Below are 185,007 nucleotides of genomic sequence, written 5' to 3' on the forward strand. Positions count from 1 at the left end.
AACCTACGATATGAACAAGTACAATATCGACATGGTTAACCCTGGCAAAGTGCTATTTTTTCTATACGAAGAGACAGGTAATAACAAATACAAGAAAGCTGCTGATCTACTGAGAAGCCAACTCAATACACATCCTCGCACGTCTCAAGGCGGCTTCTGGCATAAAAAGCGTTATCCGGAACAAATGTGGTTAGACGGTTTATACATGGGCGCCCCCTTCTATGCCGAATATATTGTTAAGTACGGTGACATGAGCGAGCTTGACGACGTATTTTTACAATTCGAACTCATTGAAGAGCACCTTTACGACAACAACACAGGTCTACCGCGCCACGGTTGGGATGCATCAAAAGCACAAAAGTGGGCAGATAAAGACACAGGCCTTTCAAAACACCACTGGTCACGCTCACTGGGATGGTATGCAATGGCCATGGTTGATGTACTTGAAATTGTGCCAAGTGAGCACCCTAAAACGCAATGGTTAACCGAGCGTTTCCACAAATTCATTGATGCAGCACTTGCTTATCAACACACAAGTGGAACTTGGTATCAAGTAACTGAATTGGGCAATAAAGAAGGTAATTACTTGGAAGCATCAGGTACAGCAATGCTTACGTACGCTATTGCCAAAGGCGTTAGTCTAAAACTGTTGCCACAGCAATACCATCAAGACGCAGAGAAAAGTTTTGCAGGAATGCTTGACCAAATGATTTCTGTCGACGCAGAAACTAACGTCATTACGCTTGAAAAAGTGTGTCGCGTAGCAGGTCTGGGTGGAAAGCCTTATCGCGATGGCTCGTTTGAGTACTATATCAGCGAACCTATCCGCCCAAATGATGCAAAAGGCGTAGGTCCTTTCATATTGGCCGCACACTATTTGAATAAATAATTGTGTTAGCACCCATTACATTACTAGAGGTTTCAAATGTCTAACAATCAATCAAGAAGACAGTTTTTAAAGTCATCAATTGCATCGACACTTGCCGCATCTGGCGTTGTAGTGGGTGTTCCTAGCTTAGTGAGCGGATGTGTCAGTACATCTAGCGGCAACACACCATCAATAAGAACGCAAAAGCAGTGGGATAAAGAAGCATCCCTAATCAAAGCCAATATTGTTCGCCCAACCTTTAAAGACGTAAAGATTAACGTTACGTCTTTTATCGAAAGTAGCGATAAGCCAAATTTTAATCAAGCGCTGCATTTGGCCATTGATCATCTTGCCAAGCAAGGTGGTGGTACGCTGGTAGTTCCCAAAGGCAATTGGTTTAGTAAAGGACCTATTCACCTTGAATCAAACATTAACCTTCACATTGAAGAAGGTGCAACCATTACCTTTTCTACTGAACCTGACGATTATAAACCTTATGTTTTTACCCGTTGGGAAGGTATGGAATTAATGGGTTATTCCCCTCTTATTTATGCCTTTGAAAAAACCAATATTGCTATTACAGGTAAAGGCAAACTCGACGGTGGTGCGGCCGCGGATAATTGGTGGCCTTGGAAAGGTAAATGGAAGGCGTCGACATGGGGTGATGATCCGGTTGAGAATCAAAAATACACCCGTGACGCACTTCAAATCATGGTAGAAAAAGAAACACCTGTTGCACAGCGAGTATTTGACAATAACTACCTTCGCCCTCCATTTATTCAGCCCTACAACTGCGAAAATGTACTTATTGAAGGTGTCACCATAGTTCGCTCACCATTTTGGTTGCTCAACCCAGTACTGTGTAAGAACGTGACAATTAGCGATGTTTATTGCCAAAGTTTTGGGCCGAACTCTGACGGGTGTGATCCTGAAAGCTGCACTAATGTGCTTATTGAAGGTTGTACCTTCGATACGGGTGATGATTGCATTGCCATTAAATCAGGGCGTAATGCTGACGGTAGACGAGTAAATGTGCCATGTAGCAATATAGTTATAGAACATTGTGAAATGAAAGCGGGGCACGGCGGCGTAGTAATTGGCAGTGAGATCTCTGGTGGCGTTGAAAACCTCTACGCCCAATATTGCACAATGAGCAGCCCCGATCTCGACAGAGGCATTCGCATAAAAACAAACAGTATTCGCGGTGGTCACTTAAAGAACCTTAACTACCGCAATATTGATATTGGCACGGTTAAAGATGCCATAGTCGTCAATTATTTTTATGAAGAAGGTGATGCTGGTGCATTCCCTCCTCTACTTGAAGAGGTCACCATTGAAAACATGACCGTAGACACTGCCAAACGACCTTTTGTATTGAGGGGTTACGACCATACGCCAATCGCTGGTATTACACTTAACAATGTTACGTTCAAGCATGTGAAAGACGATGGAATCATTGAAAATGTGGCGTCATTGTCTATCAATAATGTCACCGTTAACGGCCTTCCTTTTAGCCACAGCGAATAACCTAGTGAAGCCCATGACTTATTCTAGAAAACTAATAGCGCTTGCTGCACTAACCTTTTCGAGTTTACTTTGTCTCCCTGGCGTAAGCTTTGCTGCAAACCTTCCCAGCGGAGTCGATGTAGTCGTAACAAAAACACCGATTGACTCGTCACTACCGCAGTTTGAAAGCGTTACACTGGCATTAGCACACATTACGCAATCGTCGAATAAGAAGCCATCAAATCAAAAAGATGACAGCACAATCATCTACATCACTTCAGGGGTTTACCGCGAAAGAGTCGTCGTCAAACAAAACAACGTACGCTTTATCGGTGAAGAGCGCGACAGCACGGTCATTGTATTTAACCGATATGCGGGTCAGGCAATAGCTGAAGGTTCAACAGAGAAATGGGGAACACGTCGCACCGCCACGTTTGAAATAGTTGGCAGTAACGTCACCCTTGAAAACCTAACGGTAAAAAACGATTTTGATTACCCTGCAAATGAGTTGAAAGACGATTCAGACCCAACAAAGGTTTCTGGAGAGCAAGCGGTTGCATTAAAAACGGATGTACTTTCTGACAAAGTCTTTTTAAATAACGTGGCGCTGTGGAGTTACCAAGACACCTTGTACCTAAAAGGCGATAGAGCCTACATAAAAGGAGGCATTGTTGCAGGACATATCGATTTCATTTTCGGTGAAGGAACGGCACTTTTTGATGACGTTACTATTTTGTCACGTACGCGGTATGCGACTGATAACAACATGGAATATACCGGCTACGTTACGGCCCCGAGTACCAACATACATCGCCCTTTCGGCCTGACATTTTTCAATTGTCGATTAGAAAGAGAAGACGGTGTTCCTAAATTTAGTGTTGCACTAGGGCGTCCCTGGCACCCAACCACAACGTTTCCTGATGGTCGCTACGCTGACCCCTATGCTGTAGGAAAAGCAACGTTTATTTCAACATATATGGACTCCCACATTTCAAAAGAAAGGTGGACGAGTATGGGCGGGACAGCCCCAGATGGTACCAAAAGATATTTCAACCCACTCACTGAAGCACGCTTTTCAGAGTTTGATTCATCAGGTAAAGGGGCACCAGCGTCCCCATTGCAACATAACGCATTAACTTCTGAGAACGCACAATTCTACACACCACAAGCAATCTTACGTGGGTGGTTCCCTCCCCTGTAATTAAAGAATGTTTCGCCGTGACGCAAACTTTTAAGGTAAGCGTCATTGCGTAACCACTTGGTATCTATTATCTTTTGTATATCACTATACAAGCTACGATGCCATGTCTATCCGAACTCGATATATTGCAGCGCTATTGTTAACGGCATCACTAGTTTCTTTGTCGTTTACGGTTATCTACAACCTTATTAGCGCCCAAAAACAAGACGCTGAAATTATCAACATTGCGGGACAGCAGCGCATGCTTTCACAGCGTATTGCGCTATTAGCGTCCACGGGAAGAATATGCGGCTCATATAAAGAAAAGCAGTATCTCAGTAATGCTTTAGCCACGTTTAATAACAATCATCAACGTTTGATATCAATTCCGTCATTGTCTCCTGTAATTCACAATGTCTACTTTGGTGTAAAAGCATTAGACACTCGAGTTGAACAATACACTCAATGGGCACAAGGGCTCTTTAGTGCACCAACCTGTGATATCCCCCGACTATATTCCATTGAAAAAGTAACACAACTCCTCAGCGACCTTGACTACGTTGTCGATTTATTTGAACGTGAAGCGTCGGCCCGTGTCGATACCGTCGCCTCAGTTGAGGTTTATTTATGGCTAGGTACGTTGCTGCTTCTGTTGATTGAAGCCATTTTCATTTTCTCTCCTCTCGATAAAGCCATTAGAGATTCAATTAAAAACCTTACAACCCTAAAAAACCAAGCCGAAATCGCCGAACAAGAGGCGCGCAGAGCTAGCAAAGCTAAGTCAGAGTTTCTATCGAGTATGAGTCACGAACTGCGCACACCAATGAACGGGTTATTCGGCATGATAGAGTTGGCGCTAGACAACCCAGAGAAAAGTAATGTCTATTTAAAGAAGGCGCAGAGCGCAGGAGGTCAACTTCTCATCTTAATCAACGACATTCTAGATATTTCAAAAATTGAGGCGGGAAAGATCAAAGTAGAACATGCGCCCGTTGATTTATTGCAAGTATTAGATGATGCGGTATCACTACAACGTGCGTATTGCCAAAAGAAAGGTTTAGCTTTCCATTATTACAAAGACCCTTCCCTGCCTCCCGTGATAAGTGGCGATATAACCAGAATCACGCAAATTTTGCATAACCTCTTAAGTAACGCCATAAAGTTCACAGACAGTGGCTCAGTAACGTTGAAAGTATCCTTTCTAGAACAAACCAACCATAACATTATTTCTTTTGATGTCATCGATACCGGCATCGGTATCGATGAGACAAAACTGTGCACAATTTTTGATAAATTCGAACAAGCAGACCAGTCCACAACACGCATCCATGGCGGTACAGGGTTAGGATTGAGCATTGCCAAACAGCTTGCACAATTAATGGAGGGAGATATAACAGTTAGGTCAACACCGGGAAAAGGAAGTACATTCACCTTTACCATGCTAGCGAAATCGGCAACGCTTCCTCAATTAAGTGTCGATACCCAAGCACCACTACACTGTGCCATTATCGACGACTTACAAACCAGCCGTGAATATATAGAGCACATCGTTAGTGCAATGGGCATAAGAAGCAAGAGCTATCACTGTGCTCGAGCCTTTTTAGATGACGACCCCTTAGCCTACGATATTTTAATTGTAGACTTAGCGATGCCAACCATGAGCGGTATCGACATGTTACTCGAACTAGAATCTCTAGAACCTATTACATTTCCTCGAGTAATATTGATTTCAGCGGAGCTAGAGCGGCTAACCTATGAAAAAGATGCCTCGCATTTACTTTGGCGTACTCACACCAAACCAATCAATCGTAGAGAATTAGAGCACGACTTAAGTTCTCTGTTTGAAAAAAGTACATCATCTATCGAAAAAGAGACTAGCGTTAATCAAACTAAGCGTATCCTCATTGCCGAAGATAACGACATTAACGCCGAAATTGTTAAAGCGATACTAAACGGTGAGAACTACCGCTTCTTACATGTTAAAGACGGCCAAGAAGCGGTAAATGCCTGTAAGCGATATTCCTTTAACTTAATCTTGATGGACTGCAATATGCCAATTATGGGCGGCATAGAGGCGTCGAAAATACTTCGAAGTGAACTGAAGATAACAACACCTATTGTTGCACTTACCGCTAACGCCTTTGCTGAGGACAAAGAAGAATGCTTGGCCGCCGGCATGGACGATTTTTTACCTAAACCTATAGATAAAACCACTTTGCTAACTTGTATTCGCAAGCACGTTCATCATCAGTAGAGGCGAGGCTCTAGGGCGTATTTGTTTTATGTGCATGACCCATTTGTGCACAAAGATAAACAGGCACTATGCATATTGTGCTTCTGGAGCAATATAACCAGGTGCAATTGCTGGATTACCTGCATCGACTAATAAATGATGATTGCGCAGCCACAGTTGGTATTCCCCAGTACGAAGACTAGCGTGCTTTGTACAATCCACATTCCACCTGCGCAGTAAATAACCCGCCATTGCTGCGCGCACCTCAAGTTTTAGTACGCCATCTTGCATTGCATAGTCTAATTCAATGGCCGTTGGATACTTGATATTTTTAGGGTGAGGAACAACTTCAAGCGGAATAAGTTTTTGCCACTGCTCGTCGCAGTCAATACCTTCACTTACTTCTGGTGAAGACTTAAGGGTTACCTTACTAATACGTGTTAGTACAAAATCGCGAAAACTCTGAGATTTTCTATCAAATGCACGAACATGCCAACGCTGCCCATTATCCACAATGCTATGAGGAACAATTTCTCGTGCACCACTGCCGCTTGAAAGAGACGTATAAATAACACTGACCGCTTTATTATTAACAATGGCCTGAACAATTTTTGCAACCACAAATATATCGGGCACATTAAGCGATGATGCACTTTCAACGGGGAAGTGAATATCACCTATTGCATCAAAACCATCAGAGATGTCATTGGCAAGTTTTACTAACGTACGCTTTGCGTCATGCTCGAAAACAGGCGTAAATGACTCTGTTTGAAAGTAACGCTTCTCACGCGGGTCATAATACAAATTATCCGGCGCGAGTTCTTTGTATAACGTAAAGTCACGGGAGCCTGCAGAAAGCCCGACCTCGAAACGACTAATTAAATCTTGTCGGTGGATAGCACCTTTAAACAACAAGCAAAAATCGATATACGCCAGTCGTTGGCGCTGAGAATAAGAGATACTGTCAATCATAGTGTGCCAATTAATTTTTTCTCCAGCATGGTTCATTTTAAATCACATGTAAATAGTAAAAAATTAAATTTTGTAGCACGGTTATAGTAACTTTGGTTGCTCGCAAGCATGTTTGTGTGAGTTAACCTATGCCCGCCAACACTAAAAAATGAACAAAGATAAATAGGCTCTAGTTAGATTTATCTTTCTCATCAACGAAAACCGCCAATAATGCTGTTAAACAAACAACAATTGCAACAAAAACAGCAAGGTCTAACCCAAGTATATATTTGCTTATATTTCCCGATTGTACACTTCCTCCACTGTGCCCAGATAGTAAAAACGACACAATCACACCACCCATGACGCAACACGAGATCATTGCTGCAATTTTTATCTGGCTTCTAAACCAACTTAGCCACAATACTGCAACTCCCAACGCGATATTGCTGGTCAACTGCCAAACTTCATGAAATCTGGCGTGAGGAGGCCATTGCTCGTTGAACACATGACTTTGGTTCCATTCAAGTACAGGAATGACTACCAAGTAGAACAACACACCAAAAGTAATAAGTAGTTTTGCTGCAATTGACATTCTCATGCTCCAATATCAAGTTTATGGTTTTACAAAGATTGTGTTGATGTTTCATAGTAATGCTGAATAAAATCGATAAAGGTCCTTATCTTCATCGAAGTTGAGCCTCTTTGGCGGTAAAGCATTGAGAGATATTTTTGACGAGGTTGATGATCTTTCAAAATGTGAACAAGTACCTTGTTTGTCAATTCTTGTTCAACTAACACATCATAAACGCACGCGATACCAGCACCCGACTGTGCTGCCGAAATTAAACTTTGGTGACTGTTGGAGATAACCCTATTTCTATTCTTACTTTCACCATCGAGAAAAGAATCCGTACTCTTAGTTTCAAGCGTAGAGCGAAATACCAGCCTATCGTGACGAACTAAATCGGCTTTTGAAGTAGGTGTACCATTTATATTTAAATAGTCTGGCGATGCGACAAAAATTGGTTGGAGCTTGAATAGCCGCTTCTCGAATAGAGAGCTATCAGGGATTTGAGACGCTGTTCGAAATGCAATATCAAAATCTTGCTCTATGAGATCCGTGGGGGAATGGGAAAAATCAAGTTCCAAAGCTATATCAGGGTAACACTTCATGAATTTCGACAAAACGGGCGATAAAACGCGCTCGCCTATCATCAAAGGCATCGATATTCTTAACGTTCCATCTATTTTATCTATAAGCGAATATACTTCTTTATTCAAATCATCAAGCGCTTGCAGAATACTACGCCCCTTCTGATAGTAGATAGCACCGACTTCAGTCAAACTCATTGACCGTGTATTCCTGATAATAAGTTTTGTATTAAGGCTATCTTCTAATTGTTTTACATTTTTACTCACGCTCGACACCGGCATTCGCAAAATGACAGCAGCCTTACTAAATGACTTAGCATCAGCAACTGCACAAAATGTTCGCAACAAATAATGTTTGTCGTTTGGTAAAGCCATGTTACTCCTGAATATCATCAGTCGACGGTTGAGAAAATTACTCCAACCAAACCGCACAATGAGTATAAAACTAACATGTCTGCAGTTATATTTCCCAAAAACAAAAACAGCCTTTCTTTTAGAGAAATAGTGAAAAATTTCACCGTAGTTTATATTTAACGTTCTTGCTTGTTTTTCTTTAGTTCTTACCAAAGAAAAACAAATCCCACCCCAAAGTAATTCAACGCAGTGCGCGTTACAAAAACACTTTGAGTAAGAGAAAGAGAATATTTCACATGTACAAAGGTAGTTGCTTATGCGGGAAGGTCACCGCTGAGATAGCAGGTCCAATTGAATCAATAATTCATTGTCACTGTTCAAAATGCAGAAAAAATAGCGGAACGGCTTTTTCTACTAACGGTTTTGTCCTAAAAGCTCATTTTAAAATTACAAAAGGCCAGAACTATTTGGGTGAGTATGAGACTTCGCCAGGTAAACGAAGATACTTTTGCAAAACCTGCGCATCCCCTATTTACAGCGCAAGCTCGACAACGCCTAATTACATTAGATTAAGATTGGGCTTTTTGGATTCAGATATTGAAGAGCGTCCTAAATCCCATAACTTTGTTAACTCAAAAGCCAATTGGGAAGTGTTCGAAGCTACATTGCCACATTACGAAGAACATGAGCCTGGAAGGGAAAATTTTCAACAAAAAACCCAGTAACAGAATTCTGCTACTGGGTTTCTAAATTCAGCTACATTTAAAGACCTTGGCTCCTATAAAGAGTTAAGGAAGGCATCAAAGTCCTGTTGAAAAGCCGCTTTCAAACGCAAACATTGCTGTGACTCATCATTCATGATGTCCACACTTCGCGCCATACCTTGATGTGCATCTTTAATTGGAGCATAAAATGTATTTGCCATTTCAAGGTTCTGCGTAGAACAGGTTCTAGACACAAACTCAGGCATACGCGAAACATGGTAATCTGGCATTTTTTCAATAAGTGCTTGCTGGTTCTTTGCCAACCACTCATAGAGCAAAGTATGATCGTCCAGATTACGGGCAACTCGCACTACCATATACATGGTATTTGCCGGTGTAATTTTGTCAGTCAACGCTAAATCCAGCATTTTAAATACCGACGCTTTATCACTAAAATGCATCGAATAAATTAACGTACTTTTCACGTTGGGAAGCTGTGCTTTATCAAACGCAGCAGTAAGCTTATCAAACCACGCTGAATTATCTTTAACCTCACTGTGCTTAGTGGCGATAGCGATAGCTGTACCGGCAATCCCAGAAGGCACACTTGAAGAGTCCTTTATGTATTGGTTAGCTATCGCCTTACTTTTGGTAACTAGCTCGGCATCGTCAGCATACATACCTAGCATTTCAAATAACTGGTCGCGTAAGCGTATAGTGGCGGTTTCGTCACTATCCCCTTGAACTAGAGTCAGCTTTTCAAGTAAAGGCGAGTAGTTTTGCTTTAACAATGCCGCAAACTTGGCCTTATTATTATCATTTACCAAATAGTCAAATTCAGACAATACACTTACTGCTGCTCGAACAACTTCGTGGTCACTGTCTTCTGCTAGGGTATTAAGCACTTTAATTACACTGTCAATACCGGTTTTATCGGCATTCAAAAGTGCTTGGTAGTTATATAGAACGTTCTTTTTCTCGCGCTTGTTAAGCACATCGATGTTACTTAGCAAGGCATCAAGCTGAGCCCCTTCTACTGACCATCGGAAATAGCCGGTAGCGTTGTCATTTGGGTAAACCCACTTTGCTTCTGCTAATTGAGGAAGTGAGGCGGTTTTATTGTCGATGAACACAACATCGCTCTTAATCTTACCGTTCACTTCATAAGTAAGTTTAAGCGGAATGGCCCATGCCTGTTCATCAACAGTTGCACCTGCGAAATGAAAACGTGTCTGCTTAACCGCGCCATTTGCTCCAATATGAATAAGTGGGTAACCAGGCTGCTCTAAATAGGCCTTCATCATGGCACTAAGGTTAAACTCAGACACACTGTCTAATGCTTGCCATAAATCATCAGCAACTGTATTTCCCCACGCGTGCTTGTTCATGTATATACGCACACCATCACGGAACTTGTCAGTGCCAATTAGCGATTCGATCATTTGCAAAATTGACTCGCCTTTAGAGTAATTAAGCCCTAATCCATCCATCACATCAGGCTGACTCTTCACGACCTTTTTAACCGGCTTTACAGTTGGACTAGCATCGGCACCAAACGCACCTTCCTGCACTAGCCTGTCAGCATAATTTAGCTCGGGATAAAGGGTTTTCATGGTGTAACTTGCTGCCCATGAAGCAAATGCTTCGTTTAGCCACAAATCGTCCCACCACGCCATAGTGACAAGGTTTCCAAACCACTGGTGAGCGAGTTCATGCGCAATTACGTTTAGCGGTCGTGAACGCTCAGTTACGCTTGGGTTGTCATCCAACAATAGCAGGCTATCGCGATAGGTGATCAGACCAACATTTTCCATTGCGCCGTGGGTGAAATTAGGTACAGCTACAAAATCCATTTTCTTATAGGGGTAATCTATTCCAAAGAAATCTTCCAATGTAGCCAATATCTCGGGGGTATGTTTAACCACAAATGCAGTTTTATCCGCATAGCCCTTGGGCACGTAAATACGCCCTGGCACTGACAAACCGGTTAACTCAGCACTGTCAAAGGGGCCAACAGTATAGGCAATAAGATAAGTAGGCATTGGCTTAGTTTTTTCAAACAAGACCGTTTTTATTCCCTCGTTCACCGAAGTCTTTTCTACCGGTGTATTGCCTACAACAACTTGATGCTCGGGCGCGCTAATCGACATTTGATAAGCAATTTTAAAGATAGGCTCATCAAAACTTGGAAACGCTTTGCGGGCATGCATGTCTTCAAACTGAGTAAAGATGTAATTCTTTTCCTCGAACTTCGACAAGTACATGCCGTCAGACGATGTATTCACCTTCCCTTCAAAGTTGATGCGCAAGGTGTATTTACCTGGGGCAATAGCCTTCTGTGACGTTGCCCAGTTAATATCATATTCACCAATTGAAACGGTTAGCGGAATGCTTTCACTTTTAGAAAGAAGCATCGCTGACAAAATTGTTAGATCTTGCTGGTAAAAACCCACTTTAGAAGTTTCAGAATTAACCGTGACTTCAATATCAGTGGTACCTGAATAGTCTGGATCATCCGGGTCGATATTTAGGTGAATTTTTTGAAAAGTAGGAGTGACTGACGATGGTAGACGGTAGTCTACATCTGCCGCCCACAGTTTAGTACTGAGCAGTGACACAAACGCAAGCAGCGTAACCACAGCAGTACGTAGCGCAGTTTTTGGTTTCATTGTGTTTTTCCGTGTTCGGGCTTAGTGCCTTTTATTTTTTCGCCCGCTAGGATAAAGAGGAAAAGAGGCAGGGGCAACGAATGGAACAACTTAACCCTTGGCAAATTGTTACCATTCGTTTCAAACTCATTGATTACTCAACTCATCGATATTTATGAATTACCCTCTTCAAGCTAAAAGTGATAACGACGCAGCTGCATCTGCATCTGCTTAATTTGTCCAACAAGTTCCTCGCAACTATTAGCAACCTCTTTGGCATAATTACGGTTCGCTTTACCCACCGCTTGAATACTGCTTAAACCTTTATTTACATTGCCTGCCACGTCTTTTTGACCTTGCGCCATTTCTGCAGCCTCTTGATTTAACTGAGTTATCTTGTCTACTGCCTCAAGGGCTTTTTGCAGCGAGATCCCCGCGTTTCTCGTCACCTCCACGGTAGTAAACGCAGTTTCCTTGTTCTGTTGCATTTTTTCTGAAGCCACTCGACTTCCTTGCTGTAAGCGCTCTATCATGTTGCGAATTTCTTCTGTGGATGACTGAGTTCTACTGGCCAGTGAGCGTACTTCATCGGCAACCACGGCAAACCCTCGTCCTTGCTCCCCTGCTCTCGCGGCTTCAATAGCGGCATTCAGTGCTAATAAGTTAGTTTGCTCTGCAATGGTTCGTATAACTTCCATTACGCCACTAATTTGCTCGCTCGCCGCTGCAAGCTCAGAGATGACCTGTACAGAAGCGTCTACGTCGTTAGCTTGAGTTTCAATATCTTTGATTGTTTGATTGAGCACACCTACGCTAGCACGCGTATCAGCATCTGCGGTAAGCGCAGCTTCGCTTGAGCTATGAATAGTAGAGGCAACGGTGTCTGCATTTTGTTGAAGTAGCGAAATTGCATCATCTATGAGCTGCGTTTCTTGTGCTAGTTGGGCCACACTTTCATTAGAACGATTTGCGGTTGAGTTCAGCGTTTCAGATTTCGCTAACATGCCTTCTGTAGCCTCATCCACACTGCGCAATGTTTCTTGAAGTTGACTTAACAATTGATTAAATGCACGCGCCATAATACCGAACTCATCGCTTGACGATGCCTTAAATCGAAAGGTTAAGTCGCCTTGTCCTGATGACAAATTACTAACAACACCAATAAATTCTTCCAAAGGACGGCCCACTATTTTTCGTATTAGCAACCAAATGGTGAAAAGTACGCCTGCACTTGCCAAGACTATTTTGACTATGACGCTAAACACGGCCGAGCCAATCAATGCCGCCCTTTCGTCTGCAGAGGCTACAAGAATAAGATCGTAGCCCCAAGGCTCAAAGGGGATGACTTTTACCATCCAGCCATCGTCATTTGAAAGCGCTTGGCTAACCACTGCACCACTCACATGAGAAGAGTGCATTCTTATATTGCCTTTAGCGTCTCTTAAGGCCACAAACCCATCGTCGAGTACATGGCTTTGCTTGATAGCATCTTCTAAAACATTCAAGTCAGCAGAGTAACCGACATACCAAATTCCAATAACGTTACCGGCGGAATCAAACATAGGCTCGTAACCAGTCAAATAGGGGCTACCCAAAATATCGACAGCACCGTAATAAGCCTTTTTTTGTTGAATTTGCTTTATAGCTTTTCCTTGAGGGGCCAATTTAGTACCAATCGCTCTTTCTCCGTTTTTGATTACATTTGTACTTACTCGAATAAAATCATCACCGGATTTACTAAAAATGGTCGCTGTTCCCCCCATAACATCAGTTAACCCATCCACCAGTACAAAATTGTTAGCTTGTGGTGTATTGCCCAGTAACAACTGCCTCGCCTGCGTCGTTTTCACGGTAGTCATGGTGGACTGACTAGGTGTGCCTAACGCCATACCACGTTGCTTCAAGAGCGACATGCTACTTTTCACTCTTTCCAACATTATCGCATCGGTTACCGTTAGAATATTGATAAGGCGGTCAGCAGTGTCTTTTTTCTGGACCTGAATTTGGTTGGAAATATTCGAGGACGTTGTGAACACGGTTATTATTGAAATAACAACGGCGAAACAAACTATTACGGCGGAAATAAAAACAAGAAACTTGCGTTGTATGGACATGTACTTTCTCTCACAAATTGACAGCGTTTTTGTCTTAACACGGCCCTGTGAGGAAATACTTATTTATCAATAATATTTCATCCTTCTACGTAAATTTAGGCAATATTTTCATAAGCGCAAATAGTTTTAAGCATTATTTGTGGTTCATTACTTTGCATTATACTATGCGTTATTTGAACGTAACCTTTCCCCCTATTATTTTGAGGGCAGGTACACCTCTTATTATTGCGGACCTTGCAAACTGAGACTGACACGAAGGGCATACACCTTCTTGCGTGGTGTAGTCTTCCACCAGTCGCTCGATAAAACACTTTACCAGAGCACCTTTGCCACCCTTTCGATATTTAAAGAGTTTACACCTACATTTTGCACAAAAAATTTGGACCGTTTTTACCGGCCCCTTCGCATTCGGCTTTGCCATTTTCTAATCTATATTTACAACATAGTGGCATATCGCTTTAACAATAAAAGACTGTTTGCTTTGCACGCTTTGCTGTGGGTTAAAGAGAATCGCAGTTAAACATTGGCGTTACTGTAACAACCACTCGTGTCGTTATAAAGCCGCAAAAAGGTCGCACAAACTTTCCAATATACTTGAACCGTCAATTGAATATATATAGCGCTATCGCTTGATTTTTTCCTAACTGTCGGTATCGTCTTTTAAAAATATCTACATAATCTAACAATGCCCTTAAGCGATAACGTTTCACTCATCAACACACTCGACGACCTCACATACATTCGCCGACGAAGAGTTATTCAAATAAGTGCCGCAACAGGTATAGGCCTACTGACATCGCTTTTTGTTGCCCGTGGATTCGCCTTTAACATCTTTCTTATTGGTTTCATTTCACTGGCCGTATCTGGTTCACTTGCCTATCGCAATCACGTAACAGCAAGTAGCTATGTTTTACTTGGATCTATGTCTTTAATGCTATTTGCATTAGCCGCTACAGGTGCCGGTGTATTTGACATTGCAATGCTAGGTTATCCAGGTGTAATTATTTTTGCAGCACTGCTTGGCGGTGTAATGTTGTTTAGTGGTGTTTTATCGCTGGTTGTTGTTCAATGCATTGCTTTAACATGGTTGATAATGCACGACGTCATTTCGCCCAACACCCCCTTTCTAAGTTGGTCTCACCTTGTTTTTATCATTGTTATTTTTAGCGTTACAGGCTTCAGTGTATACATTTTGGTTTATGACATCCGACGCCTCATGAACTCTCTACAACGAGAAAATGAAAAGGTAGAACAAAATCGCTTGCAGATTCAACACTTGGCGCATCACGATCCACTCACTAACTTGCCTAATCGCCTACTTGGTGAACGCCTATTTGTGAAAAAGCTAAAAGAAAGCCAAGAAAAGAAGTTACAGCTTGCACTACTTTTTATCGATTTGGATAACTTTAAACCTGTAAACGATGCTCTAGGACATGCTGCTGGCGACCGCTTTTTGCAAAAGATCTCACAGACTATTTCTGGTAATTTATCAGACAAAGAGAGTTTGATCCGTTTTGGAGGAGATGAATTTATTATTCTTGCTTCAGACGTCGAAAATAGACAGCAAATTGACCAATTATGTAAAAGTATTATTGAATGGTGCTCGTCTGAATTTGAAATATTGCAAACTAATATTGTGGTTTCAGGCTCAATTGGCATTGCACTAGCGCCTTCAGACGGAACGCAATTCAAGCAACTTTGTAGGAAAGCGGACATTGCCATGTACGAAGCAAAACACAATGGACGAAACCGCTTTGAGTACTACGACCCTAAACTCGACAAAGACAGTGACGAAAAATTCAAGCTTATCCAAAAGCTTCGCCCAGCTGTGCTCAATGAAGCATTATCCGTTCACTATCAACCGCTTGTTGATTTATCGACGGGCAATATTTGTTCGGTAGAAGCGCTTGTGCGATGGCCGCAGTGCGATGGCACTATGATTATGCCCGATAAGTTTATTCCTTTGGCTGAGCGCAGTGGCTTAATAGTTCCACTTGGTCAATGGGTATTGGAACAAGCTTGTTTGTTCGCAGCTAGGCAGTACAAAAAGGGAAATAGTTCATTGACTGTTGCAGTCAATTTATCTTTTGCACAGTTTAAAGACGGTACACTACCACAAATTGTTAAGCACGCGCTCGGTAAAGCGCAATTACCTCCAAAGAAATTAGAACTCGAGCTAACAGAATCTATTCTGGCAGATTCAGCTGGCAACATTGAAGCACAGCTAAAAGAAATTAAAGGGTTGGGTGTGCAATTTGCCATTGACGACTTTGGTACTGGGTATTCGAATTTGAACTATTTACGTACTTTTGAAGCGAGCAAACTTAAAATAGATCGTAACTTTATTACAACTTTGGGTTCGAATAAGGATGAAGAAACCTTAGTTTCCGCCATCATTAATATGGCTGACAGTTTGGGGATGACAACCGTTGCTGAAGGTATCGAGAATGAAGCCACTTTGGTAAAACTTGTTGAAATGGGATGTGATATTGGTCAGGGCTACTACTGGAGCAAGCCCCTTCCTGAAGATAAAATAGAACTATTGCTGCAAGAAAATCTCAATGGTATCTAATTAGCACTATTCATAGCCATGATAAGTTACAAATTCACTATTTTTGGCACGCGTAGAGCGAACGTCATTGGCCGGAAAATCAGGGTCAGGATAGCCAAGTGCAATGCAAATCATAATGGCTTCATCATCGGGAATATTGGCATATTTGTGTACTACCTCTGATTGCATAATTCCCTGACCATTTATCACACACCCCAATCCTAAATCCCATGCGGCAAGCACAATACCATACGCCAAAGACCCCAAACCAAACTGCGTTATCCCAGCGGGCTCTAGTGATTTATCATAGGTCAGTACCAATGAAACCGGTGCATCGAATTGTCTAAAACCACGCATCATCCAATCCATACGCTTTTCTTTATCGTCCCGCGTAATGCCCATCACCTCGAACAACTGCACAGCAACATCAATTTGGCGCTGACGATGTATACCTTCATATTCCTCTTTATAGGGAAAATCTCGCACATGAGGTTTTCCTGCTAAGGTGTTATCCGTATTTCCTTTACGAATGTTATCTAGTACATCACCTGTTACCACATGAATTTTCCACGTTTGTGTATTATATGAAGATGGCGCCCACTTTGCTGCGTTAATAATTACATCAACCGTTTCTTTGCTAACTGGCTGTTTAGTAAAGCCTCTTATACTTTTACGTGAAGCAGCGAACTCTGCGAAATTCATCAATATGCCTTCCAATTAGGTTTTTATTTAAATGTTAAATTAGAGTAAACAGAGAGACTATGGGTTGCAATAACGCAACCACACTATTGGAATTGATTGTGGTTATAGTTATGTATCACAGTTCCGCTAACTTCTTCGATTCATATCAATTCAGTTTGTGGCTTTATTGGAATTTAAAGGTTGTCGGGCTCTTGTTGAACTTTAGACCAAAAATGGAACAATCAGTTTGCGCCTTCACCAATTCTGATTTACTTTTAAATTATTGCTTCACTTTTTGTTTATCTCTATGTCGTTATTTAAAAAACTCTGACGTTGAATCTTTTGCTCCCCGACTCGCGCCATGGAAAATCGCAATAATAGATGACGAACAAGGCGTACATGATGTTACCAAACTCACCTTGCGAAAATTTACCTTTGAGAACAGAGGAGTTGAGTTTTTATCTGCTTTCAGTGCGAAAGAAGGCTTAAGTCTACTTAAGGACAATCCTGACATTGCACTTGCGTTTGTTGATGTTGTGATGGAAACCGACGATGCAGGCTTATTATTGGTAGAAGCAATCCGAAATGAACTTCAAAATCACACTACGCGACTCATTCTTCGTACAGGCCAACCCGGTCAAGCGCCTGAAGAAGATGTAATTAGAAGTTACGATATCAATGACTACAAGGCAAAGACCGAGCTTTCCTCCATCAAGCTAAAATCTTGTGTATATACAGCAATTCGTTCTTATAGAGATATCAAAACCATTGAGGAAAGCAAACGGGGCATGGAAGAAGTTCTCAAATCGTCTTCTTCTGTATTGGAAAGTCAATCGCTCGCCCAATTCGGCACTGCGGTTTTAAAACAAACGCTTACGTTGCTCAACTTAAACAATTCCGTACTTTATCTTTCTACACAGCACACAGATTTGTATGGTGATACAAAAATGACGGTGTTAGGAGCCAGCGGCGATTTGATTGGCCTGTGTCAGCCAGGCATTTCTACCGAAATTCCCACGCCAATAGCAGAAGAAGTTAAGCGCGTGTTAGATAGTAAGACTCACTATCAATCGGACGATCTATTCATTGGTTATTACCCAACAAGTAAAACCAGCCACAACATATTGTATGTCAAATTAAACGGCCCATTGGATCATCTACAACGTCAAACTTTGGAGATATTTGCGTCGAACGTATCGGTTATTTTTCAAAATTTAACGCAAAAAGAAGAGCTGCAACAAACACAGAAAGAACTCATTATGGTGTTAAGTGACGCCATTGAAATGCGCAGTAAGGAAACGGGCGGGCATGTAAAACGCGTAATATTGATGACTGAATTTTTATCAGAAAGGCTCTTTATGAGCCCCGAATTCATTGAGACCATTCGTTATGCAGCGGCACTGCACGATGTAGGAAAAATAAGTATACCTGAATCTATTTTACACAAACCCGGTAAGCTAGATGCCGACGAGTGGGAAATAATGAAAACACACGCGCAGAAGGGTTATGAACTGCTTTCAGGTACTGATCGTATCGTTGCCAAAATGGGTGCAATTATCGCGAAGACTCACCACGAAAGATGGGATGGTCAAGGATATCCAGAAGGACTAGCCGGAGATGATATTCCGATAGAAGGACGCATAATGGCCATTGTTGATGTGGTTGACGCTCTGCTGTCTAGCCGCTGTTATAAACCGGCATGGACTGTAGAGGCAGTAAAAGATTACATGCAGGAAAATGCGGGCAAACAATTCGACCCTATCATTACTCAGGTAATGTTGGACAACTTTGACAGAATTCTAGAAATTCGAGAACAAGCGCCGGATGAGGAATAATGAGAGAGGCTCTAGAACTAATACTACTCAAAGTTAGCCAAAAGCCCGACATAGATAAAGGCGATTTAGCAAAAGCGTCACGACTTATAATCAAATCGGTTTGTGAGGGCTTAGAAATAACACGTGCGGGTATATGGTTATACAACGACAGTCAATCTCACATTCAGTGCCGCTTGTTAATTGATAAAGGCAACGATTTAGAAGACGAAAGTTTAGCGCTAAGCCGTGACGATTTTCCACATTATTTTTCGGCACTCGACTCTGAACGCACTATTGCTGCAAATGATGCAATGACGCACCCTGCAACATTCGAATTTGCCGATGTTTATTTAGCACCACTGCACATCAACTCAATGCTTGATGTGCCCATTCGTCACCGCGGAAAAATGATAGGCATTATTTGCTGTGAACACCAAGGGCCCGCCCGAGAATGGACACCAGACGAACTTGTATTTGCCGCCACACTGGCCGATTTGTATGGTCGGGCAATTAGTGCCAATGAAAGAGCGCTCTATGAAGCTAAACTTATTGAAGCAAACCAAACCCTTGAAAATAATGTAAAAGCGCGCACAGCCGAACTGCAGGCAGCATTAAGTACTCTTGAACAGGCACAAGAAAAACTGGTTGAGTCAGAAAAAATGGCAGCATTGGGTAACTTGGTAGCGGGCATTGCCCACGAAGTTAATACGCCCTTGGGCATTGCCTTAACATCGGTAAGTAACTGCCGAGATGAGCTCACATCCATATACCGAGACTTTGAAAACGAAACACTTACTGAACAAGGTTTTAAGGACTTCAAACACATATGCATGGAGGGGTTAAATTTAGCAGAGTCTAGTCTCAACAGAGCAGCAAATTTAATCCAAGACTTCAAACGTACCTCGGCAGATCAAACCTCTTTAGAAGTAGAGAAGTTTGCACTCGACGATTACATACCTCGTATATGTAACCCCCTTAAACCCATGTTGAAAAAGGAACATATTGAACTGTCGATAGACGTCACACCTGACCTTAACATTGTTACTTGCCCCGGTATCATAGCTCAGCTACTCACCAACCTTATATCCAATGCACAACGCCATGCATTTAATGCTAGTTGCACCAATCAGAGGAACCATGTGAATGTTGTTTGTAAGCGGTGTGATAAAGGTATTTTGATTAGTGTAAGTGACAACGGCAAGGGCATTCCTGCTTCACTTCACAAAAAGGTGTTCGAACCCTTCTATACGACTGCTCGTGATGAAGGCGGCACAGGCCTTGGCTTAAATATCTTTTATAATCTAGTCACTCAGAAACTAAAAGGTGAAATTGAGCTTGTTTCAAGTCCAGATGAAGGCACAACAATTAGTGTTATTATTCCTGCTGATCAGTAAAAGCAAATAAGCCAAATTAGCGAATGGACTATTCACTGTATAAAACAATTATACCCGCTGCCAGTTTTTCCAACATTGGTATTCAATTTGTACCGATATCAAATGCATTGACCCCTTATGTTCAATGCATTTGGTTTGTGAGTGAAAATGCTTCAAAAACACGCTCTATTCAGGAAAAATTTTACCCTGATGCAGGCAGCAGTATAACGTTCAATATCACGCCAAACACAGTAAAAGCCTTCTTTTTTCACCATGCAAAGGTGTGTGCAAAGCAGTGGGAATTAGGTACACGTTACATCAGCATTAGACTAAAACCCGGTGCTGCGAAAGCACTATTAGGTATAGATATTGATGAGCGCAACAACCTTGATATTGAGCTGCCGTTGTTCAACTCTCCCCATTTCTATTCGATAAGCCGCCTACTTGACTTGTTATATTCAAAAAAAGCATTCGAACAAATCGTTACTATTCAGGACTGGTTAACCCAGTTATGTCAACGAACCGACTTTGCCAACCAAAAGTGGCAAGGGTTGTTGGAAAGTTCAGCCTCATCGCTTACACCACCGCAGCAGCTAGCCAACGACTGCGGCATGAGTAGACGTACATTAGAGCGGCATCTGAAAAAGCACTTTGGCTTTTCTCCAAACCAGCTACATCATTTCGCCCAAATTCGCCATGCTCGTTACCAGTTAATGTCTTCGTCAAACACATTAAGTGACATTGCACTTGAGTGTGGCTTTTTCGATCAAGCGCATTTCACCAATATGTTTAGAGAACACGCGCTAGAAACACCATTGCAGTATCGAAAACGAAAGTTGTCGCAAATTTCCAATTAACGCCTAGCGTTGTCTTCTAAAGTACACACAACACTTTAAGGAGATAATTATGTTAGAGCGAATTTCACAAACTACTTTTTATAAACACTGCCCAAATGTGGTTGCGCAATTATCAGGGTTAACTGAATTTGCCGAATCAAGCCCTCTTACTCCTTCGCTTCTGCATCTAGTTAGACTTCGAGCGTCACAAATTAACCGTTGTGGGTTTTGCCAAAAAATGCATGCTGATGAAGCACGCCGCGACGGGGAAACACAAGACCGACTCGATGTGTTAGCCGCATGGCGCGAGCTATCATGCTTTACCGCACAAGAGCGAGCTGCACTTGCTTGGACAGAAGCGCTCACGCTAGTGTGTAATAGTGAGATCACTGAAGACATCTATCAAAATACACTTGAAGCGTTTGGCCAACAGGGTCTACTTGACCTAACAATGGCAATTGTGCAAATAAACAGCTGGAATAGAATTTCAGTTAGCTTATGCTTTAAACCTGATATAGAACAACGAGGCGAACAATGAGAGAGAATACACTGCATAGAATACAAAAAAACAAACTAGGCGTGTTGGCGAGCTTGTGTTTTTTCTTTGGAAGTTCGCTGTTTTTGCCCGCTCTTGCTAACTATGCCACTATTGGAGTTTGGCTGTTCATGGCGGGTTCTGCATTAATGTTTATTGACATCGTACTCCCTAGCGGAGTACAAAATTAATATTCACCATGCAAGAGCAATGAGTAGTTAATGCAAGAAATAACAACGCATACTGCACAAGAAGATGCGCGTAACGACCACATAAAAATATACGTAAATGGCAACATCGTTCATCGCGACGACGCAAAGGTCTCGGTGTATGACAGTGGCTTCATGTTAGGAGATGGTATCTGGGAAGGTTTGCGCTTATATAAAGGCAAATGGGCGTTTCTAGACGAGCACATAGACCGCCTATTTGAAGCAGCTCTAGCCATCGACCTCAACCTTGGCATGTCGAAAGACGAGGTTATATATGCGCTTGAGCAAACCCGCTTGGCCAATGATATGTTTGATGATGTTCATGCGCGCCTTATGTTCACTAGAGGTGTAAAAAGCAAACCTTTTCAACATCCCGCATTATCAAAACAAGGGCCTACGTTGGTGATCATTTGCGAACACTCAAAAGCCGCAATTGCACGACCAATAAAACTGGCCACTGTTCCCCATTTACGGGGGCTGCCCATGACGCAAGACCCCAAACTAAACAGCCATAGTAAACTAAACTGCATACTAGCGTGCATTGCCGCAGAAAAATGTGGTGCTGATGAAGCCTTGATGCTCGATATCAATGGATTTGTAAACACCACTAATGCCTGTAACTTCTTTATTGTACGAAAAGGTGAAGTATGGACATCCACCGGCGACTACTGCATGAACGGTATAACTCGACAAAAAGTGATTGAGTTATGTCGCGAACACGGCGTGATCGTGCGAGAAAAGAACTATTCATTGGTTGAGACATACGGCGCAGATGAAGCGTTTTTAACCGGCACGTTTGGTGCGCAAACTCCAGTATCACATATTGATGGTCGCAAAATTGGCAATACTCACCCAGGCCCATTAACTCAACAAATTAGACAGTGGTATTTTGAGCGAGTAAAAGGAAATTAGTATGCGAATAGCCATGTGGTCTGGACCACGCAATTTATCCACTGCCATGATGTATGCATTTGCTTCACGCAGTGATTGCAGCGTAATTGATGAGCCATTTTACGCAGCGTATTTAACTGCAACAAATGACGTGCACCCAATGCAACAAGCTATATTAGATGCGCAGCCGACAAACGCAAGTGATGTGGTTAATCAATGCCTTGGGCCTAATCCAGATGGCAGTGAGCACTTCTACCAAAAGCAAATGACGCACCATATGGTGGATGGATTTCCGCTAGATTGGCTAGCTGAATTAACCAATGTTTTTCTAATTCGTCACCCTGCTCGGGTGGTTGCCAGTTACCAGCAAAAACGGGAAAAACCAACCCTTGCCGACATTGGCTTTGAACGCCAACTCGATATATTTAATTTTGTGACTCACCGGTTAGGACAAACGCCGATTGTCATCGACAGTGATGATATTCTTGCCAATCCAGGTAAAGCCCTATCTGCATTATGCGAGGCAATAGGCATTACCTACCAGCCTCAAATGCTAACTTGGCCTACTGGCGGTAACAAAGCTGATGGTGTTTGGGCACCGCACTGGTACGCGTCTGTGTGGAAGAGTACAGGGCTTAAAGCTTGTGACAAAAAGCCACTTCCCCACTTAGACGACTCGCTAAGAAACATCTCAGATAGCGCACTTCCCTATTATAAGGAATTGCTGCGCTATCGTTTAATTACTTAGTTTGCTGACAGAACTCAAACAACGATCAATTACGAGAATACTGCAACATCCACTGATAGATACCAACATCAAATGGGTCGTGATTATCATTGGCTTCAATGCCATTGGGGTTGTTCTGCATTGCCGACAAATCGAAAACAAATGAATGGATATTGTGGTCACGGCCGTTAAAAATGGTGAGTTTTGGTAACACCATTGGCTGGCAATTATCCTCGATATAATCAACAACACGAATACTGGAATTGGTTGAAACCACATTGTCGCTTCCACCGTGGAACAACCACATGGGCACGTCTTCCAATTGACAAATATCGTCCGGCGCTTCATTAGGGTTAGCTGGTAGACCACCAGAAATGGAAATGGCCGCTGCCGTTCTTTCAGGGTATTGCGCTGCATAGAGCAAGCTTAAAAAGCCACCTTGGCTCCACCCCGTGATATAGATTCGCGATGCATCAATACGATATGTGTTTAATGCGTAGTCGATAAAAGCGTTTAGCCGTGTTAGCTCATTGCCATCGCCAATCCCTCCCATTTGTGGGCTTAACGTAATAAGTGGTAGTGAAGAGTCCCATTCACCGTTTTGTTGCATGAGAGCAGGACCATTGCTGCTAATAATATTTTGCAGTGCCTGCTGTGCATCGCCGCCGCTTACTTCAACGTTTGCACCATCGCCATGATTGAAAATTAAAAGGCCGTATTGTTGATTCGAATCTATAGCGTAATTAGCAGGAAGGCTTTCAATATACCCAAGGTGAGACTGTGAAACACCAACAGGACGTAAACTCATGGTTGATGGTATCGTGTTATAAACACGCACAATTCTTACTTGTTCAAGTGCCTTATTCTCATTGGCGTCTTGAACCTGATAACGAACAAAATAATCACCCGAAACGCCTGTATTCACAGTATTAACTATGTTGATGTTCGCGGTTAAGTCACCGTCTTGTGGATCGGTGGCGGTAGCACCCAGCTCCACATAGCTTTCACCGACAACTAAATTTATGACGTCATCCCCTATTAGTTCAATAGCAGGACTGTCATTAGTAACAGTAAAATCGGGGACCGCTGCACTCCAGTAATCTGGAGACGATGGAATGACAATAGGTGGCACTTCAGGTAAAGGCGCTGGCGCGCTTGCTCCGCCACCGCATGAGATCACGCTGCAAGCACCAATACTAATGAGTAGACTATTTATTAACTTTCTATCCATATCACGTTCCCTTGCCCTTCACTTTAGTAACGCGCTCAATTCCCACACAAGCCGTCGATACTATTTTTATTATTATGGTTTGCCGTAATGGATACTCGCTAGATGTTCAAAGCAATAACTCAAAACAATAACAGCCCATTATCAACACGCTTCTACCTATCAATACAGGGTAATTGAGCAATTGTGAAGATTTTGTCGTGAATTAGAGAACGTTATTTTTTATCTTCCTTGAATATTTTCTATAAAATCTTCTACTAAGTCCTCATAGTCTTCATCGACTATACCCAGCTCTGAAAAAATCTGTTGCTTTATACGCATCCATTCGCTTGAATGGCTAAGACTGCGAGAATAGGTTACTGCATTTTCAGCACATTTAAGAATAGCGTATGTCAATCTATCGCGACTGTTGCTACAGTTTTCCAAAAAACGCTGCTCATGATGGTGCAATATCACATTACAAATAGATTGTGGTAGATGCCATGAAACCGCTAGGTAATAACCAATGGTGGCGTGATCGCAATGGTATTTGCTTTGCTCAAGCTGCGTAATGTTGGCATCGGGGTGCTTATTGGCAAACGCTAACGTGTCGACGTAGTCTGGATATCGCAACGCCATGGCGGCAATACCCACATTGTGAAAAAGCCCAACAGAATAAAGCTCATCTACAGACAGTTGTGATTTGTATTTTACGCCCAAACACATACAGGTATTTGCTACTTCTAACGACTCATCCCAAAAGCGTTCTAAGCTAATACACGCTTTTCCAGAAAAGCTGCGTTTTAATAATGTAGCAGTAACCAAGAAACGCAGTTTATCAAGCCCCAAAAACATGGCGGCTTGTTTGATATCAGCGATGGTTCTATTTAAGCCAAACAATGGGCTGTTAATTGTTTTCAGTAATAAGGCAGAAAGACTGATATCTTTTGAGATAATTCTAGCAATGTTCTCTAATGAAGGCTCAGCACTTTCAATCTCATCAGAAAACTCCGTGAGAATAGCGGGCTTAGGGGGAATGTGAAAACCACTTACCAAAGAACTTAATTTTTGATTATCTAGCGCAATCATTTGGCCTCCCAACCAATATTAGAGAGTGTGCATATAAAGTTATTGTTTTCATTAAGTTACGGCGAGCATGGTATTGATTTATCGAATTCACTTATTGCGCTAGATCAATAAAAAAGGGGCTATTCGTGCAAATGTACGAAAGGATGAGTAAATGTGGGATTTCGCGTGGCTGGTATTAAATAAAGGTTAAGATTGATTAAGGGATGTGTTTGGTTTTATGTCTAGGACGTTTAAATGCTAACCGTACCAATAATTAAAAGCCAACCTAAAACCATACAAACAACTTATCGAAAGTGTACCAATCAAGTGTACTGCTATGGATATACCCGATTGGTACAGCAAATTGGTCGTAAGAGCCACCAGCAGAGCCTGTGCGTTGTCTTCGTGTTTGGTCAAGTGAACGTTGCGACTGGCTTGAAGATTGTCTTAGCGGTGTTCCTGTAGGGCGTAGAGACACCCTATGGGGGGGAGTTGAGGCTTCATCATTGTCGATTTGGCCTCTCAGATTTTTGTGGTGAAACTTTTTAGTTTCGAGCGGCACCCTTTAATGTGTTCCTCAAAGGTTGGTAGCGATAAGCTGGCTCGTATATCACTATAGCTTTTTAGTCCATTTCTCTTAAAGCCTTTCTCAAGGTTATCTAAAGTTACACAAAGAAAAAATGAAGAATGCTTTTGGATAAAGTCAACGACATCTAAAAACTTTTCTAACTTAGTTTCGTGTGAGTCCTTCGTGTAAGAAAACTCAGAATACTCGAAGCAAATATCAGTTAAGTAAGTCATCGTAAGTGATATTTTAGATACTTTTTCGGGGTCATCAGATTTCCACAACTTCTCAACATATGGTGCTAACTCATTCAGCGGCAAGCAGTAAGACTCTGCGCAAGAACCTTTTGTACACTTTGCTTTGTAACTGGGAATTAGAAGAGAAGAATGGGCGTAGGCATTGCGAATTGCTTTACAAACGTTAACTAAACATTGTTGGTTTTCACTAAATTTATAAGCTTTAAAACGTCTCAACCCACATGCCAGTTCTTTTATTCCGACCACGTTTATTACGTAACACTGCACTTCTTTTGCAATTGATATTAACTTTTCACTTGCTGTTGATTGATTACTCAAAACAACATCAAGTGAACTTAACGAATCGAGCGTAATACCTATACACTGGACTATTTTCAAATACTGCCTATACATGTCTTTAGACGGGTGAATGTCGTACTCTCTATGAAGCTCAAACTCATCCATATTTAGCCCTTTATTCGGAAAATGTTAACGAATAAACCATTTAACTTAATTGTCAAGCTAACGACTTCAAGCAGTCAGCCTCGTGAATCCTCTCGATATACTGCCACAGCTCGTCCTTGTTCTTATACTTACTGTACAAGTTATACGTCAAGGACAACTGCTTGTGCCCTGCTAGTTTCGTAGCGATGTCTTCAGGACAACCCACTTGTTCTAGCCCTGTCGCAAAGTGACCTCTAAACGAGTGTAAGCCTGTCTTGTAGCCTTCCACCTTAGCGAACCCTTTAGTTATCTTACCGAACTTCGACGAGATACTGTTAGCGGCACCTTCAGCACCAATTACAGCCTCACCGATCTCAGGGAACAACCAAGGGCTATCTCCTGCCCTGTCTAAGACCTGAAGCACAAGAGGCTTAATAGCTGGTGTTACAGGCACAATGCGTTGAGCGTTAACTGTCTTACCTTCTCGCACCTCAAAGAACAAGCGCCCATCCACATCAACGAACTGCTCCTTCTGAGCCAGTGCTAGTTCACTTAGTCGTGTGCCAAGGAAAGGCAATAAACGAGGTAGCATGTGTAAGGCATACGGATAAGCCCAAGTTGATGTATTAAGCTTCTTGAAGTCAGTCTCAGCGAGAACGTGAGCAAGTTCTTCATCAGTGAAATTACGGTAGTGTTCAGGCTTACTTTTCTTCTTGCTTGCTTCAACCTTACAGTTAAGCCAAGGGTTACCGCCTTGAGCCTTCTCACGACTTAAAGCCCATCGCCAGAGTTCTTGTAGCTTAGACTTGTAGTGTGTAACCGTGTTAGCTGATTTACCTGAACTCAGTAATCCATCAATGAACATTTGAGCCTGACCAGAGCTTACATTAGCTGGTAACTCGTCACGACCTAGGAACACTACAAGAGCCTTAACGTAAGTAGCCATAGCTGAGACATACTTAGCGTTCTTCTTGTCCTCTGCCCACTGAGACCATTCTTCTGCAACCTCTTTGATTGTCGGTTGAAACTCTGAAGGTATATCTCCAGACATAGCAGCCTTCCAAGCGGCCTGAACTGCTGGATTAGCTTTGTCCTCTGGATTCTCAATGACAACTTCAAGGTCAGCTTCTTCCATCGGGTGATGGTCTGCACCTTCAACTTTCTCACCTTCACGCTCTACGCGTTCCTTTCTCCACGGTGTGTAGTAGTGAAAGAACTTAGCCTTGTCTGAGTCACCTCGTTTGACGTGTTCTAGTTGCATATCAATCTCAGCGTTAATCGCGTTACGCTTTAAGATTGCTTCGTGATAGCTGTGCGTGTTGAGAGAGTGTTGTATGTAGCTCGACTTGTACTTGTCTTTGAGTAGTACAGGAGTCTTTCGACGATACAACCACAAGCCTGAATCTTGTCTTTTGAGATACTTTTTATCCATCGCTTAAACTATTGCTCAAATAAACAACAACAGAAACTAAAAGTGACCCGAAAGGTGACCCTGTTAGGTTATTTAGTTCGTTAATTCGTGGATAGTTTTTAGAGTGAAAATGCTTGCATGTCAAGCCACTCAAGGGAGAGAGAGAAGTTGGTCGGTGTGAGAGGATTTGAACCTCCGACCCCTGACACCCCATAAAAAGCAACGTTATCTTTGATTAGTGAAAATTAGTTCTAATTAGATCAAAAATCATATTCAACCAATTGTTATATATAAACTTTATCAATTTCGCATGGCATGATTAGAATTAAGTAGAACCAAGTAGTTGAATCATTCAGCTGCTACACATATGCTACACCAATCCATTTCAAAATTATTTCGGTGCTACACGTGTCTACCGTAAAGCTTCTCATCAGCGATACATCACTCAGCAAAGTCCCTGAACAAATAAAGCGAATTAATGATACGAAACTTAGCGGATTTCATGCTCGGATTGGCAAAGTATCAGAAGACAACAGGTCAAAAATAGCGTTGTACTTAAATTATCGAATTGGTGGCTCTGGAGGTAAGCAACGTAATTATCTTCTGGGATATCACGGAGAACGAGACCTCAAGGAAGTTCGAAAAGAGGTCGAGAGCTTAAAAGGTCGCATAGCAGCCGGTGAAGACGTTTATGAAACCAAGCGAATAGCTCAGAGAGAGCTGTTCATTGAAGACAATAGCCCCACCCTGGCGAAGCTAGCCAACGAATTCCTAACGCGATATGTAGACGTCAACCGAAAAGACCCAAAAGAAGTTCGCAGAATGTTCGTGAAAGATGTTCTACCTACTGTTGGTGAAATGAAGTTGAAAGATATCACCAGGCGAGATGTTATTGAAAAGGTGTTAGACCCCATCACTGACCGTAGCTCCGGAACTCAGGCCAACAAGACGCTTTCAATACTGAAGCAAATGTTTGACTTCGGCGTTGATAGAGATCTACTTCAGGGCAATCCCATTACCACCGTAAAAAGAAAATATTGGCGGCTTTGAGAAATCCAGAACAAGAGCACTTACCTTTGATGAATTGATACAGGTGTTTGAGCGACTTCCTAAACTAGGAGTGAGCCCACAAGTTATCTATGCTCTGAAGTTTATAGCACTGACAGGCTGTAGACCGATTGAGGTAACTGGCGCGCGCTGGTCTGAATTTGATTTTGTAACAATGCTATGGACTATACCCTGTGAACGGGTTAAGCAAAAGAAAGGCGGCGATCGAATACACAAAGTCCCTATTACGCAAAATATGCTGGTAATGCTTGACGAGTTACGGTCTGCTTTTAATTACCTCAATTCAGATTATGTATTCCCCAGCACCACTAGTATCACCTGCGCTCCAGGACAGCAGCCAATTGACAGGCATTCGCTATCACGAGCCGTAAACAGAAAACTTGACCAGTTAGGTGTACCTAAGTTTGTACCTCATGACTTGCGACGAACTCTCGCGACACGATTAGGCGATTCTGATATCGGAGCAGATCCGATAGTGGTGGAGAAAATTTTAAATCATCAGTTACAAGGGATGCAAAAAGTATATAACTTGCAAGAATATATGCTAAAAAGGCGCGAGGCGCTTGAGAAGTGGGAAGCTAAATTCAGAGTCTGACTAAAAAATTTAAAACAACTAAACCTCGAAAATTATAGAAAATAAAAGAGATTGATATGGATAAAAAAACACCGACATGGCAGTCGCTTTGAGCACTGTTTTTAACGAGTCCAGTGATTTTATCGTAATTGGACTTACTGGAAGAACCGGCTCAGGTTGCTCTACAAGTGCAAAAATAATGGCGGGTGACAATCTGCCACTCCCCTCGCCTGAAGATTCACATTTTGAGGGAAATGAGCGTAGAAAGTACAAAATCATAAAAAACTTCATTGATGTTAAATGGCGTAAATTTGAATGGTTACAAGTAAAGTCGGTTATTAGCAGATTCCTACTTGAATTAAATCATCCGCAATTTTGCTCGCTCGTTGCAGAAACGTTGGGGCTAGAGCTTTCGGATGTTGTGGAGAAACTAACTCCATTTAAAAAAGAATATGATGAATTTCATCAGGAAATTAAAGAGTTTCTGTCAAAGAAAGAAGAAGACAAGAAAAAAGAAGCTTTTACGATTTACTTCAAAAGACTACCTATATTTTCAGACAACCTAAAACAGTCACTTAAAACGATATCAATGAGTGCTTACACTAGCTTATATCAAAAAGTTGGCGATAACATCAGGGCATCAGGAAAAGCAAACAAGTCAACATTTGACCCAAGTAAGGTTTTTACTTTCCCTAGCGTAATTAACAAAGTCATTAAAGCAGCCAAGTATTCTTCACGACAAGAAAATAGGCCATGTTACATAGTAATTGATGCAATTAGAAACCCCTATGAGGCAATATTCTTAAAAGGAAGACATTCTGATTTTTATCTGATTTCTATAAACACTAACAATGAAAACAGACTTAAGCACTTAAGAGAAAGCCATAAGTTTTCTGAACAGCAAATTATAGAACTGGACGAAAAGGAGTATCCCAAAAAACTCATTGGGCATAACAAGTATATTTCTCAAAATATTCAAAAATGTATAGAAATTTCAGATGTTCATATTAATAACCCTAAAGATGATAACTACGGAAATTCTGAACTGGCGAGCCAGCTTGCGTGGTATATAGCATTGATGATGCACCCTGGTCTGGTAATGCCTACGTCTATCGAAAACTGTATGCAAATTGCGTATAGCGCGAAAAAAAGTTCAGGATGTATTTCTCGTCAAGTTGGCGCAGTGGTTACAAATGAGTTTTTCTCGGTAAAATCAGTTGGCTGGAATAATACAGCTGAAGGACAAGTTCCATGTATTTTACGCAGTGCTCAAAACTTGTTGAATGGGATCGATAAGGACGCGTATAGCAAATATGAACGTAATAGCAAAGAATTTAGAGAAACAATTGAGTACAAATATACAGACATTATAGAAACGGCAAAGAAAGATGGTAGAAATCTATCTTACTGTTTTAAGGATGTTCAAAATGAGCTTGAAGGAGAAAAAAATCAAGTTCATACAAGATCATTGCATGCAGAAGAAAACGCTTTTTTACAACTGTCGAAATATGGTGGCCAGCAGCTTAAAGGGGGCTATTTGTTTACCACAGCTAGTCCATGTGAGCTTTGTGCGAAAAAGGCATTCCAGCTTGGAATTACTAAAATTTTCTATATCGACCCTTATCCTGGTATCGCCACAACACATATCTTGGCCTATGGAAAAAATCCACCACAACTGCATTTATTCAGAGGAGCACTCGGCTCTGCGTTTCACAAGCTTTATCAACCTATGATGCCCTATAAAGATGAGCTCGAAATGGCATACATGATTAAAAAGCATGGCAACAATAAAGATAAAAAATTAAACGCTTAGAAAATGAAATTAATAACTTGAAATTAGAGTTAGAAAACTTGAGAAGTTCAGCTGGTGAATAGACATAGTTTAATACTTTAAACGCGTAAGCATTTTCAATGTATATCCGAATTGAGTCTTAGTGAACTATTCACTCTTTGATTAGTTCACTAGGATTCAATTCACACAGCTAAGTCTAGAGGGAGATCACTGATATCCTTCAGGCGCTTTCCTGAGATCATGGTATTGAGTAGCTCTAACGCGTCTTCCAACTCAAGCTCTTCCAAGGTTTCTTTCAACTCATATAGAGCAAAGTGGTACACACAATCAAGGTCACCGGTTCCAAGCGCCAATGAAGCTAACCTACTGGGAGTTGGCTCTGACGTGATGGAAATTATGTGAGGAGCACGCCCCTTTCTGGAACGAAGCAAGTTCAAGGCCTCAGTTCTTGTATTTTGAGAGCGATCCGAACGCATAGTGAACTTACAGGAAATACTTGCGTGAAGTATCTCAGGTACAGCACCTGCGTATATTGATGCTCGTAAAGCTGCGGCTTTAGACGTTATTTCATCAACCACAGTTGCCTGGGAGTTAATAACTTCATCGGGCTCTGGCAACCGAGTGACAACGACATCTGGTGCTACTGTATAGCCTTCTCCTAAAAACGATCGAAGTTCATCGTTTTCTTTCGCTAGCCTTGTCAATTCAGACAGATGTTGATACTGCTCAAAGTCGCCTATCGCATTAGCAGACCTGGATTTCACCTGTCTAACTGACCAAGTTCCAGGCCTCAAATGACTGAGTGTTTTAAAACTATTTTCTATGTATTGTGCACAAAGATCTTCAAATACATTACCTAAAGTTTGCCCAGCCAGCTTACTTTTACCTGTAGCCGCTTTTGCACCGGTCAATGCTTCAAGTTTTTTTAGCATTGAGTGCGCTACACGTACACTAAGCCTTTGAGATGAATCAGCATTCGATGGAACATTGCTTACACCGAATTTATTTGCTGATGATTGAGGTAATGGGGACCAACTAAGCACCCCCTGTTCCATTAATTGTGTATAAAATTTCACTCTGGCATTTGTGATTAATCCGTTACTCACGCAGCTTCTCCTTTTCTACAAGCTTTGCTGACCACGCCACTACTTTGCAAAGCCTGCTTAATTTGCCCTCCAACAACCTTGGCAACGGGCGGTGGAAATGCATTACCTACTTGTCTATAAGCGTGCGTTTTTGAACCGGTAAATTCCCAATAGTCTGGAAACCCTTGAATTCGCGCAGCCATCCGTGTTGTCAATAATGGCATATTTTCAAAACCTTCCTTTATTGAGCCATTGCGCATTAACGCTCCCTTAAAGTCCTTCGAGGGGATTTCATTATCATTTGCGAGACGATGCGGATTCACTCCAAGCTTTTGCCACTGAGATTTGGCTCGCGAAGGCCCCAAATCGGGCCCTCCATGCTTCTTCGAACCTCCAACAAGAGTTGGGGCTATTGTGTTTGCACTAGAAGCCCAGTCATTAGCTCCCTTCCATCCATTGGATGACATAAGATCTAAAAGAGTCTCACCGACGGTAGGCGCATTTTCACAACTAGGTTCAGGCCATGTAAAATGCTCAAAAATATCGTGTTTTAGAGCAACTAAAATAACTCTGGGTCTTAACTGAGGAACTCCAAATTGACTAGACTGCAGAAGTTTCCAACACGAAGTAAAGCCGAGTTCAGCTAAATCACCAGAAATTTTGTCGCGATAGTATTTGAACCTAGATTCAGCAAGACCTGGTACATTCTCGAGCATAACCGCATAGGGATTAACTTTTTCGACAATTTGGATTGCCGTAGGAAAAAGATCTCTCTCATCTTCGTGACCTAATTGCTTTCCCGCCTTGCTGAATGGAGGACAGGGTACCCCGCCTGCTACTAAATCAATTTTGTCTGAATACTTTTCAGCTGAATTTAGAGCAAACTCCTTCAAATCGCCCTCTATAACTGGTCCCCACCCCAATTGTAGATGCTCATTGTTATATCTAAGCGTTTTACACGCATATGAGTCGATCTCGATAAGTAAGTTGTGGGCGAAACCAGCTTGATGGAGCCCCAAAGCTTGTCCCCCGGCCCCAGCACACATTTCAATAGTGGAAAATGACATGACAACACTCTTCAGTAGGAAAATAGTCCCTACACATTTTTATTTGAAATATTAACTGAAGGAATTGTACAAGAATTATTGAGTAAGCCCCATAGGCAGAAGGACTGTTTTTAACATTAGTAGCATCACATGAAGTTATTGGCATTAAGCCAAATATATTTCAGTTATCTCTGGCCTAAAATGCCCCATCTCCTGAGATACTGTTTCCAAGGCTATAACTCTGCTGTGCCCAAGAGATCTCAACTCAACCATACGCTCCTGTGCGTAACTATGTCGCAAACCATGCGCCCCGGTCGAAAAAAACAACTTACGATTGGAAGCCTTGCTAAAGGAATCGGACCATTTTTTTCCACCACCGATGTCATAACGCTGTAGGTACTTTATTTGCCGGTCAGTGACAGTCACAGGGCTTTTGAGTCTTCGCTGTTCGAGTTGTTTTACTAGGGCTGTAGGAATAAGCACGTGCCGTTTTAAGCCGCCCTTCCCAACAACAGTGTAAAGTGAGCCTGAGCGGCCTTCCCATTTAGAATTTAAAGCTTTTCGTCTATCTGGCTGACGTTCATCACTTCTAGCCAAAGTTAAAAGCTCATGAGCCCGTAGCCCGGCAGCGTATGCGATTTGTGTTGCTAGACTATGCTTCGACGACTGTCCCAGAGATACGGCCTCGGCTTGGTTGCTAGTATAAGCCCTGGACCGTGTTGCCTCAGCTAATTCTGACTTAACGATATAGAGCTTGCCGTTATCGGGTAGCTTACCATTTAGCTGCATCATCGCTTGCAAGGCCTGACGTTCCATATCAAGTGTTTTTTGCCCTACACTCTCAGCGCGATACTCAAGGTAAAACCGTGCTTGTTCTAATGATAATGATTGCAAGCCGTTGAGCTTTTTTTCCTTAACCCAAAAAGAAACCCTTTTCAGGGCATCTTCGTAGTTTCTAGCTGTTCCAAGAGATTGTATTTTCTCGGCCTTTGTTAGCGCCTTTATGACGTTATGAGCCTGCGTACTGGCTTTTGCAAACTTAGGCATTCTTATCAAGCCATCGTTTTACAGTGGTCCAATCGACACGCACCCCCTTTTTCTTTATCAACCACCTTTGCAGTTCTGCTTTTGTGGCACCGGCATGAAAAAGTTTACATAACTGATACCGATGAACATCGAGCTTTGAAGCTTTCTTTCTCTTCCTGGCAATAAGTTTAGTTTCAGCTTTTAGCTGAGCAACTTCGTTTACTTCATTAAAATTCATGACACACCCTGCGTATTGTAAGATTAACTGGCCCTCTATGGCTCAGCGACACTAAAGCCTATTCGCCCCTGTTTAGTGCAACTACACTTGGCTCGGACTGATCTCGCCAAAATTTAAAACCTCAGATACGTGGAAACGGCAGCTGAATGCGCCGACTTTGAAAACGCCTGAAAATGCGGCGTGACATGAGTATAGCTATGAAAAGTGAGGGTCCTCACTACGTGTAAACGGCAGCTGAAAGCGCCGACTTTTTTCGATGCCCGAACGGGCTATACATTTAGAGATTACCTGCTGAAAAAATTTTTTTCAATCTGCAAATTGCGCCTGCAAACAGATAGCTGCGTGTAAGGAAGCAAAACCCAGACGCCCGCTATGCTGAAGACGATTTTCGGCTTCGACATAGCGGGCGGCAACGCGCCCGAAAAAAGAGAGGGATATTGCTCATGATGCCTCGATAGCAAGGGCTGGGTTTTGCGGTCAGCTTGCCGTTAACGGCAAACTACCTTACGCTTTAATCTCATCGATCGAGGAGGTTTTTATGGCACCGCTAATAGTGAGCAATCTAATGATACTTGGTTTGGTTGCATTCTTCGCTGGCTATTTCCATTTCGCGTCAAAGCAGGTGAAAAACAGCGGTGAGAACTAACCATTTTTAAAACTGGCGATCTGTTCCGCTAAGTCATCTTCTTCACAATAAAGAAAAGCTGTAGGAACTTTCAGTACCTCCGCTAACGCCTTCACCGTCTTAAAGTCGGGCGAATGGACTCCTTTTTCATATTGATTCATGCGAGCGGAAGCTGAAAACTCGTCCATCCCTGACAGGATACCGAGTTGCTTTTGAGACAATCCCCGATCTTTTCTAGCCTGCTTCAACCGTTTGGGAAAAGGCGAATCATCATTATTCATACTTGAAACTAACTAAAACTTGAAAACTAAGAGTTTCTTAGCTTTAATAAGCCATAGATACTCAGGAATCCTTAGTTTTAATGGAGTACAAGATGCTTTCGAAGATATTAAAAACAACCGCCTTGGTTGCATTAGAAGTCCTGTTAGATGACCCAAGCGAAGAAGCTAAAAAACAAGACAAGTTTATTGATGAACACAACGACGGGGCAGGAAATGTAAACTTCTTCGGGGATGATTATTCAGAACAAGAAGCGCGAGAGGCCCACGACCGCGGTGAGTTCTACTACTAGAACCTTTGACAGAGCTTCACTCAAGTGTAATTCTTGTGTTGGGTTTTTACTTTGCATTGGGATGCGCAGCCATCGGCTGCGCAGCTTTCATGGACTTTGTTAAATTTTTTTTCTCGAACTCAGAGTCTTTGCTTCAAAGTTTTTGGTCCACTGATCTACTACGGCAGTTCCGAAAAAATATTCTGGATTATACCACCGTCGATGTTTTCCTACACCATCAAGAATAAACCGGTAGCTCAATTGTCTCTCTGTATCAGATACGGCATTATTGAACATATCCATTGTTGGCATCCAATCGTATAAATATCGACATTCATCAAGTAATAACATGTCCATAAACATAGGCGTATCCTTGGCTTGGTAAACCCAGCGCTCCGTTTTCTCAACATTTATATGATACGGAACAGCAACTTGCCTAAATAGTGTTTCCAAGACCTGATGGAATAAAACCAAGTCGCAAAACTGGTAAAAATCTGAAAATCTATGAGATTTTGACAACTTCTGAATCGCCGCAGACCAATGGTGTGGTTGCTCATTTCCTTCTAGTAACAAATAAGTTAGTAATAAATGGTTATCTATCAGTGCTTTCTTGTTGGTAGCTGTATCTAGTTGCGCAAGAAACTGATCAGCGAATTTCGAGAAATTCTCATCATTAAATATAAATTGAGGATAATTTGCATCTCTTGCATTAAGTGTTTTGTCTAGAGCAGCCATTGACCAAAGAGTCGGGTACTGTGATGCATCGATAATCACATCGCCACCATCGCCTCTTTCATCAAAGTGGAAAAATTTGCTTCTCAATTCAGCTAAAAGCTCAGCCTCTTTCCCACTAAAAAACTTCTTGTATAAGTAGTTATTTTTGGGAAACCTATTGTACGTTGAAATTAAGCTTGCGTGGTCTATTAAGAGTCGTGTGATGAATTGTCCATAATAAAACTCAAGATCACTTTCGACCTTCACAAGCCATTCTTCGGGGCACAAATCCTCAGCAATAGGGCCTTCAGCAAATCCACTTCCAGTATCCTTATCTTCCAGAGAGCTCTTGGGATACAGATAACACGCAACAAGCTTCGCTAGCAAATTTCTCCCTTCGCTATCTTGTTCCTCATTTGGTAATGAGAAGTTCGTTATTAAAGCACCTGGAGAGTTCAATGCATGTCTTGAAAAAATTCTTGTAAGAGCTCCCAATGTCTTTTGCTTTTTATTTCGACTTGGCAATGGTCCACAAAAATCTAAATATATAATGTCAAACTTTTGGGGCGATGCTTCTAGAAAAGTATCGAGACCGCCATTGATAATTTTTATGAAAGGGAATTCGGAACTTAGAGCAGAAATTACCGCTTCAGAATAAATAGTATTTTCTGACTCGAATGCCCATATATTCTCAGGAAGTACACCTGCTTTACAGAGCACTCGTAAATCATTTTCTGGATTGGGGCCTGACAAATATGCAACTTTTAGATTCGCTGGTGACCTGTCTTGAACCACTGAATCGTAAAAAGCTTCCCACCTAGTAATTGTTGCGTCAGTTAACTGTTTTGCTACCGAAGCATCATATGAGTGCCCTGAAGAAACTAAGTGGTCACGAACCTCACGTAAATAACTTTTTCGGGTTAAAGTTGACGCTTTGCGAGCTTTAGTTAGTGACTTTACGGCACTATTGATAACTAATTCTCTAGCTTTGTTTTTCTGCGGCTCTTTATATGCGCTCATGCATCTCCCTTCTTACCTTCTCTTTAATCCATTACATTTTTCAGTTCTATTACAGAACGACACTCGCTACGGCATAGCTACTATAGCCAAGACAGACTTTCCGCTTTACTCACAAATAATCATAACTTATTATTCCAACCGTTGGTTATATACCATCTAAAAAAAGGCGCTCTGACCAGCTGCCTGTTACACGTAGTGAGGAAAAATACGGACCACCCTAGGTCAATCACTTCATAAATGTTTAACAGGTTTAGGTATTACGGTTAGGAGGGCTCATGTCCGCATTTATTACCACGAAACAAGCAGCAGCGTACTTAAACTGTACGCCTCAGCATCTGTACAATCTACGAAATAAACGTAAATCTGCCATTGAAGAGGGCGACAAGACTTTAGCTAACAAGCTCGCGCCTGAAGCAATTAAAATTGGCGGAAAACTACTCTTTGAAGAATCCAAGCTGGAAAGCTGGCTCCGTACCTACGGCGAAGTTGCTTAGTCTGAGAATACGGCAGGCATAAGCGACCAAACTCACTGCCTGCCGTGTTGAACTGAATTTCAACATTGGTAGTTTATGTTATCTGAATTAATTCAGCCAGTCTTGGCTGCGCCTGCTTGTGCGCGAGAGAGGCTAATCGAACGGCTAGAAGTTACAACTCCTCCACAAACTCTTTGCGCACAAGAAGATGTGACAAAGAGTTCTTTTCGGTACAAATATAGTGCCTTACAAAAGTATCTCCACGTCCAGGTTAATCCAGCAAACACAAAATGTTGGCTGGTATTTGATTTAGACGGGACAGATCCATTTATATGGGAAGACAAACTATTACCCCCTCCGAATATAATAGTGAGTGGACAAGGCCCTAAAGCAAAGTTGAAACAGAACTCCGCACACCTTTTTTATGCCATTCAAAATGTATCAACTAGCCGGAATTCTCGTCGAAAGCCTATCAATTTCCTAACTGATATCAAAAGAAAGATGACTAGCGAATTGATAGCCGATAATGCTTACACTGGTCCACTTTGCAAGAACCCACTTCATCCATTTTGGAAAACAAGTTTCCTACATCATCACGAATATAACTTAAACGAACTAAACGATGAGTTTGAGCGACCAGAAATGGGCAAACGTGGGGACTTTGATTGGGAAAATGTCCCCGATTCAAGAAACTGCACGGTGTTCCATGAACTAAGGTTTGAAGCGTACCGCCGAGTAATTTTCGCTAGGGAAAACTGGAGCTATGAGCAATGGGAACAACACCTTTTTCAGCTCGCGACTTACTTTAATGATTTTACCGGAAAAGACCTTAGTAAAACGCACCAGTTGCCCCTTAATGAGCTTTCTTCGATTGTTCGAAGTGTATCCAAATGGACCTGGCTTAACTACTACCCACCACATAATCGTGGCATAGCAGGTCTTTGGAACCTACCCATTCAAGCAATTACCCAAAAGCTAGCGCAGCAAGAAGGTGCGCGTTACACACACCGAACGCGACAGGAGAAAACCAAACAACAGTTATTGGAAGCTAGATCACGTCTTAAAAAGCGAGGCGAGCGCCTTACTCAAATCAATCTGGCAAAGGAATCTGGTCTAACTCGTCAAACAGTAGCGAAGTACAAAGATGTGCTTAAATGTTAAGTATGCTGACAATCAGGGTATTATCGTTAAGCAGGTGCTTAAGGAAGCTTAAAATAAGAAATTATGTATGAGTAAACCAAGCTACATATATGCTACATGGTTTAAATAATCAGAATTCTATTCGCTACATATATTGGGGGTGATATTTGTAACTTTCTGATTACTATGGATATAGATTGGTCGGTGTGAGAGGATTTGAACCTCCGACCCCTGACACCCCATGACAGTGCGCTACCAGGCTGCGCTACACACCGACCGAAAGAGCGCATAATACTACTCAAAATTACTCATATTGCAACGAGAATTAGCAATTAGCCTGTTTAAGCGCTTAATTGCTAACCACTTTGGTAAAAATGCGCCTTTAAAACGCCCATTGCACTATGTCAGGGTGATATAACACACCCCAGTTACCACCATTGCCACTAACACATTCAGCATTATTCCCTCACGGGCCATGGTTTTAATATCGAACTTGTCTGTTGAATACGCGATAGCGTTAGGCGCTGTCGCTACGGGTAGCATAAAGGCACAGCTAGCGCTGATGGCGGCGGGTATCATAAGTAGCTTTGGGTCTACGCCAACCGCTACGCCCGCTGCCGCCAAAATAGGCATTAGCAAGGTTGATGTTGCGGTATTTGATGTAATTTCCGTTAAAAAAGTTACGAATAAACAAATGCCCAGCACCAATAAAATAACGGGCAACGTCGACAGCCCGGTTAACCACGAGCCCATTAATACGCTTAAGCCAGAAGCAGTGAACGCTTTGGCAATACAAATACCACCAGCAAACAACAACAGCATTCCCCAAGGAATATCGTTTGCAGTTTTCCAATTAAGCAGTTTGTCTCTGTTACCTTTTGCATCCGTTTGGCCGTTGTCATTACCGCTATTGGTAAAAAACATAGCGGCCACACCCGCTACCGCAATGGTGCTGTCGCTGATGGTATTAACCCCAATCCATGTGGTCCAAATAGGGCGAAATATCCACGCCATTGCAACTGTGCCGAATATCATTAGTACCCGTTTTTCAGCAATACTCCACTCGCCAGGTACAGGTAATTTAATATCACCTACTTTTTCGATTCCCCGTGATAACCATAGCGCCATAATAGGCACGCCAATTAGAACAATGGGTACACCGGTTTTCATCCATTCTACAAAGCTGTACTCAACGCCTTGGGTTTCCTCGTAAACACTCATGAAAATAATGTTGGGCGGTGTGCCAATAGGGGTACCTACCCCGCCCAAACTGGCTGAATAAGCAATACCTAAAATTAGGGCCACGCCAAACCTTGGGTTGTCTACCGCATTTATTATGGCAATGGCCATTGGCAACATCATCAAAATGGTGGCGGTGTTACTTATCCACATACTCAATATGGCAGTAGTTAGCATAAAGCCTAAAACCAGCTTTAACGGGCTTCCACTGCCGGTTAAGCGCAGCATGTAAATAGCAAAGCGCTTATGAAGATTGGCTCGTTCTAGCCCCTTCGATAGCATAAATGCCGCCATCAGCAATATAATAACGTGGCTGCCCAGTGAGGATGCCGCTTCGCTATGCGACAACACCCCAAATAATGGAAACAAAGCAAAAGGCAATAGTGAGGTAGCCGGAATAGGTAAAGCTTCCGTTACCCATAAAATGGCCACAAACAAGGTAATGGCAGCGGTAAAGTAAATATCACTGGTTTGCCCAGCCCACCACAAGCCTAGCGCACTAGCGACAGACAATATGGCAGAAACAAGCACAATGGCGTTCTTGCTAGTGGGTTTGGTTTTATTTTTAGATAGCGGGTTTTCTGTTGAGTTAGGCAGGTTGTTAGGCATTGCGTTTCTCTTTTACTGATAGCTTTTATACGTTGTAGCTATTTACTAGAGCTTGTTTATATTTGTTCGCAAAATATTTGCAGGGTTATTTTCGATAACCGCTTTGACAAGCGCTTTAATAGCCGCTTAGATTTGCGAATAAATAGCCGCTGAAATAGTCGCTAATATATTTTCTACCAGTAATTTACAAGAAACGCACTAACCTTCATTCAGTTAAATGACGTTAAAGGGTATTACTTGCTCTCGTCATCAGACGAAATTCGGCTTGCCACCGCGCCAGCCTGCCCTTTGTATTTGGCGTCAATACGGGCATTGTATGGCTTCTCAGCAGGCGCTGATAGCACCTCAAAGCTCAATGCCCCTATCTTCATTTTTGGGCGAAGCGCTAAAGGTAATTTACCGCTGTTGTAAAACTCAAGTACGATATTACCCGACCAACCTGGGTCAATTCTATGTGCTGTTACATGCACCATTAACCCAAGGCGCGCCAATGACGAACGGCCATCTAACCAGCCTACAATGTTATCAGGCAAGGTTACCGACTCATGAGTAATTGCCAAGGCAAGTTCACCTGGGTGTAAGAAAAAGGCTTTGCCCTCTTCTAATTCGATTTCGTCGCTCATTACTTGGTCAAGGGCTTCTTGCACCTGTGCTTTCGGGCCACTTAAATCGATGAAGGGTGCTTGATGGTCTTCAAACACGCGAAATTTGTTTCCAAGGCGAATATCTACCGTCACACCACTGATTTGATCGTAGTCTGGAGAAGGGTCAATTTTAATTTTGCCATCTTGTAAATATTGATAGATGTCGCGGTCGCACAAACGCATGGTGTATTCCTTATTTCATTAGGCCGCTATTATGCGTATCTGGCCTTGCCCAATCAACTGCCCTAGCCGCTGTTTTTGCTTGTTCAGCGCTATTTATCAATATTTTTGTGCAAATCCACCATTTGCTTTTCAAACTCGTCGAACTTTAGCCCGTATTTACTTAAATGAAATAGCTGGCCTTATTGCTTGCCCACAATACCAATGGGGTCGCCCTTGATGTGTTTTACCCCATCCGATCTTGGCGTAACGCTTAACGCCAGTTGCATCGAAAGGGCACGGGCAGCCTCTCGGTAGCTTTCGCTTAACGGGCTTTGGGGTGACGCTACCAACAATGGCGTACCTGCATCACCGTGCTCGCGAATATGAATGTCTAATGGGAGTTGCCCTAGTAGTGGTAAACCATGACGCTCTGCCAAGGCTTCGCCACCATCTTTAGCAAACACGTAGTCTTTTGTGCCACAGGCTCTACATTGGTAATAGCTCATGTTTTCAATAAGGCCAAGCACCGGCACATCCACTTTTTCAAACATGCTAATTCCCTTTTGCGCGTCGGCTAAAGCAAGGTCTTGCGGTGTTGTCACTACAATAGAAGCGGTAAGCGGCACCTGTTGCGCCATGGTCAGTTGAATGTCGCCCGTACCCGGTGGCATATCTACAATTAAGTAATCGAGTACCGGCCATAGTGTTTCATCTAACAGTTGTTTTAGCGCCCTACTTGCCATTGGCCCCCGCCATACCGCGGCGTCTTCCTGTGGTACTAAATAGCCAATAGAGTTCGCAACCATGCCGTGAGCCTTAAGGGGTTGCATATGTTTGTTATCTTCACTTTCTGGATGTGCGTCGGGGTTACCTAACATAATAGGAATAGACGGCCCATAAATATCGGCATCTAAAATACCTACTCTGGCTCCTTCTTGCATAAGCGCAAAGGCAAGATTGATACTGGTGGTAGACTTACCCACTCCGCCTTTGCCAGACGCAACCGCAATGATGTTTTTAATATTGGTTACCGGAGCGACCTTAGTTTCGCCGCTGGCAATACGTTGAATAAATATAAGCTGCGCGTCTGTCAGTTCACCTTTTAGCTGTTTTAACACTTCAGCTTTTAGCGCATCTAGTTGGCTGGCAATACAAAATGGTAGTGTTACGGTTACGCCTTCAGGTTCGTTTAATATGCACCAAGGTGAGGTATCTTCTATATCTACACTAAAATACGTGGCCAAAATAGCAGCAACTTTTTCGTTTAGTGGAGTGGCTTTGCGAGAAAAGAACATAAAATGCCTTACTTGTAGAAGATTAGTGTGAATTACGTAATGCAAAAAACGCGGTTTTCCGCTAGTATTTGCAGCCATTTTGAAACGCAAAGAATCAATAACGTCATTATGTCAGAAAAACGCCGAATTCTGGTAACCAGTGCGTTGCCATACGCAAATGGCTCTATTCATTTAGGTCACTTGCTAGAACACATTCAAACCGACATCTGGACTCGTTTTCAGCGCCTTCGCGGAAACGAATGTTACAGTGTTTGCGCCGACGATGCACACGGTACGCCGGTTATGCTTAAAGCCCAAGAGCTTGGCATTACACCAGAAGAAATGGTGGCAAGAACGCGTGCTGAACATCACCAAGACCTTGTTGATTTTCACGTAGATTACAACAACTACTATGTAACCCATTCGCCAGAAAACAAGGCGTTGTGTGAAGAAATTTACACTCGCTTAGATAACGCAGGTTACATCAGCAAGCGCACTATTAACCAATTGTTCGACCCTGAAAAAGAAATGTTCCTTCCAGACCGTTTCGTTAAAGGCACGTGCCCAAGCTGTGAAGCAGAAGATCAAAACGGTGATAGCTGTGACGTATGCGGTGCTACTTATAGCCCTACAGAAGTTAAGAACCCGCGCAGTGTGGTATCGGGCGCAACGCCAGTTTTGAAAGAGTCTGAGCACTTCTTCTTCGATTTGCCGAAATTTGAAGGCATGCTTACAGAGTGGATCCGCTCTGGCGCCCTTCAAGAAGAAATGGCGAACAAGCTACAAGAGTGGTTCACTGAAGGACTTCAGCAATGGGACATTAGCCGCGATGCACCTTATTTCGGCTTTGAAATTCCAGGTGCACCAAACAAATTCTTCTATGTTTGGGTAGATGCACCGGTTGGCTACATGGCCAGCTTCAAAAACTTCTGTGATCAAAACAACCTAGAATTCGACGACTTCTGGAAAGCTGACTCTGAGGCAGAGCTTTACCACTTTATTGGTAAAGACATTACCTATTTCCACTGCCTGTTTTGGCCAGCCATGCTAGAAGGCGCGGGCTACCGCAAGCCAACTGGCGTAAACATTCACGGTTTTGTGACGGTAAATGGCGCTAAAATGTCGAAGTCGCGCGGTACGTTTATTAAGGGCCGTACGTATCTTGATCACCTTAACCCAGAATACCTACGCTATTACTTTGCGTCTAAGTTGGGTGACGGTGTCACTGACATTGACCTAAACTTCACTGATTTTGCACAAAAAGTAAATTCAGACCTCGTCGGTAAAGTGGTAAATATCGCCAGCCGTTGTGCAAGCTTCATTACTAAACGCTTCGACGGTAAATTATCTGACAACGTTATTGAGCCTGAACTTATTGCTGAGTTCCAAAGCGCGTCAGAAAGCATTGCTGCACTTTTCGAAAAACGTAAGTACCACCAAGCGGTGCGCGAGATAATGGCGCTTGCTGACAAAGCAAACCAGTTTATCGACAACAACGCGCCATGGGTAACTATTAAAGACGAAAGCAAACAGCAGTTCACTCACGAAGTGTGCTCGCTGGGCATCAACATGTTCCGTCTATTGGTGATTTACTTGAAGCCTGTTTTGCCTGTACTTGCAGAAAAAGCAGAGGAATTCTTAAACGACTCGCTCGACTGGAATTCATTGCAAACCCTATTGAAAGGCCACTCCATCAACAAGTTTAAGCCGATGATGCAGCGTGTAGAAATGGAGAAAATTGAAGCCATGGTTGAAGATTCTAAAGAAAGTCTAGCGCCTGCTACACCGGCTATCGACCCTGACAGCCCACTTGCGAAAGATCCTATCAGCGAAACTATCTCATTTGATGACTTTGCAAAAGTTGATTTGCGTATTGCGCGAATTGCCAATGCAGAGCACGTAGAAAAAGCCGATAAACTTCTTCGTTTAGAGCTTGATTTGGGCGGCGAGACTCGCCAAGTATTTGCAGGCATTAAGTCTGCTTATTCACCAGAAGCACTTATCGGTAAGCACACCGTAATGGTGGCAAACCTTGCTCCGCGTAAAATGCGCTTCGGCATGAGTGAAGGTATGGTGTTGGCAGCGGGTCCTGGTGGCGACGAGCTTTACATTCTTGAGCCGCACGAAGGTGCCAAGCCAGGTATGCGCGTTAAGTAATAACGCAAACTCACAAAGTTACTCAATTTATAAAGCCATGGTGCGGTCTTAACTGACCCTATCACCATGGCTTTTTTATTGTTAGTCACATTCTTTTAATTAGTGCTTATATCCTTGGTGCTTTTATACTTAGCACTTATTTAAATGACTATTCACCAGAAGCTTGGCGTATTGACGTCGTTCTAACGCTTGCCCCTACAGCAGAAAACTGCGGTTTAAGCTTACGCTTAGGTTTAATGGCGGTCATGGGTATTACCCGCTTTTTGGCCAAAATTACATATACTGCACTACACCAAGGCAAATACGTGGGTAGATAAGATGCAATATAGTGCTGCAACTTGGCGGCACGTTGCCATTTTTGTTGAAAAAACAAAGTAGAAAACAGAACCTGACGCTGCTCTACAATTTCAAACCCCAATAACTGTAGCCAGTCTTTGATGCGAAAAGACGTAAAAAAGCGGGCATCGTGCAGAACATTTCCTTTTTTAACGGGTAAAAACTTCGCAACACCCGCCAAACTCAATGGGTTGAAACCACTGATTATCACATAACCATTTTGTGTAATTACGCGGTCAACCTCGCGTAATATTTCGTGAGGGTCTTGTGCAAAGTCCAGCTCATTGGCAAGTAAAAAGCCGTCAATACTGTTTTCAGAGAAAGGTAACTGATGAGAATGACCTACCACATAACTTTCATTTTCAAAGGTAACAGGGCGCGCCCTGTTTGCCTCAGTAATTATGCCTTCAGTAATGTTTCCTTCAATACCACGCTGACTATCACCTACGCCTTGCATTAGCGGTACAGGCGTATAATTAATATGATGTCGAATAGGGCTTTGCTCTAATTTTATTGAAGCGCTTAAACTGCCAAGTTTAGCAAAGTGATAACCAAAAATGCGCTCGGCATAATCGTTACAAACCGCAGAAATGGCCTGCTGAATATGTGCCCCAGCGGGAAAATCGCCCCAGCCTGCTGGGTAACGAGGAGGCTTGCTTTTAAATGCTGATCTCATTTTTGCTCGTCGTGCACATTGGTTGCTCTAGCGTTCACAAGTCCCTATAGTAACGCATAATTCTACCTACACAAGCAGGTACACCAATGACGACAGACAGCACATTAACCGATATGACAATATTCCCTATTGCCGCTTTCGATGATAATTACATTTGGTGCATTCACAACGATAAACATGCCGTTGTGGTCGACCCTGGCGATGCAGAGCCGGTTTTGAACTATTTACGTACTCACAACTTAGTACTTTCGGCAGTTCTTATTACCCATCACCACCGCGACCACACAGGCGGAATTCCCAAATTGGCTTCTGCCCTGCCGAACTTGCCCATTATAGGGCCGCGTGGTGGCCATATCCGCGGGATTACCAAGTCGGTATCTCAAGGTGATACGGTCACGTTGCCCTTACTCAATTTAAGCCTTCAAGTTATGGAAGTGCCCGGCCATACACTTGATCATATCGCGTTTTTTGGACACGACGCGCTGTTTTGTGGCGACACCTTATTTTCTGCCGGTTGCGGGCGTTTGTTTGAAGGCTCACCCGAGCAAATGCTGCATTCCCTAAACAAGCTTAAACGGCTACCTAACGCCACAAAAGTGTATTGTACCCATGAATATACGCTAGCTAATGTGAAGTTCGCTTTAGCGGTAGAGCCGAATAATTCAGCCCTTCAGCATTACGCAAATTGGGCACAGGAGAAGCGCAGCAATAACGAGCCTACCCTGCCTAGTAACCTACAAGAGCAAAAAGCCATTAACCCTTTTTTACGCGCCCATGAACTTTCTGTAAAACACGCTGCCGAAGCCTATTGCGAAAAAAGTTTACGCGACGATGTGGCAGTTTTTACTGCAGTTCGTCGCTGGAAGGATGAGTTTTAATGCAAAAATGCGCTATATGCCGTAACATGGATAGTTTGCAATGCGCCAAGAGGTTTCTTCATTTATGCAGTTGAAGTTTTTTTCACTTTCTCCCCTACTAACCGCGATATCACTTGCGTTAACGCTGTCGGGTTGTCAGTTAACCAATAACAACACCGCCAGTGAACAAGTAGAGAGTAACGACACGGCTGCTATTGAAACCTGCGGAGCTATTCATACCAGTGAAGAAGAACTCACAGAATGCGAGCTTGCCAATGAAGGAGTTTTTGATGTTATTCACCCCAACGATGACCTTCTAGAAGACGCATCTGAGCTTACTGCGCCTGCTGAGGTAGAAGCTGCTGTCGTCATTACCGATGTCTGGGAAAGAGCCAGTGCTCATTTTGAGCTACCTATCCCCGATGATGCGCGCGTTGCCGCGCAGCGAAAATGGTATCTTAAACACCCCGAATACATGGCGCGCGTAGTAAAACGTGCAAAGCCTTTCCTTTATTACATCGTTGAAGAAATTGAAAAGCGCGAAATGCCAATGGAATTGGTATTACTGCCCATTGTCGAAAGCGCATTTGACCCCTTTGCCTACTCACACGGCCGTGCTGCAGGTATGTGGCAGTTTATTCCTGGTACTGGTAAGCGTTTTGGCATGGAGCAAACTTGGTGGTATGACGGCAGACGCGACATTATTGCTTCTACCGAAGGCGCAATGGAGTACCTTACTTACTTACATAAAATGTTCGATGGCGATTGGTTACATGCACTTGCGGCCTATAACAGTGGCGAAGGACGTGTGCTTAGAGCAGTTAGAAATAACAAGCGTGCGGGAAAACCCACTGATTTCTGGCATTTAGACTTACCTCGCGAAACCCGTGCCTATGTACCAAAGCTTCTCGCTCTTGCCGATATTTTAAAGAACAAAGCCCAATATGACTTTGCGTGGCCTGAAGTGGAAAACGTGGCCGTTATTGATGTGGTAGATATTGGCTCTCAGGTCGATCTCGCGTTTGCAGCAGAATTGGCAGGGATGACACTAAAAGAGCTTCACAGTTTAAACCCAGGGTTTAATCGCTGGGCGACGTCTCCAGATGGACCTCATCGCCTTGTATTGCCACTGGACAAAGCGGAAACATTCTCCAACGCCTTGGCCAAAATAGATAAGAAAGAGCGCCTAAATTGGGTACGTCACACCGTAAAATCAGGCGATAGCCTTATTAAAATTGCTAAGCAATATCACACAACAGTAAGCGTGATAAAACAGGTCAACGAACTCGATGGCTCTATGATCCGCATTGGTCAGGCAATTATGGTTCCTGTTGCTCTTCAAGAACTCGATAACTATTCACTGTCGCAAGACCAACGTCTTGCGCGCTTACAAGGTGGGCAGTCATCAACACCCAAGTTACGTCACACGGTAAAGGCGGGTGATACACTTTGGGATTTAGCACGTAAATACAAAGTGAGTACCCGAGAGCTTGCGAAGTGGAATGGCATGGCGCCAGGCGATATGCTGCATCCGGGTAAAACGCTCGTTGTAAAGCTAGAAGGTAAAAGCAAAAGTGGTATAACAAAGCAACTAACTTATACCGTAAGAAACGGCGATTCATTATCTCGTATTGCCAGCAAGTTCAGTGTTAAAGTAAGCGACATAAGCAAGTGGAATAATTTAAATGCCAAGCGCTACTTGCAACCAGGTCAAAAGCTGACGCTATATGTTGACGTAACGCGTCTTAGCGCTTCTGGTTAACGCCATCAAAGGACAAGGATATGCTTAAAATTAACCGAGAAAATTTGCGCAATAGTCACGAAACGCCTTGGTTAGTTTTAGATTTAGTCATGTTAGGGGTACTTTTTGTCAACCTAGCATGGCTTATATTCGACTCTTTGTACGCCACCGATTTTGTTTACGGTCAGTTAGGCACCTACTTTCCGGGTCTCATTGACGTCTACGACCCGGTTCACAACAACTTCTTGTTGGTTGATTTAGTTTTTATTGCCATCTTTTTTACTGAGTTTTGTTTTCGCTGGATTGTGGCAATTGTTCGTAAAGAACACCTTAGGTGGTACTTCTTCCCCTTCCTTCATTGGTACGACATTGTAGGTCTTATTCCCACAGGGGCTACCCGACTCTTTCGGTTTCTGCGTATATTTTCAATTCTGCACAGGCTACACAAGTTCGAAATAATCGACCTAAACCAAACCGCTATTTTTCGCTTCTTTGCCTTTTATGCCGACGTATTTGTTGAAGAGTTAAGTGATCGCATTGTTGTAAAAGTACTTAGCGATGCTCAAAAAGACATTTCAGCTGGCTCTCCTTTACTGGATGACATTAACGATCACGTATTAGCCCCCAGACGCCCCGTAATTACCCAGTGGCTTGCAGGTGTAATTAACCATTTAGGCAAATCGATTAGTAGTGACGAGCACGGCGAAGTTATTCGTGAGCATGTGCGTAAAAGTGTTGGTAAAGCAGTGCGCAGTAATGCCCAAGTTTCAACACTCAATTACTTGCCTGTTATTGGGCGTACTATTGAAAACACACTAGAGGAGTCAGTGACCGATATTGTTACCGCGTCATTGGTTAACTTGTTAAGCGACTTAGACGCACAGCGCATTGATCACTTTATCTCAGTGGGTATGCACGATTACACGCCTACAGCCGATGCGCTAGACAAAGAAGTGCTCAGTGTAGTGAATGAATGTTTAGAATTGGTCAAAGCCCATGTGTCACAGCAGCGCTGGAAGTCACATTTAACGGATAAAGAATCTTCTATTCCTGCAACCGATCCATCAGATGAATCAGAATTAAAAGCGGATAGCACCCCAAGATAATGGCCGTTTTTTTTGCGCGGTTTATAAGAAGCATCACCCGATAAGCATCAACCTCTCTCCAGAAATATCAACACAAAAAAAGCCTACACAGAGGTAGGCTTTTGAATCATTGATATATAAAGCGTTAACACTTTACGCTTTGCGCCACGTCGTCCCGTTAGGGCCGTCTTCTAGTACTACGCCTTTGGCATTTAGTGCATCACGTGCGGCATCGGCTGCCGCCCAATCTTTCGCTGCGCGTGCATCGTTGCGCTGTTTAATTAATGCTTCAATTTCCGCTGCTTCGTCATCGTTGCCACTACCGCCTTTTAAGAAAGCGTCTGGATCGCTTTGTAGCATACCCAAAATAGCACCTAAGCCTTTAAGCACAGCAGCTAATTTACCCGCTTCTGCCGCATTTTCTTTCTGACGGTTAAGTTCACGGGCCACATCAAACAACACAGAAAATGCTTCAGGTACGTTTAAGTCGTCATTCATTGCACTTTCAAAGCGCGCCAAATAGCCGCCGTGCGATAAGTCGGTGCTTTCATCAATAGCCACACCGCGTAATGCCGTGTACAAGCGCTCTAAAGCCGCTTTTGCCTGTGTGATGTTGTCCTGCGAGTAACTTAGCTGGCTGCGATAATGCGCAGACATCAAGAAAAAGCGCAAGGTTTCAGCGTCATGCTGTTTTAATACATCGCGTAACGTAAAGAAATTGCCTAACGATTTCGACATTTTCTCGTCGTTTACTTGCACCATACCCGTGTGCATCCACACATTTACATAGGGTGTGTCATACGCACAGCACGACTGGGCCACTTCGTTTTCATGGTGAGGAAAAATAAGATCAGAACCTCCGCCGTGAATATCAAAGTGTGCACCCAAATGTTTATGGTTCATCGCCGAACATTCAATGTGCCAACCCGGGCGCCCCTCTCCCCATGGGGATGACCATGCAGGCTCTCCAGGTTTTGTTGATTTCCACAGCACAAAATCAAGTGGGTCGTCTTTACCAGCAGCAACCTCAACACGGGCACCTGCATTTAGCTGTTCAAGATCTTGTTTGCTTAACTTGCCGTAATTTTCGTACTTACTTACGTCAAATAGCACATCGCCGCTTTGAGCTTGATACGCATAGCCTTTTTCCACCAAGCGTTCAATAATAGCGATGATCTCATCCATGTGGCCGCTTACTGTGGGCTCTACATCTGGCTCTAGCAAGTTAATGGCAGCAAAGTCTTCGTGCATCATCGCAATGGTGCGCTTAGTTAATGCTTCAAAGCTTTCGCCATTGTCGTTCGCACGCGCAATAATTTTGTCGTCAATGTCGGTGATGTTACGTACGTACTTAACGTCAAGACCTAAGTGGCGCATGTAACGCACTAGCGTATCGAAGCTTAAATAGGTTCTCGCATGCCCCATGTGACACACGTCATACACAGTAATACCACACACGTACAAACCCACTTTCCCTTCTTCAAGCGGTACAAATTTCGCTTTTTCACGGGTTCGGGTATTGTAAAGATGTAGCATGTCTATATTTCCTGTATATGTCATTTTGGGGCGCAAAGTTTAGCACTGTCACCATTTAAATGGTATTGCTAATGGCAAGGCTTTTGCTCCTCAGGGCTTTTATGCGCTACAATTCGCGCACATATTTACGTTAACACACAGGACACAACCACAATGGTTACGTTAAAAACAAATTTTGGTGATATCAAACTAGAACTTTTTGCAGACAAAGCGCCTAAAACAGTAGCGAATTTTCTAGCTTATGTAGAAGATGGTTTCTTTGATAACACTATTTTTCACCGTGTAATCAACAACTTCATGATCCAAGGTGGCGGCTTCACAACAGATATGGATCAAAAAGAAACAAAAGATCCTATTGAAAACGAAGCTGACAATGGCGTTGCAAATGAAATGGGCACTATTGCTATGGCGCGTACACAAGACCCGCATTCAGCAACAGCGCAGTTTTTCATTAACGTGAACAACAATGACTTCCTTAACCATTCAGGCAAAAGCGTTAATGGTTGGGGTTACTGTGCATTCGGTAAAGTTGTTGAAGGTATGGACGTTGTTGAAAAAATTAAAGCGGTTAAAACAGGTAATCACGGTTATCACCAAGACGTACCTGTAGAGCCAGTAATCATTGAATCAGCAACGGTTTCTGAATAAGCCTTTGTAAAAACACGCTCTAGAGCCGCATTATCGCAATGCGGCTTTTTTAACCACTTCAAAGATTTCATATGCCGTTTACCTACTTTATTGCCGATTTACATTTAAGCGCAGACCGACCTGATATAACGCGCTGTTTAATGCAATTTTTACAAACAGATGCCATCAACGCAGATGCGCTTTACGTACTTGGCGACCTTTTTGAAGTATGGATAGGCGATGACAATGTAACCCCCTTTAATACAGAGATAGCAAACGCATTTAAGGCGGTAAGCGCACATTGTCCCGTTTACTTTATTCACGGTAACCGCGACTTCGCCATACGCGACAAGTGGCTAAATAAAGCAGGCATGACATTACTAAACGAACAAGAAGTCATTGATTTATATGGCACACCTACCCTTTTAACTCATGGTGATGAGTTATGTACAAAAGACGTGGCCTATCAAAAATTTAGAAAGAAATCTCGCGGGTGGTGGTGGCCACGACTAATGCTTGCCTTGCCGTTATGGTATCGCCAACGGGTTGCAAATAACGGACGTGCTCAAAGCTAAAAAAAACCAAACGCACTTAAAACCAGAAATTATGGATGTAACGCCAGAAGAAGTTGTGAAGGCAATGGAAAAATGGCAGGTGCAGCGCATGATCCACGGCCATACGCACAGACCCAACATTCATGAGTTAACTGCAAATAACAAACCCGCCACCAGAATTGTGTTAGGCGATTGGTACGATCAAGGCAGTGTTTTGAAGGTCACACCCAATGGGGTTATGTTACAACATCACAATTTTATCTAATAAAATCTAGCACTTACGTCATACCGAAACATTATTTTTTTGTGACAAAAGTAAAAATTACTCCTCTCAACATTGATTAACTAAGTTATTAATTTTAAAGATTTATTGAAAATACGATTCAGTGTTTTAGGTATGCCAGTTCATTCAATTATGACATTTATGACAGTTTAGAAATAATTCTGTCAAAGAAGTGTCACCCCTTCCCCCTACGCTCTTGTGCGTTTTGTAACTGCAGCTCAGAAAATTTTAATAACGCTCAGTACTACAAACTAGACATCCCCAAAACCGATTTTAATAACACGTTTAGGAAACAATCATGAATCGTAACTGGAAAGTGGCATGCACTGCCGTTGCTTTAGCAGTGTCTGCTGGGCTTCAAGCTGCAGTATTGCCTGCGAATCAAGCCGACAGCGCTTGGTTTACAGATGCACAAGCAAAACTTACACAAAAACTAGAAACAAATAATCAGTTTAAAGCCAAGAATGTCATTTTATTTGTGGGCGATGGAATGGGTATCTCAACCCTTACTTCTGCGCGTATTCACAAAGGCCAATTAGCGGGTAACCCTGGCGAAGAAGGTTATTTAAGCTTCGAATCGTTCCCTCACACAGCGCTAGTAAAAACCTATAACGTAGATGCGCAAACGCCTGATTCAGCAGGAACTATGACAGCAATGATGTCTGGCCTAAAAACTGATGTGGGCGTAATTGGTGTTGATGAAGACATTGAACGCGGTAACTGCGCAACTGTTGCGGGCAATGAAGTTATTACAGCACTTGAACTTGCGGAAATTAAAGGGTTGTCTACCGGTGTTGTTTCTACCGCGCGTATTACTCACGCAACACCTGCAGCCACTTACGCAAAATCTGCTGACCGCAACTGGGAAGATGTGTCTGATATGCCAGAAGAAGCAGTTGCGGCTGGCTGTAAAGATATTGCAGACCAACTAGTAAATTTCGAAAGCTTCTTAGAAAACCGTTATACCGGTGTTGATGTAAACGGTATTGAAGTGGTTATGGGTGGCGGACGTCGTCATTTCCTACCAAAAGATGCCGCGTTTAATAGCCCTGATGCAGTAAGTTCAGTAGAAGGCGATCGCACAGATTCTCGTGACCTTACCGCTGAATGGCAATCACAGTACGAAAACGGTGTTTACATATACGACCAAGCAGGTTTTGACGCCATTGATACTGAGTCTACTGAGCGTGTTTTCGCCCTTTTCAACGAATCTCACATGCAATATGAAGCTGACCGCGCGAATGATATCGCTGGTGAGCCATCTGTAGCTGAGATGACAGAAACCGCTATTAAAATGCTTGATAACAACGATAAAGGCTTTTTCCTAATGGTTGAGTCTGGCCGTATCGACCACGCTCACCACGCGGGCAATGCCGCTGGTGCACTAACAGATACGTTAGCGTTTGAACAAGCTGTTATGGCAGCCGTTGAAAATACTGACCCGTCAGAAACCTTAATTTTAGTAACCGCTGACCATGGTCACGTGTTTACTATTGCTGGTTATCCTAAACGCGGTAACCCAATTTTAGGCAAAGTGGTTAACGTAGGGTCTGAAGAACCTGCAACAGCGGCAGATGGTACGCCGTACACCACATTGGGTTACACCAATGGTCTGGGTTTCCGTGACTTAGGTGATGAAACGAACTCAGACGCAACATATAACTTTGAAATAGCAGCAGGACGCGTTGACATCACTAATGTCGATACCACTGCGCCAGGTTATCACCAAGAAGCGTTAATTCCTCTTAGTTCTGAAACCCACTCGGGCGAAGACATTGCATTACATGCAAAAGGACCGGGCAGTCAGCTTGCACAAGGTGTGGTAGAGCAAAATGTTGTTTTCCACTTAATTAATCAAGCTCTTGGCCTTGTAAACGAGTAAGCGGAGAAGAACAATGAATTTATTTAAACTAAGTATAATTGCAGTAGCAGTAGCCGGCCTTTCAGGATGTTTTCTAGAGGGTGACGATGGTAAAAATGGTGTTGATGGTCAAAATGGCGTAAATGGTGTTGACGGTATCGATGGTCAAGACGGTACCAATGGCACAGACGGTACTAACGGCCAAGACGGTTCAAATGGCTTAAATAGCTTAACCGTTCAAACAAACCTTGCCATAGGCGATGCAAACTGCCCTAACAGCGGTGTGCGCATCGATTCAGGTCTAGACACAGACGGCAACGGTGAACTTGCTGAAAGTGAGATAACAAGTACCAGTTACGTGTGCGTACCTGGCGTCACTAGCGTAAATAGCGGTGAGCTTCTTAGCAGCCTGAACAACGATTGGTTCGTTGCAGGTCAAATGGAAGTAGAAAACAACAAGCAAGTTTGGATGAATGCCACATCAAACAGCGCAACTGCAAATGGTAATGTAGAAGTCGCAAAAGTTAACTCACAAGAAGAGTTAAATGCGATGGTAGCAAACCTTCGTGGACAAGCGAAAAACGTCATCTTATTTGTAGGTGACGGCATGGGCATTTCGACAGTAACAGCGGCGCGTATTCTCGACGGTCAAATGAAAGGCTTAGACGGCGAAGAAAATCAGCTAAGCTTCGATCGATTCCCTTTCTCTGGCCTATCGAAAACTTACAACGTTGATGCACAAACTCCAGATTCAGCCGGTACTATGACGGCGATGATGAGTGGTATCAAAACCGATGTAGGTGTTATTGGCGTTGATGAAGATATCGTACGTGGCGACTGCAGTACTGTGGCGGGTAACGAATTGGTAACCGCTCTAGAACTTGCAGAAATTGCAGGCAAATCAACAGGTATCATTTCAACAGCGCGTATTACTCACGCAACACCAGCTGCAACTTATGCTAAATCTGCCGATCGCAACTGGGAAGATGTGTCTGACATGCCAGCTGCAGCGGTTGAAGCAGGTTGTACTGACATTGCCGACCAGCTAGTGAACTTTGAAGCTAACCTTGAAGCAAACTACGCTGGCCTAGATGTAGACGGTATTGAAGTTGTTATGGGCGGAGGACGTCGCCACTTCCTACCTAAAGACGCAGCGTTTAACAGCCCAGATGCAGTAAGCTCTGTAGAGGGTGATCGCACCGATGGTCGCGACTTAACCGCAGAATGGCAACAAATGTACACGAACGGTGTGTACGTTTATGACCAAGCTGGTTTTGATGGTTTGAACACTGAAACCACTGAGCGCGTATTTGCGCTGTTCAATGAGTCGCACATGCAATACGAAGCAGACCGTGGCAACGATGTTGCTGGTGAGCCTTCCATTGCTGAAATGACTACTGCGGCTATCAAAGTACTTGATAACAATGAAGAAGGTTTCTTCTTAATGGTGGAATCAGGTCGAATTGACCATGCTCACCACGCAGGTAATGCATATGGTGCACTTCACGACGCTATCGCATTCTCTGAAGCTGTAGAGGCGGCTGATGCACTAACCAATGACGAAGATACACTTATCATAGTAACTGCTGACCACGGCCACGTATTTACCATTGCAGGTTACCCAAAACGCGGGAATCCAATTTTAGGTAAAGTAGTTAACGTAGGTTCAGAAGACGCGGCTACCGCTGCAGATGGCACGCCATACACAACATTGGGTTACACCAATGGTTTAGGTTATAGAAACTTAGGCGATGTAACTGACTCTGACGCCGCATACCTTGCTGGCCCAGATACTGGTCGTAAAGACATCACTGATGTTGATACCACCACTCCAGGTTATCACCAAGAAGCGCTGATCCCACTTGGTTCAGAAACACACTCTGGTGAAGACGTTGGTATTTATGCCAAGGGACCTGGCGCATTCCTAGTAAATGGTACAAACGAACAAAGCGTTATCTTCCACGTGATGGACTTCGCAGGTGACTTTGTCTCTAAAGCTAACAATGCAGTCGAGTAACAAAACACTGCACTTAAGCTATTAAATCTCAGTTAAAAGCGGTAAAAACACCGCTTTTAACTGTCCTTTTTGGGGTAGCTACTGCTGCCCCGTCCTTATGGAGTAACACAATGAAAGCACTCACTGTTTTTGCTGTAATTTTTGCAACAAGCGCCTTAGTTGGACAGGCATATGGGCAGCAAGTGTGTGACGAAAAAACGGCACCATCATTAAAGAAAAAACTGTCGGCGCACTACGATGTAGACGTTCAACGCGGACAAAAGGAAAGAACCACTAGCCTCTACTTATGGCGAGACAACGAAAAAGTAGCGCATGTTTACCCAGCTACCCAAATTACTGAATCGTGGACGTTAGTGCGCGATAAATACATCAAACCCACTCGTTATTTCGATGCTCACGAGCGCGCCATCGAATATCAACCGGGTGAAACCATTCACGGCAAAAAAGAAGATGATTTTTCGTACCGTTATCAGTTAGTTAGCAACAAGCTGATTGCATCAATGACATTGGTTAAATCAGAAGGTACTGGTTGCGAGAAAACCGAACTTTACTCGCTAGAAACCCCAAACCAAACACTTGAATTAACCTGGCTACCTCATTTAGAGCTGATCAAACATTTTGTTGTTAAAGAGCCTAATATGGTTCGAGAATGGACACTGCAAGACGTCAACTATAGTGCAGACACTAACGCTTTCTTCACAAAACGAGAAAGCTACCAGTCCACAGACTATGCGGACATTGGTGACGATCACACAGACCCATTCCTAACTAAAATGGTCAATCAAGGCTTTATTGAAGCGGGTGCGAGTGGTTATTATGACCAACATGGTCAGGCTATCGGCAGCAGCCATACCCACTAAACGTCAAACATCAAGTGGAGCGTATTGCAACTTCTACCTTGTTAGTCTACACGCTCTGCTTAACCTCTCTTTAAAATAAGCTTTATGCGGTAGAGCTTTTTAACCTTTTCCCCATAAAAGTGACCTTTTTCAAGGTAAACCCAAAGACATTACCCAAAAGAACAATGCGCAAACGCTAGATTAAATTCCAGTCTGTGGTATAACAATAACAGTACTATGATCATCAAGGACGGTGTGCATGACAGACGTTTTTCTCTCCCCAGCCAATTTTTGGTTTAGCATTTCAATAAGTGCCGTTTTCCTTATACTCGTTTTAGAAGTAATTAGCATCCTATTCGGTATTAGCTTATTGGGCTTAGGCGATGATGTTGCTGATCTAGATTCAGCAGGCAGCACAGGCTCTGAATTTGCTAGCTGGTTAAACATAAACAAAGTGCCTTTCTTAATATGGCTTATTGTATTGCTTACCCTTTTCAGCCTATCGGGTTTTGTCATCAATGGTTTAGGCAGCATGATGTTTGCGTCTTCAATACCCAGCCTAGTGTCGCTGCCACTTGCTGCTACATTGGGTGTTGTCATTACCGCAAAATTAGTTCCTATTATTGCGTACATTCTGCCCTCTATAGAATCCAGTGCCATGAGTAACGATGAATTTGTCGGAGCAGTAGCGCAAATTACACTTGGCCATGCCTCGCGAGGCAACCCGGCCGAAGCCAAATTTACCGACCGCTATTCACAACCTCACTTTGTATTGGTTGAACCCTTCGAAGACGCTGAATATTTTACCCAAGGTGAGCAAGTCATTCTGGTTCAAAAAAATGAACACAGCTGGTTAGCCACCCGCTATCAATAAACTTAGTAAAGAAAATAAAAATTAGAGAAATAAAGTATGGATACCATTCAAACATCTAGCCTACCGTCAATTCTGTTTCTGGCAGGGATAGCCGTTATCGGGCTCATTGTTGTCGGGCTTATTTTTGCAAAGCTATATAAACGGGCGACTAAGGAAACCGCTTTTGTTAGAACCGGTTTAGGTGGCGAAAAAGTCATAAAAGACGGCGGTGCTATTGTTCTGCCTGTTGTTCATGAAGTTATACCCGTCAATATGAATACCCTTCGTATTGAAGTTGAGAAAATACAAAAAGATGCCCTTATCACCAAAGACAGAATGCGCGTAGATGTAAAGGCTGACTTCTACTTGCGCGTGGCACCCAATGCCAATGGCATCTCTATGGCAGCGCAAACATTAGGTACGCGCACCACTCGCGCAGAAGAAGTTAAAAAACTAATGGAGTCGAAGTTTGTTGATGTACTTCGTGCTGTGGCAGCTGAAATGACCATGACCGAAATGCATGAACAGCGCGCTGACTTCGTACAGAAAGTACAGCAAAGTGTGGCTAACGATCTTGAAAAGAATGGACTTGAGCTGGAGTCTGTTAGTTTAACAGGGTTTGACCAGACCGACTTGCAATTCTTTAATGAAAACAATGCGTTCGATGCTGAAGGCCGTGCTCGTTTGGCCAAAATCATTGAGGAAAAGCGCAAGGAAACAAACGACATACAGCAAGAAAACCGCATTTTAATTGAGCAGCGCAATTTAGCCGCCGAAAAGCAATCGCTTGAAGTAAAACGTGACGAAGAAGAAGCGCGATTAAACCAAGAGCAAGTCATTGCCTTTAAGCGCCAAGAGCAAAAGGCAGAGATTGCCAAACAACGTGAAATGAAAGAGCGTGAAGAGCGCGAAGCAGAAATCGCCAAAAATCGTGCTATCGAAGCGGCTGAAATTGAAAAATCACGAGAAATTGAAACGCAAGAAATTGCCAAACGCCAAGCATTAGAACAAGCGCGTATTCGCCAGCAACAAGAAGTTGAAGTTTCAGAGCAAATTAAACAAATTGCAGTAGCCGTTAAATCAGAAGAAGAGTCGGCTGCTCGCGCAAAAGCAGCTGAAGCGGAAAAGCAAAAGGTAGAAAAAGAAGAAGCGGTTAAAACAGCGCGTTCGGTAGCTGAAGCTGAACGTAAGAAGCAAATAGAAGTCATTGATGCGCGTAAAGAAGCTGAACGTGAAGCGGTAGGTATTACCGTTGAAGCACAAGCAAAAAAAGAAGCTGCAGAAAACTCAGCCGCAGCTATTCTCACTGAAGCAAAAGCTAGCGCTGATGCGAAAATGCTTCAAGCAGAAGCAGATGAGAAGGTATTGGCTGTAGAAGCACAGGGTAAACAAGCGCTCTATGAAGCTGAAAATACGCTGAAAACAGAGCAAATAGAGCTTCAAAAAGCGCTGGCTATGTTAAAAGTGCTACCCGATTTAGTTGCTCAAGCAGTTAAACCACTAGAAAACATTGAAGGTATTAAAATACTTCAAGGTTATGGTGCCACGGGCGGCTTAAGTGGCGTTGGCGGTGAGCACACTGTGGCCACATCAGGCACAGGACTGGCTGACCAAGTGACTCAAGCAGCATTGAACTATCGTGCCAATGCTCCGCTTGTTGACTCGATGTTACGAGAGGTCGGTCTTGTCGACAAAGACAAGGGCACATTAGATGACCTTGTAACAGGTAAAAGTAGCTTTATCACTAACGCCCCTGCTAAGACTAGCGAAGCTAGTGAAACTTCACTCAATGGTAAGAAATCTGCGGATACCCCTGCAAGCTAAGTATGATCCCCTAAAGTAAAATGCCCTTTCGTTCAAAAGGGCTTTTTTGCTTATTGGATATACATGGTTTAGTTTAGTAGCGTCTCTGTATAGTTTCTTATAGTGACGAGAGTGCGATAACCTTTGCCATGCGTTTTTGTTCACCCCACGTAACCTTTGGGCAATGAACAAGGCATCTGCTTTTATTTTTCCATGTAAGCGCAGAATAAAATAGCATGAGGCAAGCATGCATGAACTTTCTGGCTGCAAATTGTGGAGATGAGCTTTGATTTTATTGAAGACATTAGGTGGAGTGCTCTTTCTTTTATTCTTCCTTGTCATTGGATTTGTGCAATTAAACAAAGTCGATGACATACCCGTTGAACGACTCAAAACCCGCTGGACTTCAAACGAATCGATATTCGTCACCATTGAGAGCCTTTCACTTCACGTGATGGACGAAGGACCAAAAGATGTTACAGCGCCTCCTATTGTGCTAATTCATGGTACAGGTGCATCTCTTCACACTTGGAATGGTTGGGTGGACGCACTAAAGCAAGAGCGCAGAGTGATCCGCTTTGATTTGCCTGGTTTCGGACTAACAGGGCCCGAACCAGAGAATAATTATACTATAGAGCGTTACACCGATTACGTTATCGCGTTACTTGATAAACTCAAGGTCGAGCGCGCCGTACTTGCGGGAAACTCTTTAGGTGGTTACATCGCTTGGGCGACTGCCATTCGCTACCCAGATAAGGTGGATTCTCTAGTGCTTATTGATGCCTCAGGCTACCCTTATGAGGCAGAGTCAGTACCACTGGCATTCAAGCTTTCCCAGAACAAGCTTGCCAAAACGCTGCTAAAAAATTTCTTACCCAAATTTATAATTAGGAAAAGCATAGAAAATGTGTATGGCTCACCAGATTTGGTCACCGATCAGTTAGTAAATCGCTATTACGAGCTATCACTACGAGAAGGCAATCGCGCAGCAATTAAAGAGCGTTTTGTTCAAACTAAGCCGGGGCCATTGATTGCAAAACTAGCAGATCTTCAAATACCCACTCTTATTTTGTGGGGAAAAAAGGATAAACTTATACCCATGAAATTTGCGCTACGGTTTAATGAGGATATTTCCAACAGCCAGCTTGTTATCTTTGATGAACTGGGTCATGTGCCGCACGAAGAAGCTCCCTTAAAAACAGTGGCACCAGTACTATCGTTTATTGAATAGACAACGCTCTGGTACACACAGACTGTGAAAATATTATATCCTTCTGCTACTAACAGAAACTCTAAAGACGTTAACAAGAACACTCTGGGACATACTTTGAAACAAACATTATTGTTATCTTTTTGGTTAATACTCATAAATATGCTCTTTACTGCTTTACTTGTTCAAGCGAGCGAAGAATCACTTGAACAGCAAGAGATCGACAAAGCCGTTGCCAGTCTGATACGGGCGGTTGACCAACACTATTTGTATGATGAGAAACGAGAGAAGATAGTTGAGTACTTAGCAACAGCGCTTGAAAACGGCGAATTCGATGGTCATTTTTCATTTTCAAGACTAAAGAATAAATTAGAGTCGATGTTGTTCTCAGTAAGCAAAGACTCCAGTTTTAGGATCATATCCAGAGCAGGCCTTAGCGACGACTCTGAAACATCCGACATAATACTCCCTGGTGCAATACAAACCCAACTAATAGAAAATGACATTGGCTATTTAGCCATAGACGGCGACTTTATTAGTGATAGTTGGCAAACAGAAATCAGCAATGCAATGGCGTTTTTGTCTGAGAGCAAAGCACTGATTATTGATTTAAGAACTGCCGGACTAACGTCGTTACCTTTTTCGCAGTACTTTTTAAGCCACTTTATTCCTACTGACCAATCTTTTGCCACGTTAACCTTTGGTCATGGTAAAACCTCGCCAATACGTTCAAAAAGCGTTGCTAATCCACTAAAAAGCGATATTCCCTTGTATATTGTTACGTCGCCCTTTGTTGCTGGCTCATGGGAATTTGTTTCATACACGTTAAAACAGAATAAAAAAGCCACTATCGTAGGTATGCCAACCATGGGGCTAGGTTTCATGACGTCAACTACACCACTAAGTCAACATATGAGCCTTATTATGGCCTATGCCGCGTTTCACCATGCTGACATTAATGAAAGCTGGAAGGACAGCGGTGTTGAGCCAGATATTCACAGTGAATCAAAGAATGCCATAGATGTAACACTAGAGATTGTGAATAGCGCATTATAAAGTAGTAGAAAGTAAAATGTAGAGTGTACCGAAGGCATAGGTATTACCTATGTGACACACGTTTGAACAACGAGAACTATAACCTCATGAAACCACTACCGCCTGAACCAGAAAAGCCACTAAGAGATGACTGTTGTGGTGGCGGTTCGTGTTGCCCTTGTATTTGGGATGTGTATTACGAAAAACTTGCCGTATGGAAAGAAGCCAAAAAGGAACATGACGCACAAGCCCCCTCTTCTACTTTAACCAACGAAGAATAGTGTTAACGTTGCCCTATTAGGCTTCCAGTACACCTAGCATACGTCCAATTAAACGCGTATAAAATTTGAACTACGAAGCATCTAAAAGCTTTTCTAGCCACTCTACAAACACAACATTGTGTCTCGACAAACGCGAATCTTTGTTATCAATGTAGTAACACAGTGAAGAAGCAATGGCATTCGTATCCAATTCAACCAATACACCAGCGTCTATATAACCTTGTACAAGTGTCCTTGAACAAAATACAAAAGTATTCTCGAGCATTGCCTGTTGAATACTAAATAGCTCCTGATCGAAATGCTTCAAGTTAAACCCTTTTTCATGAAGGCCATTTAGCGTTAACCACAGTTGCCAAGGCACTTTGGGCAAATCTCGGTTCTTCCAGCTTGTCGTATAGATAGTCAGCGGCTCAGGTTCGTTAAATCGCTTGACGGTACTCGCGCTACAAAACAGATTAAATTGCTCCCTTTTAAGCACATCATTTCCCGCACGATTTTTACACTCACCAAAGCGAATGGGTAATACATAGTTACTGGGTTCGACACGCTCACCACTTGTAATATTCACTGTGATATCTGGGTATTGAAGACTGAACTCTCGAAGACGCGGAATGAGCACTAATGCGGCAAAAGACGATGTCGTGGTAACGTCTATTTGCTTTTCTTTCATAGCTATTTTCTTAAGCGCCGCATCAATTATTTCAAACCCCTTGTGCGTTGCTTCAGCAAGCTCTTTCCCAGCGTCGGTAAGTATGACTTTTCTAGTCTCTCGAACAAACAAGCTAACACTCAGCCGCTGCTCCAAGTTCTTAATATGATGTGAAACCGCAGTAGGCGTTATAGACAACTCTTGTGCCGCCGCCTTAAAACTGTCCAGCCTAGCAGCTGATTCAAATGCTTTTAATGCAGGTAACGACACTTGCATATTTCACCTCTTTAAAAAACCAGGTTGAGTGTTGATTCGCGAATAAAAACTTATCAAGTAATAGAGTCCATAACCACACTTAGATGAATATTACTCATCTACAGTTATTTTTTACTCGTTTGTAAGCCAGGCTTACAAACGTAAAAATAACCATAGAATTTTTCACCTAGAGGAAAGTAAAAATGGGCACCATTCTACATATAGATTCGAGCGTAAGAGCCATTTCAAACAGTAATCCAGAATACGATTCCATTTCTAAAAAACTAGCAAAAAAGTTTATCTCACATTATTCAGATATCAGCAATATAGATGAATATATTTACCGCGATGTAGGTACAAACCCACCGCACTTTATTACACAAGAATGGATTGGCGCAGTCTTTACGCCTGAAACTAAGCTAACGGCCCAACAGCAAGAAGTGTTGGCCTTATCTGACGAACTCATAAGTGAAGTAGCAAAAGCAGACATTATCGTTATTTCTTCACCTATGTACAACTACGGCATGCCTGCTCAGCTAAAAGCCTGGTTTGATCAAATTATACGTATTAACAAAACATTCGACTTCGACTTAGTCCGTGGCGACCAGCCACTTGCACCACTGCTGTCTGGAAAGACTTTAGTCATCATCACATCAAGTGGCGAATTTGGTTTTGAAAAAGGAGGAATTAATGAACAGGCCAACCACTTAACCCCGCATATTCGTACACTGAGTAAATATTTAGGCGTAGAGTTAATTTATGAAGTTGCTTCTGAATATCAGGAGTTTGCCGATGAACGTCACGAAAAGTCGCTTCGCGATGCAGCGTCTACCATAGAAAAACTAGCAGCTCATTTATCCAATCAACAAAAGGCAAACCTATGCTAAATTCGCATCAAATTGCGCACTTTTGTGAAGAGACGCTTTCACTTGCCAAAAAAGAAGTCGACAGCGGAGGTTTACCTTTTTCAGCAATTGTTGTTGATGAAAAAGGCAGACCTATTGGACAAGGAGTTAATGAAGTAAATACACTACACGATTGTACGGCCCATGCTGAGATACAAGCTATTCGAGTCGCAAGTAAAACACTTGGTACAAGTAGCTTAAAAGGCACAACGCTATTTGCATCGGGCGAACCCTGTGGCTTGTGTCAAACAGCAATTCGTTTAGCAAAAGTCAGCAAAGTGATCGTGCTGCTAGATAGACATGAGGTTAAGGAACTCGGGTTTGATTACATGTGGACATATGTTGAGAAAGCCGATTCGCTATTTGTAAGAGATACACATCTGTCATTTAAAAACAAAGCAGAACCATTTGAGCAGAGCCCAAAAGACCTAAAAAGTATTGGACTGTAAAGCCGTAGAGAGGCAAGTCTCTGCACTTGCCTCTTTAAGGCAACGCACGTATCGCTTCATCAATGTCAGCTATTTTGTAGGGCTTGCTAATAATACTATACACACCACTAGCGAGAAGTTCCGAAACAGTATGTTCAGCACTATACCCTGAAGAAATAATGACTTTAACATCGGCGTTTATCTGCTGTAACGCCTTAAATGTCTCTTTCCCCCCCATAATCGGCATATTCATGTCTAATATTACTGCATCGAACTCTTCGCCTTGCTTTTCATACAAGGCCAACGCTTCTTTGCCATTTTCTACACAAATACTTTTGTGGCCCAGTACCTCTAACGTTTCTTGAAGCATTTCACTGACTAACGAATCGTCTTCTACAACCAGTAACGTTTTAGCGTGAACATCTTCCTTTCTTATATCGGGGGAATTACAAAGCGAGCGTGCATGAGCGCTCTTTTCTACTAGAGGCAACTCAATAACAAATGACGTCCCCTTACCTAGCCGACTTTCTACGTCAATCGCCCCCTTAAATTGAGTTACTGCGCTGTACGCTGTTGCAAGCCCCAAACCAGTTCCCTTACCCACATCCTTAGTAGTAAAAAACGGGTCGAATATTTTGGGCATAACAGATTTCGCGATACCAGTGCCCGTATCAGATACCCGAATTTGAATAACACTTTTTTTATCCACATCAGGTATATTTCCAATAGTCGGTTTCGTGTTATGTGTCTCAATACACAATATGCCTCCTTCTGGCATAGCGTCTTTCGCATTTAGCGCTAAATTTAGCAATATACTTTGTACCAAGGCTTTATCAGCTAATACTGTATTATCTATCGCAGACAAGTCAGTATGAAGTTGAATGCGTTTATCAAGAGAATGACTTAGAATGCTCAGCACCTCAAAAATCTGCTCGTGAATACTGACATTTTCAAACGTCACTTCGTCCTTCCTTGAAAAGGTCAGAAGTTTTCTAGTTAACAAACTTGAACCTTCAGCAGACATTAGGATTTTATTCACATACCCTTGAAGCGAAGAATCTTCCAACTTTGTAGAAAGTAGCTCAGCAAAACCAATAATACTGGCAAGGTGATTGTTAAAATCATGGGCAACACCACCCGCTAGCTGCCCAATCGCTTCCATTTTTTGTGCTTGACGCAATTGAGCTTCAAGTTGCTTTTGCTCAGTGATGTCAATGTGTGAACCCACCAACCGAATTGGTTTACCCTTTCTATTTTTGATTACCGAAGCATGAGCCCATATCCAACGATAAGAGCCGTCTTTATGACGAAGGCGAAACTCGGTTTTATGATGATCTCTGCATTGCTCAATTGTCTGTGTTGCCTTCTTAAGTACATCATGCAAATCATCTGGATGAACACGACTTTCAAATTCAGCAAAGTCGTCCTTTAGTTCCCTTTCTTCATAACCAATTTGCTTTTTATATTCCTTGGAATAACGCACCTGATTGGTGACTAAGTCCCAATCCCACATACCTATCTTTCCAGCTTCAATGATGGCATTTAACCAAATCATCGTTTCTGACAGCTTTTCGTCAGCTTTATGCTGTACGGTTACATCCCGCTGTATTGAAATCCAATGCGTGAACCAACCTGTTTCATCTGCAACAGGACTAATACTGAGTTCAACGTCAAACTCTTCTCCAGACTTGGTCCTATTACGAAGGACCACCTTAAAAGGCTTCCAACTTGCAAGGCCTTTTCTGATGTCGCTTCGGCTTTCAATAGTGGTATTTTCGCATTGTAGAATACGTGGTGTACGCCCTAGAATTTCTGATTCTTGATACCCTGTCATTCGGTGAAACGCACTATTGACAAAAAGTACTCTTGGCCCAGGTGAATCAAGCGGCTCCGCTTCCGAAATAAGCAACACATCTTGCATAGAGTCGAGAATATTCCGATCAAACTGGTTACCGAATATCTTATTGGTAATTGGCTTGGCCTCAGATACCGTAACTTCAAGATGGTTAGGTGTTTTATAAAATAGTGAAATTTGTCTTGTGCGAATGAGATAGGGTTTTTCTTCGTTATAAATAATCTGTTCAAACTTAAAATCAGTTTGGTTTTTAAGACACCAGTTACAGTAGTAAAGCAGCTTCTTCCTCCATATTTTATCACTGTCATTGCCTGGCTTAATGTCAGTGTTGAAGCGCCCTTCTGTTGTCTCACTGTCTGAACGATAAAATTCGAAATGCGCTGTTTTGTCTAGTTCATGCTTTAATGAAAATGCATCCATAATTCAATTTCTTATCCTACACTTGGTACGGCTTTGGGAATAACCTTTTCCCTTGCATCAACAATTCAAAATGGTGTTATTTATAGACGGCTTACTATTGATTAATAATTAGTCTAGTTCAAAGTGATGAATAAGATAGAAATTAACGTAAAATCACATAAAGAAATGTTATTAGAGCGTGTTGACCTTTGCTGTAAAAACGTACCAGAGAAGTCAGCACGCTCTAAAAATTGTAGGAAAAAACTAACGTCAGTTACGATGTCAGTTCTTCAATAACGCCTTTCATCCATTTAATAAAAACGTCTAACCTTTGAGGCATATGTCTTCTTGATAAGTAGAGCAGATTTACCGGCATAGCAGGTGCTTGGAAGTCAGGCAAAACACTGACAAGCTCATCATTTTTAAATAGCTTTGTGTTTGCAAGTATAGGAAGCTGAGCAAGACCTAGTCCATTTAAACAAGCGCTGAAATACGCTTCCGTGCTATTTACCGAAATTGCGCTTGGCATCGTTAATGTGCAAGTTTTTCCTGCATGAACATATTCAAATTCAGCAGTTTTTTGGCTTAGTGAATGGGAATAATCGATTAATTTGTGATGTTTAAGATCGTCTAGGGATTTGGGTTTCCCGTAACGATCAATATAGGTCTTACTCAAGCAGTTGTAGATAGGATATGAAAACAGTGGTACCGCTACAAGACTGCTGTCACGAAGTTCGCCTACGCGTATTACACAATCTACCCCCTCTTTAGCGAGATCTACTGGATGATCCACGCTACTAATCTTCAAATTAATATTGGGATACAAATCCATAAATTTGCTGATATGTGGCAACAAAAACAGCGTAGCAAATCGACTTGGCATATCAATACGCAGTTCCCCTGTAATTAGAGAAGATGTTGCCACAAATTGTTGAGACATAGCGTCCCATTCATTCAGAATTGCCTGACATTGGGGCAGAAAGGCTTCTCCATCTGAGGTCAATCGCACTTGTCGAGTACTTCTGTGCAATAGTCTTGTACCCAGCTGCGACTCAAGTTGAGTAATGGCCTGAGATACACTTGATTTAGGTAAGCCTAGTACATCAGCCGCTCTGCTAAAACTGCCCAATCTGGCGGTCTGAACAAATCTTTGCATCATATCAAATCTATCCATACCTACTCCCGTATGCCCATGATTGTTCTCTTTTGATGAACAATCATATCTTTTTAAGGCTATTTTTCAAACTCCAATATCCTCCTATTATTCGTCTACTCACAAAAAAGAAGGAAAATTTATGACAATTGCATTAATAACTGGCGGCAGTCGAGGACTTGGAAAAGCTAGCGCATTAGCACTTGCTAGTGAGGGTTTAGATGTTGTTATTACGTACAAAGATAACATCGCAGCCGCAAATGATGTTATCGATGAAGTGCATAGCATTGGCCAAAAGGCAGTTGCAATACAACTAGATACTGCCGATGTGAATTCATTCGATAACTTTGTATTGAGTATATCTCAGATACTTGAAGCACAATTTAACTGCACTCAATTTGATTACTTACTCAATAACGCGGGGGTTGGTATCAACTTACCTTTTACTGATACGACAGAGGAAACTTTGACCACCTTGTTCGATATGCATGTCAAAGGCCCTTATCTGCTGACGCAAAAGCTACTTCCTTTATTGAGAGATGGTAGTGCAATTCTTAATGTTTCATCTGGTCTCACCCGCTTTTGCTTCCCAGGGTACAGTGCATATGCAATGGCGAAAGGTGCAGTGGAAGTAATGAGCCGCTATATGGCAAACGAACTCGGTAACCGTAAGATCCGTGTAAATACACTTGCCCCCGGAGCCATTGAAACCGACTTTGGCAATGGTTATGTGCGTGACACATCTGAAGTCAATAGCGCGATTGCAGCGCGTACCGCACTTGGCCGAGTTGGACTACCTGATGACATAGGCGCCGTTGTCGCGCTGTTACTCAGCGATAAAAGTCACTGGATCAACGGACAGCGAATTGAAGCATCGGGTGGAATGAATCTCTAAACTGTCTATCAGAAATGCTCGTTTAATCAACAAGCCTCTGTACTAAAAACAGAGGCTTACCGTAGGTGGCGAATAAGATCCTTAAGCCTGCGTTTTACCACTATGTAAAATAAAACGGGCGCTGTCTGAGATTAAAACCCTTCTAGTACCAACTTCCCGATGGCGCTACCCTGCTCAAGAATACTGTGCGCATGCTTTATGTTAGCTGCGTTTATTTTGCCAAGGTGCTTACCCAAGGTGGTTTTTATCTTACCCTCATCAATCAGTGCTGCAACGTGGTTTAGCAAACGGCTTTGTTCCACCATGTCATCCGTTTCAAACATCGAACGGGTAAACATGAACTCCCAGTGAAGCGATAAGCTTTTCTGCTTCAATTTGCCTACGTCCAAACTGTCTGGGTCGTCAATGAGGGCAAGCTTGCCTTTGGGCTTCATCACTTCAACAAAGTCTTCAATGTACAAATGCGTATTGTTTAAACTTGCCACATGAGTAACATCACCAATGTCTAATGCCTTTATTTGTGCAGCAAGTGGCTGGCTGTGATCAACCACATAGTCGGCGCCGAGTGACTCTACCCACTGTCGAGAACTTTCTCGAGAGGCAGTGGCGATTACCGTCGCGCCTGTCAGTGTTTTCAAAAGTTGTAGCATGATAGAGCCAACACCCCCTGCCGCTCCAACTACAAGTACAACTTCATCACTTTTATCACTTTGTTGTATAAGTGCTAGATGGTCAAAAAGCAGTTCATAGGCAGTAATGGTAGTAAGCGGTAATGCTGCTGCTTCACTGTCTGATAAACTGTTTGGAGCAAAACCAACAATGCGTTCATCGACAAGTTGATACTCTGCATTTGACCCAGTGCGAGTTAAATCACCTGCATAGTACACTCTATCGCCCACAGTAAACGCAGTGACATCAGCGCCAACTTCAACTACTTCACCTACTGCATCCCAACCCAATATTTTAGGTTCGCCTCCATTGGGGTTTACGCGCTGTCGAATCTTATAATCGACAGGGTTAACCGCAATGGCATTTACTTTAACTAATACGTCTCGGCCTGATGCGGTAGGCTTTTCAATTTCAATATCTATAAGCGCATCATCTTCTGTTATCGCATGTGAATGCGTGTATCCAATCGCTTTCATTAAATCTTTCTCCCAAGTGAATATTCAACCATCATACCCTTGATTATTTTTAGATAAACATCACAATTCCAGAAACATTATCAAATATTTTTTGAAAATCATGTTACTTGAAGATCTAAACGTGGTGCTAAAAGTTGCTGAATTTCGCAATATTACCGCTGCAGCAACTCACCTAAATATGCGCACCGCAACGGCAAGTGCGGCATTAAAACGGGTAGAACAACACCTAGGTACTGAACTATTCATTCGCACAACCCGCTCAATGCGATTGTCTACAGCGGGAGAACAATTCATTCCCATTTGTGAACAAGCGATGGGGTTACTTGGAAATGCAAAAAGTAATTTAAAAGGCAATACAGGCGTTATTGAAGGTGAACTTAGACTAGGACTCTCTTCTGACCTAGGTAGAAATATCGTGGCACCATGGATGGACGAGTTTATGGATTCACATGAAAATGTAAGTGTGAAACTTCATTTGAGTGACAGTAATATCGACTTTTATCGTGACCCTATCGATCTTGCTCTGCGCTATGGCTCTCCTGATGATGCAAACCTCTACGGCTTTAAAATATGCGATGTCCCAAGGTTATTGGTGGCCTCTCCAGACTATATAAAGCGTTTCGGGTCACCACAGAGTGTTGATGATTTACGTGCATGCAATGGGCTTTTCTATCAACTGCACGACAAGGTTTACAGTGAATGGGAGTTCACTTATCAAAACACCCCAGTAAAGGTAAAAACTGAAGGGGAATAGAATTGCTAATGATGGGGATTTAGTCAGGCGATGGGCTGTAGCCGGAAAAGGTGTGGCAGTAAAGTCAGGTCTCGATATTTATGACGATATTATTCAGGGGCGTCTTGTCACTTTACTTCCACAATATACCCCCATCACAACACAATTGTGGCTGATTTGCCCAAGTAGGCAGTCGATAACCCCTGCAGTTCGGCTGCTAAGAGACACCTTAAAGCAAAAATGTGCAAGCGCACTTGCCGCTATGAACGCCGCGAGAGCGCAGTGAAAGAGGGCCTACTACTAGGCCCCATTTACGATTGTTAACGAGAATACATCGCTGGTTGCCCCTGTTCAGGCGTACTGGCTTGAATGAACTCACGTAAGTCTTGATTGGACTGTTTAAGGTCGTCACGACGCAAATACATCATGTGTCCACTGCGATACCCTTTAAAGCTCAAGCGATCTTTCATGGTTCCGCTTTGGTCAAGCTGCCACATGGTGTATTTAGCATCAAAATAGTTTGTTGCACCATCGTAATAGCCCGATTGGATCATAACGTTTAAATACGGGTTTTGTGCCATGGCTAAACGCAAATTTTCACCTGTGTGATTATTTGTGCGATCCCAAGGGTGTACGTTGCCAAACATATTGTATTTAGTGTCAGTTTTGTAATTGAGCTCTTCACGCAAATAGTAATTGATGGCTGGCGTGAACGAATGAAGCCAAGAGGTCAACTCTGCCCAATAATCTGGTCTATTGCCACTTTGCTTTGCATCAACACCTAAATAACGGCTATCTAATCGACCCAGTGTTTTACCTTCATCACGCAAAAGTGCTTTCCAGAAAAACGCGGTATCAACGTCCAAATTATTTTGCATTATTGCTTCTTCAGAAAGCCCTGAATAGCGCGCCATTTTACCCAGTACTGTGCGCTTTTCATCCTCCCCTATGAACCCACCTTTGGCGAGTGCAGGAATTAATTCATTAATGGTAAATTGCTCTACCTCGGGCAATAACTCTGTCAGGTCTTTACTTTGTAGCTCACTGTCTAATTTCTTATGATACCAAGCAGTAGCAGCGAAATAAGGTAAACGGTTAGCCGCTTTCACTGGTCCGTCTCGCTCAATGCCGATATCAGTTGGCGATACTAATACAACGCCATTCAGATACATCCACTGACGATTTTGTAGCTCAAGTGCTAACCCTGACACGCGAGTGGTGCCATAGCTCTCGCCAATCAGATATTTAGGAGAGCGCCAACGATTATTGCGCGTTACAAATGTATTAACCCAATCAGCGAGATAGCTTATATCAGCATTAACGCCGAAGAACATTTTCTGTTGTTCATCTTTAGACGGTAAATTGCCATCTTCATCTTCCAAGATGCGGCTATACCCCGTATTTACAGGATTAACAAAAACAATGTCCGCCACATCCAAAATTGAATAAGTGTTGGTTTGTACACCATAGGGCTGAACCGGGTAGCCTTCGCTGTCGATGTTTAATATGCGCGGGCCAGTATAGGCAACATGCATCCATACAGAGGCAGAGCCCGGGCCACCATTAAATGAAATAACTAGCGGTCTATCTGCGTTATCTTTAACATCAGTGCGTTGATAGTAGGTGTAAAACAAGGTGGCTACAGCTTCGTCTTTGCTATTCCAAACCGGTTGTGTACCGGTTGTAGCACTGTATTTAACCCGCTTGCCAAGAATTTTAGTCTCGTGATCCGTAACAACACTGCTATCAATGTCAAGGGTACGGCGATGTGATGCACTGCTGGTATCCGCTACTACATGAGTAGATATCGAGACCAAGGCGATAAGCGCAAAACACACTGCGCGGGGTGTTAATGTACTCATTTTGTTTTTCATTAGACTGTCGCTTTTAAATTAAGGCGTATATTTTTATTATTGGCTTTTAGCATGCCTGTTTGCCAAGCATAAGTGCTTAGCATATGCGCACTATAACCTCGTACAATTTAATACTGAGAAATGCTCGACAAGTGGCATAAATTTATCGACAGTTGTCTATGAGAGGCTATAAGGAAGCGGCAATATTCTCTGGCCCATAGCACCTTATATGCCGTTTGAGATCAGGAAAAAAGAGAAGAAAATACCGCTCAATTTCATCGCGATGCTGAGCAATATCGTCGACAACATAATGAAAACGATTAGTAAAACGTATGCGCCTTGCTACAGATGTGATTGCCATAGCAATACCCTCTTCTTTGGCGTAATCATTAAACCAATTTTGCGAAATCATACTACCAATACGCTGACGCATAATACCCGGCATATGCATAAGACGTTGTTCCAATAAAGAGAAACTATTAACGCGAAAATCGTGAAAAGATGTTGTGCTGAATTTAGACCAATGCTTTATCAATAAATGATCAAAGTAGATATCTAAAGCAACGGGTGCAAAACGTCGGCGTTTAGCATCAAATAATTGTTTTGCTTCAACAACCGCAGGATGACTGTCAGTGTATCTATCTACTTCGTAATGGTTTTCTAGGCCAAGCCGCACCATTGGGGAAAGATTGTTCACTTTAACTCCCCGCCTGAAGTCACCCAATAAATTTCCAAAATGAGAGTCGGCAGTGCGCTGTGCAAAATACAGATGCGCTAAATAGTTCATAACACCACAAGTTTACAAAAAAAGGGTTAATGCTTCACCTCATTCACTGTTTGCATGTCTATAATCAATAAACATACTAGAAAAATCTAATATTTCCCAATACTATGCATCAGTGGTTCAACAAACAGAATATCAATGAACATACTCGTTGTCGAAATACCCGTGAAGCAGGTGACTATCTCAAATGAGCCAAATACAGGAAATTAAAGCCTCAACACAACGGTATATCAGTCAAAGCCTACTCTTCGCACTATTTGTTAGGGACTGAAAGTATTGCCCATGACCCATGAAAATACGTTGAGCACTATGACGCAAGAGCCTTTTGGTGAAACAATCAAGCGCTATGCACTACTTCTAGGGGCTTTAACGTTAAGTTTCTTTTTACTTTCACTTACTTTCTCTACAGAAATACCGTTTCTTCAAGAGCAGTACCTACTGCTTCATCTAAGTTCAGAATTAATTTCTTCGTTTATATTCGCGGCAATCGTCGTTGTTATTTGTCTTAAACCCGTTGAATACACGTTTAAGCCTGCCAACATTATTATTTTTGGGTTAACCACTGTAGCCATTATCGACTACGTTCATGCGCTGTCGTATGCGGGCATGCCATTGTTAATAACAAAACCTACCACAGAAAAAGCCATATTTTTTTGGTTCGTTGGAAGAACATTTGAGCTTCTTACATTGGCCGCTTTGTTGTTCAACGTGTCTTTACCTTGGCGACAGCGCCATGCCTTATTCGCGGCAATATCATTAAGTGTTCTGCTAGTTATAATGGGAAATTACTTTATAGATTGGTTTCCTATTTTGTATGTGAGCGGGAAAGGTGTCAGCCCATTTAAGTCATACTACGAGTCGCTCTTGGGCTTGTTTAGTTTGGGATTAACCATTGCATTTTTCGTAAAGGCAGTTAAAACAAAAGATAAAAGCAATATTCACCTGTCTATTTCAACCTATTGCATGGCAATTTGCTCATTTCTCATCATTTCCTATAGCTCAGCGTCACAACTTAACGTGTTAGTTGCGCATTTCTATAAAATAATCTCTGCAATTGTTCTATTCAGGTCCATATTTATTGTTGAACTGCTTTCTCCCTATGATGAGATTGTCAAAGAAAAAGGGCAAACTGCAAAAGCACTAAAAGAAACAAAAGAGCTAAAAGAAGCGCTCGATCAGCATGCTATTGTTGCTGTAACTGATGCTAAGGGCGTTATTCTTAGTGTTAACGAAAAATTCTGCAATATTTCTCAATATTCACGTGAAGAACTCATTGGCAACACTCACCGTATTATTAATTCAGGAGTACATTCCGCCGACTTCTTTAAAGACATGTGGGGGCGAATAAAGAGCGGGCATCCTTGGGAAGGTGAAATTTGCAACAGAGCAAAGGATGGCAGCTTGTATTGGATGAGTACCACTATCGTCCCCCTGTTAGACGAGAATAACAGGCCAATTAAATACATCGCCATTCGCGCAGATATTACCAGCCGCAAGCTCGCCGAAGAGGAAGTAACACGGCTCGCACTCTACGATGAACTAACCAACTTACCTAATCGTCAGTACTTGAAACAAACCTTGGACGATGTTCAACGAGAAGATACACTTACCTCAGGTTACGGCGCTTTATTAACATTGGATATAGACGATTTTAGTACCGTAAACGACAGCTTGGGGCACGTTACGGGTGACTTACTGCTAATAAAAGTTGCTTCCAGAATTGAATCGAATATTCACAATCAACACTTTATCGCTAGAATAGGCGGCGACCAATTCGCTATGTTGCTGCTCGACATAGGTATAACGCAAGACAAAGCCTTGTATCGTGCAGAGAAACTCGCCAAGACATTGCAAAGTGAAATGTTGAAGCCATTCTCAATTGCGGAACATGAACTTGTTATATCAAGTAGTATTGGCCTGTGTATTTTCGACAGTAAGACGTCTAATACAGACGCCATCTTGAAACAGTCTGACATTGCACTTCATCAAACCAAACAAATCGGTAAAAATACTATCGGCTTTTTCGAGAGTGAATTACAAGACAAAGTAGACCGTCGCAATCTACTTATTCAGCAGCTCTCTACAGCCCTTGAAAACAATGAGTTGCAGGTGGTCTTTCAACCCATTCTAGATAAACATCAAACTCTTTGCGGCTATGAAGCATTAACTCGCTGGCACAGTCGCTTGTTGGGTTTTGTGTCTCCTGCTGAATTCATTCCCATTGCTGAAAGTACGGGGCTGATCAGAGAAATGGGAGATTGGATCATTCAGCAGTGCTGCCAGCAAATACACAGTTGGAAAGGTAACGCATCTAAAGAAAGCTTAACCATAGCGATTAATATCAGCGCAATTCAATTTGAAGAAGATACTTTTGTTGAGAAATTACAAGCTGCATTAGCCCGCAATCAGGTGTCTGCAATAAACATCAAACTTGAGATTACAGAGAGTGTTATGGTGCGACAATCAGAGAATGTGGTCGAGAAAATGCAGCAGCTATCTGAACTTGGTTTTCAATTGTCCTTGGATGACTTCGGAACGGGTTATTCATCGTTGAATTACCTCACTAGCTTCCCCATCGACATTATCAAAATCGACAAGTCATTTATTGATAAACTCTTGCTTAATGATGAGGGTCGCTCGGTGGTTGTTTCGATTATTAATCTCGCTCACGGATTAAATAAAGCGGTTGTCGCTGAGGGTGTCGAAACACAAGAGCAATTTGAAGCACTTCACGCATTAAATTGTAACTTCTATCAAGGCTATTACTTTGGCAAACCAGAACCGCTAGAGCCTTGCGATGGAAAATGTTAACCGCCAACACAAGAAATGAACAAAGATAACGAGGCTCTTGTAGGTTAATTTCCTCAAAGCCGACAGGTACCCGAGGCTGTTTAACTCTGAGCATTTGCTTCAGGCAGTTTGATTCGTGTTCCTTGATTCAGGTAGCTTGATTCATGTCATTTTGCCTAGCAATTTTCAGTGGTATACTTGCCGCCCAAATAAAGGTATTCAGTACCTTTCCTCAATTATTTGCTGTAGAGAGAAAACGTTGGACGCCCTACTCGAACCTATCAGAAGCTTCTTACAATGTGAAACGCCAGATCAATGGGTAGATGAAGCGGTAAAGAAAGAAAATTTATCCGTTATTTTATTAGATCATCTTGTTTGTGAGCTAAAAGCTGCTCAAAGTGCCATGTTCCTCATTCGAAGATATGCCGTAGATAAAGAAAGTAGTGAGGCGTTATTAGCATGGTTGAAGCCTTTTGAAGATTTTACCTACCGCATGCAGGGCGACTGGAGAGAATTGAGTAAACACAACACACTGTCAAAGTCTATGTTGCCAAAGTCGGGCACTCCTTATGGCCAAGATCTCATCGATAAAATGGTGTTGCTGATAAAAGAAGAATTACACCACTTTTTTCAAGTGTTAGAGATTATGGATGAATACGGTATTCCGTATGAAAATATCAGCTCTAGCCGTTACGCCAGAGGCATGTTAACCCATGTTAAGAATCACGAGCCCGATGCGCTTATCGACAAACTGATTTGTGGTGCATACATCGAGGCCCGCTCCTGTGAGCGCTTTGCAAAACTAGCCCCCCATGTAGATAAGCGTTTAGGAGATTTTTATGTCTCCTTGCTTCGCTCTGAAGCTAGACATTATCAAGATTACCTATCGCTTGCTGAAGAAATAGCCGGTCGCGATATCACTGAACGCATTGCCTATTTTGGCAAAATTGAAGCTGATTTAATTTCGTCACCAGATGAGGACTTCAAGTTTCATAGTGGTGTGCCTGCTTTTATTGCGACTATTAAGTTATAAGTTGATGGTATAATGAAGCAAGATTGACAATCAAATCCGTTATAGTAATTAGCTACTCAAAAGCTCGCTTTGAACAGATTTAATTAAAACTGTATAGTCCGTCACAGTATTTAAAATTGGTAACTTATTTTCCATAGTCACTAAAGCAATCTTTTAGTGCTTTTCACTTTAACTAGATAATGAACTTAGTAATTCTCATACATAATTATTCAATTTTTTGCGTTTCTTAAATCTTATTCCCCCAAGAAGCACACAGGTGAAAAGTGTTAAATAACTTGGCTCTGAAACTTGATTATCTGATAGTTCCTCATACTCAATTCGAAGGCTTGTTGAAAATACTGTACTGTGATTAATCCACCCTTCCCTTGCATCGTCTCCTGTATTGAAATATATATCCCAGTCTATGGTTTTAGACGATACCGCTAAATCGATACCATGTGTCACAATTTTAGACCAATCACTTTCAGAGAAAGTCAAAACATCACTTATAAAATTCCACCCAACGGTCGCCGTATCTGTACAAACATCCCAACTATCATCATTACTAATACCTGTGTAATACCCATACCTATCAAAATTGTAGCTATTTTTATCTACATAATCCCCTATACTTCGACCAGTACTGCATTCTGCAATAACTGATTGTTCTTTTGCTAACGATAGAATTTGATTACCGTCAATACTAATTTCAACTCCAGACCGACCATCAAATTCACTTTTTCCTTCAGCAATAGAAGTACTTCTAGTGTCATATGTTCCTACCCCCGAAACCGTCCTCCACCTCATGGAGTAGTTTAACCAAATATTTGATATTTTAGCGTTTTCAAGTAAGCTTTTGTGTGTAGAATTCAAGTTTAGCTCTGAAGAATGAACAGTAGAACCTCCGTTGCCTAAGTTACGGTTCCATTCATCAAAATTAGTATAGTTAGCTCCTTCAATACCAATATGAGCAAAAGTGCCATTATTGGGATCTCTTACAATTTGTGTATAGTTAATATTACTCGTAGTTCTGATATGAGAGGCGTTTTGGCTGCCAGAAATCGATATGATACCAGCATGTGCTTTTAAGGTTACTAACGTCAAAATTGCAAGTATCAATTTTTGATGAGTCATTTTAAATCCTTTTAAACATATAAATTTAATGAACTTTAAAGAGACTTTTAAGCAAGTACCAAGCCGACATCTTTTAATTTAAAGAAATCAATTACTAGTAAAGTGAAGCTTCGCTGCAAACTGAAATATGTAAAAATATTAGACACGTATAAAAACACCTCAAAAATTATCTAGTACACTGTACTAATCACAAGAGATTTGAGTAGTTTTGGCAAAATTGAAGCTGATTTAATTTCGTCACCAGATGAGGACTTCAAGTTTCATAGTGGTGTGCCTGCTTCTTGATAAGGTACGAACTAACGTATCAATAAACTATTCGCTGCCATTACGTTCACAATTTAAACAAATTTTATTGACGCTTTGTCATTCTTGCTGCACACTCAAATTGTAAACATATTGTTAATGGCAGTTTTATCGCGCTTTGCGCCATGTTTACTTAAGCGTACTTGCCTTAGTCTGCGGTTACCGTTACACCAAGGTAAATGACGAGTCACTCTGTTCACACTGCCTCACAACAATATCCATTTTATTAAGAATAATAACCTTGGTTATAAGGCAGGACGTTATGATTTTAAATCACCTCATTGGCATCTATACACATCCAAAGGAAGAATGGCAGAGTATTGATGTTAAGCATGAAACTTATTTTTACGCGCTAACCCATATTGCATTTATTGCACTCATCCCTTCACTTGTCGCTTATTACTCCAGTGCACACACAGGGTGGAGTATCGGAGCGGGCGATGTTATCCGTTTAAGTGAAACCAGCGCTGTTATGATGGCAGCGGGTATGTACTTTGGCTTGGTTACTGGAGTAATTGGCCTTGCCGTACTCATTCACGAACTGGCAAAAGCGTTTGACGCCTCGCCTACTTATACCCAATCCTTAGAGCTTGCTGCATATACTGCGACGCCTCTATTTATGGTTGGTTTTGCAGGCCTATACCCAGAACTATGGGTGGTGATGACGGCACTGTTAGTTGGCATTAGCTACTCTGTTTATCTCCTTTATTCTGGCGTGCCAATTATGATGCATATGCCAGAAGATAAAGGCTTTATCTATTCAAGTTCGGTAGTTACCTGTGGCCTTGTTCTTCTAGTCATTTTGATGACGGGCTCAGTTCTAGTGTGGGGGTTATATGGTGGGCCTGTATTCGTGCATTAAGTAAAAATAGCGCGTAAAACACGCCGACTGACTTAATACGTGTTAAGTCAATCATTTAAGCTACAAAAAAGCCGGTCTTGAACCGGCTTTTTTCATAACTGATTGTTTAATAGAAATTAATCTTCAGCGGCACCAATATTATGCACGTCTAAGTTGCTTAGTTCCGCCTGAACCACTGGTGCATTTCTCGACTTTTCGCCGCGAGACATGTCAATACGCTCTAGATACTCTTGATCGATGTCTGCGGTTATATAGTTTCCATCAAATACTGAGGTTTCGAAACGTTGAATAGACTCGTTTTCTTCTCTAACAGCATCTACCAAGTCTGAAATATCTTGGAAAATTAATCCATCGGCTTGAATTAACTCAGCAATTTGGTCAATTTCACGACCATATGCGATAAGCTCGTTTGCCGATGGCATATCGATGCCATACACATTAGGGAAACGAATTTCTGGTGCAGCGGATGCAAAGTAAACCTTCTTAGCACCCGACTCTCTTGCCATTTCGATAATTTGCCCAGACGTCGTACCACGTACAATAGAGTCATCAACCAGTAGTACACTCTTGCCTTTGAATTCAGATGAAATCGCATTTAACTTGCGGCGTACTGACTTCTTACGCATGGTTTGACCCGGCATAATAAATGTACGACCTATGTAACGGTTTTTTACAAACCCTTGGCGGTAAGGTAGTTCAAGAGTGTTAGCTATTTGTAGTGCCACATCCATTGATGTTTCAGGAATAGGAATAACCACGTCTATATCTAGGTCAGCCCATTCACGTTTTATTTTTTCGCCTAACTTGCGTCCCATATTGACGCGTGATGCGTAAACAGAAATACCATCGATGAAACTATCTGGGCGCGCGAAGTACACAAATTCAAAAATACACGGTGATGTAATTGGGTTATCTGAACACTGACGTGTATGTAACTGCCCTTCTTCCGTGATGAATACCGCTTCTCCAGGTGCAACATCGCGAACAAATTGGAAGCCAACCGCATCCAATGCAACACTTTCAGAGGCAACCATCCATTCCTCACCCAGCTCTGTCATTCTCTTACCTAGCGCAAGAGGACGAATGCCGTGAGGGTCGCGAAAAGCAACGATACCTTGACCGATAATTGCAGCTACAACGGCATAGGCACCACGTATTTTCTTGTGTACCTTTGTTACCACTTCAAAGATATGCTCAGCACTTACACTTAAGCCAGCAACTTGCTGTAACTCGTGAGCAAGTATATTAAGTAACAATTCAGAATCTGACGTAGTATTGATGTGACGGCGCGCAATACGAAATACTTCTTCTTGTAACTCGTGGGCATTAGTTAGGTTACCATTGTGAGCAAAGGCAATACCAAATGGCGAGTTTACATAAAACGGCTGAGCTTCAGCAGAGCTTGAGGTTCCCGCCGTAGGGTAACGAACATGGCCAATACCCATATTACCCGTTAATCGCTTCATATGACGCGTATGGAACACATCTCGAACCAAACCATTTGCTTTGCGCAAATTAAACATATTTTGGTCGATAGTCATTATGCCAGCAGCATCCTGTCCACGGTGCTGAATTACCGTTAGACCATCGTACAGTGACTGAGCTACGGGCGTTTTACCAACTATTCCGACAATACCACACATGTGCGTTACCTATTTCAAGCGGGATTTAAGAAACTGGAGGAGTCTTTCACGTAACTGAAAAACCACTCAATAATGACACCAAACTCAGGTATGAGTACCGACGATTGCCACCATGATGAGGAAGCAGCGCTGGTAAAGGTATCCATAAAAAAGAGCAATGCGCTTACAATCAAGACACCGCGTAAGGCACCAAAGACAACACCAAGTACCCTATCGGTACCTGATAAGCCTGTAGCTTGTACTAGTTGACTGATCGCAAAATTAATCATGCCACCAAGTATAAGCGTTGTGACAAACAATGCCGCAATTGCCGCACCGTTTTTTAAATAGGGATCATCAATGGCAGTGAAATAAACAGCGAGATCTTCGTAAAAGTTGCTGGAAATGAAAAGTGCAGCAAACCAAACCACTAAAGAAATGGCTTCTTTTACAAACCCTCTGATTAGGCTTATTAAGGTAGATACCGCAATGATACCCAGTATGGAAAAGTCTACCCAGTTCATCGTCTCTCTGTCGCGTTATTGTTGCTTTAGTTAGTAAAACAACGAGCCATTGGCGAGATGGCGCGCATTCTAACAGAAGATAGAAATATTGCTAGTGCGTAATAAAGTTGCAACACGCTAAATTGAATTGTTGTGTAAAAACCCTATTCCACTTTAAAGGTGGTTACTTTACCTTTTAAATTTGTGAGTTCATTTAAGTGTGGCAAAGCAGATTCTAAAGCCTTTTTATCTAGATCAGGACCAACAAAAACCTTATTCAGCGGCCCTGAACTGGTTTGAATCTTTCGACTAAATGCGCGATATCCTGCTTTTTCCAGTTTATCCAGTAGCGCCTTCACATTCTTTTCATGTCTAAAGCTACCTAACTGAATAACCCAACCCGCGTCGTCGTCACCTTGTTCATTGCTCGCATCAACAATCGTTTGACTGGCTAACTCGTCTTCTAGTTCAGGTTTTTCCTGCACTTCATTTGTTAGGGGTTCGCTACTTTCATTAAGAGCAAGTGAGTCATCAACAGCAACCTCGTCTGCAATTTCTACTGCTTGAATCGCGGCTTTTGCAACACGCTCTGACGGGAATGGCTCTGGCTCAACAATGGGTTTTACAGGAGGGTTAGTGGGTACAGAGACAAACGGCTCTCTATTAGTTTGCTTTTTGCCATCGAGAAAGTCTGGTAAAAAAATAACGGCAAGCGCCACAACAATAATGGTACCTACCAGTCTATTCTTTAATGCCGATGTCACTGTACTCTCCTGCTCAAGTTCATTTTATTTAGAAAGACAGGCTTATATGCGTTTAACTCGCAAGTACGTCTGCTACGGTGACAAAAGAACCAAATACAAGGATAAGTTCACCGTCTTGATAATCAGCACACGCACTTTGATAAGCCGACCTTACGCTGTCGTAAGTTGCTATATTCTGTATGCTTGTGCCGCCATTAACAAGTGCATTTTCAAGAACTTCAGCCTTACAACCTCTCGGGCCTTCGGTAGTAGCCACATACCACTCGCCATCAAGCTCGCAAAGTGGTGTCAGTGTTTCAGCAATGGACTTATCTTTGAGCATGCCAACCACGATGCGAATTTTGCTCACATCGTAACGCTGTAACCATTCATGCATTGCTTTTGTAGCTTGAGGGTTATGGGCCACGTCCACCACAACATGTGGATTTAAGCTTAGCGTTTGTTGCCTGCCAGGCATGGTGGTATTGGCTATAATCTCGCTTAGTGTTGACTCTGAAGGTAAAAGCGCCAGAGACTCTAACGCAGCAAGGGCTGTACTGGCGTTTTGTAGTGGAATTTTCGGATACGGTAAATGAGCAAAGTGATGTTCTTTACCTTTCCAAGACCAGGTTGAATAATCTGCTGAAACTTCAGTGATGAAGTCTTGTGTTGCCCAACGCACATTGACAGATAATTCATTGGCAACATCATACAAAGACGAGGGTGGAAATAGCTCGCCGACAACGGCGTTGCCATTTTTGCGCATAATACCGGCTTTTTCCCTGGCAATTTTCTCTCGCGTATTACCCAGCCAATCTTGATGGTCTAAATCGATGGTGGTGATAACGGCCAAATCTGGGTCGATAATGTTGGTTGCATCTAAACGACCACCTAAGCCTACTTCTAGAATGGCGATGTCGACTTCCCAGTCTTGCATCATTTTCATGGCTGCCAAAGTGCCAAACTCGAAATAAGTAAGAGATATTTCACCTCTCGCTACTTCTATACTTTCAAAGGCACTAACAAAATCGTTTTCGGGCGCAAGTTCACCGTTATATCTAACGCGTTCGCAATAGTCAGTAAGATGAGGAGAGCTATACACCGCCACGCGCTTGCCTAAGGAAAGCAACGCCTGCTCTAACAAACGGCAGGTTGTTCCCTTTCCATTCGTACCGGCAACCGTAATGACAAGCGAGTTTTCAAGTGTCAGTGACATAGTGTTCGCCACTGCTTTAACGCGATCTAGCCCCATGTCAATGGCACTAGGATGGATGGATTCTAGATATGACAGCCATTGGCTCAGGCTTTTTGGCGATTCGACCATAGCAGACACTGAGCCAACAGAAGATTGTTTATTTTCGTTATTCACTAATTCTTGTTATGCAGCTTAACCAATAGGCTGTGTAATCTATCACGCATTTCTCTGCGGTCAACAATCATATCAATTGCGCCTTTCTCAACAAGAAATTCACTACGCTGAAAACCCTCAGGGAGTTTCTCACGCACGGTTTGCTCGATAACACGTGGGCCAGCGAAACCAATTAGCGCTTTAGGCTCTGCAACATTCACATCACCAAGCATTGCCAAACTGGCCGAAACACCACCCATGGTGGGGTCCGTCAGTACAGAAATATACGGAAGGCCCTTTTTACTCATTTTTGCCAACGCAGCTGACGTTTTCGCCATTTGCATTAACGACATAAGTGCTTCTTGCATACGGGCACCACCACTGGCAGAAAAACAAATCAGCGGCGTATTATTTTCGAGGCATGCATTAACTGCTGCTACGAAACGCGCACCGACTACAGATGCCATTGAACCGCCCATGAAGGCAAATTCAAAACACGCAACGACCACAGGCATTCCCTTAAGTTTGCCCTTCATAACTACCAGTGCGTCTTTTTCGTTGGTAGCCTTTTGTGCCGCTACAATACGATCTTTATAACGCTTAGAGTCCTTAAACTTAAGTACGTCTTGAGGCTCATGTTCAGCTCCTAACTCGACTCTATCACCTTCATCGAGAAAGGCATCAATTCGTCTACGCGCTGTTATGCGCATGTGGTGGTCACACTTTGGACACACTTCTAGAAGCTTTTCTAATTCGGTTTTATAAAGCACCGCTTGGCAAGAGCCACATTTGGTCCAGATACCTTCAGGTACGTTACCTTTGGTTGACGTTTGGGTGCGTGGAAGAATTTTTTGAATCCAGCTCATGGAAATTGAATCCTTTTATTGTTTGCCGGCCAGTTCATTTATTTTTTTCATATTTGCGACCAGCAATACATTAATTTTTTAAGTTTCGTACTGTTTTGTCCAGAAAAAACACATCACAGTAGAACAGCTACCTAATATAGCGCGCTATTAGACCACAATACAACGAAATGGAAAAAACAAAACTGGTCTAAGAAGTTAGCATCAACGCAGTAAACAACCTCAATGGCACATTTGAGATCTCTTGCTAAAACGCGAGTCGATAAAAGAACACCCAAAACTGCGGATTATTTCTGTGTCGAACACTTTTGCTTGGGGAAATGATAACGACCTGAATGACGTTCTATAGATTTCTCACGCTCTCCACTCTCAATAAACCGTTTCATTTCAATATTAATAGTTTGTTGTAATTCTTCGAGTCCAGGTCGAACAACAATAACCAAGTCAACGGCACTGATAATATTCGGAGATTGATAAAATGTTGAACGACAAAACGTATCATCAAACATAATGGATAACGCATTTTGCTCGCTCATAATGGTAAACTCACAGCGATTTTTAGAGAGCATTGTCGCCATGGTCGTTTGACTGCTTGAATCAACTCTTACTAGTCCGTCATTTGCTTTATCAAAGTGAGCCTGCAATACCGGATAAATAAACCCATACCGTGTACACACACTGGCATTAGGGTGCTCTTGTGAAACAAATGGTCCATCAAAGTTCCTTGTCGAATAGATATAACTTGCATGGAGCATGATAGGGTCGCTGAAAAGAAACGACTTTGGATGGTCTAGCCATACTGGCGAAGACAAAAACACATCAGCTTGCCCGTCTAATAAGAGCTGCTCGTTTCTCGCCCTACTTGAATCCATATACGTTGCAACATACATGCTATGAGTTTCTAACCCAGTAAAGAAGTCGACCAAAACACCTTGGTAATCTTGTGTTTTAGTGTCGAAATACAGATATGGAGCAGAGCCTGGTGTGTTGATGGCAAAGCGCACGACTTTCTTTGATTCTGTTGCAAATGCACTACTATGTATCACCCAAAAGCAGTGACATAGTAAAACGATCAATAACGAAATTCTGTTCACTATCCAACGTTCCAACAATAATCAGTAGACGCTTTACCATTCATTTGTATGACCTTTTTCAGTATCAATGAATAACCGAGCCTAGCGCTGACTGTGATTTAATTTTAAAAATCAGGTAAAAATAATGGCCCTAACGGCGGCTTTGGTAGACCAAATTCGTCAGGATATGTCACATCAACTAAATACAAACCATTGGGCTTTGCCGTTGCTGCTGACTTACTTCTGTCTTTTAGGCTTAACAAATGGGATATCCAATCCACCGGTTGTTCACCCGCGCCAATTTCAACAAGAGCACCCGTAATGTTGCGAACCATATGGTGTAAAAATGCGTTGGCACGAATATCAATGACAACGTAACGTCCCTGCCGATAAACACTCACATTCGTTACATTGCGAAACGGTGTATTGCTCTGGCACAATGCCGCGCGAAAAGATGTGAAATCTTGCTCACCAAGTAATGCTTGCGCAGCTTCATGCATTTTACCCTCATCTAAAGGGCGATGAATATGTGTAACACCATGATGTAAGATAGCTGGGCGCATTTTGGCATTGTGGATAACGTATCGATATCGTCGATGTGTCGCAGAAAAACGAGCATGGAAATCATCGGGGACATTCTTTGCCCAAGTTACCGCAACTGAATCAGGTAAATTCGCATTCACCCCTAAAGTCCACGCCCTCTCATTACGCGGTGCGTCACAGTTGAAATGAACAACCTGCCCTGTTGCGTGAACACCTGCATCAGTGCGCCCCGCACATTGGACCTCGATAGGTTCGTTGGCTACGGTAGAAAGTGCTGTTTCTAAATACTGTTGGACACTAGGTACTTCTCGCTGGCGCTGCCAACCAAATACAGCAGCACCATCGTATTCTATCCCTAAGGCAATTCGCCCCATTTTCACGTCACCCTAAATTAAAAAGGCGCTAAGTGTAGTCATCTCGCACTCAACATGCAATTAACCAATCGACTTCAAAATTGCGTCAGCTTCTTCTTTTTGCTCTTCACTACCAAGCTCCAAGACTTCTTCTAGTAGTTCTCGAGCAGCATTTACGTCATCCATTTCGATGTACGCTCTTGCCAAGTCTAGATTAGCATTTTGACCCGCATCTTTATCTATATCGATAACAGTATCGTCGTCAGATACACCTGTAAAATCTGACAAACTAACGTCAAGGTCGAGTTCTTGATTATCTAAATCGCCATCATCAATATCATCACCCTCATCCATTAAGGCCTCAACGTCTAAGAAGTCTTCGGGTGATAAACTTCCTTCATTGGGCGTTACCGAATCGCCTATATCGCTCAATAACGCTTCTAAATCTAAATCTGGGTTATCTAATTGAAGCGATTCATTAGCACTTTGCTTCTCTTTTGCTTCCTCGACGTTATCTTCAATATCCTGTGGTGAGGCGATATCAAGCTCTATATCATCTGGAATGTCCAAATCATCAAGCTCGCTATCGTCTACCATAGCAAACCCACTATCATCCTCGTCTTCATCATCAAGTTCGAAGAATGCTTCTAAATCGTCATCAATGTCGTCGTCATCAAGCTCAAAGTCGTCTGAATCATCTAATTCAGAGTCATCAGATGTATCGGTACTGCCTACCACTTCTGCCTCTGACTCATCAAGTGAAAATTCGACTTCGTCGTCACTACGTTCACTCTCTTCAGTGTCTTGAAGTAAGTCTGCCTCTGAGGTGGAATCTACAGTATTACTCTGCTCAGCTTCTGATTCGCTGTTTTCTTCTGCATCATCTAAAGAAGGTTCAACATCTTCATCTAAAGGCGACTCCAGCTCCAAACTTTCAAGCATTTCATCAAAATCGGTAGTGTCTGCCTCTTCTATTTCCTCTTTACTACTTGATAACCAGTCATCTAACCCCGGCATATCACTGAGGTCATCTGAATCATCGTCAATTAGGCTAGGCTCTGAGGTCTCATTTTCCTCATTATTGAACGGGGTACTTTCGTCCACTGAAGGTTCTTTCTCAGCTAAAGGCTCTTCTCCGGCTGAGGGCTCTTCTCCTGCTGAGGGCTCTTCTCCGGCTGAGGGCTCTTCTTCACTAAATTCAAAGTCTGTATTTTCAGAATCAACAGGCCCATCAATTTCTTGCTCTAACTCAAATGAATCGATTTCGTTGTATGCTTCATCAAGGAGGCTATCATCGAATTCACTATCAGTAGACTCCTTTGAATTTGTATCTGACTCTATGTCCATATCGCCAAATGAAGGAATGTCATCCATCATTTGTTTTTCAAATGCATCTATAGCGTCGTCTAAAGGATCAGAAGATGAGATTTCCTCTTCTTCAGTTGTGTGATCTTCTTCATCAGCAACCGGCTCAACGTCTTCCTTTGAGTCAACTTCATCTTCTAGGTCAAAATCTGTGTCGTCAGTTTCTAATACTTCTTCATCAGCGACCGGCTCAACGTCTTCCTCTGAGTAAACTTCATCTTCTAGTTCAAGATCTGTGTCGTCAGTTTCTAATACTCCTTCATCAGCAACCGGCTCAACGTCTTCCTCTGAGTCAACTTCATCTTCTAGGTCAAAATCTGTCGTCAGTTTCTAATACTTCTTCATCAGCAACCGGCTCAACGTCTTCCTCTGAGCCTACTTCATCTTCTAGGTCAAAATCTGTGTCGTCAGTTTCTAATATTTCTTCATCAGCAACCGGCTCAACGTCTTCCTCTGAGTCAACTTCATCTTCTAGGTCAAAATCTGTGTCGTCAGTTTCTTTTCCTTCAGGTAGATCTTCAGAAAAGTCAGCTTCATCATCAGACTCAAGTTCGGCCAAAAGTTCATCCGATAACGAATCCATTTCATCCGACTCAAGCTCTGCTAGAAGCTCATCAGAAAGCGCATCGGTCTCTTGTGATACTTTTGTATCCTCTGCTTCAAGTTCTGCTAAGAGTTCATCAGTTAATGGATCTTCAAAGTCTTCATTATCAATATGCAAATCGTCATCTGACACTTCGCTATCGTCTGACACTAACGAATCGTCTTGTTCTTCTTCAGGTTGTTCGTCTAACTCAGCTTCTAATTCAGCCAATAACTCATCAGTGAACGGGTCTTCAAAGTCCTCGCTATCACCAGCGCTTTCATCAAGAGTATTATCTTGTCGCTCTGATATAGGTTCTAATTCATCTGTATCGTCAGAATCCTCTTCCTCTGCTTGCAACTCTGCGATAAGTTCGTCAGAGAGCGGATCACTGAAGTCAGCACTACTCTCAATATCGTCGGTGGTAATTTCATCGAGATCGTCAGTGATGGCATCAAGACTTTGAATACTTTGCGGAGACTGTGTTGACGAGGCTATTTCATCATCTTCAAACTCATCTTCTTCGTCGTCATCTTCACCAAGCCCACCCATCATTTCAATTTGCTCAATTTCGTTAAGCAGATCGTCCGTTATTTTGTTTAGCTCTTTATTTTGTTGGTTGATCTCGTCATCCAGCTTCTCGAGCATGTCTTCATTGATAAGGTCGTCATTACTATCAAGCTCTGTCGTCAGCCCATCGTCGACACCATGCTCTTCCAACAAATCATCTATGCTTATTTCTGGCTTGTCATCTTCATCTTCTACAGATGGAAGTGTATTCGCTGTATCGTCAAGATCGTTTGAGTTTGGCGAGTTAGTAGGCGTTGTTTCATCGCTTGATGCACTAGCCAACAATGCGTCGATATCATCGTCATTAACGTCTTCATTTGCTTCATCGTTAACTTCACTGGAAAACTCGTTAAGTATGTCATCTGGGTCAACGTCATCTGAGTCTTGGCTTTGAACATCGTCTAGCAGATCATCAATATCAAAATCATCATCTGCGTCAGCGGTGTCAGCGCTTGCTTGGGAAGAATCCTCATTAACGGCGCCTGTATCTTCTTCGTCAAATACATCGTCATCGCCAGAGAGGTCAAAGCCTTCAAATTCGCCCTTTTCGTCTTCGCTTAGCATTTTGTCTGACAAGTCGTCATCATCAAACAAACTATCTAATTCATTTTGATCGAGTTCATCATCTCCTGCTTCAAATAAGTCGTCACTACCATCATCAGGCACTAACATATCGTCTTCTAGCTCAGCAAACGTTTCTAACTCATCATCCAGGCTGTCTTCTAGATCGGAGGTAAGTACATCATCTAAGAGATCGTCATCATTAAACAAATCATCATCAGACAATTCACCAGTGTCATCTAAGTCTGCGTCCAATGCGCTGGACAAGTCGCCGATATCAGAATCGAGATCATCATTGTCGTCATTAGCCGTTATCGTTGGTGTAGGAGTTGTTGGTTCTTCAGGTTTGCTATTTCGTTTCAGCAACCACATGATCAAGCCACCTACGAGCAGAAGAGAGAGAAACGCCGAACCAATAATCATGCTCATTGGGCTTGTCAGTGTTTTTAATATTCCATCTTGCTCTTTTGCATCTCGCTTTGCTTGCTCGGCCTTTATCATATCGAGCAATTCTTGCTGCAGTTTCACCTGCATGTCTAACTGAGACTTAACATCACCTTCGACTTGACCACGAAGCGACTCCAACTCGCCGTTTACCGCCTCTACACGCTCATACAGCTTTCGATTTTCATTGAGGATGGCTTCTACGTTTTCTAACGATGCGGCAAATTGCATACGCAGTTCATCAAATTGGCGTGTTTGCTCTTCGTCTAAACGCGTTATCTTCTTTTCTATATCTGATTGCGTTTGAGTAAGATCGTTTTGATTAACAAGAGGAGAAGGTGGCTTGATATTCTTTACACTGCTACCGGGCTTGTTCAGTAGTTCAGCGAAATTACGGTCGTCCTGCTCTGCGCGAATTTGTGCTTTTTCTTTGTCAATTCGCGCAATGTAACGTTCAGAAGGTAGCTTTAATACAGCCCCCTCAACCATCATATTGAGGTTGCCGTTTTCAAACGCATCTGGATTTAATTCATAAATGGCGGTCATCACCTGATAAATAGTCAGGTTATTGTTCTGTCTGTAGCGCTCGGCTATACGCCAAAGGGTATCGGTTGAATCAATAGGTCCGTATTCTAGCCCAGAGTATTGCCCTCTGGCATCTTTGGGGCCTTTCAATAAGGTAGCGCGCTCCTGTGCATCGACAGAAGAAATGGGGGCAGACAAACAAAGTGTTAGTAAAAGCAAGCCCGTCAAATGCAATTTCATAGCAGTCCTATATGCCCTTAAGCGTCTTTACCGCCATTGACGTATCGGCGGATTTGTAAGCCAGACACTGAAAAAATCCACTGGCACTTATTTTTATTTTCTGTTCATGAGTGCGGTGTTTCATCACAATGCCCTTGTTCCAATAAAACGAACTGGAAGTCACTGCAGTATCGCTTAATTATCATCTTGGCAATTGTGTTGCTAAGTATCTGACCACTTTTTATTTTTTACTTAATTGTTAGAGCCATAACAACGCACTACCCAAACTATAAACCAGTTATTCTGGGCAATCTAGTTAGTGCGGAGAATTTCGTTAAATTTACCTTAACTACAACTATCGGCCAGCGCAGCGAAAGGTTTACTTTTTCTGTTCTGACCGGTTCAATGTTTACTTGTGGTGTACTGCTATAGATAATCGCGAATAAGGGTTTCAGCTATTTGAATGCTATTGGTAGCCGCCCCTTTGCGAATATTATCCGACACAACCCACATATTTAGCCCACATGGGTGAGTAATGTCGTTTCGAATTCTCCCCACGTGAACAATATCATTACCGCTTGCGCTACTTACCTGAGTTGGAAACTGCTCATTAGAGTCGTACACCTTTACCCCAGCGGCATCGGCTAGCAATTGCTTAACTTGCTGAGCATCAATTGGCGAGCGTGTTTCAAGGTGAATGGCTTCTGCATGACCATAAAAAACCGGTACGCGAACCGCGGTCGCATTCACTAAAATACTGTGATCCCCCATAATCTTTTGAGTTTCCCACAGCATTTTCATTTCTTCTTTTGTGTAATCGTTATCTTGAAACACATCTATTTGAGGAATGACATTAAATGCAATTTGGCGACTAAATGCATCAGGCTTTACTTCTCGCGCATTAAGCAAACCCGCGGTTTGCTTGGCAAGCTCTTCCATTGCTTCTTTACCTGCACCAGACACCGATTGGTAGGTACACACATTGATTCTATCAATACCCACTGCATCCTGAATGGGTTTTAGCGCTACCATCATTTGAATGGTTGAACAGTTGGGGTTTGCAATGATATTGCGATTGCGAAAATCCGCTAATGCATGCGCATTCACTTCTGGCACAACCAATGGAATATCAGGCTCGTAACGGAATTCAGAGGTATTGTCGATTACAATACAACCATCTTGCGCTGCGAGTGGCGCAAACTTAGCTGAAATAATGCCTCCAGCTGAGAAAAAGCCAAATTGAACAAGAGACCAGTCGAACTCATCGGCATCAAGCACTTCAATGTCTTCGCCTTTAAATGACACAGTAGTTCCTGCTGAACGTTTACTGGCAAGCGGATATAAACGATTTACTGGAAAATCACGCTCTTCTAATAGTTCAATCATGGTTTGGCCCACAAGTCCTGTGGCACCCAATACCGCTACGTCAAACGCTTGCGACATAATGCTCTTTGCTCCTAAATTTAATAGATGTTCGCTCTAATGAGCTTTTGTAAAACAGTTTCTTTGCACACACTAATGTACAAAAACTAAGTTAACTACTGTTGTTATTGAACCTCAACGAGGCCAACACAACGTCTATAACAACTCAACAATAAAAGGCTTATACCAGTTCAACATTAAAGCCCAAACCACATAATGTTTGTTGAATTTTCTCACTGGTATTCGTTGGCAAATGTAACGTGTATGCTGAGCATTCACGTCGAATGCGATATTGCTTGCGCAAAGACGCAAAAATACTCGGTATCGTTTTCTGAATACTTGCCTCTTGTGCTCTCACAGCATCGCGCATTGCCTTGTCGTCGACTTCCACGTCATAGACTTGATGAAATATCGTGATTAGATCACTGATTTCTAGATATTCTTGCTGCGGAAAAGCAAGATTGACTGCTATTGGTGCTGTCGCATCAAGAAAATCACTTAGTCTTTTATTAGGTTTTGTGCCCACCACATCACAGATTTGCTCGTAAATCATTTGCGTGCCACGCACCTTGCCTTCAACAGAATGACCAGCAATATGCGGGGTTACAAACCATACATAGGAAAACAGTTCAGTGTTGATATTCGGTTCATTATCAAATACATCTAGCACTACCGTTGGTGCATTGTCTTGTTTAAGCCGGTTGAGAAGTGCACTCTCATCTATTACTTCGCCGCGACAAGCATTAATCAACAATTGCTTCTCGTTCATTCCATCCAAGAAAGCCTTATCAATTAATTTCTCTGTTGGAAATGCGCCGTCTACTACATATGGAACATGCAACGTAACTACATCACACTGTGCGATATCGTTAAGCGATACAAAGTCTCTACCGTCCCCACTTATTTCTAAAGGCGGGTCGCACAGTACATGTTTTACGTTCAGCGCAGTAAGAATGTTTGCAAGGGCGCTACCAACATTGCCCGCACCGACAATACCAACGGTTACATCATATAATGAGATTTTGTTTGCTCTATGGCTGTGCAATAAAACACTGAGCACGTATTCAGCAACGGCAACAGCGTTGCACCCCGCCGCCGAAGAATGTGCAATACCCGTATTATCTAAATATGTCTTATCTAAATGATTGGTGCCCGCCGTCGCGGTAGTAACAAACTTAAGAGCATCCGCTTGCTTTAGCAAACTAGGTGTTACTTTGGTGGTGGAACGCAATGCTAAAATGTCCACATTGGTTAGCATTTCAGGCTTTAGCGATTGCCATGCGTATAGCTCTACCTGACCAAGTTCATCAAGGTAGTCCGGACCAAAAGGAATAGTGTCTTCGAGGAGTATTTTCATAAGGCCAAGTGTACCTTAAACAAGGTAAAGAGTAACCTTGTTTAAGGTACACTTGGCACCATTGAGATAATGAATTTATCTGCGTTAACTAAACGCTATGTTGTGGACTGTATGACTATTGGTCGAAGCCTGGAAAACGTCGTTCTAATCTTCGTTTTATTCCAGGCCAAGCCAGCGCCCCCCCAGCCTGCTTAGTCACTTCAGACGCTTGAGCGCGGATCCCTTGTAAAATTGCTGAGTGAATAGGAATTAATGGTTGCCCTGTAGCTTGTGCTTTTAGCTGAATTTCACACGCGCGCTGTAAAATAAACATAAACAAAAATGCATCAGCAATTGTCTCTGCACAAGTTAATAGCCCATGATTACGTAAAATCATGAACTGTGTATCGCCCAAGTCTCTAACTAACCTTGCCTTTTCATCAGGATTTAATGCTACACCTTCGTACGCATGGTAAGACAAAGAAGCCAAAGGAAATAGTGACTGCTGCGAATACGGTTGTAACCCTTCTTCTAAAACAGACAAAGCAACGCCTTCTGCAGTATGAAGGTGTAACACGCATTTTGCATCTTCACGTGCTTCGTGAACCGCGCTGTGAATAGTAAATCCAGCAGGATTAATATCATAATCACTGTCCATTACTTTATTGCCCTGTAAGTCCACTTTCACCAAACTTGAAGCCGTGACTTCATCGAACATCATGCCATAGGGATTTATTAAAAAGTGATGTTCTGGGCCAGGTACTCTCGCTGAAATATGCGTAAAGATAAGGTCGTCCCACCCATACATTGCAACGGCGCGATAACACGCTGCTAGGTCGACGCGCGTTTGCCACTCTTCTGCACTGACTTGTGATTTAACTGACTGTGTCATGACTTACTCCGAAAAACGCCCCTCATTTCTGTTGTGGGGCAAATAGTGAAAATCAACAATGTGCCAATACCTTAACGCCTTAATCTATTATAAACTGTCGTAATACCGACATTGTAATAAGTTTGTAAATGGAAAAATTCAAAAGCGTTTTAGCAAGTTCAACATGGTTTAGTGCACTGCCCGCCTACTTACAAGAAGCGCTTTTTGCTCAAGTTCGGCTAAAACAGCTAAAAGCGGGGCAGCAATTACACGCTAAAGGTGAAGAAGGTGTAGGTTTCTATGGAGTGTGTGAAGGCCGGCTACGGGTAGTTTCTGTGGGCGTTGACGGAAAAGAAATGCTATTTGCGTTGCTTGGGCCAGGTACCTGGTTTGGCGAGATATCCATGTTTGATGATTTACCTCGTACACACGATAACTTTTGTGAAACGCGCTGTACGATAGCCGTTATTCAAAAAAAGGCATTTAAAGCGCTATTGGCTACATACCCTGAACTTTACCCGCATTTTGCACGGCTTTTGTGTATAAGAGTAAGAAGTGCATTTCAATTTATTGATTCAAGTGCTGGGCTAAGCTTAAAACACCAATTGGTAAAACGCTTACTGATGCTTACGACCAGTTACGGGCAACATATGCCAAAGCACAGTGCAATTACACTAACACTATCTCAAGAGTCGCTTGCACAGATGATAAACAGCAGTCGTCAAACCGTGAACCAATTATTAGGAGAATTACAGGATGAAGGGTTGGTAAAGCGCCACTATGGTAAAATTACCGTTCCCCATCCAGATGAACTATTTAGTCGCTACCAGTTTATTTAAATAATCAACAAAGATAACAGCTGGGCGACCAAATTACTGGGGTTACAAGCTAATAGACAATACAACTGCTGCGAATTGAACTATGCGTTACGTTTCTACTTGTTAAGGTCAATACACCTTAACAAGTAGAATTTAAAGGGCAGAAATAAACAAGCTGCGAAGGAAAGTGAGCAATTTCACTTTCCTATCCTGGTGTCTAACCACCAACTTACACTGCAAGTATTTCTGATTTAATGGTAGCTACAGGCTTAGCCTTTGTAACGTTGCATCACTAAGGTAGCGTTGGTGCCACCAAAACCGAAGCTATTAGACATAATGGTATTTAATTCAGCTTCTCTTGCTGAAGTTACAATGTCGAGGCCATGCGCTGCTTCATCAAGATTATCGATGTTGATAGAAGGCGCAATGAAGTTGTGCTCCATCATTAGCAAGCTGTATATCGCCTCGTTCACACCGGCCGCCCCTAGTGCATGGCCAGTCAACGATTTAGTCGCGCTAATAGGAACACCAGATTGACCAAATACCGCTTGAATTGCAGCTAGCTCTTTTACATCACCAACAGGCGTTGATGTGCCATGTGTGTTTAGGTAGTCTATTGGACCTGAAACATTCTGCATAGCCATTTGCATACAACGAATTGCACCTTCACCTGACGGTGCAACCATGTCGTAACCATCTGAGGTAGCGCCATAACCTACCACTTCACCGTAGATCTTGGCCCCGCGAGCTAGCGCATGTTCAAGTTCTTCAACAACGACCATGCCGCCACCGCCAGAACTGACGAAACCGTCTCGGGCTGCATCATATGTACGTGAAGCTACGGCTGGGTTGTCATTGTACTTTGAGCTAAGTGCGCCCATGGCATCAAACTGACTTGAAAGGGCCCAATGTAATTCTTCACCACCACCAGCGAACACAACATCTTGCTTGCCCAACTGGATAAGCTCTAGTGCGTTTCCAATACAGTGCGCACTGGTGGCACATGCAGAAGCAATAGAGTAATTAACGCCGCGAATTTTAAATGGCGTTGCCAGACACGCTGACACGGTTGACGCCATGCAACGTGGCACCATGTAAGGCCCTACGCGCTTAACGCCTTTTTCACGAAGAATATCGGCAGATAAAACCTGATTTTCAGACGATGCTCCACCAGAGCCTGCAATAATACCGGTGCGCTCATTAGAAATATCATTTTCTTCTAAACCTGAATCTGCAATAGCCTGCTGCATAGCAACATAAGCATAACCTGCTGCATCACCCATAAAACGCATTGCTTTGCGATCGATATGATCTTTCAAGTCAATATCAATATTACCCCACACTTGGCTGCGTAGGCCCATTTCAGCGAACTGTTCTGAATAGGTAATGCCAGACTTACCCGCTTTCAATGAAGCCAGTACATCTTCTTTATTTACGCCGATGCTCGATACAATACCAAGCCCGGTGATCACTGCTCTTTTCATAGTTTACCCTTTGCGTTGATGCGGCTTATGGTAACGATTTTGAATGATAAAGTGGTCTGCTTTGCCAAGCTGAAGAAAGTAATTTACGTCATTTTCATAGCTAGTATTTGCATTGAATGTTTATTCGACCGATTTACCGCTCAACGTTTTATTTTGATTTTTAATGTTTTGATTCATGTCTCGCTACCAAAGGGCTGCCAATTCATCTTGGTAATCGACAATCCCAAAAGCCTGCTTATCTTTGCTCATAAATGAGCATCCCCCTGTGCAGTTGGGGCCAAAAATAAATAAAGATATACAGGCTCAAGTATCTCAATGTAGCACGAGAGTAAAGGGGTAAGTCTAGTACTGTATTTCAAGTTCACAAAAGCTTAATGCTACAACATAAGAAAACAGTTACCGTTTTAAGAAAGGATTGATTTATATATGTCAGTCAATAAATGCTTCGCGCAGTTTGTTTTTAAATATTTTTCCTGTGTCTTCTCGCGGTAATTCGGCGCAAAGTTGAATCGCTTTTGGCCATTTAAATTTAGCCAATTTTCCTTCGAGGTACTGATGAATATCACTTAAACTTACCGTTTTCCCTTCCACACACTGCACAGCAGCAATGATTTTCTCACCGAATTCACTGTCAGGCGCCCCGAAAACGGCACAATCAGCTACTTCAGGAAGGTGAATAATCACACTCTCTATTTCTACGGGAAACACATTGGCACCACCGGAAATAATCATGTCTTTCTTTCTATCACAAATAAACAAATACCCATCGTCATCAAGGTAACCCATATCGCCTACTGTGGTGTATTCATTAACGTGCAAGTCACCTAAAGTGCCCGTTGTGTTGGTATATTTAAACGGCGCAAACATCGAAAGTTGCGCATAGATCACCCCAACTTCCCCTGTATCACACTCAGATTTATCTTCTCTCAGTATCATTAATTTTGCGCCAGCAATGGGCTTGCCAACGGTGTTCGGTTTAGCAAGGGCTTCTTGTGATGACACGAGCGTCATAAAACCCAATTCACTGGCCCCGTACGATTCATAAAAGATGGGGCCAAACCAAGCAATCATGGCTTCTTTTACGTCACTTGGCAGTGCCGAGCCTGTTGAAAGAGAAAAGCGCAAGCTACTTACATCGTATTTATCTCGAACCTCTTGTGGTAGTTTTAGCAGCCTTACCATCATGGTAGGAACAATATAAGCGTGAGTGATACGGTGCTTTTCTACATCACTAAGAAACCTTTCAGGCTCGAACTTAGCTTCGATATACACATCAACATTTCCCGCAGCTAAGCAACATAACGTAAGCGCATGGGGCGCGCTGTGATAAAGCGGTGCTGAAACGTAAAACCGGTCGCCTGCTTGCAGTTGCATTAACGCTTCTGACAACCCTTTATACGTTAAAAATGGATCGGGACGGGATAAGTCTTCATCACGCTTTATGCCTTTTGGTTTGCCCGTACTGCCAGAGGTATAAGGAAACATTCCTTTAAAGCGCAACGGGCTGCCTTCAATGGCGTGAACGTCTGATACTAATGAAGAGAGAGGCTCCACACGAGTGTCACTGTTTTCAGTATTTTCGCTGCCGTCCTTGTGTAAACGCAATAACACCGATTGGGGCGCTTGCTCAGTGATAATGTGAATCTTGCTATGGTTACATAATGTATCAACGTCATCACTGTTTAACAGCGCATCATGAGCAAGTAAAACCTTTGCGCCACTGTCGCTTAATATTGGAAGTAACTCGGCTATGGGGCTATGCCAATTCAGCAGTACATATCTTGCGCCAACATACCGGCATGCTTCAACCACTTCAAAAACGCCAAAATGGTTAAACATCAATATTGCGATAACGTCATGTTCTACCACCCCTTTGTCGCGAAGAACGCCCGCAATTTTGCGTGCCCGCAGGTCGAGTGCTTCTCGAGATATAGTGTCGACAGTACTACCACATTGATTGAAATTTCCCACTTCCACACTCCTCACCTAAGCGTTTTTGGTTAAGTATTAGGAATAGCTACCCGTTACCTGAAGCGGTAATATCACCTGACGCGGTACTAGCGGACTCTATCCCCTGTTTCTTATTTCCTTTCCAGTTCATTATTCAGGCACTTCTGACACTGTTGTGTAGATAACGGCATAATCATTATCACAACAATTAACACCTAATTAACATTTAGAGTAAATCAGAACGCAATGAGAGGTTATTCAAAATATCAATATTGGTTCATACCTTTCGCCTATAAATTAACGAGATTGAGTCTTCCTTTGCTCAAAAACATGCCTTTAACGGGTGTTGCGGACGTCAAAAAACCTGCAATTAATACAAAACGACCGTCTACGTGATGGGCAAAAGCCTATATGCTCTTGTACAATAAGGTATTGAAACCGACGCAAACGCAATAAAAGATGGAGCGCACTAAGTAGTGAAGTCAAAACTCGCACAGGTACATTTTAACGACAAGGGTACACCTGTAGCCGACCATTTCGATGATGTGTATTTTTCGAACGACAGTGGTATCGATGAAACTCAACATGTTTTTATCGATGGCAATGATCTTAAAAGCCGCTGGGAAAATTGGCATCTCGCTACTTTTGTAATTGCAGAGACAGGGTTTGGTACAGGCCTTAATTTTTTGGTAGCAATGCGTGAATTCAATGCGTTTCGGCAAGCCAACCCTCAGCATGTTTTAACTCACTTGTACTTTGTTTCTACCGAGAAATTTCCTCTACCACAACAAGATTTAAAGCGTGCCTTAGCGGCGTTTCCCTCGTTACAAAACGAGGCCGATGCACTTGCAGCAAGATACCCCATAGGTCTTGAAGGCTGTCACAGAATTCAGTTCGACGCATTTTCTTGCACATTAGATTTGTGGATTGGAGATGTTCATGAATTATTACCGCAGTGGCATACCCCTAAAGATGGGTTAATTGATGCGTGGTTTTTAGATGGTTTTGCCCCTAGCAAGAACCCTGACATGTGGACAGATGCCCTATTTAGTCAAATGGCAAGACTGTCAAAAACAGGCACCACATTTGGCACTTTCACTGCCGCAGGTATTGTAAAACGCGGGTTAGCCAGTGCCGGCTTTGTTATTAAAAAACGCAATGGTTTTGGCCGCAAACGCGACATGTTAACGGGTACGTTTGACGTCAACACCTACCACGCGCAGGGGAATTCAACACCAACTATACCCGGCCCCTACTACCGCTATACATCAACGCCACTATGCTCAGGCAGCCGCGTCGTGGTTGTTGGCTCTGGTTTGGCCGCCGCTGCAACCTGCTATTCGTTAGTAAAACGTGGAATAAACACAACACTGTGCTACGACCAAGATACCCTTGCCACGGGCGCATCAGGAAACCCGCAAGGAGGGTTTTACCCTCAACTTCACAGCGAAGCCAGTAACCCAAGTCGAATTCAAGCACACAGCTTTCTGTACGCGGCGCAATGCTACCGGGATTTAGTGCAAGAACACCCTGAATTAGCCCATGATTTTTGTGGCGTAATACAGCTTAGTTTTAATGAAAAAGTGGCTGCGCGTCAAAATAAACTGCATGTGCAAGATGAATGGCCTGAAGCACTTATTCACGCCATTGATAGTAAAACGGTAAGTGACATTGCCAACCTGCCACTACCCTACGAAGGGTTATATATTCCTCTTGGTGGTTGGTTGTCACCGCCACAACTGGTTCAAGCTTTAATTGAAGAAGCGGCGAAAACAAACAAACTAACGCTCAAGCCGAATCATAGGTATTTGAGGCACGACGGCCCTGATATACAAGGCGTCGAACAGGCTCGAGCTGTCTTTGAGAATAGAGTTCAAACCAGTGGAGTCCAAGATGATGAAACACGAGAGAATGAAGCGCAAGAAATAACCATTGAGGCTGACCACATCATTCTTGCCATAGGTGCAGGTGCGGTGTACGCCGATACTATGAAAAGCCTGCCACTTCGGCCCGTGCGAGGGCAAGTTGAGGCTATTCCCTCTAAGGTTCCAATTACACAACTTAAAACGGTGCTTTGCCACAAAGGTTACATGACACCCAGCATGGCAGGACGCCATGCGCTAGGGTCAACTTATGTAAAAAATGATATGGCAACCGACGTTCGAAAAGAAGAGACCCACACTAATTTACAAACCCACGAGCAAGCACTGTCGAATACGCAGATAATCAGTGAATTAGAGCATGACGGACAAGCAAGAGCAGCAACGCGGTTAGGCTCGCCAGATCATCAACCTGTAGTGGGTGCATTGCATGATTTTGACGCGCAGAAAGAAAGCTATACCGACTTAGGACTTGGTAAACCTATAGAGCGGGTCGCCCCGCTTCCACAAAATGCAGTTTCGGTATTAACCTGTTTGGGTTCGAGAGGCCTAACCACAGCCCCTTTAATGGCAGAAGTATTAGTGAGTAGTTTGTGCCGTCAGCCTCTGCCACTAAACAATGATTTGCTTAATGCCGTGAATAGCTGTCGCTTCATGGTGCGAGAAGCAATTCGTAAGCAGTAGTAAGGAATAACCGTTTACTCGCTCAATACTGCCTTAAACGCTTCAACAACAAGCTTGCAGTCTGCGCTGCTTACATCTTTATGTAACACAAAGCGCATTTGCTCGCCGGCACTAATTTTGATGCCTTTTTCTAGAAGCTTTTCGGCAAGCTCGGCAAATGAAAGCTGGCCCTGATATTCGACGAACAGCATATTGGTAAACTGTTTTGTGACTGTCAGTTCATCGAGCTCGTTAAGCTCTGTGGCTAAAAACTCGGCGTTGAAATGATCTTCAATCAACCTATTAATGTTGTTTTCTAGTGCGAATATGCCGGCTGCTGCGACAATCCCAGCTTGGCGCATACCACCGCCGAGCATTTTTCGCCATTTGTGGGCTTCATGAATAAAGTCTTTCGGTCCACATAAAATACTGCCAAGTGGCGTGCCTAAACCTTTCGATAAACAAATAGAAACTGAATCCATCTGCGAGGTAATTGCCGATACAGGCACATTGTGGTGTACCGCTGCGTTAAATACGCGTGCGCCATCAAGATGTAAACTAATACCGGCGTCGTTACAAAATACACGGGCTTCGTCTAGGTACGACATAGGCAGAGCTTGCCCGCCTACGGTATTTTCGATTGATAGTAAACGTGTGCGCGCAAAATGATGATCGTCAGGTTTAATTTTCTTTTTTGCGATATCTAATGGAATTGTACCGTTTGCCGCAAACTCGATAGGCTGAGGTTGAATGCTGCCTAATACAGCCGCGCCACCGCCTTCGTATTTATAAGTATGGGCGTCTTGACCAACAATGTATTCGTCACCACGCTGACAATGGGCCAGTAAGGCAAGTAAGTTACTTTGCGTACCGCTTGGAGCAAATAACGCAGCTTCATGGCCGGTTAGTTCTGCGGCTTTTTGTTGTAGCGCATTCACGGTTGGATCATCGCCAAACACGTCATCGCCAACAGGCGCATTAGCCATTGCGTCACGCATAGCTTTACAAGGTTGGGTAACGGTATCACTGCGCAGATCAATTATTTTTGTTGTCATTATAGTTACTTATTTTTGTACTTATATTTGAGCTTATATTAGTGCTTATATGTGCTATTAAGTTTTTGAGTGTAACTGTCGTTTTTTGTACATTCAATGGCAAAGCGACAAAGCCATTTTGACTTTACCGTGCTGAATAAGAACCACACAGACTGAGGGCTGGGTAAATTCGTAATGCGGGTCCCGCCCTTTTACAAAATGCAGTCTCGTTACAGCGCCTAAATCGGTGATATTGACACTGCGATTCTAAACTTTGGAGAGATAATGCGTCGTCTCATCGCTTTGGTTTCGTCATCCCAAACAAAGGTATTTCCATTTCCGTGATTAACAGAGCCACCTGTCGTTTCCATTGAACCAAAGGCCTTAGTGCCTGCGCCTATAAATTTAGTAACGATCTACGCGGTAAAGATAAACCTACGGTTTTTTTCCTTGCTGACGAAGCCGCTGTAAAAACGTATCTATCCACTGTGCTGTCTGGCTAAGATAGGGCTCAAACAACCAGTATGTATGAAGCGTTTCATCCAGTTCTATGTACTGGTTCACAATCCCGTACTGTTCCAAAGTGCTGGTGAGCTCCTCACTACCTGCGGTAAATCTGAGCTGCCCGCTGCTGATGATAAGCGTAGCAGGTGAGTTGGAATTCAAGTGGGTTACGGCTGAGGCCTGCTGCCACACATCTGGATTAGACTCGTAATCGCCACCTAACCATAAAGCAGCGGCTGAATGTGCTTTCTTCTTGTTTTCAAACTTCAATGCCAATGGCGTCGTAAAATCCAGTACGCCATCCAGGGAGATCACTGCGTTTACCTGAGTATTTTGTTTTGGATTAGAATGAAATTCCGCAACAGCCGATGCATGGCCAAGTAATGCGGCCATTTGCCCGCCAGAAGAGCCGCCACCAATGGCGATGTTATCTGGCTCTATTTGTAATAAATCACTGCGCTGCTTTACCCAGTTAATAGCGTCATTAATGTCTATCAGGCCTGCCGGATATTTGGCTTCAACTGACAAACGGTATTCAGGCGTGATAACCAGATAGCCCCGTTGAGACAGCAAATTAGCCAACGGATAAAAATGAGATTTGTTACCCGAACGCCAACCACCACCGTGCACTAGAATAATGGCCTGGCCGTTTTTATTTTCTACCGAAGGATGAAAAATATCTAAGTGCAAATCACGACCACCTATGGTTTTATAGGGCTGCTCAAATTTAATGGATTGTCCCGGTCGAAACTGTAATACCGGCCAGCGAATTTCAGGGTGTTTTGCTTTGTTGCGCGCAAAGCGCTCACCAGGTGAGTAACTGTCATCAACAACAATATCAACGGCCTTCGCCACACCGCTATACATTCCGCCAATAAGGACAAATACTGCTAACCAACTTTTCATAACACATCACCACTTCTTATCATCGGTGAAAACCGGATATAGTCATACTTAGTCGAGCCGCCATTAGCACCGACAGCCACATACACCCAAAAGGCTGGCACAACTGGGACAACCTGAAAAATGAAGGTTCAGTGACTTTTATTGAAGGCAACAATAGCGGCCCTTGTGCAGGCACAACTGAAAGAGTCTACTGGGCACACTCTCTTCCCATTGCTTGCGTTGAAGATATTTCACCTGCGCATGTTTTCGGAAACTGGCAGCCCCCAAACGACAAGATTAAATGGAGAGTGCGAGTACGAAACTCTATTTTTGAAAGTACTATTTTTGACAGTGCCTTTTTTGAGCTGAGCACTACTGTATATGTTCTGAAACGGTATGAACTAAAGTACTCACCTACAAGTAGGAGCTTGAGCTTGTTTGAGGCTATAAACTACCCCTAAAACCGCGCTTATTCAGCGCGGAAGACACCTGCGGTTTTATTTAGGTCCATAACAATAAAAGCAGGAATATAAATATTCGCGCTTGCTACCACCTGCTTGTTTTCTAACGCAATAATACGGGCGTTTACACGAACGCCCCTATCGTGCTCAATAATGGTGCCTGTCACAACGTGATCCATAGCCACCTGCTCTGCCAACGATTTACCATCGCGGGTTAGAACAAAATCGCCTACGGGTGTTACCGTGATGCCACCGGCTAACTTAAAGTCAATGATAGACAAACCAAAATCTTGGAGCTCTGCAATAAGGTATTCAGATAATTGATTACCCAATACTGTGCTTTCACCAAGTGAATGATTAAGTCGTACAAAACTCGCAATACCCACCATATCTTGATGTGAAAGGCCATTGGCATTTTCCATCAACTCCATGGCTAACTGAGACGCGTAGTCATTCAGTCGCTTATGGGTTTGCGAAGGGAAGAACCCTTGATGAATGGGATCTCTGTAGCCAGGGTCAACCGCCACGTGCTGCTCGTATTCTCTATCGCGAGAATCAGGTGTGTAAACTAGCCCTGAGTTTCTTGGCACAGACACGGGCTCTGCATCGTGATTGATATCACCATCATCACCCAACCAAAACGACCCCATTGAACCGCTACTTGCACAGCCACCCAATATACTCGCTGCACTGAACAATGCTAATGACATCAACCCAGTACGTGCTTTTTTTATAAACCCAAAACGTGTCTTTTTAATCAACATTGAAGGCCTCTTAACCACGGCTCAGTTTCACGCCATCTCGCTCACCACCTTGACCACTTCCGTCACTGGGGATAAGCGCATCAACCACATAAAATGGCACTAGCATTTGCGCACTGGCAACAACGGCGCGTGATTCCATGCCGAGTATACGAGCATTCACTAACACACCACCTTGATGCTTGGTCATGGTGCCGGTAAGTACATACTCAATGGGCAAGCTACTGCTTAATTCTAGGTAGTCTCGACTTAATACGAAGTCTCCACCTTCAGTGATACGGATATATTCGGTAGCTTTGAAGTCGATAACGGGTACGCGGAATTTATGCAGTTCGTGAACGAAAGACTCAGCCATTTGACGGCCCAACAAATCCGTTTCTTGAAGGTTGGTATCAAGCAATGCAAAATGGGTAACGCCAATGGGCGTCTTATCGTTCACATACTCCATATTCGCAATCAAGTCTTGTGTCATGTTTTTGACGTAATCGCCAATATGTTTGGTCAAAGGTCGCCCTTTATACGCGCCTTGTACACTCGAATACATTGGTGGCTGACCGATTGCGCCGAAAGCGTCCATCGAACGGGACTGCGATTCATCATCGTCGCGGCGAGATTGCCCTGGGGCTCTATCTTGCGCGGTTACGTCAATCACATTCATGGCTGGGCGCGCAGGCGCTTGTGTCGCAACTTGCTCTTCATCTGCCATCATAGAACATCCAGACATACCTACCGCTGAAGCCGTTAGCATGAGCAATGCATAGTGATTTCTTCGTTTCATATAATTACCTCATACCTTCGGTTCTATAAAGCTTGCCATTACGCGTTGTAACTTGCTCTTCTTGCCAGAACAAGTCAGCTGGGAAAAAACGTGTTGCGGCCGCAACTACATCTTTGCTTCGCGCATTCACGATACGTGCGTTTACCACGGCACCCGACTCTTGATATACCAAGGTACCGGTAATGTAGAAATCAACTACTTCAATGGCCGATAAACGGTCAATATCGCGCGTTAAAATTTGATCGCTTTGTTCACTTACAATTATATCGTTTGAAAGCTTGAATTCTTTAGTAGAGAACCCGCGCTTAGACGCCTCAGTTATCATACCCTGCTCTAACTGATGCCCCAGCATCATTAGTGGCTGTTGATGATTTGGGTCGTACTTCATGGTATCAACCGGAACAAACCCCACTACAGCATAGCGATACTGACGTGAAGGCGTTACATCTGCAAACAATTCGTTGGCCAGTAAATACGTATGATATTCAACATTGCCCAATGCAGAGGTTACCTCCATTTCTGGTTGGGTTCGCTGTGACGTCGTTTGTGAAGAAGAGCATCCCGACACGCCTATAACCGCCATAACTGCTGCCATAACTGCGCCGACTGCCCAAGACGCCATCGCCGTTTTACCCGAAGTATCTCTATTCTTGTGAAAGTAAATCATGTCACTTTTCCATTTAAATCAGCGTCAGTTCACCGTCATATTTCCGGCGAAATACGGCTAATTTAGTGTCTTTCAACCTGTCTATGCTTACTTGAAAGCAAAAAGCGAACCATATCGACAAACCTAATGCTAAAAAAAATAGCTACATTTGCTTACGTTTAAAGGTGCCCAAATGACTAAAACGGCCGCAAAATGGCTTGAGCAGATAAACTTGTTTAAACAAGTTGTCTCAATGTGTACGGAATGAGGAAACACCTTGCCGCTTTTAGTCACCACGCTGCCACGCATAGCAGTATTGACAGAGCTGCCGTTGACAAGTGTCAAAAAAAATCGACAATGGAATTCACACTTTCATTTCTATCGCTGTTTTCATGCTTTCTCTTAGTCAGTTTCAAATAAAATTATCAGAGCAATTCATCTCACCTGCCTTTTCCATCGAAATAACCACACCTGGCAACTATGTTTTAGCGGGAAGAAACAGTGCGGGAAAGTCACTTTTACTCACCGCTCTTGCAGGTAATGGCAAGCCAGTATCTGGACAACGAAATGCTGATGTCGTTATAGGCGAAGTATCTGTTGAAAAACAACAAGCGCTAATTGAAAAAGAAAAGCAAAAGGACAGTGCAGACATATTAGACGTTATCGCAACACCAACCCGAGTATTTGAGCTTTTTGCTCAAACGAATGCAGATTATCACACGCATCCTTTATACGAAGAGTTGGTACATGCACTGCGCATAGAACACATTTTAGATAACGCATTTCTATCACTGTCTACTGGCGAAACACGCAAAGTCATTATTGTAATGGCATGGTTGAGCAATGCGTCACTTATCCTTCTTGACGAGCCTTTTGAAGGGTTAGATGTGGAAGCAATTGCGCACTTCAGTGCCTTTTTAAACTCACAAACCCAAGCTTCACTGATATTGAGCGCCAATAAACTTGCAGACATTCCTAAGCAAATGAAAGCGACACTTATTGTAATGGACAACTTAGCTGTTGCATGGCGTTCAGATTCCACGCTTTCTTATGAACAAATTTGTAATGAACTACGCACGTGGTTTGCACTTGGTGCAGAAGATGTCAGCGCACCTCCTGCCCTTACTCACGACAGAGAGAATACGTCTTACAGCAATAGCACCCAAGAGCAAAACACCCAAGAAAAGCCGCTGCCCGATACGCTCATTCAACTTGTTGATGGTTGGGTAAAATACGATAACCGCACTATTTTTGAAAACCTGAACTTCACGCTTAAGAAAAACGAACACTGGCAAATTACTGGCCCTAATGGTTCGGGTAAAACCTGCTTACTGCAAATGTTTACTGGCGACAATCCGCACTGCTATACCAACAACCTAACACTATTTGGCATAAAACGAGGAACGGGAGAAAGTATTTGGGATATTAAAAAGCACATTGGCATTATGTCGAATGCGCTGCACATGCAATACAAAGTGAGCGCAAGCCTAGAGCATGTGATTATTTCTGGCTTCCATGACAGTATTGGGCTTTATTCCAGACCTACATTAAAGGAGCGGGAGTGCGCTGAACAATGGCTTAGCGTATTAGGACTTCAAAGTAAAAAACACGATAGTTTTCAATCTCTGTCATTTGGCGATCAGCGTCTTGTACTGATTGCTCGCGCCATGGTTAAACACCCCACTTTACTCATTCTAGATGAGCCTTGTAACGGATTGGATGAATTCAATCGCCAGAAAACGCTCAAGCTTATTGATATTCTCGCCCGCACCGGAAATAGCACGCTGTTATATGTAACCCATAACAGTGAAGAACGTATTCCCAGTATTCAGCATGTTCTAAATATGCGTGACTATAATCCGAAAACCTGATGACCTTTCGCTATAAATAGTGCTGAGAATAAGTATCGGGTTGTTTGTCGTACAGAAAAAGTACGATTTCATTTGATTATCTTGGTATCAGCTTGCATTCTAGATGTTGTCGTGCCTCATCAATACGCTAGCGCGTGTGCTTTTAATTAGCAGGTGTATTGCGTTAATGGCAAGGATGTCGTACCCCAAGGCTCAATAGCCCCAACAATAACGAGAACATTATGAAGACACGCTTATTGATTGCGTCAGGTTGCCTGTCGCTCTTACTTACCGGTTGTGGCCAAGGCCCGAATACCGAATCCACCTCTAATGCCAGTACCCCAGATACAGCAAAAATAGTCGATGTAGCAAGCAAGCTTGATGTTTCCGACATGCAGGTAAACTACAACGTACCTGTTGAATATTTTACCTTAGACAATGGACTGAAAGTGGTGTTGTCAAAGGATGATACGGCCCCTATTGTCACCGTTGCTGTGTATTACAATATTGGATTTCGCAACGAACCTAAAGATCGTACGGGCTTTGCTCACCTTTTCGAGCATATGATGTTTCAGGGCTCAGAAAACTTGGGGAAAATGGAATTTATCAAACTGGTAAATGACAATGGCGGTGTGCTTAACGGCTCGACTCGTTTTGACTTTACTAATTACTTCGAGATTATTCCTGCGCATAAGCTAGAAACATTTTTATGGGCTGAGGCCGATAGAATGAAAGGCTTAGCCATCACACAAGACAATTTAACCAACCAACAAGGTGTGGTTAAGAACGAAGTAAAGGTTAATGTACTCAACCAACCATACGGCGGTTTCCCTTGGCTAGACATGCCACAGTATGCCTTTAATAATTGGTACAATGCGCATAATTTCTATGGTGATTTAGCCGACTTAGATGCAGCCAACCTAGAAGATGTCGATGCGTTTTTTAATATGTACTATTCACCCAATAATGCCGTACTTGCCGTGGTCGGTGATATTGAAGTGGCTGAAGCCAAAGTCCTTGTTGAAAAGTATTTTGCCTCTATTCCTTCAGCTGATTTAGCCCCACAACCTGATTTAACCGAACTGCGCCAAGAGAAAGAAAAAGTCTTCAATAAATTCGACAAGCTAGCGCCAAAGCCTGCTTATGCGTTTGCTTATAAAATGCCGCCTCGAGATACTCCAGAATATTATGCAATGGGCATTATCGACCAAATTCTCGTACAAGGTGAAGACAGCTTACTTTACCAAGAGCTGGTGAAGAACAAGCAAATAACGGGCAGTGTTGGCGGAGGGATAAATTACCTTTTAGGCAATATGTTCAATTATAACGGCCCAATGTTATGGATGAGTTCATTTACCCATGACGATAACGTCACACAAGAAGCCATCACAACTGCTATCGATAACGTGATTAGTCAACTGCAAGAAAAACCACTTACAGATGATGAAATGTCCCGTGCGATTGTTAAGATCCGTTCCAGTTTGTTTGATGCCGTAGATGGTTTTTATGGTTTTGGTCGAGCCGATTTACTGGCCAGCTTTGCGTTGTTTGATAATGATCCGAACAAAATTAATGAACTAGAGAAAAACTTCAAACAAGTAACACCCGAAATCATTACTAAAACGGTGAAAGAGTATCTGCGCCCAACAAATCGCACCATATTAACCGTAACACCGGGTGAAGCGCCTGAAGATAAATCAGACACAGCAGCGGAACAAGGAGAGTAATGATGATATTAGCCAATAAAGTACTTGTTTGCGCACTTACCGCTTTATCTGCGTGCACCTCGGCCATAGCGATGGCTAAAGAAACGCCACCACTTGGTGGACAGCCTAAAAACTTCGTCGTTCCTGAAACAGAAACAACCACATTGGAGAATGGGCTTAGTGTCACTTTTATTCCGTATGGCAAAACGCCCAAAGTCACCTTACGATTGATTACCCAAACAGGCAATATCGACGATGGTGACAGCGTTTGGCTTTCAGACATTAGCTACGAAATGCTAAGACAAGGCACTGAAACCGCCTCGGCCAAACAACTTGCCGAAAATGTTGCCAACATGGGTGGAGAAATAGACACCTCTGTGGGTATGGATTCTAGTTACATTGGCATGAGTGTGTTGTCAGAGTTTGCAGATGACGCAGCCGCCATGATTGCCGATATGGTTATGCACGCTAAATTTGAAGATAGTGACTTGGCGCGCATTAAAGCCGATACACAGCGACGCCTTGCCGTTTCCCTATCTAGCCCATCGGCTATTGCTAATGAAGCATTTTATCATTCGGTTTATGGCAACCACGCCTACGGCCGACTATACCCCACTAGCGAGAGCATTGATGCCTTAACCACGAAAGCAACATCTGAGTTTGTAAAAACACATATAGTGCCAAATCGCAGTCATTTATACGTGTCAGGAGTCTTTAATAAGTCTGAGGTTTCAAGCGCTATTAACGCAGCATTTGGTCAATGGAAAGCCGGTGAAGCAGTAGAAAGAAAAACGGTGTTAACCCAATCAGGCCCCTCGTACACCTTATTAGAAAGAGAAAATGCGCCACAATCTACCTTGCGATTAGGGTTACCAACCATCGGCCCAGCTCATGCTGACTACATGAAATTAAATGTGATGAACACACTACTTGGTGGCGCTTTTTCAAGTCGTATTACATCGAATATTCGAGAAGATAAAGGTTATACCTATTCACCGCGTTCAACCATTGTTAATAGAGTGGGCAGTGGTATGTGGTATGAAGCCGCTGATGTTACGGCGGAGTCTACCGGTGCCGCGCTCGACGAGATAATTAAAGAAATTAATTTATTGTCGACACAAGCACCAAGTGACGAAGAACTCTCTGGCATTCAAAATTACATGGCAGGGATTTTTGTACTGCGCAATTCTTCAAGAAGTGCCATTATTTCCCAGCTCGCCTTTGCCGAACTTCACGGTCTAGACGAAGGCTTTTTGAAAGACTACGTCAAAACGATTTACGCCATTTCTCCACAAGACGTGAAGGATGTTACCGAGCGCTATTTGGATGTTGAGAAAATGCATTTAACTATTGTTGGTGACACTAAAACAGTAACACCGCAATTAGAAGGTGTTGACGCACTTAAACCGCTTCTGTAACTGCGCATCTAATAAGAACTGGGCTGATGGCGCTTTTACGCCTCAGCCTTGTCATAGCCTTGTTGTAACTTACATTGGATCTAACGTTATCAACACGCGTTTATCACCTTGGTTAACCGCACAAGAGCGATTAACGGCAGCAAAGTTTTCGTGTCCTTGCCACGCCTTTCCTTTTAACAACCCGACATCAAATGTGTTCATCTGACGTATGTGTTTCTCTTGATTGCTATTATCATTATGAGCCTGCCCCAGTCGACTTTGTCTAGGCGACGCAGAAGTGTTTTTAGGCAAAAACTCAGAAGCACTTTCTTGAGGTAACCACTGTGTACCACTACCTAAATAAGTGCTCACCAATCGAACTGGAATATTATCTACGTGAAACCGGGGGCACATGGCGCTATTTAATGGTACTAAGCGCACACCAACATGTTCACAATCAAATAAAGTAGTCAGCATGTCAGACAATAAGTAAATATCATCGATAACCGCTTGTTTCCCTATACCATTGGGAAGTGACGAAGCCATATCACCTTGAAGAGAAGCGATAGAAAATACGCCACGAATTCCCATCCCCAGTGTTTTAAACACAGCGTCAAAGTAGTTGGTAATTTCATCAACCACCGGCCTTTGCCACACAGCAACACTTTTGTTTTTCTCAAAAATCTGACCAAGCACCATTGGATTTGCTTCACAAGACCACGAGCAAGTAGAAAGCATCATGTCTTCGTCAATAGCAAGGCAAGTCATGTTAGTGCTCCCAAGCGGGAAACGGATCAGGCATTTGAGCCCACACTGCATGGCCCTGTAATAACATGTCATCATCAAGCAAACATGCATCAAGACGGGAGATAATGTCTGACTTGTTTAAACCCTGACCAATAAAAACAAGCTCTTGACGCATATCGCCAAACGGTTCCAGCCATTGTGCTTCAATAGCTTTAAGGTAGTCTGCGTCTTCTGGCCATTGTTCTTTGGGCACTGCTTTCCAAAACAAGCCAGCCGCACCATAGCGAGCCATTCCACCGGCCTGACTCCAACTACCTGCTAGTTGCGGCCTTGTTGCAAGCCAGAAAAAACCTTTAGAGCGAATAAGCTTACCGGCAATTTCTTTGCTGTGCAGGAAGTCATAGAACTTCTTAGGGTCGAAAGGGCGTCTTGCTTCGTAGGTAAAGCTACTTATGCCGAACTCTTCTGTTTCAGGCACATGTTCACCGCGCATTTCCTTTAGCCAACCCGGTGACTGCTGCGCTTTTTCAAAACTAAACAACCCCGTATTGAGCACGTTACTTAGCGGTACTTGCCCATCTTTTATAGGTATTTGCTTTGCTTCTGTATTGAGTGTGCGCAAAATGCTCTGCAGACGCTTTAACTCGTTTTGTGATACCAGATCTGTTTTGCTAATAAGTAAAATATCAGCGAACTCCACTTGCTCAACCAGTAAGTCGGCAACGCTTCGTTCGTCTTCCTCACCTAAGCTTTCACCCACATCATTTAAGTCTTTCGCTTCATCGTAGTCTTTTAAAAAGTTAAGTGCGTCAACCACAGTTACCATAGTGTCGAGTCGAGAAACATCAGACAGACTTTTGCCTTTTTCATCAGCAAAGGTAAAGGTTTCGGCTACCGGAAGCGGTTCAGAAATACCTGTAGATTCAATAACTAAATAGTCGTACTTTCCTTCATGGGCAAGCCGTTCAATTTCCTCTAATAAGTCTTCTCGCAGTGTGCAACAAATGCAGCCATTACTCATTTCAACGAGCTTTTCTTCTGAACGGTTAAAACTTATTTCATTTTTTACCGTAGCTGCATCAATATTGATTTCACTCATATCATTCACAATGACGGCGACACGCAAACCCTCTCGGTTGTTGAGAATATGATTGAGTACAGTTGTTTTCCCTGCCCCTAGAAACCCCGACAGCACAGTGACTGGCAGCGGCAAAGTATTTAATGAGTTAGACATTGATCCCTCTTGTTGTAACGAGTTGCTCTAAAACCGTTAAATAATGTTATAACATAACATTTAGAAACAAAAAACTATTTCACTGACAATTACGTTTAGACGGAAAGTGGAACAGGTGCTCGAGAAGTACTCCCACCGAATGGGGATTAGGCAAGTTGTTGCACATGGCTAATCCGTACTAATGCCGTGCTTATACCTTGTTTATGCCATTTAGGCGACGCGGAGGGCTAAGTTAAGGCGCTAGCAGGTCTTACTGTCAGGTTTAGCTATTAGGTTTACTTTAGCAATGCTAAAACGGCTTTAAAATTTGGGTGTTCACAGGTTTTCATTAACTCGAAAATACACATTTCAACACTTGTGATGCTTGCACCAGCCTTTTGCAACACCGAAACAGCTAACTCTTTATTCGACAATTCACGAGACGAAATACATTCACGCACTACTTCCACAACAAAGGCTTTGTCTAGTAGCGCCATGACGGTTTGGTAAACGCAAACATGCGCCTCAATACCGACTACTAACCAATAGGTTAACGATGTTGTGGCAAAATAATCAGCAATGTGCTTTTCGGCCAAGGCGCTAAAATGCATTTTTGCAAAATGCGGTGTGTCTTCCACAAGTGTTGCTATTTCTGGCACCGTAGCACCTAGTCCTTGGGGATATTGCTCAACAACCACAATGGGAATATCAAGTAACTTACAACATTGGATCAACGTTACCGTACTTGAGATAACCTTTTCACTGTCATAAACCTGTTTTGCCAAATTACCTTGAACATCAACAATCAAAAGTCCAGTATTCGTTGTGCTTTTCATAAGTCAGCCTTATCTGAATGAGCCCGTGTTGACTTTCTCTATGCGCGTTCACAGCTGTTAAAAAAGCCCTAAAACCAAAGCAATAATAACGCCTGTAACCACTAATTGAACCAAACAAAACCCCATAATATCTTTGGCTTTAAGCCCAGCTATAGCGAGTACAGGTAATGCCCAAAAAGGTTGAATAAGATTAGTCCATGCATCGCCCCAAGCTACAGCCATTGCCACACGATTAATATCAGCTCCCAATTCAATAGCCGCGGGAAGCACGACAGGTGCTTGTACTGCCCATTGACCTCCTCCCGAGGGAACAAAAATATTCACGATACCGGCGCTAATAAAGCTCCACACTGGCAATGATTGCGCGGTGGCTTGGCTAATTAACCACTCAGACATGCTTTGTGCTAATCCAGACTGCACCATCACCGCCATGATCCCTGCGTAAAAAGGAAACTGAATAATAATACCACTGCCGCCCTGCACAGCCTGTTGCAAACTGTTGAGCAAATTGCGTGGTGTACCGTGCAGTACAATGGCGAGAAAAAGAAAAAGGGTATTGATGATGTTTAGGTTTAGCCCGCCCCCCTTTACAAAATACTGTGTGAGGTAAGCCAAACCAGCAAAGCCGATAAACCATCCCAATACACGGCTGTTTTCTATTTTATCAGCGGGCCTGTTATTTTCTGCTTCTGGCTGAGACTGTTCGTTTAATTTGGCTTTATCGACATAAATACTGTCTTTTTCACTTGGCAACATTAACCGATTAACAAGTGGAATTACCACAAACAATATAGCTAACAATGCCATATTAAATGGGCTAAATAGGGTTTCACTGGTATTTATTACCCCAATCTGGGCCTCTGAAAAATGCCCAGGTGTGGCAATGGTCAAGGGTACTGACCCAGCGAGGCCACCATGCCATACAACAAAGCCTGAATACGCACTTGCAACCAATAACCTGTAATCAACAGAAATATTGCGTGCGAGTGCTTTGGCAAAAAAGGCGCCAACCACTAGCCCGAAACCCCAGTTTATCCAACTGGCTACCAACGACACCAACGTAACCAATATAATGGCACTACCAGGCGTTGTGGCAACGAGTGATAATCGTCCCAAACATGCGCGCATTAACGGCGTACTAGCTAACATATAGCCACTCACCAGTACCAATAACATTTGCATCGAAAAGGACAAGAGCCCCCAAATTCCCCCACCCCATTGTGTGATCACCGTCATCACCGACTGCTGTTCAATAAAAACTGCAGCTGCAAAGGTGAGTAGAGTTAGTAACAGCACAAAAACAAACGGGTCAGGCAAGTAACGGTCGACCAGTTTTACGAAAGGTTTGGCAACGGAATTTAGCATCACTTGGCTCGCATAATGTTAATACATTGTTGCATATTAACGTATTTAGAAGAAAAGTACTGCCGTCACATCTTTAAAAAGTGCGCAAAAACTTTAATTAATACATGGCTTAAGGCAAATAAAAAATAAAGTTGGTCGAATGATGTAATAAAAGTGATGTGGTGAAGACTGTATAGGTAAGTCCACTATTTAACTGCGAGAAAACAACATGACTGACTTTTTAACACAACTTCAAGATGTTTCAGCTTTGCAATTCGCCCTGTTAGGAGCACTAGTACTAATGGTTTGGTTTCTACCCGTTGGCCTTGCACTCATTTTTAACCGAAAGCATGTCAAATTGATTGCTTTGGCATGCATACCCGCGGGCTTTTCCGTTATCGCTTGGTCGGCCATTTTACTGTGGGCGGTAACGAGCAAAGCGGTTGAAAAGTACCTCCCCTCGAAGGTTAAAGCGCAGCTTGCATCATAAATAAATACCACAAAGGCCATGATAATATGGCCTTTGATTTCTCAATTTACTTATTGCTGTTTAACTTTGTGCTGATTAAATTATCACTGATTAACCTGACTAAATAAGCGCTCCCACAGTGCTCTCACCTGCTTAGCATCTTCGGCTTCCAGTTCGTTGTTCGCAAAAGCACTCTCTAAACTATTGCACATTTTGGTATTTAACAAAGTAAGTGTTGCGTCTTGCTGCATCTCTAATTGACGTGACTCCACTGCAAAATGCCCTTGTAAATAGCTCGCGATAAACAGCTCATCATCGCTACCGTGATTAACTACATCATCTAGCGCAGATTCAATTTTAGCAATCGCTTCAACTACTTCGGTTGGCGCATCAGCAGGTGGTAACACGTTGTTCTCCTATAAAATTCTTATTGATGTGTTGTACACACAGTTTGGTTCTTGTCTTTCTACTGGGCGTTGTATAACACTTTATCTTTGTATCCGGTAATAACGGTAAATGCGCCGCTAAGCTCAAGGTCGAGCTGGGCATCACCAGAATCAAGGCGCAATGGTTTACCATTCAGAGCCTGCAGCTTCTGTTTCGTTGCAACCACCAGCATATTGGTTTTGCCTATTTGACGTATAAATTCAGGGCTCAATTGCTGATTACCGCGCCCAAGAATATGCCCTTGCCCACCGATAACTGTAAGCACAACTTTGCAGCAGTGATTGCGAGTAATATTAATAAGCTCTTCGGCCGTTACATCGCTTGCAACTAATTCGCCGCTTTTAACAATATCCACGCCCAGTAAGGTATTATCGAGCCCCATAAATTCCATTACCGCGCCCACGGTTGAGCCAGATCCCATGACAAAATAGGTATCGGGATCATCGTCCATAAGCTCACTTACATAAGCAGCAATGTCATCAAGCACCAAGGCTTCGTCTTCTTTACCGCCCATCTTAACGGCTTGGACATAGGTAAGTTCAGCGGGAACGCGCATTTCGCCATAATGTTTGGCTATAACTTTTCCTCGTCTGAAAGCATCTTCGTCAATGTCTCTGACTTCTGCATCCATCTCACTAACTAGTGCACCGGTTATCATTTGACTAACCACTTGCCCAGCAGCGGAAGGCGATACACAATACACGCCAGAGTGAATTTTACATCCTGCTGGTACACCCAACACAGGAATACAGGTACCCACAACACTACAAATGTTACGCGCGGTGCCATCGCCACCAGCAAATAGTAATAAATCGACGTTGGCTTCAACCATGGCCTTCGCCGCAAGCTCTGAGTCTTGCGCTTCAGTTTGCTCATTTGATGGCGTGTAAATGACGTCGCATGCAATTCCCATTGATTGGCACACACTTTCGCCCATTTCTCCCGCTGCGGTTAACACTGTAAATTGGCCGGATAACGCTTCAAGAATGCTCAGCGCTTTGGCCATTTTTTCATTGGCTTTTTTCTCTGCGCCCATGGCAAGTGCTTTCGCTCTTACTTCAGCGCCATCACTGCCTTTTAAAGCTAATGCGCCACCAATACCGGCAAACGGGTTAACAATAATACCAAGACGAAATGTCGAAATAGCGTTACTCATGCCGCTGTCACTCCTGCGTTAACCGTGCCTGTATTAAAGCTGCCTGCATTAGCCTTGCCTTCTTTTGTGAACGTTTCTGAAAGCGCAGTAATAAAACGTTGTGCCCTTGGCGGAAAACCGTTTTGTTTGTAGAAGGCCAACTGCGCTGCCACATTACGGGTAAACCCTTCCCTGTCGGGCTCTGCGCCGTTGAGGTTATCTGTACTCACCTGAAACTTTCGCCCAGCGGCTTCAGTGAACGCCCACTCTATTGCTTGCGGCTTAATTTCTACCTTTTCAAAGTCAGATTGTTGTTGTTCATCTCGACCATCAGGGCAATACCAATAACCATAGTCTTCTAGTAACCGTCTCTCTTTTCCAGCAATACACCAATGTGCTATTTCGTGTAGCGCACTTGAGAAAAATCCATGTGCAAACACAATTCGGTGATAACTACATGTGGTGTCTGCGGGTAAATAGATAGGTTCATCATCCCCAAGCACCAAGCGGGTATTTAAATCTTTAAAGGTGTCGTTAAAAAGCGCAATAAGTACAGGAACATCGAGATCTTCATCGTTACGCAATGCTTTTTCTGAGTGACTTTTTTCTGAGTAACTTTTTTCTGAGTGACTATTAGAAGTTATCGACTGCATCGTCGAACTGTGGCTATTCATGATAAAAACACTAAATCGAACTACTAGGAAAATGGACTACACGCCCTTTACTTTGGCGGCCCCTACGTTGTGGTTGGGGAGTATATCAGTAAAATGTGGACATCTCACATGAAAGCAAGCCATGCTTGAGTCAATGTAGATTTACAAATACTCACTGAGTTACACTTTACGTCAACAATGTAGTTGGCACGAGTTGACCTTTATTGCACTGTTTCGTACAACTCAAACGTATATAGAACTGGAATAAGTGGAGGCGTAGCCATTGGCACAAGAAATCATTAAGCATTTACATCGCGTAAATGCACTAAGAGACCTTGCCGCGAAACTAGAGCTTATGCCTATTATTCATCAGCTTCAACATTGGCAGTGCGAGCGTTTGCTCGTTACTCATGACGATTTAGCGCAACAAAAACGCTATCAAAAAGCCATGGCGTTTTTCGTTGACGAGTTATACGGGCCTAAAGACTTTAGCCAACGAGATGCCGATTTAGCACGGGTCATCCCCAAACTCGCCAAAGTACTTCCAGACAAAGCTATGAATGCCATGGATGACGCTTTATCACTTAATGCCCTGTCTTTTGATTTAGACATGGCCATGGCCCAGTTCATCAAAACACATTACGCTGATGAGCCTATCAATCGTGACATATACGCGTTAGCTTATCGGCATGTTGGTAGAGAAACTGATAGAGCGCATCAGATAGACATTATTTCTCACTTAGGTGACCAATTAGCCGACGTCATCAAAATTCGTGGAATTGGCATGCTCATTTCATTATCGCGCAGTCCAGCCAAGCTTGCAGGCTTACTGGCATTACACGAGTTTTTAGAGCGTGGCTTTAATGCGTTCAAAGCCATTGGCGACGTTCAAAGCTTTATTCAGCCTGTTTTATCAAGAGAAAAAATACTGATGAGCACGCTTTTGCAAGACACACTGATATTGCCTGATGATAATCCATTACCAATATTCTAATTGTACCTGCGGTGTAAACTAGCCGTATAACAAACGCGTCGGATAATTACAAACAATGCTAAGGAATTATTTTGAGTGAGCAAACCTTATGCTGGATGCATGACAATCCCTTTGTTCTAGAATGGCAGATAGATGAAACTCATATCGATCATTATGAGCATGTAAACAATGTGGCTTATGTAGCACAAGTAGAAAAGTTATCATGGGCGCATTCTAATAGCTTAGGATTACATTTTTCGGATTACAAAACGCTAAACAGAGCCATGGTGATTAAGCGCCATGAGCTAAATTATAACCTTCCCACGCACTTAGGAGACAAATTACTTTGTGCAACATGGATCATTCATTGCGACAGTAAGCTAACACTTAAGCGCCAGTTTCAGTTTATTTGCCCCAAGCGCAACAAGACAGTATTCGATGCCATTACAACTTTTGTTTGTGTGAGCCTTGATAAAGGCGCACCAAAGCGTATGCCTGTTGAGTTTTCCGACATTTATGGCAAAGCCAGCATTGCATTGTAGACAGATCACACTATGAAAAATTGGCTGTTTTGGGGTTTAATCACGCTGCTGGCCTTATCACTAACAGGTAACCTTTATCTGTGGAACGTCTTATCTCGTTATAATGTTGCCGACAATACCCTTCCAGCAACCAATGATTCACAGATACAACCCGTTATATATCCCAACCAAGTATCATCTATAAAAGATAAGCCAAACTTATCGCATACAACGAGTACAGAAAATACAGCCTCCTCTTTGACAGATATTACTATTGACGCGTTGGCAGAGATGCTACAAGCAGGCGACTTTCAAAATCTTTCCAGCGCCCTTTCGTACCAGTTGAAACAAAGTCCACTCAACGAAAAATTGCTGCTAATTGAAGCCGAACTTATTCGCCAAACACAACCGTTATCCAGTGCGCTTATCCATTATTATGATTTGGCTGACCTCCCGCTTTCTAGAGGTGCTTTAAACGAGATTAATCGCAAAATAGATAACCTCTACCAACAAGCACAAATGCAACTTCGCAACGACAATCAGTGGGAATTAGTTGCCAAATTAAACGAGCCTTTATATCAGCGGCTCCCAGAAGCTAGAACGTTCGCGCTAAATTTAGCCGAAGCTTATGCGTATCAGGAAAAATTGACCCTGATGGAAGATACTCTTGCATCGCTGCCGTTTGAAGATAGTGCCGCACAAGCGCTGCGTGATTTAGCCTACTCCAACAGTAAAGCGCCAAGCGAGACTAACGTTGATGAGGCTCAAATAGACAACACCAATGTACAAGAAACCCGTGTCGCGTTGGCAAAACACGGAGACCAATACCGCGTAAGTGCTCAAGCGCTTAATCAGAAGATCACCATGATTTTAGACACCGGTGCTAGCACAACGGCTATTTCATCAGCGTTGTACATGCGACTTAAGAAAGCGCAGCGATTAAAGTTCACCGGTAATTTTACTGTGAATACTGCATCGGGAAGTATTGAAGCACCGTTAATACAAATCCCTGCATTCTATTTTGCCGGTTATACCTTTACCGACTTGTCAGCTATTGTTTTACCTGAAGGGGCGCTGCCATATACCGATGGGTTGTTAGGGATGAATGTACTTGAGCCTTTTGATTTTTCGATACTGCCCCAAGAAAGCATATTAGTGTTAAGAGAAAGGCCCTAAAGCCTGTTGATTTTCGCTCTAAAAATAAAAAAGGAGCGATAATCGCTCCTTTTATAGTTTATGTTTCAGCGTATAGACGCATTAACCACTAACGCTATTTTAAACCGCCGCACACACTCGCGTACCTTGGTCGATAGCGCGTTTAGCATCAAGCTCTAACGCCTCATCGGCACCACCGATAAGGTGGTAGGGCATGTTCAGACCTTCAACAATATCTCGCATTGGCTCTTGGCCTGCACAGATAATGATATTGTGTACTGGTAACACTTGGCTGTTGCCATCTACCGTTATGTGCAAACCTTCATCGTCAATCTTGTCGTAGCTAACGCCAGGGATCATAGTTACCCCTTTAGCCAACAAGCCTGCTCGATGTGCCCAACCTGTGGTTTTACCTAAACCAGCACCTACTTTTGATGATTTGCGCTGCAATAGGAAAATCTCACGTGGTGAAGGCTCTGGCTGAGGTTGAACACCTTCAATGCCCGCTCTTGCTGAGAAAGTCATATCAATACCCCACTCTTTCATAAAAGCAGGAATATCTTGGCTTGGTGTCGCACTACCGTGAGACAAATATTCAGCAGTGTCGAAGCCAATACCACCGGCCCCAATAATAGCGACTTTATTACCAACCGGCTTTTTCTCTTTTAACACGTCAAGATATGTAAGCACTTTCTCGTGTTCAATGCCTTCAATCGCCGGCGTTCTTGGTTTAATACCTGTTGCGACCATAACCTCATCGAAGCCTTCATCATTTAACGCTGCGGCATCCACGAAAGTGTTTAGCTTAAGCGTAATATTTTTATGAAGCTCGATTTGGCGCTTAAAGTAACGCAGCGTCTCGTAGAACTCTTCTTTACCAGGCACTTGTTTAGCAATATTAAATTGCCCGCCAATTTCACTGGCACCATCATACACAACAACATCATGACCGCGCTGTGCAGAAGTAACAGCCGCTGCCAGACCTGCCGGGCCCGCACCAACTACTGCTATGCGCTTTTTCACCTCAGCGGGTTTCACGTTTATCTCGAGTTCGTGACACGCTCGCGGGTTAACCAAACAACTGGTCATTTTGCCGTTAAATACATGGTCAAGACAAGCTTGGTTACAGCCAATACAAGTATTGATTTCATCGGCTTTGTTTTGCTGCGCTTTGCGCACAAAATCAGGGTCGGCCAAGAAAGGGCGGGCCATAGACACCATATCAGCATCGCCTCTTGCTAAAACTTCCTCAGCCACTTCCGGCGTGTTAATACGGTTTGATGTAATAACCGGAATAGATAAGGCTTCGCGGAACTTCGCCGTCACCCAAGTAAATGCAGCGCGAGGCACTTTTGTTGCGATAGTCGGAATACGCGCTTCGTGCCAGCCGATACCGGTGTTGATTATTGTTGCACCGGCTTTTTCGATTTCTTTGCCCAGCTGCACCACTTCATCATAGGTTGAACCACCTTCTACTAAGTCCAACATAGACAAGCGATAAATAATGATAAAGTTCTTACCCACTGCTTCGCGCACGCGACGAACCACTTCTATGGGCAAGCGAATGCGATTTTCATAATCACCGCCCCACTCGTCGTCGCGATGGTTTGTGCGTTTAGCAATAAATTGATTCAGGAAATACCCCTCAGAACCCATAATTTCAACACCGTCATAGCCTGCGCGCTGAGCTTGTGTAGAGGCAGTAATGAAATCTCTGATTTGCTTTTCAATTTCTTCTGCTTCAAGTGCTTTAGGCTTAAACGGGTTAATTGGTGCTTGTACCGCAGACGGTGCCACAAGTTTGGGGCTATATGCATAGCGGCCTGTGTGCAGAATTTGCATACAAATTTTGCCGCCAGCAATGTGCACCGCATCGGTAACTTCTTTGTGATTATTAACCGCTTCGTCAGTATCAAGTCGAAACGTTGATGGATGTGTAGCACCTTCCTCATTGGGTCCAATACCACCGGTAACAATTAGACCAACGCCACCACGGGCACGCTCGCCGTAAAACGCAGCCATGCGTTTATGTCCATCTGGCAACTCTTCCAGCCCTGTGTGCATTGAGCCCATCAAGACGCGGTTTTTAAGCTGAGTAAACCCCAAGTCGAGGGGGCGAAATAAATGTGGATATACGGGATGATCAGTAACGGTCTGGTTCATGATAAGTCCTGAATTTTAGTCCTGAAATAAAATGGTTAAAGCAATAGGGCCTGTTTACCTATTAAAATGCTATGACTTCAGTTTTTTTAACGGCGCCGTGTAGCGGCGGAAAATCGGGTAATGTTTTGTTTTTGTGATTCCATGGCTTTAAATACGTCTTCCATTTGGAACATACCGGCTTGCCACGTTGCCATATAGGTCAAACTTTCTGCTACTGTGTGCTCCACCGCATAGTTAATCATAGTCTTTGTACCTGATACCGCGAGTGGCGAGTTTGCAGCGATTTGCTGAGCAAGACGCATTACTGCATCCATCATGGCGCAGTGATCATCAAAAACCTGATTTACAAAGCCCAACTGGCGCGCTTCTTCAGCGTCAAAGTTACGCCCTGTATAAGCCAATTCTTTAACCACACCAATAGGAATGAGCTTCGGCAAACGCTGGAGCGTGCCCACATCGGCGGTCATGCCTAGTTGAGTTTCTTTAATGGTGAAAAAAGCGTCTTTGGTGCAATAGCGCATGTCACACGCACTTAATAAATCAACCGCACCACCGATTGCTCCACCTTGAACAGCACCAATAACCGGCATACGTGCCTGCTCAATCGCGGTAAAACTATCTTGCAGCAGCATAACCATACGACGCATGCGTTCAGCTCGACGTGATGGATCGCCTTTAAAGTCTTCCTTCATATTTAAAAAGACCGATAAATCCATGCCAGCTGAAAAATGCTTACCGGTGGATGAAATAACAACAACACGCGCTTCACCAGCATCATCGATGGCTCTTATTGCTGCGGGAAGTTCCGCCCAAAAATCAGGGTTCATGCTGTTCATTGCATCGGGGCGATTAAGTACGATGTGGGCTATATGCCCTTCTTGAGTTACTTCTAATGTAGAGTACTGCATGGTTTGCGCTGTCTCCATGATGTTTTCCTATTAACATTTTTGCAAACTAGACACCGTCAAGATAAAAGGCTATGTTGACACTGTCAAGATAAAAAGTAATCTATCGAAAACGAAAGCGTGCTCCGAGCAAACGCTATTGATGTGTTTTCTACGATGTATTTTAGAGAATGAGTACCACAAGTATGACCAATGCAGTGCAAAGCTATCACCATGGTGATCTGAGAAGCGCACTTTTAGACGCCGCAGCTAAACGATTAGCAGAACATGGTGTAGACAGTTTATCACTGAGAAAGTTAGCTGAAGATGCTGGCGTATCACGTACTGCACCCTATCACCACTTCAAAGACAAAAGTGCATTATTAAGTGCCATTGCAGCAAAAGGGTTTAGTGATTGGCATTCCACCGCTAAACGTATTTTCGACCAAGACCATATCAGCGCCGAGAACCGTTTTCGCGAATTCGTGCATGAGTACATAGGATACGCGGCAACTAATCCAGAGATGTATGAACTCATGTTTGGACGTACGCTTTGGCAAAACAATGCAGCGACGGATGATTTGAAAGATGTGGCATTTCCCTGTTTTCAGTTTCAGGTCACTATGACGCGATACTGGCAATCAAAAGGCCTACTGCCCGACAATCAAGATGCACTGCGCTTGGCGCAAGTTACATGGGGGACATTACACGGTATTGCTCGATTACTGATTGATGGGATTTACGCCGACAGCAGTCACATCGATGAAATGTGTGACTGCGCCGCCGATTTATTTATGCGAACAGCAAAGGCTTAACTTGCCGACGCGATGGAAACAGGTTGCCCTTCGTGTGCCGCTTTTATGAATTCTGCTGCACGCTCTGCAATCATTATGGTAGGCGCGTTTGTATTACCGCCAATTAAGCTTGGCATTACTGACGCATCAACTACCCTCAAGCCTTTTATACCACGAACATTCAACTGATTGTCTACCACTGCCATTGGATCATCGTCACTGCCCATTTTACAGGTGCCAATAGGGTGATAAATGGTTTCAGCCCTTTCTCGCAAGAAGTCTAAGATATCTTCATCAGTTTCGGCTTCATCACCTGGGTAAAGCTCTTTCCCATTAAATTTCTCAAAATCAGGCGCGGCTAATATCTTACGAGCAATGCGCACCCCTTCAATCATCACTTTTTGATCTTCAGGAGCTGACAAATAGTTGGGTTCTATAAGCGCTTGGTCACCAGGGTGATTACTTTGCAAAGTAATACTGCCGCGACTTTTCGGATACAAACAGCAAACATGCAAGCCGTAGCCATATCCAAATGCCAACTGTCTTCCATGATCGTTCAAAATAGCAGGTAAGAAGTGGAACTGTATATCAGGACCTTGTTTAGCAAGACTTGAACTCACAAACCCACCCGCTTCAGCGATGTTGGAAGAGAAGATACCGTCGCGCTTAAATGCATAATCCGCAGTTGCTTTAACATAGGAAGGCAGTGCACCTAGGGCCACGGCATAACCTTCTCGTGCTTTACAGGTATACTGAACAATAGCGTCGAGATGGTCTTGCAAGTTCTGCCCTACGCCGGGTAAATCTTGTTGAACAAAAATCCCCTTTTCTTCAAGTTCGGCACGTGGGCCAATACCCGACAACATGAGTAATTGTGGTGAGTTAATTGCGCCGCCGCACAAAATGACTTCGCTTTTCGCAAAATAACGATTCACCGCGCCTTTCTCTCGCACTTGTACGCCTACCGCGCGACCCTCTTTAAGTATGACCTTTTCAGCAGCTACTTTTGTTAAGACCGTTAAGTTGTTGCGATGTTTAGCTTGAGTTAAATACCCTTTTGCTGTTGAACAACGCTGACCATTCACTTGCGTTACATGGTAATAACCCAAGCCCTCTCTATCGTCTCGGTTGAAGTCGTCAAGCTGTCGATACCCTGCGTACGATGCCGCATTTACAAAGGCATCTGACAACACACTGGTATGGCGCAGTTTGCTGACGTTTAGTGGACCGCCAGTGCCGTGGTATTCATCTGCACCACCTTCAAAATTCTCAGACCGTTTGAAGTAAGGCAATACATCTTCAAAAGACCATCCTGTCGCCCCTTCTTCATTTGCCCAGCGATCATAATCTTCTTGCTGACCTCGAATGTAACACATGGCGTTAACTGAGCTGCTTCCACCAAGGGTTTTACCACGTGGCCAAAACAATTCGCGGTCGTACATTTCTTTCTGTGGTGCAGTGTGATAACCCCAGCCGATACCTTCGAAACGGCTTAACAGCGACAACCCAAAGGGAATATGAATAAGTGGGTTGGTATCTTTTGAACCGGCTTCAAGTAACAAAATATCAAGCGCAGGGTTTTCTGATAAACGCGTGGCAAGTACTGCGCCGGCAGAGCCGCCACCTACGATAATGTAATCGTATTTACTTAGTACTTCACTCATTTTGCTGGCTCCTTAGCACAGTTGAAAATGGATAACACATTAGGTCGTAATGTTAACAAAACGTTGTGGTAGGACCAGATTACCAAATAAATAAACCCAGAGAAAAGATTTATATTGTAAGTTTTAAAAAACTCAATAGTCTTAGTAACCTAATCATTGTGCTTAATGTGTAAACTGATCGTCGAATTATGATAGAGAAATCAAGCTACAGGACTCGAGGTACAGAACTCAAGCTACAGGAATTAATGTTCAGTTCCCGCTTTTGCTTAACTCTGCTTTATTTACACTTAACAATTGCCTTGTATGACTACTAGCTCGTTAACCCTAAACAACCGCATTAAACTATTCATCGCGCAATGGATGGTCAAGCTCGGCCGGTTAACTCATGACGACTTCACCAAAGCAGAATTACAAGCACTACTGAGTGATGTGTTTCCTTATGTGTTTTCTCTAGATATACCCATTGGTACGGGCACGGTTAATGTGCTGGAAGGCAATATTACGTTCGATAATGAGAATAATCGCATAGGTATTCAATGTTTAGCGTCATTGAAAGTAGAAATAGCAAAAACCACCGTCTATCGCGCTCACGTAGTTATTGCGTTAAGTGCACAGCCTCATTACGACGTATCTGCCAAAACGTTATACCTAACCAAACTTTCAACCGATGCAATCACACTGGTTAACGATGACTATGCCCTATTAAGAGATACGCAGTTTTTACTGACAAAATTATTCCCAAAACACGTAAATACGCTGTTTGGTGCGCCGCTAAAGTCGGCGTTATCATTATTTACCGCGGGCACATCAGATGTTGCTTCAAACTATTTGCAAGTTTATCTGTCGGGTTCAAAACAAGCGGTGCTCGACTACCACAAGCCCAAAATCGACCTCGCCATTAAAACACACCTCACACAACAAGACTTGAGCCACACCATGCGTCACGAGCATTGGCGAGAACTTCTCTTTTCGCGATTGGGAAAAAGCGTAAGAGTGGAAGACAATGTGTTGCGCTTTTACTTAGTATAACGCCGTAAATTATCGAGCTCGCTTCCACCCTACTGTCGCTCTGCGTCATTTAGCACTTTTTAGCCTTTATTAACGTGTTTTAATGATCGCTCACAATGGACACAGGAACGACATCCACTTGCTCTCCAATGTCTTCAATGTTTAAGCGCGGATCATCCACACTGGCTTCCAACATATCAAACGCCTCGCTGACATACCGCGCCAATGGTTGTAGAGACTCTATATTTTTGTTGCAGCACACCAGCCCAACATTTGCTACACCAGCGTAGGTCATCAGTGTAATATTCACGCCCCCACCCGGAGTCATGGTTGATATGGGATAGCACCCAATAAGTTCGGCGTCTTTTAAATAACGACGGTCTTTCGGGCCAGGTACATTTGAGATAAGAATGTTAGCGATGGGCTTAACCACACTAGATAGTTTCAACCATTCAAACACTAATGCCAACGACTGAATGGCAATGGTATATCCGCTAAACGCGGCTGGACGTGCATGCTGTGCAGCATGCTTTACAATACGGTGATTCACTACTATTTGACGCAATCGTAGGTAAGGGTCGGTCTCGCCATGAGCAAGTTGCACCGGCACAATTGCAATTTTATTACCCGTGGTTTTCTCACCAGGCTTACGCAAGTTTATCGGCATGTTAGTGAACAAGGCTTTCTTGAACACCTGACCATGGTCTTGCAAAAGCTTGTGAACACCAATATCGAACGCACATAACAACACTTCATTTGCCGTAGAGCGAGTGCGCCTTGCCAGCGCCTTCACCCGAGTAAAATCCAAGTCCATCGTAGCGACCGCTCTTCCCGCTTTAACTTGCCCAGTAAGTACGGTTTTCGTTCCAGTAAAAGGCACCGGCATATAATGAGAATTGATGCGTATTATTTTCATGAAAATACGCAGAAAAATGACAAACAAATCGAATACGGTTTTTAAGCCATAGCCCACGTTTTCCAAACGCTTGTAAAAACTCACTGGATCACGTCTTCTGTGACGCAAACGCTTAACGGCCCAAACTGGGGTGAAATGTGTATCATGTGAGTGAGAAACATACCCCGATTGAAACCAACGCACTAACGTTGCACCATCGCCGTACATGTGATGCACTCTGGCATATATGGCAAATGTGTCGCTATTTTCATCGAATATAAAGTGATACTGCCAAAGGGGTTTATCTGGGTCGAGTCTTGATGCATGTAACCTTGCAACAAATCCATCCAAAGCCTCTCGATTGGTCACATCAGCCACGCGATGAATTTGAACATGATAGTCCATGTTGAGCTTTTTCACCGGTGAGAAGCCTACGGGGTAGCCTAAAACGGTTTTAACCGCGCAATTAAACGGGGACGTTGCGCGCGCGAAGCTTCGTATCTCTTGAAAAAGATTCGGCACATATTCCGTACTCTTTGCACCTTTAGGCATGGCAAGTATTTGTAAACATGCTACATGTTTGGGGTTTTCGTCAGATTCGGTTATCCAAAAAGACTTATCTAAGAAACTTAGCGTTTTTGCCATTATTATTCCTTTAAGCAAAGTCGAGTGGTGACTGGGTTGTAAAACCTTTCGCAAACTCTCGTGCGTTAAGCAATTGCGATATGAGCTTACGTTCTTCTTCATTCAACGCTAAACGCGGCAAAATAGTGACCATCATTAATGACAACGCATGGTATCGTTGCTGTTCGTCATTTAAGTGACTGTTCAATTCATCGAATTGGCAAGACTGGGTAATAATTAATGAAATAATATCTACCAGTAGAGCGCGATCAGCCTGATTAGCCACAAGCACCTCACGCTTTGCCAGAGAGTCAAAAAGGTAGCTCACTTGCTGCTGCAAACTTGAAAGAATATTTTTTCGAGGACGAGAAATAGCGGGATACTTTTCGGCGAGATCGGCAGGACTGCGATAAAAGAATTGAAATAAATGAATACTGTCTATCAATAAATACAGATAGTAAATAATGTCCTCTGGGTGCAACGAATCTAATTTGTCCCGACGCAGTACTTTTTGCATTTGTTGCTCATGCATTTTCATTAATGCAACCACTAGGCTCTCCTTGCCTTTAAAATGGTAATACAAGTTACCAGGGCTAATATCCAATTCAATGGCAATATCTACACTGGTTACCGAATTCTCTCCGTGTTCATTGAACAGGGTTAATGCAGTAAGTAGGATCCGCTGCGCGGTTTTCATTAATCAACACACCTTTAAAATTACCCGTTAAACAAACACCAAATAAAGCTGAGCGAAACCTGCCATCATGCCTAATATAGCGCCAGTTACAATAAGCTTCCATTCATCTTGCTGATACGCTGGGCGCAATACTCCTTCAAACTCTTCTGCAGAAAGTGCCTGCATACGCGTGCTCAAGTCTTCACCAATATGAAGAGCACCATTTGCATAATCATAGGCATAAAGTAAGTATTTGTCAGAGTTGTCGAATATTTGCTGAACGGCCAAGGCTTTCATCTTGTGATAATTTTGTGAGCCAACACCTAACGCAAAATACGGCTGCGCAATTGCCACATACCGTTCTATTGCGTCATTAACGTGCAGTTCAATAAGCTCAAGTAATTGTGCCGACCCTGAACCATGTAAGATGATATTGGTAATATTTTGCGGGGTAATAAGCTTTTCTTCGATTATTGAAGAATACACTTCCGACACTTCCTTTTGCCGTTTTAAAAACATGCCCTGAACCGTGATAGGGCCAAGTTTGCGGGGGCGCTTAGGTTCAAAAATAATTTTAATGGCAATCCAGTTCGTGGCATATCCCACCAATAAACCGCCTAATGGTAAAATCCACCATGCTTGATAGAAATACCACAATAGCATGGTAGGCAAGCCAAACAAGAAACCAAAGTAAAAGCCCGAACGCACAATAAACGGGAACTCTTTGCTGCCTGCGGTCAAAAATATCTCATTGATAAGTTCTGGTGAATTAACCAGCTGCTCTACGACCAACTCTTTAATGTCGAGAATTTCTGACACATTGTGCTGAAAGTCATCAACCATTTTGTGAACCACATTGGGAATGTCGTTCTCGATACGTTGATAAACGAGATTTTTTCCTTGCACCGGCAATGCAGCCCATAACTGAGGCGCAGATTCAGCCATGACATCGTTCACCACTTTTCGAATAACTTGGCTTAACCTGCGTTCGATGGCTTTAGTCAATTCGTCAGGATCGAGCCGCTGGGCCAACTCTTCCACACTAAGAAGTTTGCCTAAAACAAGTTCTACTTCAATTTCAGCCATTTGGCGGCGCTTTGCCGGTATCAACCCTTGCCAACCGAAAATGGGCTTGATACCAATAAACTCAATTGGGTAAAACATCATCTTTACCGCTAAGTAGTTGGTCAACCACCCGACAATGGCGCTTATTAGGGGAATTGACAATAGGCTTAGCGTTTCAACATTCCATTCCATACAACGAGTAAGTGGTCCGATTTTATTATTCTCTTGCTCAGGCTACTGAGTGCGTAGGAATTGGTCAACGTAAAAAGTGAATTTAGTGCGAATTGTTAATTGAAAATAACTACATCAGGCACTAAAACACAAATAATAGGTCAAACCAATGTGTAGTGAAACACATTAGGTAGTGCATTCTAAATTTTCACATTACACTCGCACTAGACACGCAAAGTTTTAAGCGTGTCAAAGCACGTGTGTCTTTCAAACTGAATAGGTAGTTGCCATGGCAGTATTCGATTTTCGTTTAAAAAAATTAGAACAAGAAATAGAGCATGCGTGTAGCTATGATGAATACGAAGCTGCTTGCTTGGCGCACGATGCACTGTCGGGCGCAGACGAGTGGAAAGCCAAGGATGAGTCTGAAGATTACGACCACAAACTTATTCGCAAGCGCGTACAACGTTTACAGATTGCTCGAGGAAAAGGTGATTTACATGCGCTGATGTCTATACTGCATGAAGGATTGCATGGCAATTTAGGTAACATAGCCAACCCTGTATTACATCACGAATGTAAAATTGGTACTAAATATCTTATAGAGCAGTTTATTGATGAAGTTACATTAGCATTAGAGCAAATTTATACTGCAGACGAAAACAATGTGGATTTCTACGAAAAGCTGTCGTTTTTTGAAGAAACTGCCCACGCCTTTGGGCGAAGCTGCTTGATGCTTTCAGGTGGTGCCGGTTTAGGCTTTTTTCATGCAGGTGTGGTCAAGTCTCTTAATGAGAAAAACTTACTGCCAACTGTGGTTTCCGGTGCCAGCGCGGGTTCAATTATCGCGGCCATGCTGGGTACCCGTAATCACGATGAGCTATTAGAATCATTAAGCGCTGAATTTATTTACGAAACTTTCAAACATTGGCGCAGTTTCGCTGGCCTTGGCAAGAAAAGCTTATTCGATAGTTCAGTTTTAGAAAACGCACTTATTGAGTTGTTCGACTTAACCACGTTTGAAGAAGCGTTCAAAAAGACAGGGCGACACATAACCGTAACCGTTTCACCGGCAGATTTACACCAGCACTCTCGCTTACTCAATGCCAAAACATCACCTAACGCAATTATCACTCAAGCAGTGCGTGCGTCCTGTGCGGTGCCAATTATTTTCAGTCCTGTTCAGCTGAAAGCAAAAACACTCAGTGGCGATATTGTGCCCTATATCCCCAATAGGCGCTTTGCCGATGGTTCACTAATGGCAGACCTTCCCTTTGAGCGATTGGCAAGGCTCTATGGCGTAAACCACAGCATTGTGAGTCAAACCAACCCTCTCGCGGTTCCCTTTATTTCATCGAATAGAATTGATCCCAATTCCATTTGGGACATGTCGGCTCGTCACATAGGGCAGCTCGCCAAGTCAAACAGCATATTTGCCATTGATATCATCGAACGTTTAATGGCAAATAAGAGTGCTAAACTCGCCATTCACAAAGTGCGTTCGATTATTGATCAACAGTATGTGGGTAATATAAATATCCTTCCAAAGCGCCAAATTAGAAATCTGTCACAAGTATTATCGAACCCTACGTTAGACAGTATTAACCAGCTCATCACAAGTGGCGAACGGGCTTCGTGGCCACAATTGCACGTTATTAAAAGAAATACCAAAATTAGTGAAAAATTGAGGTATCATTTAGCCCAATTGAAAAAACGTGAAGCGGTAGAGCTTGGTCACCTTGTAAGGTAACCCATAGCATAAAGACCGGCTCGAACGGCTCTTATGTAATTAGTGCCGTTTGCAATTGTATATTAAAGGACTCCGGTGAGCGTCAAAAGTCACAGCCCTGATAACATTTACACACAACATGTAAAACAGCTGATCAATATGGTTTATCCATATGAATCGGGCTTTGGTTCAGTATTCGAAGATGCACGTCATTACTTTTCGTTAACCCCTACTCTTGAAGCGCATATTGAGAAAATAAAAGCGAATATAGAAAGAGTAACAAATATTAAAAGGAAAAAAGGTGACGCTCATATTGTCGAAGAACTTACCGACAAGTTGAAGAAAAATACACAGAAGCTCGAAGATGAGCGGCTCGCTCGCATCCAACGCTTACACGCAGTCTGTGAGAAGATTATTGAACTGAGTGAAGGTGAAAGTTGGGACGAAACGCAGCATTTAAGCAGCAAGTTTCTAGGAACCTTGATGCTATTAACACCGGGGTCATCTGGTCGAGGTTTTGCTCGTATTCACCAACGCTACAAACCACTCTACAAAGCAGTATTAACTTTGCGCTTAGTGGACAAGCTACTCACTCACGATACAATTTCACATAAGTATTTATCAAAATATCGCAAAGCTGCATTTCGCTTCGACGGCGATACCATGTGGCGTGAGAAATGGAAGTCAGAACTTGCCATTCCTATTATAACCGCTGCCATGCTGCAAGACGTCGGTTTACAGTGCCCCCAAGCCATCACTATTTTGAAAGGGGAAAACGGCGACCTAGATGAGTTTCGCTTACTCGCTGAGCCTCACCGTAAAGAACTGTTAAAACTGAATTACCATTACACGATGAAGTACTTATCAGATGGGTTAGGTACGCCCAAATATGTGGGGAATGACCGTAGCGAGCGTGATGAGTTCGATAAGATTCAATATGATGCACACCACTTTTTACTTCAACTAGTAAAAGATGCCTTTATCTCGAAAACAGGACTTGGTGAAGTCATTAAGATTCCCCAAATCTACGCATCTTTTGTATTGTCGACCAAGTACGATTACAGTCGATTAAGCCTGCCTAAAGGGTATATGCTTATTGAACAACTCTCGAAAAAAGGTGCACTTAACAAGCAGTTGGCACAAGATTTCATGGAAATTGTAGGTTATTTTCCTCAAGGATTTGGTATCACCTTTATACCCACGAATGAACACAACCAAGAGAAAGACCAGTTTGAATGCGCCATTGTTATTGGCTTGAACCCGAGAAATCCTGCAGAACCCTATTGTAAGGTCGTAACTCGAAATCAGAATTATATTTCAAGCGGCATTCAAGAAACTATACCTAAAAACCGAAACTTGTATTTCCCAGCGAATAGAAAGAAGTTAATGCGAATTGGTAGAGAGCGTCTCACAGAAATTATGAGCCAGCTATCCAGTAATTTCAGTGCAGATTCTATTGATGACTTAATCCCAAGCTACTGGGAACCTTACGATTTCTTTGGTTTTAAGAAACACCAAAACTTGTGGGCAAAAATCAAGTAGTTGCTACAAGCTAGAACTAAAACTGAACAACCATAAAAAAGTACTATGTAGTTGCTAGCCTAAGCAACTTATCTATAGAACATCGACCTTTTTGAGTATTTAGAGGCTGTATGTCAAGATTTAACAGCCTCTAGGTACTTGGCATTTTTCGTCTCTAAACGTTTTCTACTCAGAGCTTTTATTTTCTGTGCTTTGCACAGCTTGAGCCGTACTGTCACCTTTCGCAGAAGAAGCTTTCGTCGCAGTTGTGGTTTTTCTCGACGCCGTTGTGGCTCTTTTACGGGTCGTCGTTGCCTTAGCACTACTTGATTTAGCCGTAGCAGCATTTGAAGCTGTAGGTTTTGTGGCAGTCGATTTAGAAGCCGCTGTTTTCGTTGTAGAACGCTTCGTTGACGTGGACCTTGATGCCGTTTTCGGTGCAGTTGTTTTCGGAGCAGTAGTCGCCGCGGTTTCTTTTGCTTCAGCTTTTGCAGTCGGCGCTTTTTTTGCCTTTGCAGCAGCCTCTTTGGCAGCTAACAAAGCCACTTGCTCAACTAATAGCTCAACCTTTGCATTGAGAAGTTCAATTTGCTGCGCCTTTTTCTGACGCTTTTGCGCGCCGGGCAGCAGTGATAACAATGGATTTGAAGTAACCACCTGTTGTGCCGAGTCCATCCAAGCAAAAGGATTCAGTACGCGCTTTAATTCGCTTTCAACTTCCAACCCCTTGTTTTGCATCGATTGGATAGCTTCGTGGGTTTCATCAAGTTTCTGACTAACCAAGCCGGCAGCTTGATCTAAAGCTGAAGACAACAAGTCAGTACCTGCAAATAGCCATCCAAATACTGGCGACGCTTTGAGCGCAGCAATATTTGTATTTGTGTTAGTTGAAGAAATAAGTTCTTGAGTCACAGAGTCAGTACTGACATCCGTTTGTTGTGCGGTGCTTTTATCAGTCATAACGCCTCCGTTAATGGAGATTAGGAAGGGCGACGTTAAACGCAGCGTGAATACCCCAAAGCTGCGTTTGACGCCTACAATATTCACCCAATTAAACGTGAATATTGCTTAGTAATTAACTTCGCTTAGCAGCAAAAAATAATTACTTGTTTGCAGCAAGTTTTGCTACTGCTTCAGTAAGCGCATCAATTTTTGCAGAAAGCTCTTCAATGCGCTGATCGGCTGGTTCAGAGTCTAAACCTAGCTTTTTACGTACATCAGCTACGCGGTTTTCAACATCACTTGTCGTTGATTTGAATTTGCTACGCGCGTCATCTTCAAGTGTTTCACCTTTGCTTACTAAGTCTTCGAACATTTTGCTCGCTTCTTCACTAAGCTTTTCGTAACGACCCTGCGCTTCTTCTACGCTTTTTCCATAAGCGCCAAGACCTGCTAACCAAATTTTACGAGCCATTTCTTCAGCTTCGTTGATTTTACCTTTAATTGTGTCTGTAGTAGTCATTTTCTAGCTCCTATGAATGCTAAATAAAAGTGTATATTCACACTATGAGTTAAAGGTACGCTTAACAATTAGAAACCGCATACTAAAAATCAAATAAAATTAAAAAAGCCCGAAAAAGTTTTTCTTTTCCGGGCTTCCATGTAGAACATTTGCTTTGTTCGTTACAAAGGCACACCTGCTAGATGCAATACAAAGGCGTACTCTAGCGCAGTAGATTCAAAACGTTTAAACCGTCCTGAAGCGCCGCCATGGCCAGCTTCCATATCCGTTTTAAAGAGCAGCAGATTATTATCCGTCTTTAGCTCTCTCAGTTTTGCTACCCACTTCATAGGTTCAAAATACTGTACTTGTGAGTCATGAAGCCCCGTTGTTACCAACATATGTGGATAAGCTTTCGCTTCCACCTGATCATAAGGTGAATACGACAACATGTACTCAAACTCTCCTTTGTTGGCAGGATTTCCCCACTCTGTGTATTCACCTGTGGTAAGTGGAATAGAGGCATCGCTCATTGTGGTAACTACGTCAACAAATGGAACATGAGCGCTAACGCCCTTGTAAAGCGCGGGCTCCATATTCACTATTGCCCCCATCAACAAACCACCTGCACTGCCCCCCATAGCAAACAAGCGAGACTCATCGGCATAACCTTTGGCAACCAACCCCTTAGACACGTCAATATAATCGGTAAAGGTATTTATCTTATTGCCCATTTTGCCATCTTCATACCACTCACGACCAAGCATTTGTCCACCGCGAATATGCGCAACCGCCACCACAAAGCCTCTGTCGAGTAACGACACCCAACTGCTTCTAAACGTAGGCTCGATAGTCGCCCCATAAGAGCCATAGGCATATTGATAAAGTGGGTTGGTTCCGTCCTTCTTGAACATGTTTTTGCGATAAACCACTGAAACAGGAACCGAGGTACCATCTCGTGCTTCAATCATTACTCGTTCAGAGCCATATAAAGAAGAATCAAATGAATCAGACACCTTAGTTTGCTTCATCACTTCTGTATCAAAAGTATTAACATTAATATCGAGGATGGACGCTGGCGTGGTGAGTGAACTGTAGTAAATTCTAATGGTTTCAGTATCCACTTGAGTGTTTCCAGTAAAGTAAGCCCCATATACTGGATCTTGCGTAGGTATTACATGTTGTTCACCTGAAGAGAGGTTGTGCACCACTAAGCGCGTCATACCATTTTCTTTTTCTTTCAAAACAAGGTGGTTTTTCATAACCTCCATATCTTGAATAAACACGCCTGGACGATGGCCAACGACCTCTTGCCATGTTGATACATCAGACGTATTGCTCACAGGCGCTTTCATTACCTTAAAGTTTGTCGCATCTATGTTTGTTAAAACGTAATACGTATCACCTAACTTAGCGACACTGTATTCCTGCCCGCTCTTCAAAGGCAAAAACACCTTAGGCGCTGTCAAAGGTGCGTTGGCATCAATGAGTGTTACGCCTGTTTTGTCGGTATTGTCATGGTGGACATATATAACATCGCCATCTTTGCTTTTAGAAATAAAGGTGTAAAACGTCGGGTCAGTTTCTTCGTAAATTAATGTATCTTCCGCTTGCGGCGTTCCGAGTTTGTGACGGTAAACTTGATACCCCAACAAGGTTTGGGGGTCTTTTTTTACATAGAAAAGATGTGTGTTGTCGTTTGCCCACTCCACTTGACCTGATGTACCTTCTAATACATCACTTAGCACTTCACCAGTTTCCAGGTTTTTTACAAAAACAGTATAAATACGACGGCTTAACGTATCCTGAGAGTACGCCATCAGCGTATTATTCTCGCTTACTTGATAATCGCCAATACTGAAGTAATCATGACCTTCGGCCATTAAATTGGCATCCAGTAACACTTCAGGTTCAGCATCTTGCTGCGGTTTGCGCAGATAAATAGGGTATTCATTCTCGCCGGAATAACTGGTGTAATACCAATAACCATTGGATAACACAGGCACGGTAGAATCATCTTTCTCAACACGAGAAACCAACTCATCGTAAAGCTTTTCGCGCGTTTCTTTTAGTGGCGCTAATACAGACTCGACATACGCATTTTCTTTTTCTAAATGCGCCAGAATCTCTTCATCTGTGCGTGTGTCATCGCGCATCCAATAGTAATTGTCTGTACGTGTCACGCCATGAGCCGTCATTTCGTAGGGTACTTTTTTGGCAATTGGCGCAGGCATACTGGTGTTTAACATAACGGTAGCCGTGCTTGATTGAGCTTCTGAAGTTGTCGATTCCATTTTGGATTGCTCACCGCTACAGCCACTTAATAGCCCACCAGCGGCTAATGCTAGCCATAAATATTTCATGGTTATTCCTATTGTTTTCAGACCGGTTAAGCCTGTTTATTATTTAGCAAATCACGTTGTCTGTTTGCCTTTTAAGACGGTTACGTCCGTGGTTACACCGCCATTAAGTAACCTTTGAGTATATCTATTTGATTAATTGGATCTAGTAATAACCCTTTGATAACGGGCCTTTAAAGGCTAAAAAGTGTTACAAGATATGTGTTAGGGCAGTTTTAATTTTCATGGGAAAATCATACTAATTACTTTGGCGCGCTCATTCATTTAAGCAAGTACAGGCGACAAACTTAAGACGGGTCATAGAAAAGAAAAAAGCGGAAAAGAAAAAAGCGCCAAACCGACGCTTTTGAAAAGTTACACTATGTTTAATTGGTGTTTAATCTTACTTTGAATGCTTAAACACCAATTTGCTTCAATTAATCGACAAGATCTTTTGGCATGTCATGGCGAATTTCTTGCCACACTTTACCACTTTCAATACCGTACTTTCTTACGACCACTGGTACGCGATCATATTCCCCTTTCTCGGCAACATCGAGCAAGTCAGCGTAATACTTATTAGCGACAGCTCTCGCTTGCTCGTGGTCGAAGAAGTAACCGCCAATGCGCGAATAAAGACCGCGGAAGCCATTCATCATAAGTACAAAAACATTGTTATTCGACGCTAATGCTAAGTCATGTGACATTTGATAATCGAACTGTGCGAACGCCAAGCCACTTTGCTCAACATTCTTGTATCGCGCGATGATAGCAGCCGATTCTTGCGGGTTATTACGAATAGCACCGCGTATAAACACCGCGCTTAAATTAGTGCGCGCTGCTAGCAGGTTATCAACAAGTTCAGGTATACCTTCTTGATCAAGGCGTGCCAGCGTCTCAAGGATGTTTAATCCACACGTTTCCCAAAAATTATTTACCTTGGTTGGTTTACCATGTTGAATTGTCAACCAACCATCACGGGCTAAACGCTGAAGTACTTCACGCAACGTTGTACGCGTCACACCAATAAGCTCAGAAAGCTCTCTTTCCGCTGGCAAAATTGTACCTGGCGGGAATCGTCCACTCCAAATTGATTCAACAATATATTCTTCGGCGAACCCGGCTGGACTCTGAGCCTTATAAATCATAACTAATTGCCTAAACGTTATTGTTATTTTACAACTGATTGTACCAGATGCTCTTTTATTATCACAATGAAATATGCCCCGTCCAGCAAAGCTTTTAACATCTTGTTAAAATTTACCTTGTCGACAGAGCTAACAAAATCAGTATCTGGCTATTAAATACACATCATTCACTGAATTTAGTCGAATAAATAATGAAAACGATAAATATTCAGTGAGTTTCACATGGTGGGGTCTGTGAATTGCTTTCTCAAGGCGTTAATATCATGTACGCTTAATTTCCGACTATAATGACAGCAGCAAGACCGCTAATTGAAGAAAAATATCTCTTCATACCAGCAGTTTATGTATGCAATAACCGGAACGAGACAATATAAAGACGCGAAAAACGCGCTTTGTTGTAATAAGGAACAGGAACTCATGCAAACCTCTATGATCGCAGCGATCTATAAGAACTTCCTGGGACATGCGCCCGACTGGTACAAAAAAACCATTATTGCCTTTCTTATTGTAAATCCATTGTTATTTATGGTGGACCCTTACATTGCGGGCTGGACACTGGTTATTCAATTTATATTCACCCTAGCCATGGCACTTAAGTGCTACCCCTTGCAACCCGGCGGTTTACTGCTCATTGAAGCCATGTTTATCGGTATGACCTCACCAGGGCACATGATGCATGAGATTGAGGTCAATCTAGAAGTATTGCTACTCCTTGTTTTTATGGTGGCCGGTATTTACTTCATGAAAGACCTATTGATGTATTTGTTCACCAAACTGGTCATTAAAGTGCAAAATAAATTGGTGCTGTCATTGTCATTTATTTTCGCTTCAGCGTTTTTGTCAGCGTTTTTGGACGCGCTTACCGTGGTGGCAGTTATCATCAGTGTTGGCTTGGGTTTTTATTCCATTTACCACAAAGTCGCATCTGGTAAGGAGTTTCACTCTGATCACGATCACACCAGTGATGATGAATTAGGTAGCCACGATCTAGAAGATTTTAGAGCGTTTTTACGCAACCTTATGATGCATTCATCTGTGGGTACAGCCTTAGGCGGTGTAATGACCATGGTAGGTGAGCCTCAGAATCTAATTATCGCTGACAAAGCAGGCTGGAACTTCGTCGAATTCTTCATTCGCATGTCGCCAGTTACTATTCCAGTATTTGTGTTTGGTCTGTTGACTACAGTTCTTCTTGAAAAAACAGGCTGGTTTTCTTACGGGGCAAAGCTGCCTTCTGCTGTTCGCCAAATTTTAGTCGACTACAACGAACACATGGACAAAGGTCGCAGCAAACGCGAGTCAGCTAAACTCGTTGTACAAGCGCTTATTGGTATTTGGCTGATTATTGGATTGGCAACGCATATGGCATCTGTTGGTCTTATTGGCTTGTCAGTTATTGTGCTTGCTACGTCTATGAGTGGTGTTATCGAAGAGCACGCATTAGGGAAAGCCTTCGAAGAAGCTTTACCATTTACCGCATTGCTTTGTGTATTCTTTGGTGTGGTCGCCGTTATTATTGACCAAGGCCTGTTCCAGCCAGTTATTCATTGGGTACTGTCGTTTGAAGGCGAAACCCAAATGGTTATGTTCTACTTGGCAAACGGTGTACTATCTATGGTTAGTGACAACGTATTTGTTGGCTCTGTATACATCACCGAAGTTACATCAGCACTACAAGCTGGCCAAATTACCCGTGATCAATATGACATGCTTGCGGTAGCCATCAACACAGGGACTAACCTTCCCAGTGTAGCAACACCGAATGGCCAAGCAGCTTTCTTATTCCTACTAACATCAGCAATTGCTCCGTTATTGCGTTTATCTTATGGCCGTATGGTTTTAATGGCATTGCCTTACACGATGGTGTTAACCATTGTAGGTCTACTTGCTACGTACATAGGACTAGCTGATGCAACACAAGTGCTATACGACATGCATCTTATCGAACATCACTCTGCTGCAGAAGCAGGTATGAAAGCGGTAGGTCATTAATCTATGCGTTCACTTATTCACGGCATTAGCCAGTGGGCAGAGCACAAGTCATCATGGCTTGTGCTTTTTGCAACCTCATTAGCACTTGAAATTGCTGCATTGTATTTTCAATACGGCATGGGTCTAAAGCCCTGCATTATGTGTATATATCAGCGTACTGCTATGTACGGAATTGTGCTGTCTGCGCTTATCGTTGTTATTAAGAACAATGGTTTAACACGCATGATAGGCTTTGCCGGTTGGGCAGTCGCGTCCGTTTGGGGCTTTTTAATTGCCCAAGAACATGTGGGTATACTGAACGCGGCAAACCCGTTTTTTGCAACCTGTGAAATTGTGCCCAACTTCCCTTCTTGGTTACAACTTCATGAGTGGATCCCTGCAGTTTTTGCAGCCCACGGTGATTGCTTAGAAGACAGCTGGCAGTTTATGTCTATGGGTATGGCAGAGTGGATGCAAATCATCTTTGCTCTATATGCGGCGGTTTTTGCATTTGTTTTTGCATGTCGATTACTTGATAAGAAACCCTTTTGATCGATTTATCCATACTCCCTTCTCGCTTGCCTCCTATTCATACAGAGCAAGGCCCAGTATCTATTCAGCGCATTGCACACAAGCATTGTGAGGCGCTGTGTGATGCTGGGCAGCAAGCCATTCATCATGTTAAACCTTGGTTTGGTAGTTCAACCTGCCCAGTCACACCTGCGCTGTCAAAACAATGTATAGAAAACATGGAGAAAGCAAGAGAAACAGGTTATGGGCTTACCTATTTACTTATGCACGACGAAACCTGTTTAGGCATGGGTATTATCAATCATATTAACCATACTCACCTTACTGCAAATTTGGGCTACTGGTTACGTCCTGAGGCCTGTGGAAAAGGGTTAGCTACTGCGATATGTGAAGCATTAAAAAAACTCGCCTTCTCTCAGATGAATTTGTATCGGCTAGAGTGTTATATCGAACCAAATAACAAGGCGAGTATTCGTGTTGCACAGCGCATTGGTGGAGTTAAGGAAGGGCTATGTCGTAAACGCATTTTCGGCAGGGATGCTCTGCTCTATGCCATTATCAACGAATAATTACGCATAAGCGATTGTGGGACAACCACAAAGTGAGTTTAATCTAAATCTTCCAATGGCCAAATAGCGATATAATCCTCAAAGTCATTTAAGTCCACATCGGTTTCAAACACCGTTTTATTACGCACCGACATTCCACTTGCATGCATGGCGTGCTTCTTACCTTTGTTTAGTAAAGGATGCCATGAGGGTAATCCTCTGCCCTCATGAAGGCGTCTGTAAGCACAACTAGTAGGCATAAAAAAGATATCTTTTAGATTGTCCTTGGTAAGCTTTACGCAATCTGGTACCAGTTCAGTACGTCTTGCATATTGCGTACATTCACACTTTTTAGTATTGAGGTAACTACACACTATATTGGTGTAGTGAATCTGCTCGTTGGCATTGATATGGTCGGTTGGAGCATGGTTCTCAACACTTTCATCGTCGATAAACTTGTGTAGACAGCACTTGGCACAACCATCACACAAAGACTCCCATTCCTGTTGAGTCATTTCTTCTAACGATTTTGTTTCCCAAAATGCCTGCGTCATTCGCCAACAACCTTAGTCTGAATAGAAAAGTAACCGGTAAATTCCACGTCAACATTATCACCAGGCAACAATGGGCCTACACCTTTGGGCGTACCGGTTAGAATTACATCACCTGAGTCTAGCGTAAACACCTCAGACATGTGTGCCAGTAACGGTACAATTTTATGTAACATCATTGCCGTATGACCTTGTTGTCGTACTTCGCCGTTTATGGTTAACGTGAAGTGCAAGTCATTTAAATCTTCCATTTCACCTAACGGCACAAAACCTGACACAGGGGCACTGTAGTCAAACGACTTTGCCCGTTCCCAGGGTTGTCCTTGGGCTTTTAATGCTGCTTGTACGTCGCGCAAAGTGAGATCTAACCCAACACCTACGCCCCAAATGGCATTTAATACCTCTGCTTCTGTGGCATTTTTAAGCGGTGACTTTAATAGAATCGACACTTCAAGCTCGTTATGACACTCGCCTTTATCGGTCGGTACCTGAATGGCTTCATCCAAATGGCACAGCGCGGCTTTTGGCTTCATAAACAATAACGGGGCCTCTGACACCGTTGAGTTCATCTCCTGAATATGGTCAAGATAATTTCGACCGATACAAACAACCTTATTAACAGGTAGTGAAATAGGTGAGCCCTGATTATCTTTGTGAAGATATGTCATTAATAACCTCGTTTAATTCTTTCAGAAAGGTAGCCAACAGAAACCCCGAAATACGATGAACGATTCCATTTCATAAGCGTATGAAAGTTGTTATAGACCAAATACACTCTGCCCTTTTCACCATCGGGCATTATGAGTGAGGCCTCAATGTCTACATTAGGCAAGTCATTGCCATTGTAACGTCGAACACCCTGAGACTGCCAATATGACAGGGGCTTCATATTCGCTTTCGCCAACCCAGAGATGCCTACAGGTTCAGTAAGTAGCACTTGCCTTCCCCACGTTCCGTTATTGTCCCACCCTTCTGATGACAGGTAATTGGCGATAGAGGCAAAAACGTCTGCTTTGTTGTTCCAAATATCTTTCTTGCCATCACCGTCATAATCGACAGCATAATTTAAAAAAGACAACGGCATAAACTGGGTCTGTCCCATTGCGCCTGCCCACGAGCCCTTAAACTGGCTCACATGAGCATGACCTTCATTAAAAATGGTTAGTGCTGCGAAAAAGTTATCTTTGAAGAGCTTCTCTCTTCGCCCTTCATAGGCTAGCGATGCAAGCGCTGACAGTACACTATAGCTTCCCTGAATCTTACCGAAGTTCGATTCATTTCCCCACAATGCAACAATAAAACGCGCCTGTACGCCATATTTCGACGCAATGTCATCGAGCAGCGCTTTATTTTCTTCATAAAGCGAAACAGCTTGTTTGACTTTCCAGTCAGGAACCCGCGTAGCCAAATAACCATCTAGTATTATTTTTTTCTCAGGTTGATTTTTATCTGACTTGACTACCGTTGGTCGAAAGTGAATATCGCCAAACGCTTCACTAACAATCTCTTCACTAAACCCTTTTTGGAGCGCTTCCTGCTTCAGCTTATTAACATAGGTAGTAAAACCAGCTTCACTCAACTCGCTATCACCGTGAGTTTGAGCAGAAACGTGGCTAACTACCAACAACATGGCGATAACGGCAAAGAAAGCCTGTTTTACAAAAGAAAGGCCAAGGGGGTTATGGTTAGTACGCACACCACCAGATTGAAACACATAAAACATAACTACACTTAAAACTTTTTGTCTGGTGTTTTAGACAAGCCTAACGACTCGCGATGCTGTTCAAGCAAGTTGTCTTCTTTTGGCGGCATTTGAAGATAAAAACCTTGCGTACTCAGTGCTTCTATAAGCTTTTGCTTGTCTACTCCTCCCAAACGCTCGCGTTTTTCAAGCGCAATGATGGTGACCAACTCAGGCTTGCCAAATCGGGCCATAAGCGCTTCAGGCACATCATCAAAATGCCCTTTTTTAGGCACATATAAGTACATACCTTCTTTTTTATGCGTTTTATATACTGCACACAACATTTTACATCTCGTCTCTTAGTGTCAGTGGTTCATATTTTGGACTAACTTCATTATTAGCTAGCTCCGTCACAAACAAGCTACATTATGAATTAGGTGCGTCGCCTAGCAATTGACTGACATAAGGCATAAACAATGCCTCGCGCCAGGTTGATAATACATCAGGCTTTAAGCCCTGCACTCGGGTTTCATCAACTTGAAACCAATACCACTTAAGCAGCTGATTAAGTTGCTTTTTAGACGCAATCACATCACTACTTACATTGTTGGATTCAGCAATTTGCTCGCTAATGGTTTTCAGTTCTGCTAGATGCTTCTTGTATTTGGGAATATCGATTAAACGAAGCACAGTAGGCAGCCTGAGTTTTTCAGGTGTTTGCGCAAACTTCTCACGCGCCTCGCTAATAAGACCAATAATAGTATCACCGTAGCGACGTATGGACTGATGGTTAACCCCATTAATACGCGACAGCCCTGACTTACTGTCTATCAGACGCTGTGCAGCTTCAAATAAGTGCCCTTCTTTAAAGACAAAATTAAGCGCCATGTCCTTTTGTCTTGCTGTATGCAATCGCCATGCAGCTAAAGCTTGTAGCACGGTAAGCTGCTCTTGGTTTAATCGCCAATTGTTCTTTATGGCTAAATACGCAAAATCATCGGGTAACTGTGCGCGCTTCTTAGCTGCAAGAAGTGCCATTTCTTCGTAAACCCAGTGCGCCTTGCCAACTTCTTGTATTTCCTCGGCCAAAATGTGATAGCAAGGTAGAAGATATAACACATCATTAGCAGCGTAACTCAATTGTGCTTCGCGCAATGGACGTGCTAACCAGTCAGTGCGAGACTCGCCTTTATCCAATACCACGTCGCACAACATTTCTACCAATTTTGCGTAACCTAAAGTAGGGCCTTTGCCCAAGATACTTGCAGCAAACTGGGTATCAAAAATAGGTTTCGGCACGGTATCAAATGCGGTAAGGAAGGTTTCCAAATCTTCTGAGCAAGAATGCAGTACTTTTACTACTGCTTCATTTTCAAGAAGTGCAACGAAAGGCTGCATATTGTCTATAGCAAGGGGGTCAATCAATACCAATTGTTGACCGTCATAAAGTTGAATAAGCCCCAAATGCGGGGTGAGTGTGCGGGTTCGCACAAACTCAGTATCAAGGGCTACGGCACCTTGGCGCTGTGCCATCGAGCACACGGTTTCAAGTTCTTCAAATGTAGTTATTAATTGATATTGCATACTTTTGCACAGTAAATAAAAAAGCCGGCTCGTGCCGGCTTTCAAAAACTAGTTCACGTGAATTAGTCTCTAAGCTCCCGACGCAGAATTTTTCCTACATTGGTTTTAGGTAGATCATCTTTAAAGACAACCTGCTTAGGTATTTTGTAGCCAGTTAAATGATTGCGACAATGCGCAATTACGTCTTCAGCTGTCAAAGTATCATTGCTGCGAACAACAAATAACTTAACTACTTCACCACTTACTTCATGAGGAACCCCAACCGCTGCAGCTTCGACAATATTCTCGTGCATTGCAGCCACTTCTTCAATTTCGTTAGGGAACACATTGAAGCCTGAAACTAGGATCATATCCTTTTTACGGTCAACAATATAGAAGTAACCTTCATCATCTACCGTGGCGATATCACCTGTAGCTAACCAACCGTCTTTAAGTATTTCCTCTGTGGCTTCAGGGCGGTTCAAATACCCCTTCATCACTTGGGGCCCTTTAACCCACATTTCACCAGGCTCCCCTTTCTCAACGGGGTTGCCATCATCGTCTAATAACTTGATGTCAGTAGAAGGCACAGGCATACCAATTGCGCCTTTATAGGCTTCAATTTGTGGCGGGTTAACCGCTACAACAGGTGAACATTCAGTTAACCCATAACCTTCGAGTAATACCGTGCCTGTGACTTTTTGCCATTTTTCAGCAACCGGGCGCTGTACAGCCATGCCGCCACCAAGTCCAAACTTAAACTTACTAAAATCAAGCTCGTCAAACCCGGGCGTATTCAATAAACCATTAAACAGGGTATTTACACCCGGTAGAATGGTGAATGGGTATTTGCTTAACTCACTAACGAACCCCGGCATATCTCGTGGATTAGTGATAAGTAGGTTACGACAACCGTATTTGACGAACATCAAGCAATTCGCAAGTAATGCAAAGATATGGTAGAGCGGCAGCGCAGTTACCACAAAATCTTCACCTTCCTCGATAACAGTTTCTAGAATACCAGACACCTGTTCAAGGTTCGCAACCATATTGCGGTGTGTGAGCATTGCCCCCTTAGATACCCCCGTAGTTCCACCTGTGTACTGCAGGAAAGCAAGGTCATCATTACTTATCTCCGGACGTGTATAAGACAGTGATTGCCCTTTTTTCACCGCAGACATAAATGATGTAGTTTCAGGTAGTGAAAATGAAGGAACCATTTTCTTGACGTATTTTACGACAGCGTTAACAATCCAACGCTTAGGTGCTGGCAACATATCGCCCAGCGCAGTTAAAAACACCTCTTGTAAATTCGTATCTGCAATTACTTCTTCAAGGGTACAAGCAAAGTTCTCAACAATCACAATGGCCTTGGCATTGGCATCGTTGAGCTGGTGTTTTAACTCACGAGCGGTATAGAGTGGGTTAACATTTACTACAACCATTCCCGCACGCAAAATACCAAACATGGCAACGGGATATTGAAGAAGGTTGGGCATCATTATAGCCACCGCGTCACCGCGCTTTAAACCACTTGCTTGCAAGTAGGCGGCGAATTGTGCAGATAGATTATCGAGCTCTTCAAAAGAAATCGAATGGCCCATATTGATAAAGGCTTCTTTATTTTTAAACTTTTTTACCGACTGCTCGAAAATGTCGACAACAGACGCATAGCGATCTGCATCAATTTCTGCGGATACACGAGGGTCATAATGCTTAAGCCAGGTTTTTTCCACCAAAACCTCCTCTACTTTATTCTTATACTATTAATGAGCTCGCGAGACACCGCACTCATCTAACTGGTCTGATAACTTGCGAATAGTATAGGATGTGTAAAAAAAATAAACGGCACAATTTACAATTGCTCAACAAATTGGCAAATTAACCGCCCTACATCTCCAGTATTTTCCATGTGAATATGGTGCCCGCCCACTAATTGTTCATATTGGGCATTTTTAAACCATCGCGCTCGACGCGGAAACATTTTATCTAACTGTTTAAAACTATTTGACGCACCAATAAAGAGTAGCGGACATTCTATGGCACGCATAAGGTTTTCTGCTTGTTTTTCAGTAAGGCGCAAGACCGACTTCGTACGCAAGCGTGAATCAGATGACCAAACATCTTGCCCTTCATCGTTTTGCTTAACGTTTCGCTGAAGAATAATACGCGCATCAGAGGCAGACATGTCTGTTACTTTACAGCGCATTTTAACCATCTCATCAAGATCAATTGCTCTCGATGCACTTGTTGTTTTGCCATGTCTGCTTAATATGGCATTTCTCATTTGTTCTTGCGTAGACTCCTCCGGTTCCACAAGCGGACCACAAGCATCTATACTCACCACACCGCGCACTTTTTCGGGAAAAAGTGCAGCGAACATTGTGGCTAATATGCCTCCTAAAGAATGCCCCACGAGTATCACGTCATCCCACCCTTGCCCTGTAATAAGTGCATGCAAGTCTTGCAGATAGTCCGCTTGGTTGTAATGTGCGCCCTCAGAGCGATGAGAAGAGCGCCCATGCCCGGCTAAATCTAAAGCAATGAAATGGTAGGATGTTAAGAATGGAGCCAACACATTCAGACTTTCAGCATTATCTAAAAAGCCGTGAATGCCCAATACAATTGGGCCTTGTCCTTGGTTATCTAGCGCAGACAGCTGCACAGCGCCTGCTGAAAATTGAGTTTCAACCATACTTCCCCTCACAGTGGCGGCAAATTATTTCCGCCCATGTACAAATAATTCCGCTTATCTACAAAAAAGGTGGCAATTTTTAGCCACCTTTATTTTACTTATTTTTGTTTGTCTTTACGCACAGGTTGCACTATTGCCTTCTGTCGACCTGATGAAGATGTTGGTCTTGTTGGCCTAGGCAAGGCTACCTTTCCAGGTTGCTCATAATAGCGAATAACTCTTGTTCGACCAAAGCCTGGATACCCCCAAGGACGCATCCATGGATTGTAAAACGGACTATAAAAAGTCCCAAAGCCGTAATAAGGAGAATACCAGCCCATGTGGTAATTGTAGAAAAACGGGTCTACATCATACACATCGCGCTTACGCCACAAATGATAATCATCTGCTATGATTGTGGGGTATATATAGGGCTGCTCACCGACTAAACCAGAGACTGGTGTAGTGAGCGTGCCTAAGAACGTCGCCTCACGCCCCTCTTCAAAGACGATTGGGTCGACAAAACCATCTACCTGTACTTTAAAACGCCCTGCGGTTTCGCCTCTCGTACTGGGCTTGCCATAGTGATTTAGCGGAAACTGCGCTACTTCAATATAGGTTTTGTTTGGTTTGTTCTCAACACCAACGATAATACCACCCCAACGGGCTTGTTGGCCTTGTGCATTAGCACCTGCCGTAACAGCTTTCGAATAAGTAACAAGTTGCGTTCCTTCTGGCACATCAATACTTTCTGGAACAATTGCGCAACCTGAAAAAACAACAATACCTAGCAACAATAAATAGCGATACATGAAGGAGCTCCCTAAACGGCACGAAAAACGTCGAAAGATGAATTCAACCACTTTGCAGTTAAGCGCCCCTGCACTTACTGCAACCTATCGATAAGGCACGTCAAAACATTTTGATTACATTAGCATTTATACGCAATAACGACCACACCAGTTCGTCTACAAATAGACTATTTACGTTATTTGTCAGATCCCTGCTGAAATAAACTGCGAAATAAAACGCGATGTAAAGCGCCAAAAATATGTCATCGTTATAAACAGACTAACGACACAAGGCTAAGTTCAAAAAAGGATTGTAAAGATTGATCTAAACGTTAGGCGTAAATATCTACCCCAAACATGGCGTGAATAGACTCGCGCTGCTGTTGTTTTTCAAAACTGGTATAGGACGCAATAGCTTGTTGTGAATAGGCATTTCCGTCTTCGCGTATAAACTGCTGGTAGGCTTTAGCGTTATCGGTTCCCTGCTCGTCAGGTGCAACAACAATCGCCTTGACCGACGATTCTTCTTGCCCTTTACTCTGCTGCTGAGGGTCTTTGTTGATTTTCGCAACCTGCTTCCCAGACGCATCAGAGGCAGGTATTGTGAATTGTGTGTTGATATTCATACCAATGAGGTTTTGCAAAAATCACGCCAAGCAAAACCCCAAATGTGGTCTATACTCTTATGTACTAAACACTATTCTCTGCCTGGTAACTTTTTCCATGTGACTTTGTCACGTAAATACACAGGCTCCACGTCGATGGCTTGTTTACTCTCTCCTCGTATATTTGCGTTTTCAGCGAGAGCTAGCATGTGTAACGCGTTTGGCAGCGTGACGCTAATGTCACTGGCATCAACATTGTTAATACGCCATTCATTCAACTCAGAATATGCACTCCAGCCTGTACCAGCAACCGATATAAGACCTTCATCACTGTCTTGCAGCATATTGAGTTGATCAATAGCAACGTTTGCAGGACAAACCTGCTCTTCAATGTGTATTACCAGTTTTTGTTCAGAATATCGATAAACTGCAAAGTACACTTCGTCCATTCTGGCATCTGACGCAACCGCAATATACTGGGTGTTATTGGCATCACTGCCCATCTGCAACACAACTTCAGCTGCCATCGCTTCAAGTGTGCTTACTCCAACAACATTATGCCCTGTGCCAAGCGCTAGACCCTGAATCATACCCGTGGCTATGCGCACACCAGTAAAACTGCCCGGTCCGCGTCCAAAAGCCAATAATTCCAAGTCTCCTAATGTCACACCGGCTTCTTTTAACACCTCATCGACCATGGGGAGTAAACGCTGACTGTGCTGTTGTGGGCAAATCTCAAAGCGAGAATAGGCTTTATTATTGTATTGCAGTGCTACCGAACAAGCTTCGGTAGCAGTGTCTATGGCTAAAATATTCATGTGTTTCTCTAACATTTAATCTTGATCAATATTGGCAAGAAAATTCTCAACTTCGTCTAAGCTTCGGGTGCGCTTCATATCAGGCAAACTGCCAATAAAAGTTTTGGCATAGGGCTTGGTCACTAAACGGTTATCACAAATAACTAAAACACCTTTATCTGATGGATCGCGAATTAACCTACCCGCCCCTTGCTTTAGCGTAATAACCGCTTGTGGGATCTGAATAACCGCAAACGGATTAGCCCCTCTTTTTTTCACATCTTCCATGCGTGCTTGTAGCAAGGGATCATCCGGCGAGGCAAACGGTAATTTATCAATCATAACGCACACAAGGTCGTTACCGCGTACATCAACCCCTTCCCAAAATGCGCCGGTGCCCATCAATACGGCTTTTTCATCCGCAAGGTAAGCATCGAGTAGCGCTTGTTTCGTGGTTGTGCCTTGCACTAGTAGCGGATTGTCAATTTCCTCTTCAAGCTTTTGCGCAATTTCTCGTAGCATGGCGTGGCTAGTAAACAATAAGAAGCACCGCCCACCACTGGCTTTTATCAAACGCTTGGCGGTTTGCAGCAGTGTTTCACGCATACTATAACTATTGGGCTCGGGTAAATAGCGAGGCACACACAACATAGCTTGATTTGGATAATCAAATGGGCTGTCTAGTCCAAGCGTTTGTGCTTCTTCAAGCCCCATACGTCGTTGAAAATGTTCAAAGCCACCATTTACCATGAGGGTAGCTGAGGTAAAAATCCAACCTCGGGGCGGCGATGCCACAAAGCGTCTAAACTTAGCGGCTATCGACAGCGGTGTTAGGTGCATAATGAGATGACGTTGTGTGGTTTCATACCACAAGCTCACATTTTCTTGCTTGTCATCGCTTAGAGCATCAAGTTGCTCTCTTGCAGCCACCACCCGTTCGTACATATTGTCGAGATCTTTATCTCTACCTATATGCAGCTTACAAACTTCATGAAGTACGCCCAGCGCCTCAGCCAACTTTCCAACTTGAAGACGAACATCCTCTCTTTGCAATGACTCCGCCCAATTTCCACGCTCCGGATTATCGGGAAATAACAAACGTAGATCAGAGGCAATCATTCGGCATTTATCAGCAGCTTTATCTAACTGCCCTGCGTCTTTTAGTGCGGTGCGAAACAGTAGGGTTATATCTTTAGCGATATCGTGTATTTGTCGCGTAGACAGAGACTCGCCAAAGTAATCACTGGCAATATCGGGAATTTGGTGTGCTTCATCAAAAATGATGGCATCTGCTTCCGGAATAAGTTCGCCAAACCCGGTGTCTTTAAGCGCCATGTCTGCAAAGAACAGATGATGATTAACAACGATGATATCAGCGTCTAACGCTTTTCTGCGTGCCTTTACCAAATAACAGTCTTCATAGTCAGGGCAATCTCGTCCTAGGCAGTTATCTACGGTTGATGTCACCAATGGTAAAACACGCGCATCTTCTGGTAGCGTTTTAAGCTCGCCCATGTCACCGGTTTTTGTGGTGGTTGACCATCTCTTTACTTCAGACAACTGGCCTAGTACGTCTTTTTCTACCAAGGTTGAATTGCCACTGTGCTGGGCAACTCTGTGCAAGCACAAGTAATTAGCCCGCCCTTTCAACAAGGCTGTTTTGCGCTTACTGCCCAGCGCTTTTTTTACCAAAGGTAAATCGCGATGGAATAATTGCTCTTGTAAATTCTTCGTGCCTGTCGACACTATCGCTTTGCCACTACTTAACAGCGCAGGGGCCAAATAGGCGAAGGTTTTACCCGTTCCTGTGCCCGCTTCTACAATTAGGCTGCCCGTCGTATCGATAGCATGCTTCACCGCCTTGGCCATTTCGGTTTGTGCATCGCGGGGCACAAAACCTTTAATGGTTTTAGCAAGCAAGCCATCTGAAGAAAATACATCGTTAATAGTGGGCATTATTTGAATACTTTGAACAGGTTACTGATGTCGGCTGCGCATTATGCCAAAAAGCACCTAGAATGCCCATTAAAGGTTACCGTTTACCTTTAAACTGGACTTTAAAATAGAAAATTTAAATTCCATTAGCATTGTTCGATTTCGAACAATAGTGTTTGATATCGAATAGCACGCTCAATTCCCCCATCAAACAATAACCGCAAACCACTGATTTATAAAGATAAATTATTTGGCACACCTTTTTCATTGTACTTAGCGATGTCATTGAACACTGCTTGTAATACGTGACGCACTACAAAGCAGTTACACAGTAAGCTAAGGAACGTTGTCGTGGACATACAACTTAAAAAAACTTCATCAAAAAAGCGCTTATATATAGCTGCACCTTTCGCCATCGCGCTACTCAGTGTCGGCTATTTTTTGCAGTCTGATACCATTCCTAGCATAAAAGAAGACAAAGTTACTTTGGTAAAAGTGGAGCAAGGAAGTGTGGACTTATACAGCCAAGCATTTGGCGAGCTATTTTCAGCGCAAGAACGCATATTAACCTCTCAAGCTGCCGGTAAAGTCTCGGCAATCTTATTACGCCCAGGCGCAACAGTAACACCAGAAAGTGTAATTTTAACGTTGACAAACCCAGAGTTAAATCAAGCATACCAATCTGCCTTAGGTGAGTTAAATGCACAAAAAGCACAATTGGAATCTTTCGAATTAGAGCAGCAAAACGCACGTTTGGATTTTCAAGGTCGCATAGCAGATATTGAATCTGCGCTAGAGAGTGCGCAGCTAGACCTAGACGTAAATACCCAGCTATCAGAACGCGGCGTTTCCGCCAGACTTGAAATCTTGCGCGCAGAATTGGAAGTTAAACTTCAGAAGAAAAAGCTCGAGTTTGAAAAACAGAAATACGAGCATTTTACCAAAGTGCAGGCATTCCAACTAAAACAACAACATATCGAAGTGGAACAGCAAAATCAGCAGGTTGCTTTGTTAAGAGCACAATTAGACGATTTGGACGTAAAAGCCGGTATTGTTGGAACATTACAGAACTTAGATGTGGAAATTGGCGAGTCATTGCCTCAAGGAGCAACACTAGGTCGCGTGGGTTCTGTAGACGCATTACTTGCCCGCTTGCGCGTTCCTCAGCATCAAGCAGATCAAATCGCCATCGGCGCTTCCGTCGAACTCACTACGCGTAAAGGCAGTATTCAAGGTGAAATCAGCCGCATTGAATCGGTTGTGAACAATGGTGTGGTATTAGCGGAAGTTCAGCTTATTGGCGAGCTTCCAAGTGATGCTAGGCCCCTTGCCTCTGTTACCGGCCAAATATTTATTCATACGCAAGAAAACGCTTTGTATGTGCGACAAACAGCTGGCCTTCGTCCTCAATCGCAAATTGAGCGCTTTGTACTAGACGAAACACAAAGTCACCAAGCGCAAAAGCGCCAAATTCAACTAGGTGAGCTCACCAAAGGCAAGCTCATCATTCAATCTGGCTTACAAGTTAACGATTACTTCATATCGCAAATGCAAGATACATGGGCAATGCACAATATGATCAATATCGAACAAAAGGGATAAAACAATGAGCAAAAATATCGTAGTAAGTATGCAGAATATTCATAAGAAATACTTGGGCACGGAAATAGAAACTCATGCGCTTCAGGGGATCTCACTGAGGATTTACGAAGGTGAATTTGTGGCCATTACAGGCCCTTCTGGTTGCGGGAAATCAACCCTTTTAACCATTATGGGCTTGCTAGATAGCGCATCTGAAGGGTCTTATCACATCAGTGGTATCGATACGTCATCGCTAAAAGTCGATCATAGAACACAGGTGCGAAATCAGCATATCGGTTATGTATTCCAATCGTTTAATCTTATTGATTCGATGACAGTGTATGAAAACGTGGCTTTACCGCTTGAGCATCGCGGTGAGAATGCACAAGTCATAAAAAGTGCAGTGACGGACGCACTAGAAAAAGTGGGTATGCAACATCGAGCACAGTATAAACCTAATCAAATTTCCGGTGGTCAACAACAACGAGTAGCCATCGCCAGAGCGTTAGTGGGCAACCCCGACCTTATATTGGTTGATGAGCCCACCGGGAACCTTGATACCCAAAACGGCGACGCCGTTATGAAGCTATTGATGACCTTAAATAAACAAGGCTCAACGATTGTCATGGTAACCCATGACAGCAGATACAGCGGACTAGCCCATCGCCAAATACAGCTGCTAGATGGCAAAGTTGTAGGTAAAAAACAACTGCAAACGTCGCCTGAAGTCCCCTCTAAAAATAAGGACGTAGCATGAGACTTTATATCAATGCCTTTAAACGGGGTATTCAACGGATCTTTAGCTTGCCCCGGCTTAGTTTACCGCTTATCAGTACCTTGGGCTTAACACTCGCCGCGGTATTAAGTGTAGTGGCAATTTCAAACACATTATTGTTTAAGCCTCTTCCAGATATAAACGAAAACGATCTCTATCAAGTGGATTTGCAGATGGCGTTTAGCGAAGGCCTAAACGTGCAGTTTTTTAGCGACCCTAGACGCGTTGCGTCAATTAAAAAACGTTATGGTGATGAACTGTCATGGGGCCACGTTATCCCTAGTACTGCAAATATTGAATTAGGCGGCCAGCCAATAGAAGTCACCCACTTTGATTCGGTAACCGGTTCACCTGAGGTACTGGGTCTTGCCCTGATTACCGGACAAAGCAGCGATATTCAAAATGTGGAAGAAGGTGTGTGGATATCAAAAAGTCTCTGGCAGTCAGCATTAAATAGCAATGAAGATCTCAACGGCAAAACCTTACGGCTTGATGGCGAAGACAGACCTATATTTGGTGTTTTCGATGACTTCGCTAGCTTGAATGCTGTTGGTCTAAACAACCAATCAACACAACAAGTATGGCGCTTTCGAAACTTTGATACCTTGTTAGAAACACCCGATACCATCAGCTTGAATTTAGGCACTATGACTTTCGTTAGAGGCCCAGAGACGAATATGCCAACGACCGCAGAAATTGAAGCTTGGTATGTAGACTATGTGAACAATGAAATTACCGTAGAACGTGCTAAAACCTTTTTATTGAGCAAGACTGTTGAAGGTCAGAAAACAAACTATCGCGACGCTTTTATTGGCGATAGTCAACGCTTAGCGTTTGTATTGATGTTCGCCATGTTTAGCTTGTTAATAATGGCGTGCTTAAACTTACTCAATATGTTCATTGCACATTATCAAAGCCGCAATAAAGAGTTCGCCATTCATATTTGTAACGGTTCTACATTCACAAGATTACGAGGGTTAGTCTTTACCGAAAACTTGCCAATGTTCATTTTAGCCTCAATATTAGGGCTACTGGTTGCTGAATGGCTAATGGAGCTTCTTCCCATACTTGCAGGTGATAACCTTCCCCTATTAGATTACATCCATCTGGACATGCTAAGTATTATTCTAGCGTTATCAGTGGTGCTATTTATTAATGCTATATTTGCGGTCATATCACTAATTTACGTTGATAAAAACGCCTTAACCGACAGTTTAAACTCAAGCGGAAAAGGCACCCCTGCGCAACAAAATCAATTGATAAGCAAAACGCTCATGGTATTACAACTTACTCTTGCCTGCGTGTTGCTAACTGGTGCCAGTATCTCGGTAAAAGACAGCTATGACGCGGCTTACACCGACTTAGGTTATAGCATGCCCAACGCCTATGAGGTTAGCATGCAAATTATCGATGATAACTGGCAAGAGTCAATGCGCGAGCAAGGGCGACTTCGCGGTAATGAGTGGCAACAAGTTAGACAAGACTTTGTCACACGTCTATCAAATTTAGACGCACAGGTCCTCGATGTGGACGTATTACCACTCACTAGCAACGTCAGCCTTCGCGCCTTCCCAGATCCAGACACGGGTAACTCTGTGATGATTCGCCCTGTAATGTGGGCTCCAAAACTCATTGAAACCTTTGATATAACCTTGTTAGCTGGTCGCAACCTTACACCAGACAAAGCAACACTTTCAGAAGTCCTCATTGCCAAAGCTTTTGCCATAGAGCGAGCCGGTGAAGACAAATGGGAGTCGATGGTCGGCAAAGAGATACGCATGGGAGAAGAAGAGGAAGATATTTTTCTGGTGGTGGGTATAGTAGAAGATATTGTTCCTTTGCCAGCGGGTACACTGAACGTCACTGCGCCTGAGATCTATTTCAAAGATCCCAATGAAATTGACTTCAACCGCTTGTCAGCTGTAGTCGTTATGCCACAAGGTAATGAACTCACCAGAGAGCAGGTTGAACAAGCCGTAAAAGGTATTGACCCGAGACTAAACGAAGTACAAGTTGAAGGTATGGTTCAAAGGTGGGATGCAGTAACAGAAACAACCCGATTAAATATGTATATTGTTGCTGGATTAGCATTATTAACCCTAGTACTTGCTGCAATCGGAGTGTCGGGGCTAAGTCAAATGACAGCCAGTCAAAAACGCTATGAATTAGCAGTTCGCATGGCAACTGGCGCAAAACAATCTAAATTACTTCAATTACTTATAAAAGATTCGCTTTGGATGTTGATTACTGGATTAGGATTAGGTGTAATCGCCGCAGTCTTAGCATATCGGTTCGTCCTCGATTTCTTTTCCAGCGCGCCACCGTTTGACTGGGCGGGAACGATGACCATCAATGTACTATTAGCATGCGTGATGTTACTTTCAATTGCCATTCCGGGATGGCGGGTAATAAGTAGAGATCCAATGCGAGTATTGCGAGACCTATAACAATAATGTAAAAACGACATTACCCACTGTAAAAATCAGTCACTACGTAATTAAAATACAGTGGGCTTTTTAAGGATAACTATGCTTCACGCCAAAGGGTTAATTGCAGTAGTGGATGACGATGACGATATCCGCCTCGCCTTGACCATGTTGCTAACCAACGAAGGCTATCAAGTATTGGAAGCAGATGGCCCTCGTGAACTGGCCTCTATTCTTGCACGGCAAAAGCCTGAACTCGTACTTCTCGATATGAACTTCAGCCGCGATACCACCAGCGGAGATGAAGGGTTAGAGATTTTAGCTCAACTTATTCAACAAAACGTGCGTACTGTACTAATGACAGCATGGGGCAAGATTGAACTTGCGGTTAAAGGCATGCAACAAGGTGCATGCGACTTTATTGAGAAGCCGTGGAACAACCAAAAACTAATCGCATTAGTAGAATCACATGTTAATGCCGCTTCCCCCTTAACAAACGATGCGCCTTCGAGAAGCCTTGCAAATAAAGATAACTGGATTGCCGAATCTTCTGCCATGCAACAATTGGAAGATATGATCCAGCAAGTCGCCGACACGCAGGCAAGTATTCTAATTTTAGGAGAAAACGGTACTGGGAAGTCGATGTTAGCTCAGCGATTACATCAACTATCCAGTAGAGCAAATGCTCCATTTGTTTCTGTGAACATGGGGGCCGTTCCAAAAAACTTGTTTGAAAGTGAATTATTTGGCCATAAAAAAGGGGCGTTTACCGATGCACGAGAGAGCAGACAAGGACGATTTGAGTTAGCACAAAACGGTACCTTGTTTTTAGACGAAATCGGTGTACTACCTAACGATGTACAGCCTAAACTCCTTCGTGTACTAGAAAGTGGCGAATATGAACAAGTGGGTTCAAGCCAAACTCACCTAGCAAATGTACGCATTATTAGTGCAACCAATGCCAATTTGGAAAGTATGGTAAATGAAGGTACATTCAGACGGGACCTCATGTTTCGTCTTAATACGTTTATATTACATTTGCCGCCACTGCGTGATCGTCGCGAAGATATCATTCCACTAAGCCAATACATGATTGATAGTTTCGCCCACAAATATAATAAAATCAGCCCTCAACTGAGTACTTCTGCCCGAGAAATGTTGTGTTCATACAACTGGCCAGGCAATGTACGAGAACTCAGTCATGTTATCGAGCGTGCTGTTATATTGTGTCGCGATGAGACCATAAATGACACGCAAATCACACTGCCACAGTCTGATACCACAACAACAGAAGACCATGGGAACCTGCGCCCGTTAGACGATATTGAACTTGAAATGATCATAAAGGCGTTAGAGAAATATCAAGGTCATATTAGCAAAGCGGCGTCAGCGTTGGGCATTTCTCGTAATGCATTGTATCGCAGAATGGAAAAGCACCAGCTTGACAAAGGTGACTATAATATTGACTAAAATGCTGCGCACCACTGAAGGCAAACTCGCACTTACACTGGGGTTAGTGATAATTGTAATCTTAAGTTTAACGGCGGCCCTCACTCACGCATGGGGCTGGTCTTGGCTCGGCACGTTCACCTTACTCTTTGTCATTAGCTACCCCTTGTGTTGGTTGAGTTGGCGCATTTGGCAAAGTTGGTCACTTTCGCTAATGCGATTAACCACGTACGTGCAAAGCTTATCTATGGGCGAGTCTGGTGTAGAGGTAGCAAAACAAGGAAAGTCGGAACTTATCGATGACCTTGTTCGCGAAATTAAGCAACTACATCAACAGGTGCATGGCGAAGCACATCGCGGTCAGCCACTTGTGGTATTGTTGTCACAACTTTTCGAAGATCTTCCCATTGCCGTTGTAATTTTTGATGCTGAATTTAGCTTAGCCTACGCTAATCGAGCAGCCTATGAGATAAATGAGATTAGTCTTTTACTGGGAATGGCTGCAACGGAACTCGGCTTTTCAATCAACGCTCAACATTTACATCATCCTCGCTTAGCAGATAACTGGCGTTGTCAATCAAGCTTTCTAACCTACCGAGAGCAATCATTGTGCATGTTCACTGCCATTGATATTTCCAGTGAATTGAAACGCAGTGAGCAAGCCGTACAGGAAAACTTAGTGAGAGTACTTAGCCACGAGCTTCGTAACACCCTTACCCCAATGTCTTCAATGGCACAAACCTTGTTGTCGATGCAACAGCTTGACGACAACCAAACCAGAAAAGTACTCGAGCGCATTCACACTCGTGCTGACGGCATGCTTAACTTTATTCAGCGTTTTGCTGAAGTGGCTAAAATACCTGAACCCAAAAAGGAAAGTGTTGATATTAAGGCGTTAGTTGAACAAACCCGCGTCTTATTGAGAAACAAAGATACGCTTGCATTTCACGGTTCGCCAACCTGTCAGGCCGATCCTCAGTTAATGGCGCAAGTATTGATGAATTTAGTTAAAAATGCCGTTGAGTCGAATAATTCTGACCCAGTCGAAATAATTATTCGCTACTATCAATCTGGCAATCAACAAGTACTTCAAGTCAGTGACAATGGAACGGGCTTTTCCAATATCGACAATGCTATTACGCCACTTTTTACAACCAAGCCAGACGGTGCTGGCATTGGTCTCGCTTTCGTTGAAACGGTGATTAACAAACACGGGGGAAAGTTAAAGCTATCGAATCAACAGGGGGCATTGGTTGAGTTGACTTGGCCTGTGTAAGTATAAGTAACAAAAACCGATGACCGCCATGTATAGTGATTTCTTAAATAAAAGCCTTTTAATTTTCTGCTGTGCACTGTTCTGAGGGCTTTTTATTACCTCTCTCGCAAACTCTAAATAAGCTTCAGTCAATAATCGAGACGCTCAACCCGACTATTTTTTGTTTGCTTTGTCCTTTCCCGCTTCAACGGGTAATCCCATCTCAATCCATTTGAGAATACCTTCATCTATGACGGCTGTATTTTTGTACCCTAAGCTACGAAGATGATTAACCACCGAGTCTGATGCAGCATGAGGGCATGCACAATAAGCGACAATCCACGTATCATCATTCGGCAAATACTCTGCAATTCGAGACTTATCACGATAATAAGGCATGGGAACTGCACCTGGAATATGAATGCGTTGCCACGCTGAACCTGGACGAGTATCTAATATAATAAGTTTATTATTGCTTTCTAAAGCTTGTACAACCTCTTTTGCAGGAACATATCGCCCGTCACGCAAGTTAAAAGTTGGGTTACTCCCTTTCGGGTTAATTACAAACTCTTCAGGCTCAGGCCACTTAGCAAGCTCTAAGGGCGTTGGGCGCCAGCCAGAAGCTTGGCTTCTCAAATAAGCGACGATGTCGTTAATTTCTTCATCGTGAAGCTTATTACTAAAACTTTGCATAGGTGTGCCTTCACGGCCATAAACTATGGCGTGTTTTAGATAGTTATCTGTGGCACTAGATAGAAACAATTGGTCAGCAATGGCAGGTGCGGTAACCCCTTCTCCATTCACTCCGTGGCAACTTACGCAGTTCTCGCTATAAATTACTTTTCCATTTAATGCATTTCCTTGAACAGACGCTTCTCCCAGTTCAATTGGTGAAATGCGCTCTTTTTGCGCCAACCACCTAATAAGCAAAATAATATCTGCGTCAGAAAGCGGCCCACCAGCCTCTTTACTGTAGCCATCCATCGCAGAGTTCACTCTACCCCAAGAAATGGTGTCAAAGAGCAATTGGGGGTATGCCGTGCTTAACATCGACTCAGATTTTAGCGATGGAGCATGATCAGCTTTGTACCCTTCTCGGTCTTTCCCATGACAAAGTGAACAGTACTGCTGATACATTGCATCCGCTTGCGCCATTTCTTTATCATCTAACGTTAGAGATAAATCAGCTTTACACGGAGTACTTACAATAAGAACAAGTAGACAGATAAGTAATAACAACGGTGTACGCACTTTAAAGGTTCCTTTTTGCCTTAGCATTAAATTGTGGCGCTTAACCTTACTATCGAGGTGGTGAAGTAAAGGTGAATTAATGCTTGAGAAACTAGAACTCGAGTGGCAAATTTTGTTGTGAGGCATACACATTGGCTAAAATGTTGTTGCCTTTATCGTCAAACTCTGCAACTAATCCACCCAAATCATAACGGCTTGAACGGTACGCATCCACAAAGCACTTTCGGCTGGACTGGGGACATTTATCAACAACTAAACTAAACAACTTGGCATTCAAGAAGCCTTCAAACTGAACATGGTTTACCGATGGCCAGCGCGCCTTTCTCGCTAACCTTCTAAACTCCTCGCAAACTGGTAGTTTGCAACTTTCAGGGTTGGGGACGACTTCAGTAACCAGCACTTTTTCCTGTTGATTAATACGCTTTAGCAGCTCAAAACTAGAAACGAAAGATAAAGCGGCAAATATTGGGGTATATGACTCAGCGCTCGATAGTTGAATTAACTTTGATATAGGTTCATATGTACCAACCACAATAACAGCGTCAGATTTGCTTTGTAGTATTTTTTCTAGCGCTCGCTCTACATCAACCGAGTTTCTGCGATATCGAGCACTAACCGAAGGAGTCAAGCCATAGTCTTTCAATCGCTGGAGATAATATTTTTCTACGGATAATCCGAACGCGTCAGCTTGAACAATTAGGCTGAATTTCTCTAAACGTAGCTGATTCACTAAATAGTCAATTTGCTTTTCAGCCTCACTTTGATAGCTAGCCCGGAAATTAAACACAGAAGCTTTCATGCTGTCGCGCAAGAAGTCAGCCCCTGTAAAAGGGGTAATCAATGGAATTTGAAATTCAACCAGCAAGGGCATAATGGCGCTAGTGGTTGGCGTGCCGACATAATTGAATAATGCTAAAGGTTTTACATCCCTTAACATACTCTTGGTATTGCTTATGGTGTTGATTGGCTCGTATCCGTCATCTAATTGGACAAGCGATATTTTTGCTCTACCAAGCTGATTATATTCGTCAAAAAATAGCGATGAACCTTGGTTCAAAGATAAACCCAATTGAGAGGTTCCGCCTTGGGTATCATTAGATATCCCCAAAACTATCGTTTCTTGCGCTTTTGCTAGAGAGCAAAAAACAGCAAGCAACATAAGCAACAACAGTCGTAACAACACAATACTACCAAACGTGAATATCATTACAGTTTATAATAGTTTGCATACTACATTTTTGTGAAATTAATCACACTTATTTGTTTTTATGACTTATAATTAAGTACCCAAATGACCGATTACATTTCATACTATTTCTCTACTTTTTGAGTTAATACACGTATGCAAGCTATTGCGTATTCAACCAACCCAAATTTCATATTGCCACGGTAAAATAGCCCTTACCGATGTGTTATCAAAAACAACCTCATCGTTACCTTGCCAATCAAAAAAGTGCCCTTCGAATAAGGGCTCGTTAAAGCTTACATCTACACGTTCTGATGAAAAGTTAATAATAACAAACACCTTTTCTTGGCCGTTGTGGCGTACAAAGCTAAATATTTTATCCATTGCTGTATTTGGTACTTGAATCATTCGAGCACCAAATTCGCCGTTGCCCAGTACTCGTTTACTTTTCTTCAGTGTAATTAACGCTCTGTACAAATCACCGATGGGATGGGCTTGCCACTCTATTGGATCGCGTTCAAAAAAGGCTAATCGCTTAGACTCGCCCGCTTCTTGCCCGTTGTGAATAAGCGGCATTCCCTCACCTATTACCGACAATACAATGGCGGCTTCGAGTGCATCACCAAATTGCTCATGCTGGGTGCCATCCCATGCATTCTTGTCGTGGTTGCTCACAAAGGTCATACGGTAGGCATTGTGTGGCCAGCTTCGTTCGTTCCATGAATAGTATTTGCGAAGCCTATCCAGATGACAGCGTCCGTAGGCGAGGTCATGCATGGTTTCGTTCCAACTCCACGCATAGGTCATATTAAAAGCCTTTTCGTGAAGGTCTCTGTTTTCCCATTCAGCTAACATGAAAACAGGTTTGATCTGCTCAAGTGCTTCCTTTGCTTGGCACCAAAAATCATTAGGTACATAACCCGCCACGTCACAGCGATAACCATCTATATCGAAGTTTTCAACCCAATACCCTAGTGCTTCAATCATATACTCTCGCAAGCCTGCTTGACGGTAATCGAATTCAATGATGTCACTCCAATCCCACCATGGTGATGGACGGAAATCGCCTTTGTAGTCTTTGGCATACCAGTGAGGATTACTTTCAACCAATGGGTTATCCCATGCACTGTGATTAGGAACCCAATCGATGATCACTTTGAGTGACAGCTTGTGCGCTTCTTCCACCAGCGCTTTTAAATCGTCTTCGTTGCCAAATTCAGGATTTATTGCGAAGTAATCTTTGACAGCATAGGGGCTACCCAACTCCCCTTTTCGATGCTTATTCCCTATCGGGTGAATTGGCATGAGCCATACAATGTCTACACCAAGCGCTTTTAGATGAGACAGCCCAGCAATTACGCCTTTAAAATCACCCGAGGTGGAAAACTGCCGGGTATTGACCTGATAAATCACTGCATGAGAAGACCATTCGGGTTGCTTTACTGTGTAAAGCGATTGTGGGGCAAAATTTGCAGGTGTCTTCTTCATGCTTTCCCTCTCGTGTAAAATTACTGATTGTGAAACTGCTGAATGTGCAGATTAATCTGCTTTACGTATGGAGTCACTTTCCAAATTTACTTAGAAAATCGGTAAACTGCTGGCGCCTAAAACCAGCACCCATATTCCAAAAAACAGCTTGAGACGCTGAACAGAAAAAGCCAGTACGACGTACTTGGCAAGCATGCCTCCAATAATAGCGCCCATCCCTGCAAACAAGACCACTTCCCATACCACCGCTTCGCTAATTAGCACGTGATAAGGTAATGCCGACCAGACGGTAAATGCAGATAAAACCACAGCGATAGCAATGGACATGGTTACATTAAAACCGCGCATAATAAGGTAAACCGCAACGAGTTCACCCACTCCCACTGATAGCCACGCTGTGATAACACCACCAATAAAGCTCACCACAGGTAAAAGCACAATATCCACGTTGGTGATCTCTGTTTTAAAATGTGTGCGCTTCATCAACGGAATAGAGACAAATATTGCCAGTGCCAACACCACAGAAAATACACCAAATAAAGTATGAAGATTGTTTGCCCCCCCCCACACCTGTGTGAGTAACAGTGTTCCTTGCTGAGAATATTGTGAAAAGGCCATCCCGCAAATTGAAGCAGGTATACTTAGCATTAGGGCACTGGGCAAAGATTGCCAATAATCGTCAAAACCGTGTGCGGTGCGATAGTACCGCCACCACGTTACCGCCCCTGCTGTCATGCCACAGCACTGAATTGCAAAACTTGTCGCAACCACGCTTTGCGAAGAAAAGTTCAGATAATTGAAAAACGGCACAAAGATAACGCCGCCCCCCGCCCCCGTCGAATTAGCAAAAATAGCACCTATCACACCTAAAGCACTGAACAGGCCGAATTCGCTTATTAGCAACAATGGAGAAGGTTGTGCCATTAAAATACACAACCACACCACAATAAGAGCAGAGATCACCACCCTGAGTGTTAAATGTTTAACCGCTGAGACCACATATTCCTCAATTTATAAAAATCACGTAATCAGATACATCAACAATGTCTACTTTGATGACGTTTGCGAACAGAAAAAAGTGCTGGCTATAACTTGCAACTGTCGTATCGACACCGATAGGTTTGTTATTCGAGCTAAATCAGCAAACACTAAAGTAATCTGCTTTCTACGTTATAACCGTAAAAAATGACTAGTAATTCTACCAAGATTACAAAGGTTACCAAGCTTCATATTAACTCGCTGTAGTCATTAGCTATTGATGATACGCCATAAATGATAGTTAAAAAGCAAATAATGTTAGGTGGGTTATACTGGCATCGTGCCAATTTTCGTTGATGTGACGACCTTAATATTGGCTTGCTACGACTGAAGGTAAACCTGGAGCGTGTTGCCTCTAATGAGTTCAAAATGATTGAGATTGCCAACTACAACAATGGTACGCAAATAAGATTATCTCCGAATAGATCTGCAAGCTGGCGGCAAACCAAGCTTTTGATGTATGGCTTTGCTTTCTTTGTAGGGTCTATTGCTTGTGCTTGGGCATTAGTTGGGGCGTGGGTAATTTTGCCATTTGCAGGCGCTGAAGTATTCGCCCTTGGATTAATTATGTACCTTGTATCTAAAGCCACATATGAATGGGAAGAAATTGTCGTAACGCCCAAAAAAATTGTCATATCAACATCTAAAGGTGCAACATTAACCCTTGAACGTTCCGGTACCTATCTAGAGTTTGTTGAAGACACCTCAAACCGTAGATTGCCAAGAATAATACTAAGCACGTCACAATCGAGATGTGAGATAGGCTCATTTCTCAACACAGAAGATAGGCGCGCCTTACTCAATCAATTGAACAAAACTGGACTTGTGGTATGCAAAAACAAATGGTGGTAAACACACTTTTGCCAAACGAGCACGGTTTTTGCTCCTACTTTTCATATCTAGTATCTGGCGAAACGTAAAGCAGCGTTTAACAACGAGCTTGTCGTGTTGTCTGACAGGTTTCATGAACGCCCACTACGCCACAACATTTACCATGCAAAGGAGAAACGCATGAACATCAGAGAATTAACACTAAAAACCCTATTCATTTCTACTGTACTCACGTTATGTGCTTGTGCGTCTATGGGCGATGGTACTGTTGCAGAAAAGCGACAAGCTATATTAGACATGCAATCTAACGCGCTTACACGCTTATATCAGGAAAAGCCTGATACGCGCGCTCAACTTCGTGACGCCGCGGGTTATGCGGTGTTCACCAATGCAAATATAAACGTTATTTTCTTTGCCGCAGGCACTGGATACGGTGTGGTCAACAACAATGTCACTGGCGCTAAAACCTATATGAATATGGCTGAAGGTGGCGTAGGTTTGGGTTTAGGTGCCAAAGACTATCGTATTGTCATGGTATTTCACTCGCAAGATTCAATGAACTATTTTATTGAGAACGGTTGGACCCTTGGTGGCAATGCCGATGCAGCGGCAAAAGCTGGCAATAAAGGCGCTTCAGCGCAGGGCGAAGGCTATTTGGGTAATGTCACTGTTTACACCATGACAGAGAGTGGACTAGCACTTCAAGCCACGGTTAAAGGCACAAAATTTTGGGTAGATAAAGAACTAAACTAATTCGGCCCTAACTATTCCTAATCATATCAGCGATTAGTGCTCCAACTCACCGAAGGCCTCTTGAACGCAAGTGGCCTTTTTGTTTTTTCTGTCCCCCTCTTCCACTCAAAATCTATAGACAATTTGGGCCATAAAAATAAGCAGTGTCGAGTAACCAACATAGTTGCACTTTTCACCGCCCCATTATACGAAAGTATAAAGTTAGGGGTAAACCCTCATAACTGAATCGAGTACTCGTGACTACGCTTTATTTATAAAAGGCTTGCTTAGCATCACGCCAAGCCATGAACGAGGGATTCATCATGCAACCACAAAACAACAAAGTGATAAGATTATTAGCAAGAACCATAGTAACGAGCACGTTGTTCGCTTCGGCGATGGTAGGCTTTTCAACTAACGCGGCAATAATAGGAAGCAGCTATGGGAATGCAGTCCATGTTGATCTTACCATTACAAGTAATGTAAGAGGTATGGTCTCAGCAATCGCTAACTCAACTATCAACTTAGCTCATACCAGCGGTAGCGCACCTGAAGAATATTCACAGATAGAAACTATCATTGGCGCAAACGCAGATGCATCGGGTACGTTGGGCAGCCCCATCGACGTAACAGAGTTTGATGGCGCGCTATCTACCGCCATTATTGAAGGCGAATCTCAATCGTCTTTAAAAAACGTTATTCCAGTAAGCTTTTTTACGTCAGGCCGCGGAACCATAAACGACCTCAATCTCGACTTATTTTCAGACTTGCTTGGAATAAGTGGCTTTCTAACGCTAAGTGCCGATGTACTTTCAACTGTGTCTCGAATTGACGGAGAGCTCACATCTGGCCCAAACGTTAATCTATCCACAGCAGGTTCATCAGACATCGTAGATGTGGAAGTTAATCTTTGGGAACATACCGTAACGGCAACTGCACTCGAAAATCAGTCTCTATTTACCAGTTTGAATATCGCTGATTTTGGCTTGGGAATATTCGTTAATGAAGTCGAAACGTCGTGTTCTGGCTCTACTTGCACAGAGTCTCGAAACGCGGTTAGAGTATCTTTTGAAGATTTTTCACTAAACGCACTTTACACTGCGCTATTTCCCACTGGCGGGCCATTAACCGGGCCAGCGCTTAACTTGACCGATAACCCAATTGTCAACGGCGAGATCATTTTAGCTAGCTCGCTTGCTACAACCTTTTCTTCTACTGAAGTAAATGCCCCATCTACGTTTGCAATTTTCATCTTTGCAGTAGGTTTATTGAGTGCGAGAAAGTTTAATAAACACAAAATGCTTCAGAAATAGCGTTTGCATAAGGACTTTTAATTGGGCATATTTCAAACACAACTGACAAAGGGATTTCTTATGATAATCGTGGTGTTTAATCAAAAAGGCGGCGTAGGCAAATCGACTATTAGCACCAATTTAGCTGCACAAAGCGCTAAGCTAGGTCATAAGACCTTATTGGTAGACTTAGACCCTCAGGGAAATAGTACTCACTACGTAGGGTTTAACGTCAGTGAACAAAGCCTTACCGTGGCCGATATGTTCAAACAAGTTGTTGGTATTTTCAGAACAGCCAAGAAGCCTAACGCGTTCGTGCATGCAACGCCTTATGAAAGCCTCTTTGTTATGCCTTCCTCTCCTGCGTTGGCAGAAGTCGAACGAGAGCTCGAATCACGATACAAAATTTTTAAACTAAAAGACGCATTAAAAGAGTTAAAAGACGAATTCGACAACATTTTTATCGACACGCCTCCCAATTTTAATTTTTATTCTAAAGCGGCACTTATTGCTGCAGATGGCTTTTGCGTCCCCTTTGATTGCGACGATTTCTCGGCTCAGGCCATTGAGCGTTTACTTGAAAATGCACAGGAACTAAAGGAAGACCACAACCCTGAACTGCATTTGTTGGGTATTGTTGTTAATCAATTCAATAGCCAAGCAAAGCTTCCAAAAGAATTAATAGAGACGCTTAAACATCAAGATTTGCCAGTGCTAGAAAGTTATATAAGTGCCACGGTAAAAGTAAAAGAGTCTCACTCTAAGCGAATGCCACTGCCTTTCTACTTACCTAAGCACAAAGTGACTAAACAAATTGCGGCTTTATTTGAAGAACTCAATGCGAACAAAACGTATCGCTAACAAGTCTCGCTAAACATCAATATCAATGTGCTTAAGCCCACCCTCGCTGTTACCTCGCTCTTTGTCTTTCGGTTTTTCTGCTGTTTTTTCGATAATCTCAGTCCGCTTCACGCCTTGGAACTGCTCGTGCTCTTCTTCACTGAAGTGCTCGGACTTTTTAGTCTTTTGCACTTTTTTCACGCGGTCATCCGTCTCAATCGGCACTTTTGTGTTGCGAGGCAAAATGGGAAACAGTAGATCGTTGCTCATACGCCCTCCAGAAGTTTGCATTCGTCTCTATAACTTATCGGCAACGAGTTGCCTAAAATTACGCTTCAAAACTAATTCATAACGAATTGTTTTAATATATACACATTAAATTAGAGTTAATGTGCCAAAAGAGTTCACTTTAACCTTGCAAATCCTAATTCAAAACGCTAATGTTTCTGCCGTTCGATATTAGGAAAACGATTTTTCAAAATGATTAACTGCGCTGCAAAACATCACCATCACCACAAAGCATAACCTTTCAGGTTCGTGCTGGAAGGTCTATGTATCCTTCCAGTGGCGCAGATAAAAAATTTCTCGACCCTCGGAAGGAAACTTCCGGGGGTTTTTCGTTTTAGGCGCAATAAAAAGTTAAAATACAACGTGTAAGGAACGTTTCAATGAGTAACAGCAAAAGACTTCGAATTGCCATTCAGAAATCAGGACGCTTGAGCGATGACAGTATCGCCCTACTGAAAGCCATTGGCATCAAATTAAACATTCGTGATCGTCTGCTGATTGCGCATTCAACGAACCAACCTATCGACTTACTGCGTGTACGTGATGATGACATTCCTGGCCTTGTGATGGACGGTGTTGTTGACCTTGGCTTTATTGGCGAAAACGAACTTGAAGAAAAAATGCTAGAACGCAAAGCGGCTGGCAAACCTTTCGAGTATGAAGTATTGCGTCGCTTGGATTACGGCGGTTGTCGTTTGTCTATCGCTGTACCAAACGAGATGGACTACCAAGGTATCCAATCGCTAGACGGCAAAAAAGTGGCTACCACTTATCCTTATTTGCTTGAGCGCTATTTCAAAGATCAAGGCATTAACGCGAAAGCGGTGATGCTGCAAGGTTCTGTGGAAGTTGCACCTCGCGCTGGTGTCGCTGACGCTATCTGTGACTTAGTGTCAACCGGTGCCACCCTTGAAGCTAATGGCCTGGTAGAAAAAGACGTTATCTTCCGCAGTAAAGCGGTACTTATTCAACGCGCAGACGGCGAACTAAGCGATGAAAAACAAACGCTTGTTAACCGTTTAATGCCACGAGTAGATGGCGTTTTACTTGCGAAAGAAAGTAAGTACATCATGCTACACGCTCCAAAAGCTTACCTAGAACAAGTAAAAAGCCTGCTCCCTGGAGCGGAAAACCCAACCGTGCTGCCACTTGCCGGCAATGATGAGCAAGTCGCTATTCACGTTGTTTCTACAGAAACCTTGTTCTGGGAAACCATGGAAAAACTTAAAGCCCTTGGTTGTAGCTCTATTCTTGTAATGCCAATCGAAAAAATGATGGGCTAAAAGGCAGACGATTATGATTACTTGGTCATCTCTTTCAGCAAGTGAGAAAAAACAGGCGCTAGCCCGCCCGGCTATGGCCAATAGCCAACAGTTAAAACAAACCGTGGGAGAAATCATCACACGTGTTGAACAAGAAGGCGATGTAGCGGTACTCGACTACACTCGTAAGTTCGACTGCCCCGATTTAACCAGCTTGGTATTATCACAAACAGATATCGATGCCCTTGCTGCCAAGGTAACGCCAGAAGTAGCAAATGCGATAGATATCGCGTTTAACAACATAAAGACATTTCACGAAGCACAAAAGCCAAGTGATATTGCTTTGACTACCACGCCAGGGGTTCAGTGCGAGCTAAGATTTACTGCGCTTGATGCTGTGGGCCTTTACATTCCAGGTGGCAGCGCACCACTGCCATCAACTGTGTTAATGCTAGGTGTACCTGCATTGGTGGCCGGATGTGAAAATAAGCTGCTATGCACACCGCCAAACAAAGCACAATTAATTGCCCCTGAAATTGCCTATGCTGCTAGAAAATGTGGCATCGACAAGATATTCCTATGCGGCGGTGCACAGGCGATTGCAGCCATGGCCCTAGGCACAGATACTATTCCACAGGTTGATAAAATTTTTGGCCCTGGCAATAGCTTTGTCACCGAAGCAAAGCAGCAAGTTAGCCAGCGTGCTGATGGAGCAGCCATCGACATGCCAGCAGGCCCATCTGAAGTGTTAGTGCTTGCTGATGAATTTGCTAACCCTGAATTTGTTGCAGCAGACTTACTTTCCCAAGCCGAGCACGGTCCAGACTCGCAGGCTATTTTGGTGTCTAACAGCGCAGAACTTATAGAGCAGGCGAAGGACGCAGTAGAGCGTCAATTAGCTACGCTGTCACGTGCAGACATTGCGCGCCCAGCGATGGAAAATGCACGCTATATATTGGCCGACACTATCGAGCAGGCCATTGAAGCCAGTAACGCCTACGCACCTGAACATTTAATAGTGCAAATAGAGAATGCCCGTGATTATTTGCCAAAAATAAAGTATGCAGGCTCTATTTTCCTAGGCCCGTGGTCGCCAGAATCTGCCGGAGACTACGCTTCGGGTACAAACCACGTGTTACCGACTTACGGCTATGCGAAAAATTATTCAAGCCTTGGCCTTTTGGACTTTATGCGTCGCTACACTATTCAAGAGTTAAGTGCAGATGGAATGCGTAATTTAGGCCCGGCTATTATGGCTTTGGCAGCAGCGGAAGGGTTGGACGCGCACGAACAAGCCGTTGCCCTTCGAATGCAAGCACTTACGCAAGGAGACGCCTAATGTCTGCCCTTATCGATAACCTAATTAATGACAACTTAGTACCGCTGAAGCCTTATGAATCAGCACGGCGCTTGTTTTCTGGCGGCCAAGACTGGCTCAATGCTAACGAATCTCCCTATGCAAACCCATACAGCGTAGATAGCAGTAACTTTAACCGTTATCCATCGTGTCAACCTGAAGCAGTGGTGAGTGGTTACGCTAATTACGCAGGGCTAGATAAGTCACAGCTTATTGTAACTCGCGGCGCAGACGAAGGCATTGAACTACTTATTCGTACGTTCTGCACACCCGGCAAAGACAATATTCTTATTTGCCCACCTACGTATGGCATGTATGCCATTAGCGCAGAAACATGCGACGTGGGCATTACAAAAATACCGTTGAACGAAGACTTTAGCCTAAATGTTGACGCGGTTTGCGCTGAAGAAGACGTAAACGTTATTTTTATCTGTGCACCGAATAACCCAACCGGAACGCCGGTGGCGCGCGAAGACATCAAAACCGTACTTAATCACTTTGCCGATAAAGCGTTAGTGGTGGTAGATGAAGCCTATATTGAATTTGATGCCGACAATACTTGGGCAAATGAGATTAACAGCTACCCGAACTTAGTAGTACTTCGCACTTTGTCAAAAGCGTTCGCACTTGCTGGCCTTCGCTGCGGCTTTACCCTAGCACAGGCACCGGTAATTCAAGCACTTTTAAAAGTGATTGCGCCCTACCCAATCCCCGAGCCCGTGGCGCAAATTGCAGCACAAGCATTATCGGCAGAAGCGTTAACCTTACTTGAACTGCAAGTGGCTACCATTAATCGCGAGAAAGAAGCACTTGCAGAAGCGCTTGAGTCGGTGGAAGGCTTTGAACTGGTGGGAGACAGGCGTGCAAACTTTATTTTATTCCGCTACGAAAAAGCGCCAGCGCTAATGCAGTATTTAGTAAGCCAAGGCATGCTTATTCGCGACCAATCGAAACAGCTCAATTTACAAAACTGTTTGCGCGTAAGCATCGGCACTGAAGAGCAAAATCAGCGCTTAATGCAGTTAATCAATGAATTCAAAATTAATGAGGACGCGGCATGAGTCAACAAGCCATTTTATTTATCGATCGCGACGGCACACTTGTTGAAGAGCCGCCAATTGATAAGCAGTTAGACAGCCTAGAGAAGCTTGTTTTCGAGCCAAACGTTATTCCTGTTTTACTTAAACTTAAAGCCGCTGGCTTCAAGTTAGTCATGGTAAGTAACCAAGATGGATTGGGTACCGACAGCTTCCCGCAAGAAGATTTTGACAAGCCACACAATGCGATGATGGCTATATTTGAAAGCCAAGGTGTAACATTTGATGATGTACTGATTTGTCCGCACTTCAACGAAGACAATTGCACATGCCGCAAGCCAAAACTTGGCCTTGTTCAGGAATACTTGCAGCAAGGCAAAGTAGACTTTACCCGTTCCTTTGTTATTGGCGACAGAGTTACTGATGTGCAGCTTGCTGAAAACATGGGTATTCGCAGCTTTCAGTACAACCGTGAAAGCTTAAACTGGAACGATATTCAGAAAAGCTTGTTGGCATCGTCGCGTATTGCCGAAGTCGTGCGTACAACCTCAGAGACTGATATTCGCGTTCGTGTAGACCTTGATTCACAGGCCAAGTCGACAATTCAAACCGGAATGGGTTTTTTTGACCACATGCTCGACCAAATTGCTACTCATGGTGGTTTTGAATTAACTCTTACAACCGACGGCGATTTGCACATTGACGATCACCACAGTGTGGAAGACACGGCTCTTGCGTTAGGTGAAGCGCTCAAAAAAGCATTAGGCGACAAACGCGGTATTGGCCGCTTTGGTTTTGCTCTTCCTATGGATGAATGCCGCGCAGAATGTATTATGGATATATCGAACCGCCCTTATCTTAAATTTGAGGCCGAATTTAGCCGCGACCAAGTAGGCGAAATGGCCACAGAAATGGTGCCACACTTCTTCTACTCGCTTGCTCAAAGTATGGGGTTATCGCTGCACCTTTCCACCAGCGAAGGCAATGCACACCATCAGGTAGAAAGCTTGTTTAAAGTGTTTGGCCGCGCGCTTCGTCAAGCTATTACGCGTCAAGGCGATGCGCTGCCAAGCAGTAAAGGAGCGCTATAATGTCAGTGGTAAATACCAGCCAGCGACAAAAAATAGTCATAGTGAATACCGGCTGCGCGAATATCTCATCAGTACGCTTTGCCCTTGAACGCTTAGGCGTTGAAGTAGACGTATCTGACGATGTAAACGTAATAAAAAGTGCTGACAAAGTGTTTTTGCCTGGCGTGGGAACCGCCGCGGCAGCGATGGCGAGTATTAAGCAAAAAGCGTTAGTGGAAACCCTTCAGTCGCTAACACAACCTGTATTAGGTGTTTGCTTAGGTATGCAACTTATGGTTGAGACAAGCGCCGAGGGCGGCTTTCAAGGTACCGGTAATATCGATTGTTTGAACCTTATGCCTGGGCACGTTGCGCGCATGGAGTCAAAGGGCGTACGCTTACCTCACATGGGGTGGAACACAGTTACACATAAAGAAGAAAGTTTGTTCAAGGGCATCCCGCAAGATACCTACTTTTATTTTGTGCATAGCTTTGCAGTACCTGAGTACGAACATACGCTTGCAAGCTGTACTTATGGTAATGCGTTTTCAGCAGCCATAAACAAAAACAACTTTTACGGGGTGCAATTTCACCCAGAGCGCTCTGGCGAGGCCGGAGCACAACTACTGACTAACTTTGTGAACCTATAATGATTATTCCAGCGATTGATCTTATTGACGGACACGTAGTGCGCCTTTATCAAGGCGACTACGAACAAAAAACCCAATACGAACTGGACCCTGTTGAAGTGGTTCACGACTATGCAGACCAAGGTGCTACTTGGCTACATATTGTTGATTTAACGGGAGCCAAAGACACCAGCAAGCGTCAGCTATCGCTTATTAAGTCAATGGTCGATACCAAGCGCATGCAGTTTCAAGCAGGCGGCGGTATCCGTAGCGAAGAAGAAGTGGCGCAGTTACTTGAAACAGGCGTAAGCCGAGTAGTGATTGGTTCTTTGGCTGTAAAAAAGCCTGAGCTTGTGAAGTCTTGGGTAGAAAAATACGGCCCAGAACACATTGTATTGGCCCTTGATATCAATATTAGCGACAGCGGTGAAAAGCTTATTGCCACCCATGGTTGGCAAGAGAATTCTGGCGTAGCACTTGAAGGCTTACTGGAAGACTTCGCTACAGTAGGCGCAAAGCATGTACTGTGCACCGACATTAGCCGCGACGGTACGCTTCAAGGCGCGAATACCGAGTTATATCAAGAAATGGCAGCCCGCTTCCCACATGTTAGCTGGCAAGCGTCAGGTGGTATTGGCAGCATTGCTGATATTGAAGCGCTAAAACCAACTAACGTTGGCGGCGTTATTTTAGGCCGCGCATTACTTGAAGGTAAGTTTACGGTGAAGGAGGCTATCGCATGCTGGCAAAACGCATAATACCGTGTTTGGACGTACGCGACGGCAAAGTGGTGAAAGGTGTTCAGTTTAGAAATCACGAAATCATTGGTGATATTGTGCCTCTTGCAGAGCAATACGCAAAAGCCGGTGCCGACGAATTGGTCTTTTACGACATAACCGCAAGCTCCGATGCTCGCGTGGTCGATAAAAGCTGGGTAAGCCGCATTGCACAGGTTATTGATATCCCGTTTTGTGTAGCTGGCGGCATTAAGAGCATTGAAGATGCCGGACGCATTTTGGAAATGGGTGCAGATAAGATTTCGATTAACTCCCCTGCCCTTAACAACCCAGATCTTATCAATCAGCTACACGACGTTTATGGACAACAGTGCGTAGTAATTGGTATCGACAGTTTCTATAACGAAGCAAGCGATCAATACGAAGTGTACAAATTCACCGGCGATGAGGCCCGTACGCAGAAAAGCCAGTGGCAAACCATCGACTGGATTAAAGAAGTACAGTCACGCGGTGCAGGTGAAATTGTACTTAACTGCATGAACCAGGACGGCGTGCGCAAAGGCTACGACGTGAAACAGCTGAAAGCCGTTCGCGACGTGTGTGAAGTACCACTTATTGCGTCTGGCGGTGCAGGTGAAATTGCCCACTTCACTGACGTATTCAAGCAAGCGGACGTTGATGGTGCACTAGCAGCGTCAGTGTTTCACAAAGGCATTATCAACATTGATGAGCTAAAAGCAGAATTAACCAGCAATGGCGTTGCCATGCGTAAGCGTCACGGATTAACGGCGCAAGCAGAAGGAGTAAACCCGTGATCATTACCAATGAAAATAGCAATAAACTGGCTTGGGACAAAATGGATAACCTGTTGCCTGCCATTGTGCAAGACGCACTGTCTGGCAAGGTATTGATGCAGGGGTATATGGACCAAGACGCCCTAGCGAAAACCCTTGAAACGGGCAAAGTGACCTTTTTCAGCCGTTCAAAGCAGCGCCTTTGGACTAAGGGTGAAACATCTGGGAATACGCTAGATTTAGTAAGCGTTGCCTGCGACTGCGACCAAGACTCGCTATTAGTACTTGCCAACCCTAATGGCCCAACATGCCACACTGGCGTAGAAAGTTGTTGGTTTGACGGCAACACACCAGCTTTTACGTTTTTAGCTGATTTAGAGCGCGTATTGGCTGCCCGTAAAGATGCCGACCCCAAAAGCAGCTACACCGCTAGCCTTTACAACAAAGGCATTAAGCGCATTGCGCAGAAGGTCGGTGAAGAAGGCGTTGAAACAGCGCTTGCTGCCACGGTTCACGACAAAGAAGAGCTTAAAAACGAAGCGGCTGACTTGTTGTATCACCTTACGGTACTGCTTCAAGCTAGTGATATGTCGCTAAACGATGCACTAAGTGTATTGCGCGAGCGTCACAAGTAGTACAGTTTTATGTGAAGCTAAAACTCAAAACTTAAAAGCTCGCCAAATGGCGAGCTTTTGTTTATTACTTTTTAAGGATTAATCAATACTGGCTTACCTAATCCCAAGGCCTCCAGACGTTCAAATTGGGTTGCCTTATCACCCACTACGAGATAAATCATTTTATCCGGGTGAACATAGGTAGAATAAAGACGCTTCATATCATCTACAGTTAGCGCTTTCACTTCCTTCTCACGCTGTGTTACGTAGTTATTGTCAAACCCATAACCGTTCACATTACCAACGACATTTAATTTAGCTCGCAACGTTTCAAACGCTCTTGCATTAGACTTCAATGTAAAGCCTTTGGTGATGTCTAAATCTTCCTGTGAGTAATTGTCACCGAATGAGCCTAGGATCTCGCGAATTGTTGCTATTGCTTCTAAAGTCACATTAGAACGTACGCCACTTCGAATTGTGAACATTCCAGTGTAATTGTCGTAGGAAAACCCGGAACGAATGCCGTAAGTGTACCCCTTGCCTTCGCGCAGTTCTTGCATGAGTTGTGACGCAAAGCCACCTCCACCCAAGCGATAATTCATCACGTCCGCCGTATAGATATCAGGGCTTTCGACGGTAGGCGCGGCATGGCCAAAATAAAGCATAGACTGCTTTGCATTTGGTACATCATAAAAATAAACAGTTGACGTTTCAGGCAACGAAACAGGTGCTATGGTTGGCAATACCACGTCAGTTTGTGCCCATTTATCATTCAATGAAGTGAGCGCTTTAGCAACTTGTGATTTTGAAATGTCGCCTGCCACATGTATTTTTGTCACTGTTGGCGACATATTAGTCTTGAAGAAACTGCGTAGGTCATCCAACGTAATTGCTTCTACACTACTTGTACTTCCAGTTACCGGCTTAGCGAATGGATGACCTTCAGGGTATAAAAGCTCTGCAAACGTCAGCGACGCAATAGCACTAGGGTTGGCTTTGACTTGCTTTATATCGTTCAGTATTTCGTCTTTGGCTAGTGCAAATTCTTCTTGGTCAAATCGCGGTGAAAGCAATACCTCTTCAACAATGTCTATCAATGCAGGGAAGTGCTTAGCTAATGAGGTACCACGGATCACAATGGCCGTATCAGTGGTATTTGCTTCTAGGTGCGCACCTAGCAATTGTATTTCCTGCTCAAGCACTTCTGGCGTCTTATTTGCCGTACCTTTCAACAAAATAGAAGATAGCAGGTTAGCAACCCCTATTTTTTCTTCTGGATCAAGTAACATCCCCCCTTCTAGTGTCATCTCGAATTCGACCAGAGGCACTTCGTCGTTTTCAATCCCTGCAATCGACATACCGCTACTTAGCATATCTTGCCATACTGTAGGTGCAGTAATTGAAAATGCATCGCCATAGGGTGGCTCAACGGTACGGTCGAATTTAGAAGGTGTACGTGTGTACTGAGCGCTTTTAGAAGCGTCAAAACTATCTTCAGCACCATTAACAATTTGTTCTTCAACCACACTCGCCTTTAGCGAGCCCTCAAGCACCAAGGTTTCTTGCCCTTTGGGAACAAAACTGGTGGCTACAAAAGGTTTATCTTTAATATAAGTGTTATAGACACGCATCACGTCCTGTGGCGTAACAGCTAAAATTTTCTCAACGTCCTTTTGAATATATTCCGCCCCACCCGCAAATATTTCATACTGCGCAAGCTGAAAACCTTTACCTAAAACACTCGACAAGCCTTTATAAAAGTCAGTTTCTTGGCCAGCCTTAATTCTTGCTAAGTCTTGAGCAGAAATGCCTTCTTTTTCGAAAGTGGCAAATGCTTCATCAATCGCCTCAGCTACCTGATTGAGGTTAACTCCATCAAATGCCATCACTTGAAGTTGAAGTTGGCCTGCTATTTCAGAATCATATCCATACATAGCAACACGGCTCGTAAGCTTTTTCTCATCAATGAGTACTTTGTTAAGCGGGGCATTTTTTCCTTTTGCTAAATACTCAGACAGCACAGAAAGTGGATAATAGTCAGCATCGTACTCTGGTACTGAGGGCCACACCATGGTTAACAGCGGGGCTTGTGCAAAGTTGTCCACATGAAAACGCTTGATTGTTGTTTCGATGACAGCGGGATTAGGAGGTAGTTTGGTAATTGTTTGACCTGATGGGATCTCATCGAAGTAATGTTTTACCCAGGCTTTCGTTTGCGCAATGTCGATATCACCAGAAATGGTTAGCACTACATTGTTAGGCACATACCAGGTGTTAAAAAACTCTTTTACATCGGCCAAAGTTGCATTTTGTAAATCTTCTAAAGAGCCAATAACTTGCCAACTATACGGGTGCCCTTTTGGATACAGGTTTTTATCGATAACGTATTGATTGTGTCCATAAGGGCGGTTATCTACACTCTGGCGCTTTTCATTTTTCACCACTTGCTTTTCTTTGGCCAAAACAGGCTCGGTAACCGTATTGATGAAAAATCCCAGTTTGTCCGCTTCGGCCCAAATCATTTTCTCTAGGGCATCAATGGGTACGGTTTGAAAGTAATTGGTACTGTCTCGGCTTGTCGAGCCATTGGCGCCTGAACCACCAATTCTGGCGCTCAATTTATCTAAACCACCCTTGCCTAAATTTTCTGACTCTAAAAAGAGCAAATGTTCAAATAAATGAGCAAACCCTGTGCGCCCCTCTTTCTCGCGAGCAGAGCCAACATGCGTGGTTAGCGCTACTGCCGCAACGGGGTCGGAACGGTCCACATGCAATAGCACGGTAAGTCCGTTTTTCAGCGTAAAGCGTTCGAAGTCCACATTAAATACAGCGCTATCAGATTGCGCATTTCGCTCACTGCTCAATGCTGTGGCTGTTGTAGACGAGGATGAATCTGTAGTAATGGTCGTTTGAGAACACCCCAATAACGCTGAGGTAAGAGCTACAGCAGCAAAAGATAAGTATATAGGTGAGCGTTTAAACATATTTCCGCTTCTTAAAAGTAAAAAAGAAGAAGTACCACAAAGCGACAAAACGCGCCATGGGCTTGCATTAAGCGCCATGTTATTGCGAAAACCGGCTCTACAGCGGATCCAATATGATAAGAAAAAATAACTATAAAAAACAATGAATAAAAATAGAAACATCAAACCAATATCGACCCTATTGAGCATATTCAAAGATACCCAATACACATACCGTTACATTTTCATTGTGAACTACGCTCAAAAACTGCGCTCTTACTGCTATTCACTTTCTTAGTCATTTTCTTACTGGGCAAGTCGCTCTTGGCTTCTAACAGCAGTGATTGCTGTAAAAGACAAATTTAGAAGCCCCAAATATTAAGAAGGATAATGACAAAAGCAATGAGTAAAAACCTAATTAGGATAAAGCCAATGAAAAAAGTCGCTAACTTCTTTAAGAACAACCTGTCCTTTTTTGTATTTATTGCCCTTTTGTTTTCATTCAGAAGTAGCGTAGCTGATTGGTATCACGTACCTAGTGGCTCTATGGAACCAACCATTCAAGTGGGCGACAGAGTGATTGTTGATAAAGCCGCTTACAACTTAGAAGTCCCCTTCACAGATATTGTCATTGCCAAAACCGGCGACATTGCCCGAGGTGATATTGTTATTATTGACAGTAGCGCAGCACAAACCCGACTCATAAAACGGGTTGTTGCTGTAGCGGGTGATAACGTGGCGTTAAGAAACAACGTGCTGTTTATTAACAATGAACGAGCAGCACTTACCCAGGTCGACGCTCGCGTTTTTAAAGAGCAAATACTGGGGAATTCGCGTGCCATAGCGCTTAATGCCATTGACAGCCCAGTGAAAAGCTTTAACCAAGTAACAGTACCTACAAATCACGTATTGGCGATGGGTGATAATCGCAATAATAGTGTAGATTCGCGCTACTATGGTTTCATTCCCGTCACTGAGATCCAAGGTAAAGCCAATGCCGTCGCGTTTTCGTTAGACAAGGAAGATTATTACTTGCCTCGAGGTTCTCGCTTTTTTGCATCGTTGGAATAACCCATTTTATAGCGGTTGTTAGATCTTCTCTTTTTTAATGATGATGATTTATCAACCGCACCCAATAACGCCTTATGCGCCTGCTCGTTGAAATTTCTCGTTTACATTAATCGTTAGTAATAAAGGTAACTTTTTTTATACACCTGAGTTATGAGGCATACTTAAAATCTGTTTTTAAATATATCAAATTGTTTCACGCCAACGTGTGATTATAAAATAAGCGAACTATATTACACCCCTTATATCACACAGAAACCCTCACATAACCGGTACATTACAACTATTCACTGTCAGCCAAGTCTGTGGCGATTAAGATAAAAAAGCACTAAAAACGTCTACCTACGTTTACACACTTTGTAACTAACTGTCATATTTTTCACCATTTCCATTATTGCAATGAATGTACAACAGGTGCTATTCATATTTTTGCAACATTTCTAAGTTGCGAACACACAACAAGTTTTAAAGGAAAATAAGGAAATATCATGAAACACGGTCGTAAGATAAGTGCTATAACCCTAGGGTTAGCACTTTCAGGAATTACAACACTTACTCCAGTCTATGCTCAACAAGCTGACGAAGAAGCAGCAAACCTTGAACGCATTGCAGTAACGGGGTCGCGCATTAAGCGTACCGATATGGAAGGCCCTTCGCCAATTCAATCTATCGATGCCTCCATGATAGACAGTATGGGTTACGAAAACCTTCAACAACTACTTGAGCGTATGCCTGCAACAGGCGCAGGGACATTTTCAACGCGTAACAACAGCCAAGACTCCACCGCAAACGGCGCAGCAGCAGTTTCATTACGTGGTATGGGACCAGATGCAACACTTGTCCTTATTAATGGTCGTCGTGTGGCTATTAGCGCGTTTGCCGAAAGCATTACCAATTCATTCGTTGATATTAACTCTATCCCTGTTGCCGCTATCGAACGCATCGATATTTTAAAAGACGGTGCATCGGCAATTTACGGCTCTGACGCCGTTGCCGGTGTAGTCAACGTTGTATTAAAGAAAGATTATGAAGGTTTAGAAATTAACGCTGGCTACGGTGGTACCACGGGGCCAAGCTATGATGAAACTACAGCTAGTATACTTTGGGGCTCTCAGTCAGAAAAAAGTAGCGCCACAGTAATTATCGACTACTTTAACAATAGTACACTAGCAGCGAATGAGATGGGCCGATTCGGCACCGCGAACCAATCGCCTTACGGTGGTATGGATTTTCGTTCTTCACGCGGGTATCCCGGCTATTTCTATGTTGACGGTGTGAAAACTATCGACCCTGATTGTCCTGCTGAAAATGCGACTGCATCGGGCAGCTGTTTATTCGACTATGGCCCATATGGATTAACTATTCCTGCCTCTGAGCGTGTAGGTTTCATTGGTCAATTCGATTACAAAATTGGCTCTGACACTACCGCCTTTATGGAAATTGCCATGCAGCACAACACCTCTGAAGCAGGTGGTGCGGCAACCCCATTAGACGAAGACGCAGGTCTAACCGTACCAGGTACACACCCTAACAACCCGTTTGGTCAAGATATTGATATTGGCCGCTATCGCCCTGTTGATGCTGGCGCCCGTCGCTGGGATATCGAATCTGATACCCTTCGTATTGTTGCGGGTTTACGTGGTCAATTCAATGACTATGATTGGGAAGCGTCGGTTCAAAAAGGACGTAGTCGCTCAGAACAAAGCGGTGACCAATCGCAAGGCTGGGTGCGTGTGGACTGGTTGCAAGAGCAAATTGACTTAGGTAACTACAACCCGTTTGGTGGTGTAACTAACCCACAAAGTGTTATCGACAATATAACCACAAGCCTTGTGCGTCGCGGTGAGTCTCGCATGACCAGTGTAGATGCACACATCACAGGTGAAGCTTTTAGCTTTGGCGACGATGTAGTGATGATGGCCGCTGGGGTTGAGTATCGCGAAGAACAGGTGTCTGATGTACCAGACATTCAATTCCAACAAGGGCTTATTTTCGGTACTGAATCAGTATCAGCGTCGGCTGAGCGCGATCAATATGCTGCCTATCTTGAGCTGTCTATTCCACTGGCAGAGCAACTTGAACTACAACTAGCGGGTCGTTACGATCATTACAGTGACTTTGGCAGCACAACCAACCCTAAAATTGCACTTCGCTGGGCACCGAGTGACGAAGTTACGGTACGTGGTTCTTGGGCACAAGGCTTCCGTGCACCTTCATTAGCACAAGTTGGCTTAGGCCCATCTCAGAAGAGTATTTTCTTTGTAGATCGCTACCGCTGTGAGGCCACGGGTCAAGATTGTGACTCTCTCGATTACAATATTGAGTTTGCGGGTAACCCCAACTTAGATGCGGAAGAGTCTGAATCGTGGAACGTGGGTGTAATTTATGCCCCTATTCAGTCTTTAGGCCTAAGTGTTGATGTCTGGAGCATTACCCAAGACAACAAAATTGACGAACAACAATTTGGCTTGGTTTACGATGCGGAATGTAACGACCAAAACAGTACCATTTGTGTGCGTCTAGACCCACAACAAGGTGAGTCTTTAGGTGTTATTCAGAAAATCTTTAATACTTATCAAAACGTAACGTCTCAAGAAGCTTCAGGTATCGACTTCAGCGCGAACTACAGCATGGATGCCAACGAATACGGCAACCTTCGCTTTAATTTAGATTGGTCTTATATGAGTAACTTCGAAAAAGACAATCTTGATTACACTGGCGAATATGGCTATCCAGAGCACCGCTGGTTGTTCGGTACCACATGGTCAAAAGGTGCGTTTGATGCAAACCTTAACATCAGCTTTATTGGCGAGTTTGAAGATACGCCAGATATCGACTTTGATGGCGTATTAGATTTCGAAGATAATACGTCCAGAACCGTTGACTCTCAAATGCTTGTAGACCTTCAAGTTGGCTATACCTACAGCGAAAATCTACGCGTAGTATTAGGTGCGAATAACTTACTTGATGAAGAACCACCATTTGCTATTGGTGATGGAGATGGTGACCTTTACGGTTATGTAGGTAGCGTTCACAACCCTCGTGGCCGCTTTGTCTACTCAAAACTAACCTACCGCTTCTAAAAGGATCTAAGAAGACAAAGCGCTCGATGCATTTTATATGCACCGAGCGCTTTTTTATATGCATTGGTAGGCTTTGGTTTAAAAGAACAGGGATTCAATAAGAAGCGTGGTAAGCCATGCGAGAATAATAGGTAACGCTATCATCACGTACACTAATATTTCTGAGCCGACAGTTTTAGCGTTCCAAGCATCCAACATTTTTACGTTAAAGCGGCGCTTTAATAAAAACGTGTAGAAAATTATCAGTATTAATAAAACTAAAGCTTTTAACATCATTCTTTACATCCCATTCTCTGGTACTGAACATATCTACAAGCTTTCAATCAATGTAAGCCTTCGTATTCTTATGTGGATTACTCATAAGTGTGTTGACCAAAACACTATATCCATAACAGCAATGAAAAAGACCTGTCTACCGTATCTGTTTGACGAACGCCATCAGCACTTCGATAAGAGTTAATTGGCTTGTTGCGTTTTCATATATAAAAA

Annotated in this window: 157 protein-coding genes, 1 tRNA gene, 2 pseudogenes and 1 other annotated feature (1 of these 161 cut by a window edge); of the genes and pseudogenes, 76 read left to right on the top strand and 84 right to left on the bottom strand. The window is 43.2% G+C overall.

Features of this window, described 5'->3' with window-relative positions; all coding sequences use genetic code 11:
* The 4 genes from EYR97_RS06455 to EYR97_RS06470 all read left to right on the top strand — a co-directional run.
* A protein-coding gene (locus EYR97_RS06455; RefSeq protein ID WP_131092985.1) for a glycoside hydrolase family 105 protein crosses the window boundary here: on the top strand, nt 1-889 show its 3' portion. 308 nt of this gene lie to the left of the window's left edge; the window shows 889 of its 1,197 coding nt (coding positions 309-1,197); the start codon falls outside the window, past its left edge; the stop codon is at nt 887-889.
* A gap of 36 nt (nt 890-925) precedes the next feature.
* Entirely contained in the window at nt 926-2,395 is a 1,470-nt protein-coding gene (locus EYR97_RS06460; RefSeq protein WP_131092986.1) for a glycoside hydrolase family 28 protein, read from the top strand.
* A 13-nt stretch (nt 2,396-2,408) separates the two neighbouring features.
* A complete protein-coding gene (locus tag EYR97_RS06465) occupies nt 2,409-3,575 on the top strand; it encodes a pectinesterase family protein (protein WP_131092987.1) in 1,167 nt (388 codons plus the stop codon).
* Nucleotides 3,576-3,678: 103 nt separating this feature from the next.
* The gene (locus EYR97_RS06470) at nt 3,679-5,808 is read left to right on the top strand and encodes a response regulator (protein ID WP_131092988.1); all 2,130 of its coding nucleotides are present in this window, start codon (nt 3,679-3,681) and stop codon (nt 5,806-5,808) included.
* Nucleotides 5,809-5,874: 66 nt separating this feature from the next.
* Here EYR97_RS06470 and EYR97_RS06475 read toward each other — a convergent pair whose 3' ends face one another.
* The 3 genes from EYR97_RS06475 to EYR97_RS06485 all read right to left on the bottom strand — a co-directional run bounded on the left by EYR97_RS06475 (nt 5,875) and on the right by EYR97_RS06485 (nt 8,268).
* Nucleotides 5,875-6,759 carry a WYL domain-containing protein gene (locus tag EYR97_RS06475; protein ID WP_131092989.1) on the bottom strand — a complete coding sequence of 295 codons (885 nt, stop codon included), beginning with the start codon at nt 6,757-6,759 and terminating at the stop codon, nt 5,875-5,877.
* Nucleotides 6,760-6,928: 169 nt separating this feature from the next.
* Complete coding sequence (locus tag EYR97_RS06480; protein ID WP_131092990.1) at nt 6,929-7,333, bottom strand: DUF6640 family protein; 405 nt, start codon at nt 7,331-7,333, stop codon at nt 6,929-6,931.
* A 29-nt stretch (nt 7,334-7,362) separates the two neighbouring features.
* Nucleotides 7,363-8,268: a LysR family transcriptional regulator gene (locus EYR97_RS06485; protein WP_165477992.1), complete on the bottom strand. Its 906-nt coding sequence runs from the start codon at nt 8,266-8,268 to the stop codon at nt 7,363-7,365.
* Between the two features lie 275 nt (nt 8,269-8,543).
* Here EYR97_RS06485 and EYR97_RS06490 point away from each other — a divergent pair, with 275 nt between their 5' ends.
* A complete protein-coding gene (locus tag EYR97_RS06490) occupies nt 8,544-8,972 on the top strand; it encodes a GFA family protein (protein ID WP_131092992.1) in 429 nt (142 codons plus the stop codon).
* A gap of 53 nt (nt 8,973-9,025) precedes the next feature.
* Here EYR97_RS06490 and EYR97_RS06495 read toward each other — a convergent pair whose 3' ends face one another.
* The 3 genes from EYR97_RS06495 to EYR97_RS22250 form a co-directional block, all read right to left on the bottom strand.
* Nucleotides 9,026-11,620 (bottom strand): M1 family metallopeptidase, encoded by a 2,595-nt coding sequence (locus tag EYR97_RS06495; protein WP_131092993.1) that lies wholly within the window; start codon nt 11,618-11,620, stop codon nt 9,026-9,028.
* A 173-nt stretch (nt 11,621-11,793) separates the two neighbouring features.
* A complete protein-coding gene (locus tag EYR97_RS06500) occupies nt 11,794-13,713 on the bottom strand; it encodes a methyl-accepting chemotaxis protein (protein ID WP_131092994.1) in 1,920 nt (639 codons plus the stop codon).
* 169 nt (nt 13,714-13,882) lie between these two features.
* Nucleotides 13,883-14,134 (bottom strand): hypothetical protein, encoded by a 252-nt coding sequence (locus EYR97_RS22250; RefSeq protein ID WP_131092995.1) that lies wholly within the window; start codon nt 14,132-14,134, stop codon nt 13,883-13,885.
* A gap of 264 nt (nt 14,135-14,398) precedes the next feature.
* On the opposite strand from EYR97_RS22250, the gene EYR97_RS06510 reads away from it, so the two are divergent.
* Nucleotides 14,399-16,285, top strand: a complete 1,887-nt coding sequence (locus tag EYR97_RS06510; RefSeq protein ID WP_131092996.1) for a bifunctional diguanylate cyclase/phosphodiesterase — start codon at nt 14,399-14,401, stop codon at nt 16,283-16,285.
* A gap of 6 nt (nt 16,286-16,291) precedes the next feature.
* On the opposite strand, the gene EYR97_RS06515 is transcribed toward EYR97_RS06510, so the two are convergent.
* Nucleotides 16,292-16,966 carry a nitroreductase gene (locus tag EYR97_RS06515; protein WP_131092997.1) on the bottom strand — a complete coding sequence of 225 codons (675 nt, stop codon included), beginning with the start codon at nt 16,964-16,966 and terminating at the stop codon, nt 16,292-16,294.
* Nucleotides 16,967-17,025: 59 nt separating this feature from the next.
* Between EYR97_RS06515 and EYR97_RS06520 the strand changes: the two genes are divergently transcribed.
* From EYR97_RS06520 to EYR97_RS06550, 7 genes are read left to right on the top strand one after another with little or no spacing between them, the layout of a single operon-like run.
* A complete protein-coding gene (locus EYR97_RS06520; protein ID WP_258313207.1) occupies nt 17,026-18,780 on the top strand; it encodes a DUF3369 domain-containing protein in 1,755 nt (584 codons plus the stop codon).
* Complete coding sequence (locus EYR97_RS06525; RefSeq protein WP_131092998.1) at nt 18,780-20,153, top strand: sensor histidine kinase; 1,374 nt, start codon at nt 18,780-18,782, stop codon at nt 20,151-20,153. The genes EYR97_RS06520 and EYR97_RS06525 overlap by 1 nt, the downstream gene beginning before the upstream one ends.
* Nucleotides 20,154-20,176: 23 nt before the next feature.
* Nucleotides 20,177-20,989: an AraC family transcriptional regulator gene (locus EYR97_RS06530; RefSeq protein WP_131092999.1), complete on the top strand. Its 813-nt coding sequence runs from the start codon at nt 20,177-20,179 to the stop codon at nt 20,987-20,989.
* 49 nt (nt 20,990-21,038) lie between these two features.
* Nucleotides 21,039-21,506: a carboxymuconolactone decarboxylase family protein gene (locus tag EYR97_RS06535; protein WP_131093000.1), complete on the top strand. Its 468-nt coding sequence runs from the start codon at nt 21,039-21,041 to the stop codon at nt 21,504-21,506.
* Nucleotides 21,503-21,694 carry a YrhK family protein gene (locus tag EYR97_RS06540; protein WP_131093001.1) on the top strand — a complete coding sequence of 64 codons (192 nt, stop codon included), beginning with the start codon at nt 21,503-21,505 and terminating at the stop codon, nt 21,692-21,694. Before EYR97_RS06535 ends, EYR97_RS06540 begins: the two co-directional genes overlap by 4 nt.
* 30 nt (nt 21,695-21,724) lie before the next feature.
* Nucleotides 21,725-22,624 (top strand): aminotransferase class IV, encoded by a 900-nt coding sequence (locus tag EYR97_RS06545; protein WP_131093002.1) that lies wholly within the window; start codon nt 21,725-21,727, stop codon nt 22,622-22,624.
* 1 nt (nt 22,625) lies between these two features.
* Nucleotides 22,626-23,351, top strand: a complete 726-nt coding sequence (locus EYR97_RS06550; RefSeq protein ID WP_131093003.1) for an HAD family hydrolase — start codon at nt 22,626-22,628, stop codon at nt 23,349-23,351.
* A gap of 25 nt (nt 23,352-23,376) precedes the next feature.
* Here the strand turns inward: EYR97_RS06550 and EYR97_RS06555 are convergent, their stop codons facing one another.
* From EYR97_RS06555 to EYR97_RS06570, 4 genes are all read right to left on the bottom strand, one after another.
* A complete protein-coding gene (locus EYR97_RS06555) occupies nt 23,377-24,561 on the bottom strand; it encodes an alpha/beta fold hydrolase (RefSeq protein WP_131093004.1) in 1,185 nt (394 codons plus the stop codon).
* 219 nt (nt 24,562-24,780) lie between these two features.
* Nucleotides 24,781-25,626: an HDOD domain-containing protein gene (locus tag EYR97_RS06560; RefSeq protein WP_131093005.1), complete on the bottom strand. Its 846-nt coding sequence runs from the start codon at nt 25,624-25,626 to the stop codon at nt 24,781-24,783.
* A gap of 501 nt (nt 25,627-26,127) precedes the next feature.
* Nucleotides 26,128-26,871 carry a hypothetical protein gene (locus EYR97_RS06565; RefSeq protein ID WP_131093006.1) on the bottom strand — a complete coding sequence of 248 codons (744 nt, stop codon included), beginning with the start codon at nt 26,869-26,871 and terminating at the stop codon, nt 26,128-26,130.
* A gap of 52 nt (nt 26,872-26,923) precedes the next feature.
* Complete coding sequence (locus EYR97_RS06570; RefSeq protein ID WP_131093007.1) at nt 26,924-28,282, bottom strand: tyrosine-type recombinase/integrase; 1,359 nt, start codon at nt 28,280-28,282, stop codon at nt 26,924-26,926.
* 387 nt (nt 28,283-28,669) lie between these two features.
* On the opposite strand from EYR97_RS06570, the gene EYR97_RS22255 reads away from it, so the two are divergent.
* The 3 genes from EYR97_RS22255 to EYR97_RS06580 all read left to right on the top strand — a co-directional run bounded on the left by EYR97_RS22255 (nt 28,670) and on the right by EYR97_RS06580 (nt 31,716).
* A complete protein-coding gene (locus tag EYR97_RS22255) occupies nt 28,670-29,311 on the top strand; it encodes an Arm DNA-binding domain-containing protein (RefSeq protein ID WP_242634929.1) in 642 nt (213 codons plus the stop codon).
* Between the two features lie 43 nt (nt 29,312-29,354).
* Entirely contained in the window at nt 29,355-29,924 is a 570-nt protein-coding gene (locus EYR97_RS22260) for a site-specific integrase (protein WP_242634930.1), read from the top strand.
* An 88-nt stretch (nt 29,925-30,012) separates the two neighbouring features.
* A complete protein-coding gene (locus EYR97_RS06580) occupies nt 30,013-31,716 on the top strand; it encodes a hypothetical protein (protein ID WP_181409131.1) in 1,704 nt (567 codons plus the stop codon).
* Between the two features lie 161 nt (nt 31,717-31,877).
* Here the strand turns inward: EYR97_RS06580 and EYR97_RS06585 are convergent, their stop codons facing one another.
* The 5 genes from EYR97_RS06585 to EYR97_RS06605 form a co-directional block, all read right to left on the bottom strand.
* On the bottom strand, nt 31,878-32,801 hold the full coding sequence (locus EYR97_RS06585) for an NgoMIV family type II restriction endonuclease (protein WP_207308043.1): 924 nt from the start codon (nt 32,799-32,801) through the stop codon (nt 31,878-31,880).
* Entirely contained in the window at nt 32,798-33,847 is a 1,050-nt protein-coding gene (locus EYR97_RS06590) for a DNA cytosine methyltransferase (protein WP_131093009.1), read from the bottom strand. Before EYR97_RS06590 ends, EYR97_RS06585 begins: the two co-directional genes overlap by 4 nt.
* 144 nt (nt 33,848-33,991) lie before the next feature.
* A complete protein-coding gene (locus EYR97_RS06595) occupies nt 33,992-34,873 on the bottom strand; it encodes a site-specific integrase (RefSeq protein ID WP_131093010.1) in 882 nt (293 codons plus the stop codon).
* A complete protein-coding gene (locus EYR97_RS06600; RefSeq protein ID WP_131093011.1) occupies nt 34,866-35,090 on the bottom strand; it encodes a hypothetical protein in 225 nt (74 codons plus the stop codon). The genes EYR97_RS06595 and EYR97_RS06600 overlap by 8 nt, the downstream gene beginning before the upstream one ends.
* 642 nt (nt 35,091-35,732) lie before the next feature.
* Nucleotides 35,733-35,996 carry a helix-turn-helix domain-containing protein gene (locus EYR97_RS06605; protein ID WP_131093012.1) on the bottom strand — a complete coding sequence of 88 codons (264 nt, stop codon included), beginning with the start codon at nt 35,994-35,996 and terminating at the stop codon, nt 35,733-35,735.
* A gap of 92 nt (nt 35,997-36,088) precedes the next feature.
* Here EYR97_RS06605 and EYR97_RS06610 point away from each other — a divergent pair, with 92 nt between their 5' ends.
* Nucleotides 36,089-36,286, top strand: coding sequence for a hypothetical protein (locus EYR97_RS06610; RefSeq protein ID WP_131093013.1), 198 nt, complete (start codon nt 36,089-36,091; stop codon nt 36,284-36,286).
* A 99-nt stretch (nt 36,287-36,385) separates the two neighbouring features.
* Here EYR97_RS06610 and EYR97_RS22025 read toward each other — a convergent pair whose 3' ends face one another.
* Complete coding sequence (locus tag EYR97_RS22025; RefSeq protein ID WP_165477993.1) at nt 36,386-37,999, bottom strand: class I SAM-dependent methyltransferase; 1,614 nt, start codon at nt 37,997-37,999, stop codon at nt 36,386-36,388.
* Nucleotides 38,000-38,274: 275 nt separating this feature from the next.
* Here EYR97_RS22025 and EYR97_RS06625 point away from each other — a divergent pair, with 275 nt between their 5' ends.
* Together EYR97_RS06625 and EYR97_RS06630 are read left to right on the top strand one after the other, a co-directional pair.
* Complete coding sequence (locus EYR97_RS06625) at nt 38,275-38,493, top strand: helix-turn-helix domain-containing protein (protein ID WP_131093014.1); 219 nt, start codon at nt 38,275-38,277, stop codon at nt 38,491-38,493.
* Nucleotides 38,494-38,568: 75 nt separating this feature from the next.
* A complete protein-coding gene (locus EYR97_RS06630) occupies nt 38,569-39,633 on the top strand; it encodes a replication initiation protein (protein WP_131093015.1) in 1,065 nt (354 codons plus the stop codon).
* 177 nt (nt 39,634-39,810) lie between these two features.
* Here the strand turns inward: EYR97_RS06630 and EYR97_RS06635 are convergent.
* The 4 genes from EYR97_RS06635 to apbC form a co-directional block, all read right to left on the bottom strand.
* A tRNA-Pro gene (locus EYR97_RS06635) sits at nt 39,811-39,887 on the bottom strand.
* Nucleotides 39,888-40,011: 124 nt separating this feature from the next.
* Complete coding sequence (locus EYR97_RS06640) at nt 40,012-41,460, bottom strand: DASS family sodium-coupled anion symporter (protein WP_131093016.1); 1,449 nt, start codon at nt 41,458-41,460, stop codon at nt 40,012-40,014.
* 233 nt (nt 41,461-41,693) lie between these two features.
* Nucleotides 41,694-42,287 (bottom strand): dCTP deaminase, encoded by a 594-nt coding sequence (gene dcd, locus EYR97_RS06645; RefSeq protein ID WP_131093018.1) that lies wholly within the window; start codon nt 42,285-42,287, stop codon nt 41,694-41,696.
* 179 nt (nt 42,288-42,466) lie between these two features.
* On the bottom strand, nt 42,467-43,561 hold the full coding sequence (gene apbC, locus EYR97_RS06650) for an iron-sulfur cluster carrier protein ApbC (RefSeq protein WP_131093019.1): 1,095 nt from the start codon (nt 43,559-43,561) through the stop codon (nt 42,467-42,469).
* Nucleotides 43,562-43,669: 108 nt separating this feature from the next.
* Here apbC and metG point away from each other — a divergent pair, with 108 nt between their 5' ends.
* Complete coding sequence (gene metG, locus EYR97_RS06655; protein WP_131093020.1) at nt 43,670-45,697, top strand: methionine--tRNA ligase; 2,028 nt, start codon at nt 43,670-43,672, stop codon at nt 45,695-45,697.
* Nucleotides 45,698-45,845: 148 nt separating this feature from the next.
* On the opposite strand, the gene EYR97_RS06660 is transcribed toward metG, so the two are convergent.
* Complete coding sequence (locus EYR97_RS06660) at nt 45,846-46,709, bottom strand: class I SAM-dependent methyltransferase (RefSeq protein WP_131093021.1); 864 nt, start codon at nt 46,707-46,709, stop codon at nt 45,846-45,848.
* A gap of 86 nt (nt 46,710-46,795) precedes the next feature.
* On the opposite strand from EYR97_RS06660, the gene gloB reads away from it, so the two are divergent.
* From gloB to EYR97_RS06675, 3 genes are all read left to right on the top strand, one after another.
* Complete coding sequence (gene gloB / locus EYR97_RS06665) at nt 46,796-47,587, top strand: hydroxyacylglutathione hydrolase (RefSeq protein ID WP_131093022.1); 792 nt, start codon at nt 46,796-46,798, stop codon at nt 47,585-47,587.
* Nucleotides 47,588-47,651: 64 nt separating this feature from the next.
* Nucleotides 47,652-49,328 (top strand): LysM peptidoglycan-binding domain-containing protein, encoded by a 1,677-nt coding sequence (locus tag EYR97_RS06670; RefSeq protein WP_131093024.1) that lies wholly within the window; start codon nt 47,652-47,654, stop codon nt 49,326-49,328.
* Nucleotides 49,329-49,348: 20 nt separating this feature from the next.
* Nucleotides 49,349-50,413: an ion transporter gene (locus EYR97_RS06675; RefSeq protein WP_131093026.1), complete on the top strand. Its 1,065-nt coding sequence runs from the start codon at nt 49,349-49,351 to the stop codon at nt 50,411-50,413.
* 132 nt (nt 50,414-50,545) lie between these two features.
* On the opposite strand, the gene cysS is transcribed toward EYR97_RS06675, so the two are convergent.
* Nucleotides 50,546-51,928, bottom strand: a complete 1,383-nt coding sequence (gene cysS / locus EYR97_RS06680) for a cysteine--tRNA ligase (protein ID WP_131093028.1) — start codon at nt 51,926-51,928, stop codon at nt 50,546-50,548.
* Nucleotides 51,929-52,081: 153 nt separating this feature from the next.
* On the opposite strand from cysS, the gene EYR97_RS06685 reads away from it, so the two are divergent.
* The 10 genes and pseudogenes from EYR97_RS06685 to EYR97_RS06730 all read left to right on the top strand — a co-directional run bounded on the left by EYR97_RS06685 (nt 52,082) and on the right by EYR97_RS06730 (nt 63,291).
* Nucleotides 52,082-52,576, top strand: a complete 495-nt coding sequence (locus EYR97_RS06685) for a peptidylprolyl isomerase (protein ID WP_131093030.1) — start codon at nt 52,082-52,084, stop codon at nt 52,574-52,576.
* A 71-nt stretch (nt 52,577-52,647) separates the two neighbouring features.
* Nucleotides 52,648-53,374 (top strand): annotated as a pseudogene (gene lpxH / locus EYR97_RS06690) (UDP-2,3-diacylglucosamine diphosphatase).
* Nucleotides 53,375-53,690: 316 nt separating this feature from the next.
* Nucleotides 53,691-55,274, top strand: a complete 1,584-nt coding sequence (locus EYR97_RS06695; RefSeq protein ID WP_131093032.1) for an alkaline phosphatase — start codon at nt 53,691-53,693, stop codon at nt 55,272-55,274.
* A 13-nt stretch (nt 55,275-55,287) separates the two neighbouring features.
* A complete protein-coding gene (locus tag EYR97_RS06700) occupies nt 55,288-57,270 on the top strand; it encodes an alkaline phosphatase (RefSeq protein WP_131093033.1) in 1,983 nt (660 codons plus the stop codon).
* Between the two features lie 110 nt (nt 57,271-57,380).
* The gene (locus EYR97_RS06705; RefSeq protein ID WP_242634931.1) at nt 57,381-58,130 is read left to right on the top strand and encodes a hypothetical protein; all 750 of its coding nucleotides are present in this window, start codon (nt 57,381-57,383) and stop codon (nt 58,128-58,130) included.
* A 238-nt stretch (nt 58,131-58,368) separates the two neighbouring features.
* Nucleotides 58,369-58,983, top strand: coding sequence for an OB-fold-containig protein (locus tag EYR97_RS06710; RefSeq protein ID WP_131093035.1), 615 nt, complete (start codon nt 58,369-58,371; stop codon nt 58,981-58,983).
* 36 nt (nt 58,984-59,019) lie between these two features.
* The gene (locus EYR97_RS06715) at nt 59,020-60,786 is read left to right on the top strand and encodes a flotillin family protein (protein ID WP_131093037.1); all 1,767 of its coding nucleotides are present in this window, start codon (nt 59,020-59,022) and stop codon (nt 60,784-60,786) included.
* Nucleotides 60,787-61,051: 265 nt separating this feature from the next.
* Nucleotides 61,052-61,996: an alpha/beta fold hydrolase gene (locus tag EYR97_RS06720; protein ID WP_131093039.1), complete on the top strand. Its 945-nt coding sequence runs from the start codon at nt 61,052-61,054 to the stop codon at nt 61,994-61,996.
* 96 nt (nt 61,997-62,092) lie between these two features.
* A complete protein-coding gene (locus tag EYR97_RS06725) occupies nt 62,093-63,031 on the top strand; it encodes a S41 family peptidase (protein WP_131093040.1) in 939 nt (312 codons plus the stop codon).
* 86 nt (nt 63,032-63,117) lie between these two features.
* On the top strand, nt 63,118-63,291 hold the full coding sequence (locus tag EYR97_RS06730; RefSeq protein ID WP_131093042.1) for an oxidoreductase-like domain-containing protein: 174 nt from the start codon (nt 63,118-63,120) through the stop codon (nt 63,289-63,291).
* Nucleotides 63,292-63,361: 70 nt separating this feature from the next.
* Here the strand turns inward: EYR97_RS06730 and EYR97_RS06735 are convergent, their stop codons facing one another.
* The gene (locus EYR97_RS06735; RefSeq protein ID WP_131093044.1) at nt 63,362-64,216 is read right to left on the bottom strand and encodes a LysR family transcriptional regulator; all 855 of its coding nucleotides are present in this window, start codon (nt 64,214-64,216) and stop codon (nt 63,362-63,364) included.
* 182 nt (nt 64,217-64,398) lie between these two features.
* Between EYR97_RS06735 and EYR97_RS06740 the strand changes: the two genes are divergently transcribed.
* Both EYR97_RS06740 and EYR97_RS06745 read left to right on the top strand, forming a co-directional pair.
* Nucleotides 64,399-65,082, top strand: a complete 684-nt coding sequence (locus tag EYR97_RS06740; protein ID WP_131093046.1) for an FMN-dependent NADH-azoreductase — start codon at nt 64,399-64,401, stop codon at nt 65,080-65,082.
* Nucleotides 65,076-65,549 (top strand): nucleoside deaminase, encoded by a 474-nt coding sequence (locus tag EYR97_RS06745; RefSeq protein WP_131093048.1) that lies wholly within the window; start codon nt 65,076-65,078, stop codon nt 65,547-65,549. The genes EYR97_RS06740 and EYR97_RS06745 overlap by 7 nt, the downstream gene beginning before the upstream one ends.
* 34 nt (nt 65,550-65,583) lie before the next feature.
* Here the strand turns inward: EYR97_RS06745 and EYR97_RS06750 are convergent, their stop codons facing one another.
* The gene (locus EYR97_RS06750; protein ID WP_131093050.1) at nt 65,584-67,803 is read right to left on the bottom strand and encodes a PAS domain S-box protein; all 2,220 of its coding nucleotides are present in this window, start codon (nt 67,801-67,803) and stop codon (nt 65,584-65,586) included.
* Between the two features lie 253 nt (nt 67,804-68,056).
* Nucleotides 68,057-68,956, bottom strand: coding sequence for a LysR family transcriptional regulator (locus EYR97_RS06755; RefSeq protein ID WP_131093051.1), 900 nt, complete (start codon nt 68,954-68,956; stop codon nt 68,057-68,059).
* A gap of 121 nt (nt 68,957-69,077) precedes the next feature.
* On the opposite strand from EYR97_RS06755, the gene EYR97_RS06760 reads away from it, so the two are divergent.
* Complete coding sequence (locus tag EYR97_RS06760; RefSeq protein WP_131093053.1) at nt 69,078-69,830, top strand: SDR family NAD(P)-dependent oxidoreductase; 753 nt, start codon at nt 69,078-69,080, stop codon at nt 69,828-69,830.
* A gap of 131 nt (nt 69,831-69,961) precedes the next feature.
* Here EYR97_RS06760 and EYR97_RS06765 read toward each other — a convergent pair whose 3' ends face one another.
* Nucleotides 69,962-70,975 carry a zinc-binding alcohol dehydrogenase family protein gene (locus EYR97_RS06765; protein WP_131093055.1) on the bottom strand — a complete coding sequence of 338 codons (1,014 nt, stop codon included), beginning with the start codon at nt 70,973-70,975 and terminating at the stop codon, nt 69,962-69,964.
* A 100-nt stretch (nt 70,976-71,075) separates the two neighbouring features.
* Between EYR97_RS06765 and EYR97_RS06770 the strand changes: the two are divergent.
* Nucleotides 71,076-71,994, top strand: a pseudogene (locus EYR97_RS06770) (LysR family transcriptional regulator).
* A 34-nt stretch (nt 71,995-72,028) separates the two neighbouring features.
* Here EYR97_RS06770 and EYR97_RS06775 read toward each other — a convergent pair.
* Together EYR97_RS06775 and EYR97_RS06780 are read right to left on the bottom strand one after the other, a co-directional pair.
* Nucleotides 72,029-73,570 carry a S10 family peptidase gene (locus EYR97_RS06775; protein WP_242634932.1) on the bottom strand — a complete coding sequence of 514 codons (1,542 nt, stop codon included), beginning with the start codon at nt 73,568-73,570 and terminating at the stop codon, nt 72,029-72,031.
* Nucleotides 73,571-73,748: 178 nt separating this feature from the next.
* Entirely contained in the window at nt 73,749-74,348 is a 600-nt protein-coding gene (locus EYR97_RS06780) for an ACP phosphodiesterase (RefSeq protein WP_131093059.1), read from the bottom strand.
* A gap of 279 nt (nt 74,349-74,627) precedes the next feature.
* On the opposite strand from EYR97_RS06780, the gene EYR97_RS06785 reads away from it, so the two are divergent.
* Both EYR97_RS06785 and miaE read left to right on the top strand, forming a co-directional pair.
* Nucleotides 74,628-77,156, top strand: coding sequence for an EAL domain-containing protein (locus EYR97_RS06785; protein WP_131093061.1), 2,529 nt, complete (start codon nt 74,628-74,630; stop codon nt 77,154-77,156).
* A 238-nt stretch (nt 77,157-77,394) separates the two neighbouring features.
* Nucleotides 77,395-78,168, top strand: coding sequence for a tRNA isopentenyl-2-thiomethyl-A-37 hydroxylase MiaE (gene miaE, locus EYR97_RS06790; RefSeq protein WP_131093063.1), 774 nt, complete (start codon nt 77,395-77,397; stop codon nt 78,166-78,168).
* Between the two features lie 195 nt (nt 78,169-78,363).
* Here the strand turns inward: miaE and EYR97_RS06795 are convergent, their stop codons facing one another.
* Complete coding sequence (locus EYR97_RS06795; RefSeq protein WP_131093065.1) at nt 78,364-79,281, bottom strand: hypothetical protein; 918 nt, start codon at nt 79,279-79,281, stop codon at nt 78,364-78,366.
* Between the two features lie 565 nt (nt 79,282-79,846).
* Here EYR97_RS06795 and EYR97_RS06805 point away from each other — a divergent pair.
* Complete coding sequence (locus tag EYR97_RS06805; protein WP_131093067.1) at nt 79,847-80,446, top strand: Yip1 family protein; 600 nt, start codon at nt 79,847-79,849, stop codon at nt 80,444-80,446.
* A gap of 116 nt (nt 80,447-80,562) precedes the next feature.
* On the opposite strand, the gene purF is transcribed toward EYR97_RS06805, so the two are convergent.
* The 12 genes from purF to EYR97_RS06860 all read right to left on the bottom strand — a co-directional run bounded on the left by purF (nt 80,563) and on the right by EYR97_RS06860 (nt 95,411).
* Entirely contained in the window at nt 80,563-82,089 is a 1,527-nt protein-coding gene (purF, locus tag EYR97_RS06810; protein WP_131093069.1) for an amidophosphoribosyltransferase, read from the bottom strand.
* 14 nt (nt 82,090-82,103) lie between these two features.
* Nucleotides 82,104-82,592, bottom strand: a complete 489-nt coding sequence (locus EYR97_RS06815; RefSeq protein WP_131093070.1) for a CvpA family protein — start codon at nt 82,590-82,592, stop codon at nt 82,104-82,106.
* A 143-nt stretch (nt 82,593-82,735) separates the two neighbouring features.
* Nucleotides 82,736-83,335 (bottom strand): SPOR domain-containing protein, encoded by a 600-nt coding sequence (locus EYR97_RS06820; protein ID WP_131093072.1) that lies wholly within the window; start codon nt 83,333-83,335, stop codon nt 82,736-82,738.
* Nucleotides 83,336-83,387: 52 nt separating this feature from the next.
* Nucleotides 83,388-84,638: a bifunctional tetrahydrofolate synthase/dihydrofolate synthase gene (folC, locus tag EYR97_RS06825; protein ID WP_131093175.1), complete on the bottom strand. Its 1,251-nt coding sequence runs from the start codon at nt 84,636-84,638 to the stop codon at nt 83,388-83,390.
* Nucleotides 84,639-84,682: 44 nt separating this feature from the next.
* Nucleotides 84,683-85,528, bottom strand: coding sequence for an acetyl-CoA carboxylase, carboxyltransferase subunit beta (accD, locus tag EYR97_RS06830; RefSeq protein WP_131093074.1), 846 nt, complete (start codon nt 85,526-85,528; stop codon nt 84,683-84,685).
* A gap of 284 nt (nt 85,529-85,812) precedes the next feature.
* Complete coding sequence (locus EYR97_RS06835; protein ID WP_181409132.1) at nt 85,813-86,529, bottom strand: ABC transporter substrate-binding protein; 717 nt, start codon at nt 86,527-86,529, stop codon at nt 85,813-85,815.
* Between the two features lie 194 nt (nt 86,530-86,723).
* The gene (truA, locus tag EYR97_RS06840; RefSeq protein ID WP_131093078.1) at nt 86,724-87,515 is read right to left on the bottom strand and encodes a tRNA pseudouridine(38-40) synthase TruA; all 792 of its coding nucleotides are present in this window, start codon (nt 87,513-87,515) and stop codon (nt 86,724-86,726) included.
* Between the two features lie 60 nt (nt 87,516-87,575).
* Complete coding sequence (locus tag EYR97_RS22265; protein ID WP_242634934.1) at nt 87,576-88,871, bottom strand: FimV/HubP family polar landmark protein; 1,296 nt, start codon at nt 88,869-88,871, stop codon at nt 87,576-87,578.
* A gap of 298 nt (nt 88,872-89,169) precedes the next feature.
* Nucleotides 89,170-91,782 carry a FimV/HubP family polar landmark protein gene (locus tag EYR97_RS22270; protein ID WP_242634935.1) on the bottom strand — a complete coding sequence of 871 codons (2,613 nt, stop codon included), beginning with the start codon at nt 91,780-91,782 and terminating at the stop codon, nt 89,170-89,172.
* 405 nt (nt 91,783-92,187) lie between these two features.
* Nucleotides 92,188-93,204 (bottom strand): aspartate-semialdehyde dehydrogenase, encoded by a 1,017-nt coding sequence (locus EYR97_RS06850; protein ID WP_131093080.1) that lies wholly within the window; start codon nt 93,202-93,204, stop codon nt 92,188-92,190.
* Nucleotides 93,205-93,364: 160 nt separating this feature from the next.
* Nucleotides 93,365-94,540: a 4-phosphoerythronate dehydrogenase gene (locus EYR97_RS06855; protein WP_131093082.1), complete on the bottom strand. Its 1,176-nt coding sequence runs from the start codon at nt 94,538-94,540 to the stop codon at nt 93,365-93,367.
* Nucleotides 94,541-94,655: 115 nt separating this feature from the next.
* Nucleotides 94,656-95,411: a class II aldolase/adducin family protein gene (locus tag EYR97_RS06860; protein ID WP_131093084.1), complete on the bottom strand. Its 756-nt coding sequence runs from the start codon at nt 95,409-95,411 to the stop codon at nt 94,656-94,658.
* A gap of 128 nt (nt 95,412-95,539) precedes the next feature.
* On the opposite strand from EYR97_RS06860, the gene EYR97_RS06865 reads away from it, so the two are divergent.
* Nucleotides 95,540-96,229, top strand: coding sequence for a Crp/Fnr family transcriptional regulator (locus EYR97_RS06865; RefSeq protein WP_131093086.1), 690 nt, complete (start codon nt 95,540-95,542; stop codon nt 96,227-96,229).
* 248 nt (nt 96,230-96,477) lie between these two features.
* Here the strand turns inward: EYR97_RS06865 and fabB are convergent, their stop codons facing one another.
* Together fabB and EYR97_RS06875 are read right to left on the bottom strand one after the other, a co-directional pair.
* The gene (gene fabB, locus EYR97_RS06870) at nt 96,478-97,692 is read right to left on the bottom strand and encodes a beta-ketoacyl-ACP synthase I (RefSeq protein ID WP_131093088.1); all 1,215 of its coding nucleotides are present in this window, start codon (nt 97,690-97,692) and stop codon (nt 96,478-96,480) included.
* Nucleotides 97,693-98,121: 429 nt separating this feature from the next.
* Nucleotides 98,122-99,663 (bottom strand): AMP-binding protein, encoded by a 1,542-nt coding sequence (locus tag EYR97_RS06875; RefSeq protein ID WP_131093089.1) that lies wholly within the window; start codon nt 99,661-99,663, stop codon nt 98,122-98,124.
* 455 nt (nt 99,664-100,118) lie between these two features.
* Here EYR97_RS06875 and mnmC point away from each other — a divergent pair, with 455 nt between their 5' ends.
* The gene (mnmC, locus tag EYR97_RS06880; RefSeq protein ID WP_131093091.1) at nt 100,119-102,206 is read left to right on the top strand and encodes a bifunctional tRNA (5-methylaminomethyl-2-thiouridine)(34)-methyltransferase MnmD/FAD-dependent 5-carboxymethylaminomethyl-2-thiouridine(34) oxidoreductase MnmC; all 2,088 of its coding nucleotides are present in this window, start codon (nt 100,119-100,121) and stop codon (nt 102,204-102,206) included.
* Nucleotides 102,207-102,220: 14 nt separating this feature from the next.
* Here mnmC and ltaE read toward each other — a convergent pair whose 3' ends face one another.
* From ltaE to EYR97_RS06890, 3 genes are all read right to left on the bottom strand, one after another.
* On the bottom strand, nt 102,221-103,228 hold the full coding sequence (ltaE, locus tag EYR97_RS06885) for a low-specificity L-threonine aldolase (RefSeq protein ID WP_207308045.1): 1,008 nt from the start codon (nt 103,226-103,228) through the stop codon (nt 102,221-102,223).
* Between the two features lie 230 nt (nt 103,229-103,458).
* Nucleotides 103,459-103,590, bottom strand: coding sequence for a hypothetical protein (locus EYR97_RS22275; RefSeq protein ID WP_258313208.1), 132 nt, complete (start codon nt 103,588-103,590; stop codon nt 103,459-103,461).
* A gap of 64 nt (nt 103,591-103,654) precedes the next feature.
* Nucleotides 103,655-104,629, bottom strand: a complete 975-nt coding sequence (locus tag EYR97_RS06890; protein WP_131093094.1) for an alpha/beta hydrolase — start codon at nt 104,627-104,629, stop codon at nt 103,655-103,657.
* 80 nt (nt 104,630-104,709) lie between these two features.
* On the opposite strand from EYR97_RS06890, the gene EYR97_RS22675 reads away from it, so the two are divergent.
* Nucleotides 104,710-105,069, top strand: a complete 360-nt coding sequence (locus EYR97_RS22675; RefSeq protein WP_404840952.1) for a hypothetical protein — start codon at nt 104,710-104,712, stop codon at nt 105,067-105,069.
* Nucleotides 105,070-105,077: 8 nt separating this feature from the next.
* Here EYR97_RS22675 and EYR97_RS06900 read toward each other — a convergent pair whose 3' ends face one another.
* The 3 genes from EYR97_RS06900 to EYR97_RS06910 are packed head-to-tail and all read right to left on the bottom strand — an operon-like array spanning nt 105,078 to nt 107,230.
* Nucleotides 105,078-105,833, bottom strand: coding sequence for a FlgO family outer membrane protein (locus EYR97_RS06900; RefSeq protein ID WP_242634936.1), 756 nt, complete (start codon nt 105,831-105,833; stop codon nt 105,078-105,080).
* Nucleotides 105,834-105,843: 10 nt separating this feature from the next.
* Nucleotides 105,844-106,608 carry a FlgO family outer membrane protein gene (locus tag EYR97_RS06905; protein ID WP_131093095.1) on the bottom strand — a complete coding sequence of 255 codons (765 nt, stop codon included), beginning with the start codon at nt 106,606-106,608 and terminating at the stop codon, nt 105,844-105,846.
* A gap of 4 nt (nt 106,609-106,612) precedes the next feature.
* A complete protein-coding gene (locus tag EYR97_RS06910; protein ID WP_131093178.1) occupies nt 106,613-107,230 on the bottom strand; it encodes a FlgO family outer membrane protein in 618 nt (205 codons plus the stop codon).
* 416 nt (nt 107,231-107,646) lie between these two features.
* Between EYR97_RS06910 and EYR97_RS06915 the strand changes: the two genes are divergently transcribed.
* The 3 genes from EYR97_RS06915 to EYR97_RS06925 all read left to right on the top strand — a co-directional run bounded on the left by EYR97_RS06915 (nt 107,647) and on the right by EYR97_RS06925 (nt 112,228).
* On the top strand, nt 107,647-109,125 hold the full coding sequence (locus EYR97_RS06915) for an ATP-binding cassette domain-containing protein (RefSeq protein WP_131093179.1): 1,479 nt from the start codon (nt 107,647-107,649) through the stop codon (nt 109,123-109,125).
* 221 nt (nt 109,126-109,346) lie between these two features.
* Entirely contained in the window at nt 109,347-110,831 is a 1,485-nt protein-coding gene (locus EYR97_RS06920; RefSeq protein WP_131093096.1) for a pitrilysin family protein, read from the top strand.
* Nucleotides 110,831-112,228, top strand: coding sequence for a pitrilysin family protein (locus EYR97_RS06925; RefSeq protein WP_131093097.1), 1,398 nt, complete (start codon nt 110,831-110,833; stop codon nt 112,226-112,228). Before EYR97_RS06920 ends, EYR97_RS06925 begins: the two co-directional genes overlap by 1 nt.
* A gap of 69 nt (nt 112,229-112,297) precedes the next feature.
* Here the strand turns inward: EYR97_RS06925 and EYR97_RS06930 are convergent, their stop codons facing one another.
* The 4 genes from EYR97_RS06930 to EYR97_RS06945 form a co-directional block, all read right to left on the bottom strand.
* The gene (locus EYR97_RS06930) at nt 112,298-112,975 is read right to left on the bottom strand and encodes a DUF1826 domain-containing protein (RefSeq protein ID WP_131093098.1); all 678 of its coding nucleotides are present in this window, start codon (nt 112,973-112,975) and stop codon (nt 112,298-112,300) included.
* 1 nt (nt 112,976) lies between these two features.
* Nucleotides 112,977-114,188, bottom strand: a complete 1,212-nt coding sequence (gene zigA, locus EYR97_RS06935; protein WP_131093099.1) for a zinc metallochaperone GTPase ZigA — start codon at nt 114,186-114,188, stop codon at nt 112,977-112,979.
* Nucleotides 114,189-114,463: 275 nt separating this feature from the next.
* Entirely contained in the window at nt 114,464-115,003 is a 540-nt protein-coding gene (locus EYR97_RS06940) for an isochorismatase family protein (protein ID WP_131093100.1), read from the bottom strand.
* 57 nt (nt 115,004-115,060) lie between these two features.
* On the bottom strand, nt 115,061-116,368 hold the full coding sequence (locus tag EYR97_RS06945; RefSeq protein WP_131093101.1) for a short-chain fatty acid transporter: 1,308 nt from the start codon (nt 116,366-116,368) through the stop codon (nt 115,061-115,063).
* Between the two features lie 208 nt (nt 116,369-116,576).
* Between EYR97_RS06945 and EYR97_RS06950 the strand changes: the two genes are divergently transcribed.
* Nucleotides 116,577-116,837 carry a superinfection immunity protein gene (locus tag EYR97_RS06950; RefSeq protein ID WP_131093102.1) on the top strand — a complete coding sequence of 87 codons (261 nt, stop codon included), beginning with the start codon at nt 116,577-116,579 and terminating at the stop codon, nt 116,835-116,837.
* Between the two features lie 83 nt (nt 116,838-116,920).
* On the opposite strand, the gene EYR97_RS06955 is transcribed toward EYR97_RS06950, so the two are convergent.
* The 3 genes from EYR97_RS06955 to EYR97_RS06965 are packed head-to-tail and all read right to left on the bottom strand — an operon-like array spanning nt 116,921 to nt 119,072.
* The gene (locus EYR97_RS06955) at nt 116,921-117,223 is read right to left on the bottom strand and encodes a YfcL family protein (protein WP_131093103.1); all 303 of its coding nucleotides are present in this window, start codon (nt 117,221-117,223) and stop codon (nt 116,921-116,923) included.
* 59 nt (nt 117,224-117,282) lie between these two features.
* A complete protein-coding gene (locus EYR97_RS06960; protein WP_131093104.1) occupies nt 117,283-118,419 on the bottom strand; it encodes an ATP-NAD kinase family protein in 1,137 nt (378 codons plus the stop codon).
* The gene (locus tag EYR97_RS06965) at nt 118,416-119,072 is read right to left on the bottom strand and encodes an elongation factor P hydroxylase (protein WP_131093105.1); all 657 of its coding nucleotides are present in this window, start codon (nt 119,070-119,072) and stop codon (nt 118,416-118,418) included. Before EYR97_RS06965 ends, EYR97_RS06960 begins: the two co-directional genes overlap by 4 nt.
* A 262-nt stretch (nt 119,073-119,334) precedes the next feature.
* On the opposite strand from EYR97_RS06965, the gene EYR97_RS06970 reads away from it, so the two are divergent.
* The 3 genes from EYR97_RS06970 (at nt 119,335) to EYR97_RS06980 (ending at nt 121,721) form a co-directional block, all read left to right on the top strand.
* A complete protein-coding gene (locus tag EYR97_RS06970) occupies nt 119,335-120,045 on the top strand; it encodes an FFLEELY motif protein (protein WP_131093106.1) in 711 nt (236 codons plus the stop codon).
* A 71-nt stretch (nt 120,046-120,116) separates the two neighbouring features.
* Nucleotides 120,117-120,566, top strand: coding sequence for a thioesterase family protein (locus tag EYR97_RS06975; RefSeq protein WP_131093107.1), 450 nt, complete (start codon nt 120,117-120,119; stop codon nt 120,564-120,566).
* Nucleotides 120,567-120,578: 12 nt separating this feature from the next.
* Complete coding sequence (locus tag EYR97_RS06980) at nt 120,579-121,721, top strand: TIGR02281 family clan AA aspartic protease (protein ID WP_131093108.1); 1,143 nt, start codon at nt 120,579-120,581, stop codon at nt 121,719-121,721.
* Between the two features lie 99 nt (nt 121,722-121,820).
* Here EYR97_RS06980 and EYR97_RS06985 read toward each other — a convergent pair whose 3' ends face one another.
* Together EYR97_RS06985 and EYR97_RS06990 are read right to left on the bottom strand one after the other, a co-directional pair.
* A complete protein-coding gene (locus EYR97_RS06985; protein ID WP_131093109.1) occupies nt 121,821-123,863 on the bottom strand; it encodes an NADPH-dependent 2,4-dienoyl-CoA reductase in 2,043 nt (680 codons plus the stop codon).
* Between the two features lie 86 nt (nt 123,864-123,949).
* Nucleotides 123,950-124,789 carry a crotonase/enoyl-CoA hydratase family protein gene (locus EYR97_RS06990; RefSeq protein ID WP_181409133.1) on the bottom strand — a complete coding sequence of 280 codons (840 nt, stop codon included), beginning with the start codon at nt 124,787-124,789 and terminating at the stop codon, nt 123,950-123,952.
* A 164-nt stretch (nt 124,790-124,953) separates the two neighbouring features.
* Here EYR97_RS06990 and EYR97_RS06995 point away from each other — a divergent pair, with 164 nt between their 5' ends.
* Nucleotides 124,954-125,562 (top strand): TetR/AcrR family transcriptional regulator, encoded by a 609-nt coding sequence (locus EYR97_RS06995; RefSeq protein ID WP_131093181.1) that lies wholly within the window; start codon nt 124,954-124,956, stop codon nt 125,560-125,562.
* Here the strand turns inward: EYR97_RS06995 and EYR97_RS07000 are convergent.
* Nucleotides 125,559-127,205 (bottom strand): GMC family oxidoreductase, encoded by a 1,647-nt coding sequence (locus EYR97_RS07000; RefSeq protein WP_131093110.1) that lies wholly within the window; start codon nt 127,203-127,205, stop codon nt 125,559-125,561. The two genes, EYR97_RS06995 and EYR97_RS07000, sit on opposite strands and share 4 nt — an antisense overlap.
* 303 nt (nt 127,206-127,508) lie before the next feature.
* Here EYR97_RS07000 and EYR97_RS07005 point away from each other — a divergent pair, with 303 nt between their 5' ends.
* Nucleotides 127,509-128,234, top strand: coding sequence for a DUF1439 domain-containing protein (locus EYR97_RS07005; protein ID WP_131093111.1), 726 nt, complete (start codon nt 127,509-127,511; stop codon nt 128,232-128,234).
* 79 nt (nt 128,235-128,313) lie between these two features.
* Here the strand turns inward: EYR97_RS07005 and EYR97_RS07010 are convergent, their stop codons facing one another.
* From EYR97_RS07010 to EYR97_RS07020, 3 genes are read right to left on the bottom strand one after another with little or no spacing between them, the layout of a single operon-like run.
* Entirely contained in the window at nt 128,314-129,753 is a 1,440-nt protein-coding gene (locus EYR97_RS07010) for a wax ester/triacylglycerol synthase domain-containing protein (RefSeq protein WP_131093112.1), read from the bottom strand.
* A 10-nt stretch (nt 129,754-129,763) separates the two neighbouring features.
* Nucleotides 129,764-130,429 carry a TetR/AcrR family transcriptional regulator gene (locus EYR97_RS07015; protein ID WP_131093113.1) on the bottom strand — a complete coding sequence of 222 codons (666 nt, stop codon included), beginning with the start codon at nt 130,427-130,429 and terminating at the stop codon, nt 129,764-129,766.
* 27 nt (nt 130,430-130,456) lie between these two features.
* Nucleotides 130,457-131,665: a DUF445 domain-containing protein gene (locus EYR97_RS07020; protein WP_131093114.1), complete on the bottom strand. Its 1,209-nt coding sequence runs from the start codon at nt 131,663-131,665 to the stop codon at nt 130,457-130,459.
* Nucleotides 131,666-131,933: 268 nt separating this feature from the next.
* Between EYR97_RS07020 and EYR97_RS07025 the strand changes: the two genes are divergently transcribed.
* Together EYR97_RS07025 and EYR97_RS07030 are read left to right on the top strand one after the other, a co-directional pair.
* Nucleotides 131,934-133,394 carry a DUF3336 domain-containing protein gene (locus tag EYR97_RS07025; protein ID WP_131093115.1) on the top strand — a complete coding sequence of 487 codons (1,461 nt, stop codon included), beginning with the start codon at nt 131,934-131,936 and terminating at the stop codon, nt 133,392-133,394.
* 138 nt (nt 133,395-133,532) lie between these two features.
* Nucleotides 133,533-134,915 carry a hypothetical protein gene (locus tag EYR97_RS07030; protein ID WP_404840953.1) on the top strand — a complete coding sequence of 461 codons (1,383 nt, stop codon included), beginning with the start codon at nt 133,533-133,535 and terminating at the stop codon, nt 134,913-134,915.
* A gap of 165 nt (nt 134,916-135,080) precedes the next feature.
* Here EYR97_RS07030 and EYR97_RS07035 read toward each other — a convergent pair whose 3' ends face one another.
* The 4 genes from EYR97_RS07035 to fadR form a co-directional block, all read right to left on the bottom strand.
* Complete coding sequence (locus tag EYR97_RS07035) at nt 135,081-135,854, bottom strand: hypothetical protein (protein WP_131093117.1); 774 nt, start codon at nt 135,852-135,854, stop codon at nt 135,081-135,083.
* 142 nt (nt 135,855-135,996) lie between these two features.
* Nucleotides 135,997-136,356 carry a phasin-related domain-containing protein gene (locus EYR97_RS07040; protein ID WP_131093118.1) on the bottom strand — a complete coding sequence of 120 codons (360 nt, stop codon included), beginning with the start codon at nt 136,354-136,356 and terminating at the stop codon, nt 135,997-135,999.
* Between the two features lie 161 nt (nt 136,357-136,517).
* The gene (locus EYR97_RS07045; RefSeq protein ID WP_131093119.1) at nt 136,518-138,698 is read right to left on the bottom strand and encodes a S9 family peptidase; all 2,181 of its coding nucleotides are present in this window, start codon (nt 138,696-138,698) and stop codon (nt 136,518-136,520) included.
* Between the two features lie 413 nt (nt 138,699-139,111).
* A complete protein-coding gene (fadR, locus tag EYR97_RS07050; protein ID WP_131093120.1) occupies nt 139,112-139,822 on the bottom strand; it encodes a fatty acid metabolism transcriptional regulator FadR in 711 nt (236 codons plus the stop codon).
* 417 nt (nt 139,823-140,239) lie between these two features.
* On the opposite strand from fadR, the gene nhaB reads away from it, so the two are divergent.
* Genes nhaB through EYR97_RS07065 form a run of 3 tightly spaced genes read left to right on the top strand, consistent with a single transcriptional unit; the run spans nt 140,240 to nt 142,893 of the window.
* Nucleotides 140,240-141,814, top strand: a complete 1,575-nt coding sequence (nhaB, locus tag EYR97_RS07055) for a sodium/proton antiporter NhaB (protein ID WP_131093121.1) — start codon at nt 140,240-140,242, stop codon at nt 141,812-141,814.
* A gap of 3 nt (nt 141,815-141,817) precedes the next feature.
* Nucleotides 141,818-142,345: a disulfide bond formation protein DsbB gene (dsbB, locus tag EYR97_RS07060; protein ID WP_131093122.1), complete on the top strand. Its 528-nt coding sequence runs from the start codon at nt 141,818-141,820 to the stop codon at nt 142,343-142,345.
* Entirely contained in the window at nt 142,342-142,893 is a 552-nt protein-coding gene (locus EYR97_RS07065; protein ID WP_131093123.1) for a GNAT family N-acetyltransferase, read from the top strand. Before dsbB ends, EYR97_RS07065 begins: the two co-directional genes overlap by 4 nt.
* A 38-nt stretch (nt 142,894-142,931) precedes the next feature.
* Here the strand turns inward: EYR97_RS07065 and EYR97_RS07070 are convergent, their stop codons facing one another.
* The 11 genes from EYR97_RS07070 to EYR97_RS07120 form a co-directional block, all read right to left on the bottom strand.
* Nucleotides 142,932-143,426, bottom strand: coding sequence for a YcgN family cysteine cluster protein (locus tag EYR97_RS07070; RefSeq protein WP_131093124.1), 495 nt, complete (start codon nt 143,424-143,426; stop codon nt 142,932-142,934).
* Nucleotides 143,423-144,091: a fumarylacetoacetate hydrolase family protein gene (locus EYR97_RS07075; RefSeq protein WP_131093125.1), complete on the bottom strand. Its 669-nt coding sequence runs from the start codon at nt 144,089-144,091 to the stop codon at nt 143,423-143,425. The genes EYR97_RS07070 and EYR97_RS07075 overlap by 4 nt, the downstream gene beginning before the upstream one ends.
* Nucleotides 144,091-145,053 carry a lytic transglycosylase domain-containing protein gene (locus tag EYR97_RS07080; protein ID WP_242634942.1) on the bottom strand — a complete coding sequence of 321 codons (963 nt, stop codon included), beginning with the start codon at nt 145,051-145,053 and terminating at the stop codon, nt 144,091-144,093. Before EYR97_RS07080 ends, EYR97_RS07075 begins: the two co-directional genes overlap by 1 nt.
* Before the next feature lie 101 nt (nt 145,054-145,154).
* Nucleotides 145,155-145,451 carry a YcgL domain-containing protein gene (locus tag EYR97_RS07085; RefSeq protein ID WP_131093127.1) on the bottom strand — a complete coding sequence of 99 codons (297 nt, stop codon included), beginning with the start codon at nt 145,449-145,451 and terminating at the stop codon, nt 145,155-145,157.
* Between the two features lie 82 nt (nt 145,452-145,533).
* Entirely contained in the window at nt 145,534-146,691 is a 1,158-nt protein-coding gene (gene rnd, locus EYR97_RS07090) for a ribonuclease D (RefSeq protein ID WP_131093128.1), read from the bottom strand.
* 62 nt (nt 146,692-146,753) lie between these two features.
* The gene (fadD, locus tag EYR97_RS07095; RefSeq protein WP_131093129.1) at nt 146,754-148,406 is read right to left on the bottom strand and encodes a long-chain-fatty-acid--CoA ligase FadD; all 1,653 of its coding nucleotides are present in this window, start codon (nt 148,404-148,406) and stop codon (nt 146,754-146,756) included.
* Between the two features lie 119 nt (nt 148,407-148,525).
* The gene (locus EYR97_RS07100) at nt 148,526-149,365 is read right to left on the bottom strand and encodes an alpha/beta fold hydrolase (protein ID WP_131093130.1); all 840 of its coding nucleotides are present in this window, start codon (nt 149,363-149,365) and stop codon (nt 148,526-148,528) included.
* 98 nt (nt 149,366-149,463) lie between these two features.
* Complete coding sequence (locus EYR97_RS07105; RefSeq protein WP_131093131.1) at nt 149,464-150,156, bottom strand: Slp family lipoprotein; 693 nt, start codon at nt 150,154-150,156, stop codon at nt 149,464-149,466.
* A 311-nt stretch (nt 150,157-150,467) separates the two neighbouring features.
* Complete coding sequence (locus EYR97_RS07110; protein WP_242634938.1) at nt 150,468-150,779, bottom strand: hypothetical protein; 312 nt, start codon at nt 150,777-150,779, stop codon at nt 150,468-150,470.
* Nucleotides 150,780-150,832: 53 nt separating this feature from the next.
* Nucleotides 150,833-151,558 carry a tRNA (adenosine(37)-N6)-threonylcarbamoyltransferase complex dimerization subunit type 1 TsaB gene (tsaB, locus tag EYR97_RS07115; RefSeq protein ID WP_131093132.1) on the bottom strand — a complete coding sequence of 242 codons (726 nt, stop codon included), beginning with the start codon at nt 151,556-151,558 and terminating at the stop codon, nt 150,833-150,835.
* A 15-nt stretch (nt 151,559-151,573) separates the two neighbouring features.
* On the bottom strand, nt 151,574-153,493 hold the full coding sequence (locus EYR97_RS07120; RefSeq protein ID WP_131093133.1) for an ATP-dependent DNA helicase: 1,920 nt from the start codon (nt 153,491-153,493) through the stop codon (nt 151,574-151,576).
* Between the two features lie 330 nt (nt 153,494-153,823).
* On the opposite strand from EYR97_RS07120, the gene EYR97_RS07125 reads away from it, so the two are divergent.
* From EYR97_RS07125 to EYR97_RS07145, 5 genes are all read left to right on the top strand, one after another.
* A complete protein-coding gene (locus EYR97_RS07125) occupies nt 153,824-155,074 on the top strand; it encodes an efflux RND transporter periplasmic adaptor subunit (RefSeq protein WP_131093134.1) in 1,251 nt (416 codons plus the stop codon).
* A 4-nt stretch (nt 155,075-155,078) separates the two neighbouring features.
* A complete protein-coding gene (locus tag EYR97_RS07130; protein ID WP_131093135.1) occupies nt 155,079-155,810 on the top strand; it encodes an ABC transporter ATP-binding protein in 732 nt (243 codons plus the stop codon).
* On the top strand, nt 155,807-158,275 hold the full coding sequence (locus EYR97_RS07135; RefSeq protein WP_131093136.1) for an FtsX-like permease family protein: 2,469 nt from the start codon (nt 155,807-155,809) through the stop codon (nt 158,273-158,275). Before EYR97_RS07130 ends, EYR97_RS07135 begins: the two co-directional genes overlap by 4 nt.
* Nucleotides 158,276-158,356: 81 nt before the next feature.
* Nucleotides 158,357-159,724: a sigma-54 dependent transcriptional regulator gene (locus EYR97_RS07140; protein ID WP_131093137.1), complete on the top strand. Its 1,368-nt coding sequence runs from the start codon at nt 158,357-158,359 to the stop codon at nt 159,722-159,724.
* A 1-nt stretch (nt 159,725) separates the two neighbouring features.
* Nucleotides 159,726-160,979 carry a PAS domain-containing sensor histidine kinase gene (locus EYR97_RS07145; RefSeq protein ID WP_242634943.1) on the top strand — a complete coding sequence of 418 codons (1,254 nt, stop codon included), beginning with the start codon at nt 159,726-159,728 and terminating at the stop codon, nt 160,977-160,979.
* 153 nt (nt 160,980-161,132) lie between these two features.
* On the opposite strand, the gene EYR97_RS07150 is transcribed toward EYR97_RS07145, so the two are convergent.
* The 4 genes from EYR97_RS07150 to EYR97_RS07165 all read right to left on the bottom strand — a co-directional run bounded on the left by EYR97_RS07150 (nt 161,133) and on the right by EYR97_RS07165 (nt 165,849).
* On the bottom strand, nt 161,133-162,209 hold the full coding sequence (locus EYR97_RS07150; protein ID WP_165477996.1) for a c-type cytochrome: 1,077 nt from the start codon (nt 162,207-162,209) through the stop codon (nt 161,133-161,135).
* Nucleotides 162,210-162,300: 91 nt separating this feature from the next.
* The gene (locus tag EYR97_RS07155; RefSeq protein WP_165477997.1) at nt 162,301-163,392 is read right to left on the bottom strand and encodes an ABC transporter substrate-binding protein; all 1,092 of its coding nucleotides are present in this window, start codon (nt 163,390-163,392) and stop codon (nt 162,301-162,303) included.
* 177 nt (nt 163,393-163,569) lie between these two features.
* Nucleotides 163,570-164,883 carry an alpha-amylase family glycosyl hydrolase gene (locus EYR97_RS07160; protein ID WP_131093141.1) on the bottom strand — a complete coding sequence of 438 codons (1,314 nt, stop codon included), beginning with the start codon at nt 164,881-164,883 and terminating at the stop codon, nt 163,570-163,572.
* 90 nt (nt 164,884-164,973) lie between these two features.
* Nucleotides 164,974-165,849 (bottom strand): sulfite exporter TauE/SafE family protein, encoded by an 876-nt coding sequence (locus tag EYR97_RS07165; protein WP_404840954.1) that lies wholly within the window; start codon nt 165,847-165,849, stop codon nt 164,974-164,976.
* Nucleotides 165,850-166,290: 441 nt separating this feature from the next.
* On the opposite strand from EYR97_RS07165, the gene EYR97_RS07170 reads away from it, so the two are divergent.
* From EYR97_RS07170 to EYR97_RS07185, 4 genes are all read left to right on the top strand, one after another.
* Nucleotides 166,291-166,773 (top strand): DUF2244 domain-containing protein, encoded by a 483-nt coding sequence (locus tag EYR97_RS07170; protein ID WP_131093143.1) that lies wholly within the window; start codon nt 166,291-166,293, stop codon nt 166,771-166,773.
* A 159-nt stretch (nt 166,774-166,932) separates the two neighbouring features.
* The gene (locus EYR97_RS07175; protein ID WP_131093144.1) at nt 166,933-167,505 is read left to right on the top strand and encodes a YSC84-related protein; all 573 of its coding nucleotides are present in this window, start codon (nt 166,933-166,935) and stop codon (nt 167,503-167,505) included.
* Nucleotides 167,506-167,807: 302 nt separating this feature from the next.
* Entirely contained in the window at nt 167,808-168,797 is a 990-nt protein-coding gene (locus tag EYR97_RS07180) for a hypothetical protein (protein WP_242634939.1), read from the top strand.
* A gap of 60 nt (nt 168,798-168,857) precedes the next feature.
* The gene (locus EYR97_RS07185) at nt 168,858-169,637 is read left to right on the top strand and encodes a ParA family protein (protein ID WP_131093145.1); all 780 of its coding nucleotides are present in this window, start codon (nt 168,858-168,860) and stop codon (nt 169,635-169,637) included.
* Nucleotides 169,638-169,646: 9 nt separating this feature from the next.
* Here the strand turns inward: EYR97_RS07185 and EYR97_RS07190 are convergent, their stop codons facing one another.
* Nucleotides 169,647-169,886 carry a hypothetical protein gene (locus tag EYR97_RS07190; RefSeq protein WP_131093146.1) on the bottom strand — a complete coding sequence of 80 codons (240 nt, stop codon included), beginning with the start codon at nt 169,884-169,886 and terminating at the stop codon, nt 169,647-169,649.
* A gap of 230 nt (nt 169,887-170,116) precedes the next feature.
* Nucleotides 170,117-170,234 (top strand) — a sequence feature (His leader region).
* 50 nt (nt 170,235-170,284) lie between these two features.
* Here EYR97_RS07190 and hisG point away from each other — a divergent pair.
* Genes hisG through hisIE form a run of 8 tightly spaced genes read left to right on the top strand, consistent with a single transcriptional unit; the run spans nt 170,285 to nt 177,425 of the window.
* Nucleotides 170,285-171,187 (top strand): ATP phosphoribosyltransferase, encoded by a 903-nt coding sequence (gene hisG, locus EYR97_RS07195; protein WP_131093147.1) that lies wholly within the window; start codon nt 170,285-170,287, stop codon nt 171,185-171,187.
* 13 nt (nt 171,188-171,200) lie between these two features.
* A complete protein-coding gene (gene hisD / locus EYR97_RS07200) occupies nt 171,201-172,505 on the top strand; it encodes a histidinol dehydrogenase (protein WP_131093148.1) in 1,305 nt (434 codons plus the stop codon).
* The gene (gene hisC / locus EYR97_RS07205; RefSeq protein WP_131093149.1) at nt 172,505-173,584 is read left to right on the top strand and encodes a histidinol-phosphate transaminase; all 1,080 of its coding nucleotides are present in this window, start codon (nt 172,505-172,507) and stop codon (nt 173,582-173,584) included. Before hisD ends, hisC begins: the two co-directional genes overlap by 1 nt.
* Entirely contained in the window at nt 173,581-174,651 is a 1,071-nt protein-coding gene (gene hisB / locus EYR97_RS07210; RefSeq protein ID WP_131093150.1) for a bifunctional histidinol-phosphatase/imidazoleglycerol-phosphate dehydratase HisB, read from the top strand. The genes hisC and hisB overlap by 4 nt, the downstream gene beginning before the upstream one ends.
* Nucleotides 174,651-175,280, top strand: coding sequence for an imidazole glycerol phosphate synthase subunit HisH (hisH, locus tag EYR97_RS07215; RefSeq protein WP_131093151.1), 630 nt, complete (start codon nt 174,651-174,653; stop codon nt 175,278-175,280). Before hisB ends, hisH begins: the two co-directional genes overlap by 1 nt.
* Entirely contained in the window at nt 175,280-176,017 is a 738-nt protein-coding gene (gene hisA, locus EYR97_RS07220) for a 1-(5-phosphoribosyl)-5-[(5-phosphoribosylamino)methylideneamino]imidazole-4-carboxamide isomerase (protein ID WP_131093152.1), read from the top strand. Before hisH ends, hisA begins: the two co-directional genes overlap by 1 nt.
* Nucleotides 175,999-176,811 (top strand): imidazole glycerol phosphate synthase subunit HisF, encoded by an 813-nt coding sequence (gene hisF / locus EYR97_RS07225; RefSeq protein WP_131093153.1) that lies wholly within the window; start codon nt 175,999-176,001, stop codon nt 176,809-176,811. Before hisA ends, hisF begins: the two co-directional genes overlap by 19 nt.
* On the top strand, nt 176,808-177,425 hold the full coding sequence (gene hisIE / locus EYR97_RS07230) for a bifunctional phosphoribosyl-AMP cyclohydrolase/phosphoribosyl-ATP diphosphatase HisIE (protein ID WP_131093154.1): 618 nt from the start codon (nt 176,808-176,810) through the stop codon (nt 177,423-177,425). Before hisF ends, hisIE begins: the two co-directional genes overlap by 4 nt.
* A gap of 71 nt (nt 177,426-177,496) precedes the next feature.
* Here hisIE and EYR97_RS07235 read toward each other — a convergent pair whose 3' ends face one another.
* Nucleotides 177,497-180,388: a pitrilysin family protein gene (locus tag EYR97_RS07235; RefSeq protein WP_131093155.1), complete on the bottom strand. Its 2,892-nt coding sequence runs from the start codon at nt 180,386-180,388 to the stop codon at nt 177,497-177,499.
* A 411-nt stretch (nt 180,389-180,799) separates the two neighbouring features.
* Here EYR97_RS07235 and lepB point away from each other — a divergent pair, with 411 nt between their 5' ends.
* Entirely contained in the window at nt 180,800-181,438 is a 639-nt protein-coding gene (gene lepB, locus EYR97_RS07240; RefSeq protein ID WP_131093184.1) for a signal peptidase I, read from the top strand.
* Between the two features lie 485 nt (nt 181,439-181,923).
* On the top strand, nt 181,924-184,518 hold the full coding sequence (locus EYR97_RS07245) for a TonB-dependent receptor (protein WP_131093156.1): 2,595 nt from the start codon (nt 181,924-181,926) through the stop codon (nt 184,516-184,518).
* The last annotated feature ends 489 nt before the right edge of the window (nt 184,519-185,007 follow it).

The sequence above is a fragment of the Alteromonas sp. KUL42 genome, from assembly GCF_006538325.1.
Taxonomy (GTDB): Bacteria; Pseudomonadota; Gammaproteobacteria; order Enterobacterales; family Alteromonadaceae; genus Alteromonas.

Bases quoted from the DNA above. Each gene is read 5' to 3' on its own strand.
- EYR97_RS07080 (WP_242634942.1), bottom strand. From the start codon at position 145,053: ATGTTGTTGGTAGTTAGCCACGTTTCTGCTCAAACTCACGGTGATAGC.
- EYR97_RS06980 (WP_131093108.1), top strand. From the start codon at position 120,579: ATGAAAAATTGGCTGTTTTGGGGTTTAATCACGCTGCTGGCCTTATCA.
- EYR97_RS06795 (WP_131093065.1), bottom strand. From the start codon at position 79,281: ATGACTCATCAAAAATTGATACTTGCAATTTTGACGTTAGTAACCTTA.
- EYR97_RS22275 (WP_258313208.1), bottom strand. From the start codon at position 103,590: ATGGAAACGACAGGTGGCTCTGTTAATCACGGAAATGGAAATACCTTT.
- dcd (WP_131093018.1), bottom strand. From the start codon at position 42,287: ATGCGTTTGTGCGACCGCGACATCTATCAATATTTACAAGATGGCAAA.
- EYR97_RS06930 (WP_131093098.1), bottom strand. From the start codon at position 112,975: ATGACTTGCCTTGCTATTGACGAAGACATGATGCTTTCTACTTGCTCG.
- EYR97_RS06500 (WP_131092994.1), bottom strand. From the start codon at position 13,713: ATGTCCATACAACGCAAGTTTCTTGTTTTTATTTCCGCCGTAATAGTT.
- EYR97_RS07070 (WP_131093124.1), bottom strand. From the start codon at position 143,426: ATGACGCAGGCATTTTGGGAAACAAAATCGTTAGAAGAAATGACTCAA.
- gloB (WP_131093022.1), top strand. From the start codon at position 46,796: ATGACGACAGACAGCACATTAACCGATATGACAATATTCCCTATTGCC.
- EYR97_RS07140 (WP_131093137.1), top strand. From the start codon at position 158,357: ATGCTTCACGCCAAAGGGTTAATTGCAGTAGTGGATGACGATGACGAT.
- EYR97_RS06755 (WP_131093051.1), bottom strand. From the start codon at position 68,956: ATGGATAGATTTGATATGATGCAAAGATTTGTTCAGACCGCCAGATTG.
- EYR97_RS22025 (WP_165477993.1), bottom strand. From the start codon at position 37,999: ATGAGCGCATATAAAGAGCCGCAGAAAAACAAAGCTAGAGAATTAGTT.
- EYR97_RS07020 (WP_131093114.1), bottom strand. From the start codon at position 131,665: ATGGAATGGAATGTTGAAACGCTAAGCCTATTGTCAATTCCCCTAATA.
- EYR97_RS06480 (WP_131092990.1), bottom strand. From the start codon at position 7,333: ATGTCAATTGCAGCAAAACTACTTATTACTTTTGGTGTGTTGTTCTAC.
- EYR97_RS06995 (WP_131093181.1), top strand. From the start codon at position 124,954: ATGACCAATGCAGTGCAAAGCTATCACCATGGTGATCTGAGAAGCGCA.
- EYR97_RS06530 (WP_131092999.1), top strand. From the start codon at position 20,177: ATGGACTATTCACTGTATAAAACAATTATACCCGCTGCCAGTTTTTCC.
- EYR97_RS06590 (WP_131093009.1), bottom strand. From the start codon at position 33,847: ATGTCATTTTCCACTATTGAAATGTGTGCTGGGGCCGGGGGACAAGCT.
- EYR97_RS07010 (WP_131093112.1), bottom strand. From the start codon at position 129,753: ATGGCAAAAACGCTAAGTTTCTTAGATAAGTCTTTTTGGATAACCGAA.
- EYR97_RS07245 (WP_131093156.1), top strand. From the start codon at position 181,924: ATGAAACACGGTCGTAAGATAAGTGCTATAACCCTAGGGTTAGCACTT.
- dsbB (WP_131093122.1), top strand. From the start codon at position 141,818: ATGCGTTCACTTATTCACGGCATTAGCCAGTGGGCAGAGCACAAGTCA.
- EYR97_RS06745 (WP_131093048.1), top strand. From the start codon at position 65,076: ATGCTAAATTCGCATCAAATTGCGCACTTTTGTGAAGAGACGCTTTCA.
- EYR97_RS22265 (WP_242634934.1), bottom strand. From the start codon at position 88,871: ATGATGGATGACATTCCTTCATTTGGCGATATGGACATAGAGTCAGAT.
- EYR97_RS06815 (WP_131093070.1), bottom strand. From the start codon at position 82,592: ATGAACTGGGTAGACTTTTCCATACTGGGTATCATTGCGGTATCTACC.
- EYR97_RS06705 (WP_242634931.1), top strand. From the start codon at position 57,381: ATGAAAGCACTCACTGTTTTTGCTGTAATTTTTGCAACAAGCGCCTTA.
- hisG (WP_131093147.1), top strand. From the start codon at position 170,285: ATGAGTAACAGCAAAAGACTTCGAATTGCCATTCAGAAATCAGGACGC.
- EYR97_RS06805 (WP_131093067.1), top strand. From the start codon at position 79,847: ATGATTTTAAATCACCTCATTGGCATCTATACACATCCAAAGGAAGAA.
- EYR97_RS22270 (WP_242634935.1), bottom strand. From the start codon at position 91,782: ATGAAATTGCATTTGACGGGCTTGCTTTTACTAACACTTTGTTTGTCT.
- EYR97_RS06700 (WP_131093033.1), top strand. From the start codon at position 55,288: ATGAATTTATTTAAACTAAGTATAATTGCAGTAGCAGTAGCCGGCCTT.
- EYR97_RS07185 (WP_131093145.1), top strand. From the start codon at position 168,858: ATGATAATCGTGGTGTTTAATCAAAAAGGCGGCGTAGGCAAATCGACT.
- EYR97_RS06965 (WP_131093105.1), bottom strand. From the start codon at position 119,072: ATGAATAGCCACAGTTCGACGATGCAGTCGATAACTTCTAATAGTCAC.
- EYR97_RS07145 (WP_242634943.1), top strand. From the start codon at position 159,726: ATGCTGCGCACCACTGAAGGCAAACTCGCACTTACACTGGGGTTAGTG.
- truA (WP_131093078.1), bottom strand. From the start codon at position 87,515: ATGGGGCGAATTGCCTTAGGGATAGAATACGATGGTGCTGCTGTATTT.
- EYR97_RS06660 (WP_131093021.1), bottom strand. From the start codon at position 46,709: ATGAGATCAGCATTTAAAAGCAAGCCTCCTCGTTACCCAGCAGGCTGG.
- EYR97_RS06945 (WP_131093101.1), bottom strand. From the start codon at position 116,368: ATGCTAAATTCCGTTGCCAAACCTTTCGTAAAACTGGTCGACCGTTAC.
- EYR97_RS06915 (WP_131093179.1), top strand. From the start codon at position 107,647: ATGCTTTCTCTTAGTCAGTTTCAAATAAAATTATCAGAGCAATTCATC.
- EYR97_RS06920 (WP_131093096.1), top strand. From the start codon at position 109,347: ATGAAGACACGCTTATTGATTGCGTCAGGTTGCCTGTCGCTCTTACTT.
- EYR97_RS06750 (WP_131093050.1), bottom strand. From the start codon at position 67,803: ATGGATGCATTTTCATTAAAGCATGAACTAGACAAAACAGCGCATTTC.
- cysS (WP_131093028.1), bottom strand. From the start codon at position 51,928: ATGCTACATCTTTACAATACCCGAACCCGTGAAAAAGCGAAATTTGTA.
- EYR97_RS06860 (WP_131093084.1), bottom strand. From the start codon at position 95,411: ATGACACAGTCAGTTAAATCACAAGTCAGTGCAGAAGAGTGGCAAACG.
- EYR97_RS06685 (WP_131093030.1), top strand. From the start codon at position 52,082: ATGGTTACGTTAAAAACAAATTTTGGTGATATCAAACTAGAACTTTTT.
- EYR97_RS06910 (WP_131093178.1), bottom strand. From the start codon at position 107,230: ATGGCGTCTTGGGCAGTCGGCGCAGTTATGGCAGCAGTTATGGCGGTT.
- EYR97_RS06865 (WP_131093086.1), top strand. From the start codon at position 95,540: ATGGAAAAATTCAAAAGCGTTTTAGCAAGTTCAACATGGTTTAGTGCA.
- hisF (WP_131093153.1), top strand. From the start codon at position 175,999: ATGCTGGCAAAACGCATAATACCGTGTTTGGACGTACGCGACGGCAAA.
- EYR97_RS07100 (WP_131093130.1), bottom strand. From the start codon at position 149,365: ATGGTTGAAACTCAATTTTCAGCAGGCGCTGTGCAGCTGTCTGCGCTA.
- EYR97_RS06855 (WP_131093082.1), bottom strand. From the start codon at position 94,540: ATGAAAATACTCCTCGAAGACACTATTCCTTTTGGTCCGGACTACCTT.
- zigA (WP_131093099.1), bottom strand. From the start codon at position 114,188: ATGTCTAACTCATTAAATACTTTGCCGCTGCCAGTCACTGTGCTGTCG.
- EYR97_RS06515 (WP_131092997.1), bottom strand. From the start codon at position 16,966: ATGAATTTCGCAGAGTTCGCTGCTTCACGTAAAAGTATAAGAGGCTTT.
- EYR97_RS06630 (WP_131093015.1), top strand. From the start codon at position 38,569: ATGTTATCTGAATTAATTCAGCCAGTCTTGGCTGCGCCTGCTTGTGCG.
- EYR97_RS06765 (WP_131093055.1), bottom strand. From the start codon at position 70,975: ATGAAAGCGATTGGATACACGCATTCACATGCGATAACAGAAGATGAT.
- EYR97_RS06560 (WP_131093005.1), bottom strand. From the start codon at position 25,626: ATGATTGCGCTAGATAATCAAAAATTAAGTTCTTTGGTAAGTGGTTTT.
- EYR97_RS06535 (WP_131093000.1), top strand. From the start codon at position 21,039: ATGTTAGAGCGAATTTCACAAACTACTTTTTATAAACACTGCCCAAAT.
- EYR97_RS06675 (WP_131093026.1), top strand. From the start codon at position 49,349: ATGCTTAAAATTAACCGAGAAAATTTGCGCAATAGTCACGAAACGCCT.
- EYR97_RS06550 (WP_131093003.1), top strand. From the start codon at position 22,626: ATGCGAATAGCCATGTGGTCTGGACCACGCAATTTATCCACTGCCATG.
- EYR97_RS06785 (WP_131093061.1), top strand. From the start codon at position 74,628: ATGACCCATGAAAATACGTTGAGCACTATGACGCAAGAGCCTTTTGGT.
- EYR97_RS06540 (WP_131093001.1), top strand. From the start codon at position 21,503: ATGAGAGAGAATACACTGCATAGAATACAAAAAAACAAACTAGGCGTG.
- EYR97_RS07175 (WP_131093144.1), top strand. From the start codon at position 166,933: ATGAACATCAGAGAATTAACACTAAAAACCCTATTCATTTCTACTGTA.
- EYR97_RS07120 (WP_131093133.1), bottom strand. From the start codon at position 153,493: ATGCCCACTATTAACGATGTATTTTCTTCAGATGGCTTGCTTGCTAAA.
- EYR97_RS06565 (WP_131093006.1), bottom strand. From the start codon at position 26,871: ATGGATGAGTTTGAGCTTCATAGAGAGTACGACATTCACCCGTCTAAA.
- EYR97_RS06555 (WP_131093004.1), bottom strand. From the start codon at position 24,561: ATGGATAGAAAGTTAATAAATAGTCTACTCATTAGTATTGGTGCTTGC.
- EYR97_RS06775 (WP_242634932.1), bottom strand. From the start codon at position 73,570: ATGAGTACATTAACACCCCGCGCAGTGTGTTTTGCGCTTATCGCCTTG.
- tsaB (WP_131093132.1), bottom strand. From the start codon at position 151,558: ATGAATATTTTAGCCATAGACACTGCTACCGAAGCTTGTTCGGTAGCA.
- metG (WP_131093020.1), top strand. From the start codon at position 43,670: ATGTCAGAAAAACGCCGAATTCTGGTAACCAGTGCGTTGCCATACGCA.
- hisD (WP_131093148.1), top strand. From the start codon at position 171,201: ATGATTACTTGGTCATCTCTTTCAGCAAGTGAGAAAAAACAGGCGCTA.
- EYR97_RS06485 (WP_165477992.1), bottom strand. From the start codon at position 8,268: ATGGCTTTACCAAACGACAAACATTATTTGTTGCGAACATTTTGTGCA.
- hisH (WP_131093151.1), top strand. From the start codon at position 174,651: ATGTCAGTGGTAAATACCAGCCAGCGACAAAAAATAGTCATAGTGAAT.
- EYR97_RS06740 (WP_131093046.1), top strand. From the start codon at position 64,399: ATGGGCACCATTCTACATATAGATTCGAGCGTAAGAGCCATTTCAAAC.
- apbC (WP_131093019.1), bottom strand. From the start codon at position 43,561: ATGTTCTTTTCTCGCAAAGCCACTCCACTAAACGAAAAAGTTGCTGCT.
- EYR97_RS22250 (WP_131092995.1), bottom strand. From the start codon at position 14,134: ATGGCAAAGCCGAATGCGAAGGGGCCGGTAAAAACGGTCCAAATTTTT.
- EYR97_RS07170 (WP_131093143.1), top strand. From the start codon at position 166,291: ATGATTGAGATTGCCAACTACAACAATGGTACGCAAATAAGATTATCT.
- EYR97_RS06470 (WP_131092988.1), top strand. From the start codon at position 3,679: ATGTCTATCCGAACTCGATATATTGCAGCGCTATTGTTAACGGCATCA.
- EYR97_RS06545 (WP_131093002.1), top strand. From the start codon at position 21,725: ATGCAAGAAATAACAACGCATACTGCACAAGAAGATGCGCGTAACGAC.
- EYR97_RS06510 (WP_131092996.1), top strand. From the start codon at position 14,399: ATGCCCTTAAGCGATAACGTTTCACTCATCAACACACTCGACGACCTC.
- EYR97_RS06715 (WP_131093037.1), top strand. From the start codon at position 59,020: ATGGATACCATTCAAACATCTAGCCTACCGTCAATTCTGTTTCTGGCA.
- EYR97_RS06520 (WP_258313207.1), top strand. From the start codon at position 17,026: ATGGGTTGCAATAACGCAACCACACTATTGGAATTGATTGTGGTTATA.
- EYR97_RS06525 (WP_131092998.1), top strand. From the start codon at position 18,780: ATGAGAGAGGCTCTAGAACTAATACTACTCAAAGTTAGCCAAAAGCCC.
- rnd (WP_131093128.1), bottom strand. From the start codon at position 146,691: ATGCAATATCAATTAATAACTACATTTGAAGAACTTGAAACCGTGTGC.
- EYR97_RS06940 (WP_131093100.1), bottom strand. From the start codon at position 115,003: ATGAAAAGCACAACGAATACTGGACTTTTGATTGTTGATGTTCAAGGT.
- EYR97_RS06610 (WP_131093013.1), top strand. From the start codon at position 36,089: ATGCTTTCGAAGATATTAAAAACAACCGCCTTGGTTGCATTAGAAGTC.
- EYR97_RS06985 (WP_131093109.1), bottom strand. From the start codon at position 123,863: ATGAACCAGACCGTTACTGATCATCCCGTATATCCACATTTATTTCGC.
- lepB (WP_131093184.1), top strand. From the start codon at position 180,800: ATGAAAAAAGTCGCTAACTTCTTTAAGAACAACCTGTCCTTTTTTGTA.
- EYR97_RS06465 (WP_131092987.1), top strand. From the start codon at position 2,409: ATGACTTATTCTAGAAAACTAATAGCGCTTGCTGCACTAACCTTTTCG.
- hisA (WP_131093152.1), top strand. From the start codon at position 175,280: ATGATTATTCCAGCGATTGATCTTATTGACGGACACGTAGTGCGCCTT.
- EYR97_RS06640 (WP_131093016.1), bottom strand. From the start codon at position 41,460: ATGCCTAACAACCTGCCTAACTCAACAGAAAACCCGCTATCTAAAAAT.
- EYR97_RS06900 (WP_242634936.1), bottom strand. From the start codon at position 105,833: ATGTTGATTAAAAAGACACGTTTTGGGTTTATAAAAAAAGCACGTACT.
- nhaB (WP_131093121.1), top strand. From the start codon at position 140,240: ATGCAAACCTCTATGATCGCAGCGATCTATAAGAACTTCCTGGGACAT.
- EYR97_RS06670 (WP_131093024.1), top strand. From the start codon at position 47,652: ATGCAGTTGAAGTTTTTTTCACTTTCTCCCCTACTAACCGCGATATCA.
- hisC (WP_131093149.1), top strand. From the start codon at position 172,505: ATGTCTGCCCTTATCGATAACCTAATTAATGACAACTTAGTACCGCTG.
- hisB (WP_131093150.1), top strand. From the start codon at position 173,581: ATGAGTCAACAAGCCATTTTATTTATCGATCGCGACGGCACACTTGTT.
- EYR97_RS06950 (WP_131093102.1), top strand. From the start codon at position 116,577: ATGACTGACTTTTTAACACAACTTCAAGATGTTTCAGCTTTGCAATTC.
- EYR97_RS06850 (WP_131093080.1), bottom strand. From the start codon at position 93,204: ATGTCGCAAGCGTTTGACGTAGCGGTATTGGGTGCCACAGGACTTGTG.
- EYR97_RS06990 (WP_181409133.1), bottom strand. From the start codon at position 124,789: ATGGAGACAGCGCAAACCATGCAGTACTCTACATTAGAAGTAACTCAA.
- EYR97_RS07015 (WP_131093113.1), bottom strand. From the start codon at position 130,429: ATGAAAACCGCGCAGCGGATCCTACTTACTGCATTAACCCTGTTCAAT.
- EYR97_RS06475 (WP_131092989.1), bottom strand. From the start codon at position 6,759: ATGATTGACAGTATCTCTTATTCTCAGCGCCAACGACTGGCGTATATC.
- EYR97_RS06570 (WP_131093007.1), bottom strand. From the start codon at position 28,282: ATGGATAAAAAGTATCTCAAAAGACAAGATTCAGGCTTGTGGTTGTAT.
- EYR97_RS07040 (WP_131093118.1), bottom strand. From the start codon at position 136,356: ATGACTACTACAGACACAATTAAAGGTAAAATCAACGAAGCTGAAGAA.
- EYR97_RS07035 (WP_131093117.1), bottom strand. From the start codon at position 135,854: ATGACTGATAAAAGCACCGCACAACAAACGGATGTCAGTACTGACTCT.
- EYR97_RS06760 (WP_131093053.1), top strand. From the start codon at position 69,078: ATGACAATTGCATTAATAACTGGCGGCAGTCGAGGACTTGGAAAAGCT.
- EYR97_RS07025 (WP_131093115.1), top strand. From the start codon at position 131,934: ATGGCAGTATTCGATTTTCGTTTAAAAAAATTAGAACAAGAAATAGAG.
- EYR97_RS07075 (WP_131093125.1), bottom strand. From the start codon at position 144,091: ATGACATATCTTCACAAAGATAATCAGGGCTCACCTATTTCACTACCT.
- EYR97_RS07135 (WP_131093136.1), top strand. From the start codon at position 155,807: ATGAGACTTTATATCAATGCCTTTAAACGGGGTATTCAACGGATCTTT.
- EYR97_RS06625 (WP_131093014.1), top strand. From the start codon at position 38,275: ATGTCCGCATTTATTACCACGAAACAAGCAGCAGCGTACTTAAACTGT.
- EYR97_RS07235 (WP_131093155.1), bottom strand. From the start codon at position 180,388: ATGTTTAAACGCTCACCTATATACTTATCTTTTGCTGCTGTAGCTCTT.
- EYR97_RS07190 (WP_131093146.1), bottom strand. From the start codon at position 169,886: ATGAGCAACGATCTACTGTTTCCCATTTTGCCTCGCAACACAAAAGTG.
- purF (WP_131093069.1), bottom strand. From the start codon at position 82,089: ATGTGTGGTATTGTCGGAATAGTTGGTAAAACGCCCGTAGCTCAGTCA.
- EYR97_RS06710 (WP_131093035.1), top strand. From the start codon at position 58,369: ATGACAGACGTTTTTCTCTCCCCAGCCAATTTTTGGTTTAGCATTTCA.
- EYR97_RS07160 (WP_131093141.1), bottom strand. From the start codon at position 164,883: ATGAAGAAGACACCTGCAAATTTTGCCCCACAATCGCTTTACACAGTA.
- EYR97_RS06730 (WP_131093042.1), top strand. From the start codon at position 63,118: ATGAAACCACTACCGCCTGAACCAGAAAAGCCACTAAGAGATGACTGT.
- EYR97_RS06960 (WP_131093104.1), bottom strand. From the start codon at position 118,419: ATGAGTAACGCTATTTCGACATTTCGTCTTGGTATTATTGTTAACCCG.
- EYR97_RS06905 (WP_131093095.1), bottom strand. From the start codon at position 106,608: ATGAAACGAAGAAATCACTATGCATTGCTCATGCTAACGGCTTCAGCG.
- fadR (WP_131093120.1), bottom strand. From the start codon at position 139,822: ATGATTTATAAGGCTCAGAGTCCAGCCGGGTTCGCCGAAGAATATATT.
- EYR97_RS06605 (WP_131093012.1), bottom strand. From the start codon at position 35,996: ATGAATAATGATGATTCGCCTTTTCCCAAACGGTTGAAGCAGGCTAGA.
- EYR97_RS06495 (WP_131092993.1), bottom strand. From the start codon at position 11,620: ATGAAACCAAAAACTGCGCTACGTACTGCTGTGGTTACGCTGCTTGCG.
- EYR97_RS07045 (WP_131093119.1), bottom strand. From the start codon at position 138,698: ATGAAATATTTATGGCTAGCATTAGCCGCTGGTGGGCTATTAAGTGGC.
- EYR97_RS07130 (WP_131093135.1), top strand. From the start codon at position 155,079: ATGAGCAAAAATATCGTAGTAAGTATGCAGAATATTCATAAGAAATAC.
- EYR97_RS06780 (WP_131093059.1), bottom strand. From the start codon at position 74,348: ATGAACTATTTAGCGCATCTGTATTTTGCACAGCGCACTGCCGACTCT.
- EYR97_RS07005 (WP_131093111.1), top strand. From the start codon at position 127,509: ATGACTACTAGCTCGTTAACCCTAAACAACCGCATTAAACTATTCATC.
- EYR97_RS07000 (WP_131093110.1), bottom strand. From the start codon at position 127,205: ATGAGTGAAGTACTAAGTAAATACGATTACATTATCGTAGGTGGCGGC.
- EYR97_RS06695 (WP_131093032.1), top strand. From the start codon at position 53,691: ATGAATCGTAACTGGAAAGTGGCATGCACTGCCGTTGCTTTAGCAGTG.
- fabB (WP_131093088.1), bottom strand. From the start codon at position 97,692: ATGAAAAGAGCAGTGATCACCGGGCTTGGTATTGTATCGAGCATCGGC.
- EYR97_RS06460 (WP_131092986.1), top strand. From the start codon at position 926: ATGTCTAACAATCAATCAAGAAGACAGTTTTTAAAGTCATCAATTGCA.
- EYR97_RS07085 (WP_131093127.1), bottom strand. From the start codon at position 145,451: ATGTTGTGTGCAGTATATAAAACGCATAAAAAAGAAGGTATGTACTTA.
- EYR97_RS07105 (WP_131093131.1), bottom strand. From the start codon at position 150,156: ATGTATCGCTATTTATTGTTGCTAGGTATTGTTGTTTTTTCAGGTTGC.
- EYR97_RS06735 (WP_131093044.1), bottom strand. From the start codon at position 64,216: ATGCAAGTGTCGTTACCTGCATTAAAAGCATTTGAATCAGCTGCTAGG.
- EYR97_RS07180 (WP_242634939.1), top strand. From the start codon at position 167,808: ATGCAACCACAAAACAACAAAGTGATAAGATTATTAGCAAGAACCATA.
- EYR97_RS06490 (WP_131092992.1), top strand. From the start codon at position 8,544: ATGTACAAAGGTAGTTGCTTATGCGGGAAGGTCACCGCTGAGATAGCA.
- EYR97_RS06600 (WP_131093011.1), bottom strand. From the start codon at position 35,090: ATGAATTTTAATGAAGTAAACGAAGTTGCTCAGCTAAAAGCTGAAACT.
- EYR97_RS06890 (WP_131093094.1), bottom strand. From the start codon at position 104,629: ATGAAAAGTTGGTTAGCAGTATTTGTCCTTATTGGCGGAATGTATAGC.
- EYR97_RS06925 (WP_131093097.1), top strand. From the start codon at position 110,831: ATGATGATATTAGCCAATAAAGTACTTGTTTGCGCACTTACCGCTTTA.
- EYR97_RS06595 (WP_131093010.1), bottom strand. From the start codon at position 34,873: ATGCCTAAGTTTGCAAAAGCCAGTACGCAGGCTCATAACGTCATAAAG.
- accD (WP_131093074.1), bottom strand. From the start codon at position 85,528: ATGAGCTGGATTCAAAAAATTCTTCCACGCACCCAAACGTCAACCAAA.
- folC (WP_131093175.1), bottom strand. From the start codon at position 84,638: ATGGTCGAATCGCCAAAAAGCCTGAGCCAATGGCTGTCATATCTAGAA.
- EYR97_RS07030 (WP_404840953.1), top strand. From the start codon at position 133,533: ATGGTTTATCCATATGAATCGGGCTTTGGTTCAGTATTCGAAGATGCA.